This window comes from Suipraeoptans intestinalis (assembly GCF_009696485.1).
Lineage (GTDB): Bacteria > Bacillota > Clostridia > Lachnospirales > Lachnospiraceae > Suipraeoptans > Suipraeoptans intestinalis.
The window spans coordinates 445,001-675,686 of record NZ_VULY01000018.1; the positions used below are offsets into that span (position 1 = coordinate 445,001).

The following is a 230,686-nucleotide window of genomic DNA, read 5'->3' on the forward strand; positions in this document are numbered from 1 at the left end:
TAGAACATGGTCCTGTCCGTTCTGAATTTTTCTCTTAAGAAATTTTCAGGGTTGTTGTCTATTGTTCAGTTATCAAGGTGCTTTGCCGCTCTCGCTTGTCTCAAGCGACAACTACATCAAGATATCATATTTGTTTTGGAGTGTCAATATGATTTCTTCACTTTTTTATTTTATATGTTTCTGCTGCTTGTCCCATCCTAAATCTTCTGCGCATCTTCTGCGCGGTTCTGCTTCTCCTGATTCGATCCCCATCACTTCTGTGGCCACACAGGCAGAAAGACCAAGATGGACTTCCTACAGTAGAACCGAAAGCTAAGATGGACCTTTATAATACTATGCCTTTGTCAAATATGTCAATATATTTGTTTGTTTTTTAGATTTTTTAGTGATTTTTTACTTTTTATAAACTGGTATGGTTCACTTGTTTTAATCTGGACTTTTTAACCATTCCATTTTGGTGCTATGATTGCTCCACATACTTTTACGAAAGAGAGTAATCCTATGGCAAAAAAAGTCGCAGTTATTAACGATCTATCCAGCTTTGGCCGCTGTTCTCTGGTAGCCTCTATTTCCGTCCTCTCCGCAATGGGAGTACAGGCCTGTCCCTTGCCCACCGCCATATTGTCGGCACAGACAGGTTATCCTGATTACTTCTGCGAAGATTACACTACAAGAATGAAACATTTCCGATGCCACTGGCTGGAAATGGGACAACACTTTGACGGTATCTACACCGGCTTTATGACGGGAGAAGCACAATTTAATGAAGTATTTTCATTTTTGGACACCTTTCATTCTTCTTCTACCTTCCTTTTGGTAGATCCTGTTATGGGAGATGACGGAGAGGCCTATTCCATTTTTACGCCTCAGCTTTTAAGACAGATGAAGCAGCTCTCTGCCCGAGCACAGATACTGACGCCAAACCTGACAGAATTCTGTTTGCTGACAGATCTGGACTACCAAACGATTGCCGGATCTGCCACGCTTCAACAGCAGTTGGAGCTTCTGATTCCCATCGGGATCCAGTTTTGTCAAAACAACTTGCAGCATTTGATCATTACAGGAATCCGCAGTATGGATGCATACGGTCATTCTTTCATGGGAAATCTGCACATTTCCGGAAATCAAAGTCATTTTTATAACTTTCCGCAAAAAGGCTGCAGCTATTCCGGTACGGGCGACCTGTTTGCCTCTGCCATAGCGGCAGGTGTATCCCAGGGCATCTCTGTAGAAAAACTGATTCCACAAATCGGAAAGTTTTTGGTGGCTTCCTTGGAAGACTCCCTGCTTCATCAGGTACCGCGAAACGATGGCGTAAATTATGAAGCCTTTTTATCCATGTTGTCTCCGAAGCACTTTATATAGAACATTTATCGATAGTTTGTCAGTACCAAAGTATTTTGTCAGGGATAATGCCCCTGCATTTTACCGATGCCAAGGCATTTTCCCCAGGACAATTCCTCTGCATTTTACCGGTGCCAAAGCATTTTCCCCAGGACAATTCCTCTGCATTTTACCGGTGCCAAAGCATTTTGTGTCAGTCAAGCATACCTGTTCCATCCAGAAAGGGAGATCTCTGATCTCTGGCCTTTCACCTAAACATTCCATGATAAAAAGGAGGTTCCCTATGAAAACAACGTCAAAATCTGTTTCTTATCTTGCTTTAAGCGGCCTATTTGCTGCCGTTATCACATTGACCACCGCTTATTTTTTTCATATTCCTTATGGCAGTAACGGCGGATATATCCACGTGGGAGACGCTTTCATCTTTTTAGCTGCCGTCCTGCTTCCACGCCCTTATGCTTTGGCGGCCGCTGCCATCGGAGGCGGACTCGCCGATCTACTGACCGCCCCCGCCTGGGCCGTTGCAACTGTGATCATCAAAATGCTGATCACCCTTCCATTTACATCAAACAGCAATAAAATACTTTCTTCCAGAAATCTATTCGCTCCTTTTATTGCTCTGATGATTTCTGCTTCCGGCTACTATCTGGCAGAAGGCATTCTGTTCGGCTCCTTCCTCTCTCCTCTTGCTTCTCTGATTGGAAGCGCAATACAGGGCGGTGGAAGTGCCGGCGTCTTTTTCCTTCTGGCTACTGTTTTTGACAAGGCGGGTCTGAAACGCCGCTTCTTTTTTGAAAACACCAAAACTCTCTAACCGTAACCACAAAGCCCAACGATTGTATGACAGGAGGATCTTATGGCAGATATTCTTTACCTTTATGACGGACAGGTGTACGCCAACATTACCAACACATGCAACTGTAACTGTGTTTTTTGTATCCGAAGACAGCACGCTGGAATCGGCGAGGCCGCTTCTCTCTGGCATTCTTTTGCTCCTTCTTCCAAAGAGGTGATCGAGGAAATGGCACGCTTTGATTTCTCAAGGCAGAACACACTTGTCTATTGCGGATACGGCGAACCCACCTGCGCTTTGGACGTACTGCTGGATTCTGCTAAATACATAAAAAGCAATCATAACATTTCTATTCGTGTCAATACCAATGGGTTGGGCAACGTCTACAACAAGTTCAACATTCTACCTCAACTGGCAGAAGTGGTAGATTCTCTATCTATCAGCTTGAATGCACCGGATGCTGCTACCTACGAGGCAGTCAGTCTCCCTGTTTACGACGGAGCCTTTGATTCGGTTCTGGAATTTATTAAGGAATCCAAGCTTTGGATCCCCGATATCACACTGTCCATTGTGGATGTGTTACCAAAAGAGCAACAGGAAGCCTGTAAAGAGGTGGCCTCCTCTCTTTCTCTTCCCTTGCGGATCAGAAAATACTCCTGATCTGCGATCCCTGTTTTTCATGCATTCCCTTTTCCGCGAAGATCCTCTAAAAAGAATTTTTTCTTCCCCAAAGGGAATGTGTTTCCTCTTAAAGGGGGGATCTTTCTTCCCTTGAAAAAACACTTGTCAAACAGCCTGTTTTATGCTAGTATTAAATGCGTCGCTACAACAGCGGTATGCAAATTATACTGTGGCTCCGTGGTCAAGAGGTTAAGACATCGCCCTTTCACGGCGGTAACACGGGTTCGATTCCCGTCGGAGTCATTTGTTTATTTGCCGATATGGCTCAATTGGCAGAGCAGCTGATTTGTAATCAGCAGGTTATCGGTTCGAGTCCGATTATCGGCTTTGGATCCTACGAAGGATTCATTTAGTGATTTTGGACCTTTAGCTCAGTTGGTTAGAGCAATCGGCTCATAACCGATCGGTCCTGGGTTCGAGTCCCCGAAGGTCCATTATTTGGCCCAGTGGCTCAGTTGGTTAGAGCGCCGCCCTGTCACGGCGGAGGTCGAGAGTTCGAGTCTCTTCTGGGTCGTTTCCATTTCCTCTTTCGGGATGGAATCGATAATTTATTTCATATGGGATCATAGCTCAGCTGGGAGAGCATCTGCCTTACAAGCAGAGGGTCATAGGTTCGAGCCCTATTGGTCCCATTTTTCAACCGTATTTCCGGTTGATTTGCCGCAGTGGCGGAACAGGCAGACGCCCGGGACTTAAAATCCCGTGGGTAGTAATACCCGTACCGGTTCGATTCCGGTCTGCGGCATTAGTTAAAAATGGGAGAAACGTTGAATTTACAGCGTTTCTCTTATTTTTTGTTTTAAAATGTTTGAACACCTTTGAACACTTTATGATGAAATACCAAGATTCTGAAAAGCAAGCCTGTCATTCTTCCTCTTATTGACATTCCGCAAGTAATGCAATGTTGTAGCTGTCTCACTATGTCCCATTAAATAACTAAGGGTTGTAAGATTATTTCCGTCAAAAGCTGTTGAAGCATTGTAAAAGCGGATTTTATGACTGGAATGATAAGGAACACCGGCTTCTTTGCAATATTTCTTCAAACGGCGATTAAAGCTGTCTGTTGTCATAATCTCGCCGTTGGGTTCAAAGACATATATTCCATTTGGATTTAATTCCTTTGCTTTGTGAAGGATTTTAAGTGCTTCGTCTGTAAGGAACTGTTTACGGAATCCATGAGAAGTATTTCCTTTCATTTGATTTACTACTTTTACTTTTCGGCTTGAGAATGTTAAATCATCATTCAATGTACGTTCACAGGTCGCCTGCCTGTGAAGATATACAAGCCTGTTATTGTAGTCAATATCTTCCCAACGGATAGCTTTTGTTTCTCCAACACGGATAAACAGATAGAAAGATAACTGTATTGCAAGAGAATATGGCTCTATGATACACCGAAGATAATTTAATAACTTATGCGTATCATCACGGGAAAATACATTGTCACTTTGTACTTCTACTGGCTTATAGGTAAACTGTTTGAAATTCACATCAGAGACAGGATTATGTGATATAATTTCTTCTTCGATCGCATAACTCATTATTCCATTCAAAACAGAACGGGCATTACTGACTCGCTTGTGCGTGAACTGTCGGTCTTTTGTAGCTTCTCTGAAAAAGCGGATAAGCGTGATTGGTTTGATTTCGCCTATCTTCATTTTAACAAGTTCTGTATCTTTGAAAAATCTATTCCATTCAGATACATATTCTTGAATTGTTTTTGCTTTTACGGAAGTATAATCTCTTTTATACAAAAGCCATTCAGCATATAATTCTTCTAGTGTGACATTCTGACGGTTTTCAGCTTTCTGCTTTTCGATATAAAATCTGATGATTTCTTTTTCAAGGTTCTCTTTACTCTTCCTCTTAACAGGACGGCGTTTGTTAGGTTTGGTTTCATCGGGTAAATAAGTACGCCAGCTTTTTTCTGATTCCGAGTAATAAATTTCATATTTGTGATTCTTCAAGATTTTTTTATTTGCCATAATTTTAAAATCTTTGAAGACTTCATCTGTGGTCATGTTAGCACAGGTGGCTAACGTATTCAATAATGTTATATCTGAAAACGTAACGGGATTATCCATAAGATTCCCCCTTTACGCAAGGATTTTCTTTTTTAATTTTGATGTAGATAACACTGCTGTCCTTTAAGCATGAACCAGTAGATAAGAAAGCGTTGCAATAATACTTTTAGGAATTGCTGTGACAACAAATAATTTTTGGGGATATGTCCTAGGTGTTCTTGGATTTGGCGTCGCTGTAGTTGGCTGTTTGCTAAAAGATAATCACTGATAACTTCTTGTTTGAAAAATTGAGAAAACGTAATATTGAACAAGTCAGGACCACCGGCTTAGCCGGTGGCCTGCTCAGTCCCTATAAGGGACTATTACCTGCTTGCGCCCGGAAGGCGCACCGAAAGGCCTGCCAACTGCACCACATTTGCAGCTGCCCCTGAAGGGGCTGGTTCTGTGCTTCCTTACTCCGGCGTAGCTCCAAAAGGGGCTTGCTGGTTTGCTTTGATTTCCTACTACCACTCCAAGTGGTCTATTTCTTGTTTTTCTTTACCGGCGCACCCGTAAACGGGTCGATATATTCTACTAACGACATTTGATCGTATTCTAAATCCTCTTTTAACTGACCTTGAATATACTTCTTTATCGCTGCAGTATTCTTACCGACTGTATCTACGTAATATCCCCTGCACCAGAAATGCCTATTCCCATATTTATATTTGAGGTTCGCATGCTTTTCGAAAATCATCAGGGAGCTTTTTCCTTTTAAATATCCCATGATCTCTGATACGGAATATTTCGGTGGTATCCTTATAAGCATATGAATGTGATCCGGATATGCTTCTGCTTCTATTATTTCGATACCTTTTCTCCTGCAGAGTGTTCCTAATATCTGACCTACGTCTGCCCTGATATCCTTATAGATTACCTGCCTTCTGTACTTTGGTGCAAAAACTACATGATACTTGCATTCCCACTTTGTATGGGCTAAACTATTTTCTGTGCTCATATGGCACACCTCCCGTGTTTTTATCTGTGGTTTGCAGACCTACATTTATTATACACGGGAGGTTTCTTTTATCTAAAGAGACTCCCTCCACCTGCATAGCAGGTGGTTTATTTTTTGTCTGTGACACAAAAAGAAATGCACAGTTCTTAGCTTATCGTGAACTGTGCATTTTTGTAAATAAATACTTTTAATTAGCCGATTACGGCATCCTCTGCTGTAAAATGTTCCAGAGAATTTTCTTTTACCTGAATGCAGATATAAGTAATTCCAGAAATATCGGATGCAAAAAACTGACGCTTTGCAGCAGGTGCGATTTTTAGCCAGTCTCCAGTTGAAAGGCTAATTTCTTCTCCATCAATTATGGCTTTGCCGTTACCTGAAAGAATTCCATAGATTTCTTCATTTTCTTTATGAGAATGAACAAATGGGACATTTGCTCCTGCAGGTAGTTCATTTAAACTGATTTCTGCACCTGTTAAAGACAACTTTTCATGCAGCTCAATTCGGTTTTCCTTTCCAATAGTTGTTTTTGTGTAATTTGCCATAATAATACCTCCATAGTTAATTTGTAGTTTCTGGTTGCTTGGTATTAGTATAGTGTGAGACACATACAAAAACAAGTACGCACCTTTTTGTAACTGTACACTCAAAAATGAATGTGTTACAATAGACTCGGAGGTGAGAATTATGCGAGCAAAAGAAGAATTACCGGAATGCCCAGTTGCAACAGCAGTATCTCTTATCGGAGGAAAATGGAAACTGCTGATTTTGCGTAACTTGAAAGAGCGTCCATGGAGATTCAATGAGCTACAACGAAGTATAGATGGTATTTCACAAAAGGTTTTGACAGATAGTTTAAGACAAATGATGAGTGATGGGCTGGCATATCGCCACGATTACCATGAGCAGCCACCGAGAGTTGAATACGGCTTAACGGAACTCGGAACAAAAATGCTTCCAATTGTTAATTCACTTGCTGACTTTGGTAACTACTATAAATCAATTATTGAACAGAATTAAGGACGTTAGTATTTGAAAAGATCGAACAATTCCAGTTTGGAGAATTGAAAAAAACGGAATTTACCTATTAAGACATATAAACTCTTGACAATAAAGCTCCTATATAGTATGTTTTTAACAAATTACTATATAGGAGCTTTTGTATGGAAATGAATGGAGGATTTCTTGTCACCAAAATAAAACAGCTTGGAGACCGGATTTTCGAGAAGATTCTCAGCGAAAAGAATATTGATGCGTTTAATGGAGCCCAGGGGCGTATTCTTTATGTGCTGTGGCAGGAGGATGGTATCTCAATCAGGTCACTCTCGACTAAATGCGGATTAGCGATAACATCTCTTACTACGATGCTGGAAAGAATGGAAAATCAAGGGCTGATAAGCCGTGTTCAGTCTAAAACGGACAAAAGGAAAACACTTCTGTTTCTGACTGAGAAAGCACATGCCTTAAAGGGCGAGTACGATTCTGTATCTGATGAGATGGGCAGTATTTACTACAAAGGTTTTTCGGAGGAAGAAATTACCCGGTTTGAGGAATGCCTCGACCGCATCAGAAAGAATCTTGAGGAGTGGCAGAAGTCATGAGTATTTGTATCAAAGATCAGATTCAGAACATGAATATCGTCATTGGCTGCACAGTGGGGTGTGCATATTGCTATGCCCGCAACAACGTGAAACGCTGGCATATGATTGATGACTTCGCTGCCCCTGAATTCTTTCCGGGTAAGCTCAAGATGATGGAAAAGAAACGTCCGCAGAACTTTCTTCTTACCGGCATGAGCGATCTCTCCGGATGGAAGCCGGAATGGAGAGACGAGGTATTTGAAAAGATCCGTGAAAATCCACAGCATCAGTTCCTGTTCCTTACCAAGCGACCTGATTTGCTGGATTTTGATACCGATCTGAAAAACGCATGGTTTGGCGTTACGGTGACGAGGAAAGCAGAACTGTGGCGTATCGACGCCCTTCGGAAAAACGTCAGAGCAAAACATTACCGTGTTACCTTTGAGCCGTTATTCGACGATCCCGGCACAGTTAACCTTTCCGGAATCAATTGGATCGTTGTCGGCACCATGACCGGAGCTCAGAGCAGGAAGATTCATACGGAGCCGGAATGGGCATGGTCTCTGGCGGACCAGACACATAAGCTCGGCATTCCGGTGTTTATGAAGGAAGACCTTGTCCCTATCATAGGGGATGAAAATATGATTCAGGAAATGCCGGAAGAATTTAATAAAGTGTTAGAGGTACAGAAATCATGGAAGAAGTAATGAATGGAATCCTCATTCGTGAGGTGGAAACAAAGAACATCATGACTAAGTCTAGTCTGCCGGTAGGCGGTTACTCGGTCAACCCCTATGTGGGCTGTACACATGCCTGCAAGTATTGCTATGCTTCTTTTATGAAGCGCTTTACCGGGCACAAGGAGGAATGGGGCACTTTCCTTGATGTGAAGCATTGGCCGGAAATTAAAAATCCGAAGAAATATGCCGGACAGCGGGTGGTCATCGGTTCTGTGACAGATGGCTACAATCCACAGGAGGAGCAATTCGGGAATACCAGAAAACTTCTGGAGCAGCTGATCGGCAGTGACGCAGATATTCTGATCTGCACAAAGTCGGATCTTGTGGTACGGGATATTGATCTGTTGAAGAAGCTTGGACGTGTAACCGTTTCATGGTCGATCAACACACTAGATGAAAATTTCAAGAACGATATGGATTCTGCTTCGAGCATTGAGCACCGTATCGCTGCTATGAAGCAGGTATATGAGGCAGGTATCCGTACAGTCTGTTTCGTATCCCCGGTATTCCCCGGTATCACAGATTTTGAAGCAATCTTTGAGCGGGTAAAGAATCAGTGCGATCTGTTTTGGCTCGAAAATCTCAATCTTCGAGGCGGTTTCAAAAAGACAATTATGGATTATATCGCCGGAAAATATCCTGATCTTGTACCACTTTACGACGAGATCTATAACAAGCATAACCGCAGCTACTTTGAAGCACTTGAAGTAAAAGCTGAGAAAATGGCTAAGAAGTATGATTGTGCCTTTGTGGATAATGAAATGCCTTATGGCAGAGTCCCGCAGGGACATCCGGTGATCGTAGATTATTTCTATCATGAGGAAATCCGTGGGACAGAGAATACCGGAAAAAGAAATCGCTAACTTCCAGTTTGTATGCGACAAACGTTTGAACACTTTTTGAACACCGCAACCGTGATGAAGTCTTCAAAGCCCCTTTCTATCAGTATTTGAGATTAAGAAAAACGGTTCGATTCCGGTCTGCGGCAGTGAAAAAAAGTGAGAGAAATGTTGACTTTGCAGCATTTCTCTCACTTTTTTCTATGACACATCAAAAATGGGCTATCGAGCTTTTATCATTTTTTGAACACATAATTGTCACGCGCGCTTATAGAATCGGCACTGATAAAATGATCCCCTACATATGTAGGATCCTCCTGTGAAATATGTAAATACTTGTTCGGATTATGATCAGAATCATTCCAGGTGACGTCTACAACAAGCCATTTCCCATCTAAATAAACGAGATTCCATGCATGCCGTCCACCCGGCACATCACCTCTAACAGTTAGCACTTCAAGCCCGGCATAACCGGTCAGAATTCTATATGCATCCGCATATCCTGCGCATACGCCTTTTCCCTTCATCAGCACTCCCATCGCTTTGAAAGACTCATCATACTTCATGAAATCATTTTCAGCCTGACTGATCTGCGCACCGGTTGAAGCCGGGTTTTGCTCTACCGCTTCATGATTTTTCAGAGCTGTCAACGCATCGTAATCATATTCTGTATGCTCCGTCAGATAATCGTTTATCGCTTTTGATTTTTCTTCATCACTCATACCCTCTTTTATGACAGACTTTATAATCTGATCGACTTTTTCTGCCAAGTCCTTTTGTTTCTTAAATTCCGTCTTCGAAACTGAGATTTGCAAAAGCTTTTCAGAATCCGAATAATAATATCCGGGTATGGTTGCAATGATAGGGTTATTTTCCAAAACATTTCTAAATGCTTCCGATAACACAACTTTATTTTTTACTTCAGGAAATGCAGCCATATCCAGATTAAAGTTTCCTGCAAGCATATTGGTAACGATATATTCCTCCAGAGGCGAATAGGCGACATAATCGTAATCTACAGTGGCAACTGTGTTCACAACGGATGATTTATCAAGTTTTAATTTCGCTTTATATTCAGCATCTACAACCAAAGTGCTTACGCCGGTTTTGCTCAACCCTTCAACTTCTTTACTTTTTGCTTCCACAATGCCTTCATAGTCCTCGGAAGCGCCATATACCTTAATTGTGTCGGTAAAAGGAGTGTTTTTTATTGCTATCGGAAGATCATAAATATTTTGATTCCTGTTTTCGCTAAAGAAAAATTTGTCGTTTTCCAAATCATATTGAATTGCAAAATTTCTGATGGAGCCATCCATCATTATCACCGGAACCGTAGTCGGTATATCTTTAAGATCTCTCAGAACAAATCCACGATTATCCGTATCCTTCATAAATGTATTGAAGGCAATACGATAGGGCATAGCTCCCGTAAATTCGCTGGCATGGATCATGTTTGACGGAGGTGATAATTTGTCCCTGTCGTTTTGTGCTATCACAAAAATATCATAGTCCACAGGGGCCTTATTGATTTGTTCCACAACAAATACATCGGAAGCTTTTTGGGGATCCAGAAGATCATCTGCCGAATAGTTTTTCTGGTTCAAAAACTCCCTGCTTTGTTTGTCTGATATGAAATTTGTTTCCGTGCCCGTACCTATGAAAGAGTAATGGTAGCGGCTTGCTAAATTAAATTCACCGTTAGCGGAGTCCGCCAAGCGCTTTTCCTGTTTGATGACCCAGTACCCGGTTGCCCCTTTTACAGGTTTCCAATCCAGTCTGAGATTTCCATCATCTGTCACTCGCTTTGTGACTACCGGCGCCTCTAACTTCTCCTTCCCATGCTTGACATCTATGATATAAACGACCGGCCTGTCTAATTTCTTTCCGGTTTTCAGGTCATTATAACGCGCAAGATACAGTGTTTCATACATTCCCCAGGTTCCGCTTCCCGACAATGCATATTCCTTGTTCTGAAAGAGAAAGCTTTCGCCAATGATCTCTTTGGGATCAATATCAATGGTACCGCCCTCACCGCTTTCAAAAAAAGGAACGAACAACGGGCTCTCTAATTTATCGTCCGTATATACTATAAAAGGGGTTGGCGTGTGTGCTGATTCAAAATATTCTTCGAATATTACATTGTTATTTACTTTGATATTGATGCTTTCCGTTTGGTTTACCGTATAAATCTTTTCTGATAAATCATATCCGATTGAATCACTGTATTTTTTCCTTAAGTCTTCAATGGTCATTCCTGATTTTTGAGATTGTCCGGTACAGCCGATCAAAACAATACACAAAATTAAGATTGTGACTAAGAATTTCGAATTATATTTCCTCATAAAATTTCACCTCTCCCTTTCCTGTCTCTATTTTGTTTATACTTATTCTTGGTATTTCAATCTTTTTGCCCAATCCATGTTGAGATAAACCCACTGGTTCCTATATCCTTCGATTTATTTTGATTGTACCATAAACCAGTATAAAAATCATTTTTATCAACTTCTTAGTTATGCCTTGAAAATTTCAATAATATCCTCGATGTCCGACTTATATTGATTATAAATAATTTTCCGTCTATACTTTGAAGTGAAGACAATATGATATTTGCACACTCATTCTGTATGTGACAGTGTGTATTCTTTCTTCACCATAAATCACCTCTCCTTTCTGTAAATATAGCCCAAACAACTTTATTGTATATGGAAAGATAATTTTTTTATACAACAACCGTCGCGCATCCGCATAGCAAGTGATTTATATTTCGTGCACGCTTATTTCTCTGTTGAGAAACGCGTTTACGCACTCAACCGGGTCTATCCGACCCACAAAAGGAACGAAAGTTTTTACTCTCTCGCTCTGTGTTTTGCACCAAATGTTATATTATTTTTGGTGCATTTATTTGTGTCACAGACAAAAAAATAACAGCAGCTCCCCACATGGCAAAGCTGCTGTCTTTTTGCATTATATCGTTCGTACTTTTTCTTAATCGTTCTGATTCATCCACTTTTTCAGCACATCCACATACTTGTCTGTTTCATCCACAAAGCACATATGCTTGGAATACTCAAACAGCTCCCATTCCGAATTCGGAATGATATCATACATGGTCTTTGCAATCAGCGGAGAACAAAGATCCACCAAACCGCTTATGATCAGGCAAGGCGTCTGTACCTCTTTCAACTCTTTTGTATAGTCATAGTCCTTCAAAGAGCCAATAGGGGTAAATTCATTCGGTCCCCATCCTGCCACATAGGCTTCTCCGCCCGCCTTTTTCGGACGTGTCAGGCACTCGGGAGAATCCTCTGTCAGGGTAGCATAGCAATGTCTGTTCATAAACTCATCCACTGCTTTTAAATAAGCCTCTCCTTCATATTTACCGGTGCGCTCCGCCTCTGCGATCGCATCCTGCATTTCCTGTGGCAAATATCCCACTCTTCTCTTCTGTTCTTTTTCCCAAATGGCGCTGCTTGGAAGCGTACTGGAGAGGATGTAGCTCTTTACACCTTCCGGCTTGTAATCGCAGGCGTAGATCACGCACATCATCCCACCCCAGGACTGTCCTAACAGATGGATCTTATCCAATCCCAGGTGTTTTCTAAGGGCATCCAGCTCATTGATCCAGGTTTCCTTCGTCCACAGTTCGGGACACCCGTCCAAATAAGAATTTCCGCAGCCAATCTGATCATACATAATGATCTGCCTGTCATCCTCGTCCGCCACTCTGTCCAGCACCTCAAAGTAATTGTGTGTGGAGCCCGGTCCGCCATGCAGCAGCACCAAAGGCGCTTTTCCTTCTTTCCTCTCTCCAACAATCCGGTAATAGGTCTTATGCCCCAGATACGGCATATACCCTTCTGTGATTTTTGTCACTGTATTTTCCCCCAATCTTATTAAACTGTTTCTTTATTCTTCCGGAACTACGATCAGATCCTTGGTGTAATGGTTCAGCACTTCGCATCCGTCTTCTGTGATGATCACCAGATCTTCGATCCTGACGCCCAGTCCTTCGTCCGGCAGATAAATCCCCGGCTCTACAGAAAAGCACTGTCCCACCTCAATGATTTCTTCATTGACAGAGGACACATCTCCCACTTCATGATCCTCCAGACCGCAGGAATGTCCGGTACGGTGTGTAAAATACTGTCCGTATCCTTTTTCTTCGATATAGTTTCTTGCTGCCAGATCCACGTCTTTCATTTTCGCTCCCGGCTTTGCAGCAGCGATTCCCCGCAGATTTGCTTCCACTACAATGTCGTAGATCTCTTTTTGCCTTTCGCTGACTTCTCCGATAAACACAGTTCTTGTCATGTCGGAAGCATAATTCTTGTAGAATCCTCCAATGTCCAGAATCACACAGTCTCCTCTCTTTCCTTTGGACTGATCTGTCACATGATGAGGATCGGCCGCTCCTTTTGCATAAGCTGTGATAGGCTCAAAAGAAACAGATTCGATTCCGTGTTTCTTGTAGATCTCCTTTGTCTTTTCTCCCAGTTCGATCTCTGTCAGCCCTTTTGCTACCCAGGGAACCAGTTCTTTCATGACCTCATCATTGATTCTTGAGGACTCTCTCATCAGAGCGATCTCTTCTGCATCCTTGATCTGGCGAATCTTGTCTACGATAACGGATCCATTGACAAATTTGCTTCCGCCGCCCAACTCCTGCAGTCTCAGCAAAAATCTGGCCGGCCAGATCTTGTCTACTCCCATTACCTTATCCTTTTCCACAAAACGGCTCAGAATCTCCACTCCGTCTTCAATGTCATCATAATAGGTCAACGGCACTCCTACTTCTCCCTCCTGAGGGAACAGCTTATTGATCACCAACTGATGATTGCCATTTACATTCAGGTACAGTGCCAGCAGACGCTCTCCGGGGAAGATCCAGCGTCCTGTCAGATAAAAGATCGCCACCGGATCCGAGATGATCATCTGGGGAATTCCACTTTCTCCCATTTTGTCTAAAACTCTCTGCAATTTGTTGTTATTCATGTCCTTGCCTCCTGTAGATTTTATTCGGCACTCTTCATGCCTCCCTTATGAGTCTGATTCTACTTCTTTTTCTCTTCTCTGTCAAATAAGTTTCCCCTGCCGTCCTTTCTCTTTCCTTTCTTAATTTCTTCTGATTTTTTCATGAACACTGTTAAGATTTTCTTTGATATTTTTTCGTTTCTGTATTATAATGTCACTGATATGTCTAAATGTTTCAGAGAGAAAGAGGAGGTTCTATTATTATGGACAACACTGTTGCAAAAAAAGGAGGCGGGTTCGGCTTTTGGGTTTGTAACTTCGCTTTCAGTTTAGAACGTTTTTCCTTCTATTCCGCAAAATGGGTAATGACGGTGTTCATTGCCGTTGCTGTTGCAAAAGGCGGATTAGGATTAGACGCGAAAGACGGTGCGTTTGCTTCCGCAAACTTAGTTGCATTTACCTACCTGGCTCCGCTGTTCGGTTCCGTTATCTCTGACCGTCTGGTGGGCGCTAAGTATCTGGTTCCCATCGGTATGATCCTGATGGGCTGCGGATATCTGGTAGGCTGGAAAGCTACCGGCATGGTTTCTATCAATCTTATGATCGTCCTGGTATCCATCGGAACCGGACTGTTCAAACCGCAGACAAACGCCATCACAGGTCGTCTGTTTGCAGATAAGAGCAAGCTGGACGCTGCATTTTCCACCCAGTATTCCATGGTAAACGTTGGTTCCTTCATTGGAACGACCATCATCGGCGTTATCGCAAACGAGCAGGGCTATCGTTTCTGCTTCCTGGTTTGTGCCATCATTATGTTTGTAAACGCTCTCTGGTTCATCTTCGGATGGAGATTCCTGGGCGATGCAGGAAAGAGACCTTTCAAATTTGATGATGCGGAAAAGAAGGATGCCGCAAAAGAAAAATATGAAAACAAACCGCTTACCGGTATTGAGAAGAAGAGAGTTTGGGCGATCATTCTGATCTCCGCTTTCTCCACCATTTTCTGGCTGTTCTGGTATCTGGCTTACCTTCCGGTATACTTCCACTGGGATAATCCGGAACACATGAACTGGATGATCGGAAGCTTCAAGATCCCCAGCGCATGGTTCGATTCTCTGAACGCACTTTGCTGTATCTCCATGGGACCGCTGCTTGGTATCCTGTGGACCAAAGATGCAAAGCGTAAAAACGGAGGTCTCAGCATGTTCAAGCACACCTCCATCGGTATGCTGCTGCTTGGTGTTTCTTTCGTTATCTTTGCTTTGACAGATGTAGTTCGTGCCGGAAAACCGGCTTCCATCATCTGGCTGATCGCTTTTGGAATCCTGTTGTCACTTGGTGAGATGACATTCTCTCCACTTGGTAACTCCTTCATTTCCAAGTTTGCACCTGCAAAGCTTTTGTCCGCTATGATGGCTGTTTGGACATTCTCCATCTTCATCGCCGGAAAATCATACGGATATGTATACGCTTTGACTGAAAAACTTCCATTTGCCGCTACCTACTTTGGCGTAGCTATCATCATGATCGTAGCTGGTGTCGCTCTTTGGGTGATGGATGGAAAGCTGAATAAACTGGTTCAAAAAGAAGAAGACTAACAATTCATTGACCGAAACAATATAGGACAATCACAAAAACCCTGCCGGGATAGCGGCAGGGTTTTTTGTAGCTTATAATAGGGGCTTATAGAAACTTATCGGATGGCGCATCCTAATCACTTAATTTGCTTGCCACAAACCATCCTGCTCCAAACAGTACTGCTCCTGTGACCCCCGTAATCAGGGATAATCCCTGCCAGTCGGTCTTACTAAGGATGGCTAAGGGCGAGGCTGCGATCAGGCCGATAATCGCCCAGTAAGCATGGGTTCTGGCTTTTTGGAAGATGATCTCGATCATCTTGGCAATCAGGAAAATCCCTACCACCACACCGATCCCAAAGGGGGCCAGAATCATTCCGTAATGAAAGGCGCCCGAAATATCTACCTGGATCAATGCCTGAACAAAGTCATTGATCGTGTTGATGATCACTGTATAATATCCCATGATCATCAGCATCATAGATCCGCTGACTCCTGGAATCACCATAGTGGCCGCCGCCACCACGCCTACTCCAAACAGTTTCAGGCTGTTGACGAGATTCAGGCTGACATCCGCCGCCTGTCCTTCTTTTTCTCCCATCCACGCCATGATACACACAAGGGAAAAAAAAGCCAAAAAGGACAACAGCATCCCCACGCTGATCTTCTTCCCCTTTACCTGCCGGAACATGATGGGCAGGCTGCCTGCGATCAAACCACAAAACAACAGATTCGTCTGAATCGGGAAATTTGCAAAACAGTATTCGATGACCTTGGCAAATATCACCAGCGAGATTCCTGTTCCGATAAAGATCGGGAGGAGGAATTGTACGCTCTTTTTAAATTCACTTTTCAGGTGGGTAATACAGTGAATCAGTTTGTCATAAATTCCCATGACCACCATCATAGTTCCCCCGCTGACTCCCGGAATAATGTTTGCCAGCCCTATTACGCCGCCTTGCAATAATCTTTTTATCATAGTTGTCCACTATCCGTTTTTCGCTATGCGCTTCGGATTTTCCTTTCTTTTCAATCATCATGTCCCGCTGATCCAAATATGCAGAGCATCTCCTCCGCTGATGGACTGTTTCCTTGTCTGCCTTCTGAAACAGACCCAATCCTTTTTTCACGGCCGGGAGCTTTCGACGTGCTCGCTTTTTTTCCAGTTAAACAGCCGTCAGATACTCTTTTGCCAGTTTTTCAAATTGAGGAAGTGCGTTGCAGATTGTCTCATACGAAACACAGTAGGCCAGCCGGACATACCCTCCACATCCAAAGGCGCTTCCCGGCACCATCAAAATACGGTACTGCTTTGCCGTTTCACAAAACACCTTCTCATCCGGCACGGGAGATTTTACAAAAAGATAAAAGGCTCCCTCCGGCTTCACACAGGAAAATCCCAGTTTTGTCAATCCGTCGTATAAAGTGTTTCGGTTCCTTTCGTAGTAGGATATATCTGTCCTTTCCTCCACACACCTTGCAACGATCTTCTGCTGCAGAGTAGGCGCATTGACAAATCCCAGAATCCGGGTTGCCACTGCCGCTGCCATGATCAGTTCCCGGCTATCCTTTACTTCATCAGGAATCACCAGATATCCGATCCGTTCTCCCGGAAGCGACAGGGATTTGCTGTAGGAATATCCTACGATGGTATTGGCGTAATACTTGGTCAGATACGGTACCTGCGTTCCTCCGTATACCAGCTCCCTGTACGGTTCGTCCGAGATCAGATAGATCGTCGTGGAAAATTCTTTCTGTTTCCTCTCCAGGATCTCTGCCAGACGTTTGATCACAGACTCCGAATAAACCACCCCCGTAGGATTATTGGGCGTATTGATGAGGACCGCCTTTGTCCGGGGCGACAGCTTTGCTTCAAACTCTTCCAGCTTTGGCTGAAAGGTTTCCGTGTCGGGAGATACCTCCGTCAGGATCCCTCCGTAATTATTGACGTAAGCTCTGTATTCTGCAAAATACGGAGCGAAGGTGAGAACTTCCTCTCCCGGATTCAGAAGACTTTTCAGGATCACATTCAGTCCGCCTGCCGCGCCCACCGTCATGATGATGTTTTCTTTCGTAAAAGCTGTGCCAAACTGCGCGTTCAGATGACAGGCGATCCTTTCTCTTACCTCCGGGTATCCGCTGTTTGTGGTATAGCCGTGAAGAACCGTCGGCTCTTCCTCCTCCAATACGGAGAACGCTGCGGCTTTCACCGCCTCCGGCGCCGGTACATTCGGATTGCCCAGGCTGAAATCATATACATTTTCTTTTCCGTAGATCCCTGCCAGTCTGTTACCTTCTTCAAACATTGCCCGGATCGCCGAACTGTTTGCCACCATCTGTTTCATATTTTCTGCAATCATATTAGTCCTCCCTGCTGTCTTCCGCCTTCTGAGATCCCTTTCCTTTTTCTGAAACGACTCCCTTCTCTACCAGAAATACCGGACGATAAGAAAGCTTTGCCTTCCTGAGTCCTTCTGATCCTGTATCCTCTTCCCGGTTGATGTATGGATAGCTGTGACAGGCATGTTCTACAAATTGCTGGTTGATCATAGGGTACGCTCCCTGTATCTCTGCATACGCTTTCTCAATGTGCACCACAAAGGTATCCGGTGCCACCTCTTCTCCTATGGTAAACGCTACCACTTTCCCATCCAGCCGCAAAAGTCCTCCCGTCAGTTCCAGTTCTTCAAACAGCCGCAGGGAATTTAAGGTCACACAGATCTCTCCCCGCTTTTCCGGATCATCCTCACAGCTGTTTTCATTGCGCCACACAAGCGCCATCTGAAAGCACTCCTCCAGCGTGTCCTTGGACAGCGGCTCGTAGGCCCATCTTCCCTCATAAAGGGCTTTGAACTTGTTGATATGGTTCCGCTTTCCGTGCAGCTTCTTCCCTGCAAGAGAGATCAGCTTCTCCGACTCGTATACATAATCTGCCAGATCTCTGTTGTAGGTGATTTCAAATTCCCCCGGATACAACTGTTCCAGCTGTTCAAACTGCTCTGCCGTCACATTGTATAGCCGGAAGTCTCTCTGCCTGCTTCTGCTGTACTCCTTTGCCCATTCCAAAGCATTTCTGACGGCTTTTTCCTCTCCGATGGGATAGGCAAAGGCCAGATGCGTCTCATCCTCGCTTTTAAACACCAGCGCCTCTTTTATGACCGCCCACTTCACCGGATACTTCCTGGACCAGAGATACACGTTTGCAAAGGTTCTTTCACAACTCCTGCTGGGATATTTTTTAAAATAGGGGGCAATGATCTCCTTGTCCTCCAGCTCTGCCCGCTTAAATTCAAATGTTTCCATTATTTTTCCTTCTTTCTCCATCTTTTTATGATTTTTCCCAGGATCATCAAAAGGATCCCCAGAATCAGAATCCCGATTCCATAAACCGTCAATGCGATCCTGTTGGGATGCTTCAGGATATCCGCCGGATTTTTTCCTGTCTCCTGCGTTTTCCTTCCTTCCAATCGACTATACTTCTCGGAAACAGAGGGAAGCCCACTTTCATTTTTCTCAAAGGATTTCATGTAATTTGCCAGGGCCCACCATTCCTTCACTTCCTGACCCTCCGGCGTATGGAGGATGTATTTTTCAAAGTCCTTGATCGGCTTCCCGTTTTTATCTTTTGGCTGCACCTTCAAAATGCCTTTGGATACATCTTCCACTGCTCCCAGCATCTGCGCCGAATAAAGTCCTGCCACTACCCGATACAGCTTTTCTTCCTCCAGAACGTCTGCCTTTCCTCCAAATACATCGTCTGCCAGCGCGACTTCTGTCACTCTATTAAGAGGCATCCTGTTATTGTTATACGTCCAGTGCAGTCCGCTTCCGTAAAGCTGGGCAGACGGCATCAGGGGAGAGACAGAAACGTCGATCTCCGCTACCGTCTTCAGCTCTTTTCCTGTCAGATACACGCTTACCAGCGGATATCCCGGCACCCGGTCTGCTCCGATCCCCAGAGAGCTGATATTGAAAATGTCTGCCGTCGTCACATCTCCTGTGGGAACGCTTCCTCTTACGACTCCTGCCGGGATCAAGGACACCGCTACCGGCTCATAGGCTTCCTTCTCCACGTCTTTCACCGTATAAATATAGGAATCTGCGATCAGACTGCCCAGCGTATCTTCTTCCACCTTCTCTCCAAATCGGTAGAAAGGTGTGAAATCCACCTGGTTTTGTGCCACCACTTCATCAAATCTGTAGCCAAACTGCGCCAGATACTCCCGGTTCACCGCTTCTTCATAGGCTTTCAGCTTCTCCTTGACGCCCTCGTCAGAAGGTACGGTGTCGTCCATGGCATGCAGCTGATAGTCTGCCGCTTCCCAGCGCCCCTCTTTTGTCTGCACCAGCGCCAGCTCTCCCAGGCTCTGACCATATTCTCCTGCCGACACAATGTAGGTATCCTGTATCCGAATGGGCTTCTCCAGTCTGGTGTGGGTATGTCCGCTGATGATCACATCGATCTGCGGCACTTCTTTGGCCAGGATCTCATCTTCTGATTTTTTCGGATCCGGATTGGTACCGCTGTGCGACAGACACACGATCATATCCACTTTTTCCTGCTGCAGTTTCTGCACCATCTTTTTGGAGGATTCTGTAATGGATTGAAAGGTAAGTCCGCTCTCCGGCGCCGAGGCATCTGCGTCCTCACCCAGAACGCCGAATATGCCAATGCGCACTCCCTCTTTTTCTATGATGGTGTACGATTTACTGCCAAACTCTTCCATGGCTTTCTTTAACTGCTTATCCTCCCCGGATCGGTTTTCTTTCCAGTTGATGTTGGAAATGACCAGCTGGGGCAGGACCGTCTGATTTTCCGTTGCCTTTTCTTTTGCCGTGGCAAGCATGGCAGCCAGCCCCCGGCTCCTGTAATCAAATTCATGATTTCCCAGTGTCGTGGCATCATATCCCAGATATCCCAGCATCAGAAGCTCCGACGCTTCTTTTTCGAACAGGGTCTGGTACAACGTCCCCATGGAAAAATCTCCTCCATCCAGGACAAATACCCCTTCTTTCCCCTGCTTCTCTTGACGGATCCCGTCGATTCCGGTCTTCAGCCGGGAGAATCCGCCCAGCTCTTCGTCATCCATCCGTGAATGGAGATCGTGTGTAAATACGATGGTCGCTTTCTTTGTCTTCGTATGTGCTTCCGCCCTTGCTCCCATGGGAAACCCTCCGATAAGAGCAGCGATCATTGCAATTCCTGCCGCTATACGCCTGTTCAGCATCCTTTTCCTCCCTCTGTCGGATCCTTCCGATCCTTTTTCGGCTCTTTTCGATCAATATACAGGGAAAGACCTGATCCATTCCATGTGGATACAGGTCCCCGGTGCGACTTATTCATTCATATTTGCCAGCTTTGCCGACTGATCCGCCGCGATCAGGCTGTCTATTACTTCGTCCAGATCTCCGTTCAGGATGGAATCCAGCCTGTGAAGCGTCAGCTTGATCCTGTGATCCGTTACCCTTCCCTGAGGAAAGTTGTAGGTTCTGATCTTTTCAGAACGGTCTCCCGTTCCGATCTGGCTCCTCCTGGCTTCCGCTTCGGATGCCTGCTGCTTTTCCAGTTCCAGTTCATACAGCTTGGAGCGAAGCAGCCGGAACGCCTTCTCCTTATTCTGCAGCTGGGACTTTTCTGTCTGGCTGTAGATCACGATCCCCGTTGGGTAGTGCGTCAGACGTACCGCCGAATCCGTGGTATTGACACACTGTCCTCCGTTTCCGGATGCGCGCATCACGTCGATCCGGATGTCTTTTTCTTCAATGACCACATCGACCTCCTCTGCCTCCGGCATAATGGCAACCGTAACGGTAGATGTATGGATCCTTCCTCCGCTTTCCGTCTCCGGCACTCTCTGTACCCGATGTACTCCGCTTTCATATTTGAGTCTGGAATAGGCTCCCTGTCCCGTGATCATAAATACACATTCCTTAAAGCCGCCGATCCCATTTTCACTGAGAGAGATCATTTCCACTTTCCACCTGCGGCTTTCTGCATAGTGAAGGTACATCCGATAGATCTCCGCTGCAAACAGAGCCGCTTCATCTCCGCCGGCTCCTGCCCGGATCTCTACCATAACGTTTTTCTCATCATTGGGGTCCTTTGGCAGCAAAAGGATCTTTAATTCCTGTTCCAGCTCCTCCACCCGCTTCTTGGATTCACTCAGTTCTTCCTTCGCCAGCTCTTTCAGTTCTTCATCCGACTCTTCCTCCAACATCTGGAGGCTGTCGGAAATCGTCTGTTTACTGGCTTTGTATTCTTTGTAAGCCTCCACGATGGGCTGCAGATCGTTCTGTTCTTTCATCAGCTTACGGAACCGGGACGGATCGTTTGCCACATCCGGCTCCTGCAGTTCGCTCATTACCTCTTCGTACCGGATGAGCAAATCTTCCAATCTATCAAACATGTTTCTTCCTCCTTCAATCCTAAAATCTATTGTACATACCCAGTACAACCCGGTCAAGACCTGCCAAATCCTTTTTCACCGCCACTTGTATGTATCCGTTCTCCCGCATAAGATCCGCCACCTGCTGTCCCTGGTCGTGACCGATCTCAAACAGCAGCCATCCCCCCGGATGCAGATGATCTCCCGCTTCTTTTACCATCACCCTGTAAAAGCTTAGTCCGTCTTCTTCCCCATCCAGCGCCAGTCGGGGCTCATAGATCCGAACCTCCTCCTGAAGGGTCTCTATGACCCGACTGGGAATGTATGGCGGGTTGGATACGATCAGATCATACTTTCCTTCTATCTTTTCAAACAGGCTGCCCTGCCGAAACTCTACCTGCGCGTTCAGCCGTTTTGCATTCTCTTCCGCCACGGCAAGCGCTTCCTGCGACACATCACTGCCCACAGCCGAGATGGAGGGCTTCTGCAGTTTCAGGCTGATGATCACACAGCCTGACCCTGTACAAAGGTCCAGTACCCTTTCCTGTCCGTGCAGCTTTTTCAGTGTTTCCTCTACCAACAGTTCCGTTTCCTGCCTGGGGATCAGAACTCCTTTTCCCACCCGGAACGTTCTTCCGAAAAACTCCTGTTTTCCCAGAATGTACTGCAGGGGCACTCTTTTTTTCCGCTGTTCTAAAAGTGTTTGATACCTGTCCTTTTCTTCCCCGGAGATCCTTCTGTCTGGCTTCCCATAATAGGCAGCCTTATCGACTCCCGTGATCTCTTCTAAAAGATACCAGGCATCCAGATCGGCTTCCGCCACCCCTGCTTCCTTCAGCTGCCGCTTTCCCTCTTTATATAGGCTTTGAAGTGTGAAACTGCTCTGCTTCATAGGCTCTCCAATCAAATACTGCCTCCACGGCACAAATCGCAACTTCTATCATTCCCTCATCCGGCTCCTTCGTCGTCAGTTTCTGAAACTGCAACCCCGGTGCACTGAGGATGCGGATGATCCGACTGTCACTGCTTCCTGCCAGTTTCAGAATCTCATAGGAGATCCCCGCGATCACCGGGATCAGCAGGATTCTTAAAAGCACCCGGAAAATAGGATCCTCCACCCGGATCATCAGAAGCAGGACAACACTGATAAGAAACACAAATACCAGAAAGCTGGTGCCGCAGCGTTTGTGCTGCCTGGAACTTTTTTTAACATTCTCCACCGTCAAAGGCAGACCGTGTTCAATGCAATTGATACATTTGTGCTCCGCTCCATGATACATAAAGGTCCGCCGAATATCCTGCATCCGCGAGATCAGCAATAAATACAAAAAGAAGATCCCGATCCGGAAGATCCCCTCGATCAGGGTACGCAGCGTATAAGAGGGAACAAACTGTTTCAGCGCCATTGTCAACAGATAGGGCAGTACCATAAAGATCCCGATAGCAATACAAAGGGAAGCTGCCACGGTCAGTCCCATCAGAATCGATTCTTTTCGTTTTTCTTTGGGGTTCTTCGATTTTTCTTCCTCTTCCCCGTATATTTCCGCCGAAAAAGTCAGTGTTCTCATCCCCAGGATCATAGAATCCAGGAACTGGAAGATCCCTCTGACAAAGGGAATCCGAGTAAGGGCCGGCTGATTTTTTACAAGGCTCTCAAAGGTTTTCTTTTCTGTTACAATGGAGCCGTCCGCCCTTCTTACCGCCACCGCATATTCGTCTTTGTGCTTCATCATAATGCCTTCCAGCACCGCCTGTCCGCCAATGTTTGATGACTTCATCCTTGCTCCTTTTTACGATTTTTATAATACAAAGGAGCTGAGATACTTTTCGTTACCTCAGCCCCTGATTTTCCTTGCTCTATTTGTCCATTCCGTATTTCTTGTTGAACCTGTCAACACGTCCGCGAGCCTGAGCCGCTTTCTGCTGTCCTGTGTAGAACGGATGACATTTGGAGCAGATTTCTACGTGGATGTCTTCGTTGGTAGAACCTGTCGTAAATGTGTTCCCACAGTTGCAGGTCACAGTTGCCTGATGGTATGCTGGATGGATTCCTTCTCTCATGATTTTCACCTCTTCTTTATTTTGTCACAGATGTGCAGAATTGTTCTTTTAAACAGCCCTGTCATTGTAGCATATTATCCCCATTTTGTCTAGATAAATTTTGTCTTTTTTGCCATTTGGATAAACTCCCGGTTGTTTCGGGTCTTTCCAAACAGGTTGATGATATTGTCCGCGGCATCTTCCGGCTTCATGCCGTTTAGCGCTCTTCGCATCTGTTCTACCGTACTTCTCTCCTCTTCGGTCAGCAAAAGGTCCTCTCTGCGTGTTCCTGATTTCGGGATATCTATGGCCGGGAATACTCTCTTTTCCGACAGCTTTCTGTCCAACACCAGCTCCATATTTCCGGTTCCTTTAAATTCCTCATAGACCACGTCGTCCATCTTACTGCCGGTATCCACCAATGCGGTTGCCAGTATGGTCAGGCTGCCGCCCTCCCGCATATTTCTGGCTGCTCCAAAGAATCGCTTCGGCATGTGAAGGGCTGCAGGATCCAGTCCTCCCGAAAGAGTTCTTCCTGACGGAGGAACAGTCAAATTATAGGCTCTTGCCAGCCTGGTAATACTGTCCAGAAGGATCATCACATCCTTCTTGTTTTCCACCAGTCTTTTGGCCCGTTCGATCACCATTTCCGACACTCTCTTGTGGTGTTCGGGCAGTTCATCAAAGGTGGAATAGATCACCTCTACATTTTCTCCCTCAATGGCTTCTTTGATGTCCGTCACTTCCTCCGGCCGCTCATCGATCAGCAGGATCAGCAAATGTACCTCCGGATTATTTTCCCGTACAGACAGAGCCACCTGCTTCAAAAGTGTCGTCTTTCCTGCCTTGGGCGGAGAAACAATCATCCCCCTCTGCCCTTTCCCGATGGGAGACAAAAGATCCACGATGCGCATTGCCGTACTGGTCTTGCCGCATTCCAGTTTCAGCCTTTTATCGGGAAAAACAGGCGTCATATCTTCAAAATTCCTTCTTTTCCCTACCCGGTGCGTTTCTATGCCATTAATGTGCGTCAGATAAAGCAGCGCCCCGAATTTTTCCTGCTGTGTTTTTACGCGGCGGTTGCCCTCCAGGATGTCTCCCGTCTTCAGGTTAAACCTGCGGATCTGGGAGGGCGCCACATAAATATCATTTTCTCCCGGAAGATAATTATCGCTTCGGATAAATCCATAACCGTCGCCCATGACCTCCAGGATCCCCTTTACTTTGATCCCGCTGTCCAGCTCATCCAGGTCATGAATATCCCTGTCTCCTGTATTGGCTGTCATTTCCCTGGTTTTTACCCTTGCCTGATCCTCTTCTTTTTCTCTCTCTTTTTCGTCCTCTTCCACCATCCGGTCGATCAGCTCTGCCTTTTTCATTGCAGAGATCCCTTTCAACCCTCGCGCTTTCGCCAGATCCTTTAACGTTGCCAACGGCAAGGTTTCATATTTTTTTCTCATAGAACAGTTTCCTTTCATTTCATCATCTTACACAGTAACGGGGAAATCCAGTCCGACCAGACCTTTTTTGAATATCGTATACATTTCTTATACATTTTCTTGTCAATAAGCCACATTATACAACATCTTCGCTTTTTTTTAAAGCCTTTTATTGATTTGATTTTTTCAGAATGCTATGATGTTACAATGATGAAGAAAGGAAAAGGACGATTATGACCATTCAAGAACAAGCGCTCAAACTGCACAGACAATGGAACGGCAAACTGGAGACCATTCCAAAAGCCCCCCTGGCCTCCCGGGAAGATCTGGCTCTTGCCTATACGCCAGGAGTGGCAGAACCCTGCAAAGAAATTTTTCACCGTCCGGAAGCCGCCTATGAATATACCATGAAGGCCAACACCGTTGCTGTTGTATCCGACGGAAGCGCCGTATTGGGGCTGGGAAACATCGGTCCCCTTGCTGCCATGCCGGTTATGGAAGGAAAGGCTGCGCTGTTTAAATCCTTTGGCGGCGTCAATGCAGTCCCCATCTGTCTGGATACCCAGGACACGGAGGAGATCATCGAGACGGTGGTGCGGCTTGCCCCTTCTTTTGGCGGCATCAACCTGGAAGATATCTCCGCTCCCCGCTGTTTTGAAATCGAACGGCGACTGAATGAGCGGCTGAATATCCCCGTATTCCACGACGATCAGCATGGAACTGCCATCGTAGTTCTGGCAGGGGTCATCAATGCGTTGAAGCTGACGGGGAAATCCTCCGCCTCGGCCAAAGTCGTTATCAATGGTGCCGGCTCTGCCGGGATCGCCATCGCAAATCTCCTGCTGTCCTATGGATTTTCCGACGTTACCATGTGCGACATCCACGGGATCCTGGGAAGTGAGCCCGCCGATCTGAACTGGATGCAGCAGGAAATGCTCCCGCGTCTGAATCCCAGGAAGCTTCAGGGAGACCTGTCTCAGGCTTTGATCCAGGCTGACATTTTTATCGGCGTTTCCGCCCCTCATATCGTTTCCGGCGAAATGGTCGCATCCATGGCAAAGGATTCCATCTTGTTTGCCATGGCGAATCCCGTTCCTGAAATCCTGCCGGAGGATGCAAAAGCCGCCGGGGCCAGGATCGTCGGAACAGGAAGGTCCGATTTCCCGAATCAGGTCAACAACGTCCTGGTCTTTCCCGGAATTTTTAAGGGCGCCCTGGAAGCTCGTGCCACCCATATTACAGAGCGTATGAAGATCGCTGCCGCACTGGCTATTGCCGCACTGGTACCGGAAGCCAGGCTGTCGGAGGATTATATTTTGCCGGAAGCTTTTGACCCGCAGGTGTCGGAGGCCGTCAGTCGGGCAGTAAAGGAACATCTGTCATGAAACGCCGTCTGTGGGGAGAAAAGCCCTATTATTCCTTCGATTATTATCTGAAGACCACCTATGGGCAAAAGCTGTACAAGGTCGCTCTCAACGCCGGGATGACCTGTCCCAACCGCGACGGAACTCTGGGAGAGCGCGGCTGTATTTTCTGCAGTGCGAAGGGATCCGGCGACTTCTCAGAAAGCGCAAAGCTGTCCGTTTCCCGGCAGATCGACTCCGGATGGAAAACGGTGGCGGAAAAATTCAAGGCCTCTTCCTGCATCGCTTATTTTCAGGCGTTTACCAATACTTACGCACCGGTTTCCTATCTGCGGAAAATCTTTTGGGATGCAGCTTCCCATCCCCGGGTAAAGATCCTTTCCATCGCCACCCGTCCGGATTGCCTGGAAGAAGAAGTACTGGACCTGCTGGAGGAAATCAACAGGGTCAAACCTGTCTGGATAGAGCTGGGATTGCAGACCATACATGAGGATACGGCAAAACTGATACGGCGTATGTATCCTCTTTCCACATTTGAGGACTGTGTGACCCGCCTGAAGCGACGCGGGATCCCCATTATCGTACACACCATTACCGGGCTCCCGGGCGAATCTCTTTCCCGGATGCTGGAAACCATTCATTACCTGAATTCTGCCGGGATCCAGGGGATCAAGCTGCAGCTGCTGCATGTGCTGGAGGGAACAGATCTGGCAGAGCTTTACCGGCGCTCCTTCTTTCCCGTACTCTCTCTGGAAGAATATGTCTCGACAACCGGCAGCCTGATCGCCCATCTGGATCCCTCTATTGTGATCCACAGGCTGACAGGCGACGGCCCCAGCGACAGTCTGCTGGCGCCGCGATGGTCCACGAAAAAAAGACACGTTTTGAACCAGATACATTCCTATTTGAAACAGCAGGATATCTGGCAAGGAAAGGAAGTTGATCATGGATAATTCTTTAAAATTATATAAATTAATGGTGCTGTATATGCTGAGCCGCGTGGATTTTCCCCTGACCAACTCACAGATCTCGGAATTTATCCTGGATAAGGGCTATACCACCTATTTCAAGCTTCAGCAGACCTTTTCGGAGCTTCTGGATTCCCATTTCATTGTGGAAGAATCCACGCATGGAAGGACCCTGTATCACCTGACCGAAGAGGGAAGGGAAACTGCCTCTTTCTTTTCCCGTGATCTGTCTTCTGCTATTTTAGAAGATATTGATTCATTTCTTTTGGAGAAAAGGTATGATCTGAAAGACGAAGTTTCCATACAAGCGGATTATTTCAGAAATACCCCCTCCTCCTACACGGTAAGTTGCCGTGTGATCGAAAAAGGGCAAAGTCTGATCCATCTGGAAGTCACGGTTCCCTCAGAGGAGGAAGCCCGCCAGGCAGTCCGCAACTTCCGCAGGAAAAATCAGGAGATCTATTCCTCTGTCATGGAGCATCTTCTTTCCCTTGAGGAAAGGTTTGCATCAAAAGCGCCTTAAATATGCAATATTAGAAGGATTTCAGATCGGAAAGATCTGTCTGTAAAAAGAAAGGATGTCATTTATGAAATGCAAAACATGTCTTCGACTGTACGCCAGTTTTTTTAAGATCGGAGGTCTGCTGTTTGGCGGGGGACTGGCAATGCTGCCGCTTCTCCAAAGAGAAGTGGTGACGGAAAGACAGTGGTGTACCGAAGAAGAAATTCTGGATATGTACGCCATCGGCCAATGTACCCCGGGAATCATCGCCGTCAATACAGCCACCTATATCGGATACAAGCAGGCAGGGATTGCCGGGAGCATCTTTGGTACTCTGGGGCTGATCACGCCTTCTCTTCTGATCATCTGTCTGATCGCATCTGTTTTGCAGAACTTTCTTCATGTCCCTGCCGTACTTCACGCACTCTCCGGAATCCGTATCGTGGTCTGTGCCATGATGATTCAGACGGTGGTGACTATGGCAAAGAAAGGGATCACGGATAAAGCCGGCGCCGTCCTGTTTGTCTGCGTCTTTTCCCTGGCCTGCTTTACGCCCGTCCCCACTGCCGCCATCATTCTCCTGGCCGGTATCACAGGCGTTCTTTTACGCAGGAAAAAAGGAGGTTCCCTATGATCTATCTGACACTGGCTTATGAATTTTTTAAGATCGGTCTTTTTTCCGTGGGAGGCGGAATGGCCACCCTGCCCTTTCTTATGAACCTGACTTCCAGATACGACTGGTACACTGCGAAAGAGCTGGCAAATATGGTTGCCATCAGTGAGAGCACTCCCGGTCCCGTAGGGATCAACATGGCCACCTTCGCCGGCTATCACGCCGCCGGGATCCCCGGAGCCATCGTAGCCACCCTGGCTCTGACGGCTCCTGCCTGGATCATTATCATCCTGATCGCCCGGTTTTTGGAAAATTTCAGCGAAAACGCCACCGTACAGTCTGTTTTCTACGGGATCCGTCCTACCGTCGCAGCTTTGATCGGCTATGCGGTATGGGAACTGTTAAAGATCACGCTTCTCGTTACAAAAAACGGCAGAGAAGCCTTGGACCTTACAGGTCTGGCTCTCTGCCTGATCGTTTTCCTTCTTCTGCAGATAAAATCTTTGAAGAAACTGCATCCGGTCTTCTGGATCATAGCCGGCGCTTTTCTGGGGATCCTTCTAAAACTGTAGGAACGTCTCTCAGTCATCCAGAAGGAAGGCGCAGAAGATCTCATTGCTGACAGAAATCCCTTCCCTGGACAGCCGCACCATATCTCCCTTTTCTTCTAAGAGGGATAGCTTCAGAAACTTTTCTATTTCTTTTCCGTACACCTGTTTCATGGAGATTCCAAACAGCTTTTGGAATCTCTTTTGGGAAACCCCCTCCATTTTCCTCAGTCCCAGAAACATATACTCTTCCATCTGCTCCCGTCTGGTGACTGCCTTTCGTTCCTCCTGATAGCTCCATCTTTCTTCTCCCAAAAAAGAGGCCGCTCCCTTTCCGAATCCCAGATATTCCACGCGATCCCAATATCCCAGGTTATGCCGGCAATAAAATCCCGGCTTCCCATAGTTGGATATCTCATAGCGTCGGTATCCGTATCCTCTCAGGATCTCCTCTGTTACTGCGTACATACGGCGCTCTTCTTCCTCCCCCGGAAGATCTTCCTGTTCCTTTTGGTATCGATAAAAAAACGGGGTTCCTTCTTCAATGATGAGACTATAGGCCGAAAGATGCTCCGGTCCCCATCCTGCCACGGTGTGCAAAGATTCCTCCCAGGAGGAAAGCGTCTGAAAAGGAATGCCCGACATCATATCAATATTCACATTCCCAAAGCCTTCTTCCCTTGCCATTTCGTAAGTCTGCCGCCCTTCCCTGCAGGTATGGATCCTTCCCAGAGCCTCCAGCTCCTTTTGGTGGACAGACTGCAGTCCCATGCTGAGACGGTTGATCCCGGCCTGCCTGTACTCTCTTAACTTCTGCTTGGAAACGGTTCCCGGATTCATTTCAAGAGAGATTTCCGCCTGCTCTTCCACAGAAAACGTATCAAACACCGCCTCCAGCAGCCGGGTTACCAGTCCTTCTTCCAGCACGGACGGCGTTCCGCCCCCCAAAAAGATACTGGATACGCTATAAGCCTTTGCCAGAGATCTGTAGGTTACGATCTCCTGACAAAGGCTCTTTACATACGCTCTTCTTTCCGCCTCTTTGGAAGGGGCCGAAAAAAAGTCACAATACTCACACTTTGCTACACAAAAAGGAATGTGTATATAAATCTCCAATGGTTTTGCCACGATCCTGCCGTCCTTCTTTCTTCCTGCTGCTACTTGTCGTCCAGTTTCAGCACACTCATAAAGGCCTTTTGCGGAATTTCCACATTTCCCACCTGACGCATTCTCTTCTTTCCTTCCTTCTGCTTTTCCAGAAGCTTTCTCTTTCTGCTGATATCTCCGCCGTAGCATTTTGCCAGTACGTCTTTTCTCATAGCTTTTACCGTTTCCCTGGCAATGATCTTGCTTCCTACCGCCGCCTGGATGGGGATCTCAAACAGCTGTCTTGGGATCTCCTCTTTCAGCTTTTCACACATCCTGCGCCCTCTTTCGTAAGCGGTGTCCGCGTGAACGATAAAGGAAAGAGCATCCACCTCCTCCTTATTGATCAAAATATCCAGTTTTACCAGCTTTGACTGTACGTATCCATCCATTTCATAGTCGAAGGAAGCATATCCTCTGGATCTGGATTTCAATGCGTCAAAAAAATCATAAATGATCTCATTTAGCGGAAGGTGATATTTTAAAACTGCCCGCGTTTCCTCTATATACTCCATCCCTTCATAGACTCCCCGCCTTTCCTGGCACAGATCCATAATGGCCCCGATAAACTCTGAGGTTACCATGATCTCTGCCTTTACCATAGGCTCTTCCATAAATTCTATCAGAGAGGGGTCGGGGAGGTTGGAAGGATTGGTCAGTTCGATCACTTCCTGATTGGTCTTGTGTACCTTGTAAATAACTCCCGGTGCCGTCGTGACCAGATCCAGATTGTATTCCCGCTCCAGTCTTTCCTGGATGATCTCCAGGTGGAGCAATCCCAAAAATCCACAGCGGAACCCAAACCCCAGCGCAATGGAGGTTTCCGGTTCAAACTGGAGGGAAGCGTCGTTTAACTGAAGCTTTTCCAGGGCGTCCCGAAGGTCGGGGTATCTTGCTCCGTCTGACGGATACATTCCGCAATACACCATGGGATTTACTTTCTTATATCCCGGCAGCGGCTTCTCACAGGGATGCGCACTGTTGGTGATGGTATCTCCCACCTGCGTATCCTTCACATTTTTCAGGCTGGCCGTAATATATCCTACCATGCCCGCCGTCAGTTCCTCACAGGGAATAAACTGGCCTGCTCCAAAGTATCCCACTTCCACCACTTCTGCCCTGGCTCCGGTAGCCATCATCAGGATGGGGGTTCCTTTTTTTACCCGCCCCTCCTTAATCCGGCAAAATACGATCACTCCCTTGTATGCATCGTACAGGGAGTCAAAGATCAGCGCCTGCAGAGGATGATTTTGATCGCCCGAAGGCGCCGGGATCTTTTCCACGATCTGTTCCAATACCTGAGAAATATTCAGTCCTGTCTTTGCCGAGATCCTGGGAGCGTCCTCCGCTTCAATTCCGATCACATCTTCGATTTCCTCGATCACTCGCTCCGGATCTGCGCTGGGCAGATCTACCTTGTTGATCACCGGAAATACATCCAGGTCATGATCCAGGGCCAGGTAGACGTTGGCCAGCGTCTGTGCCTCTACCCCCTGGGCCGCATCCACTACCAGGATAGCTCCGTCACAGGCTGCCAGGCTTCTGGACACTTCATAGTTAAAATCCACATGACCGGGAGTATCGATCAGGTTGAAAATATATTCTTCTCCCTTCTTGTCCCGGTAGACGGTACGAACCGCCTGCGCTTTGATGGTGATCCCCCTCTCTCTCTCCAGTTCCATGTTGTCCAGAACCTGCGACTGCATTTCCCGGCTGGTCAAAAGTCCCGTTTCCTCAATGATCCGGTCTGCCAACGTGGATTTGCCATGATCTATATGGGCGATAATACAAAAATTTCTAATCTTACTCTGCTCTATTCCTGCCACTTTCTCTTCCCCTTAGTCTTACATATTTGTCCTGCTCGCATGGGCAAAGTATATCACGGAGAACTGTATTTTACAACGAAAAGTTCCACGCTCATCCGGTCTGCGATCCTCCCTGTCTTAACCCGTTCTTCCAGGTCTGCCCCCTCCTCCAGGATCCGTCTGATCTCTTCTTTTTTATACCGGCTTCCCTGCTGGATGTATTTGGAAACGGCATAGGGATGCACCCCCAGCTCTTTGGCGATCTGCCCCTTATCCAATCCCCTCTGTTTCAGGGCTATGGTCTCCAGAAGCCTTCGGAACTGACTGTTCAGCAGGTTTAGGATCTTCATCGGAGGCTCCTTCAGCGCCAGAAGCTCATAGTAGTAATCCAGGGCCTTCCTACGGTTTTTGGAAGCAACCGCCTCTATCATGGAAAATACCTTTTCCTCCATATTCCATGTGGTGATCGCTTCCACATCCGCCTTTGTAATCTCCGCCCCGTCCAGCCGGTAACAAATCAACTTTTCTATTTCTTTTTCCAGATTCTCCATGTTGCTTCCACTTCGCTCCAGCAGCCTGTACGCCGCATCTTTGGAAATCGTTTTTCCATCCTGACGGATTCTGGACTCGACCCAGCGAAGGAGGGTTCCTTCCTCCTGCCGCTTCATCTCCGCACTGTAGCCCAGCTTCGTTACCGCCTTGTACAGCCTTCCCCGCTTGTCTACTTCCCGCTCCACAAACAGGATCCTTGTGGTATCCGGAAGTTCCTGCAGGTAGTCCGTCAGCCTGCTCTCTCCCTTTTTAAACCATCCCGAATTTTCTATGACGATCAGGCGGCTGTCTGCAAAAAACGGCAGCGTCTCCGCCGTATCGATCACAGCTCCCACAGAAATGTCTTTTCCCTCATAGTAGGAATAATTCATTTCCTTCTGCTCCGGGAGTAACGCTTCCGCCAGTCTGTTCCGGTACTGTTTTTTCAGATACTCTTCTTCTCCAAACAACAGGTACATCCGCTCCCAGTTTCCTGTCTTTATGTCTTCTTGTAATTTTTTCATATGTTTCCCCGCCATCTCGCTTCTGATGCTCTTTGCTTTTCCGATTATACTAAAAATCCTTTTCTACTTCAAGGGCTGCCATCTGCTGCCAATATGCATCGTCTCCTCTTCCACAAGTATAAAAACTTCTCCTGTTTTTGACGTCTGTAAGATCCTGCTGCCCTTTTGCCTCAGCCGCTTCAGCACTTCTTTGTGCGGATGTCCGTATCTGCCCGACACCCCTGCCGAGATCACAGCGTACCTTGGATGAACGCTGTTTAAAAATTCCCGGGACGTGGAGAACCTGGAACCGTGATGCGCCACCTTGAGAACCTCTATCCCTTCTTTTTGGTAACGACGTCCAATCTCCTTCAGAAATATCTTTTCTCCTTCTTTTTCCAGATCTCCTGTCAGCAGCATCTCAAAATCCCCATAGCGAATCTCCAGCACCATAGAGGCTTCATTCCCCTTTTGTATCCCTCTTTCTTCTTTCGTGGGAAACAGGCAGGTCATCCTTAGTTTTCCTTCCCGGATCTCGTCCCCCTGATTTATGGTATACACCGGCACGCCTGCCAGCTTTGCTGTCTGTGCCAGCCGGGCAAGCCTTTCTTCCCAGTAGTTTTCCGGCGGCAGCACCAACTTTTCCACACGGATCCCTCCTTTTTCATCCTGCAGCAGTTCCTCCACGCCATTGTTGTGATCCATATCTCCATGAGAGATCAGCACATAGTCCAGCTTTGTGATCCCCTGAGATTTCAGAAAGGGACGGATCCGATATTTTCCCACTTTTTTCACATCGGTGCTTCCTCCGTCGATCAGATAGGTCCCTCCTTTTTCTCCCCGGATAAAGGTGCAGTCTCCCTGGCCGATATCCAGTACAAAGATCTGAAGGTTCCCTCCCCTTTCCGGTTTCCACAGTAGCAGGCTCATTCCTGCCAGAATACTGACCAGGGCAATCTTTCTTCTTGGATCTTTCCTTTTTCCCTTTAACGTCCCGGATCCTGCTGCCTTTTTCAGTAGAAAAAGACCTGCTGCCACCAGCACATAATATCCTGCCACCTTCCATGGCTCCGGCTGTCCGATTACCATATGTCCCCAGGGCAGCCTCCCAAGCCATCCGCTTCCCTTTTCATAAACATACAGGATCCCTTTACACAATGCAAAGCACCCTCCTCCCCCGCCTGCCATGTCCAGAAGACTTCCCAAAAAGCCTGCCAGCAGCAACAGGGATGCCAGCGGCACCACCAAAAGATTCCATAGAATAGACCAAAAAGAGTATTCAAAAAAGTGCCAGCATAGCAAGGGGAGAAGAGTCAGACAGATTGCTGCTCCCGAACAGATCCCCCGCCAGAGTCTTCCCGGGATATCGTAGCTTCGTTTTTTCGGAAAAAGCAGGGGAGCCACCTTCCACAAACTGAAAATCGTTCCGAAGGACAGCAGAAAGCCCACATCAAACAGCGCCTCCGGTCTGGTCCCAAGAAGGATGGCGGCGGACACCCAAAAGGTGATATCTTTGTCCCAGGCTCTCCCACTGACCTCTGCTCCGGTACGAAATCCGAAAAACAGAACAGCCCGCAGGCTTGATACGGTGACCCCTGTCATCAGCACATAGATCCCCAGACAGATCCAGCCTGCTACACCTCCTGCCAGAAAGCTTCCGGTAACCCGTCTTCCCATCTGATAGACCGCCCATCCCAAAAAAGAAATATGCAGTCCCGATATCACAAGGATATGTCCGATCCCTGCCATCTGGAACAATTCTTTGATTTCTTCCGGAATCTCTCTCTTCTCTCCCAAAAGGACTCCTGCCATCACTCCTCCGTACCTTTTTCCCATACGAAAAAGCAGCCTATCCTTCCACGCCTGTTTCCACTGCAAAAGCCTCCCCTGCAGCTCCCACTTTTCCGTACCGGTAACCGTCAGCTCTTTCCCCAGCAAGGTTCCCCCAAATCCGCGGGATTTATAATACAGATATTCGTCAAAATTCCCTCTGTTTCTGGCAACACGAAAATGCCAGAAGTCTCCCTTAACCCTGACCCGATTTCCCAGATAGACACTTTCTGGTTTCTTATTCTGCTTGTTTCCTTTTTTGAAAATAGAGGATGTGAATAGAAGCGCTTGAGCAGATTGCTCTGAAATGGTCCTGCCTGCTGTGAAATGAGATGTCTGTGCCGGCAGATCTGATCCTTTCCCGGTCGCCTTTTGGGAAATCGGACAATTCTTTTGTCTGAAAAAAACTATAAACTTTGCAAAGTGGTCTCTGTCCTCTTTTTCCAGAGCCCGTCCTTTGCATCTTCCTTTGATACAAAGTTTCGTTCCCCGGTCTGTCTTTTCTATCGCACAGACCGTCCCCTCCAAAAAAACATTTTTATATATTTTTTGATTACCTGCCAGATGCCGGTGTCTTTTCAGAATCTCCATCCTCCTCTGACAGGCAATCACTACTGTGACCAGTAATACTCCCATGCATAAGATCAGCACAGGCCGTTGTTTCATTCTTCCTCCTTTTCCAGCAGTTTCCAATCCGCTTTTAATGGTTTGCTTAAGTCAACTTTTTCTAGGTATTGGATATTGGTGTCTCCGTTAACAGAAATCTGCACACGGTCTACCTTTCCGTTTTCGATCACAGAATTGACAATTCCATAAATTGTGATCTTCGGATCCACTGCGTAGGTGTTTTTCAAAAATTCCTCATCCAGATTTACATAGCATACCTGGTTTCTGACGGAAACTCCCAGCACCTTTGTGTTTTCGGGAAGGATGGGATCTCCTTCCTCCCGCTTCAAAAGTTGTTCCAGAATGACTTTTTCAATGGAGCTGCTACTGCTGTAGCGTACCAGACGCTGCTCTTCCTCCAGGCGGTCTCCCTTTTTATTGGCATAATACAGCTTCAAAGAAGCGCTCTGGTAGGTCTGCAGAAGCAGTCCGGTATTTTCCAGAAAATCCTCCCGGTCCATCTCCCCCACTTCTCTTTGCTCCCGGTCTTTCAAAGGTTCCTCTCCCACCAGAAACAGAACCTTTTCCACGGATGACAGCTGTGTCATGGTCTCTACAAATCCCGCCCGAAACAGCACCTCTTCCTGAGGGGATATGTTCGCATACTCTTTTCCGAAAGAAACCACCAGCCTTCCCTTTTCCAGCTTCCAGCTTTCTATTTCTGCCTTTTCAGGGAAAATACTGCTTGCCGCTTCCTCTTTCGGGTCTTTCTTCAGTGCCGTTATCAGCTCTTTCACCTGCGCGTCTGCTGCCTTCGCTTTTATCCTGTAGGAAACTTTTTCCAGGCTTCCGTCATGGATACACGTCACAAATTCTTTTGGTGCTTCCTCCCTCTCCTGCTCTTTGCATCCTGATAGAAAGACTGTCAAAATGAGAAGGAACACAAGCATCCGGACATTCTTTTTTTCTGTCATAGTTTCTTTTTCTCCTCCTTTGCTCCCACATAGGTAAGGGGGATCCGAACGGTAAAGGTACTGCCCAGTCCCGGCTGACTGTAAACTTTCACCGTCCCTCTATGCATTACCACCGATTTTCTGGCAATAGAAAGCCCCAGACCGGTTCCTCCGATCTCTCTGGAGTGAGACTTGTCTGCCCGGTAAAACCGTTCAAAAATATGCTCCTGGTCTTCTTCTTTCATCCCGATTCCCGAGTCCGAAACCTCAATATAGCAAAATTTGTGATCTCCGTTTATGCGCACCCGCACCCAGCCGCCTTCTTTGTTATATTTGATGGCGTTTTCCACCAGATTGGAGATCGCCAGGGAGATCTTCACCTCGTCCACCTCTGCCTGAACCGGCCGTACACTTTCCAGGATCAGCTCCACATCAGCTTTTTCCGCAATGGGACGAAGTCTTTTCAATATCTTTTCGATCAACTGGTTCATCTGTTCCGTCTGCACATTGGGATGCTCCGCCGTCTTATCCATTTTTACCAGAGAAAGAAGGTCATTGATGATCTTGTCCTCCCTCTGGATCTCCTGGGAAAGATCCTGCATAAATTCCTGATACAGTTCTACCGGTACGTCCGGCTGTGCCAGCAGGGAATCTGCCAGCACCTTCATGGAAGTCATAGGCGTTTTCAGCTCATGGGATACATTAGAGACAAATTCATTTCTTGATTCATCCAGAGTCTTCATTCTTTCCAGCATGACATTCAAGGTTTCCGACAATTCTTTGGTTTCTGTAAACGTATATTCTTCCACACGCCCTTCTTCAAATCCTTCTGTCACGCCTTCTACCAGATGCCGGATCCTGCGGATGGGCTTCACAATGGTCGTTCCATACACAATTCCCGCCCCGGCCAGCAATACTCCGATCAGGATCAGGGTACTCTGCCCTTTTTCTCTCAGAAATTCCACCTGATCAGATATTCCGTCTGTCGTCATACTGACCAGCATAACGCCTTTTACTTCTCCGGTTCCCGGCTCTAAAACAGGTGTCGTCACTTCTATATACTTGTTCTTCTTATCATAATGGGAGGTTCCTTCTCCCTTCATGCAGTCCATGACGTCCTTTGAAACGATGGTTTTCCCTTCATCCATCTTGTATGTGTCCCTGCATATCCGAAAGCAGCTGTCGATCAGCATGATCCTGCCGTTATAAATCCCGGAAAGCTGCTGCACCTCTGCCTCCAGCATTTCTGACGGCACTCCCTCCAGATACGACAGATCCTTCCACTGTCCCAGAAAAATGGTACACTGGTTCTGGATTTCCGCCATGCGAACCTCCGCCGCCCTCTTTTCATAGCTGTTCAGCAGCACCGCTTCCATCAAGACTGCCGACAGGATGCCAAACAGAAGGATCGCTGCCAATATGTAAACCTGCAGGCTTTTTTGCACATTCCGCTTCAGATAGGCCTTAATTTCTGAAATAATATCCTACACCCCATTTCGTATGCACATATTTTGGTTCGCTTGGACTCGTTTCGATCTTCTCCCGCAGTCTCCGGATGTGCACGTCCACCGTCCTGGCGTCTCCCGGATACTCATAACCCCATACGATATTCAATAAATTCTCCCGGCTGTAGACTTTGGCAGGGTTGGATGCTAAAAGTTCCAGAAGATCAAATTCCTTCGCCGTCAGATTGACCTCTCTTCCTGCGATCTCTACCCGCCTGCTTTCACAGTCGATAGTCAGATCTCCCTTCACCAGAACGGAAGCCTTGTTTTCTGCTTCCTTCTTTTCCGTTCTCCGCAAAATAGCTCGGATCCTGGCCTTTACTTCCAGAATATTAAAAGGTTTTGTCATATAATCGTCGGCTCCATATTCCAGTCCCAGAATCTTATCCATATCTTCTCCCTTGGCAGTCAGCATGATCACCGGAACATCTGATGATTCCCGGATCCTGCGGCATACTTCAAATCCGTCATACTTGGGAAGCATCACATCCAGCAGGATCATATCATAGGAGTTCTTCTTTGCCAGACAGAGCGCTTCCTCTCCGTCATAGGCACAATCCACCTGAAATCCCTCCTGCTCCAGACTGAACCGTATCCCTTTTACGATCAATTTTTCGTCGTCCACCACCAATACCTTTTTCATTCCATTCTCCATTCTTGTTTGAATCGTTTCTGTACTGCCCTTTCCGCTATTTTGCTCTGTTTCTGTTACTTTCCAGGGAAGAATTTTTTTAATCGACTTGGATCCTTCCCTTTATTTTCTGAAATACCCCTTCTCCGATCCCGGAGACTTCCTTGATCTCTTCTACGCTTTGAAATCCTCCCTGCTCCTTCCGGTACGTCAGGATCGCCTCCGCTTTTGCCTCCCCGATCCCGTCCAGCTTCATCAGCTCTTCTTTGGAAGCACGATTGATATTGATCCCCTCCGGGCCGGATGCAGACAGGCTGCCCGCTTCCTCTCCGCTGCTTAAGGCGGCAGCTCCGGTGGCAGTTTCCTGCCTGCCGGGAACGTATAGTTTTTCTCCGTCCCTGATCTCTTTCGCCTGATTTAAATAATCCTGATCTGCCTCCCGGGTAAATCCTCCCGCCAGCCGGATCGCTTCCCAGATCCTTCCGCCGGCCCCTACTTCATAGACACCCGGATTTATCACTTCTCCGCACACATGCACCAGGATCTTCTCCCCAGACTTCTTTTCCGTCTTTTTCTCCCGCTTTTTCTCTTGCTCTTCTTTCTTCTGTATCTCAACCGCTTTTAGGGATTCCTTCTGGACAGGCTGCTTTTTTATACATCCTGAAGACAAGAATATGACCATGATTCCGATCAACAAACCTATGATTTTTGTTCTTCTTTGCATACTTTCTCCTTACAGTCTGTCGAAACTGTAACCCCCGCATACATGAACACCTTCATTTTACTATTCCCACCCTGAAAATGCAACCGAAACCATTTTTCTAATAATTATTCTTTTTTATTGCATAAATATTAATTTTGTTGTATAGTAAACGTCAGAAACATACAAGGAGGATATTTGATATGAAAGAAAAAGTAATCTTGGCCTATTCCGGAGGATTGGATACGACCGCCATCATTCCCTGGCTGAAAGAACATTTTGATTATGAGGTGATCTGCTGCTGTATCGACTGCGGGCAAGGGGAAGAGCTGGAAGGATTGGAAGAAAGAGCGCTGCTGTCCGGAGCCTCCAAGCTTTATATAGAGGATATCGTCGATGAATTCTGCGAGGAATATATCGTTCCCTGTGTTCAGGCCAACGCCGTTTATGAAAATAAATATCTGCTGGGAACTGCCATGGCACGCCCTGTGATCGCAAAAAGGCTGGTAGAGATCGCAGAAAAAGAAGGCGCCTCTGCCATTTGCCATGGCGCTACCGGAAAGGGAAATGACCAGATCCGTTTTGAACTGGGGATCATGGCACTGGCTCCTCATCTGAAAGTCATTGCTCCCTGGCGTATGACAGATCTCTGGACCATGAATTCCCGCGAGGAAGAGATCGCCTACTGCGAAAGCCACGGCATCCACCTTCCTTTCAGCACCGCACAAAGCTACAGCCGGGACCGCAACCTCTGGCACATCAGCCATGAGGGACTGGAGCTGGAAGATCCTGCCTGTGAGCCGGACTATTCCAATCTTCTCGTGCTGGGCGTCACGCCCGAAAACGCTCCGGACGAAGGAGAATATGTTACCATGACATTTGAAAAGGGTGTTCCCACCAGTGTCAATCAGGTTCCCATGAAGGTATCCGACGTGATCCGTACCCTAAACCGGCTTGGCGGAAAGCATGGTATCGGAATCTGTGATATTGTAGAAAACCGGGTAGTGGGTATGAAATCCCGCGGGGTGTATGAAACGCCGGGAGGAACCATCTTATATGAGGCTCACCAGCAACTGGAAGAGCTGGTGCTGGACCGCGCTACCGCTGAAGTAAAAAAAGAAATGGGGAATAAGCTGTCCCAGATCGTATATGAAGGAAAATGGTTTACCCCTCTAAGGGAAGCCGTGCAGGCTTTTGTTGCCAGCACGCAAAAGCAGGTAACCGGAGAAGTGACCTTCAAGCTTTACAAAGGAAATATCATCAAAGCCGGCACCACCTCTCCCTACTCTCTTTACAGCGAATCTCTGGCAAGCTTCACCACCGGAGAGCTGTACGATCATCATGATGCCGATGGCTTCATCCGCCTCTTTGGCCTTCCGTTAAAGGTGCGTGCGCTAAAAAAAGAAGAACCAGCAGCTTCTGACATCGGATAATTCCCGACAGTGCCCGGATGCATAAACAACGGACTACCGCAGTCCGGCGCTTCTTTTCCCAACATGTGATCCGCTCTGAAACAAAAGAGAGACCTCCTGCAAAGATCCGGCAGTTTCAAACCTTGCCGCCCTACAGGATTGTCTCTCTTTCTTATTCCTCCAAGATGCAGACCTCTTCCAACAGATTTCCGCTCATGCTATCTTGTCTGTTCTATCTTTTTCCTTATGCGATAGATTCGTGAAACTGCGACTGATACAGCTGCGCATAGAAGCCATTTTGCTCCAAAAGCTGTGTATGATCTCCCTGTTCCACAATATCTCCGTCCTTCATCACAAGGATCAGGTCCGCATCTCTTATCGTGGAAAGCCGGTGGGCGATCACAAAGCTGGTCCTTCCTTTCATAAGATTGGCCATTGCCTTTTGGATCTGCACTTCCGTCCTGGTATCCACCGAGCTGGTCGCTTCGTCCAGAATCAGGATCCTGGGGTCTGCTAGGATCGCCCTGGCAATCGTCATCAACTGTTTCTGCCCCTGAGATACATTGTTGGCCTCTTCATTCAATTCCATGTCGTAGCCTCCGGGCAGTGTCTTTACAAAGCGGTGAACGTGTGCCGCTTTTGCCGCCTCTGCCACTTCCTCGTGAGAAGCGTTCAGCTTTCCATAGCGGATATTCTCTTCGATCTTTCCCCGGAACAGCCATGTATCCTGCAGTACCATGCCAAACCTTTGCCGCAGCTCCTGTCTCGGCATTTCCCGGATATCCTTTCCGTCCACCAAAATACGTCCGCCTGTCACGTCGTAGAAACGCATCAAAAGCTTTACCATTGTGGTTTTTCCCGCTCCGGTCGGGCCTACGATGGCCACCTTCTGTCCCGGTCGGATCTTCACGCTGAAATCATGAATGATCTCCTGTCCTTCCACATAACCAAAGCTGACATGTTCAAAAGTCACCGCGCCTTCTCCTTCTCTCTCCGGTTCCGTCTTGGAACCGACCGTCAAAGAAGCGGTTTCTGTTTCTTCCTCTTCTTCCAGAAATTCAAATATCCTCTCTGCCGAGGCGGCTGTAGACTGGATCATGGTAGCCGCCTGTGCCACCTGTTGGATCGGCATGGTAAACTGCCGGACATACTGGATAAACGACTGGATATCTCCCACCTGTATCGTCTTTTTGATCGCCAGGTAACCTCCCAGGATCACCACCGCTACATAGCCAAGATTTCCCACAAACTGCATGATCGGCATCATCATCCCCGAAAAAAACTGGGATTTCCAGGCTGACCGGTACAAAGTGGCATTCTCCTTTTCAAACTGCTCCAGCACTCTTTTTTCCTGGTTAAAGGCCTTTACAATCACCTGCCCGCCGTAGATCTCCTCGATCTGTCCATTGATCACGCCCAGATGCGTCTGCTGCTGGGCGAAATATTTCTGGGAGCGCCCCACTACCAGCGACACAATGATCATGGAGAAGATCAGAACGGAAAGAGAGACCACCGTCATCAGCGGGCTGATACTCAGCATCATGATCAGCACTCCCAGGATCGTAGCTACCGCACTGATGATCTGAGATGCACTTTGATTCAGGCTCTGGCTTAAGGTATCCACATCATTTGTGATCCTGGACAGCACCTCTCCATGCGGCTGCCGGTCAAAGTAATTCATAGGCAGACGATGGATCTTTTCCGACATCTCTCTTCTTAGGCGATAGGTCATTTTTTGCGCGATTCCCGTAACCAGGATTCCCTGAATAAACGTCATGGCCGCACTAACGCCGTACAAGATAAACAGTCCGGTCAGGATCTGAGCGATTTTTTCAAAATCGATCCCGCCCTCTCCCGCTATCTTCTTTACCAGGCCCTGAAACAGCTCCGTCGTCGCTTTTCCCAGTATCTTGGGGCCTACGATCCCAAAAACGGTGCTCCCGATGGCAAACAGAACCACAAAGACGATCTGTATCTTAAATTCTCCAAAATAGGCGGCCAGTTTTTTCATTGCTCCGCTGAAATCTTTCGCTTTTTCCATCACTGGTTCATCGCCCATGGTCTTTCTTCTGGACATCTACCTCGCCTCCCTTCCTGCTTTGGAAAGTTCTTCCTCAGACAACTGTGATACTGCGATCTGATAATAGGTCTCACAGTTTTTCAGCAGCTCCTCATGGGTTCCCTTCCCCACCATCTGTCCGTCTTCCAGCACAATGATCTGATCCGCCTGCAAAATGGTGCTGATCCTTTGTGCAACGAGCAGTACGGTGCTGTCCTTGGTATCCTTTTTCAGGGCACGGCGCAGTGCCTGATCTGTTTTATAGTCCAATGCGGAGAAGCTGTCGTCAAAAATATAGATCGCCGGCTGCTTTGCGATCGCCCGGGCGATCGACAGTCTCTGCTTCTGCCCTCCGGATACATTGCCTCCCCCCTGGGAGATTTCTCTTTCGTATCCGTTTTCCTGCTCTTCAATAAACTCTGTCGCCTGGGCTGTCCTTGCCGCTGCCCTCATCCGCTCTTCCTTCTTCTCCGTCTCTCCGTACAGGATATTGGAGGCTATCGTACCGGAAAACAGCACTCCCTTCTGCGGAACATAGCCGATCCTGTCCCGCAGCTCCTTTTGCGATACGTCCCGGACATCCTCTCCGTCCACCAGGATCCTTCCTTCCGTTACGTCATAGAACCTTGGGATCAGATTGACCAGAGTGGATTTTCCGCTTCCGGTGCTTCCGATAAAGGCCGTCGTTTCTCCTTTTTTTGCCACAAAGCTGATCTGACTTAACACATCTTCTTCTGCTCCCGGATAACGGAAGGATACATTTTCAAAACGTACTTCTCCTTTCCTGTCGGAAGCAAATGGCTTTACTTCCTTTTTGTCCACGATCTGATTTTCACTTCTTAGGACTTCATCCACACGTTCCGCCGAAACAGCTGCTCTTGGAAGCATCACAGACACCATACACAGCATCAGGAAAGAGATGATGATCTGCATGGTATATTGAATAAATGCCATCATATCCCCCACCTGCATGGTTCCGTCCTCGATCCCGTGGCCGCCCACCCACACGATCAGCAAAGTGATCAGATTCATGATCAACATCATAATAGGCATCATAAAGGTCATCGCCCGGTTGATAAACAGAAAGGTCTTTGTCATATCTTTGTTGGCTGTATCAAATCTTTTTTCCTCGTAGGACTCGTTTCCAAATACCCGGATCACCTGAAGTCCCGTCAGGATCTCCCTGCTGACCAGATTCAGTCGGTCGATCTGTTTTTGCACCAGCTTAAAGCGGGGGATCACCATGGAAAACAAAACAAGCACCACCAACAAAATGGCACCCACGCCAAGCCCGATGATCCAGGACATTCCCACATCTGTGTGGATCACCTTCCATACGCCTCCCAGCGCCAGAACCGGCGCATACAGCACCAGCCTTAAAAACATTACCAGCAGCGTCTGGATCTGATTGATGTCGTTAGTACTCCTGGTGATCAAAGAGGCGGTAGAAAACCGGTTCATTTCCGCCCCGGAAAAACTGACCACTTTCTGGAACACACTGCTCCTTAGGCGCTGTCCTACTCCCGCCGCCACCCGGGAAGCCGCAAATCCGGCCAGGATGCTGGCTGTCATTCCAACGCCTGCCAAAAGCAGCATCTTTCTTCCCGTTTTCAGAATATAGGAGGTACTCTTTTCTCCTACATCGATCCCGATGGTTTCGTAGTTCTTTTTGATAAATTGCGCAACGGACTGTTTTGTGATAGATTCCGGCATTGCCTTTATTTTTTCTTTTGCCTGCCGGATCTGCTCCTGCAGCTTTTGTGCCATCTGGAGATTTTCCGCCGACGCTCCTTCCCCGGTCTGGTCAGCTTCGTTCATCTGCGCCTGCCCGACCTGCCCGCCTTCGGTCACCTGATCCTGCTCTGTCTGTAGTCCCGCCTTCTGTGCCTGTTTACTTTCGGCAGCCAGAGACAGGAGCATCGGTACCTCCATGGCTTTTTTCAGTTGTCGTTTTTTTGTATCGCTGTTTTTGACAGAAGCCTTTAGCTCCAGCACTTCCTTGTCATAGGAAAAAGAACGGCTGCTTTTTTTGTAGGAAGTTTCCACCAGCTGCCTCTGGTCTGCCTCTGTAAACAGCAGCAGCTTCTGATAGGCTTCCTTTGTCAGATAATACGGTACTTCCTCTTCTACTCCGCTTTGCTGGATCCCTACATTAACAATATCCGATGTATAGGTAGGAAGCGCCAGCTCTGTCATCGCCTGTATGGTCAAAGCCGCCAGAATCCCCAGCACCGCCGCCGCGTAGGGTCTTAAAAATCTTAATAATTTACTCACTCTATCATCTCCTGTGTTCTATTTTTGATGGCTCCTGCCCTCTGCCGGTCCACACCCCCGGCAGCCGGCATCTCCCTGCACGTGATACATGACCGATTCCACACTCATTCCCTGAAGCTCTTTTGTTTCCATCAGATTCCCGCGGATTCGGATCAGCATGTTTTGCAGCAACTCCTTGTCCTGCGGCAGGATCCCTTTGCAAATAGCGTCCTCTATCTTTTTGTTTGCGTTTTTCAAAAGCTTCGCCTGCTCTCTCCCTTTTTCACTGAGGAGGATCCTGGTGATCCTTAAGTCTTCTCCATCTCCCTCCTTCGTGATGTAGCCTGCCGTTTCCAGCTTCTTCAAGGCCGCTGTTACCGACGGTGCCGTGATCCCCAGCCTTTTGGAAAGATCCTTTTGGGAAATTCCTTCTTCTTTCTGCAATACACACAGGATCCCCGCCTGTCCCGGATTTAACCGGACAGATTTCAATTCCTGCATTCCGTAATATTTTGCCAGGTTGTGGATCTGATGAAACAACATAAATATCGAATCTCTTTCTTCTCGCACCGCCTTTTCTCCTTTCCATTTTGGCCTTACACCTTTGCTCTATTCTTTTCATCTTTTTCTTTCGTCCGGCTTCGCCTGTTATCAGCCGCCCCGGTTTTCTGTTGGCAGTTGACGCCAAAAATTCCCGTCGTCCATCCATATAATTAGTCGTCTAATAATTAGATAACTAACGGATATGATATTCCTAATCCACTTGAAAGTCAAGAGAAAATTATGCCGCTTGTTTCGGTTGATTGTTCCGACCCTTTTTTCCGGATATCTCTTCAGAAACAGATTCCATATCAATGCAGTACGGTTCTGGCAGGACCTCTTTGCTTTCACAGAATTTTTCCATGCAACAAAAAAGATGGACCTTCCCATCCATCTTTCTTTGCTTCTGTTCTGATTTTTTACTGTCTTTTCCCTTCTCAAAGCCATCGTTGTTCCTGTCTGTCCGTCTCCGGGTACGCTTCGTTCTTTACAACCCCCGTGCTTCTTCAAATATCCTGCTATCCGAACAATTTATCGGATTCCAGAACGATGGTAAAGGGGCCGTCATTTACCAGGCTGACTTTCATATCCGCTCCAAACTGTCCTCTTTCCACCACAGGAACCATGGTTTTGCACTGTTCTATGATATATTCGTACATTTCTTCCGCCATTTGCGGCGCACCCGCCTCAATAAAGCTGGGACGGTTCCCTTTTTTGCAGTTGGCATACAGCGTAAACTGGGAGATCAGCAGAAGTTCTCCGCCCACCTGTTCCAAAGAAAGATTTGTCTTTCCTTCTTCATCTTCAAAAATCCGTAGTCCCACCATTTTTTTGATCATCTTGTCTGCGATCTCTCTGGTATCCTCATTGCTTACTCCCACCAGGACCATATAGCCTTTTCCGATCTGGCCGATCACCTTACCGTCCACTGCCACAGAACTTTCCGCCACTCTTTGTATCACAAATTTCATCTTTCTGCATTCCTTTCTTTTACCATCTGAACATAGTCTAAAATCTCATATCCGATCTTCTCATAGAGTTCCTTCGCCCGCTGATTCTCCGGCTCTACTTCCAGCCGCAGCCTGGAAACCATGGAGGAAAATTCTCTTTCTACGAAGGAAAAAAACTGTTTTCCCAGCCCCAGACCTCTGTAGGCGCTGCGGATATACAGTTCTTCTACCCAGATGACCATCCCGCCTGCTTCCTGGGAAAAGGTCTTGCTTACCAGACCATATCCTACCGGCTCTTCCTTTTCTTCCAGAATATACGCCTGTACATAATCCTTCGACCGCATCACTTCTTCCCAGGCAGCCTTTCGGTGGCTTTCCGGTATCGGATGCAGGACTGCGTCCGACTCATAAAACTCCTTCGTCAGTTCCATGTATATCTCATAATCTTTTTCCTGTACTTCACGAATCATATTGTTCCTCCTGTCTCAATACTTTTTTGGGTTCCGGCAACTGAACCAGCAGGATGGCTCCAAACATCAGCAGGCACCCCAGCTTCTCCCTGGCTGTCAGCCGCTCTCCCAGGATCACCCAGCCTGCCAGTACGGAAAAGGTGGCTTCCAGACTCAGGATCAAAGATGCGATTGCCGGATTCATGTCCTTTTGTCCTACGATCTGTAGCGTAAAGCCCACTCCGCTGGACAGGATCGCCGCATACAGCAGCGGAATCAGTCCCTCCTTTAACATGGAAAGCTGAAAGGACTCAAACAAAACAGAAGGGATGACACAGATCAGTCCGCAGAAAAAGAACTGGACGCAGGCCAGCTTGGTGCCGTCCACCTTTGGTGCAAAATGATCCACCACAAGGATGTGGAAAGAAAATACAACGGCGCTAAGAAACGTCAGAAACTCTCCAAAGCCAATGGTGAGAGTCTCTGTCAGGCACAGGAAATACAGGCCTGCCAGTGCAATCCCCACAGACATCCAGATCTTCCAGCCCATCTTTTTCCCAAGAAAAATCCCAAAAAGAGGTACCAGTACAATATAAAAGGTTACAATAAACCCCGCCTTTCCTACCGTTGTATACTGAATCCCCACCTGCTGCAGACTGCTTCCCGCAAACAGGCACAGCCCGCAAAGCAGTCCTCCCAGCACCAGATCCTTTCCAGATTTTTCAGACGCCTTTTTCTTTTCTTCCTTCAGAATCCGGGGAAGCAGCCAGATGACAGGAAGCAGGGCCACTCCTGCTATGATGTTGCGAAGCCCGTTAAACACAAAGGGACCCATATAGTCCATGCCAAGACTCTGAGCCACAAAAGCCGTTCCCCATATAAATGATGTCAGCAATAACAGCACTGCATTTTTCATTTTCATAAACAATTCTCCCAACCTGTTGTAACATAAACATTTGCATTATATCACAATCCGTCGGGAGAATCATCTCTCTTATAAAATTTGTTTTTCTTCCTGTACTTTTCTTATCCGGTCAATCCGGATCTAATCTTTCAGTTTCCTGCTTTTTTTGTTTTTTGCGCCCTTTGGTTTTCCCTGATCCGTTTACCTTTCGACTATTTTCCGTCTTTTTATTTTCCGTCTTTTTCTTTTGTCTTTCCGATCGCTTCCGTCTTTGCCACAAACTGCACCGCTTTCACATGGGTGTTCTTTTCTGAAACAAAGGACCGGGGCGTAAATCCCTCTCCTGTCAGTTTATTCTTTATTTCCTCCAGTTTTGATTTTGCTTCCGCCAAAGCGCTGTTGCTTTCCCCCTGCAGGGCGGCGGTTCCCTCCTGCAAAGCGGCCGCTCCGCTTTCTGCACTTCCAAGTCCGTTTAAAAGTGTCCGGCTGCCATCCCGCAAAGCCCATGTGGCTGCCTTCAGACTTCCGGCGCCCTGATCCAGCGTCTCCATGCCTCCGGCAACCGACTCTATCCCCGGATACAGCTGATGAGAATAGCTCTGGTAAAGGGCGTCCGTTCCGTCGGTATACTGTATCACTGCCTGATGGAAAGACGGCGTCTCCTGATTGCCTTCACAGTAGGCTGCGTACAGTTGATGCACGCCCTGGCGAAGCGCTGCAAGCTTCTCCTGCGTCGATCCTAACGTCTGTATCTTCTGATTCATGGTCTGCAGGGCCTGTTGTGTTTGCTCCAGACCTTTCTGAATCCCGTTTTCTCCCTGATACCCTGCACTTAGCTGCCCCAGTCCTGCCACCAGCTGCCCGTATCCTGCTCCCAGGGTCTGATAGCCTCCCAGGACTGCACTGCTGTTGGTCAGGGCCTGGATCGCCGCCGTCTTTTCCGGGGAATCCTCCAGTTGTGCCAGCTGCGCTGCAGCCGCTTCATTTGCCGCGATGGACTGGCCAGCCAGCCCGTCCTGTGCTGTCCTTGCGCCTTCCAGCTCCAGACCGGTGTTGTATGCATTGGAAATCCCCTGCCCCAGTTGTGCCGACGCCTGCACCAGCGTTCCAAACTGTTCCGTCAGCTGTCCCACTGCCCCTATTGCTTCTGTCAGCTGCAGTTCTTCTCCTCCCTGACCATTCAGCTGTTGCTCCAGTTTTGTCAGTCCGGCTGCGATCTGCGCCGATGCTTTTTGCATCTGCTGTGAATTTCCTGCCACCTGCGCCAACCCGGACTGCCAGTTTTTTGCCCCTTCTTTCAGGTCACTGCTTCCCTTGGCCAGCGCAGCCGCTCCTACGTCCAAGCTGTCTGCTCCGTCTCCCAGCTGTTCCAGTCCCCGGGACAATGCCGTTCCTCCCCCGGTCAGTCCGGAAATCCCCGCTGCCAGCTGATGGCTTCCGGCATTCAACTGCTCCACCCCGCTTAAAAATGCATTCTCTTTTTCTTTTAAAACGCCGGTATCCATCTGCTCTTCTTTCACGTCAAAAGACAGAGGAACCGCTTTCAAAACGATACTGTCCATCTCAAAATCCGTAGCTTTTCCCCGGATCTCTATATCCGCATCCTGCCCCGGGATCACTGTGTAGGTCAGCTGTTTCTCTCCCGAAACATTTGCCTGCATGGCTCCTTCTGCCTGCACATCACTAAAATGCTTTCCCGACAACGTGGCCGTGATCTGAAGCAGATAATTTTCTGTAAAATCACTGTATGTTTTCACCGCTTTGGTCTGGATATGGATTTCTGTCTCTCCCGACTTTCCTGCGATCTCTCTGGCGGAAACCTCCTTTCCTTCCAAAACATACTGGATGCTTACCTCCCAGGGAAGTTCTTTTTCTTTTAAATTCCCCTGATAATAAAATTTCCCTTTTTCTCCCGCCACAGTTATTTTGTCTTCCTTCTGTCCTATCTTCGTGTCAGAAGACAGGTTTTTTACGGATTCATACTTTCCATAATCTGTGATGGTCTCTTTTTTATCCAGCTGATAGCCGTTGACCACATAGACTCCCGATACACTCCCGTCTGCTTTCAGGTTGGCGTACACATTTTCTTCCTTGTCTACAGGTTTCTCCTGTGCCAGAGCAGACGCCCCATTTCCCAGCAGCAATCCTGCCGACACGAAAACGGCCATCGTTTTTTTCCATACCTGTTTCATAGTTCTTACTCCTTTACAAATTGTTTGTCCAATGATGTTTTCTGAATAAACTTATCGCATGTGATCAGTAACTGCGGAAGTACGAGGATCACCAGTACCATGGAGATGGCTGCTCCCCGGCCGATCAGGATCCCAAGCTGGCTCAGCACCTGATTGGAAGAAAAATTTCCCAGGATCAGTCCTACGAAAGTCATGATCAGCCCGGAAGTCATCACAGAAACCGTGCCGGTCTGGATTACCTTTCTTGCCGCTTCTGTTTGCCGCATAGTCTTTCTGTTTTCGCAGTAACGGTCTGTAAACAGAATCCCATAATCAATGGTGGCTCCCAGCTGCACCGAGCTGACGATCAGGTACGCAATGTAGTACTGAGGTCTTCCGGTTAAGTAAGGGATACTCATATTGATCCAGAACGCCGCCTCGATCACCAGTGTCAGAAGCACCGGGATACTGGCAGATTTAAAATTCACCAGCAAGATCACAAACACAAACACGACTGCCATCGCCGTTACCTTTTCATTGTCCTGTGTGATGGTGCTTTTTAGATCTTCCGTACTTACGAGGCTGCCTGCATACTCCACATCCTTTCCATAATAGGATTCAGCCGCCTTTCGCACGCTTCCCACCGTTTGCTCCCAGTCTGCCTCCCCCTCCTCTGTGTCCAGATGAAGGATGAACCTACTGTATTTTGAGGAATACAGCTTCGCCGCCTGCTCTTTTGGCACAAACTCTGTCGGAATGGATTCTCCCACCGTATCCACATAGGAAATGACACTGGTCACCTTCGGCATTTGATGAAATGTCTGACTAAGCTCCTTTTCTTTTTTTACATCCCCTTTCGGCACCAAAACTGCCACCACGTTAGATGTCCCATATTCTTTTTCAATGGCCTGGATATCTCTTCCCATCTGTGTCTTGTTGGTGCTGTAGATTTTTGCGGAGCCGAATACAAATGTGTTTCTCCCCTGCATCAGAAAACACGGGATAACCAGGATCAAAAACAGGATCGCAGCCACCTTTCCCAGACTCTGCACCTTTTTGGAAAACCGATCCAGAGGAGGGATCAGTGGCTTGTGATGCGTCTTGTCGATCAGTTTGTATGTATTGGTTGCCAGTGCCGGAAGCAAAACCAGCACACTGGCCAGGCTGATGACGATCGCCTTTGCCATCACCCATCCCATGTCCGGTCCGATCTTAAACCGCATGAAGATGAGGGCTGCAAAACCGGTCACCGTAGTCAGCCCGCTGGATAAAATGGAGCCTGCCGACTGCCGGACTGCATGCTTCATGGCCGATTCCACATCTTCTCCTTTTTCTCTGTTTTCTCCGAAACGATGCAGAAGAAATACGGCATAATCCATGGACACTGCCAGCTGCAGGATACTTCCTGCCGCATTGGTCACGAAAGAAATGGTTCCAAACATCAGATTGGTTCCCCGGTTGATCAAAATCGCCATTCCCAGCGTAACCAGAAACAGCACCGGCTCATACCAGGAGGTCGTCGTGATCAGCAAAATAACAAAAATCAGCGGAACTGCATAAAGCATGATCTTTGCGATCTCCTTCGAGGTCTGTACCGGAGCCAGTGCATCTGTTACCGCTTCTCCTTCCATGTAATTCTTGTCCCCGATCACCTTGCGGATCCCCTGTACTGCACCGAGTCCTTTGGATTCATCCACCGTGACCTGAAACAATGCATTTTCATCCTTGTACCATTCTTGAACCGTATCCTGATCCAGCACCTCCATAGGCTGTTCTATATCCACTGCATCATCCAGCCACTCCACTGCCTCCACTCCATCTACCTGTTCTATTTTCTCCTTGTAGGACAATGCTTTGGCCACTGAAACGTCCCTGATCATCACACGCATATTGGGAACTGCCTGTGTATACTCTGACTCCATCACATCCAGCGACTTTGTAGACGGTGCATCGTCCGGAAGGTAATCTGCAAATTTATAATTCACCCCTACCTTCCCGGATAGGAAAACGGAAATCGCCGTACAGATCACAAAAACGGCGATCACTGTTTTCCTGTATTTCATAATGATATTTGTATATCTTTTCATTGCTGCCTCCCTCCATTACTGCTCTATCCTAGAAGTCCTCCCCTGCTTTTTCAATGGACAATTTCCCGGATTTGTCCTATTTTTAGACAAATCCGTCATTTTGTGGCAAAAAAATCAGGGCTTTTCTTGTAATTTCCCCTTTTCCCCTTTAAAATAGGGATATATTTCATTTGAGAGAGGATTTTCCGCCTATGAAGCAAAATATATCTTCCCTACAGACGAAAAAACTGATCGCCGAAGCACTGAAAAGCCTGCTTCGTACAAAGCCTCTGGAGCGCATTACCATCAGTGATATTTCCGATACCTGCGGGATCAACCGCAAGACTTTTTACTACCATTTTCGGGATGTCTATGATCTGATCGAATGGATCTTCAAAGAAGAAGCCATCCAGACCATCAAGGACTATACTCTGCATGACGATCCGAAGGGGGCGCTGACCTTTGTCCTGCAGTTTTTATCCGATAATGCGCAGATCTGCCGGGGGCTTCTGCAAAGCATGGGGCGCGACCATCTGAGACTCCTGTTGCACAAGGATGTGGCACATCTTTTTTATTCCTTTATCCGACAGCATTCTCAGGATCTTTCTGTCCCGAAAGAATACAAGGAATTTTTAGCCTGCTACTACGCCGATGCCATTGTAAGCGCGATCCTTACCTGGTTTGAAAATGGTATGAAGGAGTCTCCCGAGCGGCTGATCCAGTTTCTCGTGCTGACCAATGAGGACTCTATCCAGGCAGCTTTACAGCGTGCCGAAGCACTGTTATAAGGAGGGTATATCAGATGTTGCTTGAAAAACTTTTGTCTCATCCGGGATTTTTATACCAGATCGGACCGTCCTACTATTATCTGGGGAAATGGATCTGCTCTCCCTGTACGGATCAGGAGGCCAGCGACTGCCATTTCATGTTCCACATGAATCTGGACAGCCAGGAGCATCCGGAGGCCGCCTATTATTTTCTCAAGCTAAGAGCCATGTGTGAGTTTGCCCTGGAAGTCCCGTATAATCCGGGCAAGATCCGAAGGGATATGGAGGAGTTCCTGGCGCGCCTGTCTCCTTCCGATCTGGAACTTCTGACCCGGCAGTTTGAAAAGTTTCAGACAGCCTGGGAGAATTATGGTCAGGAAACCATCCGGTAATTTACAAAGAAAGGATCAAATCCTGCTGCGTCCGGCCCTGTTTTATGCCCGGTCCGGATCTCGCCAGCCGGCGCCATCTGCTTCTGCACCACAAAAAGGATCACACCTGTATCTTCATACAGATATGATCCCTTTTCTTTGCAGATTTCTTTCTTTTGTTTTCTATCAGACAGTCCGCCGTTCCCCGTATACGAGGTGCCATCTTCCGGTCGGTTTCTCTCCGCTCTCTCCAGCCGATGCCGTGTACCATCTTCTGCTTCTTTCCGTTCTTTGGGTGCCGTAATTATTCTCTGTCTTCTTCACACTTCTATGCATTCTTTTCTGTTCTTATGCACTCTCTTCTATAAAGTAACGCTTGTACCACACCAGGAACACCAGCACGGTGTAGATCTTTCTGGCATGATTGGCATTTCCTTTGTAATGTTCATCCAAAATGCGAAGGATTTCTTCCTGTTTAAAAAACTTCCCTGCAAAATCAGAAGCAAAGTATTCTCTGGCGTAGTGGTAGTGCTTTTCCTCTGTGAACCAGATGCGGATGGGCACCGGGAATCCCTTCTTGGTTCTCTGATACCACTCTTTGGGAATCTTCCCTTTGGAAGCCTCCCGCAGCACAAACTTCGTCGTTCCATGTGCGATCTTCTGGTCACTTCCGATTCCCTCTGCCACCTTCATCACTTCTTTATCCAGGAAAGGAACCCGAAGCTCCAGAGAGTGCGCCATACTCATCTTATCCGCCTTTTGCAGAATATCTCCTTCCATAAACAGTTTCAGATCCAGGAACTGCTTTTTGGTGACATCATCTTTTCCTTTCACCAGTGCATAGACCTTATCGGTGATCTCCTTTACCGGAGTCCCTCCCCGGTATGCATCTGTCAAAATCTGCTCTGCCTCTTTTTCTTCAAAGATCAGCGCTTCTCCGATGAAAGTCTCTTCTACCGGAAGTCCTGCGCGAAGGAGAGTCGTCTTCCCCTTGAAATTAGGAAGGTGCTTTGCCATCCTGGCGGCTCCCCGCACCAAAAAGGCCGGGAACTTTTTCAGGAACCTTTGCCCCTGGTCCATATCATACCATTCATATCCACCGAAGATCTCATCTGCCCCTTCTCCGGAAAGAACTACCGTCACGCCATTGTCCTTTACCAGCTTCGCCAGAAAATACAGCGGCAGTGTGGACGGATTGGACTGGGGCTCATCCATATGATACTGGATCTCCTCCAGCTTGCCCATACAGTCATCTCCGGTGATGGTCCGCTTGATGTTTTCAATTCCCAGAATATTTGACAGATCCTCTGCCATGGTGGTCTCATCAAAGCTTTCCTGCTCAAACCCTACGGAAAACGTCTTGTCCGGCATGAGACACGCCGTAATGTAGCTGGAGTCGATCCCTCCCGAAAGAAAGGATCCCAGCGGCACATCCGAATGTCTGTGCGCTTTGACAGAATCCTCCACTACCTCCTGGATCCTTTTTACATTTTCTTCCAGGCTTCTGTTTTCGTCTCGGAAATCAGCCTCCCAATACTGCCCCACAGACAGTGCGCCGTCCTTGTAGGTAAAAAAGTGTCCCGGACGAAGCCGCTTTACCCCTTTGAAAAAAGTCTCCTCCGGCTGGGAGGAATACTGAAATGTCAGATAGGGTTTCAGCGCCTTTTCATTGACTTCTTTTTCAAATCCGGGATGCTCCAAAAAGCTTTTGATCTCAGATGCGATCATGAGGCAGGGCTTTTGCGCCTCCGTATATTCGTACAGATAGTATGGCTTGATCCCGAAGATGTCCCGGGCGCCAAAAGCCTTTTGTTCTTCTTTGTCCCAGATACAAAAAGCAAACATCCCTCTTAACTTATGTACGATCTCTTCTCCATACTCTACATATCCGTGGATCAGCACTTCGCTGTCCGTATTGCTTTTAAAATGATAGCCTTTTTGCTTCAGCTCTTCCCGCAGCTCCAGGTAATTGTAAATCTCTCCGTTAAATACCAGCACCTTTGTCCCGTCTTCACTGTAGAGGGGCTGGCAGCCGGCCTCCGACAAATCCAGAATACTCAGTCTGCGAAACCCCAAGGCCGCTTTTTCATCGTAATACATGCCTCCCATATCGGGCCCTCTGTGCACAATACGATCCATCATATTCTGTAAAATTTCTTCTTTTTTTTCTCTCTCATCAAAAAAACCAACAAATCCGCACATATTCTCTCCTTTATTCTCCTATGAGCCCTGCCGACGGTCCCTAGGACGGATTTTTCGACGGCTCCCGCCGTCTGTCTTTTCGCCTCCGCTTCCTCTGAAAGAAGAAACAGGACGCTCTGTTCCAGAATAAGCATATCGTTTAAGAAAAAATCCTGCCTCGCAGGATTCTCCTGAAATAAAAAATACTGGTCATGCATCACAGCATTTCCAGCATCTTTCCAAAACAGGGGATGAGGGAATTGAACCCCCGCCAAAGGTTTTGGAGACCCCTATCATACCACTTGACCAATCCCCTACGGCTTGCGTACCTATTACTTATATCACACAGCCAACTTCTTGTCAAGTATTCTTCTGCTCCAAGCCTGTCTGTTATGGCCTGTGCTTTCTGCTTTCAAATACTGTATCTTCCTGATCCTGCCTAACTGTCATCTGACGGATCTCTTTTTAAACTACGGTTCTTTTTTATGATATCTATCGGCTCTTTTTCCCGATCCTTTATTCTTTCTCTTATTTTGAAACGTTTCTGCGCACCTTCAGCAAAACTTTTCCAATGGCCAGCACCAGCACCGCTGCCGCTGCCGCTTCCGGAATGCCTGCTGAGACAATCGTCCCCATGATCAATCCCCAGACCGCATTCATCCCTACTTCCCGCACACTGGCATACTCTTTGGCAAACAGCAGGTAAATGCTGCCCATTACTAGAATGGTATTGACCATAGATCCTGCAAACCCAATTACCGGAAGTGCGATCTCCTGTCTGATCTTCGTTCTGGACAGCAAGACCCAAAGCCATCCTGCCGCGATCCCGATCAGGCACCGACAGCCCACGGAAACCCAGATCGCCTTACATGCTCCCGGCAGCCCCGTGGTACTAAGAAACGGGGAAAACGCAAAGGATACCAGGGTAGGTGCCATGGTGTTGCTGATCAGGGAGCAAAGCCCAAATACCCCGCCCAGGATCCCTCCTGCCAGAGGCCCAAATAAAATACCGCCTAAAATTACCGGAATGTGTACGGTTGTCGCCTTGATCACAGGAAGCTGGATCATCCCCAGAGGCGTATTCGCCAGCAAGATAATGATCGCCGCCAAAAGTGCAACACCGGCCATCCAACGTGTGTCTTTCTTTTCTCTCTTCATTTTTTCCTCCTTGTTATCATTCTCATCTTCTGAGATACAATACAAATGTCGGTTTATTATATCACTTTCCGGAAAGGATAGAAAGATTTTGAATGGAAAAAGAGGAAAATTACAGCGGCTTTTTGTTAAACAGGGGAATGCTGACAGCAATGCAGATCACACTCATTGCCGCGGTGATGATCAGCGGTATGATGTATGTTTCTGTTTCCGCCGTACCATAGATCAACGAATTTCCGTCCATCAGAAGCGTCGGCAAATATTTTTTTACGCCAGGCAGCAGCCCCAGCAAATATGATCCGAAGACGATACCGCCTGTGGCAGCAAGCACACCTGTATTTGCGTCCAGAACAGTGGAGAATACGATCATCAGTGAAATGATCCACATCCCGAACCCCCACCAACACACCACGGAAAGCAACATGTTCTGCACCACAGAATTATCCCAGAAATATGCATTGTATCCATAAGTGATTCCAAAGCAGATCCAATAGCAGACTGTCCAAAGAGTACCCAGCATGATCGTTTTGGAAGCAACCACCTTATAGCGTTCCAGCCCTTTTGTCAGAGACAGCACCAGCGTACCCGTTTGGTATTCTCTGGTGAAGATACTGCTTTCCAAAAGAACAAAGGAAATAAGGGCTATTGGCATATTCCTGAAAAACTGCCCCCAGGAATCCATAGCACTCACGGTTACGGTTGTAACAGCCATACCAATTTCCGCAAGAGAATCCGACGACATCTCAAGCAGCCACGGTGTTAATTTTGCAACGGCAGGATTCATAATGCCGAACAGAACAAACAAGATGCCAAGAAGGATCACCCTGCCGGAACGAAGCTGTTCCTTTAACTCTTTTTTTATAAAGGCCAGAAGTGCTTTCATTTTTCGATCACCTCCATAAATAAAGATTCAAGGGTTGGTTCCATCCGTTCCCATTTCAAAAGGGGGATACGTTTCTCTGCTATAAAGCGCAGTATATCAAACACGGCGTAATCTCTTTCGTAAAAAGATACCCGGGTGCTGCTAATTTTCCGCATATTGGGAAAAGACTGTTGAAAAAGATTTATATCTGTTTCTTCTTTTGTTTCTATGGAATACTCTTCCCCGCGGTATTTTGCCTTAACATCGGCAAGCTTCCCCTGAATACTTACGGACCCGTTATGAAGAACAGCTACATCTGTACATATGCGCTCCACATCCGATAAAATATGGGTAGAAAACAAAACCGTTGTCCGCTTTCTTACAGCAAGAAGAATCTCCAGTATTTCTTTTCTTCCTACAGGATCAAGGGCGGAAGTAGGCTCATCACAGATCAGCAGCGCCGGATGATTCAACAACGCCTGTGCAATTCCCAGCCGCTGCTTCATTCCCCTTGAAAATCCTTTTATGCGGTGTGTTTCACTGTCAAGTCCCACCAGCTTCAGCAGATCTTTACAACGTTTCTCCTTCTCTGTTTTTTTCAGCCCGGTGATTTCACCGCAGAACAAAAGATATTCCCGGGCAGTCATAAACGGATAAAACTCCGGTACATCGGGAAGATAACCGATATAGCGGTTTGTTCCTGTCTGTCCGTAAACAACCTTTTCTCCACCAACCAAGATCTCTCCTGCATCTGCTTTTAGAAGCCCCAGTATCGTTTTCATCGTCGTTGTTTTGCCGGCGCCGTTTTTCCCGATAAATCCAAAGATACTGTGTTCTGGCACCGCCAGGTTCAGCCCTTTCAGCACCTCCTTGTCACCAAACCGTTTGTACAGACCGGCGATGCGCAGAAGATTCATCACGCATCCTCCTTTCCAAACAGGAAATAAAGGACCGGTCCGACAAAGCTCATCAGCACAACGGTAACAACAAGCCACCATGTGCGATTCCCCCGCTTATATGTATTGTGTGTCAAAATGTGATACAGCGTATAAGCCAGCAGTGTAAACTGTGCAATAATAAGTGGAATTAAAAACGGAAGATATTCCATGATCCTATTCATCCCTCTTCTCCTTTCCATAAACTTCTACACAAAAGCCGTGATGTCCGCAGCAGGTACAGGTCAGCTTTCGGAGTGTCGGCGTATGCTTTGCAAAAAGCACTTCTTTCAAATTGGGTCTGAACACGTTATGGCACTGCGGGCAGATGTACGCAACCCGCTTAAAGTAAAAGACCGACACCCAGACTGCATAGGGGATCGCCAACATAGCCCATACGACAAGAGGCCACCATATTCTTGAACCGATCAGCAAGATCACCGCTATCCACTGGGCGATGCAAAGGGGAAGCCCCGTAATCATCAGAATGGCGTGAAGCTGCTTTAGTTTTTTTCTATGTTCCATCGCATATGCTATGTCTCCTATAGATTCAACGGAGAAATTTTCTACACTTTTCAATTCTCGCCGGATCCCGTCGATTAATTCTAGTTTTGCTCTGCGGTCATTTACTTCTGTTTCAAGACATTTCGCCTGCTGCTCCAGTAAAACGGAGATGGTGCCGCCCGGATTTTTCTCTGAAAGCAGCTCTCCAATGCTGTTGATGGATAGTCCTGCATCGCGGAGAAAGCAAATAATCTTCATTTGCTTTAGATCCTGTTCAGAGTAGAGCCTGCGCCCGCTTTCAGAGAATTCGCTGGGAATGAGAATATTTCTGGAATCATAGTACTGTACCGTCCGAACCGATACGCCACAGAGCTTTGCAATTTCTCCTGTTGTATATTTGGGCATAGCTTTTCCCTCCTTTCGCTGCTTATTTTACAACATGACGCAGCGTCACAAGCAATCCCTTATGCAAGGAATTTTTTTCAAAACAGGTGTATTTCTTTCTACAAGAAACTTTTTGATTTACTGAAATTCTATACAGTTGTGTCCCTGATCCATATCTGTACATCTTAGGAACCACAAATCTGCCGGAAGCCTTCCTCGCTTTAACCGACCTTCCTTTCAATTATTGTCCCTCCACTTTTTCCATCTACCCAACCCCAATTCCTAGTCAGGTCTTTCAGGGAACCGACCCTGCCACAAACGAGAACTGCCATTGCTGTGTATCTCCGCTCTACTCCGGCCGGGTCTTTCTCACCGACACGACTCGACATGAAAATACTACCGTTTATTATTTTTACGATTGCCATATTCCTTCCTAAAAATACCACTCAATCTTTAGACTGGGTGGTATTATACAACAGCTTTTAACGCCTTTTCGTATTCAATTTTCAACTGTCGCTTAAACTCCTCGATTTCCTCCGGAGTCATGCCGGGTTCTGCTGTTGCGCATATCCACGGAGTTTCATCTGTTAATATCTCTGTGGCTTTCGGCTGATCCTTGTACATTTCATCGTAATCATCCACCAATGCATTCTCTAGGATAACGGAAAATTCGTATATATCATCCGGTGTGTTTTCCAGGAAGTCTTTGATGTAATGCATTATTTTTTCAAACATCCTTCCATCCCTCCTTTGTCTCTTTTGCTCTGATGATCGTCACAACCTTTTCGCTTTCTCTGCTTTTCACGGCAGCAAGTTGACATTTTCTGTCAATGTAGACCAGTTGCTTTTTCCTCTTTGTCGTCAGGCTCTCCTTTTAAAAGATTTATCAATTCCTTTTCTGATATGTCAGTATACTCAGATTTGTTTCACCGTGGCAATCGGCTTGAAAAACAGATGATGGGAGTCCAGCATGAAACAAATAAGGACCTCTCCAGAACTGATCTAGCAAATCTTGAGCTAACTGACGAAGAATTAAAAATGGTTATGGAATATGCTACATTTATTAAATCGAAAACATAGGAAAAATAAGGAATAAGTTAGGTTTCATGTTGCATTTCGTGTTGCATATCTGTCTAAAATACGACTTTTTCCCCCATTTATAAGAAATATTCCTAAAAACAAAAACAGCGCAAACCCCTGATTTACAAGGATTTGCGCTACTTTCCGGCTTAGAGCCACAGCGTGGGCGAGAAGATTCGAACTCCCGACCTTTTGGTCCGTAGCCAAACGCTCTATCCAGCTGAGCTACGCCCACACAATCATCTTTTTTACGACCTGAACCTGTTCCATGTCGCAAAAAAGTGCGGAGAAAGGGACTTGAACCCTCACAGGATTGCTCCCACTAGAACCTGAATCTAGCGCGTCTGCCATTCCGCCATCTCCGCTGACAAAGGTTATCCTACCACAAACTTTTCCTTTTTGCAACAATTTTTTATTGATAATTTTTACATGATACTTTTTAATTTTTCTGACATAGCTCCTAGACTCGCAGCATTCCTCTGAATCCTCTGCTTGCATAATAGGATTCCACTCCATTGTGGTAGTAAAATACCCTGCCATATCTCTTATCTCCAAACAGGCCTCCCCCCAACCTCCGCATTTCTTCCGGCGTCTCGATCCAGCTGGATGTCTTGAAATCATAATCTCCGGTCTTTTGCAGCAGGGCATACTCCGCCTCCGTTAGGATGGTGATCCCCATCTCTTCCGCCATGGTGTGCGTATCCCCGGACGGCTTATTTTTCTTTCTGGCTTCCAGCGCCTGTCTGTCATAACAAAGACTTCTTCTTCCGGAAGGACTTTCTGCCGAGCAGTCACAATACAGGTACCTTCCCGTTTTCTCATCAAAGCCGATCACATCCGGTTCGCCGCCTGTTCTTTCCATCTGGGACAAAGCCACCAGATTCTTCTCATCTGACAGGATCCGTTTCTTTACAGCCTCCCAGTTACAATCCTTGTGTCTCTCCATATGGGCAGAAAATCTTTCTTCCAGCTTTTCCAATATCCCTTCCATTATCGTATCGTTTCCCATATTTCTTCCCCTCCCGGTAAATATTTTCCTGTTTTCTTCCTGGTTTCTTCCCTCTCGCTTTCCCGCCAGGATCGTATCCTGTCACAAAACCTTCTCAGCCTCGCTTTTTGTACTTCTTCTCTTCTGATTATTGATCCTTTTCCGCTTATCGATCCTTTTCCGCCGCTCGGTACAACTGCTTTGTCTTGTAACCGGCCCCTAAGATCTCCACCATTTCCTTCTGCCTTCTTTGCAGGGTCGCCTCTGTTTTAGCCGAATACAGATACCTTGCCCAGTCCTTCTGATAGCCCGGCGTCAGTTGTCTGTAAAATTCCAGCTGCTTTGGATAGTCTTCAAGGTATGCTTTCACATCCTCCAGTCTGTCCACATAATCTTCCACACGTCCGGAAGCTGCCGCAGATGTTTTATTCAGAGATTGGGGCAAATACTTCATTCCCACCAACGTATACGTTTCATCTACAGCCGCCATCAGACAAAACTTTAATTCTGTTCCCTTTACATATCCGTCCTCTCCTACCTCCAGATAAGGAAAAATACTGTCTCTCCCAATAGAGGCATATCCTTTTTTATTTTTGGTCTTAGGATAGATCAGATACAGACATCCCTGCACCGGCAGGATTTTTTCCTTCCAAACAGTATCAATGACTTCCTTCATCTCACTTAAATCGTATACATAAGCGATCCCCAAATCTATTTTCTTTTCTCCGATCCGGAACATCTCTATCTCATCAAAAGGAGACGCCTCTCTCGCTTTCCGAAGTCGTCTGATCTGCTTAAATTTATCCAGTCTGATTTTCTTTCGCAGTGTCGCTTCCATCCTTTTCCCTCTTTTCAGGTTCTTTTGCTGTTTCGTCTGTCCTTTCTTTTCAGCCAGACGCCCGCTGTTCTCTCTTCTTTTTTTGGAGTTTCTCCATTGTACCCTCCCTTCTTCTTTTCCGCAACGAAAATTTCTTTGACGATTTCCCTTTGGCGATTTTCCACCGGCTTTTTTGATATTTTCTCTCCTGTATCACCCGATTTATCGGCTATTCCTTGCCCTCTGCCGCTTCCTGTGATAGACTGTTAAAGTTACAAACCCATATATTAGGTAGAAAATCACTAGGAAGAAGGATTTTATGAAAACAAAACGAGAAGAAATTCGTAATATAGCGATCATTGCCCATGTAGACCATGGAAAAACCACTCTGGTGGATGAACTGTTAAAGCAAAGCGGCGTATTCCGCGAGAATCAGGAAGTGGCGGAGCGTGTCATGGATTCCAATGATATCGAAAGAGAGCGTGGAATTACCATTCTTTCCAAGAACACTGCCGTTTATTACAAAAATACCAAGATCAATATCATCGATACTCCGGGTCATGCAGATTTTGGCGGCGAAGTAGAACGTGTCCTGAAAATGGTCAACGGCGTCGTTCTGGTGGTAGATGCATTTGAAGGAGCCATGCCTCAGACAAAGTTTGTTCTAAAAAAAGCACTGGAACTGCAGCTTCCCGTCATCGTATGTATCAACAAAATCGATCGTCCGGAAGCACGTCCCGACGAAGTGATCGACGAGGTTCTGGAACTTTTGATGGATCTGGATGCCTCTGACGAGCAGTTGGACTGCCCCTTTGTCTACGCCTCTGCCAAATCCGGGATCGCAGTCCTGGATCTGTCTGATGAAGAAAAAGATATGCAGCCGCTGTTTGAAACCATACTGGAATACATTCCGGCTCCCGAAGGGGATCCCGACGCCAACACCCAGGTCCTGATCAGCACCATCGACTACAATGAATATGTAGGCCGGATCGGCGTGGGAAAAGTAGATAACGGGGTTCTGAAAGTGGGAATGGAAGCAGTGGTGGTCAATGCTCATGACACAGCCCGCCAGGAAAAGGTACGGATCAGCAAGCTGTATGAATTCGAGGGTCTCAACCGTGTAGAGGTTTCCGAGGCTTCTATTGGATCCATCGTGGCTATTTCCGGAATTTCCCATCTGTCCATCGGAGATACCATCTGCTCTCCGGAGGAACCGGTGGCTATTCCGTTCCAAAAAATATCAGAGCCTACCATTGCCATGCAGTTTTTGGTAAATGACAGTCCCTTTGCCGGTCAGGAGGGAAAATTTGTTACCTCCCGTCACCTGCGGGAGCGTCTGTTCCGGGAATTAAATACAGACGTCAGCCTTCGGGTGGAAGAAACAGAAAACATGGACAGCTTCCGTGTTTCCGGCCGCGGCGAGCTCCATCTTTCCGTCCTGATCGAAAATATGCGCCGGGAAGGCTATGAATTTGCCGTAAGCAAGGCTGAGGTCCTCTATCAGAAAGACGAAAAAGGACATCTTCTGGAGCCTGTGGAGACTGCCTATATTGATGTCCCCGAGGAATTTACCGGCACTGTGATCGACAAACTCAGCCAGCGAAAAGGTGAGCTGCAAAGCATGAACATCTCCGGCAGCGGCTCTACCCGTCTGATCTTCCATATCCCTGCCCGCGGACTCATTGGCTATCGCGGTGAATTTCTTACGGATACCAGGGGAAACGGCATAATGAACACTGCCTTTGAGGGATATGTGCCATTCAAGGGCGACATCCAATACAGAAAACAGGGCTCTCTCATTGCCTTTGAAACAGGGGAAGCCGTCACCTACGGATTGTATAACGCACAGGAAAGAGGCCAGCTTTTTATCAGCCCTTCCCAAAAAGTCTACTCCGGAATGGTAGTGGGACAGAACGCAAAAAATGATGACATTGAAGTCAATGTCTGCAAGACAAAGCACCTGACCAATACCCGTTCCTCCGGCGCAGACGACGCCCTGCACCTGACCCCTCCCCGACTTTTGAGTCTGGAGGAGGCGCTGGATTTCATTGATACAGACGAACTCCTGGAGATCACTCCCAAAACACTCCGGATCCGCAAAAAGATCCTGGATCCCAAATTGAGAAAGAGAGGAAATAAGTCATGAGCTTCCTGTGGTTTTTAGAGGGACTTCGCACTCCCGTCATGAATGTGATCATGGAAGGTATCACCTGGCTTGGACAGGAAACTGTCCTCCTTCCTCTGATCTGCCTTTTTTACTGGTGTATTGATAAAAATTTTGCCTATGTGCTGGGATTTTCTTCCTTTACCTCCGGACTACTGGTGCAGACCTTAAAGATCACCTTCCGAATCCCCCGGCCATGGGTGCTGGACCCCGGGTTTTCTCCCGTGGAAAGCTCCGTTGCCCATGCCACCGGGTATTCTTTTCCCAGTGGCCATACCCAGTCTGCCACCAGCCTGTTTTATCCGTTGTCTAAAAATGCCAAAAACAGGCTCTGGTCCCTTCTGTCCGTCCTTGCCTTTTTACTGGTAGGCTTTTCCCGGATGTATCTGGGATGCCACACTCCAAAAGACGTGCTGGTTTCCATGCTGCTTTCTTTGGTGATCTCCGCTCTCATCTGGAAATATCAGCATCTCTTTACAGAATCCTCCAGATTTTTAAAACCCATTGCCCTCGTATTATGCGGCGTTGCAGTTTTCACGGCGGTGTATGCCCTGCTTCTTTACGGAAATGGTACGATCGAAAAAAAATATGCCCTTGACTGCTGTAAGGCGGCCGGAGCCGGCATCGGCTTCGCTGTCGGCTGGTATCTGGAACGTACCCGCCTGCATCTGGATCCCCGCTCCTCTTCCAAAAGTCGCCGGGCTGTCCTGTTCTTTTTGGGACTTGCTCTTACCCTTGCATTGAAGCTGACCTTTTCCCTTCTTTTCGGACAATCGATATTGGCAAACATCTTAAAATATTTTATACTTGTGTTGTGGGTTTTGTTTCTTTACCCGTATCTTTTTCACTTTAAATTTACAAGGAGAACGACAAAATGAGACATTATGTATCCAACCTTTTAAGACATCTTGCCGTTATACTGGAATTTTTTATCGCGGCCATGCTGTCTGTGGGCATTATCCTTCTTTGTTTCCGTATGGCTACCTCTCTTGGGCATATTCCTGACCTGAACGTCTGGCCCAATTATGATGATCTTCTGGAGACCTGCTTCAACCTGATCATTGGTGTGGAGCTGATCCGAATGATGTATTACCACACTCCCAACACCGTTTTTGAGGTGCTGCTGTTTGCCATTGCGCGTCAGATCATCATTGAACATTCTTCTCCCTGGAGCAGCCTGATCGGCGTGACTGCCATAGCCGTCCTGTTCGCCACCAGGAAATTCCTTTTCTGCGAATTCGATATTTCTGACCAGGTGATCTTCCGCGCCACTTCCAAAGTTAAGACCATCAATAAACTCATGGGACTTCAGATTCCCTTTGAACCGGGAGATACTTTGGGAAAGGTGCTGCTTGCCCAGCTGGAAAAGGAAGACATCGAGATCGGAACGGGCGCCTGCGTTTATTTCCAGGATTGTGGGCTTCGTGTTGCAAAAATGCATGACGGAAAAATTTCCCGAATTGAAGTAATCCGTGCTATACATTAGTCTAAAAACGTGCTATACTCTTTATATCAGATAGATTGTTTATATTTTTTTAATTATCTGAAATCTGTTAACAAAGGAGTTGGACAGTATGAAATTTATTATTATCGGAAAAAACATCGAGGTAACGCCCAGTCTGAAGGAACGGGTAGAATCCAAGCTTGGCAAACTGGAGCGCTATTTTACCCAGGGCACGGAAGTTCACGTCACCCTAAGTGTCCAGAAAGAAGCTCAGAAGATTGAGGTGACCATTCCTGTGAAAAACGGAATCATCCGCTCTGAACAGGAAAGCAGCGATATGTATGTATCCATTGATCTTGTGGAAGAAGTGATCGAGCGTCAGCTTCGCAAATATAAAAACAAACTGATCGCAAGGCACCAGGAAGGTGGATATTTCCAGGATTCCTTTCTGGAGGAAGAGGACGGGGATGCTCCCGAGGAGATCCAGATCGTCCGCACCAAGAAGTTTGGCTTTAAGCCTATGTATCCGGAAGATGCCTGCGTACAGATGGAACTGTTAGGACACAGCTTCTACGTATTCTGCAACGCCGAGACGGATGAAGTCAACGTAGTGTATCGTAGAAAAAATGGCACCTTCGGTCTCATTGAGCCGGAATTTTAACATTTTCTGAGGCACAGCCTTCCAGCGATGGGAGCCCTGCCAAAACTTGATGGAACTTCTTTTAGATATTGTATTTTCTATACTCCCTTTCCGGCAGGCGGGTCAGCCCCTGTTTCCCGAAGGGGAGTATTTTTTAATCCTGGAAAAAATCAGACTTCTGAAGTTGCGCTGTAGGACAGAACGTGCATTACAGAACACCCGGATAGAAGCCGCAAAAACAGAGCGCCGGGTCAAAAAAAGATGTATTCCCCCTCATGATTCCCGTAGGAGCAGGCTTCCTCCTCCAGGATCTTTACCTGTCCGTTGGTTGCTTCCATCCATTCTTTCAGCAGTTGCTCTTTTTGCTCTCCGGGAAATGCCACTTCCAGACAAACCTCCTGTGTATAATCGCACTTGAAAGGAACGATTCCCCGTCTTCCCAAAATATACTGGATCTTTCCCAGCCCTGTGTAGTCTGTTTGGATCTTCATTCGGATCCCCGCCGTTTTTTCCAGAATGACCGACTGCCTCAACCCTTCTTTTACTGCTGCCGCATAGGCTCTTACCAGCCCTCCCGTTCCCAGAAGAGTCCCCCCAAAGTAACGGGTAACCACCACGGCTGCATCATGGATCCCCTCCCCCAGAAGAACTTCCAGCATCGGCCTCCCTGCGGTTTGGGAAGGCTCTCCGTCGTCACTGCACCGCTGTAGATGATTCTGCTCTCCTACTACATAAGCAAAACAATTATGCGTAGCATTCCAGTATTTTTTCCGAAGCTCTTCTATAAACCGCAAGGCTTCTTCCTCATTTTTCACGGGCATGGTCGTGGCTATAAACCGGGACTTTTTTTCCACGATCTCCCCTGTTCCTCCCCTGTATAAAACTTTATGTTTCATATATCCCATCTGCCGTTTCCTACCTTCGGCAGTTTCCTTTCTTTTTTTCTTCTACTATAACGGACTTCCCCGGTTTTTCCTAGACTTCTTTCCTATTTTGTCTGTGGTTTTTTATTTTCCTGCTTTGTTCCCTCTTTCTTTCTGCTTTTTAGGATCCTTGTTTCTCTTTTTGGTATTCTTAGGAAAATGTGAAGTTTTCATTTTTGGCTTTATTAACCCTCCTCTTTTTGTTATAATAAGCAAACATAAGGAGGCCAGTATTCATGAATTATGGTAGAAAAAAAGCTTCTCAAAAGCGAAAAAAAATCACATCAAAGTCTGCGATGCAAAGCAAGCGTCTGGGCGTCCGTCTGTTCAAAGCCTTCCTGCTTTGCATTTTAGTGGTGGGACTGGTAGGCATGATCGGTGTCGGGATCTTTGCCAAACGGATCATCGACCGCACACCGGATGTTTCGGCGGCCGACATCAAGCCCAAGGGCTTTACCACCTTCGTCTATGCTGACGACGGTGTAACGGAGACGGCAAGATTTGTCACTTCCGGTTCTAATCGTGTATACAAAACTCTGGACGAGATTCCGGCATATCTTCAGCACGCTTTCGTAGCCATCGAAGACGAGCGTTTTTACAAACATAACGGAATCGACCTGCAGGGGATCGCCCGTGCTGCTTTCGTGGGCATCACTTCCGGTGACTTTTCCGAAGGAGCCAGCACGATCACCCAGCAGTTGATCAAGAACAACGTCTTTCCTAATTTCGTCAACGAAAAAACTTTTTACGACAGTCTGGAGCGGAAGCTACAGGAGCAGGTTCTGGCTCTGGAAATCGAAAAAAAGATGGATAAAAATACCATCCTGGAAAGCTATATGAATACCATCAACCTGGGACAGAATTCCCTGGGAGTGCAGTCCGCTTCCAAGCGTTACTTCAACAAGGACGTATCGGAGCTGACCCTTTCTGAATGTGCCGTGATCGCGGGAATCATCCAAAATCCTACCGGATACAATCCCATTACCAATCCTGAGCAGAATCAGAAGCGGCAGCATATCGTCCTGAAATATATGCTGAAACAGGGATATATCACACAGGAGGAATATGATGCGGCGCTGGCGGACGACGTGTATGCCCGTATCCAGAATGTAAATACCATCACCTCTGTAGAAAGCCCCTACACCTACTTTGTAGATGCGCTGTCCGAGCAGGTCATCCACGATCTTCAGGAACAGCTGGGCTATACCGAAACCCAGGCCTACAATGCCGTATACAGCGGAGGGCTCAGCATTTTTTCTACACAGAATCTGGGCATGCAGCAGATCTGTGATGAAGAGATGAACAACGATGCCAATTATCCCCGTTTGAAAGAATATGGTCTGGACTATGCTCTGACAGTGACCCGGGCGGACGGAACAGCCGAAAACTATGGGTCTCAGGATATCAAAAGCTTTGTAAAAGCTACCTACGGCAGTGAACAGGGTCTCCTGTACAGTACAGAAGACGAGGCGCGTGCGGTGATCGAGCAGTGGAAGGCTACCATTGCACAGGAAGGAGATACCTATGACGAGGTTGTCAACCTCTCTCCCCAGCCTCAGGCGTCCCTGACTCTGATGGAACAGAGTACCGGATACATCAAAGCCATGGTAGGAGGACGAGGAACCAAGGCAACCAGCCTCGCGCTGAATCGGGCTTACACCGGATCCAAGCGTCAGCCGGGATCCTGTTTTAAGATCCTGGCAGCCTATGCGCCGGCTCTGGATGCAAAAGGCAAGACTCTGGCTACCGTCGTGCGGGATGAGCCCTACAAGCTGACAAACGGCAAGACGCTCCGGAACGCCGAGGGTACCTATGGCGGCGATACTACCATCCGCCGTGCCATCGCCAAATCCACCAACGTTGTAGCTGTAAAGATCAGTGATGAGATCACCCAGCAGCTGGGATTCAACTATTGCGAAAAATTCGGTATCACCACCCTGGTAAAGAAAAAAGAGATCAACGGAGATATCTACAGTGATATCTCGCAGACTCTTTCTCTGGGGGGAATCACCGACGGTATCTATAATTTTGAACTTTGCGCAGCCTACGCTGCCATCGCCAATGGAGGCGTCTACCACTCTCCCACTCTGTATTCCAAGATTCTGGATCATGATGGAGGAGTGCTTCTGGAAAATGTAGGCGAAACACGAACTGTTATCAAGGACAGCACCGCAGCTCTTCTCACCAGCGCCATGGAAGACGTTGTGACCTCCGGCACCGGATACGGTTTCAAACTGCCCAATATGCCGGTAGCCGGAAAGACCGGTACAACTTCTGACAACAAAGACATCTGGTTTTGTGGGTTTACCCCCTATTACACCTGTGCAGTCTGGGCCGGTTATGACGACAACAAGGAGTTGAGCGGCGACACCTACTTCCATTCCAGAATCTGGAGCTCTGTAATGAGCCGTGTGCACACCGGACTGCAGACCAAGCAGTTTACCATGCCTGCTTCGGTGGAACGTAAGTCCGTATGCGCCATTACCGGGAAGCTTCCCACCAACGGATGTCCTGTTATCACAGAATACTTTGCGAAGGATACTCTGCCGACCCAGTACTGTCCCGGACATAAAAGTGAAAAAGACAAGGACGAGGAGGAGGAAGACGAAGACAGCTCCAACAACAGCAGCAATACTACTAACAGCACCAATACGGATAACACAAGCGATGAGGGGAATACTCCCGAGCCGGAACCAGAACCGGAGCCGGAACCTTCCCCCTAGCTTTCACAGATGGGGATATGAGACAGCAGGCAAATTACCGGATAAAGACATTTTGTATTGCAGAAATCCCTAAAATTAAACTGATTTCAGTCAGGGCTGCCGGCTTGGCCGGCAGCCCTGTTCTTGTGTTAGGAAAACCATGCGATAGTCGCGTGGTTCTATAGGAGCTTTTTCCGTGCGTGGATAAGCGTTCCGCGCAACAAAGGAATTTGCAAGCTAAGCTTACTCCTTTGCTTCAAATTCGTAGATTTCAAGAATTTCTGCGCTACCGCCCGATTGGCTGCCTACCGATACCATAACGTATTCGCCTTCTGCATCGGGAACAACGACTGTCCTTTCGCAAAGAATCAGATAATTTGTACCTGTACCCATCTGCTTCGCGATAAGCGCAACGGGGGAATACTCCACACCCGTAAGTCCTTCATACGCCTTTTCAAGCGCTTTTTTTGCCTCCTCTGTTACGATGGGACTGTCAACGGGTACAAAGTCACCCGTTATTTCCTCTTCGTGGGTTGCGTTCGCTTTGCTGGCCTTTATATCGACAATCTCCTCTTCCCCGTTCAGGCTCTCATAAAGAGTTACCAACGCATAGGTTGCATTTGCATCAGGAACTACAGGCGCAGTTTTGCAAAGCACCAGGTGATTGGTACCTGAAACTGTCTGAAAAGCAATATATGCAACCGGTGTGAAGGTGACTCCATCCATGCCTTTCATCGCTCTTTCAAATAATGCTTCTACGGTTTTCGTGATTTTGGGTGAATCTGCTTTCGTCCACCCTCTATTGATTTCACTTCCAGCTCTTTTTCCTTTTTTTGTTTCCTGTTTGCTGCACGCTGCAAAAACGATACAGCTTGTCACAAAAAGTGTAAGGCAGACTAAAACTGCAATCATCTTTTTCATTCTTTTGTCCTCACGTCTGAGCTTTTTTGAACCACAGTTTTTACCTTTTAGGTATCCACAGCCAGCAACGGTTAACTTTCTTGCAATATGTCCTGTATTCTTTCCCGTACATGTCTTGAAGCCATTTTTCTTCGGTATGCTTTATAAGCCACGGTCAACAACCGTCACCAGTCCATAATAGATTTTTCTCAATCTGTTTTTCACCGACATCCCTTCTTTCTAAGTAGATTTTCTGTCTTCTGCTTCTGACCATTTTCTTTTTAAAAAAAAGAGGCATAGAAATACATCATTTCTCTACCTCCCTATTTTACTACTCGTTTCTTGCTGTCTGTTCTCTGCTGTCTCTGCGTTTTGGGAAGTTCGATCTCCTGTCTTCTATTCCCCCAGCCTCTGTAGCAGCAGCTTGGCCGCTCCACAGATCCCTGCGTCGTTCCCCAAGCTTGCCAGTTCAAACCGGGTACCGCTGTTTGCAAAAAACTGCTTTTTCCTGAAATATTTTTCTATGTATGTAATGACGATCTCTCCTGCCTTGGAAACGCCTCCGCCGATCACGATCAGAGACGGGTCTGCCACTACCGCCACATTTGCCAGGGCTCCACCCAGATAGGCTCCAAACTCTTCCGCGATCTCCTCTGCCAGTTTATCTCCCTTTTTCAGAGCGTCAAATACAGACTTGGCGCTGTTTTCCCTTCCTCTCAGACAAGAAGGAAGAGTGCTTTCTTTCAGATGCTTCTCTGCCAGTCTTGCAATCCCCCGTGCTGACGCATACTGCTCCAGGCAGCCAAGCTTCCCGCAGCCACAAGGCTTTGTTTCTGTCTCATTGACACAGATATGACCAATCTCTCCGCCTGCTCCATGGCCTCCTACCAGTGGATGGCCTCCTACGATCACGCCTCCGCCTACGCCTGTTCCCAGCGTCACCATCACCATATTTTTCTGGCCCTTTCCTGCTCCCAGCCACATTTCACCCAGGGCAGCCAGATTGGCGTCATTTCCAACCTCCACCGTATATCCTGTCAGTTCCTCCAGTTCTCTTTTTACTTCTTTGTATCCCCAGCCAAGATTAGCGGTATTTTTTACGATCCCTTCTTCCCCCACCGGAGCCGGAATCCCAAGCCCGATTCCTGCGATCTGCTCCTTCGTCAGATGATGTGCTATCCTCTTTTTTTCCAGCGATCCTGCGATATCCGGAAGGATCTTCTCCCCGCCGTTTTCCGTTCTGGTCTTTATCTCCCACTTCTCCACCAGGATCCCTTCTGTGGAAAACAATCCTATCTTTACGCTGGTTCCGCCCACATCTACTCCAAAACAATACTCCATTTTTCTTTCCTTCGCTTTCTGTCAGTCTTTTGCCGAAATTTCCCGGCCCTTTGCACCCGTCTTTTTCCGTCCTTTTTACTGCCTTCTTATTTTGACATATTCTGCTGTATTCTTTTGTACAGCTCCTCCACGGCATTGTACCCCATCTGCTTCTGTCTGTGGTTGATGGCGGCCGTTTCCACGATGATCGCAAGGTTTCGTCCCGGCCGGATGGGAATCTGATGACACACTACTTTCTTCCCTAAAAACTCGGTGTATTCCTCTTCCATTCCCAGCCTGTCGTATGCCTTATCCTTATCCCAGTCTTCCAGTGTGATCGCCAGCTCAATGGCTTTGGTTTCCCGTACACTCATCACACCAAACAGCATTTTGACGTCTACGATCCCGATTCCCCGCAATTCGATGAAATGGCGCGTCACATCCGGCGCCGTCCCAATCAGAAGTTCGTCGCTGACTCTGCGGATCTCCACCACATCATCGCTGACCAGTCTGTGTCCCCGCTTGATCAGCTCCAGCGCCGCCTCGCTTTTTCCGATTCCACTCTCTCCCATGATCAAAACGCCTACGCCGTACACATCCACCAACACTCCATGAATGGAAATACAGGGAGCCAGTTCTTCATTCAGCCACCTGGTCAGTTCAGAAGTAAACTCAGAAGTTGCTCTTTCTGTTATAAAAACCGGAATTTCCGCTTCTTCTGCCAACTGTAAAAACAATTCATCCGGCACCAGATTTCTGCAGAAAATGATACAGGGCAGCTGATAATGCAGCAGTCCTTTGTACACATCTTCCTTTTTCTCCTGGGACAGCTTTTCTACAAAGGTGTACTCTACATATCCGATGATCTGTACACGGTCGGAATCAAAATGTTCAAAATACCCCGCCAGCTGCAACGCCGGCCGGTTTAAATCGGGAACCTCAATTTTTTTCCCCGTAAGATCCACATTCGGCGTCAGATTTTTCAGTTTCATCCGCTCTTCTAACTGTCTCAGCTCCACTCCTGCTCCCATAACCAGTCTCCTTCTTCTCATTCCTTTGTGATCGAACGTTTCTGTGTTTTATTATAGCATATTCTTCCTGTAAAGTGTATTTCATTGTAAAACATCGAACCCTTCTCTTGCAAGCGCCCAACATTTTCTTCCGAAAAGCATTCGGGATCTTTTTCCTGGAAAACCGCGAAATACTTACAAGAGATACAAAAGAGCATTGCAGATACAAGCGGCAATATTGCTTCCCCCTTTTCGTCCGCCGGCAACAATGTAAGGGGTGTCGGTCAGCGTCAGGATCCTTTCCTTTGCCGGAATCACATTTACAAAGCCCACCGGCGCTCCTATTACCAGCTCCGGAGCCACTTTCCCCTCCCGGATCAATTGATCTAGCCGCAGCAGAGCCGTCGGTGCGTTTCCAATAGCAAAGATCAGCTTTTCCGGCAAGGAGGAAGCTTTGTCCATGCTGGCAACCGCTCTGGTAGTTCCGTTTCTTTTTGCCATCATAGCCACATCCTCATCTGACATGAAGCAATATACCTTCCCACCGTAGGCTTCCAGCTTTTTCCGATTGATTCCGGCACGCGCCATCTGAGTATCTGTCACAATAGACGCTCCCTGCCGGATAGCCTCCAATCCCCGGTCCACAGCCGTTTCCGAAAATACCAGGTTCTTTGCATAGTCAAAATCTGCGCTGGTGTGGATGCATCGCTTTATGACCGGCGCTTCTTTCTCCTTCAGAAAGATTCCCTGCTCTTCCAGTTCTTTTGTAATGATCTCAAAACTTCTTTCTTCTATTTTTTCCGGAAGTATCTGTTCTATCTTCTCCATCTAAATTCCTTTCTCCAGAATCCTGTATATTTCTTTCATATCCAAATGTTCTCTCAGGCCGGCTGCCAGAAGGTCGTACTGCTCTTCCTTATAGGTCTTATAGTCCTTGTACCCTTCCTCTTCCAGCCGGATTCCCTTTTTCTCTGCCAGACCGTTCAGAAGAGCCCGCACCACCTCTTCCCGGTCAAAGATCCCGTGGACATAAGTTCCATAAACGTTTCCTTTGCTGTACCCCTCTTTCTTTTTTTCGCCGGTGATCCGGTTCTCTATCAGGCTCAGAAAGCCATTGTCTTCTATCGGCACAGACTCCCCCATATGGATTTCATATCCTTCTATCTCCGTATGGTTGATCTGCTCCAAAATCCCTGTTGCTCCTTTGAAGATCCCCGTCACCTGCGTCCTGATCTTTTCTGTAGAAAACACAGTTCGGATGGGCAGAAGCCCCATCCCCTTCATGCTGCCTCCTCCTTCTGCTCCAAAAGGATCCTCCAGCGTTTCTCCCAGCATCTGATAGCCTCCGCAGATTCCCCAGACAGGCACCTCTCTTTGGGCTGCTTTTTGGATCAGCACTTCCAGTCCGGATTCCCGCAGCCAGCGAAGATCCGCCATAGTACTTTTGGTTCCCGGCAGCAGGATCAGATCCGGGTCCTTCAGCTCCCGGCATCTGGACACATAGCGAAGGGAGGCCTGGGGCAGATTTTCCAAAGGCATAAAGTCCGTAAAATTGGAGATTCTGGGAACACGTATTACGGCAATGTCCAGCGGTTTTTTCTTCGTCTCCGTAAAAAACCGTTCTGTCAGACTGTCCTCTTCCTCAATATCCACCTGTAGGTAGGGCGTCACTCCCACCACCGGGATTTTACTTTTTTTCTCCAGAAACCGGATCCCCGGTTCTAAAATCCCCTTGTCTCCCCGAAATTTGTTGATGATAAGTCCTTTTACCATCCTTCTTTCCTCTTCCTCCAGAAGCATCAAGGTTCCCAGGATCTGGGCAAACACGCCGCCTCTGTCAATATCTCCCACCAGAAGTACAGGCGCTTTTGCCATTTTTGCCATCCCCATATTGACAATGTCTTCCTGTTTCAGATTGATCTCTGCCGGGCTTCCCGCTCCTTCCATTACCAGAATATCGTATGCTTCCAGATTTGCAAGAGACGACAGGATCTGAGGGATCAGTTGTTTTTTGTAAGCGAAATAGTCCTTTGCCGACAGATTGCCGATCGCCTTTCCTCTCACAATCACTTGGGAACCCACATCGCTGGAAGGCTTCAATAAAATGGGATTCATATCCACGCTGGGCGCGATCCCGGCCGCCTCTGCCTGCACCACCTGGGCTCTTCCCATTTCCAGCCCTTCATCGGTGATATAGGAATTCAACGCCATATTCTGGGATTTAAAAGGTGCCGTCTGATATCCATCCTGATGAAAGATACGCGCCAGTCCCGTACAGATCAGGCTTTTCCCCGCATTGGACATAGTTCCTTGTATCATGATTTTTTTAGCCATTTGATCATCCTTTCGTTTTCCCAAGGGCTGCGTACTGCGATCCGGTAATAGCCGGCAGAAAGTCCCGGATAGTTGGAACAGTCCCGGATCAGAAAGCCGTTTTCCAGCGCTTTTTGATACAGGTCTTTTTCTCCCTTCAAAAACAGGAAATTTGCCGGTGTGTCAAATACCTGCCTGCCTGTTTCCAACAGGGCCTTTTGCAATTTTTTTCTTTCTTCCTTTATCATTTTTCTGGATTGTTTTAAGTAGCCTCCCGGCGACTTTAAAGCTGCAAGTCCCGCTGCCTGCGCCAAGACCGATACGTTCCATGCCTGCAATGTCTTCCGTATGGCTTTTAACAGTTCTTCGTTGCTGCTAAGTCCATAGCCCAGACGAAGTCCCGGCATACAAAACAGTTTGGTGAATGCCTTTACAAGAAGCACATGCGGAAATTTTTTCATTTCTTTTTTTATATCATAACAGGAAGCATCCTCCAGAAAGTCCAGAAAACATTCGTCCAAAACCAGCCAGACTCCCTGTTCTTCGCATGCCTGTGCGACCCTAAGCAACAGTTCTTTTTTCATCAGTTGTCCGGTGGGATTGTTGGGATTACAAAGAAAAAGGATTTCTATATCCGGACGGATTTCTTTCAAAAGATCCTCCGTCACACAGAATCCGTCTTTTTCCTGCAAATGATAGTATACTATCCTTGCCCCTCCTGCCTGAAGGGCCTTTTCATACTCTGCAAAAGAGGGGACGGGAAGCAGGGCTTTTTTTGGTTTCAGTGCCTGCACGATTCCGAAAAACAACTCTGCCGCCCCATTGGTACATAGCACTTCTTCTGCTTCTACTTCCTCAAAGCGTCCGATAGCTTCGCACAGCCCTTCACACTGAATATCCGGATAAGCCGCGATCCTGTCTGCCTGCTGTCTGATAACTTCCACGACCTGCAAGGGTGGTCCCAGCGGATTGCTGTTGACAGAAAAATCTGTCACGCCCGGATTCCGATAAATATCTCCTCCGTGTATCTGCTCTCTTTTATATGACCTCAATCCGTTTCTCCTTTCTCCTGCCAAACCTCATCCAGGTTCTGTTTCCCAGATCCGAGATCCTCTGAACTCCAAAACCTACCGTCCCCAAAGACAACCTCTCACTGCGATTGCCAGAACAGCCGCCAGGATCCCTGTTCCATACAGTAATTTATGTGCTCTCAAAATATCCTCTGCCATAATGGCACGGATCGGATCTCCAATGGTAGGCTTTTCATACTTCTTCCCGAAATACCAGGCGTCCCCCGCCAGCTGCACCTGGAGTACCCCTGCCATGACAGCCTCTGTCTGCGCCGCATTCGGACTTTTATGCTTCCTTCTGTCTCTCCTGTATATGCGAACCCCTTCCCGCACCGGCATCCCAAGAAAATACGCTGCCAACAGCATCAGGCCTGCCGATATTCTGGCGGGCAGATAATTCAGAAGATCATCCAGCCTTGCTGACGCGCTTCCAAAATACCGATAGGTATCATTTTGGTAGCCCACCATGGAATCCATGGTATTTACTGCCTTGTACAGATAGCCTCCCGCCCCTCCGCCAATACACAAAAAAAGCAGAGGCGCCACTACCCCGTCGGAGGTGTTTTCCGCCACCGTTTCTACCGCCGCCTTGATCACACCCTCCTCTGTAAGGTTTGCCGTGTCTCTTCCAACGATCATGGCTACCGCCTTTCTGGCCGGCTCTATCCCGGTCTTCAAAGCCTCGTACACTTTTTTGCTTTCCGTCCTGAGACTTTTCATCGCCAGCATCTGATAGCACATGACGCTCTCGATTCCCAGTCCCAGTCCCCAGTGAAGCCTGTAACAAAAAGACACGAAAAAAAACGGAAGAACACCCCAAATCAGAAGCATCAGAATCACTAACAGACCGCCGCCTGCCCGCTCTCCTGTTTTTGTTTTGGGCAGGCAGGCTCTGATCCTGCCTTCCAGTCCTTCTATCGTCTTGCCCATCAAGCGGACCGGATGATACAGCCATACAGGATCTCCCAGAAGCAGATCCAGTCCCACTCCCACGCACAGAGGGAGGAGCATTCTCCACCATTCATTCATAACGTCCTCCACACTCCCACCTCGGAAACGGCTTCTTCCAACGTCAATTGGTATCCTTCTCCATTTCCTACATGATAGTCATAAAATTCTTGCTTTGGTCTTCCTACTTCCGTCAGGATACTCATGATCGTCCCTCCGTGCACTACCAGTGCGGCCGTTTCTATCTGATACTTTTGGCATTCTCTTCTGACTTTTTCAAACCCTGACAGACATCGCCTCGCAAAACCTTCTCTGCTTTCTCCTTCCGGAAACGGAAGACTTCCTCCGCTTTCGATCCATTTCCAATAAGCCTCCGACTCCTGAAGTTCGTCTGCATTTTTTCCTTCAAACACACCAAAATCACATTCTGCCAGTTCCTCTACGATCACCGGTTCCTGGTGCGGATACAGGATTGCTGCCGTCTCCCGGCAGCGAAGCCTGGGACTGACAAACACCTTCTCCACCTGAGGATACCGTTTCCCCTGAAGCTCCCTCTTTCCCTCTTTGCAGAGAGCTTCCTCTGTCTTTCCAATATATCTTCTCTCTTTGTTTCCCTGGGTCATCCCATGTCGGATAAAATAGATATTCATGCTGCTTCCATCACTCCTCCTGCTTATTTGATCCGTCTGCCTATGCCACAAATGACCCGATGGACCTCCTCCGCTTCCTTCGCCAGCCAGACACAGATCTCTCCCACCAGATCCCGGTACTGTCTGTCTGCCTGCTCTATGGGAACCAGACCGCAGCCCACCTCGTTGCAGATGATAACGATCTCCGGGTTTTCCCGCAGGATAGCTCTGCACTGTTCCAGAAGTCGCTCCTTCCCACCTTCTTGAAAAGGCTCCTTCTCTTCCTGCATCCGCTTTCGGATCCATAACTGAAAATCATAGACCCCTTTTTCCCGATACAGTTCCTCCCGGCTGCAGCAGCTTCCATCCAGGTATCTTCCCCTGCCAAATTGTTCTCTGGCATAGTCCCGTTTCCCCTGGGCCGCTCCCCCTATGATCAGTTTCATCGTCTTTCTCCTTCCTAGAATATGCTGCTTCCCAAAACCGCCGCTCCGGCCATAACGATCTCACAGGTCTGTAAAAAGTATCCTGCCAGATCTCCCGTTATTCCTCCGAACTGCCGAAGGCACATCCGGTAATACCGCCAATAGGTGATGCCTGCTGCCAGGATCACCAGGATCCCTGCTCCTTTTCCCAGCCAGACCATTCCGGCGCACAGGATCAGCAGGACTGCCAGCAATATTCTTTGTACCACCCTTTTCTTTGCCTTTTCTGCCACGGAAGAAAGCATCCCCTTTTCCCTGGCCATAGGAAAAGTCACCACAGAAAGTCCGCTAAGTGTCCTGGACAGGATGAAACCTGCGCTCACCAGAGTTACGCTTTCCCATGTGAGACAGGAATAGATCCCCGTATACAAAAGCAGGTAGCCTGCACATCCCAGCACCGCAAAGGCGCCTGTATGCACATCCTTTAAGATCTCTAATTTTTCTTCTTTCGGTCTACAGGATCCCAACGCGTCCAGAGTATCCATAAAGCCATCCATATGAATGCCTCCTGTGATCCAAAGAGGAAGCAGTACCAGCAGTACCGTGCAGGCATAAGCCGTGATGCCTGTCTCCTGGTGCAGCACATACCTCCCAAGCTGATAGACTCCCAGTGTCGCAGCGCCGATCACAGAGCCGATCAGCGGAAAAAAACACATCAGATACGACTGATCTGCCTGTTCCCAGTTGACCTGAAATACCGGTATCCTGCTGTATATGGCAAATGTCATCTTGAGACTTTCCCATCCCTTTTTCAATCTTCCATCCTCCCGCCTCTGTTTTCTTTTCTCTGCTGCCCGCTTTCCCGCATCCTGTCTGCCCAACAGTCCGTCACATTTTCACGGGAATCGGAATTCCTGCCGCCACTTCCGTCACCTTCTCTGCCAGACCTCCCAGATACTGGTTGATCCTTCCCAAAATTCTCTGATAAGTTTGCATTTCTTCACAGGAGGGCAGAAGATCCTGCGACGTTTCATTGGTTATGACTACCAGAAGCGGTGTATGTTCTCTTAAACAGGAAATATCCTCTCGGATCCGACGAATGGTTTCCTCTTCCGAAAGATACCCGGTCTTCTCCTCGTACCAGGTATTGGCTGCCAGGTTGGAGACACATTCCAGCAGGATCCCCCGGTTTTTCGGGAAAGAAAGCTTTGACAGTTGTCTGGGGCACTCTATTGTGGAAAATCCTTTCCCTTCTCGCAGTCTTCGATGTCTTTCCACTCTTTGACGCCCCTCCTCGCCCTGCGGGATCATGGTAGCCAGATACAAAAGAGGAAGGTCTCCTTTTGCCTTTTCAAGGATCCAATCCTCTCCATAGGAAGATTTCCCGCTTCCGCTGCCTCCCGTGATCACATGTATCATATGTTTCCCTCGCCTTTCTATTTCAGTTCCTGGTAGGATTCTATCTGAATCTGGGAAAACGTACTCATTTCCCGGTACACGCCCAACCCCATTTCCAGCACCGGTAGAAATGCCACCGCTCCCGTTCCTTCTCCCAGGCACATTTCTGCGTGTAAGACCGCCTGCTTGTCCAGATACGTCAGGATTTTTTTCATGCCCGGTTCTTTGGAGCAGTGGGATGCTAGCATGTATGCTTTTGCGCCCGGACACAGCTTTGCCGCCGCCAGAGCCGCCGTGGCCGATATAAATCCGTCGATCAGTACCGGAAGCCTTTCTGCCGCACAGCCCAGATAGAACCCGGCAAGCCCTGCCAGATCCAGTCCTCCCACCTTGTGCAGCACAGCCACCGGATCGTCAGGATCCGGTCGGTGCAGGGTGATCGCTTTTTTCACCGCCTGAAGCTTCCGCTCCAGGCCCCCGGAAGACAGACCTGCGCCTCTTCCCACCATCTCCTCCGGCTGACAGGAAAGAAGGACAGACGCCACTGCCGCACTGGTGGTGGTATTTCCAATGCCCATCTCTCCCGTTGCCGCGATCTTGTATCCCTTACGTTTCAAAACACCTGCCAGACGGATCCCGGTTTCGATCGCCCTGATCCCTTCCTCTCTGGTCATAGCCTCCGCCTTCACCATGTTTGCCGTTCCTCTTCGCACATGATAATCCGGCACCCCGGTCGCCCTTCGGATGCCCATATCGACAGGATAAAGATCTGCTCCTGCCAGCCTGCACATGACTGCCGCGCTGGTCTGACCCGACAGGAAATTTTCCGCCACGACCGCCGTCACTTCCTGCCCCGTCTGGGTCACTCCTTCTTCTACCACCCCATTATCGGCGCAGAACACCATCAGCGCTTTTTTGTCCAGCTGTACGTTACTGTCTCCTGTCATTCCTGCGATCTGACACACACAGTCCTCCAGTTTTCCCAGGCTGTGAAGGGGCTTGGCAATAGAGTTCCAGCGCTGTCTCGCTTCCTGCATCGCCTCCTGATCCAGGGGAGCGATCCTGTTTATGGTTTCTGAAAGCTTCATAGTTTGTCCGGCAGAACAACCTTTTACCGGGCTTCTGCCTCTCCCTTCTTCCGATGATATCTGCCGCAGGCGTTCATAAAAGCCTCTGCCATCCCCGACTGCGACCAGTAGTGAAAATGGGGATATCCCGCAAACAGGTTGTCCCGGCTAACCATACAGGGGTAAGTTCTGGCAGAAAGCGGCTTCCTCGCCAGACAATCTCTCCCCGGCTCTTCCGAATCAAAATAGTGGAATTCATGAAAGGGAAGATTCCGGAGCTTTTCTCCAAATATTCTTGCCTCATCCAGTACGGCATAGCCAAACCGCCTGAGTTTCCCCGTAAAAAAGCTGTCTCCTGAAATGGCTCCCACCATTTCCCAACGATTCCCCTCCTGATCCATGATGGCTTCCGTCAGGTACATAAAACCACCGCACTCTGCCATACAGGGAAGTCCCTGCTCCAGCTTTTCCTTGATTTCTTTTCTCAAGCTTTCATTGGCCTCCAAAGCCGGACCATGCAGCTCCGGATACCCTCCGTAAAGCACAAGTCCATCCAGATCTTTGGGAAGAGCCGGATCCCGCATGGGCGAAACGTACACCAGCGTCGCCCCCAACTCTTCCAGATACTCCAGGTTATCCTGATAGAGAAAGCAAAAGGCCTCGTCCCGGGCAACTCCGATACGAAGATCTCCCTTAAAGCTTCCCGCTCTTTTCAGAGCCGGAAAAAACGTTTTCTTCGTCTTTTCCGCCCATTCTCCTGCCAGTGCCATCAGCCCCGCCGTATCGATGGTGGTCTCCGCTCTTTTTCCAAGCTCCTTTAGCGTCTCCTGCAAGGTCCGGTATTCATGGGGCATTTTCAGTCCCAGATGACGGCTTTCCGGTAATTCTCCCACCAGTTTTTCCAGATATCCATAAACCCGGATCCCCAGTTCTTCTTCCACCAGTTTTTTCATAACCGGATAAAAAGAAGGGGACATCCGGTTGAAAATAATCCCTGCAATGTGACTGTCCTCTCTGTATCCCAAAAATCCTGCGATAAGAGGAAGGAGGGATCTGCTTGCTCCCTGGCTGTCCACCACCAGAATCACCGGAGTGTCTGTTATCTTGGCAATTTCGTAGGTGCTGGCCTCCAGGGATGTTCCTCCCAGTCCGTCATAATAGCCCATGACCCCTTCCAGCACCGCCAGCTCTTTTCCCCGGCAATGTTTCCGGAACAATTCTTTTATCTGCGCTTCTCCACAGAGAAAGCTATCCAGATTTCTGCTGTCTATGCCCAGGATCTCTTTGTGGAACATGGGGTCTATGTAATCCGGTCCGCACTTGAAAGCTGCCAGGGAATACTTCCGCTTCCATAGTTCCAGCAGGCTGCAGGTGACCAGCGTCTTTCCGGATCCGCTTCGGGGCGCTGCTATCAAAATCCTAGGAATTGCCATCACAGCCTCCTCTCCCGCTGATCACATACACCGGATTCTGCCCCTTCATCATGTGATAGGAGCCTGCCCTCTGCGCTTTGGATACCGTCAGCTGCACCACTTCCACATCCAGGAGACATCCCTTTTTGCAAAGTTCCATCACTTCTCCCACAGTCTCCAGCGCAATGGCTGTCAGGACGATCCGTGCCTGGGGATTCTTATGCAGGATCACCCGAAGGATGTCCTCCATCCTTCCTTTGCTTCCTCCGATAAACACGGCATCCGGTGCAGGAAGACCCGTCAGAGCCTCCGGCGCCATTCCTTCCACGATCTGGAGATTGGAGGCTCCAAATCGTATCTGGTTTTTTTGAAGCAGACGGACTGCTTCGGAGTTCTGTTCAATGGCATATACCTTTCCGTCCAGAAGAGAAAGCGCTGTCTCAATTGCAACAGACCCTGTTCCTGCTCCCACGTCATAGACAACCGCATCCCGGGTCAGACACAGCTTTGCAATGGCCAGTCTTCTGACCTCCTCCTTCGTCATGGGAATCCTGTCTCTTAGAAACGCTTCATCTTTCAGTCCGATGCTAAGATTTGCCCGTCTTCTCTGTTTGGGCTTCCGCTCCTCCGCCTCTTCTGACCTTTCTACCTCTCTCTTTTCCGCTATTCCTTCTTTTTCTTCTTTCTCGTTCGGAACCTCTTTCCCGGAAGAAGAGAAAGCCCCCATCTCTTCCGGTTTTGTCGCTTCCTGAATCAGCAGAATCGCCAGTCCACTTCCCTCATAGGTCTGAAGATCTTTTCCTGTGGTCCGGAAGATGCGTTCCTCCTCATAAGAAAGCCTCTCTCCTACCCAGACCTGTAGATCCCCCAGCTCATACCGGGTCAGTTCTTCTCCCAGGCTTCGGATCCCTTCCCTGGAATCTGCAAGAAACATGACCTTTCCCTCCTGCCTGAGCCGGGACAGCACGTTCAGCGATTTCCCATGCATACTTTCCAGCGGAATATCGTCCCAGCAAAGCCCCAGCCTGGCAGAAAAATAGGCAGCAGAAGAAATTCCCGGAATCCATCTGGTCTCTATCTTCTCTTCTTTCAGCAAGGCTCCCAGCTTCTTGGCGCCGCTGTAAAATCCGGTATCTCCTGACAGTACAATGGCAATACGCTCCAGTTCTCTGTGCGCCTTCAAATAGTCCAAGATAGCGGAAGGTCTGTATTCTTCCAGACAGATCTGCCCCTCTTTTCTGACAGTCTGTAGCATTCTCGCCGCTCCTATGACAACGTCCGCCTCCCGGCAGGCTTTCTGCCCTTCCGCCGTCATGCAGTCCGGATTTCCCGGTCCGATCCCCACCAGAGACACCGTCTGTTTCGGCTGAAACCCAATGTTCTGTCTAAGAAATCCCTGAACCTCCGGATAAGTCAGTCCCTCTTCTGTTTCGGGCCGCCCGATCACCACTGTTTCCACACCCGCTTCCTCAGCCGCTTCCAGCTTTTCCCGGAAGCCGCCCGCCGCTCCTGATTCTTTGGTAACCAGATAGCGGATCTCATATTCCCGCAGCATAGCCAGATTCAGTTCTTTGGAAAAGGGTCCTTGCATACAGATCAGATGCCGTCCCCGGATCCCCAGCTTTTCACAGGATTCCACCACCTCTTTGACAGATAGAACCCTGGCATAGATCCGGCTTTTATAATCTGTCAGTCGGGTAAAGGCTGCCAGTTCCTTACTCCCGGTAGTCACAAAAATATTTCCTGTTGTTCCTTCCAGAAACGCTGCCGCCTGATGGATATCCTCCACCCATACCCCGCTTGTGCTCTTTTGAGATCCGCGGACCAGGCGAAGATAGGGCAGTTTCTTTTCTTTACATACCTCCCGGACCGTTCCTGTGACTTCTCTGGCATAAGGATGGGTAGCATCGATCACCCAGTTGGGAGAAAAGTCTTTTAGAAATTTTTCTATTTCTTCTTTATTCATTCTTCTTCCCGACACGGTAAGAGTCGGGTAGCAGGACATCAAGGTTTCCCCATAGGCCGTAGCCGCACACACATGGGTCCTGACTCCATTTCTCCCCAGATACTCTGCCAGCTTTCGCCCTTCTGTCGTTCCTCCGAAAATCAAAATCTTACTGTTCTTCATGTCGATATCCCCTTGGTGTTACCATTTTGTTTCCAATGATCCTGGTCTGGCTGTTTCCGATAAATACGGTGGAAAACATATCCGTTTCCGCCTCCGTCAATTCTTCCAGTGTCAGGAGTTTTTGAGATTCTTCTGCTCTTCCGATATTGCGTACAATGGCGCATACCGTTTCCTTTTTCTGCTTGGTCAGGATCAGTTGACAGGCACGCTTTAAATACTCCTTCCTTTTCTTGCTAGAAGGATTGTACAGTACGATCACAAAGTCTCCCTGCGCTGCCGCCAGAAGTCTTTTTTCGATGGTCTCCCAGGGAGTCAAAAGGTCACTGAGGCTGATGATACAGCTATCGTGAGTCATAGGCGCCCCCAGGCAGGCTCCGCCGGAAAGGGCAGCCGTTACCCCTGCCACAATCTCTACCTCTACTTCCGGAAAACGCGGCTGCAGCTCCAGCATCAGGCCTGCCATCCCGTAAATTCCGGAATCTCCGCTGCACACCATGGCTACCTTCCTGCCGTTGTCGGCTTCCTCCAGCGCCATCAGGCATCTGTCCACTTCCCTCCGCATAGGTGTACTTTTATATTCCTTGTCCGGAAGCTTTTCCTTCAAAAGCTCTGTATAGACGGTGTATCCCACGATCACATCGCACTGCTTTAGTGTCTCTGCCGCCTTGATGGTCATTTCCTCCCAGGCGCCCGGTCCGGTTCCTACCACATAGACTTTTTTATCCTGCCTCAAATCTCACCCTCCATCTTCCTCCTGCCAGTGCCACCGTTACTCCATTTGCCGCCTGTTTCCGAAGGAGTAAGGATGCGTCCCCTCTTCCTTCTTCCCCCAAGCCGCAGACGGCGCTTCTTTCACACACATTTCCTACGCCCACTGTCTGCCTCACAAACGCTGACTCTGTAAACTGCCCTTCCAGCGCCTGTAACTGCCTTGCCGGATAGGTTTCCCAGCCCAGCCGGTTTTTTTCGCAATATTCCAGAATCCCCGCCTCTTCTGCTTTCTCTGTAATACTGGTCAGCTTTCCCAGGCTGGCCTTCCACAGGCATGCTTCCTGCAGCGCCTCCTCTATCGCCTTTTCTATCAGCAGGTACGGCGTGTCTTTTCTGCATCCGATCCCGGCCACCACCGTCCGGGGAACCAGGCACAGCACTGATTTCTCCGGATATGGTCTGCGCGTGCCAATGTAGATATGGGGAAGGATCGGCTGTCGGGATTTTTCTTCCTTCTCTTTTGCCTCTGTCCCATCCTCTTCTAACGATCCAGCTTCTTTGTTTTCCCAAAGAAGAGCGATCTCCTCCCTCTGTTCAAATCCTTCTGCCATTCCGCCTTCTTCTATCAGGATTCTGATCTGCTCGCCTCTCAGGATTCTGGCCGATATGTCTTTTGCCAGTTCCATATCCGAGATCCACAGATGATTCTCCCTGGCAAATACATCCACCGCCCATTTTTGATTTACATCTGTTCCTGTTGTCAGGATCGCCCGGCTCCCCAGATCTTCCTGGATTTCCCTTGCCATAGCATTGGCTCCTCCCAGATGTCCGGACAACAGGGGAATGCAGTAGGTTCCTCTTTCGTCCAGAACCAAAACGGCAGGATCTGTACACTTACTCTCCACGAAGGGAGCGATTCCTCTGACGGCGATCCCGGTCGCTCCGATGTAGATCAAAGCATCCTTCCGAAAAAATCTTTCCCGCGTCCATTCCACCAGGGAAACAGAAATACTGTCCGGCTGTCCTTTGCATTTGACCGCCTGTTCCACTTCATATCCTCTGTCCTGCAGCGCCTTCGCCACCTCTTGGGAAAGGTTTTTCCCGTTGGGGGTAAAGCTCAGGATAGAAACCTGTTTTTTCTGACTACGTTTCATGCGTCTTTCCTTTTCGGTATTCTGTGGTAAATGTAGCGTCATACAGCCTGGATTTTTCATAATATCCAGGAGCAAGCACCTCTCCCACAATGATCAGAGCCGTCTTGGTGATCCCATGAGCCTGCGCCATTTCTTCCAGGGTATCAATGGTGCACAGGATCTTTTTTTCTTCCGGCCAGGTAGCCTTGTACACAATAGCCGCCGGCGTCTTGGGTGCGTATCCTCCGTCTATGAGTTCCCTTGTCAGTTTTTCCAGCAGGCCTGTGCTTAAAAACAGGACCATCGTTGCCTGATGGGCTGCAAATTCCCGTATGTTTTCTTTCTCCGGCACTGCCGTTCTTCCCTCTGTCCGGGTGATGATCACACTCTGCGACACCTGTGGAAGGGTGTATTCCAGATTCAGGGCTGCCGCCGCTCCGCAAAACGAGCTGACTCCCGGACAGGAATCATACGCAATGCCCTCTTCATCCAGAATATCCATCTGCTCCCTGACAGCGCCGTAAAGGCTGGGATCTCCCGTATGCAGACGAACTGTTGTCTTTCCTTCTGCTTCTGCCGCTTTCATTACTCCCAGCACTTCCTCCAGCGTCATCGTCGCGCTGTTATAGATCCTGCAGTCCTTCTTTGCCTCTTTCAGCAACGCAGGATTGACCAGGGAGCCTGCGTAGATGATCACATCTGCCTCCCGGATCCGCCGTCTTCCTCGCACCGTGATCAGATCTTCTGCTCCCGGTCCTGCTCCCACAAAATGTATCATACCTCTTCTCCTTCTCTTACAAACACCAGTGTATAATAGCTTGCTGCATCCGGCAGTTCTTCTGTTCCATAATAGTGCTTCTCTCCCTCCATGGTACACCGCTCAACGGCTGTCACTTGTTGTTTTCTTTTCTTCAGCAATTCCTTCAATACAGAAAACTGACTTCCCATCTTCATAAAAATCTTCATTCCCTTCAGCTTCAACGCCTCCCTCACATCATAGGAGGCGGGAATGATATGAATTTCTTCCTTTCTTTCCCCAATACTCATCTGCACCGCAGCAGCCGCCGCACAAAAAGAAGGAACGCCGCTGATGATTTCCGTCTCGTACCCCATTTCCTTCAGATCCTGATGCAGATACATATAAGTAGAGTAGATGGTAGGATCTCCCAATGTTAAAAAAGCAATTTTTTTATTTTCTTCCAAAAGCTCTGCCAGTCTTTTTACTCCCAGATCGTGGCTGGTTTTCCACACCTTTTTGTCTTTTGTCATGGGAGAATCAATCCCCACCACTTCTTTTTCTGAAAGAAACGGGCAGGCCCCCTGTGCGATCTGATATGCCGTCGTCTGTTCCGGGATCTTTCCCGGCGCTGCTATCACATCACATTCCTCTATGATCCTCACTGCTTTCAGTGTCAGATACTCCCAGTCTCCCGGTCCTACTCCCACTCCGTATAGTTTTCCTGCCATTTTTTGCTTCATTCCTCTTTCTTCTTGGTCTGTCGTTTCCTCTATCTGCCTGTCTTCTCCTCTTGTCCGGTAGCCTGCTGCCGCCTGCGGCACTCCCAGATCTGTGCCGCGGATCTGGTTTCTCCCAGGATCCCATAGACGTTGGAAAACAGAATCGCTCCCAGCCGGATCTCTCCCTCTCCGCGGATCGTCAGATATTCCTCTATCTTTTCCATCACCGCCTGCATCAGCCGCTTCCTTTCTGCTTCCCCACAAAGCCCCAAAGCCTCGTCTGTTGTCACGCTGCGCAGGATCCTGCAGGCCGTTTCTTCTTGCAGTCCGCTTCTAAGTGCGGCCGCCGCCAGAATCTCCATCCGGCAGTCTCCCCATCTGGAATGGGTATTCATGATCCCGCCGGCCACCTTAACCAGCTTTCCAATATGTCCGGCAAACAAAAGTCCTTTTGCTCCCAGCTCTTTTGCCATATCTATCGTCTCTCCGATGTAATTGCTGCACTTGACTACTGCTTCCGACTGTACCTGTTCGTATTTTCTCAGAAAGTCCAATCCGTAATTCCCAGGTGCCGCAAGGATATACGTTTCTCCTTGTGCCAGCTTTACCTGCAGCTCTACCCGAATGGTGTCTTTTAGCGCCTGCTCGCTCATGGGCTCCACGATCCCGCTGGTTCCCAGGATCGACAGCCCCCCTACGATCCCCAGTCTTGGATTGAAGGTTTTCTTTGCCAGTTCTTCTCCTCCCGGAATCCGGATAGTGACCCGGACATCTGCTTCACAGCCGGCTTCCTCGCAGGCTCTTTTCACCTCTTTTTCTATCATCTTTCTGGGGATCCTGTTAATAGCGGCTTCTCCTATCGGTTGATCCAGTCCTGCCTTGGTAACTCTTCCGATCCCCTCTCCTCCACAGATGGACACGCCTTTTTCCCGACTCCATTCTACCGTACTGTAAACCAGAACGCCATTGGTAATATCCGGATCGTCCCCACTGTCTTTTTGGATAGCGCAGGTTGCCTTTTCCGGATAGCTTCCTTTTCCGTACAATATCTGCCGCTTCTTTGTCAAAAGGTTCAACCGCTTTCCTCCGGGAAGATCCACCTCTACTTCTTTTGGCTCTGTTCCTGTCAGAAGCTGCTGCATGGCCGCCTTCGTCGCTGCCTGTGCACAGGTGCCTGTGGTATATCCACTGGCCAGTTTCTTCATGCCGGCTCCTCCTCATCTCTTTTCTATGCTTTGCTCCCCCCACAGTCTCTACAGAGCCTGCTGATGGCAAGCGCCAGCTCCTCCGGATTTTCCCATGCCATAGAATGTCCCGCATTCTTTACAAGTTCCATCCGATCCTGTTTGCTTCTAAGTTCCTCATACACTCTGTCCGGCAACGATTTTTCTCCGTATATAAAACATCTCGGAAAATCAAAATATCTTAACTTAAACCCGCTTCCTCTCAGTGTATATTCTTTCATTCCCAATACCCTCTGCAAATCCGTGAAATCACTTTTTCTTCTCCTTCTATTTCGCTCTAGTATTTTCTTCCATCTTTATCAAAATTCTTTTTTAGTGCTCTTTCCGTCAGGCAAATAATAACGCCAAAACTTATCATCTGTATCATGGTAATGCCAAACCCGATCCAACCGATCTCTCCCATCTGCTTTCCCATGCAAAAAGGCATAATGCCGACAGACAACAGAAATGCAGGGAAAAACATCCGCAAAGAATTTTGAGAGCACTTTTTTTGAGCAAATTCCCAAGTATCCTGATTTTTCATGGAGCGTGCCGTTCTATATCCACTTGTCCCATTTATTTCTTTGAATGTAGGACAGATGTACCAGTTCCATAGCAAAGCCAGTGGTATCAGTAACGTTACTACAAACATAAATATCCAAAATCCCATGTCATACCCTCCTCGCAGATTATTTTTCTTTCCTGTTTCCGTAGTACCACAAACTGAAACTGGAATCAATAGCCGTGATCCACATGCTTCCATTTTCCGCCATTGCTTCTCACCAGGATCCAATTCCACTCATCATATGTACTGTTAGGATTCAGCGATCCGTCGCCACCTGATTCGTCAACATCAAATGACGAAAGTAAAACTATGACTTCATCCGCATGATTCCGATCCGCCCAATCCTGATGCTCGGAAGAATATTCGTCACCTGCATAATATATTTCTGTTAAAGTACATCCACTCCAGCTTGTTCCAAATTCCCTCTTAATGACATTGATGGCGTCTTCTATCTCATCACTTGTGTACATTTTGGAAGCAACATTTCTGGTCTGCACATTGCTTACGTCTCCACCACAGGCAGACAAACCGAACATTACAGCAACAGCCAGTATAAAAACCATCCATCTTTTCATGCCATCACCTCCGCAAATTCCACCTTTTTATCAAAATAACTGTTCATAATAGCTACTTCCTTAAGCATCATTTTACTCCATGGTGCCTATCGCTTTCATCGCCTCAGATTTCAGACTTCTATTTTTGTATACAGAAACAACAAGTAAAGGAACTACTACAACGGGGAAACATATAAGGCCTCCTATCAGCGCCACTCCTTTATAACGATTTCTTGTAGAATATCCCTTCGAAATATTGTTAAGAAAATCTGCTGTGAGACTGAAAATCTTACCATCACTTATTATAAACAGTAAAACACACTCCACAATAATTACTATAAAAAAGATAAGTTCCATTTTCTTCGCTACTTTATTGCATATCTCCATTTTGGTTTCCATACTGATGGATTCCGCATGAGGTACATTATAAAACCATTTTTGAGCCCGTTCTTCTTTCGTCATAAATTGTTCTCCTCAACAAACTGGGATTTGATGATTTATTTGCTTTGGTTATTTGAAGAAGTATCATCGTCTTTATTTTTATGTTTATTTGCAATAGATCCACCTATAGCTACCCATGATGACCCTAGGCATAGAAACATTATCCACATAGTATTGTTTGAACCTCTATTTAAAAAGCTTATAGCTGCCATAATATAAAAACATATTGCACCTATAAAGAAGCCTAATGCTACTTTATTATTTTTGTCCATAGTTTCCCTCCAAATTCAAATATGACTTACAGTTTTAGTTTAGCTATCTAATTGCGCCGAATACATGTTATACCGATTATTTTAGTGGTTAAATTAACCTTTTTAGAGTTGTATCCGAAATTTTATCACTTTGTTTCAGTAAGTCTCGTCTCATTAAGTTTAGTAAAGATAAATATCTATCAAATTTCTCTTTTGCTTGAACTTCTGTTTGTCCATTATTGGTGAAATTAATATCTCCAATATCTGCCAGCTTCCTAGTGATTGGCTCAGTAGAAAATAATATAATTTCTTGTTTGACAGCTATTAACCGCAAACGCAGTTCTTCCCTATCTGCACGTTGACTTGTGGACTGAGAAACGATTACCATAAGTTCTTTATATATTCTGAGTTTTTCTAAAAACAGTTGATGTTTCAAATTTGAACGATGATTCAAAAATATAGAAACCACTGCTACTACTGTTGTTGTAATTACTGCTGCTATAGAAATAATGTCTTTAAAATTCATGATCCCTCCTATAAATTCTAAATTTATAATACTGCCTCACATTTCTCATCTTATTGACCAGAGGTCAATAAGCATTCCTCGCTCAAAGAGCTCGGTCAATTCAAAGTTATCTTTTTCTTAAAAAATAGCATGAAAAAACATAGGAATAAGCAGAATTAAAATCGCACCTACTACACATATAGTAATCACTTTTTGAAAACTTCGTTTTTCCTGTTTATCCATATCATTGTACCATTTCATGGACAGACACCTCCACAACTTTCCATTTCAATCATACAGTAAGTTATTCTAAATTCTCCTGTATCCCAACAATATATTCGTCACTGTCAGTACCAATCACCACTATAAGATAGCCTGCCTTTTTCCAAAGTTCACCAAGTTGCCCGCAAAACTGCCCCACTTCTCCGAATTTTGGAAAAGCATTTTCATCTATGGGCAGCCCGGTTTTCTTTCCTCTGCTTAGATTCTTCATCATAAATACAAAGGTTTCTCTATCTCTTTTTATTCCAAAAACGCTGTATTTTCAGGAATCTCAACATCTGACTGATAAGCTATAATATGTTCATAAGCAATTCTGTGCCAATCATCCGTAACACTTCCATCTGTATTCATGAAAAAGGTAGAATTCATGTATCTTTCTATGATATATTCACTGGTATTTTGGTCAAATCCATTCCCCATATTGAAATCAATTCCCTTCCCGTTATTCTTTGCCATAACCGCCTCAAAAATCGGCAGTGTCAATTCATTTAACAAAATTTTCATGTCGGGCTTGTCGAAGAATCCACCTTTTTCTTTTTGATAAATAAGCAAATTACTTAAAGTACCGTTACTCAGGCACTTTACTCTTTTAATATCCGAAAGCTTCACTTGATGCTTAGAACCGACAAGTGCTCCTTCCTTTAATCTGATTTCTTTTTCCTTTAGCGAAAATCCTATTTGTAAATCAAGCGTATCTAGATTATCTGGGAACACTTCTGTCAGCTTATTCTCGGCAAAAGCGATTAAAATTGATTTTGTTTCCCACATATTGTTAAATTTATAGCCCACATTTTCTACATCTGTGTCAATCTCTTCCATATTTTTTCCTTCATGATTCCGAAATATCACAGTGTAATGAGAATTTGAGTTTAAATAGCTGGGAACAATAATAGAGCCGACATCAGCAAACTTGATATTCAAAGACTTTTTCCCATTTTCAGACTCATAGCTAACACCTTCACTGCTAACATGCAGTTGATATTTCCCTTTTTTGTTGAAGTTAATTCTCTCGTTTCCAAAAATTCGTTTCATTTACTCTTCCTCTTGATTCTATTTTTCTCACATCTATATATCAAAACCCTAAGTGAATGATCGGTATCCTGTGAATCTTATCTGCAAAATACATATATATCTTTGTCTTAAGCTTTAGGTTTTTACAATTTTCAAGGACTTCCTTAAAGAAACCGCCAACACTGATAAGTTCTGTCTGTGTTTTGTTTGCAAATTCAGCTGGATGATTTATGCCAAAGTACATCTGTGCGTCGGTATTACCTGTTTTCTTCACATATTTATTGGCAAGCTTAACCCCTTTGAATTTAGATTCAGCTTAGAGACATACTCACTGCTCAGTTCCTTACACTTGAAAACTGAAATTTATTCTTGTATCTCAATCAATCCTCCGTCTTAACTACTGCCCGCGCAACACTAGAAGCTGCCGCAAAGAGTACGCCTGCAACAGGCCAGAGGATCCACGTGAAATCCCATCGCATAGTCCAGAAGCTCCAGCCAAGATAAATCGCAGTGGCCAGGCACCAGTATGCACCGGAGAAGGCCCTCATCTTTCTCTGGATCTTTTTCTCCTCCAGGGTATATTCCCCCTCCTGAAGAAGCGTGTCATAACTTCCTTTTACCATACTCACCCGGATGATCAGGTCTACACCTACTGCGATCAGGACAAGCAGTACGCCTACAAAAATCGCACAGATGTAATCCGGAGCTCTCATTGAGCCTACGATGATCATCGGTACCACAGCAATAATGCAAAGTACAACACCAACTGCGATGCCCCTGGTATACGTCCCCTCATAGGTACGATTTTTCTCTTTGACCATTCCGGTGACGCCGTATTCCGTCTCAAACCCATCCCTCTCCAGATGTTCGCTGTGGCTTGCCTTTATTCCGTAAGTTATGAACATAAACACCGCAGCTGCGATCATAGCGAAGAGCACGGTACCTCCGAGGCCTACTGCCAGTCCCTCTGAGATGTGGAAGCGCGGCTCCTCAGATAAGGCTCCGAGAATGACTATCAGAACCGGACTCACTATGCAAAGTGCAGTCGCATTCGCTACGATCGGTGCTCCCTTCTTCCGCAGCTTCAGAAATTCATTTGCCTCTTCCATGGATACCCTGCGGAGCGTCCCACCTTTCTCTGTCTCATCATAGACAGTCGGCACACTCGTTTTCGAAACCATGTCGTCTTTGAGCAGGTAATCTGTAGTCACGTCAAACAGTGTGGCTAGCTGGATTACCTTTTGTAGATCCGGGATCGAACCTGCACTCTCCCATTTGGAAACCGCCTGCCTGGAAACACCGAGCTTTGCAGCAAGCTCTTCCTGAGACCATCCGTTCTTTTTTCTTTCCTCTGTAATCTTGTCAGCTAAAATCATGTTGCTTCTCCCTTCGTTGATTTTTACTGAAAGGATAGAATATCCTGCAGTTGCATACCACCATGCATGGCTGTCAATTTGTCAAATGCGGGTTGCAACTGCCGTTTTCTTCTATAAAGTCTTATGCAGTTTCCAGAAATCAATGGTCTCCTGCAGATCCGCCTCGTCTTTAAAGAGGTTCATCTTCTTTCCTATGGCGATCGCCATATCCACATACATATTGGCTCGTGCAGTAATTACATGTTCGCCCACCACCAGAGCTTCCTTAACAGAGTGCGTCGATTCTATCCCCTCAAGAATGCCTGCGTTGTCTAATTCATCAACGCCGTTGCATATACCGGCAACCAGTTGTTTATGATCCACAACCGCTCTAATAAAGGAATAAACTTCTTCATTAGCAATGGATGAGATGTTTCCACCGGGCACCAAAAGCAGTTCTACATCTTTTGGGTCAATATCCTTTAACGCACAGCTTGCATTCAGTGAAAGCTTTTCCTGTGCAGTGACCGGCTTTCCGTCTATGGTGGCAAAAAGCAATTCGTGGCCACACAGTTGGAGAAAGTAGTTGATGATCACGATCTCATAGATACAACATGTCTCGTAAAGTAATACAACTGTTTTCATTTTTCACTCCTTTCCGAGCAATAACGGAAGAGATATCTTTTTCTCAAAATTTTTATTGAAAGAGATTAACCACTTTTCAACGACAAAACACCTCTATAAACAGATACACTCCACATATGCGAAGCACCATACATATAAATCCAATAATTCCAAGTATCACCCTTGCCCACTTATGTCTTCGTGCGTGTTCCATAACAAAGGTGCTGACCGACACAACAAAAAGAAAATAACCTCCGAATATTCCAATTAGGCAAATGAGTGGGACGGTATCCCTCCAGTGTGTTAAAAAAGCTTTTCTTACAATATATTTTGTAAAAATGAAATAAGAAAATATAGCTACAAGATAACAAAACATATCCATAAGATATAAGTATTTAAGGACACTGCGTCTATGAAGACGTATCATTGCCAGCAAAAGAAATATCATAATTATCGGCACATGTAGACACCATAAAATATACCCATCATTTATAATAATATCCACCTCCAATCCAATGCTGCTATGAAACAAATCGGGAGTTGCTGCTTTATTCCTGAAGCCTATTCATTGATCAGGCATGGTTTCCCGTCTCATTGCACCATGTCGCAATCTTCGAGAGCAGCTCCGAATCGATTTTCCCATATGGGATACGGATGGTTCCTTTGTCAACATGGTAGTCCTGTAATTCAGTAGCAAATTCTGTTACGGCTTCAGGTCCAGGATAAAATCCGATATGCTTTTTACAAGCAGCGAAATGCAGGATATTATGTCCTTTCCAGTATGTCGGCATGCTCCAGGAAATACGTTCCTCAGCATCCGGAAGTGCTTCACGGAGAATCCGGCGTAGGAAGCAAAGATCATCCCTAAACTCCTCACTCTGGTTCTCAATATATTCATCTATGCTCTTTGGCTTTTCGCCGCAGGAATGATCCTGGTTTTTATTCCTGAACTTGCGTCCACACTTCGGACATTTCCATTTCGCAGAAGGAGCCTCGTTTCGCAAAATCTTATCCAGCGGTCTGCCTTTTGCGAGCTCATCCACAAGTTTATCCAGCCAGCGGATCTTCTGCATCAATGGATCTTCAATGCTTTCAACTCTGATCCCACATACACTGCCTGCGATCAGGCGGCTATTGGGATTGATTTGCGGCGCTTCATCAAAGAAAGTTTCATAGGATACATCCCTTGCAAGCTGCTGCGCTATCTGCCCAGGTGTGTACCCGGTCAGCCAGCAGCATACCTCATCCACTTCCTCTTTGGTTCTTCCTTTACGTTCTGCTTTTGCAATAAGCATTGGATATACCTTTGCCACGCTCATTGAAAAAATTTTTTGATTGTCCAATGATCTCACCTCGTCGTTAAGTTCAAAGTTACATATTCCTACAGGCCAAGATTTATCTTTCTCATCTGGCTTTCGCGGATTTCTTTTCCGGAAGCTCTGTATACATACCATCCAGAAGTTCCAGAACAAGTGCCGTATCTTCAAATCTATCAAATACATGCATCAGTGTCTTTGAGCCTTCATACGGATAACGCAGTTCGGAATCTGCAAGCAGTCTGTCCGATGTCGGTGTTCTTTTTAAAAACAGTTCATTGTTGCAAATGTCACCTAGCAGCTTACCGTTAAAATATACAAGGTATCCGCCCATCATAGATTTTATGACAATATCACCTGCTACGGAAAAAACCTCACGAACATACTCGTTAAATTCATTCACTATGATTACCTCCTTCAAATTAAAATTTACATATCCCTACAAACCGGAAATCCCATTTTGGGCACAGATGCAGCATAAAAGCCCAATTTATGAAAATTCTACCAGTCTAATATTTTATCCTCACTTGCCGCCTTCCAAGCAAATAAAATTTCTTTTGCAAATCCCACTTGATATTTTCCTTTTCTGATAACCCTCTTCAATCAGCGGATACTTTATTATACCACTATGCATCCATTATTTACATAAAAAATGGTCGATAGAACAATCAATCTCCACCGACCATCAAAATCTCATCCTTCTATTTCCATACTTCTTTCCCTTTGCCAGAGCCAATTTCAAAATGATATTTTACAATTCCAAGATCAATCTTTGTGTAAAACCCAAACCCTGACACTTTTGCCATAACTTGATCACCGTTTCTTTCAAAACGAAACTTTTGCTGATTCACCGCAGTCGGTGCAAGCAAAGCCGCCTCCAGACCGGCCTTATACCAGGCAGGATCTCCATTTTTATAATCGCTGATTTCTGTGATGGCTTTCACTTTGTGATCCGCTCCGCTGTTTTCTCCATAGCCCAGAGCCACAACCAGATACCGCTTCTCTCCGGCATTCACTGCTCCCTGGGTCTTTCCCTTTTTATAGGTCAGCGCAACCCAGCAGGAATTGATTCCAAGCTCCTGCGCTTTAAGTACTACTCTTTCACCATAATATCCTGCTTCCATCTCTTTTCCTCTTTGACCTATAATGGCCAGATAATTCCTGCATCCTTTAGATTGTCCATATGTTGGTTTCCCAGCCTGAAAAGCCTCCGGTTCGTCTGTTATCAGTTGGATGTGCATACCGCCCTCACGATTGCACGCATCAATTTCCTGTTGCAATATTTTTATTGCTCCTTCTTCAAGCGCTTTATCCGTAAACCGCCTTACAGAATGTCTCTGCTTCATTATTTCCATCATATCCATGGTTGTTTCCTCCTTACATCTTAAAGATTTACTTCTCACACCGGAAAGATGTGTTTGACCCTTGAACACTTAATAATATAAACAATACAATAGGATCTTTCAGGGATATCCGTAATTTCCTGACGAAAACAAGACGTCCAGCTTTCCGATCCTGCAGTTATTCGCCTGCTTCCTCTTGCAAATCAACCCGTACTTTTTCTTCTTTGATTTTCACATCTTTATAGGGTAACTTTATCTCAAATTCACCACGGTTAACTTGTTTAAAGCCTAATTTAGTCACTTCGTCCATCGTAAGATTAAATGTTAGGATGGAGACTGTTTTGGGTCTGAAACATCCATGAACAGTGTATAAGCCAAAATCTCGCCCCTTGTAATAGCAATGTTTCTCCCATCTATAGACATTTCCAAGCTCCTTTACATCTACGAGACGAAAGCTACCGTAGATGTACTCTGTGAAGCCAGGTGTTTTTAATCCACTCTTGAGGATAAATTTCCCATCCTGTTTGTAAACAGTACATTTTCTTTCATTAAAAATAGTTTCTCCGATATACATCGCCCTCAAAAATGGATCCTCTTTTATGCAGTCTTCCACATATGCAGCCCGTTTTCTCCCGGCCGGTCGTCTCAACGCTGCACCATAACGTATTGTACTCGAAAGAAAGAGCAAGAATAAAATAGACATAACCACTATTATCTGTAACCCACTTAAATGCGGAAAGTCAGCCCAATTATAGACCATGCCGTAACCGAAAACTCCAGCAAGTGCCAAAGACACCAAGAAACGTATTAAATTTCCACTCTTGAGATTGTTGATTTTCAGGAATAATTTATCCGATAAGTGCTTAAGAAATAAGCGAATAAGTCCCATCTGGCTTCTTCTCCTGCTACTACATATTCATGGTTGACACTCCAACATCCCGCCAGGATATTATCCCGCTAGCTGCTTGTGCTATGGAATGCGTAAAACATTCAGCCTGAGCACTGTCCCCTGATACCTTACATTCTTAACTAATTCAGCCATCCTGCTCCTCCTTCGCAACGTTCGTTTTACGCAGAACTCATCGTTCGTGTGTCTCCCGTAGATTGTGTAGGCAAAGAGTAAAACTGGGATTAGTGTTCCTTATAGAATATAACATCTAATTTGTCTAACAATAACTTTTTCTTTCTAAACCATTTCGCAAACCATCTATCTGTCTTTGTCAATTCATTTATTTTCACCTCTACAGCTCTGATTTTCTTATCTCTGCAAACTGGGATTTACTAATTTTTTCCAATATTTATATATCAAAAAAATTAAATCCAAAATCTTGGGCAAAATCTTGATACTCAAAAGACGAAATAAAATTATATAAATTTTCTATTTCATCATTAGAGCATAATTTTTTATATAGGTTTGGATGTATAATTGTATTTGATGTACATTTCATAACAATATTTTGAATGAAAAATCCACTATATTGGGAGCATTCGACTAATATATTAAAGATATCGCTATCTTCCTTATGTGCGATTATATAAAATATACTTGGTTTATTGTAAAATTCTGGTATTATACCAAGAGAAATTGGATATTTTGATCCACATAGTTCCTTACAAGCAATACTTGCAAATAGCAATTTCCTATCTATTGGAAGAATGAAAATTTTAAAATCATTAATAAATTCAGGTTTCACAGTGCCATCATCTACAATAAATTTTTCAAATATACCTTTCAAGTTCTCATGTTTTTTGAAATCAAAGTCCACAGACAATACTTCTGACATTTTATTTAATTTATCTTTAGTAAAAGGTTTAATATCATTTATTACGAGATTATTATACTGCTTTTCAAAAATATCATTATTAATTGTTAATATTGTTTTTTCTTCCCATAAAAGATGACACAAATTACGATATGCATATAGAAATGAATATTCCTCTAAAGACGCTTTCTCTACAAAATCTTTAACTTCTATTAATTTAAATAATTTTGCATCGTGATTTTCTTCGCAAAAACCTTTGAATACTCCCGCTTTATTTATATGCTCTTTAACAAAAAAGGATTCTTCACCCTTTCTAATTCCCTGAGATACTCCCTTAATGGTCCAACAATAAACCATACCTTCTTCATCAGACAAATTTTTCTCTAACATTGCCTTTTGAAAACAATGAGAATCAATAGGCTTATTGCAACACCCTTTGTACATACACCTACTATTTTGGCTATTTTTCAGTAATCTATTGGCTTCAGCATTCAAAACAACATTTAATTTAGTTTTTTTATCATACACAATCAATTTCTCCGATATAATTTTTTTGAGTGGTATTATAAAATGTAATACACATTTATAAATTCAAATTTATGATACTGCCTCGCATTTCTCATCTTATTGACCAGAGGTCAATAAGCATCCCTCGCTCAAAGAGCTCGGTCAATTCAAATTTTCTTATCTCTACAAACTACGAATTATCGGTTTATCCAATCTTCCTTTTTTAAGCAGGTTATATGTTCTGTTCTCATTTCGTTCAGCATAGGACATGGAACATTTTCCTTCGTGTACTGATATTGAAATCCACATTTCTCCTGAACTCTCTTCGACTTGGTATTTCCGTCAAAATAGCCACACCATACTTTTTTAAGATGCACTTCTTCAAAAGCATGGCGAAGGATTTCCTGTACGGCCTCCGGAATCAATCCCTGTCCCCAATATGGGACTCCGATCCAATACCCTACCTCTCCTTCTGTATCAGGTATTCCGATGTTGCTTGCTTTTCCAACCATCAACCCAATGCTTCCAATAGCACATCCTGTGCCTTTGTCAACCACTGCATATGTTTCTGGGGCTGATAAAACATTGCGGATAATATCAAGACTGTTTTCTATACTTGTATGAGCAGGCCATCCTGCGATAGGCCCTACTTCAGGAGCACTCGCATATCTATGTAAATTTTCCACATCGGATTCTTCCCACGGACGAAGAATTAGCCTGTTTGTTTTTAGAATCATCCGTATTCCTCCCAAAAGACTCTGATTTTCACCGTCAATCAAACTTGAAAATCTGCTTTTTCAGAAGCATCTCCAACCCTGTGAATATGCTCCATTGTGATGGAATCCCCCTCAGATAGATCTCTGCAATTAATGACAACTGCTTTTCCTATAAACTGTTCCGGTGGAAACTGGTCTAATGTTTTTCCATGGGCAAATAAATGTGCCGGAGGATCCATATGTGTGCCCGTATGGCAGAACATGGATAATCTTGTTTCTTTGAAACCGTCCTTTTCATATGTGTTGGCAGGTTCCAGTACTGGTGGTTCCGTTCCTGGATAAACGGGCATATGCTCTCTGATTCTGTGTGTTAAATCAATCACTTTCATAAATTTTCCTCCACAACTTCAAACTATTGATGCTGACAAACAGGGATCTGTTTGCCTATTCATAATCCTTCGCACTGGCATCATTTAGGTCTTGATTTAGCAGTAAACTCTGGCAGACTGACTTTGATTACAGAAACGGAAGACGCCATTTTTTCACTGATTTCAAATTTTCTGCCAGTCTGATTCTCCATAAGCAGTTGAAGTCCCTTCATTTTTTCGTATAGATCCTCAATGATCTCGGCATAGCCTTTTCCAATAACAGACGCATATGTGGAACCATATTTACAAGGATCATCTCCCCCGGATACCAATTCGATATCACATTCCAATTCCACACAGGCGTTGGGATTCATCTGAATCAAATCCAGCTTACGCCCTTCTCGTGAGCCATGCATATAAAATATAAGGTTGTGTTTCTCTTCCTCATACTCATATCCATAATGCAGGGGAACGATATATGGAAATTTTCCATCTAATAGTCCCAAATGAAGTATTTTGGCTTTGTCAACAATCTGCAAAATTTCTTGCGTGTCTGTCACTTCCCGGTCTTTCCTTCTCATTTTTCACCTCCGCAGTCCCTGATTTTCTTATCTCCAAAAACCAGGAGTTATCTGTCCCAATTTGTCCATTTATCCTGCTCTGTGATTCTCCGAATCACTCTACACGGATTGCCTACTGCTACACTGTTATCCGGAATATCCTTCACAACAACACTACCGCCACCGATTACCACATTGCTGCCGATAGACACCCCTGGCATCACCTGAACACCAGCGCCAATCCACACGTTATCACCGACGACGATGGGGTACGCGTATTCCAATCCCTGATTCCGTCTTTCAAAATCGATCGGGTGTCCGGAGGTATGAAAGCCGCACGACGGCGCAATAAAAACATTATCTCCAAAAGTTACCCCTCCCGCATCCAGAATCACCAGACCATGATTGGCATAGAAATTTTCTCCCACCTTGATACGATATCCATAATCACACCAGAAGTCTGGCTCAATATGCACCAAATCTCCTGTTTTTCCAAGGATGTTTTTCAATACCCGGTGACGTTCCTCTACATCCTCAATCGGCAAGGAATTATATATCTGACACTTGGTTTTGCAGCGAACACGTTCTGCTTCCAGTTCTATATCATAATTTGCATCATAGAGTTTTTGATTCTCCATTTTTTCCTTTTCTGTCATTTGTACCTCCTGTCTATTCTAATGTAGTATCCCTAACATGCTTTCCTGTATCGTTTTTTTCAGGACTCTATTTGCCGTTATCAGTATCGGTAAAAATAGTGGAGCTGCACTCACTATAAAAATCGGTATCAGCCGAAAGAATATCAGCAAAACGGTGCCCCGTTTCTCATTCCAGGAGCTTCCCCAATCGCCGGTAACAAGGGGAACTACAGACTCTATAACGCCAAGATACCAACTGACAAATTCATTGTTCCCATTGCGAGGATTCATGATCCATCCGAAAAAGAACAAAGAAAAGGCAGGCAAATATAGAAACGCAAATAGAAAGCTATAACTTCTTGTTCTTTCAACAGCCTTTAAGCAGATGCTGTCTTTTTGCTCCCGGCTTGCTCCTTGCAACTTTGCATCCTTGAAGCACTCCCTTTCAAGCCTGTATCGAATATATTTATATAGCCAGGATTTTTGTAAGTTCCGTTTCATCCTTTTCATTGATCCACTCTTTCTGTTTTACAGAACAGGAGCCCATATCGCCCTTGTGTTGCCATAGTCAAATACCTCCAGAGTCTTCTATGGCAAGGCTACCGTCTATTTCTCTTCCTAATATCGTTAGCTGTTCCATATCATCTGAATCACTTGTACCAAATGGATGGAACGAGGTGTTTCCTGTAAGAGTTTTGTATTCCCTTGGTCTGGCTCTAAATGAGATTTTTTCGTCTTCCGTCACGATATCCAGCATTACGAATTTATCTTCCACCAAAGCCGACTGCTACTTTATCGGTGTTACCAGAGAAAGCATTCTTTCGCCAAGCTCCTTGACTCCAAGTTCCTCCAGCAGAGGACCCTCATACCCCATTCTAAGAATCATCTCATGATTGATGGGAACATGCATAGTAAGTCGCAGGCCACAATGTGGACCTTCCGCCGGTTCTTCATAAGCATATCCCCTCATTGTGTCACTGCTGATCCAAAATCCATTGGAGGGAGCATAGGATTCCAGACTTTGGAAGTTTCCTCTCTCATTTGAAAACGTTTCAAAATAAAACCGATGATGTTTTTTTCTTTGCCTTTCGGATCTAAACTCTCCGTTTAATATTTTTCCACCCTTCGGGCCAAACAGCAGATAACAAAACGTATAGCTATCCAGCTTCTTCTCGTCCGTATACTTTTCCAACCGATCCCATCGTAATACAGAGTATCTTTTCAAGCCATCTTCATTGACCCCATCCCCGTAAATAAAGTAATTCTTCGGAATTTTTACGGTACAGCCACTCCTCTGCGTGTCGTCCATTTCTATTCCCATGGATACTTCCATGACTCCTTTACTGTCTACGTACACTCCGGTTTCATCCGGTTGATTGGAGCTACATCCTGCAAGTATCACCAGCATTCCTGCCAAGAACGCCATTCTAATTTTTTTCTTCATGCTTCTTATCCCCTTTTACATCCTGACTTTTAGATGCTCTATCTTCACAATCTCGTATGTTGGGAACAATGCTTTGTAACGGATCCGGCTCCTGTCTGCATTCCCAAAAGCCGCTACTCCGTGATTTCTATCTGATTGCCTTCGATTGCCACGATGCAGCTTTCATAATATCCGTCTCCGGTTGTCCTTGGTCCGCTGATCACCTGAAAGCCTTCTTGCTGAAGTCTCGCTGTCAACGCATCCACCCCCTCTTTACTCCCTACAGAAAAGGCAAGATGTGCATAGCCTGTACGTGCTAACGGCTTTTCCAGATCCCACATCTTTGGCTTTTGCATGAGTTCCAGCCTTGCTCCCTCCTCAAAGGTTATAAAATAGGAGCGAAAACCCGTCGTTTTATTGTGATATCCTGCGTTGGCATGTCCTCCTAAATACTTGACAAAAAAGTCTTTCGCCCGCTCCAGGTCACTTATATACATGGCAATATGCTCGATCCTCATGTTTCCTCCCTATGCTTCTTTTTAAAAAATTTTCAAGCTGTTTCTCTGCCTTCCTGTCGAAAGCAAGCCTCTCGATGCCCCTTTTCCCTTTTCCCTTTTTCCTTTTCCCTCTTTCCCATACCCTTGGAATTTTTAGACATCCTTTTTTCTGTTTTTTAAATTAGCTTATTATACCATGGTTCCTACCTGATACACAAAAGGATCTCTGGAAATTTTTGTGGAATTTTTTCTGAGTTTTTTCTCTGAACCTTTTCCCTTTGACGTTTTCTTCCAGGTCCTGCGTTCCCTCCGCTTCGCAACAAGGACATAAAAAGCGGTGTCCCTACGCTTCCTTTACAGAAGCAAAAGATCACCGCTTTTACGATTTCCTATTTTATTTCATTGCCTGTAACAAGCCTTATAACGCCTGTGGAAAGTCTCTCCTTCTGAACCCTTTAGATTTCTTCCAACAGTTTTGTTACCAGCTTCTTAAAGTCCTTCGCCACTCTGTCTGCCGTCTCCTGCACTTCCTTATGATCCAGCTTTTGGGGAAGGATTCCGGCTGCCATGTTGGTGATGCAGGAAATCCCGCATACCTGCAGTCCCATATGTTTTGCTGCTACGGCCTCGCATGCAGTGCTCATTCCGACTGCGTCAGCTCCCAGGATCCTGCTCAGCTTCACCTCTGCCGGCGTTTCATAAGCCGGCCCTGTAAACTGCATATAGACACCTTCCTGAATGGCAACGTCACATTCCTTTGCCACCTTCCGGATCACTTCCTGCAGGTCCTTATCATAGACGTTGCTCATATCGGGAAATCTGGTCCCCAGCTCTTCCAGATTTTTTCCGATCAGAGGACTGGGCACGGCAAAGGCAATATGATCTGTCAGCATCATGAAATCTCCTGCCTGGAACGCAGTATTCACGCCGCCTGCCGCATTGGTCAGAACCAGTTTTTTGATGCCCAGAAGCCCCATCAGACGGGTGGGAAGCACCACTTCCTGCATGGTATACCCTTCATAAAAGTGTACCCTTCCCTGCATGGCAACGATAGGCGTCTTTCCTACATACCCAAATACAAACTGTCCCTTGTGTCCTGCCACGGTAGATACCGGAAAGCCTTCGATCTCCTCGTAGGGCACCCGTTTTTCCACCTGGATCTCTTCTGCAAAATCTCCCAGACCGGATCCCAGGATGATCCCCACTTCCGGTACAAAATCCGTTTTTTCTCTTACGCTGCCAAGACAGCGCTGCAATCTCTCGTACATTCTTTTTCCTCCTGTTCTGTCATGTATGATGATATCTCTTACCCCTCATAAGAGATGCTGTAACCTTCTGCCCGCTCTTTCCCAGATACGGCGCAGCCCTCTCCCGGTTCTTTTCATTTGGACAGGAGATATTCATCCGGCTCAATGATGCGGTCTACGATCTCCTTTAATTTCCTGTACTGCTCTTCTTCGATCACGATCTGATTTCCCACCTTCGTGACCAGTCCCTGCTCGCTGAATTTTTTCACGGAACGATTGATGGTTTTGACACAAAGCCCCGTCTCATCCGACAGCCCCTGACGTTCTCCCTTCATCCGCAGAACTCCGTCTTTTCCATACATTTCAAAGCGGCGCACCAGAAGCATGGCCAGACGATCCGACCCCTGCAAAAACAGAAAGGCTCTGCTGTCTCTTCCCTGCTGAAGCAGATATCCGCCCATAAGGCGCGCCTCTCTTTGCAGCGCGGACACATCCGATTTGATCCATTTTTCAAACTTTGCCACCGGAATCTTCAGGATGGTACAATCTGTCACCGTCTGCAGGGTGGTGCGGTACTTGTCCAAATCCAGCAGAACCTCCATCCCGCCCATGGCATAGACTCCTTCAAACCGCATAAAGTCAAACTGAATGCCATAGAACCGGTAATCGGTAGCCTTGATGACGCCGTCACCGATCAGGTATACATAGTCCACCGGCGCTCCTTCCTGCACAAATATGGTCCCTCTTTTCATTTTGTCGATGATGATGAAAGATTCCAAAAGCCAGATAGGCGCCGTCTTAAAATACGTTTCAAACAATTCCCTTCTTTCCTCCGGAATCCGGCTAAGAAAAGGAATCGCATGCTCCAAATAATTTTCCTTCATGAAGATCACCTGCACTTTTTCCAGAGTTCCTGTTTGACGAGATCGGAAGCAAATGCTGTTTCTATCGCATTCTGCGTCAGCTTCCTGATTTCCTCCTCCGTTACTCCATATGCCCCTGCAATATGAGCCATCTCTTCTTCTATACTGGTATTGCTGACTGTACGGTTATCTGTATTGACGGAAACCAGCAGATCGTTTGCCAAAAATTCCTGAATAGGGTAAAGCTCTCCCTCTTTCACCGCTTTTGTCTGCAGATTACTGGTGGGACAAAGCTCTACTCCCACCTGATTTCTTCTGCACAGCTCCATCGCCTGCTTCTGCCCGCGAAGAGCGATCCCGTGACCGATCCTTCTTGCTCCCAGTTCAATGGCTTCCGTTACATTTTCCACACTGCCGCATTCTCCCGCATGGATGGTAAAAGGCAGTCCCAGCTTTCGCGCCTGCAAAAACACCTCCCGAAACAGATGCATGGGATAGGCCGCCTCATTTCCCGCAAGATCCATGGCACACACCCCTTCTCCCAGAAATTCTCTGGCCGCCTCTGCCAGACGTAATCCATCTTCTACACTATGGTGTCGCATGGCACATACGATCACGTTATAGTAAACGCCACATTCTTTCTTCCCTTCGGCAAGCCCCTCCAGCACGGCTTCTATCACTTTTTGCGCCGTCAGTCCCTTTGAAACGGACAGCAGCGGTGCAAACCGAACTTCGATGTAGTCGATATTTTCTTTCTTTGCGCCAAGGAGAAACTCTTTTCCTGCTTTTTTCAGATTCTCCTCTGTCTGCAGATACTGCAGGGGAAGATCAAACTTTTCCAGATATTCTGCAAGGCTTCTGCATGCTCTTCCCACCTGTATCTCACTGGTTTCTACACGTCTTCCCGTCACCTCTTCAAACCATTCCCTGCTGAGGGAACCGTCCAGATGACAGTGCAGATCTAATTTTGGAAGTCTGTTTTCTCTTGTACACATACACGAGCCCTCCCCTGACAAAACGGCTTCACCCATTCTGTGATCCTTTGGATCACCGGTCCTGCGGAAACTACGGTCAGCAGTGTCACCACTCCCAGTGTTCCCCCCAGTAAAAATCCGGCAATCATCATAATTCCGTCAAACAGCCACTTGGCCTTCTTAAACTCCCAGTGCAGCCTGTCCCGGATCACCAGTGCGATCCCCGTCATGGGATCTACCCCGATATTCACGGCAATATACAAAGCCACGCCCAGATACAGCAGCAGACACCCTGCCACGCTGGCCAGAATCCGGCACCAGAGCGCATCTGCCACGAAAATTTTGGTATAAAAAAAGGAGCCTATATTGACACATGTTCCATATGGTATCAGATAAATCAGTGTCCCTATGTTTAAATACTCCCTGCCTAAAAACCACAATATGACCGCTAAGACCAGATTCACCAGGTTTGATGCCACACCCAGTTGTCCTCTGGTCAGTCCCAGGGCATTTCTTATGCCGTCATAAAAAATGCCCACGGGATCATTTCCCAGTTGTGCCATGGCGTTGAATGCCACGCCGAATCCGATACAGCAGATTGCGGCGCAGGCAATCAAACACCTTCTGGCGTCTATCTTGTTTTTCATCACTACTGGATGTTTTCAACCTTTACGATTTCTGTTGCAATGCCGGAAGCATCCTCTGCGACATCATCCTTTTGAACGGTAATGCTTCCATCTTTCAGTTTTCCAAAGATCTCATCATAGTCTTTCTGTGTGAAGTTTTTGAATCTGTTGGTTTCCATTGCCAGCCCTACGCCATCTTCTGCTGCCGTAAAGGTCAGTGTCTTTCCGCCTTCAAACTTCTTGTCATAGAAGGAAGCGATCGCATCGTATACGGAGATGCCAAGTCCCTTCATAGCAGAGGTGATAACGGTATCAGACTCACCGGACTGATCTACGTCTACACCGATCACAGTAGTTCCTTCTCCCTCTGCTGCTGCCATAACAGAGTTTCCTACTGCGCCGCCGCATGCGAAGATACACTCAACTCCTTCTGTATACCAGGATTTTGCCAGTGTCTGGTTTTCCGGAGAAGCCTCAAAGTTTCCTACATAGGTGTATTTGATGGATACGTCCCCTGCGTTTAAGCCCAGCTCTTTTGCTGCTGCGTCTGCTCCCTGGATATATCCGTAGCCATAACGGATTACGGCCGGCACTGCAATACCTCCCATAAATCCAAGCTTCTTGTATCCTTCTTTTACTGCTGCATAGCCTGCCAGATAGCCTGCCTGCTCCTCGGCATAGTAGATTGCCAGTGTGTTGTCTGCGATATCCACTTTTCCGTCTGCATCCTTTGGCTCTGCATCGATCAGGATAAAGCTGACATCCGGATATTTGCTCTGTGCTTCGTGGATCGGTCCTTCAAACAAGAATCCCGGAGTTACCACCAGCTTTGCGCCGCCCTTTACTGCCAGGTCGATGGCTGCCAGACACGCCTCATCAGATTTTTCTTCCGGCTTGTAGTATTTGTGGGAAATGTTGTTTTCTTTTGCATACTTCTCCAATCCTTCCCAGGATCCCTGGTTAAAGGATTTGTCGTCGATGGTTCCTACGTCGGTGATGAGCGCCAGTTCATAGCCCTCTCCCTTTTTCTTGTCTCCGTCGTCCGATGCCGCTTTTTTGCTAACGCATCCCGCTACCAGACCTACGGTCATTGCTGCCACTAAGAACAGACTCACTACTCTTTTTTTCATACTTTTCCTCCTTTTGTACCTCTTAGTACCCTTTTGTTCCTTCGCCTTTGATAAATGAAACAGCCGAACTGGTCCCGATCCGGTCGCATCCCGCCTGAATGAACGCCTCCATATCCTCCACGCTCTTCACGCCGCCTGCTGCTTTCATTTTCACCTGGCTACCTATATGCGATTTAAACAACAATATATCTTCCATTGTTGCACCGCCCGTTCCAAATCCGGTAGAAGTTTTGATGTAGTCTCCTCCGGCTTCTGTCACAGCCTTGCACATTGCGATCTTTTCTGCTTCCGTCAGATAGCAGGTCTCGATGATCACCTTCAGAATATGATCTCCCGCCGCCTGTTTCAGTGCTCTGATTTCATCTGTGACATACGAAATGTTTCCGTTTTTTACTTCTGCAATATTGATCACCATATCGATCTCTGACGCTCCGTCTGCGATGGCCTGCTTTACTTCCTCCACCTTTGCTGCCGTGCAGCTGTATCCCAGCGGGAAGCCTACCACCGTACAGATATTGATCTGATCCCCGTAAGTCTCGTGGATCCTTTTGATGTAAGACGGAGGCACACACACGGAAGCCGTCCCGTACTCTATCGCTTCTTTGCAGAGGGTATCAATATCCTCCCAGGAAGCAAATGCTTTCAACTGTGTGTGATCCACATGGCTTAACAATTCTTTTCTGTCCATTTTTCTCTCCTTTTTTAAAACCTCTCAACTGCTTCTTTCGTCACTCTGGCGTAGATCAGCGGCTCTTTCTTCGGAGCCTCTACCTGTATCCTGACGGAGCTGACATACTTCTTTTGTGCCTGTTCCAAAAGGCTGGAATCGGAAGTATAAAGCACTGCGATCACATCCTCCTTGGTCACATAATCTCCCACCTTACGCTTCAGAACGATCCCCGCTGCCGGATCAATGGCGCTGTCTTTGGTCTGACGGCCTGCGCCCAGCATGGAGGAAGCGATCCCGCATCCCTCTGTATCCATCGCTCCGATGTATCCTTCTTTTTCTGCAAATACCTGCATACTGTAGGGCGCCTTTGCAAAACGGGACGGATCCAGGATCACAGAAGCGTCGCCGCCCTGGGCCTCCACCATGGCCGCCAGTCTTTCCAGGGCGCTTCCGTCCTCAATCTTTGCTTTGGCAAGAGCCATACATTCTTCTATGGTTCCCTTCCCTGCCAAATATAACATATTTCCTGCCAGATGAATACACACTTCCGTCAGATCCGCGGGCCCGTTGCCTTTTAGGGTCTCCACCGCTTCCATGACCTCCAGGCTGTTCCCGATATTGTTTCCAAGAGGGATATCCATGTCTGTGATCAAAGCTGCCGTCTTTCGTCCGGCATTTTCTCCGATACTTACCATTTCCTTCGCCAGAGCAATGGAATCCTCCAGCGTCTTCATAAACGCTCCGCTTCCCGTCTTGACGTCCAGCAGGATGGCGTCACTTCCTGCCGCCAGCTTTTTACTCATGATAGAAACTGCGATCAAAGGAATACTGTCTACCGTAGCCGTCACGTCCCGAAGGGCGTATAGCTTCTTATCCGCCGGCGCCAGATTGCCGGTCTGTCCGATGATGCTAAGTCCGGTTTGGTTGACCACTCGGAAAAACTCTTCTCTGCTCAGATCGGTGCGCATTCCGGGAATGGCCTCCATCTTATCCACGGTACCGCCGGTATGCCCCAGCCCTCTTCCTGACATCTTTGCCACCTTTACACCGCAGGCTGCCACAATGGGTCCGATGATGAGGCTGGTCTTGTCGCCCACGCCTCCCGTAGAGTGCTTATCTACCTTGATCCCTGCAATAGCGGACAGATCCACCATGTCTCCCGAATGTGCTACCGCCTCCGTCATGGCAACCGTCTCTTCCTCCGTCATTCCCTGAAAATAGACAGCCATCAAAAACGCAGACATCTGATAATCCGGAATTTCTCCTGCCACATACCCTGAGATCACTTCCCGAATCTCTTCTTCCGTCAGGACACCTCCGTTTCTCTTTTTCATGATCACATCATACATTCTCATTATTTTCGTCTCTCCTTTATCTGCTTCCCTTATCATACGGAATACCCACTGCCTTCGGCGCCTGGGAATTCTTGGATGTAAATGCCAGCACCACTAAGGTGGCGATGTAAGGGAACATTTTGTAAAACTCATTGGGAAGAGGAAGCCCCTTCAACATAGGAATCGCTGAATAAGCGCTCGCCAGCGTTTTCATTACCGCAAAGAAAAATGCCGCATAGAAAATCTTCTTGCTCCTCCACTGTCCAAAGATCAACACGGCAAGAGCCAGGAATCCGTACCCCGCCACGCTGGCGTTAAATACGGTAGAGGTGGGGATGATAAACACCAGTCCTCCGATTCCGGCCATCACTCCCGAGATGAAGACTCCCGCATACCGGATCTTATAAACGTTGACTCCCACCGAGTCCGCCGCGCTGGGATGTTCCCCGCAGGCTCTCAGGCGAAGTCCAAATTTGGTCTTTTGGATCACAAAGGCCGCTACTGCAAAAATAACCAGCCCGATATAGGTCGTAATATAGGATTTCTGGAAAAGCATGGGCCCGATCACCGGGATCTTTCCCAAAACAGGCACACTGTCGATCCGGAAGGTGTTGCTGAAGGGAATCTGCTGTACACCCAGGATCATCCTGGCCACCAGTACGGCAAAGGCCGGTGCGAACATATTCAGCGCCGTACCGCTGATGGTCTGATCCGCCTTCATGTTTACCGCTGCAAACGCATGCAGCAGGGAGAAAACGCCTCCCACCAGTCCCGCTACCAGAATCGCCAATATCAGCAGAGCCTGTCCGGTGATCTGATGCTGGAACAAATGGATAAATACCGTTCCTACTAAAGCCCCCATGATCATGATTCCTTCCAGAGCAATATTGACAACTCCGCTTCGCTCAGAATACATGCCTCCCACTGCCACGATCAGAAGTGGAATGGCAAAAAACATAGTCTGCTGCATGATAAAATACAAAATACTCATTTTACGATTCCTCCTTCTTTGATTTTTTCATCCGTCTGCTGTGGATCAGGTTCTGGATCAAAAGTGCAAACGCTCCGCAGTAGATGATGGCAGAGATAATAATGTCAATGACCTCTGGCACGAAGTCAAACAGCTGCATGTTGGATCCGCCCACGGTCAGGTGGCCGATGAACAGACCGGCAAACAGGATCCCTACCGGATTGGACTGTCCCAGAAGTGCCACGCAGATTCCGGAAAAGCCTTCCGGTGCGATAATATCCAGTACCTGCAGATATTTTCCCGTATTGGACAGGTACAAAAGAGCTCCTCCCATACCGGACAGGGCTCCGGCAATGATCATGGACATCACAATATTTCTCTTGGCGCTGATTCCTGCGTATTTGCAGGCATTGCTGTTTTTTCCACAGGCCTTCAGCTCATAGCCGAACACTGTCTTGTTCAAAATGATATGTACAAGGATCACACAGCCGATCACCAGAAGGATCCCCACATTTAGTTTTGTCCCGGCAAACAGCTGATCCAGCCCTGCCGTAGGAAGGTTGGCGCCCTTTGCAACCGGAAGAGACTGGTTTTTGATCTGATCATAGATGGTCTTTGCGATCAGAAAGTTCACCAGATACATTCCGATATAATTCATCATGATAGAAGAAATTACTTCGTTTACATTACGGTAAGCCTTTAATACTCCCGGCACCATTCCCCACAAAGCACCTGCCAGGGTCGCTCCCAAAATGCAGACCAGACAGTGGATCCCCGCCGGCAGGAAGGTACATTTTACACCGATAAATACTGCCACAAACGCCCCCGCCGTAAACTGTCCGGAAGCTCCGATATTAAACAGTCCTGTCTGGAAAGCAAATCCCACCGACAGTCCTGTCATGATGATGGGAATCGAATAATACAGCATCATTCCGATCCCTGTGATCCCATCTGTAAAAGATCCCTGGATGATCATCATAAAACCGCCGTAAGCCTGGGACGGATTGCTGACGATCAGGATCAACAGTCCAAACAAAAGACCAAATATAATGGCAAGGATGGAAGAACTCAGACGAACGGCTCCTTCTCCCTGCATCCACTTACTTTTTCGCTTCATGACTCACACTCCTTTTTGCTCCTGCCATGTAAAGTCCCAGCTCTTCTACCGTTACTTCCTCCGGCTTTACATCTGCTACGATCTCTCCCTCATACATCACGACGATCCTGTCGCTGACATCCATTACCTCATCCAGCTCCAGAGATACCAGAAGCACTGCTTTTCCTGCATCTCTCTGTGCGATCAGCTGTTTATGGATATATTCAATGGCTCCTACATCCAGACCTCTGACCGGCTGGACTGCGATTACGATCTCCGGATTCCGGTCCAGCTCTCTTGCGATAATGGCCTTCTGCTGATTTCCTCCGGACATTCCTCTTACTACACTGTCCTCTCCTCTGCTGGAACGGATATCAAACTGGTCGATCAGCTTTTTCGCATACTCCCGGATGGCATCAAACTTCAAAAACCCGTTTTTCTGGAACCGATCCAGGTAATAGGTCTGCAGAACCAAATTTTCCTGCAGGGTGTAGTCCAGCACCAGTCCGTCCTTATGTCTGTCCTCTGGAATATGTGCCACGCCGTCCAGGCATTTCTGCCGGATGCTCTCTCCTGTAATATCTTTCCCATTCAGGAATACCTTTCCTTCTTCCATGGGGATCATGCCGGTGATCCCATAGATCAGCTCCGACTGTCCGTTGCCGTCGATCCCTGCGATGGTCAGGATCTCTCCCTTGTGAACCGTAAAGGACACATCCTTTACCACATCTTTTCCGTGCTTGGAATGGATCGTGGCATTTTTCACCTCAAATACAGGCTCTCCCGGCTGAAAAGGAGACTTTTCCACATGGAGATTGACTTTTCTTCCCACCATCATTTCCGACATCTCTTCCTTGGAGGTTTCCGCCACCTCAATGGTTCCGATGCTCTTCCCTTTGCGGAGCACGGTACACCGGTCCGCCACCTGCTTGATCTCATCCAGCTTGTGCGTAATGACGATGATAGACTTGCCCTCTGCTACCAGCTGTTTCATGATCTTCATCAGTTCATCGATCTCCTGCGGCGTCAGAACGGCGGTCGGCTCGTCAAAGATCAGCATTTCATTGTCACAGTACAGCATCTTGAGGATCTCCACTCTCTGCTGCATTCCCACCGTGATGTCGGAAATGTGCACGTCCGGATCGATCTTAAACTTATATTTTTCGCTAAGCTCCATCACTTTTTTTCTGGCTTCATCCATCTTCAGGACGCCGCCTTTGGTGGTCTCATGCCCCAGCACAATGCTTTCCAGTACGGTAAAATTATGTACCAGCTTAAAGTGCTGATGAACCATTCCGATCCCCAGATCGTTGGCGTCGTTGGGGTTATTGATCTTTACCGGCTTTCCTTTGATCTTGATCTCGCCTGCTTCCGGCTGGTACAGTCCAAACAGTACGCTCATAAGCGTGGACTTCCCTGCGCCGTTTTCTCCCAGCAACGCATGAATCTCTCCTTTTTTTACCTTCAGCGTCACATCGTCATTGGCTTTGAATGTTCCGAACTGCTTGGTAATGTGATTCATCTCAATTACGTATTCCACGTTCCCTTCCTCCTTTAGAATCTACTCTCCTAAGTCCTCCGGTCCGAATCCGCAGGGCAGAAGCTCGCGAAGCTTCCACTCTTTGATCCCTCCCTTTCCGTCTGCCAGAAGAATGCAAAAGTCTTCCGGACTGCAGAATTCTCTCATCACCTGTCTGCACACACCGCAGGGCGCACAGACATTTGTAGGCTCCTCCCCTTCTTTGGCTCCCACAATGGCGATTTTTTCAAAAGCTCTTTCTCCCTCGTAAACCGCTTGAAAGAAAGCTGTCCTTTCTGCACAGTTGGTGGGCGTATAGGCTGCATTTTCGATATTGCATCCATGATAGACCTTCCCGCTCCTGGTCAGCAGCGCCGCTCCCACCTGAAAGTGGGAGTAAGGCGTATAAGCCTGAAGCCTTGCCTTCTTTGCCTCCTCAAATAATTCCTGGTTCGTCATCACATGATCTCCTTTTTAAAGCTGGTGCCGTCGGCGATATTGTTTACCTGGAAAATGTCCAGGATGGTTGCCGCAATATCTGCAAAGGTACTTCTGGTTCCCAGATTGACATTTTCTCTGATCTGACGCCCGTATGCCAGGAAGGGCACCTGCTCTCTGGAATGATCCGTTCCTTTAAAGCCCGGGTCACATCCGTGATCTGCTGTGATCATCAGGATATCCTCTTCCTTCATATCGGCTATAAAGGTCTCCAGCTGCTCATCAAATACAGTGGCCGCCCTGGCGTAGCCTTCTATGTCGTTTCGGTGACCGTACACCATGTCAAAATCTACCAGATTGACGAAACAGATCCCGTTGAAATCCTGCTGCAGCATTTCGATAGCCTTTTCCATCCCGTCCACGTTGTTCTGGATCCTCTGTGTATGTGCGATCCCTTTCCCCGCAAAAATATCATAGATCTTTCCGATTCCGTAAGTATCGTATCCGGCTTCCAAAAGAGCGTCCAGCATGGTGTCCCTGGGGGCAGCAGAGAATAGTCGTGTCTGTTGGCTGTTCTCTGGAAATTTCCCGGTTCTCCCACAAACGGTCTTGCAATGACTCTTCCCACCCCGTGTTTCCCCGTCAGGATCTTTCTTGCTTCCTCGCAGTACCGGTAAAGTTCTTCAATAGGAACGATCTCCTCATGTGCCGCGATCTGGAATACGCTGTCGGCAGACGTATAGACGATCAGCTTTCCTGTCTCCATATGCTCCGCTCCAAAATCCCGGATCACGTCCGTTCCGGAATAGGGCTTGTTGCAAAGCACGCCTCTTCCCGTAACCCGCGTAAACTCCTCCAGGATCTCCTCCGGAAATCCATCCGGATACGTAGGAAGCGGTTCTCTGGAAATCAGACCTGCAATCTCCCAATGTCCGATGGTAGTATCCTTCCCTCTGGACGCTTCCGTCAGTCTCCCACAGGCTCCTTCCGTCTTTTCCGGGGACGGCAGGTAATCCACCCCGTCTATCTTCCCCAGACCGATCCGGTTCATGCAGGGCGTCCTGTACGCCGCATTCGCCGCAATGCTTTTCAGGGTATTGGACCCTGCATCGTCAAAGTCTGCCGCATCCGGAGCATTCCCCACTCCGAAGCTGTCTAATACGATTAGAAACACTCTGTTCTTGTTTTTCATATATGTTCCTCCATTACAATGCCACAACTTATTTGGTCATGGTAACAATGACTTCCTTTTCTGACTTTTTCTGTCCTAATTATAGTAGACTTTACAATCACCAAAAAGGACAGGAGTCCTTTTTTACTTATTCGGTATCTTATTTGTAAGAAATATATAGTTTTTCCATTTTGTTTTTATGCACTTTCACTTTTTTCTTTCCTTTTTTTCTTCCATCCTTCATGTTTTTCACTTTTATTGCTCTGTAATTGTTTACAAATTTCTTTTTTTTCCTTATAATTTTACTATCGTTATCAGTGTGATTTTCACTGAAAAAAGAAAAGGAGAGAGAAAAATGAAAAATGTATTTCAAAAGTGGAACAGCATCAGTCTTGTAAAACGGATCATATGCGGACTTGCAGTCGGTATCATCCTGGGACTTCTGGTTCCGAAAGCAACCCCTATTTCCATGCTGGGAAGCCTGTTTGTAGGCGCCCTGAAGGGAATCGCACCCATACTGGTATTCTTTTTGGTTATCAGCGCTCTTTGTAACCAGAAAAAAGGACAGAAGACCAACATGAAGTTCGTTGTCTTCCTTTATATGCTGGGAAATGTTCTGGCAGGTCTTGTGGCAGTTCTTGCCAGCTTCCTCTTCCCCACTACGCTTACTCTGACAGACAGCGTAGAGGAAATGACCGCTCCGGGCGGCGTGGGAGAAGTCCTGACCAATCTTTTGATGAACCTGGTAAAAAACCCGGTGGCATCCATCTCAGAAGCAAATTACATCGGTATTCTGGCCTGGGCGATCGTATTTGGTATCGCGTTAAAAGGCGCCAGCGACACCACCAAAAATATGCTTGACAACGTAGCCGAGGCTGTATCTCATGGCGTAAAATGGATCATCAGCTGCGCACCCTTCGGTATCATGGGTCTGATCTTTACCACCGTTTCCGAGCAGGGTCTGGATGTTCTTCTGGACTACGGAAGACTGATCCTTGTACTGGTAGGAAGCATGGCTTTCCTGGCGCTGGTGGTAAATCCTATCGTAGTGTTCCTGTGCATCCGCAAGAACCCGTACCCACTGGTATTAAAATGTCTCAAAGACAGCGGTATCACCGCATTCTTCACCCGCAGCTCTGCTGCAAACATCCCGGTGAATATGGAGCTTTGTGAGGAGCTGGGCCTGGATGAGGACACCTATTCTATTTCCATCCCGCTGGGAGCAACGGTAAACATGGGCGGAGCTGCTATTACCATCTCCATCCTTGCACTGGCAGCCGCACACACTGTAGGTATCCACGTAGATATTCCTACTGCTCTGATCCTTTGTATCCTTTCTGCAGCAAGTGCTGCAGGAGCTTCCGGAGTAGCCGGTGGTTCCCTGCTTTTGATCCCGCTTGCCTGCAGCCTGTTCGGTATTCCAAACGACCTGGCAATGCAGGTGGTTGGTGTTGGATTTATCGTAGGTGTGATCCAGGATTCCTGCGAGACTGCTCTGAACTCTTCCACAGACGTTCTGTACACAGCCATTGCAGAACTGCGTGACAGAAGACTCCATCCGGAGCACTATGAAGCAAAATAATACATCCCAAGCTGTGATGTAACAATAATCGCTTACGCGTAAAAAAGTCCCCGTTTTCCTGCCTTAGGTCAACGGGGGCTTTCTTTTGAGGCGATAGCCCAACACCTCTTGTCCTATAAGCCTCCTATGAGCCACGACTCCTCTCTGCTTTTTATGACAAAACCGCCACCCTCCTGCTGTTCCTGGAGGATAGCGGTTTTTTACCTGCACCCTGTCTGTCTTTTCTGTCCTTTCGGCAGATCCTGACAAATCTCTACCATGCAAACTTCTTTTCGAAATAAGCAGGCAGATCTGCGATCTTCACTCTTTCCTGTTCCATGGTATCCCGATCTCTTACCGTAACTGCCTGATCTTCCTCTGAATCAAAATCGTAGGTCACACAGAAAGGAGTCCCGATCTCATCCTGTCTGCGGTATCTCTTTCCGATGTTTCCCCTTTCATCAAATTCACAGTTGTATTTTTTGCTTAACAGACTATATACTTTTTCCGCCCCTTCGCTCAGCTTCTTGGACAGAGGCAGAACGCCCACCTTTACAGGCGCCAGAGCCGGATGGAACCGGAGTACCGTCCGCATGTCTCCGCCTTCCAGTTCCTCCTCATCGTAGGCGCTGCAAAGGAAAGCCAGCACCATACGATCCGCTCCCAGAGAAGGCTCGATCACATAGGGAAGGTATTTGATCTTCTTTTCATCGTCAAAGTAGGTCAGATCCTGCTTGGAGGTGTTCTGATGCTGCGTCAGGTCAAAGTCCGTGCGATCCGCGATCCCCCAAAGCTCACCCCATCCAAACGGGAAGAGGAACTCCACGTCTGTTGTGGCTTTGCTGTAATGACTCAGCTCCTCCTTCTCGTGATCCCTGTAGCGCATCTCATCCTCCTTGATGCCCAGGGTCCGCAGCCAGTTCAGGCAATAGGATTTCCAATAGTCAAACCACTCCAGATCGGTGTCCGGCTCGCAGAAAAATTCCATCTCCATCTGTTCAAACTCCCGGGTACGGAAGGTGAAATTTCCCGGTGTGATCTCGTTCCGGAAGGATTTTCCGATCTGACAGATTCCAAACGGGATCTTCTTTCTGGAGGTTCTCTGCACATTTTTAAAGTTGACAAAAATGCCCTGTGCGGTTTCCGGCCTTAAATAAACCACATTCTTAGCGTCCTCCGTCACTCCCTGGAAGGTCTTGAACATCAGGTTAAATTCCCGGATCTCCGTAAAATTATGGCTTTTACAGGATGGACAGGGAATCTTATGCTCCGCGATATAAGCCTCCATCTGCTCGTGGCTCCATCCGTCAATGCTCTCCCCGATATCCAGCCCCGCTTCCTTTGCGTAGTCTTCGATCATCTTGTCGGCACGAAAACGCTCATGGCACTCCTTGCAGTCCATCAGAGGATCACTGAACCCGCCCAGATGTCCGCTGGCAACCCAGGTCTGCGGATTCATTAGAATGGCACAATCCACTCCCACGTTGTAGGGAGATTCCTGGACAAATTTCTGCCACCAGGCTTTTTTCACGTTATTTTTCAATTCTACACCCAGATTTCCATAATCCCATGTATTGGCAAGACCTCCGTAGATCTCTGATCCCGGATATACAAATCCTCTGGATTTTGCCAACGCTACAATTTTTTCCATCGTCTTTTCTGCCATACTTCTACCTCTCTTCCTTGTCCCTGTGTTCTTCGTTTATGTTTTATCATTATAGCCTGTCCCCCGTGCTTTTTCAAGGATTCCTTTCCTTCTCCGCGGCTTCCCCGGCTTTTCAGACTTCCGTCTTTCCTCTTTTTTCAGATCCCTGCTTTCACGGCAGAGAGTTCTCTTTTTGATCTGTCACTCTCCTGCGATCTGCTTTAGGATCTCCAATGTCTGAAACGTTTTGTCGATGTGGATCCTGCTATAATCTTTCCATAATGTTTCCAACTCTTCCTGAACCTGCCGGCTGACTACAAACTGATATAGCTGTTCCACCGGAGCGCTCAGGATATACTGCAGTGTGTAAACGGTAGAAGGGTGCAGCTTCCTCCCTTCCTCCTGACACTTTCCGCAGACCAGTCCTCCCCGTCTCATGCTAAATCGTTCCAGTCCTTCCTTTTTGCCGCAGAATACACAGCTAAATGCCTGCGGTCCTTCTCCGTTGATGGCAATGGCTTTCCATTCAAAAATCACCTGTACCAGAGAATCGGGAATGCTTTTTGCCGTCAAAGCCCGCAGTGACTGATACAAAAGCTTTAAAAGAAGGGTCTCATCCGTTCCTTCCCGCGCATAATAATCTGCCATTTCCAGGAAATACAGCCCGCGGCAGACCCATTTCGTATCGCCTCTCAGCTCCGAAAAATAATTGATGACTTCTGCCTGGACCAGCGTGTAGGAGCTTTTTCCTTCATATACTGTAAATTTTCCAAAGGTAAAGGCTCCTGTTGCCCCCAAAAGAGAACTCCCCTGCCTTCTTGCTCCTCTGGCAAATCCGGATATCTTTCCTCTTTCCTTCGTCAGCAGAACTACTCTTCTGTCATATTCTCCCACGGGCGTACTGGAAAGGATCATGCCGGTTACTTTGATTTGATTTACCACCTGTTTTCCCGCCTATCTTTCGTCTTTGTGATAGCCGAAATTCTTCATGAGAAATTCACTGTCACGCCATCCTTTTTTTACCTTGACCCACAGTTTCAGATTGACCTTTTCGCCCAAAAGCCTTTCTATCTCAAACCTGGCCGTGCTTCCGATCTTTTTCAGCATGGCCCCCTGCTTCCCTATGATGATCCCCTTGTGAGACTCTCTTTCACAGATAATGGCAGCGTCAATGTGTACGACCTTTTTCTGCTTCTGCATCCTTTCTATCACAACCGCTATTCCGTGGGGGATCTCCTCCTGCAGCGCATGGAGGGCCTTCTCCCGGATCAGCTCCGCCACGATCTGCCGCTCCGGCTGATCCGTAATAGTATCCTCCTCGTAAAATCTGGGGCCCTCCGGAAGGCAGCCAAAGGTTACCTTTAACAATTCTTTTGTGTTTTCTCCGCTTCTGGCTGAGACCGGAACGATGGCCGTGAAGTCGCACAGCTCCTTATAGGCATCGATGCAGGGAAACACCTCTTCTTTTTTGACGCTGTCGATCTTGTTGATCACCAGAATGACCGGCGTCCTCACTTCTCTTAACCGGGATGCGATCTGCCTTTCTCCTTCCCCGATAAAGGTAGACGGCTCCACCAGCCACAGGATCACGTCCACTTCCCCCAGCGTCTGCTTCGCTGTCTGTACCATATATTCTCCCAGCCTGTTTTTTGCCTTGTGGATCCCCGGGGTATCTACAAATACGATCTGTCCGTCTTCTGTCGTCAATACCGTCTGGATACGATTTCTCGTAGTCTGCGGCTTGTTGGAGGTGATCGCGATCTTTTGTCCGATCAGATAATTCATCAGCGTGGACTTCCCCACATTGGGACGTCCGATCAGGGTCACAAACCCTGACTTATATCCTGTCTCCATATTCTTCTCCTTCTTTTCCTTTATGGGAATCATCTTTCCTAAAATCCTGTGATCACGTCAAACAGTTCCCTGTCTTCCCGGAGCTTTTCTTCACTTCCCACTACACAGATCTGCCCGGCTTCCAGCACAGCTTCCACAATATCTGCCAGCGCCCGGATATCCTCCTGGCCGGCCTCCAGTATCTGCCTTCTTTCCTCATGGATTCGATCCAGTGTCAGTCCGCACATATGAAGGTTCATGGATCGGTCCCCTGCCGCCGCCGGCGTCATAGGCTGATCCAGATTACTGATGGTCCCAATGATGTATTTGGTCATGTCTCGTTCCGTCACCTGAAAAGTGCGGAGATACTCCACCACTCCCCGATACACTTCCAGGGTTTTTCTGAGATTGGGATCCCGGTAGGAAGCAAAATACCCCTCCCCTGTCCGGCTGAATCCGCTCATACAGCCATAGGCTCCGCCTTTCACCCTTACATTCTGCCACAGATAGTCGTAGCTTAAAATCACCCGCAAGATCTGCAGGGTTCCCACATAGTCAAAGCCTTTCTCCTGAAAATTTCCTGCCTGCGCCACATACTGAACCTTGGACGCTGTCTGAAACCCTTCTTTTTCTTTCTTACAGGACACCGGACGGAGCTTTGTCTGCGCCTGTCCCTTCCATAGCTTCTGTTCCAGGGTTTTGATACAGCCTTCTATCTCTGGCAGCCGTTTTTTGGGGGCTGTATAACTGATACACAGATTTTCCCGGCAAAACAGTCTTTTTGCCAGCTCCCTCAACTGCCTTTTCAGTCCTTCCTTTTCTTCTTCAAAGTGTTCTTCCAGCCGTTTTACCACCTCATAGAAGGCAATCCCGCCGGTCAGCTCCTTGACCCTGGATGCCGGGGATGCATAGGACGCAGCCCGCCGGATCGCTGTGGCATGCCCCGCCGACTGGAATTTCATCAGCAGTCTGGATTTCACCATGGACAGGATCTCTTTCAGTCGTTTTTCATCCTCCAGTTTGGAACGAAGCAGCATTTCTTCCGTCATGCGAAATGCCACCGGAAGCTTGGGGAACAAAGCCTTCGCTTTGACCTCAAAGGTGCACTGATACTCTTTCCCGGAAGAGCCGCCCAGATCCGGATACAGTTCCAAGGACGTTTCGATCCCTCCTGTATGTACGTTGATCTCATCAAAAAATTCTCCGTACTCAAAGTTCTCCGTATCAATGATTCCAAGAACCGCCTGCAAAATCCCCACATATGGCAGCAATTCTTCTTCTATTCCGGTAAAATAAAACAGAAAATCCACATATCCGATGCCGTTGGTCTCGATGTCATGAAGAATCACCGGCGTCTCGGAAACCATGATCTTTTCATTGTATACCGGTTCTACCTCCCGGGAAATATCCGTCCGTTTCAGCACCGGAATCTTTTGGATGTCTTCTTCTCTTTCGTCAGAGGACTGGTATTCCAAAAGCCTCTGTGTCTGCCGTACCAGGGCTTCCCTCTCTTCTTGAGACAGACTTTTTTTGTAAGTCTGCAGCTTCTCTTCCAGTTCCTTATCCAGCCTGAGCGTCCTTCCTTTTTCCGGCAGGACCGTCACCACCGCTCCATGTGGATTTTCCAGCAGGTAGGTTCGAATCAGGTCTTCATAATATCCTGTGCCCACCCTTTCCCGCAGCAGCGGAAACAACGCCTCTGCTTCCAGGTGGAGAAACGGCTCATTATCATCATACAGCCAGCTGTCCATCATCTGAAGTCCGTACATCAGCCCTTTGGGATAGTTGCCAAAATCCGCCTCCTTGCTCCGGAATTCATGATAGTTGATCCCTGCCTCCAGCGCTCTTTTGTCAATCCCCTTTTCCACCAGATGGCGCAGGGTATCCTCCACCGTCTGTATAAAAGCTTTCTTCTCCTTCTGGTTGGCATTCTTTGCCACTACGGAAAAGACAGGCTGGTAGGTGCTGTTATCATAGGATCCCATAATATCTTTCCCAATCTGTCGTTCCAGCAGCGCCTTCTTCAAAACGGCTCCCGGCGCAGAAAGAAGGACATAATCCAGAATCTGAAATGCCAGATACAGCTCCCGGTCCAGATTGGTTCCGATCACCTTGTTGTAGGACAGATAGGTGTTGTCTTCTTCCCCTTCTTCCTTAGTAATAGAATAAAAGATCTCTTTTTCTTTCATTTCTGAAAACGGTTTTTGGAGAGAAATGGCAGAATCCACCTCCAGCTTCTGGAAATGCTGCAGGTATTCCGTATCCAGCCATCTCAGTTTTTCTTCCATATCCATCTTCCCGTACAGATAAATGTAGCTGTTGGAGGGATGATAGTAGGTTCGGTGAAATTCCAGAAATTCCTCATAGGTCAGATCCGGGATACACTCCGGATCCCCTCCCGATTCATTGGCGTAAGAAGTATCCGGAAACAGCGTATTCAACACCACCCGGTCCAGCACTCCTTCCGGCGAAGAAAACGCTCCTTTCATCTCATTGTAAACCACTCCGTTGTATTCCAGCTTTCCATCTACGTCTTCCAGCTTGTAGCTCCAGCCCTCCTGCAGGAAGATCTCTTTTTTCTGATAGATGTTGGGATAAAATACTGCGTCCATATATACATGCATCAGATTCTGAAAATCCTTGTCGTTGCAGCTTGCCACCGGATAAACCGTTTTGTCCGGATAGGTCATGGCATTCAAAAAGGTGTTCAAGGAGCCTTTCACCAGCTCCACAAAGGGATCCTTTACCGGAAAATTCCGGGATCCGCACAGCACAGAATGTTCCATGATGTGGGGGACGCCCGTGCTGTCTTTTACCGGCGTCCGAAATCCGATCTGAAACACCTTGTTTTTGTCTTCATTCTCCATCAGAACCACCCTGGCTCCCGTCTTTTTATGCTCCAAAAGGGTAGCCTTGGCAGAAAGCCCCTCCAGCCTCCTCTCTTCTTTGACTCTGTATGCCTCCACTCTTTCTATACTCATGAACAGATAAATCTCCTCTCTTTTTTCTGTAAAATATCTTCTTAAGTATAGCATTCCCCCCTCAAAGGTGCAATAACGGAGCATTCCCTTTTTCCCGCTAAAAAGCGGCAGTTCCGAAGATCTGCCGCTTTTTTGACTGCTGTCTGTTTTATTTTCTAAGCCTCTTTTTCCTTTGAAAATCTCCGGATCACCATCAGGGTGCCCAGCATCAAAAGGATCCCTACAGGAAGCCCGATATAAGGATTCTGAACGAAGCCCACGATCACATAATTGACAAAGGACACTCCCGCCACCGTCAGCGCATACGGCAACTGCGTGGTTACATGGTTGACATGGTTGCACTGTGCTCCTGCCGACGCCATGATGGTCGTATCGGAAATGGGGGAACAGTGATCCCCACATACAGCTCCTGCCATACATGCTGAAATGGAGATGATCATCATAGTCTCATTGGTTCCTGAGAATACTGCCACTACAATAGGGATCAGGATTCCAAAGGTTCCCCAGGAGGTTCCTGTCGCAAAGGCCAGGAAGCATCCTACCAGGAAGATGATGGCCGGAAGCAGATTGATCAGGCCGCCTGCCGCTGAATCCATGACACCTGCCACATATTCTGCCGCGCCCAGGCTGTCTGTCATAGCTTTCAGGGTCCAGGCAAAGGTCAGGATCAGGATGGCCGGTACCATCGCCTTAAATCCTTCCGGAACACACTCCATGGATTCTTTAAATTTTAAAACTTTACGGACCGCATAGAACACAATGGTGATCACCAGTGCAAAAAAGCTTCCCAATACCAGCCCTACAGATGCGTCACTGCCGGAAAAGGCTTCTACAAAACTTGCGCCGGAGAAAAATCCACCGGTGTAGATCATACCGATCACACAGCACACGATCAGCATCAGGATAGGCAGGATCAGGTCGATCACGCCGCCCTTGCTTTCATCCACTTCCACCTCTGCATTGGCATAAGGTCTGTCCGGTGTCGTGTAGATATCCCCGTTGATGGCGTTCTTTTCGTGTACCCGCATCGTGCCGTAATCCATCTTGAGATAAACGATGGCCAGCATCATCACAATGGTAAGAATAGCGTAATAGTTATAGGGGATGGCACGGATAAAGATGGAAAATCCATCCTCTCCCTTTACAAACCCCGTAACGGCCGCCGCCCAGGAGGAGATAGGTGCGATAATGCAGACCGGAGCCGCCGTAGCGTCGATCAGATAGGACAGCTTCGCTCTGGAAACGTTGTGTTTGTCCGTGACCGGACGCATAACACTTCCCACCGTCAGACAGTTAAAATAATCGTCTATAAAGATCAGCACACCCAAAATGATGGTTGCCAGCTGTGCTCCTGTTCTGGTCTTGATCCGTTTTCCGGCCCAGCGTCCAAAGGCTGCAGAGCCGCCCGCCCGGTTCATCATGGATACCATGATCCCCAGGATTACCAGAAATGTTACGATCCCTACGTTGTAGCTATCGGACAGTACGCCTATGATCCCGTCCTGGAATACATGGGTAACTGTTTTTTCAAAGGTAAATCCCGAGTAAAACAAACCTCCCATTAAAATTCCCACAAAGAGGGAGCTATAAACCTCCTTTGTGATCAGCGCCAGCGCGATCGCCACCACCGGCGGGATCAACGACCAAAAGCTTGCATACATTTTAGGGACGTACTCCGCCTTTTCTGCTGCAAACGTTGTCATACAACTACATACCAGAAGCATTGTCAGCGCAAATGCTCCCCCTAACCATCTTCTCTTGTTCCTCATCGTAAAAACTTCCTTTCTGTATCATGATAATTCCGGGAATTTTCCACGAATCGTAAAATGCCATGAACGCACGCGCAGGCACACTCATGGCATAAACTTCTCTTACTTGAAATCTTATACTCTGATAGCGCTCCACGATTAGTGACAGTCCACGATATCTTCTACCGTAAACCAGAGAAAGGATGCGGGTCATCCCACCTCTTCGGCGATCTCCCCTTTCTCCAAAAAGCAGCTTCCCACGCTGTAGCTTTCCGGTTACTGATGAATCTCGCGCCTCTACCAAATTCCCTTTTAATACTTATAGCACAAAGAGGCCATAAAGTCACGCTTTATTTTTCTTTGGCTATAAGTTTTTTACTTTTTTTACTTTTGTCTTGGTTCCGTCTTTTTTGCTTACTCTGCATCCGGCTTGTAAAGCTCCACCAGTTTCTTCAGATGTGTGTACTGGCTCTTAGCTTCTGCCTCGTTCTTTGCAAAGAGTCTTGCAGCCTTTTCCGGATTTGCTCTCTTCAGTGCATTGTAACGAACTTCTCCGTCCAGGAATGCCTGATAGTCACCCTTAGGCTCCTTGCTGTCCAGAGAGAACTTGCCGCCTTCTGCCGCCGGGTTGAACCGGAAGTTGTACCAGTATCCGCACTCTACCGCCAGCTGCTCTTCTGTCTGCGCCTTGCCCATACCGGCCTTGATTCCATGGTTGATACAAGGAGCGTATGCAATGATGATAGATGGTCCCGGATAGGCTTCTGCCTCGGCGATCGCTTTCACCGTCTGGTTAAAGTCTGCTCCCATCGCGATCTGTGCCACGTATACATAGCCGTAGCTCATTGCGATAGCTGCCAGATCTTTCTTCTTCGTCTCTTTTCCGCCTGCTGCAAACTGAGCGGTAGCACCTGTCTTGGTTGCCTTGGAGGACTGTCCTCCGGTATTGGAATACACTTCCGTATCAAATACCATGATATTGATATCTTCTCCGCTGGCGATCACATGATCCAGACCACCGAATCCGATGTCGTAAGCCCATCCGTCTCCACCGAAGATCCACTGGGATTTCTTTGCCAGGAAGTCTTTGTTCTTTACCACTTCCTTGCATACGTCACAGTCAATGCCTTCCAGTGCCGCTACCAGTTTATCTGCTGCATCGCCGTTGGTCACACCACTGGCGAAGGTATCCAGATATTCCTGACAAGCTGCCTTTACTGCTTCCGATGCCTGATCGGATGCCAGGATGGTCTCCACGTTTTCTTTCAGTCTCTTACGGATGGCTTTCTGTGCCAGCAGCATACCGTAACCGAACTCTGCATTGTCCTCAAACAGAGAGTTGGACCATGCCGGGCCCTTTCCTTCCGGAGTCACTGTGTAAGGAGTGGACGGTGAGGAATTTCCCCAGATAGAGGAGCATCCGGTTGCGTTTGCAATGTACATCCTGTCTCCAAACAGCTGGGTGATCAGTTTGGCATACGGTGTCTCTCCGCAGCCTGCACAAGCGCCTGAGAACTCAAGCAGCGGCTGTTTGAACTGGCTTCCCTTTACTGTTTCCGGTTTGAATTTGGCAACGATCTCCGGCTTTACAGAAATTTCTCTTCCGAAATCAAAGATCTTCTGTGCCTCGTCTGCATTTGCTTCCATATTTTCAAGCACCAGTGCCTTTTCGCCCTTCTTTCCGGGACAAACGTTTGCACAGGAGCCACATCCGGTACAGTCATATCCGGAAACGCTGATCACAAACTTCATTCCCGGCATCCCGATCATATCAATAGCCTTTGTGCCTTCCGGCGCATTTGCAAACTCTTCTTCTGTCAGAGCCACCGGGCGGATTACCGCATGCGGACATACATAAGCGCAGCGGTTACACTGGATACAGTTTTCTTCTTTCCAGCATGGGATATCTACAGCGATTCCACGTTTCTCATAAGCGGCTGTTCCGGACGGCGTAGATCCGTCTGCGTATTCGGTAAAGGCAGATACCGGAAGATTGTTTCCTTCCTGTGCATTTACCTTTGCCTGCACATTCTTTACGAAGTTCACAACATCATCTGCCCCGCCCTTGATGCTGGGAGAGTGAAGGCCTTCGTCTTCACAGTTTTTCCAGGAATCCGGAACGGTGATCTCCACTACCTGCTTTGCTCCCGCATCGATAGCGTCGTAGTTCATCTGAACGATCTTGTCGCCCTTTCTTCCGTAGGTTGCTTTTGCAGCCTTTTTCATCAGGTCAATGGCTTCTTCTTCCGGAATGATGGACGCCAGCTTGAAGAAGGCAGACTGCAGCACGGTATTGATACGTCCTCCCAGTCCGATCTCTTTTCCGATCTTGATTCCGTCGATGGTGTACAGCTTGATGCCGTGGTTGGCGATAAATGCCTTCACCTGTCCCGGAAGATGCTTCTCCAGTCCTTCCATATCCCATGGACAGTTCAAAAGGAAGGTACCTCCGTCTACCAGCTCCTGTACCATGTTGTATTTGTCTACATAGGACGGGTTGTGGCAGGCCACAAAGTTTGCCTTGCGGATCAGGTAGGTGGACTTGATGGGCTCTTTTCCAAAACGCAGGTGAGACATGGTCACACCGCCGGATTTTTTGGAATCGTAGTCAAAGTATGCCTGTGCATACATATCTGTGTTGTCACCAATGATCTTGATGGAGTTTTTATTTGCTCCTACCGTACCGTCGGCACCCAGTCCCCAGAACTTGCAGTTGATGGTTCCCTTCGGTGTGGTAACCAGATGTCCTGCCGTTTCCAGAGACAGGTTGGTTACGTCATCCACGATACCGATAGTAAATCTTTCTTTTGCTTCGTTGTTAAATACAGCCACGATCTGAGCCGGAGTCGTATCCTTGGATCCCAGACCATAACGTCCGCAGTTGATCTTTACCTGGTCAAATTTAGTTCCCTTCAGTGCAGAAACCACATCCAGGTACAGAGGCTCTCCCTGTGCTCCCGGCTCTTTGGTCCTGTCCAGAACGTTGATCACTTTAACGGTCTCCGGAATCACATCCAGCAGTGCCGGCGTGTAGAACGGTCTGTACAGACGTACTTTTACAACACCTACTTTTTCTCCTGCTTCCATCAGGTAATCAATCGTTTCTTCTATCGTATCACAGACAGATCCCATGGCGATGATCACCTTTTCTGCATCCGGCGCTCCGTAGTAGTTAAAGAGCTTGTAGTCTGTTCCGATCTTGGCATTTACCTTGTCCATATACTCTGTTACGATCGCCGGCATAGCGTCGTAGTAGGAGTTGCTTGCTTCTCTTGCCTGGAAGAAAATGTCAGGATTCTGAGCAGATCCTCTGTGGCACGGATGATTCGGATTCAATGCATGATTTCTGAAGGCATCGATGGCATCCAGATCTACCAGATCCTTCAGATCCTCATAATCCCATGTTTCGATCTTCTGGATCTCGTGAGAAGTACGGAATCCGTCAAAGAAGTTGATAAAAGGAAGCTTTCCCTTCAGAGCTGCACAGTGTGCTACCGGAGTCAGGTCCATTACTTCCTGTACGCTGGATGCGCAAAGCATGGCAGCACCTGTCTGACGACAAGCGTATACGTCGGAATGGTCCCCAAAAATAGACAGTGCATGGCTTGCAATCGCTCTTGCAGATACGTTGAACACTCCCGGAAGCTGTTCTCCTGCCACTTTGTAAATGTTAGGAATCATAAGCAGCAGCCCCTGTGACGCTGTAAAGGTAGTGGTCAAAGCTCCCGCTGCCAGTGAGCCGTGTACCGCTCCTGCCGCGCCTGCCTCTGACTGCATCTCTGTTACCTGGACTGTCTGTCCGAAAATGTTCTGTCTCCCTTCCGTTGCCCACTCATCGATGTGCTCAGGCATAACTGAGGATGGAGTGATCGGATAGATCGCCGCAACTTCGGTATACGCATAGGATACGTGAGCCGCAGCCTGATTACCGTCCATCGTCTTCATTTTTCTTGCCATTTCTATTGTTCCTCCTTATAAAATATGATACTTATAGTACAACATACCGTATGGATTCATTATATCCTTAAGATTGACAAAAGTCTAGCTATTATTCCGATTCCTTTTGTTCATTTTCCCATACAAAAAGGTTTCTTTCCACCTTTTTAACGCCTCTTCCCTGCACCTTCTTCGTCGCCCGCTCTGCCAAGAGTCAGGACCACCGGCTAAGCCGGTGGCCTGCTCAGTCCCTATAAGGGACTATTACCTGCTTGCGCCCGGAAGGCGCACTGAAAGGCCTGCCAGCTGCACCACATTTGCAGCTGCCCCTGAAGGGGCTGGTTCTGTGCTTCCTTACTCCGGCGCAGCCCCAAAGGGGGCTTGCTGGTTTGCTTTGATTTCCTACTTCCACTCCAAGTGGTCTATTTCTTGTTTTTCTTTACCGGCTTACCCGTAAACGGGTCGATATATTCTCCTAACGACATTTGATCGTATTCTAAATCCTCTTTTAACTGACCTTGAATATACTTCTTTATCGCTGCAGTATTCTTGCCGACTGTATCTACGCAATATCCCCTGCACCAGAAATGCCTATTCCCATATTTATATTTGAGATTCGCATGCTTTTCGAAAATCATCAGGGAGCTTTTTCCTTTTAAATATCCCATGATCTCTGATACGGAATATTTCGGTGGTGTCCTTATAAGCATATGGATGTGATCCGGACATGCTTCTGCTTCTATTATTTCGATACCTTTTCTCCTGCAGAGTGTTCCTAATGTCTGACCTACGTCCGCCCTGATATCCTTATAGATTACCTGCCTTCTATACTTTGGTGCAAAAACTACATGATACTTGCATTCCCACTTTGTATGGGCTAAACTATTTTCTGTGCTCATATGGCACACCTCCCGTGTTTTTATCTGTGGTTTGCAGACCTACATTTATTATACACGGGAGGTTTCTTTTATCTAAAGAGACTCCCTCCACCTGCATAGCAGGTGGTTTATTTTTGTCTGTGACACAATAAAATCAGCAGCCAAGAAAATCTCCCGACTGCTGACACTCCTATAATCTATCTCTGTTTTTTTCTTCTACCGAACAAGAATAACACTGCTCCCAGAGAAACCACGGCTATGCTTCCGTAAAGCAGGAAATTACTGCTATCTCCTGTTTTTGGTGTATGTGTTGACTTGTTTGGCTTTTTCGGTACATCTTTGGTATTCGTGATCACAAAACCACTCTTGGCGTCCCCCGCCATCGTCATCGTGTATCCGGAGATTCTTTCTTCCTCCACCGTATAGATGATTTCTTTGCCGTCTTTATGCTGATCAAGATTCGTGAATGTTCCTGTCCAATTATTCGCTTTAGTCAAAATTAAGGTTTTATCTGTTTCTTTATCATCCGCAAACAGCTTAATCTTTACACTTTCAAGTCGCTTGCCATTCTGATTGTTTGCATCTTTCCAAGCCTTTGTTACCTGCACACTTGTCTTTCCTGGCGTGTATGAATTTGTAATATCATACCCATTAATTTCAGTTGAATATCCCTCAACCGCTTCTTCTGAAAGCGTATATGTTATTTCCTATCCATTTTCGTACTTGTCAAGACCTTCAAACTTCCATTTCCAACCGTCTGACTTCTTAACTACTTTTGAATCTATCTTTGTCCCGTTCTTTAAAAGATTAATGGTGATTTCTTCCGGCCTCTTTCCGTCCTGATTGTCGGTATCATTCCACGTTTTTTCTCCGGAGATTTTAATAACCTCAGGCGTGTGACTGTTGGTGATATTGTATCCACTAATCTGTGAGGTGTATTCCGCAACTGCATTCTCCGTTATGGTATACTTGATTTCCTGTCCATTCTCATACTTACGAAGATCATTGAAACTGTACTTCCATTCACCTGCTGCACCTAGGGTAATCTCTACAGATTTAACAGAATTTCCGTTTTTAAGAAGATTTACTGTAATCTTTCCAGGGCGCTTTCCGTCCTGATTATTCGCATCATCCCATATCTTTGTTCCCGCTATGTTGATCTTTATGGGGTTGTTGCTTATTGTCTTCAATGCTCCGCCTAGAGGGCTTACTTCCAATATATACTCCTCGCTATTTGGTTCATAACCGATCGGCGGAATCTTTTCTTTCACTTTGTATGTCCCCTGCACCAAAAATCCAGAAGTAACCGTTCCATCTGTCCCCGTTGTCAGTTCAAATACACTCCCATCCGGTCTGGTTACTTCAAACACAGCACCGGCAAGCACTATAGAGTAGTCTTCCGCATCTACTTTAAGCAATTTAATCTTATTTGCAAGATCTCCTTGCCCTTGTCCCCCTGAATTTGCAAAAACAGCACTGGAAGATGAGGTCCAGATTTCTTGTTTATTCGGAAGTGTAACCTTGTTGCATAACTCTACATTGGGTTTATAAGTTGTATCATAACTGAGAAAATATTGCTTGCCGGAAATATTCCCCAGTCTATAACTAAACTTCGTGTCATTGTCAAAAAATACTATCTGGTCGCTAATATCAATGACGGAGCCATGTGAAATTGTGTTGCCAAATTCATCTACCTAAAATTCCAGTCTTTTTTCATGCACAGAAAACTTGGCATTTGATATTGACAAGCAAACTTGGCAGTGATATTATAATGACACCAAGTAAACTTGGCAAAGAAAAATGGAGGTGTTTACCATGAAGAAAGAAGAAATTTTGGAAAAGAGCCGTCGGGAAAATGATATTTCTGACGAACGAACAAAGTACATTGGATTAAAAGGAGCCAATTTTTCCATTGGTGTTCTGGTGTTTTTGTGGATCGCGCTTTCAAAGCTTGTCGAACTGGATGATTCCACCCGGTATATTATGGGATTGTTGGTTCATACTACCTGTTTCTCCAACTTTGCATATCAGCTTACCCAAAACAGAACGAAGACAACCATTTTCTTTACGGTCATGTTTTGTGCTACTATGCTTTTCTATCTGGTGCTGTTTTTAAGATTTTATTTCAAAATTTTTTAAAGGTATGAAAAGATTATGGATGAAAAACTGACATTAAAAAATCGTTTGAAAGAAGCAAGATCAGAGCGTAAGCTGTCTCAAACACAACTTGCCGAAATGGTAGGTGTATCCCGCAATACCATTAGCTCGATTGAAACGGGACAGTTTAGCCCTACGGCCAAACTCGCACTCATCTTATGTATTGCTCTTGATAAAAAGTTTGAGGATTTATTTTATTTTTAAAGCGAAACCATTTTGGGCTTATAGGACAAAACGTGTTGGTCTATAACTCTTGAAATATAACTCGCAAAATGCCATTTTGACTGCAAGCAAAAAGCGAAAGCGTTTTTCCTTGAGCAGTTCTCTTCGTTCTGCCTGGAAAAACGCTTTCGCTTTTTATTCTTAAAATCCATCAGCCGTCTTTTCCCTGTCCTTTCCCTCACAGAAAACGACGCCCTGACGGCACTTTCTTTCTTCTTTTTCTACAGCACAAAATACTTCAGCACAAACAAAACGGCCAGTACATACATCAGAATGCTGATCTTCTTTCCTTTCGCCTTACCTGTCAACAGGTTCAAAGCCACATAGGAGATCACTCCCATTGCAATTCCTTCAGAAATGCTGTAAAACAGCGGCATCGCCACGATACAGATATAGCATGGGATTGCTTCGGAAATATCAGTGAAGTCGATCTCCACAATATTGGTCAGCATATAGAATCCCACGATCACTAGCGCCGGCGCCGTTGCGAATGCAGGGATTGCCAGGAAAATAGGAGCCAGAAGCAAAGACAGACCAAACAGGATCGCTGTTGTGACTGCCGTAAGTCCGGTCCTTCCGCCTTCTGATACACCTGCCGCGCTTTCCACGAAAGTCGTAGTCGTAGAAGTTCCAAGAACTGCTCCCGCCGTGGTAGCAATGGCATCCGCCAACAGGGCTCCTTTGATCTTCGGAAGCTTTCCGTCTTCATCCAGCATCCCCGCTTTGGAAGAAACTCCGATCAAAGTTCCCAGCGTGTCAAACATATCCACAAACAAAAACGCAAAAATAACCACTACAAAACTTGGGCTCAGCAGATTTTTAAAGCTTAACTTTCCAAAGATAGGCGCTATGCTGGGTACGACCACACCACCTGAAAAATCAGGAAGAAGAGAAAAGAATCCCAGCTCCGGATTCGGAACATACACACCCGTCACCTGGCAGATGATCCCCAGGATCCACGTCGCCAGAATTCCCCATAAAATATTTCCCTTTACATTTAAGATCACCAGGATCGCTGTGATAAAGATCCCCAGGATCGCCAGGATCACTGTGATCCCTACATCGTGAAAGCTTGCTTCCACTCCGTTTACCGCATTGTAATTTTCAAGAGAGAACAACTGTACCAGTGTCGCTCCTCCGATCACGATCTTCGCATTCTGCAGTCCGATAAATGCAATAAACAGGCCGATCCCTACACTGACTGCCGCCTTGAGATTTTTGGGGATCGCATTAAAAATAGCTTCGCGGACGTTGGTCAAAGAAAGCAGGATAAAAATGATTCCCTCTACAAATACTGCCGCCAGCGCCATTTGCCAGGAATATCCCATTCCCAGAACTACCGTATAGGCAAAGTAGGCATTCAGTCCCATCCCCGGCGCCAGTGCAAACGGATAGTTAGCCAGTACCGCCATCATCAACGTTCCCAGCAAGGAAGCGATCGCCGTCGCTGTAAACACCGCTCCTCTGTCCATACCCGTCGCTGACAACACATTGGGATTGACAGCCAGAATATAAGCCATCGTCATAAATGTCGTCACCCCTGCTACAAGCTCAGTCCTGACATCCGTGCCATTTTTACTCAGCTTAAACATTTTTTCTAACATACTGTTCCTCCTCTTCCTCTCTTCCTTCACTTCTTCATAACATAGTTATTCTAGCAAACCGGATTCTCAATGTAAACTAATCTACTCTGATGATTTTTTAATAGAATTTATAACCCCTCCTTATTAATTCAGCTTTTCTCCCTATGTTCCTTCATAACTTTTGGCTTATAGGACAAAACGTGTTGGTCCATAACCTCAAAAGAAAGTCCCTGTTGACCTAAGGTAGGAAAGTCCGTAGAGGCATACAAAAATAGGGGCAGAAGTCTAAGCTTCCACCCCTGCTGTTTTTCTTTTTATCTTTCGACAGTCCATCCATCGTCTTTTTGAATCCCCTTGTCCGTTTTTTCGCCGGACATTCCGATTGCTCCTGCCTTTTAAAGACTTTCCCTGACTTTTTTTCTCAGCGGAAGTACCATAGAGGGCGCCACCGAAAGTTCATCGATCTTCATATCCAGGAAAACCTCTGTCAGGCTCAGATCCGCCGCCAGCTCTCCACAGATGCCGATCCACTTTCCTTCCGCATGTGCGCTTTCTGCTGCCATCCGGATCATTCCCAGTACTGCCGGATGGTGCGCGTCATAAAAATCGTCCAGCTTCTGGTTCTGTCTGTCGATAGCCAGGGTATACTGTGTCAGATCATTGGTTCCCACACTGAAAAAATCCACCTCTTTTGCCAGGTCACGACTGACCATCACAGCCGCCGGCGTCTCGATCATAATACCCAACTCCAGATCCTCCCGGAAAGCAAACCCCTCTTCCCGCAGCTCCTCCTTGACTTCACGGACGATATCCTTTATCCTTCTTACTTCCTCCACCGAAATGATCATAGGGAACATAATGGCAATCTGCCCATATGCGGAAGCGCGGTACAGCGCCCTCAGCTGCGTCTTAAAGATCTCCGGCTGCTTCAGGCAGATACGGATCGCCCGATAACCAAGCGCCGGGTTTTCTTCCTGGGCCAGGCCAAAATAGCCCACCTGCTTATCTGCTCCGATATCCAGGGTACGGATGATCACCCGTTTACCCGCCATATTTTCCGCAACTGTCTTGTACACGGAAAATTGCTGTTCTTCCGTCGGAAACGTTTCACTCTCCAGATATAAAAATTCACTGCGGAACAGACCGATCCCTCCGGCGTCGTTTTTCAGAACAGACCCTACGTCGCCCAGATTACCGATATTGGCATAAATATGAATCTTCTGTCCGCTTTTCGTCACATTTTCTTTGCCCTTTAATTCTTCCAAAAGTGCTTTTTTTGCCAGCTCTTCCGCCTGTTTGCTCCGCATTTTTGCCAGAGTCGCATCATCCGGATCAATGTAAACGACGCCTTCCAGTCCGTCTACCACAGCCAGCCTGCCGTCATACTCCGGCTTCAGAGCTTCTCCCAGGCCGATGACTGCGGGAATATTCATGGTCCTTGCCAGGATAGCTGTATGGGAGTTGGCAGAACCGAACATGGTGATAAAAGACAGAACGTTATCCTTGTCCAACTGCACTGTTTCACTGGGCACCAGATCGTCTGCCGCAATGATCGCCGGTTCGACCAGCTTCATTCCCTCTCCGCCGTTGTCAGAAAGGATCTGAAGCAGTCTTTCCGACACATCCTTTACGTCTGCTGCCCTTCCCTGCATATAGGCATCGTCCATAGCTGCAAACATGGCTGCAAAGTTGTCCGCCGTCGTCCCGATGGCGTATTCCGCATTGACCCCCTGGGTGGTGATAATGTTTACCACAGATTCCTGATAGTCCAGATCTTCCAGCATCATCTGATGGATCTCAAAGATCATGGCGTTGGACTCTCCCACATCCTCCAAAGCTTTTTCATAAAGTGCCTTCAGCTGAGAAACCGCCTGATCTCTGGCGTCCGTAAAGCGCCGGATCTCCTGTTCTGTATCCTCGATCCGGTTCCTTTTAATGGTGATCTCATTTCTCTTGTAAAACACAAGAGGCCCGATAGCGATCCCGCCAAACACACTTTTTCCCGTCAATGTAATCATGGTCTTCATCCTTTCCTAAAAAGGGGCCGTTTTTCCTTTGCGCCCGTCACGAAGCGTCCGTCCTACAGATTTTCTTTCAAAAAGGCTTCCAGCACTTCCGCTGCATTCTCTTCGTCAGCGCCTTCCACTCTTATAAAAATTTCGTCTCCGTTTTTTACTCCCAGACCCATCACGCCGAAAATCCTTTTGGCATCCGCGCTCTTTTCCCCTTTTCCGATCACAACGGAAGATGCAAACTCACTTGCCTTCTTCACAAACAGTCCTGCCGGTCTTGCATGGATCCCCTGCGGATCTGCAATCACATACGTAAATTCTTTCATCTGTCTTCCTCCTTTGGCTTTTGCCCTTTGCTGGTTTTTGATAATTGCTTCCTTGTCTGTGCGCTCCCTGTCTATTGGATCTCCCGGATCTTCTTTCGCAGCGCCAGTACTTCATTGGGCGCTACGGACAGCTCGTCAATTCCGATCTGCAGGAAATATTCTGTCAGCTCCAGATCGGCTGCCAGATCTCCGCAGATACTGATATGTTTTCCTTCCAGATGGATATTGTTGGCTATGATCCGGATCATTTTCAAAAGCGCCGGATGGTGCTGATGATAAAACTTCTCCATCTTCTCATTCTGACGATCCACTCCCAGCGTCAGCTGTGTCAGATCATTGGTCCCGATGCTGAAAAAATCCGCATTGCGCGCCAGTTCTCCGCTGATCATAACGGCAGCCGGCGTCTCGATCATCACACCCACCGGTATGTCCTGACGGAAGGGGATCTTACTCTCCTTCAGTTCTTTCTTCGCCTTGTCCAGAATCAGCTTGGCACGGGTCACCTCTTCCACGGAAGTCACCATCGGGAACATCACCGCCAGATTTCCAAAAGCGGATGCCCGTAGGATCGCCCGCAGCTGGGTTTTAAACATTTCATCCTTTTCCAGGGAAACCCGGATGCCCCGGTAGCCTAAAGCCGGATTCGCCTCTTCTCCGATCCCGAGATATTCCAGTCTCTTGTCTCCTCCCAGGTCCGCCGTCCGGATGACCACCCGCTTATCTCCCATCGCTTCCGCCGCCAGCTTGTATACCTGGAACTGCTGCTCTTCTGTCGGCGGTTTGGTTCCCTGTCCCAAAAACAGAAATTCACTGCGGAACAGTCCGATCCCCCCGGCATCACTTCGGATTACATTTTCTATATCTTCTCTCGTCCCGATATTGGCACAGATGTCGATCTTCTGTCCACTCTGGGTGATATTTTCCTTTCCTTTCAAACGCTCCAGATTCTTATGCTTTTCCTTCGTGGTATCCTGCTTCTGGCGCATCTTCGTGATGGTGCCATAGTCCGGTTCAATGTAAACCTTTCCTTCAAATCCATCCACAATGATCATCTTGCCGTCATATTCATTTTTCAGCGCTTCTCCCAGTCCTATGACAGACGGGATCCCCTTGGTCCGTGCCAGGACCGCCGTATGGGAATTGATGGTTCCGTATCTGGTCACAAACCCCAGCACCTTGGATTTGTCCAGTTCGATCGCCTCGCTGGGAAACAGTTCTCCCGCCCCCAAAACAAACGGCTCATCCATCAGCATACGATCCTTCCAGCTCCTGGACAGGATCCGGAGCACTCTTCCTGAAACATCCTTGATATCTGCCTCATGTCCCTGCACGTAGTTTTTATTGGCCGCAATGGCGCTGGTCAGAAAGCCTCCCGCCACCTCCTGCACGGCATACTCGGCATTTAACTTGTCCTCTACAATAATAGCCGTGACCTGCCTGATGAAATCATCATCCTCCAAAACGGTCTGCTGCATCTCAAAAATAGCCGCATTGGCCTCCCCTACCTCCTGAGATGCCGTATCATAAAGAAGTCTCAGCTCCTGAACTGCCTTTTTTCTGGCTCTTTCAAAACGCTGTACTTCTTTTTCTACTTCCTTTACATAGATACGTCTGATCTCCTTATTGTCTCTCTTATAGAAGGAAAGCCTCCCAATGGCGATCCCTTCCGATATTTTCTTTCCGGTCAGTGTAATCATAGTCTTTCGTTTCTTTCTCCTCAAGATTTCCGGCGGTACTGGTACCTTCCGTCTTTTTATTACTTTACACGTTTCAAAGTTCTTCGTCAAGCAAATGTCTGCCCAAAACCCGAATCCCTTTTGGTTATTTTCTAAAAAATTTTTCTTTTATTCGTTGACTTTTTTATAAATATGTGCTAATGTGACATGGTATTGGTTGATTTTGTACGCCAATGCAGTTTCTAATTTATCTATTTATTTTTACGGAGGTAACACAATGAAAGGTACAGTTAAGTGGTTCAACAATCAAAAAGGTTATGGTTTCATCTCTGATGAGTCCGGAAACGACGTATTCGTTCACTATTCAGGACTGAACATGGACGGATTCAAGTCTCTTGAAGAAGGACAGGAAGTAGAGTATGACGTAACAGAAGGCTCCAAAGGTCCTCAGGCTGTAAACGTAGTTAAGCTTTAATTCTTTTTTTAATCAAAATTTAGATGTACCTTTTATCTAGATAAACACTTGGCTTTAGATATTTAAAAGTTATACACAAATGAGATTAGGCAGAAGAAAACAGCCGTCCTGAATGGTATTCCCGTTCAGGACGGCTGTTTTTGTATCTCATTGAGATTTACAGATCATCCACCAGTGCACTGCTCTTTGCGTAGGCGGTGCTTCTTGCTTCAAAAAAGTCGGTCTTGATCATGTTGGCGTTGGAAAACTGGCTGACCCAGGACATGCTGTCCGGCTCTTTGTCGTATCCCTCATAAATAGGATCGAATCCCAGATTTGTACAGCGAAGGTTTCCCAGATAACGGATATAATCCGTCACCATCTGTCTGTTCAGTCCCTGAATCTCATCGCCGATCACATAATGCCCCCAGCTGATCTCCTGCTCACAGCCTTCCCGGATCATATCCCGGTACAACTGCACCTTTTCCTCGGTAAACAGCTGCGGCATTTCTTTTTTCAGTTCCAGCAGGATGCTGCGGAACAGCCAAAGATGGGTGTTTTCATCCCGGTTGATATAACGGATCTCCTGAACGGATCCCGGCATCCTGTTATTTCTCCCCAGATTGTAAAAAAACATGAACCCACTGTAAAAATAGACGCCCTCCAGAATATAATTTGCTACCAGAGTCTTTACCAGCACCTCCGCGCTCTTTTCCTCCTGGAATTCATTGTACAGATTTCCGATAAATTCATTTCTTGCCAGAAGGTGCTGATCGTCCTTCCATTGATACAGTACCTCATTTCTTTCCTGCGGCTCGCAGATCGTATCCAGCATGTAGCTGTAGCTCTGACTGTGTACCGCCTCCTGGAAGGTCTGGATAGCAAGGCACAGATTGACCTCATTGGCTGTAATATAAGCGCCCACATGAGGAAGATTGGCCGTTTGGATGCTGTCCAAAAAGATCAGAAAGGACAGGATCTTGTCATAGGCCCTCCGTTCCGGCGCCGGAAGCTTCCGATAGTCCTTGATGTCCACTCCCATATTGATCTCTTCCGGGATCCAGAAGTTGTTCATCGCCTGCCGGTACCAGTCGCTGACCCACTCATACTTCATGTTGTTGAAATCGTTCAGATTGGTGGTATTTCCTCCCATCATCTTTCTTTTTAAGACCTCCGTGTCTCCCGACGGATTAAACAGAGGCTTTCTGGATAATGTCTCCATTTCTTTTCTCCCTTCCCTTCTTCTATGAGGAACAAACTTCACATTCTTCTACTTCCAGACTCTTGGAACGGATATAGTAAAGGGTCTTCACCCCACATTCCCAGGCCAGGATATACAGCTCCAGCACTCTGCGGAACGTATAATCATTGGTAATATAAAGATTCATACTCTGGGCCTGATCTATGTGCCTTTGCCGTACCCCGCAGGCACGCACCGACCAGGACTGCTGAATATAATGTGCGTTTTTGTAGTACCAGAAGGTGTCCTCTGAAAGCTCCGGCGCCACTCTTGGCATCAGCCCGTTCTTTTTCTCTTCCAGAAAATACCGGTTCATAATAGGATCCAGCCCTGCCGTCGTCCCGGCGATGATGCTGGTGCTGCTGGTAGGCGCAACAGCAAGGAGATAGCCGTTTCTTAATCCCTGCTCCTTCACTTCCTTCTGCAGGTTTTCCCAGCGCCCTTCCGTCAGATCCCGCTGTGTGAAATACTCGCCCGTCTGCCAGTCGCTTCCCTCGAAATAGCCGTAGCTTCCTTTCTCCGCCGCGATCCGGCTGCTTGCCTGTATCGCTGCATAATGAATGTTTTCAAACACTTTTTCTACGTACTGCAGATGCTCTTCGCTTTCCCACATGATACCTTTTTTCGCCAGCATATGGTGATATCCGCTGACTCCCAAACCAATGGGACGATACTTTTCATTGTTGACCTTTGCATAAGGTACCGGGAAGAAATTCAGATCGATCACATTGTCCAGTGCTCTGACTGCACTTTCTGTGACAAACTCCACCTCTTTTTCATCTTCCATGTCCAGATTGCCCAAAGACAGACTTGCCAGATTGCACACCACAAATTCTCCCGGTCTGGTGACAGTCACCACCACCGTTTCTCCGTCCACCGTTTCGATCCTTTGCTCCGTCTGCTGTATGGCGCTCATATTTTGTGCGATCTCCGTGCAGAGGTTGCTGCAGTAGATCATCCCCTTGTGCCGGTTGGGATTGGTCCTGTTTACGATATCCCGGTTAAAGGTAAACGGCGTTCCTGTCTCCACGGCGCTTTTAATGATCAGACGGATGATTTCCTTGATGGGGATGACCCTTTTGGAAATCCGGCTGTCCTGAATGCAGTCCCGGTATTTTTCTTCCCACTCGTTTCCGTAGCAGTCTTCCAGACAATATCCTTTTATCGTCAGCACTTCATGGGGGCACAGCAAATACCAGTCGCCTTCTATATTGTCCCTCGCCTGCTGCCAGAAATAATCCGGATAGCAGACCGCAGGAAATACATCGTGCGCCTTCATACGGTCATCTCCGTTGTTGGTACGGAGATTCAGGAATTCGGGGAGATCCTTGTGCCAGGCATCCAGATACACTGCCACTGCCCCCTGACGCATCCCCAGCTGGTCTACCGCTACTGCCGTATCATTGGCCAGGCGGATCCAGCGGATCACGCCGCCTGCCGCCCCTTCAAATCCCCGGATGGCGCTGCCGCTGGCACGGACTTTTCCAAAATACATGCCCATGCCTCCCCCGAATTTGCTTACTTTGGCAAAATTGTCAATGCTCCTGTAGATCCCGTCCAGACTGTCCGGCACGGTATCTATAAAGCAGGAGGACAACTGGTGATACGGTTTTCTTGCATTGGAAAGCGTCGGGGTGGCCATCGTCACCTGCAGCAGACTGAGCATATCATAAAACCGTCTGACCCAGCTGCTTCTTTGCTTTTCTTCTTTCATGGCAAGATGCATGGCGATTCCCATAAACATTTCCTGCGGAGATTCCATGGGAACTCCCTTTCCGGTACGGATCACATAACGGGAAAGCAAAAGTTCCAGTCCGGAATAATTCATTTTCTGATTCCGGGAATCCTCCAGCCAGGCTTCAAACTCCTGAATCTCCTCTCTGCTGTAGGCTTTCAGGATATAATCTCCATAAAGCCCTTCTTCCGTCAGATAGAGGATTTTTTCGTAGAAATTCTGAATATGGTATTTTTTCATCGTCCTTTCCAGCCCATGATGGAACTCTACCAGCCGAAGCCTTGCCGCTATCATCTCCCATCTGGGAGCCTCCTGGGTCGTCAGCTCCACCGCAGCCTTGATCAGCATGGTCAGCTTTTCCTCTTCGGAGGTGTCCGGCTTGCTGAAGGTATAAAACTTTCCATGCAAATGTTCCAGATCATACTCTTCTTCCACAAAATCCTTCTGGATCCGGGACAGGGCTTTCACCAGATCCGGCCGATTCGGAAACTGCACCTCAAACTTCTGCCTTGTCTTCCGTTTCTTTGTCCTTTCCTCCCGGTAAAGGATATAGCTTTTCATCTCCTTGTAGTAATTCCCCTCCATCAGGGTCTGCTCTACATAATCCTGTATTTCTTCTACAGACACATACTCTCCTGCGCCCGCTTTTTCTCTGATCTTTCTCTCCACTCCCTGAAGCAGCTGTTCTCCCTCTTCTGCAGACAAAACTCCGCCCACACTGTGAAAAGCCAGGGCCATGGCGCGCTTGATCTTGGCGGCACAATACTCCTCCTGGTTTCCGTTTCTCTTCCCGATGATCATAATTTCCTCCACCCATATCTACTATTTATTGTTTTGCCTGTACATGATAGCACAATATATGGTTTGTTTCAACTGATTTTCATATTGGTTCCTATTCTTAATATCTTTCTCGTTGAATAGCCGTAAACTTATGGATTTCGCGGGAATCAGCTTGTCCATTTCATCTTTATATAAATGCCAATCGATAAAATTTTCTCATCTGCCCCCGACTTTCGTTGCAAAAAAAAGAGAAGCAGGGAATCGCTCCACTTTATTCGTTGTGAAAGGCGCTGTCAACGACAAAAGGACCTAAACACGGATGTTTAAGTCCTCTTTGAAGTCTTTTGATTTACCGGTTTCATTTCGGCTTCAGATTTGATGTGTATACAGAAGCCTTCTCCCGGCCGCCTTGAAACTCCTACTGATTTGCCTTGTAGGCTTCCCCTGCCTGATAGACGGTAAATCCTCCCTCCTGCAGCACAGACACCGCTTTTTGCGGGTGGTCACTCTTTATCACAGCCGCCGCATCTCCGCCATTTGCGAAAGCATACATGTATTCAATATTGATCTGATTGTCCACCAGTCTGTGAATCGCCTTTGCCAGAGAGCCTGTCGCATGAGGTACACGAAGTGCCACCACTTCTGTAAGCATGGAGGTGATCCCTGCTTCTTTCAGCGCCTTTTTCCCTGTCTCCGGATCTGATACAATCATGCGGAGCATCCCGTAATCCTCCGTATCCGCCAGACTGAGCGCCACAATATTGACCTGGTGCTTTGCCAGGATATCCAGTACCTCTTCCAGTCTTCCTTCTCTGTTTTCCAGGAACACCGACAACTGCTTTACCAAACTGTTTTCCATCCTCTGCCTCCTTCCTGTCACTTCTGCATGACATTCCTTTGGGCACCGCCCCTTAAAGATTTCGGTTGTCAATGACTCTTTTCGCTTTTCCCTCGCTTCTCTGGATCGTTCTGGGCTCTACCAGTCTGACACGGACAGATACGCCCAGCGCCTGCTTCAGCACGGCTCCCACCTTTTGTTTCAGCGCATCCAGCTTCCGGATCTCATCTGAAAAATAGGCTTCATCCACTTCCACCATAACCGTCAGCACATCCAGATTGTTTTCCCGGTCTACGATCATCAGATAGTGGGGCGCCACTCCGCTTCCAATGGACAAAAGCGCCGTTTCCACCTGGGTCGGGAAGACATTGACTCCCCGGATCACTTTCATATCGTCTGTTCTTCCGGTAAATTTCTGGATCCTGGGAAGGGTTCTTCCGCACTCGCAGGCCTCCCGATGAATACTGGTCAGATCCTTTGTCCGATAACGAAGAAGCGGCATTCCCTCCTTCGCCAGCGTTGTAAATACCAGTTCCCCTGTTTCTTTGTCTCTACAGGGAGTATGATCGACAGGGTTTAGCACCTCCGGATAGAAGTAGTCTTCATAGACATGAAGTCCCTTATGATGGATACAGTCCATTGCCACGCCCGGTCCGGTGATCTCGCATAATCCGTAAATATCAAAACAGTTGACTCCCAGCATTTCCTCGATGGTATGGCGCATTTCCTCCGTCCAGGGTTCTGCGCCGTTGATCCCTACTTTCAGCTTCAGCCGATCCTGCAGACCTGCCTCCCGGATGGCCTCTGCCAGATACAGCGCGTAAGAAGGCGTACAGGCAAACGCTGTTGCCCCAAAATCTTCCATGCACATCATCTGCCTCTGGGTGTTCCCCGAAGACATGGGAATCGCCATGGCGCCCAGCGCCCTCGCTCCCATATCCAGACCGATCCCTCCTGTAAACAATCCGTATCCATAGCAGATATGGATCCGATCCTCCCGGGTCAGCCCTGCCATGGTCAAAGCTCTTGCCACACATTCTCCCCAGACATCCACGTCCTTTTGTGTATAAGAGGCCAGGGTCAGCTTGCCTGTCGTACCGGAAGTTCCCTGCACCCGGACGATCTCGTTTTGCGGAACCGCCAGAAGTCCGAAGGGATACTGATCTCTTAGATCCTCCTTGGTAGTAAACGGCAGCTTGCCGATATCTTCGATTCCCTTGATATCCCCCGGCTCTACTCCCATATCCTGCATCTTTTTGCGGTAGAACGCCACATTCTTATAGACTCTTTCTACCTGATTGATGAGCCTTTCGCTTTGCAGCTTTCTCATCTGTTCCGGATCCATGCACTCGATCTCAGGTGTACGGATCCGCTCTGTCCACTGTTCCAAACTTACCTTCGCCATGCCTTACTCCTGTTCTATGATGTGAATTCCTTTTTCCTTCAAAATTTTCTCCGCTCTGTCATACTCATCGGTATGGAACACCATGACCGGCGTCTTTCCATCCCGGATCACAAAGGAATAGATATAATTCAGGTTGATCTCATTCTCTGCCAAAAAAGACAGCATCTCATTCAGATTGCCCTGCCTGTCCACAAGCTCCACTCCGATCACCCGATGGATCCGCACTACAAATCCCTTCTGGGTCAGATAGGCCTTCGCCTCCTCCGGATGATCCACCACCAGCCTGAGGATGCCAAACTCCGGCGTGTCAAAGCTTGCAACCGCACGAATGTTCACTCCTGCTTCTTTTAACCGGGACGTAACATCCTTCAGACTTCCCGGCTTGTTTTCCACAAATACCGACAATTGTTTCATCATATCGGCGCTCTCCTTTCCCTTCTACCTTCCGTATCCGGCTTCAAATGCCTGTTTATTCAGTTCTACCGTTTTAGGCGGAACCGTCTTTTCAATAATATGATACCACTGCTCTTTGGTAAACTCCATCTGTCTTGCCGCCATTCCCAGTACGATCAGATTAAACACCTTGGGGTTTCCCAGTTTTTTTGCTTCCTCCGTGGCATTGATCCGATACACCCGGTGCTGCTTTTCCAGTTCCTCTATGATATTTTCCGGGTAGGTCTCTGCTCCGATCAATACCGGCATGGGATCGATCCGCCAGTCATTTACGATCAGCGCCCCGTCTTTTTTCAGGAAATGGGAATACCGGAGAGCCTCCATCCGTTCAAAGGCAATGATCACATCTGCCTGTCCTTCCTCTACGATGGGTTCTGCTACTTCTTCCCCATACCGGACAAAGGTTACCACGCTCCCGCCTCTTTGTGCCATTCCATGCACTTCCGAAAGCTTTACATCATATCCGGCCTCTATGGCAAGTCCTCCCAGGATCCGGCTGGTTAAAAGCGTGCCCTGGCCTCCTACTCCCACGATCATAATATTTGCTGCCATTATCTTCCCCCCTCTTCCGTCAGACGGATCGCCCCAAATTTGCACAGTTTTTCACAGAGGCTGCATCCGGTACACAGTGTATCGTCGATCTTTACGATTCCTTCTTCATCCTTCGTCATGGCAGGACAGCCCGGTTTCAGGCACATTCCGCATTTTTTACATTTTTCCCGCTCCACCTCATACAGTGGCTTTTTCCCTTTGATCAGAAGGACGCAGGGGGTTTTTGTAATGATCACGGACACTTCTTCCCGTTCCACCTCTTCTTTCAGCACCTGCTCCAATCGGTCAATGTCCAGCGCATTGACTTCCGTCACATGACGGACTCCGACCGCCTTGCAAAGCTGTTTCAGATCTACCGCTTCCGTTTCCTCTCCCTGCAGGGTCTTTCCTGTAGCCGCATGATCCTGATGGCCTGTCATTCCTGTGGTAGAATTGTCCATGATCAGCACCGTTCCGGTCGCTTTATTGTATACCATGTTCATCAGGGAATTGATGCCTGTGTGAAGGAAGGTAGAATCCCCGATGGCAGCAACCCAGTGTTTTACGTAGTCTTTTCCCCTCGCCTTTTCCATTCCGTGTAGGCTGGAAATGCTGGCTCCCATACAAATAGTAGTATCCACCACGCTTAAGGGCGCCACCGCACCCAGTGTATAGCATCCAATGTCTCCCGCCACATGCAGCTTTAGTTTTTTCACCACATGATACACACTTCTGTGGGGACATCCCGGACATAGGATAGGCGGACGCATGGACACTACAGCCGCCTTCTTTTCCTCCCGGGTTTCCTTCAGAATCGCTTTTCTCAGCAGATTGGCGCTGTATTCGCCCTCCACGGTAAAGATCTCTTTTCCTACTGCCGTGATTCCCCAGGCTCTTATCTGCGTTTCCATCACCGGATCCAATTCTTCCACGATATAAAGTGTTTCTACCTTGGAAGCAAACTCCCGGATCAGTTTTTCCGGAAGAGGATTTACCATTCCCAGCTTCAGGACAGAGGCCTGAGGCAGCGCTTCCCTCACATACTGGTAGGGAATTCCGCTGGTAATGACTCCGATCCTCCTGTCCCGAAGCTCCATCCGGTTAATGGGCAGTGTATTCGCCGCTTCTGCCAGTTCTGCCATGCTTTTTTCGATTTCCGTATGGCGAAGTTTGGCATTGCCCGGCATCATCACCGTTTTTCGGATATTTTTCTCATAGGCCTTCCTGGCGGCTTCTTGGGGTTCTTCCAGCTCTACGATCCCCTGGGAATGGGCCAGCCTGGTAGTGATCCGGAAAACAAAGGGTCTGTCAAACTGCTCACTTAAAGCAAAAGCCTCCTTCATAAATTCCTTGGCCTCCCTGCTGTCGGAGGGCTCCAGCACCGGAAGCTTTGCCGCCCGTGCCACCATACGAGTATCCTGCTCATTCTGGGAGCTGTAAAGTCCCGGATCATCCGCCACCACAAAAACCAGACCTCCATTGACTCCCATATAGGACACCGTGTAAGCCGGATCTGCCGCCACATTAAATCCCACATGCTTCATACAGGCCATGGCTCTGGCTCCCACTACAGACGCCCCGATAGCCACCTCTGCCGCCACCTTCTCGTTGGGCGACCATTCGCAGTACAGGCTGTCTTTATATTGTACCAGGTATTCACTGATCTCCGTACTGGGAGTTCCCGGGTACGCCGCCGACACTCCCACTCCCGCTTCATAGGCGCCTCTTGCGATCGCCTCGTTTCCCAACATGATCACCTTCGTATTCTCCGCCATTTTATAACCCATCCTTTCGTAAATCCGTGACTCTCTTCGCCTTGCCCTCAAATCTCTGCAGGGAGTAGGGCGCCACCAGCTTGATCTGTGTTGCCAGTCCCAACTGGGCCTTCAGTCCTTTTTTGATCCTCTGTTCCAGCTCGCTTAACTTTCCGTAGCTGTCCAAAAGCCTGTCATCCACCAGTTCCACCCGTATGCTCATCACATCCAGACGGTTCTTTCTTTCCACCACGATCTCGTAGTGTGGGCCGATCTCCGGAATCTGGAACAGTACCTCTTCTATTTGGGTGGGGAAAACATTGACTCCCCGGATCACCAGCATATCGTCTGCACGTCCGGACAGATTTTCCATCCTGACGGTTGTTCTTCCACATTTACACGGCTCATAAAACAGCCGGGTCAGATCTCCTGTGCGGTACCGGATCAGCGGAAGCGCCTCTTTTCCCAGACAGGTCACCACCAGCTCTCCTTCTTCTCCCGGAGGCAGGACCTCTCCCGTTTTCGGATCGATGATCTCCGGAATAAACCAGTCCTCGTTGATATGCATTCCGCAAAGCTCCTCACATTCTCCGGCCACTCCCGGTCCGCAAAGCTCGCTCATTCCATAATTCTGTGTGCAAAGAAAGCTCTCTCCCCACACCCTGTGCATCTCGTCCCGCATAGGCTCCGTCATTCCTTCGCCTCCAAAAAGCCCGATGCGTACCTTTAAGTCTTTCTCCGGATCCATCCCGTTCGCCCGAATTTCTTCTCCCAGATGCAGCGCATAGGAGGGGGTCGCCACCAGAAGCGTCGTCCCCATATCCTGCATAAACATAATCTGTTTTTTCGTATTCCCGGAAGACATGGGGATCACCGTCGCCCCAATGGTCTCCAGCCCTCCATGCAGTCCCAGCGCCCCGGTAAAAGTCCCGTAACCAAAGGCGATCTGTGCCACATCCTCTGAGGTCGCTCCTCCCATGCATGCGATCCTAGCCACGTTGTTCAGCCAAATGTCCAGATCCTTCTTCGTGTATCCCACCACCGTAGGCTTTCCTGTCGTTCCTGAGCTTGCATGGAATCGCACCATTTCTTTCGGCGTAACGGCAAACAGTCCCAGGGGGTAGTGTTCTCTGAAATCCGCTTTATAAGTAAAGGGCAGCCGGCTGAGATCCTTCAGACTTTTGATATCTTCCGGGCTGACGCCTGCCTCCTGCATTTTTTTCCGGTAAGGCTGTACTTTCTCATAAATATATGCCACCGTTTCCTTCAGTCGCTGTTCCTGGATCGCTTCCAGTTCGTTTCTTGGCATACACTCTTCTTTCGCCCAAATCATAGCCTTTTCCTCCCTTTATCTTTCTTGTTCTTTCAGATGTTTCTGCTGATGCCTACTAGTATAGCACAATACTTTTTCGGTTTAAAGCATTAATTTGCGAAATACTGCATGAATTTTTCCCTCAAATTTCCCCCGAAAAAAATAAAATGTTACAAGAAGTAAACAGGAGGAAGTGAATCCACTTCCTCCCGCCTGACAACCCGGCTGCATCTGCTTTTCTCCCGAAGAAAAAAGCGCTTTCCGGACAGCTCTATGTATTGATTTAGTTGTGTGTATTGATTTAGCTCTATGTATAGATTTAGCTGTATGTATTGACTTTTCCGTACTTTTTGATACTTTCTGCCCCTCTATCTGACCGCTTCAAAGGCAGCTTCCAGCGCAGCAAGCAGATCTTCCACCCGTTCGATCCCGATGGAAAGACGGATCGTCGTAGGCTTGATGCCCTGTTCCTCCAACTCCTCTGCCGTACACTGGCTGTGGGTCGTCGTAGTGGGATGGATCACCAGGGACTTCACATCCGCCACATTCGCCAGCAGGGAAAAGATGGCAAGATTGTCTATAAAATTCTTGGCCGTTTCTTCATCCCCCTTGATCTCAAAGGTAAAAATAGAACCGCCGCCGTTTGGCAGATACTTTTTATAAAGCGCATGGCTTGGCTCCCTTTCCAGAGACGGATGATGCACCGCCTCTACCTGCGGATGCTGCTCCAGATACTCTACGATCTTCAGTGCGTTGCTGACGTGGCGCTCCACTCTGAGAGATAAAGTTTCCAATCCCTGCAAAAACAAAAATGCATGGAAGGGAGAAAGGGTAGCGCCTGTGTCTCTCAGGATCACTGCACGAATGTATGTGACAAAAGCCGCCGCTCCCGCTGCATCGGTAAAGGACACGCCATGATAGCTGGGATTGGGTTCTGTGATCCAGGGATACGCTCCCGCTTCTTTCCAGTTGAACCTGCCGCCGTCCACGATCACGCCGCCAATGGCCGTTCCGTGCCCTCCGATAAACTTGGTCGCCGAATGCACCACAATGTCTGCTCCATGTTCGATCGGACGGATCAGATAGGGCGTGGCAAAGGTAGAATCCACTACCAGCGGAAGCTGATGCCTGTGGGCGATCTCTGCCAGTTCTTCCAGGTCCACCAGATTGGAGTGCGGGTTTCCCAGGGATTCCACAAAGATCGCCTTGGTGTTTTCCCGGATGGCCGCCTCAAAAGCGCCTTCCTCTTCCGGATCCACAAATGTAGTGGTAATCCCGTTGTTCAGTGGCAGCGTATGTGCCAGCAGGTTGTATGTGCCTCCGTAGATCGTCTTGGAAGCCACAATATGTTCTCCCGCCTTTGCCAGCGCCTGAAAGGTGTAGGCGATGGCCGCCGCTCCTGAAGCAACTGCCAGCGCCGCCACTCCTCCCTCCAGGGAAGCGATCCTCTCCTCAAATACTCCCTGGGTAGGGTTTGTCAGCCTTCCGTAGATATTACCTGCGTCCTTCAGGGCAAATCGGTCTGCCGCATGCTGTGCGTCATGGAATACGTAAGAGGTGCTCGCATAGATGGGCACTGCCCTTGCATCCGTTGTCGGATCTGCCTGCTCCTGTCCTATGTGTAACTGTCTCGTCTCAAATCCCCAGTTTTTTGAATCTCTGATATCTGCCATGTCGTCTTCCTCCATTTTCTTTGTTTGAATGCTTACAGGCATACTAGCACGATAGGGCTTTATCTGTCCAATACACAAAAAACATATCTGGTTATAAGAAAAACTTATAGCCAACCTCCTGTCTCTTTCACAGCAGCTTACACTTTGGCAGTCGGCAGCCGGTAAAATTTCCGTCAGATCTCGAACAAATCTCTGTCAGATCCCGGTCAGATCCCGGACAACTTCTCCCGCCAGGATCAGCCCTGCCACCGAAGGCACGAAGCCTACGCTTCCCGGAATATCCCTTCTGGCAGTGCACTTGTGAACTGCCCCCGGCGGGCAGATACAGCCTGTCCGACAGCTGGCAGACAGATCCTCCAGAGGGCGTCTGGGTTTTTCTTCCGAATATACCACCTTCAGCTTCTTTACCCCTCTTTTTTTCAGCTCTCTGCGCATGACTTTTGCCAGCGGGCACATCCTGGTCTTATACAGATCCGCAACCTGAAATCCGGACGCATCCAGCTTGTTTCCTGCTCCCATGCTGCTGATGACCGGAACCTGCTTCTTCTGCGCCTGCAGCACGATTTCGATCTTCGCCGTAACGGTATCTACCGCATCGATCACATAATCGTATTCTTCAAAGGAAAATTCCTCCGCCGTTTCCGGAAGAAAAAAACAGCGGTGGGTGTTGACCTTCGCATCCGGATTGATCTCCAGGATCCGCTCTTTCATGACTTCTACCTTGTATCTTCCTACCGTGTTTCTTGTGGCGATAATCTGGCGGTTCAGGTTCGTCAGGCAGACCTTATCGTCATCGATCAGGTCAAAGGTCCCGATTCCGCTGCGTACCAGGGCTTCACAGGCAAACCCGCCCACTCCTCCTATTCCGAATATTGCGACTCTGGCACGCTTCAGCCGCTCCATGGCCTCTTCTCCCAGTAATAGCCGTGTTCTTGAAAATTGATCTAACATTATCTGCTCCACTCTTTCTGTTATTTGTTTTTTCCATCATACTACACTCTTCCTCCCGTGCCAACGGTGGATTTCTCCTGCCGCAAGGGTAATTTCTTCTTCCCTGCAAGGGTAGCTTTTTCCTGCTGTCATAGCGGACTTTTCCCGGTGCAGCACAGGTTTTTCTTCTGCCGCGGCGTGAGATGCTGCCTCATCTTTTTCTATGATTCTTTTTGTTTTTCTGTGAATTATATGTCATACTTTATTAATCTGTTTACACGGTTATATTGATTTTTTTAAAAACTCCCAGTATAATGTAGCCACAGCAACCACATATGTGACTGGAGGTGACCCGATGATTTCAACAAAAGCCAGATATGCACTGCGCGTTATGATCGACCTTGCTTTGCACGAAGGACAGGGGTATATCCCTCTGAAGGACATTGCTCTTCGCCAAAGTATTTCAGAAAAATATCTGGAAAGCATCTTAAAAAAACTGGTGGCTGCCGATATGCTGAAAGGTCTCCGCGGGCGGGGCGGCGGCTATACCCTGGTCCGTCCGCCAAAGGAATACAAAATAGGAGAGATCATTGAACTGACGGAGGGATCCTTTGCCCCTGTGGCATGTCTGATGCCCGGCGCGGAAGAATGTCCCCGAAGCGAAAGCTGCATCACTTTGCCCCTGTGGAAAAAATTCAACGTCATGACTCATGACTTTTTTTATCAGATTTCTCTGGAAGATCTGATCGCCGGAGATTTTTAAAGGAAGGGTCTATCATATCAAAAGCCGAAAGACTGCGCTTTGAAGGAGTTCCGCCGCCAAAACGGATTATTTTGGCGACAGATCCTCTTTTCAGAGGCTGGATTCTTTCGGCTTTTCTTCTACTGTTTTTTGTTCCCTTTTTGGGATGTTTCCCTGTTGCTTTCCCTTTCTCTGCCGGCTTTTACCCGGCTCCTTTTGCCACCTTCCCTGCCTTTTTGTCACTGCCGGTTTCTGCCATGTTTCCGTATCAGATCTTCTCTGTCAGCGGATAAGCTTCCTCCAGTCGCTTCAAAAGCGCCAGGTAGGATTCCCGAACCTCTTTGTTTTTTTCTTCTTTCTCATAGGCTCTACATGCCTGATCCACTTCTTCCAGCACTTCCCCGGGAAGCTGACGCTGGGCAAATGTAAAAACCACCTGATTTTCTTTGTCGATATGTCCCGTCAGCAGATTCACATATGCCATCGCTCCCGCCAAAATGTCCAGCTTATGGTCCGCCGTCGGCTCCTTTTCATAATCTGTCAGAGCCGTCTCCAGTGCCAGCACATGTCCCCGCCCCAGGTCATGCTCCACCAGCATTCCGTGAGTGATCAGCTTCTGTGCCGGTCCTCCCAGATGTACCGTCATCTCAGGAAACAAAAATTTTTCTTCCTTTCCATGGTGATGGCGATCCGCATAATTACGAATGAAAGAGATCCCCTCCCGAAAATCTTCTGTGACCACTTCTCCCCCTTCCAGGATCCTCCTGCACATGGTCCGTAGTACCTGCAGCATACGGGTAATATTTTCATGCTCCTCTATCAAAATCTCAATGCTGTAGCCTTTCGTTGTCTCATTTCCGCTCATGTTTCTTTCTCCTTTTTCAGATGATCCTTTTTTCTATTTTCCCTGTTTCCTGATCTCATAGATTTTTCCGTCTCCGGATACCTGATAGCCTGTCTCCCACAAGATCCCTGCCATGATCTGCTGTCTCAGTCGGCGATAGATCTGAGGATCCGCCTCTTCCCGGATCCAGTATTCTTTGTGCAGATCTTTGGTTTCTTCCCACACGATACACTCTTCTTCCTTTTTCACCAACCGGTTCACTCTGTCGCAGGGCATCCCGTTCAACAAACAGTTTTCAAACTGCCTGTAAGCCTCCTCGGCCGTCGCTTCCCTGGAAAGGGCATGTTTTTTCCCAAAAGCAAACGCGATTTCTTCTAATTTCCGGATCCGATCCGGTTCTTCTTTCAACAGCTCTCCTGCCAGCTTTGCATACCGCGTTTCTGAATCCCGGATCCTTTCTTGCAGCCATCCGTGGATATTGCCCGGATCAATCAGCTCTTCCAGCGGTTTTTCCTCTTCCGCTCCTAAGACTGTCTCGCCGGAGGCTTCCAGCCATCCCGCCTGCTCTGCTTCTTTTTTTATGGCAGACAGCAGTTCTTCCTGCCATTGAATTTTTTCGTATAACCAATAATGGATGGGTCCTAATACTGCGCTCATTATGTTTTCTCCTTTTTCATCTTCTTTGCCGGGAAAACGTCTCTTTCCCGACCGCACAATGCTTTCTCTTTCGATCCGGCAGGGCTTCCTCTTCTCGGACAAATAAATTCCTCCCGGAAGGGATGCCGACCGTTCGAATGCAGCGCTCTGCTGCAGCCTGCCGCTTTAGCATACCTTACAGGAGGAGTTTATTCCGTTGTTTTTACAACATTTATAGGTTTTCAAGCGAATCTTTGCCAAAACAGCAACCCTGTTGCTACTTATCAAGGACTTTCTAATCATTTTTATCACTTTTTTGATGTTTTTCTCTCTCCATTTCTCTAAACGTTAATCAAAACCTTATTATACCAACGATTGTGGCACCTTTTTGGTGTCAGTTGGTGTTAATTATAGTGATAAGTCGTTTAAGAGACTTAAAGCATCGGCATCTTGCTGGTGCTTTTTTTCTGGCATCAATTCTAGATAATACTGTTGTGTTGTTAAGATTGAGTTATGACCTAGACGACGAGAAATATAGTCTAGGCTAATATCTTTTGAAAAGAGAAATGAGGCATGCGTGTCACGAAGTCCATGAAATGTCGTTTTTGTTAATCCCAACTGTTTTAACAGCTTTTGAAGTTGACCAGCTTGCTTGAATCCATTCCAATCAAAGATATAGCCTTCTTTTGTTTGTGCAAGTTTTGTCACGGCTTGATAAACATCTTCGTTGATAGAAATATCACGCTTAGAATATTTGGTTTTAAGCTGGGTATCGTCATTAGTTGGACTAATTGATCGAAGAATTTTGATACCATATTCAAAAATATCTTCTTTTTTAATTCCTAAAAGTTCTCCACGTCTTGCTCCTGTCTCAAGGGCGAGAGCAACAAGAACATTAAATTCATCCTCAGTATGACTTAGGCAGTATTGTCTGAGTTTTTTAAATTCTGTGATAGATAGTGGAATATTTCGTTTAGCTTGTTCTTGCCCTTTTGCTTTTAAAAGATGACCAAAGTCATTGCTAATCAAACCACGAGCATACGCATATTTCAATGAACCACGGATTTTAAGAACAAGTTCTTTTACTGTTTTTTTAGAGTGGGTTTCAGCATATTGATCGATTTTCTTTTGCATGACGAGATCGTCAAGGTGTTTAAGTTGAATACCATCAAAAAGGTCATCAACTACTACGAGAGTTCGTTTATAGTTTATAAAGGTGGCTTCGCGAACATCATTTTTCTTGACCGAATGGACCCAATTTCTATAAAAATCAGGAAATAGGGTGGATCGTTCGGCAATGTTCTTGCCACGACCTTTTTCAAGTTCCATTTCTAATGTCCAAAGCTCAGCATCTTTTCTGTTGCTAAAGGTTTTGGTTTCTCGTTTATATTCTCCTTTCTTATAAAGTGATACAGTTGCACGGTAAGAGTTACCACGTTTTGTTATTGTTGCCATTTTATCAGCCTTTCTATAAAATATGATTGATAAAATAGACTAGTCACATATAGGATATATGAAAAATCTAATTTTATCAATCATTATCCGTCAATCGCAGTGGCTTTCAATAAATTTAATCAGTTTTGACTTCAAATAGCGCTCTTGTTTTCCTACCATAAAGCATTGAAAGTCTGGGTGACTTCTGATGTACTTATCAAATGATTTAGGATCTATTCCAAGTAGTTCCGCTGCTTGTTGTCGATTTAACAGAAGAGGAGAATTATTTTGAGGTAACATATAGAATTCCTTTCATTTTCTAGATACAAGTATTATGCCACATGTGTAATGAATTGAGGCTAGATTTTTGAAAAATGTGCAATGTTACCTAGCGTTTCAATAATATATAAGCATAGGAACGAGGAAATTCCTCTGGTCTATTGTGTCCCAGAGCCTTTGTCACAATTTTACAAGCTTTTCTGTCGAGTGAGATGCCAACTAACTCTTTACGCAGATGGATAACTTCTTTACGATTTCTAATCTTGGAAATTTCGCGTGCTACACTGCGATAAACACGCTCTGCATACTCAGCACGATACTTATGTGGCTTTAATGCAGTGGGAACTTTCTTTCCATCAAAATCGTCGAGAATTAAATCTTTGGGAACATGAAACACTCTCTTTTCTCCTGCTCGTTGGAAAATAGCGACTAACCACTCTTCCTCCTCTTGACTAGTGGCCATGATTGGAGACCAGCGATCTCTGCGTCCTTTTGTGTGATGCTTATGGCCGTCTAAATTTAAATACCAACGGCCATCACGGCCACGTTGCATAGCGTCACCAGTGACGTGGATCAGTTCACTTTTACGTAAGCCTGTTGAGGCAACTACTTTATGCCAGTAGTCGTTATTTTTGTTAGATAAACGATAGTCTGTATGTAATACACGATTGTTCATGCGATTTGCACGTGTACGTGGTTGTGTAGCGATAAAATTAGTTGAGGAAACTCCGAGAACTTTGGCCAATGCTGCTTTGTAGGTTGCTTGTGTATATGGACTTAAACCAATCTCTATACAATATTGTAAGTATTGATTGATAAGTTCTATCCAACCTTCCGTATCTTTTTCAACATTACCTAATACCATTAACTGTTCTGGTGAAATGTGAATTGAAACCCATTTTGCAAAACAATGCCATGAACCCGAATAGTTATGGAGTGTACGATGAGTGTGGATTAACTCAATGTCATCTCCTGTTTCTTTGGCCTCTTTACGCTTAATGCCTTTTCCTTTTTTGAATCGTTTCTTTAAACTTGAAACTCCTTGAGAATTGACAAACTGAAGTCGGCCTTCTGGTGTTTTTAGCGCTTTGTTTTGTTTTTCTATCGCATGTTTTTTCATTTTTCTACGATCTGAACGTGATCGTCTTTTTTATTTTTAGTCATAACTGACTCCTTTCTTTTTTGTACCAATGGTTGAGGTGTTTTCGATTAACGCGATACTTCCGAAAACAGTGTCTTCCTGCTGCGGCAGGTGTTCTTTATGTTTTTTTGATTGGAGAAGACTACTCCAATGCTCAATTTGGATTCTAGAGCTTGAATAATTGAAACGCTTTATAACGTTTATTTTTTGTATTTTTTCGATTTGAACGATTTCTTGCTTTGGTTTCGCTATTCGTAAAACTGGATTATAACTATGGACTCAGTAATATTTCCTCCTTTATGATGCAGAATTTATTTAATAATATTTCAATTTGATTGTGACTATATCTTTGTTACTTTATCTGGACCTACGGCCTAAAAACTCCTTTCTATATTTTGTTAGTTGAATAACTGAGTCATTATTTTTGAAATAATTGAACCTTACGAATATGAAATCGCACTATTTCCTCCTGTCTATCTGATGTTGAAAAAACACCAGATAGTGTTTAGCTCTAGTCATTCAATTTTTACGATATTACTATGCCACATTTTCAAAATCAAAAAAACACAGAAATATTTTTCTGTGAATAGATAAGAAGCTGAAAAGTATTCGACATGCCAATTCTGTAGAAAGGAAATAGTATAACTTAAAAAGGTAAAAGATGACTTTTCAAAAATCCATTACCTTAACGAATCAATTGATAGTGAAACTAGTCCATTACTAGCTAAAAGATGGTTAAGTAGAGTTTCCCATTTTATCGCTAAATGTGGAATAGTAAAGAAGTCTAAGTTTTCTTAAAAAGTGGATTTGAATAGAGGTCCATTATGATAGAAATAATGGTGTATTAGAGTAGCCCACTTTGATTTGCGATATGGACTTTTAGAATAATCCATATTTTCAGTAATGTTGGAATACTAAAGAAAACCATGAAAACTTGACTTGTTGGTTCATAGAGAAATCCATTTTTCTATGAAAGATGAGCCAGTAAAGTAACCGATTCAGTCGTAAAAGATGGCTAACTTAAAACTGCCGCTTAGTTTATGTTTATGGACGAATATAACCATCCATTTTTTCTCAAAAAGTGGAATAGTAAAGAAGTCAGTGGAATAAGTAAAGGGCAGGAGATTTCGATATTTTCTGCCTATTTTTATTTATTCTACTGATGTTATTATTGAGATAATCTCATTTTGATGAGATACGTGTTTAGCGTGAGTAACGATAGTTTACTCACGCTAAACACGTAGGCTTGCAGCCCAAAAAGAAAGCTCGATGCTTTCTTTTTTCCTTGCAGTCGGTTCTAACGAACCGATGTTTTGCGAACCGCGCAAAACCTGCTCGCGAAGATTGCTCGCATAATAAAGTTGCTTGCCGGTATTGTATCTTACTAAAAAACTTGATATTATTCGGCTAACCGTCTATAATATAAGTAGATGGATTAAGGAGGACGGCAATGTTCGAGTATATGACTGTACAAGACGCAGCAAAACTATGGGGCTTGTCAGAACGACGAGTGCAGAAACTTTGTAAAGAAAACCGTATCAAAGGTGTAGTGCATTTAAATCGTATTTGGCTAATACCCAAACAAACACAGAAGCCCCTTGATCAGCGATATAAATGTAATTGGCATTCGGAGGAATAGAAAATGATATATTGGATTATATTTGGGGCTTTTACGGCTATATTTATAGGTTCATTTTTGAGGGAAAAACGTGCTTTCAGAAATTCAATCTTTCTTGCATTGAGCTTAGCATCGCTATTTGTTGCAGTGGCTTATGCTACAAATGGGACAATAGTTAATACTTTACTTAATATAGTTCTGTATACAGTCATCCCGTTGATTTTACTGTTTATTTCCTTTGTCTTTATCTATGCAGGAGTGATTGCAATAAAAAGAGAACGTTTCAGTTTGGCACACAGTTTATCTATTGCGTTTGGAGTTGGAATTTGGGGCGCATTCGTTGCTGTGGCAGTAACGATTTCAGCTAAAAATTTATCGACTATTACGATGTCAATGGTTGTATTGATTGCCCTCATCGCGATGTATGTTATTTTTACTTTTTCAGCACTCTTCATTTACTCACAGCTCTACCACCTTTTGCCGAAAAACAAAAACTGTGATTTTATTATCGTACATGGTGCTGGGCTGCTTAACGGCGAAAGGGTCTCCCCTCTGCTGGCTGGAAGATTGAATAAGGGAATTGAGGTATTTGAGAGTTCCGGGAGAAAAGCAAAAATTATAGTTTCAGGCGGCCAGGGCAGTGATGAAAATATATCTGAAGCCGAAGCCATGAAAAATTATCTTCTGGAAAAAGGAATCTCTGAGCATAACATTATCATGGAAGATCAGTCCACCACAACTCTTGAGAACATGATGTTCTCAAAAAAAATTATGGATCAGATGATGTCCCAGTACCGTGTGATTTTTGTAACAAATGATTATCATGTTTTTCGAACTGGGACATATGCAAAACAGGTTGGATTAAAAGCGGATGGTGTTGGGTGCAAAACAGCTTTTTATTATTGGCCGAATGCGTTTATCAGAGAGTATATCGCAATTATTCTCAAATATAAAGCAGTGCCTATCGTGTTATTTCTGCTTTGGTTGGCAGGTACAGTTGTTTCAATGTTAAATTTTTAGACGAAAAAGGAGATAAATATGAATTATAAAATTATGATAATAGAAGATGATCCCGATATTGCTGGACTCCTTTCAGACCATTTACAGCGGTTCGGTTTTTTAGTCTATCGGTGTAAAGATTTGAAAAATGTGATTGAGGAATTCAAGTTGGAAACCCCCCATCTGGTTTTGCTGGACATCAATCTTCCTGTCTATAACGGTTTCTATTGGTGTAATAAGATCAGAAGTATCAGTCCTTGTCCGATTATATTTCTTTCTGCCAGAAATACAGACTCCGATCAAGTTCATGCCATTATGAACGGAGGGGATGATTATATTACAAAGCCATTTTCTTTTGAAGTGGTCACAGCAAAAATTTCCGCCGTCCTCCGCCGCACATATGGAGAGTATTCAAGTTTCAACGCAGATGAATTACAATGTGAAGATTGTATTTTTTCAAAAAGCAAATTAACATTGTCTTGTCATGGACATATGACGGAACTATCCAAAACAGAAGCAGGTGTGATCCGGGTGATGTTTCAGAATTATCCGAATATTGTAAGCCGTGAGGAACTGCTGAATGAAATTTGGGATGATGAGAGTTTTGTAGAAGAAAACACCTTGAATGTGACAATCAGCCGGATTCGCAAACGATTAGAGCGCATTGGCTCCACCCTTGCTGTTAAACCCGTCAGAGGCGTTGGTTATCGCATAGGAGATTCACGTCATGAAAAATAAAAAACTTGCAAAACATTTAAAATGTTTTGTTTTGGATCACCTATGGGTAATTCTTCTTTTTTTAGCAGCGCCGGTTTCCATTATGATTGTTTATTTGACTTTAATTAGTGGAAATCCCGGAGGAACATGGTGGTATTATGTATTTTTATCTCTGTTTATTTTATTGTGCTTCTTGCTTTACCGGCTATATTCCACATGGGATTTTTATGAAATCCTCTGTAATGAAAACAAGACCTTGGAGGATTTTCTAATCAGCGAACCCAAAGGCCGCGAGGAACAGCACTATCGGAAGTTAGTTGAGGAACAGCACAGGTTATATTTAAACCGGTTAGCTCGTATGGAGGACAAGCAAAAGCAGAGTAAGATCATGATTTATCGCTGGGTGCATCAATTAAAAATGCCTTTATCCGTGATCCGTCTGGTTTCAGAAAACAAAAAAGGCGATTCGGATTTTCGTAAAATAGCACAATCAGCGGCGCAAATACAATATGATTTGGATCAGGTTTTGAATATGTATAAACTTGATGCAATAAAAAATGATTTTCATTCCGAAAAAGTGAATTTGCACAGTATGTGTAAAGATTGTATCAACGAGTTAAAAAGCTCATTTATTACAAAAGGAATTTTTCCAAAACTTGAGATTGCAGATGATTTGGTGGTGTACAGCGATTCCAAATGGCTTCGTTTCGTGTTGTACCAACTCTTAACCAATGCTATCAAATATAGTGATGAAGGAAAGAAAATTACCGTCCGTGCTGACAGATCAGAAGAATGTACTTCATTGAGTATCCAAGATGAAGGATGTGGCATTGATCCTCGTGACTTCAATCGAATTTTTGATTTGTTTTTTACGGGACAGAATGGACGCCTGCGCGGAGAATCAAGCGGATTGGGCTTGTATATGGTAAAACAAAGCCTGGATTATCTGGGACATACCATAATGGTGCAGTCAGAATTAGGAAAAGGAAGTACATTTACTATTTATTTTCATGCAAAAAGTGAAATATAGCATTTCGAGAAAGATTACAAAACTGTCATGTTCCGTAATCTTTCTCGATTTTTATTTTTTGAGATATCAGCTATACTAAATGCAGAACAATGAAGGAGGTTGTAAAGATGTCAATTTTAACAACAAAACATCTTGGTAAAGTATATGAGGGAAAAGTTCCATATACCGCTTTGAATGATATTAACTTTAGTATTGAAAAAGGAGAATTTGTCGCCATTATGGGACCATCCGGTAGTGGTAAAAGCACTCTTTTAAATGTGATTTCTACCATCGATCACCCTACCAGCGGCAGTGTCTGCATTGATAGTGAAGATCCCCACGAAATGAATGACGACCAACTGGCACATTTTAGACGGAATACCTTGGGCTTTGTATTTCAGGACTTCAATTTGGTGCATACTTTGACAGTGGGCGAAAATATCATGCTGCCGTTGACATTGGAAGGTGTTCCTGTTCCTGAGATTAAAAAGCGCACCGCGGAGGTTGCTGCACTTTTAGGAATTGAGCCTCTCCTTTCCAAACGCACTTTTGAAATATCCGGAGGGCAGGCACAGCGTACCGCGGTTGCCCGTGCCGTTGTAACCAATCCGTCTTTGCTTCTGGCAGACGAACCTACCGGAAATCTCGATTCCAAGGCTACGAAAGATGTTATGGAATTATTCCGGATGCTCAACGAAACGAAAAATTCCACTATCCTGATGGTAACGCACGATTCTTTTGTGGCGAGCTATTGCAAGCGCGTCCTGATTATCAAAGACGGACAGTTATACCAGGAAATTGTCTCCGATGGAAATCGAAGGACTTTTCAACAGGAGATTGTGGATGCTATGAGTCTTTTGGGAGGTGAACCGCATGACCTTATTTGACTTTGCCCGCAACAATATCAGCCGTGACAGAAGAAACTATATTTATTACTTCGTGAACTGCGTGTTTTCTGTATTTGTATTTTTCCTGTTCACAGTGCTGTCGTTTCACCCGGCCATGAGTATCATTGACCGAGACAGCACCATGGGGTTGATCCTTATAGTAGGCGAGCTTATTTCCATTGGATTTTCCGTTTGCTTTATTTCATACTCTGTGGGATGTTTTCTGAAGGCTCGAAGTCGCCAGTTCGGTTTGATCACTATTTTGGGCGCATCAAAAAAGCAGGTTAACAAACTTGTGTTTCTGGAAAACATGATTGTTGGATTTGCATCTATCGTAACGGGGATTTTGCTGGGATTTGTGTTTTCAAAATTCTTTTTGGACATTGCAAATAAAGTTATCGGCGTATCCGACTTTACTTTCTATTTCCCTGTTCAGGCAATCATTACTACTGTTATTGTCTTGGGAATTGTCTTTTTAGCGATTGCTTTTTTTACGCCAAGGCTGATTCGCAAGAAAGAGGTGGTACGTTTATTAAAAACCGAAGTAACCGGTGAAAAGCCACAGAAACTGTTACCCCTTCTTATTGTATTTTTAGTTTTATTTGGTTTTATGGTTTGGCTTTTTACAAGCGGGACACAGATGGCTAAACAGATTCAGGACAATAGTGTGACTGCTTTGGTGTTGGTTTTTACCATTATCACTGGAACTTATTTGATGTTTGCCTATGGAATGCGTATGGCCCTTGCCCTTTCAAAAAAAAGTCATGCAAGAGGACGTTTGCTTTATAGCAGCGATAAAAAAGCAAAACTGAGAGCAAATGCGCAGACAATGACAATTTCCGCTGTATTGTATGCCATTTCATTCTTTTCCATCATCCTCCTGTTTTCCATATCGACAAATGTGAAAACAGAAACGGAGAAGATCATGCCCTATGCTATAAGTTATAATGCCTGGACAGAAAATGCAGATGTTGCCGGCGACGTGGCTGTGATTGAAAAGGAACTGCAAGACTTGCCCGGTTATCAAAAAGCTGTATTTAACCTTTGGTACAATAAGGCTAACCCAACCCGTTCTGCGATGATGTCTGCAAGTGATTACAACATCATAATGAAGTTTCTCGGTAGAGAAACAGTGACAGTTTCAGAAGACGGCGTTTTTCTCGTTGCTGGAAATGCAGGAGAAACCGTCAAAAAGATTCCGTCAGATATTCAGTCCTTTATGGATGAAAATCGTTTTGATCTGTCTGTAGAAGGATATACAGAAGCAACCATTATGCTGTCCGGTTTCACAACCAATGTTTGCATTGTAAATGATTCAGTTTTTGATGCTTTGAAGCCACAGATGGACAGCAAGACTATCACAGCATTTGTTTATGATAACTGGGAAATGAATAGTCATAGTCCCGAAGCGGTTGAAAACTCATTGAAAACCAGTATTGAAAACAGAGATGCAAATGTGATAACTGCGTACAGCTACTATCGCACCAGCCAGCTGCAGAACAATCTGACGTTATATATCGGCAGTATGCTGTGCTTCACGTTTATTCTTGCAGTTGCAAGCTTTATATACTCCAGACTATATTCGGAGTTGGATGCAGAATGCAAAAAGTACAAAGGAATTGTAAAAATCGGGTTGTCCAAGAAAGAGTTATCTTCTGCATTGCGTAAGGTAACATCCTTGATTTTGTTGGTTCCTTTCCTTGTTGCTCTGATTTACCTTTGGATTGGAATTTTTATTAGCGAACGATTTGCGATTGTTTCAAATATTCCGGTAGCTTTCTGGTGTACAGTTGTGCTGCTTGTATTGCAGACGGGAATTTACTTTGGAATCGATGCTTCCTATCGAAAAGCTGTTTTCCGTAAAGTGTATCAGGATTATGAAAGGAGTTAAAAGAATGAAGAGAATATTTAGCGTATTGTTTGCCGCAGTTGTGGTCTTATGTATGCTATCAGGATGTTCAATGAAAAATGAAACTTATTCTGACGAGGAAAAACAAGTGATTAAAGCAGCAAATCAAATTATTTCCAGCGAGTACGATGTAACGTTTGATGAAGGCGATTTTTCCTATAGTGTAGGTAAACAAATCAAGGAAAATGAATTTGTATCACTTGATTCCGAAGAAAAACAGCAGGAAACTTTTGAAAATATTGTAAGTGTTTCTGCACTTAAAACCAGTCTCCATGAAAAAGGCGAAGTATATGCCTATTCTGTGATTTTCAACTCTCAGACAAAGGAGATTGTGAGTATTAGCGTGAATGTTGAGTAACAGTGATAAGATATGGTGATTCATGATGCCATCCCTTTGGCCACGGAATCAGCAAACAACAACTGCTCGGAACTCAAAAGTGAGTTTAGCTTTTATAAATTGTAACGTATGGATACCGACGGTGTGAAATTTTTTCTGTAAATTGAGATCTTCTATGATAATTAAGCGGCTTAATGGCAGTTTTCTGCGGTTAAGCCGTTGTCTATTTAATAGCAAAAATGAACGAACATGTCAAGAGCACCCAGAAAAATCTGGGTGTATTTTTCTTGGCATATTATTTAGACTTACATCATCAGTCGGTCGGGGTACATGATTTCCAGTTCACCACGTACTTTTCCCCAGTTGCGGATCGACATTGTCCATTTTTTTGCAATTTCAAAAGTACCCAGATATAGTGCCTTCATCAGCGCCTGGGAACTTGGAAATACGCTTCTCTGCTTGTTCAATCTACGATAGCATGAATTTAGTGATTCTATGGCATTCGTAGTATAAAAAGCGGTACGAACATCCTTGGAAAACTTGAAAATTGGAGAAATCGCATCCCAGTTATCATGCCAGCGGTTCATGGCACTCGGATATTGCCCAGACCATTTCTTTGTCACAGTCTCTAACTGCTTTCTAGCAGCTTCTTCGCTTGCTGCCGTATAGATTGTCTTTAAATCCTTTGCAAAGGATTTCATATCTTTGTTTGCAACATATTTCAGCGTATTTCTCACCATATGTACAATACAACGCTGTTGCTCTGTTTTTGGAAATGCGGTAGAGATTGCATCCTTGATTCCTGTTAATCCATCTGAGCAGAGAATGAGAATATCCTGAACTCCACGATTCTTCAAGCTGTTCAATACAGAAAGCCAGTACTTACTGCTTTCATTTTCGCCCACTACGATGCTTAAGACTTCTTTCATGCCATCTTCATTGATGCCAAGTACCACATATGCTGCCAGCTTTCTGATCACACCATCATCACGTACAGAGAAATGCACAGCATCAATAAAAACGATTGGATACACAGGTGACAAGGGACGATTCTGCCATTCCTCGATTTTGGGAAGGAGCTTATCTGTGATATCGGATACCATTCCTTCACTGACTTCAAAACCATAAATATCCTCTATGGTTTCTGAAATCTGTCGTGTAGTCATCCCCTTTGCATACATTGCAATAATCTTGTCATCAATGGAAGAAATATCTTTTTGACGTTTTGGAAGTACCTGTGGTTCAAAAGAACTTTGACGATCCTGAGGTACATCTACTTCGAATTCACCGTATTTACTACGAACAGTTTTAGACTTTGTTCCATTACGGTAATTAGGCTCACTAGATCTTTCATAACGATCGTATCCAAGATGATTGTCCATTTCTGTTTCAAGCATATCTTGAAGGGTTCCGGAAAGCAGATCTTTAAGTGCCTCCTGAATATCATCTGCTGACTGGATATCGTATTCCTGGAGCAGTCCCTGAATAAGATTTCTTTTTCCTTCTGTCATCGGTTTTGGTTTGTAAACTTCTTTTTTTCTGTTTGCCATAATAAAAGGCCTCCTATGATTTAATATATTTTATCATAGAAGACCTTTATAGTGTTTAATTTACAGAGTTTTTTTCACAGGCTCATTTACAGAGTTTTTTTCACAGGCTCTTTTAATTTGTCTTGCATTGTCTCAATAGCATTTTCATTAAAGTGGACAACAACCTCATAGGTTACTTTCCCAATCTTCTTTATCGTTTTTGTTCCTGTATTCTGTTCATTTTTATTTTCGTGCATATTATTTTCCTCCTGTTTGTTGCAATTAAAAAGACGATAGATTTTTTACTTCTACCGCCTTACTTAAAGCTCATATAACTATCTAATCTGTTATCTGTATATTAAATTTTCAAATTCTTATTGTTTAACATTCCGCCAAACATTATATGATACATATCTTTAGATGATTCTTCTATCTTGGTAATGCTTGATATTTTATTTCCAGCATCTTTTGATGAAGCTCCGCAAAGATAAAAGACTTCATTTTCTGTTCCATAGTCTATTGCAATATATCTATCGTGATATTTTTTGCCTGCAACCTTCATTTTTAAGTTGATATTTGGATAATCTCTTCTAAAATCATTTAGGATGTTTTTTGTAAGCATATCTTTATTTCTGACATTGTCGCTAAATAGGATGACTTCAACATTATCTTTTGCAGTTCTTAAAAGTTCCAATGTTTTTAGTCCTATATAGTTATCTATAACATAAATGCTTTTCTTTGCTGACTTATATATTTTTGTATAGGCAACATCCGCCTCAATCTTATCTCCATTCATCAAAAGGAAATGCTTGTAGGTGTCCGGATCTATAAAATTATCCATTACTTTTTTCAAATCTTCTTTTGTTGCTAAGGTGCTAATTTTATCATTTATTTTTGCTATATCATTTGTATTCCGATTGGTTTGTATAGCTATTTGTACTAATTCTTTTGAACCGATAAAATCTTGATTTTCAATAATGAAGTCTTTCATCTGCTTAAATGTTCTAATTAAGGCTCTGCTTTGCCTAATCGCAAGTTCACCTCTTAATACAGTCATAAGCATGTAAATACCTTGTTCTGTAAAGGCATTTGGTAGGTACCTTGAACCGCCCCAACTTGAGGTGAAATTTTTGCACCTCAAGTTTTCAAACTCATTTTCTGTCAGTTGAAACATAAAATCTTCGCCTTCAAACTTCTCAATATTATTTTTTACCTGTCTATTGAAATTTTTAGTTTCATAACCATATATTTCAGCTAAATCTACATCAAGCATTACTTTTTGTCCACGGATAAGATATATTTTATTCTTTATCGTTTTATCATCTACAATAACTGTCTCTCTATTTTCTTCTGTCACAAAATGCACCTCCAAAATCATCTAACTATCTTTTCCAAGCCGCCACGCACTGCTTGGCTTTTTGAAATCAATGTCATATCCTTTTATATTTTTCTATTCCACCTTCAGCTTTTCCGATGTGTTCCACATTTTTTACAAGTCCACTACTTACATTTTCATAAAACCATCTACCAATCAAAGCTGGTGGCGTTGCGATTAACTCTCTTAAAACAAATTCTTTGTCCTTCAGGAAAGAGCTTATTTTGTTTAATAAGGTGTTATATAGAGCGGCATAGCTTGTATTTTCTTGTAAACTTTTGTACTTACAGTATTCGCTAATGCTTGGGTAATTACCCTCTTCTGCTTTTTCAGTTAAAAAAGAATTAAGAAGTACATATTTCACTAAAACAGTGATCAAGTGTTCTCCTTAATTCTATTACTCCAGCAGCGGTTTGCTGCTTCGTGAGCTTCCGGATATTACTCGTCTTCACTTCCGTCCTCTGCCCAGGCCAAAGCACAGGCGACTGCCCGCCTCCAGCCTTTTAGCTTCTCGCTGCGTGTCCCTTCTTCCATGTTGGGAGAAAACGTTCTGGAAACGGCAAAATTGGCGCATACCTCTTCCCTGTCCTTCCAGACCCCCACGGCGATCCCTGCCAGATAGGCAGCGCCCAAAGCTGTCGTTTCCACACACTCCGGTCTTTGCACTTCCACGCCTAAGATATCCGACTGGAACTGGATCAGGAAATTGTTCCTGCTGGCTCCTCCGTCCACCTTCAGACTGCGGATGGGAGCCTGGGACTCCTGCTCCATCACTTTTAGGATGTCGTTGGTCTGATAGGCCATAGCCTCCAGCGTTGCACGGATAAAATGCTCTTTTTTGCATCCCCTGGTAAGGCCTACGACCATCCCTCTTGCCCGCTGGCTCCAGTAAGGCGCCCCCATGCCGGTAAATGCCGGAACCACATAGACGCCGTTGGTATCCTCCACCGATTCCGCATATTCCTCCGACTGCTGGGCGTTTTTCAGCATCCGCATCTCATCCCGCAGCCACTGGATCCCCGCTCCTGCCACAAACACACTTCCTTCCAGAGCGTACTGCACCTGTCCATCTGCACTGGCTGCTATCGTCGTCAAAAGTCCGTTTTCCGACGCCACCGCCTTTTCTCCCGTATTCATCAGAAGAAAACAGCCTGTCCCATAAGTATTCTTCACTTCTCCCGCCGTAAAGCAACACTGGCCAAACAGGGCTGCCTGCTGGTCTCCCGCCGCTCCTGTGATGGGAACGCTTCCGCCAAACACACTGGCTTCCGTATATCCATAGAGATGGCTGGAGGGCCGTACTTTGGGAAGCATAGACGCCGGGATCCCAAAATAATCCAACAGCTTCTGATCCCAGCAAAGGCGATGAATGTCATACATCATGGTTCGGGAAGCATTGGTGTAATCCGTTACATGGACAGTGCCTTTGGTAAGGTTCCAGATCAGCCAGGTGTCGATGGTCCCAAACATCAGATTGCCTGCTTCTGCCTCTTCTCTGGCTCCCTCCACGTGATCCAGGATCCACGCCACTTTTGACGCGCTGAAATACGCATCCGGTATCAGTCCGGTAGTCTTGTGGACATAATCCGCCAGCCCATCTCTCTTTAGCTGTTCGATCCTGTCGGAAGTCCTTCTGCACTGCCATACAATAGCATTGTGCACCGGCACTCCCGTGTGGCGGTTCCAGACGACCGTCGTCTCCCTCTGGTTTGTGATCCCGATGGCGGCGATCTCTTCTGCCCCGGCTCCGATCTTGCTGATAGCTTCCACCACTACCGCCAGCTGCGAAGCCCAGATCTCCATGGGATCATGTTCTACCCATCCTGCCCTGGGATAAATCTGTTCAAATTCCTTCTGTGCCATACTGCAGATACTTCCCTGCCTGTCAAATAAAATACATCTGGAACTGGTCGTCCCCTGATCCAACGCCATCACATATTTTTTCATGAATCCTTTCCCCTTTCACGCCCGTTTATCCACACGCCGTCGCCACCACAGGCACTCCCGTTCCTGCCGCGTCTTCCAGCACTGTTTCTCCGATATGCACCGGCTCTTTGACTTCCAGCGCTTTCAGCTCTTTTACGATCTCCATCATCTTCCCTTTGGGAATCTCTCCCCTGGTCTTGACCGGAACGACTCCGCCCCCTTTCAGGCGCACGGTAGTGGTGACAGTCCGCACAGGATTGGTGACTTCTTTCTCTCCATAGACAGCTCCGCGTCTGCAGCGGTTTCCTGCAACTTCCACACCGCCGTCCTTTTGCCGTACCTGCAGACTGCAGCCCATGGGGCAGCAAATACATGTCAGTTGTCTGATTTCCATCAAAACTCTCCCGTCCCTTCTGCTGTTTCCAGGGTAATTCTTATTTTACCAACATTTCCCTGTTCTTCCAACTGTTTCTTTCCAATTTGTACCTCTTCCATTTCTCCCGGCGTCATGATCTGTTTTTTTCTGCGGGAAATACAGGTTCCGTCAAAGTAGATGCCGATATTGCAGTCCCGGTACACTCCGTCCACACGAAACCGTATTTTGACACGTTCTCCCATACGCTGTGGATCCAGGGTGGACGGCACGGTATAGCGAACGCCTTTTTCTCCTTCGATTTCAATGGAACCTCCTTCTTCCGCCCGGTTTCCCAACAGGTAGGCTGCCGCACTTTCTCCTGCCTGCCTTGCCTCCTCTGACACAAAGTCCACCAGATCATGTACATGCAATACATTCCCACAGGCAAACACGCCTTCTACGTTACTTTCCAGGCTTTCATCCACCACCGGCCCGTTGGTCACGGGGTTGATCTTCACTCCCATCTGGAGGCTCAGTTCATTTTCCGGGATCAGGCCGCAGGAAAGAAGGAGCGTATCACAGGCATATTCTTCCTGCGTCCCTTCTATGACGGTTCCTTCTGCGTCTACCTGCGCAATGGTCACGCTCTCCAGCCGTTCCTTCCCTTTGACGTTGACCACGGTGTGGCTAAGCTTCAAGGGAATGTCGAAGTCGTCCAGACACTGAACAATATTTCTCTTTAGTCCGCCGGAATACGGCATCAGCTCTGCCACTACCTTTACTTTCGCTCCTTCCAGAGTCATCCGCCTGGCCATGATCAGCCCGATATCTCCGGATCCCAGAATCACCACTTCCCTACCGGGAAGATATCCGTCTATATTTACCAGCTTCTGGGCTGTCCCCGCCGAGTAGATTCCCTGCGGACGATACCCCGGAATGTTTAGGGCTCCCCTTGGCCGTTCCCGGCATCCCATAGCCAGTATGACCGCCCTTGCCTGAATCGTCCGGATCCCCTGGCGGTTCAGGAAGGTGATCTGCTTTTCCGGCGTCACCGCAAGAACCATGGTTTCTGTCAAAAACGGGATCTTCGCTTCTTTTAGCTGCTGCACAAACCGATGGGCATATTCCGGCCCCGTCAGCTCTTCCTGAAAGGTGTGCAGCCCGAACCCATTGTGAATACATTGATTCAGGATCCCTCCCAGCTTTTCCTCCCGCTCCAGAAGAAGAATGTCCTGTATCCCTTTTTCTCTGGCTGCGACCGCCGCCGCCAGCCCCGCCGGTCCGCCGCCTATAATCACCAGATCATATTGCTTCATGCCGCTTTCTCCTTCCGCTCTTTCTTACCTCTTTCAGTTCTATCTGTAATTCTCTGGCTAACAGCTCCATCAGCTTTGGCGTGCAAAAGCCTGCCTGGCACCGCCCCATCTCCGCCCTGGTCCGCCGCTTGATCCCATCCAGAGTCCTTGCTCCCAAAGGTCTTCGGATGGCGTCCAGAACCTCTCCTTCCGTCACCTGCTCGCACCGGCATACCATGGTTCCATAAGCCGGCTCCTTCTGCATGACGGCATGTTTCTCTTCCTCTGACAACTCCATAAAACGCAGGATATCTTTTCTGGTCTCGATAAACTGTTGCTTTGGTTCCGGCAGCAGCTTCTTTACCAGCAGATCTTTTACGTAAACTCCAATGGCCGGCGCGGAGGAAAGTCCCGGAGATTCGATTCCTGCCACGTCAATAAAGCCTTCTGCATCCGGTGCCTCTCCGATCACAAATTCTCCTCCCTCCTCATGCGCCCGCAGCCCTGCAAAGGATGTGATGATCTTTCTTTTTGGCACCGATCTTACCGATCTTCCGCTTTTTTCCAAGACTTCCTTCAGCCCCTCGGCTGTCGTAAAGGTTCCTTCTTTTTCCTCTATATCCACCGCAGTGGGACCTACCAGCAGATTCCCGTGCACCGTCGGCGTTACCAGAACCCCTTTTCCCTTTTCTGTGGGAAGCTGGAAAATGGTGTGATCTACCAGACCGCCCACCTCTTTGTCCATGAGGCAGTATTCTCCTTTTCTGGGCGTGATGTGGATCTTCTGTGCGCTGACCATATTGTGGAACACGTCGGCATATACCCCTGCCGCATTGACCACACATCTGGTTTCCAGATCTCCCTGATCTGTCTGTATGAGATACCCTGTTTCCAGCGGTCGGATGGCCAGCACTTCTGTTTCCAGTAGAAATTCCACCCCGTTTTCCGCCGCGTTTTCCGCGTAGGCAATGTTCATTCCAAAGGGGCAGACGATTCCTCCCGTGGGAATATGCAGGGCGGCATAGATCTCGTCCGACAGATTCGGTTCCAGCTTTAACGCCTCTTCCCTTTCCAGAAGCTGCATTCCTTCCACATGATTGGCTTTGCCCTGCTCCAGCAGGTTTTTCAGCGCGCCTACCTCTTCCTCCCGATGACAGATCACCAGGGAACCATTTCTCCGAAAGGGAAAATCCAGTTTTTTGGCCATTTCCTCCATCATCCGGTTGCCTTCCACGTTGAGCTTTGCCTTCAAAGAACCCGGCTTTGCATCAAACCCGCCGTGTACGATCCCACTGTTGGCTTTGCTGGTCCCTTCTCCCACGTCGCTTTCTTTTTCTATCACACAGACAGACAGCTCATATCTTGACAGCTCTCTTGCTATGGCGCAGCCCGATACCCCGGCTCCTATAATAATTACGTCCTTCATGCCTTTCCTCTTTCTGGGAATTTCTCCCACTTCTGTTTCCTTGACTTCCGTCTCTTCCCTGCCTCTGTCTCTTACTCAGAGGGTCCATACTTCCTGATTGGTGGAGGAAATTGCCACCGCCCCCGCCGAAATCGCTCCCATAATGTCCTCTTTGTCTGCAATCAGCCCTCCGCAGATCACCGGAATTTCCGTCTCCTCCACGATCCTCTTTGTGATCTTCGGCATGACGCCGGGCAGGATCTCGATACAGTCCGGCCGGATGTGATCGATCTGCTTTTGAATGTTTGTAAATGCCATCGAATCCAGAATAAACGCCCGCAGCACCGTAAACAGCCCCAGTTCTTTTGCCCGCTTCAAAAGGGCGGGACGGGTGGAAATGATCCCTTCCGCCTCTGTCTGCTCTTTCATAAAATCTACTGCGATCTCCTTATTTCCGATCCCTCCCAGAAGATCCAGGTGGACAATGGGGATTTTCCCTGCTGCTTTGACCTCTCCTACGATCTCCGGTATGGTACAGATATCTCCAAACAGGATAAACACCAGGCCTGATTCTGTTTCCAGACACGTTTTCAACCCTTCCCTGTTTTTCACAGCCGTGATGATCGGATTTGTTCCGATCACTTCCAATATTTGTTCTGGTCTCATGGACATTCTCTCCTTCTGCTCCCAGCGGTTTCCCACTGACACAAAAAGAGCAAAGGGACATATAGGATCCGTAGATCCTATATAATCACTTCGCTCCTGGTCTCCTAGTAATTATCTGAGATAAGTTTAGCACATTTTAAAAAAATTATCAAGCTTGTCGGATTCTTTTGATAGCTTCCACCGTGTTTTCATAGCTTCCAAAGGCCGTCAGCCGGAAATACCCTTCTCCGCTGGGCCCAAATCCGGAACCGGGCGTTCCCACCACATTCGCCTTCTCCAACAGGAAGTCAAAAAACTCCCAGGAAGTCATTCCCTGCGGCGTCTTCAGCCAGATGTAAGGCGCATTCACTCCTCCTGATACCTGATAGCCTGCCTCTCTTAGGCCTGTCTCGATCACAGATGCATTGTTCATATAGTAGGCCACCTGCTTTTTCAGCTGTTCTTTCCCCTCCGGAGAATACACGGCCTCCCCTGCTCTCTGCACGATATAGGGGGCTCCGTTGTACTTGGTGCCGTGTCTGCGCGCCCAAAGAGAATGCAGGGTGGTATCTCCACATTTCAGCTCCTTCGGAATGACGGTGGCTCCCAGACGCACTCCCGTAAATCCCGCATTCTTGGAGAAGCTTCTCAGCTCGATCGCACAGGTTCTGGCTCCCTGGCACTCATAGATGGTATGGGGAACCCCTTCTTCCGAAATATACGCCTCGTAGGCCGCGTCATAGATGATGACGGATCCGTTTCGGTTGGCATAGTCCACCCACTCCTGCAGCGCTTCTCTGGAAATAGTCGCCCCTGTCGGATTATTGGGGAAGCAAAGATAAATGATATCCGGTACCTGATCGGGAAGGGACGGTGCAAATCCGTTTTCCTCCGTGCAGGGCATATAGATCACGTCGCTCCAGGTCTGGCTGTCCGGGTCATAGATCCCCGTTCTTCCTGCCATCACGTTGGTGTCCACATACACCGGATAAACCGGGTCGCACACGGCAATCCTATTGTTCTTTGCAAAAATCTCCTGAATATTCCCGGAGTCGCATTTGGCTCCGTCGGAAATAAAGATCTCATCTGCCCGGATCTCACAGCCTCTGGACTGATAGTCTTCTTTTGCCATGACGCTTCTTAAAAATTCATAGCCAAGATCCGGCGCATACCCGTGAAAGGTCTCGGCATGCCCCATCTCGTCCACCGACCGGTGGAGGCTTTCGATGATAGCCGGTGCCAGCGGCTGTGTCACATCCCCGATTCCCAGGCGGATGATCTGTTTCTTGGGATTCTGTTCCTGAAAGGCCGCCACTTTTTTTGCGATATTGGAAAACAGATAGCTGCCCGGAAGCTTTAAATAGTCTTCATTGATTTTAAACATACTGCCACTCCTTATTCTGCCAGAGACTTCACGATCTGATCTACCACCTGATTAAGTTCCTCTTCCCTTTGTCTGGGAAGCACCGATTTCAGCGAAAGCATTTCACCCAGTACGGTCATCTCTTTCATTTCCTCCAGTTCTTTCGCCATACCTTTTCCTGCAGACAGCGCCCAGCTTCCGTTCTCGATCAGAACCACCTTCCGGTTCTTGACCGCCAGTGCTTTCATATCCGTCAGGAGGTTCTCCATTGGCGGGAACATGCCTGCGTTGTAGGTTGCGCTGGCCAATACTACGTGGCTGCAGCGGAAGATCTCTGAGATCAGTTCTGACACATGTGTGGAGGATACGTCGTATACTGCCAGGTTGGAGACTCCCGCGTCCGCCAGTCTGACTGCCAGAGCGTCCACAGCCCTTTCCGTATTGCCATACACAGATCCGTAGATCAGGACCACACCTTTTTCCTCCGGCCGGTAACTGCTCCATGCCTGATATTTCTCTATGAACCAGTCCAGATTGCTCCTCCAGATGGGGCCGTGCAGAGGACAGATCTTCTCCACTTCCAGCAGCGCCACCTTTTTCAGCACGTTCTGCACCTGTATTCCATATTTCCCCACAATGTTTGCATAATATCTTCTCGCATCATCCAGCCAGTCCCGTTCAAACCGTATCTCGTCGTTAAAGATGGAGCCGCTGAATGCACCGAACGCGCCAAAAGCATCCGCAGAAAACAGCGTCTTGTCCGTTACGTCGTAGGTCATCATCACTTCCGGCCAATGTACCATGGGTGCCATGTAAAACCGCAGCGTATGTTTTCCCAGAGACAGCTCTTCTCCTTCTTTCACCGCAACGGCCCTTTCCGTCATATCCGCTTCATAGAACTGTCCGATGATCTGGATGGCCTTCGCTGTTCCCACCACCTTCATATCCGGAAAACGGGACAGAAACTCGACGATCCCGGCACAATGATCCGGCTCCACATGATTGACCACCAGATAATCCAGCTGTCTTCCATCCAGCAGGTAATCTACATTTTCGTAAAGCTGTCTTGCCACCGACTCGTCTACCGTGTCCATCAGCACCGTCTTTTCATCCTCAATAAAATACGCATTGTACGCGATCCCCCGGGGAATCGGAAATAAATTTTCAAATCTTTCAAGTCTGCGATCACTGCTTCCTACCCATACAATATCTTCCGTTATCTTTCTGGTACTTTGCATTTCTTCACACTCCTATAATCACTTTTCTTCCGGTTACATGGGACTTCCCATAAAGCACACTCATTATAGCACAGTTCACAGGAAGTTGCACTTCCAAAAATTCCCCGAAAAAGCGCCGTTTCTTCATCCTTTTTCACAAGCTTCGGCCTGATTATTTGTTCTTTGGAAATGTGATCCGGATCCGGGTTCCTGTCCCCTCCCGGCTCTGCAGACAGATCCTCCCCTCGTGTACCAAAGCTCCGTGCTTCACAATGGACAGACCAAGTCCTGTCCCTCCGCTTTCCTTGGATCTGCTTTTATCCACCCGGTAAAACCGTTCAAAGACTCTTTCCTGATCTTCTTCCCGTATTCCGATTCCTGTATCCTTTACCTGTAGAAACAGTTCCTCCTCACTGCTGCCTGTCAGGACGGTCACCTTGCCTCCTTCCCGGTTGTATTTGATGGCATTTTCACAGAGATTAAACAGCATTTCTTCCAGCACCATCCGAATCCCTGTAAAGGCTGCCGTCTCCCCCAGGACTTCCAGCGTGATCCCCTTCCTGTCTGCCAGAGGCTTCAGTCTCTCTGCCGTCTCCTTTGCGATCTCCATAAGATCCACCGGTTCTTTTTCCATCTCCGAGCCGCCTTCATCCAGATGTGACAGCTTCATCATGTCGTGGATCAGAGTGATCAGCCGTCTTGCCTCGTGATAGATCCGGCCCGAAAACCGCTCCACGTCTTCCTTTTTTACCATCCCTCTCTCCATCAGCTCTGCGTAGCCGGAAATAGAGGTAAGGGGCGTTTTCAGTTCGTGGGACACATTCGCCGAAAATTCTCTGCGGATCTTCTCTGCTTCTTCCTTTTCTTTGTTCCTTCGATCCAGACTTTCCAGAAGCGGCACCAGTTCCTCATAGATCTGATTTTCCAACGGATGCTCCAGATCCATGTGATTGATGGGCCGGATCAGTTTTTTCACCTGCCACTGGGACAGAGCTGCCGCCACCAAAAACATCAAGGCCCCTACCGCTCCCATGGCCGGAAGGATCTTCAAGGAGGTCTGCAGGACCGTGTCCATATTTTTGGAAACCCGCAGGATCTGCCCGTTTTCCAGGAGAACGGCGTAGTACATCATCTCGTTTCCCAGCGATCTGGACCGTCTTACATCCGTTCCCTCTCCGTGTGCCTTCGCTTCCACCACCTCTTTGCGGCCTGCATGGTTTTCCTTTACCTTGCTTTTCTGCGAATCATACTGCACCGTTCCGTCTGAATCGATCAATGTCACCCGGGTCCTTCTCTCCACCCGGTCCATCTGCTGCAGATGCTCTGTTCCAAACAGCTCCACCGTCCGTCTGATATAGGCCGCCTCCTGTGCCATATCTTTTCGTATGACATCCATTGTCTGGCGGTACATGACCCAGGTAGTGCAGCCGCAGGTGATGATAAGGGTGACAAACACGATCAGTATCATGCTTTTGCGCAGCCTTTTCTTCATGCTTTTGTCCTCTTTTCTTCTTTCCTAGCTCTCCATCTGCTTCCGACTGTTGATACGATATCCCACTCCCCGTACTGTTTCTATCATACCTCCTGCTCCCAGAAGCTTCTGTCGCAATGTCCGGATATGTACGTCCAGTGTCCTGGTCTCCCCTGAAAACCCGTAGCCCCAGACGGATTCCAGAAGCTGTTCCCTGGTGTGAACCGTATCCGGCTGTCTCATCAGATGTACCAGAAGCTGATACTCTTTCAGCGTCAGGGTAATTTCCTCTCCTTCCAGCCTTACTTCATGTTTTTTCCGATCCACTTCCAGATTTCCGATCCGCAGGAGTTCTTCCTTTTCTGCTCTTCTTGTTAGCCGCCGCAGGACTGCCCTGATCCTAGAGATCAGTTCCATCATCCCGAAGGGCTTCGTGATATAATCGTCCGCCCCTGCATCCAGACCGACCACCTTATCGTACTCCTCTCCCTTTGCCGTTACCATGATCACCGGAATATCCCTCCACCTCTCGTCTGTTTTCAGCCATCTCAAAACGGAATATCCGTCCTCTCCCGGCAGCATCACATCAAGCAAAACAAGCTCTGGCAGTTCCTTTGCCAAAGCTTTTCTGAATGTTTTCGCATTTTCAAATCCTGTTGCCTGAAACCCCGTGCTTTCCAGGGTATAGACCAAAAGCTCCCGGATGTTCCTGTCATCCTCCACACAAAAAATCATGCCTTCCTCCTTCTGCTTCACAGGCCATGTCCCCCGCCTTATCCGTTAGGGTTCCGGTGTACGCCGGTAATGGAGAACTCCACCCAGGCGGAAATATTGACAGCATGATCCGCGATCCTTTCCAGATACTTTATGATCATCAGAAGATCCACGGCAAATTCCCCGTTTTCTCCTCTTTCTTCAGCGATCAGCTCCACCAGCCGCTCCCTGTTCCTGGTAAACAGCTCATCCACCTCATCATCGGCCTCCATGACTCTCCGGGACAGCTCCAGGTCCTTCGTCACATAGGCCCGAACGCTGTCATTTACCATTTTGGCGGCCTTCTTTGCCATCTCCCGGATCCCCTCCACGTCCACTGCCCCTGTAAACTGGCCGGACAAAATGATCTCTCCGATATCCGCCGCCTGATTTCCGATGCGGGACATGTCCGTTACCATCTTCAGCGCCGCCGATATCTGCCGCAGATCTCTTGCTACAGGCTGCTGCTGCAGCAAAAGCTTCAGGCAGAGTCTTTCAATGTCTTTTTCCATCTGCGAGATCTCTTCATCGAGCTCCATCGCCTTCCTGCCCTGCCGATAGTCGCCTTCCCAAAGTGCGCAGACCGCTTTGTCAATGGCAAATCCGCACAGATCTCCCATGTCGGTCAACTGCTCATTCAAGTATTTTAGCTGCATTCCGAATCTGTCTCTCATCTTACCCAAACCTCCCTGTGATATAATCCTCTGTTCGTTTGTCCGAAGGCATCGAAAACAAGGTTTCCGTGTCTTTGTACTCGATCATCTCTCCCAGCAGAAAGAAGGCTGTATGGTCCGAAATGCGAAGCGCCTGCTGCATATTATGGGTAACCATGACAATAGTATAGTCCTTCTTCAGTTCCACTGCAAGGTCTTCTATCCTGGCCGTAGAGATGGGATCCAGAGCAGACGTAGGCTCATCCATCAGCAGAACCTCCGGCTCCACTGCAAGCGCCCTGGCGATGCAGACTCTTTGCTGCTGTCCTCCCGAAAGCCCCAGTGCACTTTTTTTCAGCCGGTCCTTGGTTTCCTCCCAGATCGCTGCATTCCGCAGGGATTTTTCCACAATGGCGTCCAGTCTGCTTTTGGATCTGACTCCATGTGTCCGGGGACCATATGCCACATTGTCGTAGATGCTCATAGGAAACGGATTGGGCTTTTGAAACACCATTCCCACCCGCTTTCGCAGAAGATTTACGTCCGTATCCCGGAAAATGCTTTTTCCGTCCAGCTGTACCTCCCCCCGGATCCGACATCCCTCCACCAGATCATTCATCCGGTTCAGGGTTTTTAACAGGGTGGATTTGCCACACCCTGACGGCCCTATAAAGGCTGTGATCCGATTGACCTCCACATCCAGATTGATCTGTTTCAATGCCTGAAATTCCCCGTAATGCAGGTCCAGATTTTGAATCTTTATTTTATTCATGTGCTACCCTCTGTCTTTCATTAATTTTTTTGCCACAAACACGGACAGGCTGTTGATCCCCAGTACAAATACCAGCAGTACCACCGCCGTTGCATACGCCTGATCCATATACAGTCCCTCGCTGGCCAGACTGTACATATGCACTGCCAGCGTCCTGCCTGAGTGCAGAATGCCTTTTGCGATGTGAGGCACCGTCCCCGCCGTATAGATCAAAGCTGCCGTTTCTCCCACGATCCTTCCTGTTGCCAGAATGATGCCCGACAGGATCCCCGGACCTGCGCTGGGAAGGATCACCGCAAAGATCGTCCGGATTTTTCCTGCTCCCAGCCCAAAGCTTCCTTCCCGGTAGGCGTCCGGAACGGATTTTAACGCCTCCTCCGTCGTCCGCAAAATCAAAGGCAGGACCATGATGGACAGGGTGCAGGACCCTGAAAGAAGAGAAAATCCCCAGTCCAGATAGGACACAAAAAACAGCATGCCAAACAGTCCGTAAATAATGGACGGGATTCCTGTTAAAGTCTCCGTTGTCAGCCGGATCCAGTCCACAAACCTGCTGTCCTTTTTGGCATATTCCACCAGATAGATCGCTGCTCCCACCCCCAGGGGGATCGCCACCACAAGGGCCAGACCGATCATTTCCAGGGTATTGATCAGCGCCGGAAAAAGAGAGGCATTTTCCGTGGTATAGGTTATGGCAAACAGGGAAGGCTTCAGATGAAAGATCCCCTTCCAAAACACATATCCCATCAAGCAGAACAGGGCTCCGAATGTGATCAGCGCCGAGCCCCCTACCAGAAGCATCAACAGGGCAGATCCCGGCTTTTTTCCGTACATTTCTCCCTGCTCTTTCAAAAAACCGGCTACACTTTTTTTATGTTTCATGGCGACTCCTTCTCTTTAGCAGGGCTACCTGCCCATTCATGATCAATATAAACACAAAGAGGACGACTCCCGTCCCGATCAGGGCTTCCCTATGCAGGTCTGTGGCATATCCCATTTCTATTACGATATTGGCCGTCAGCGTCCGTATGCCGCGGAAGATCCCGTTTGGCATCCTGGCCTGATTTCCCGCCACCATGATCACCGCCATCGTCTCGCCGATGGCCCTTCCGATCCCCAGCACCACTCCTGCGATCACTCCCGACTTTGCTGCCGGCAGCACCGCTGAAAAAACAGCTCTTTCCTTTGTCGCTCCCAGCGCCACCGCCCCCTCATAATAGAAGGAAGGAACGGCACGGATCGCTGCTTCCGAAACTCCGATCACCGTAGGAAGGATCATCAGTCCCAAAAGGAAGGATGCCGTCAGGATGCTGTTCCCATTTCCCGGATATCCCATGGCCCGTCCCATCTGCCTGATCCAGGGAACCAGCACCACCAGCCCAAAAAAGCCATACACCACCGACGGGATACCTGCCATCAGCTCTGTGGCGGATTTCAGCGGGCGATAGAGCCCCTTCGGACAATAATAGATGAGAAAAACGGCTGTGAAAATCCCGATGGGGATTCCCACAAGCGCCGCTCCCGCAGTTACATACAGACTGCCCAGTATCATAGGAAACAAACCATACCTGTCATTTCCCGGTCTCCATACCTTCCCCGACAGGAAATTACCCACTCCTATTTTTTCAATGGCCGGAATCCCCTTGGCAAACAGAAAGATACAGATCAGCGCCACCGCCAGGATGGAAGTTCCGGCAGCTGCCAGAAACAACAGCTTCAGGCCTTTTTCTCTGCCTTTTTTCTTTTGCATCTATTCGTCCACCTCACTCCAGGTATATGCCTTTCCCGTAAAGATGTCTTTTACCTGCTCCTTCTTCAGTTCTGTGACAGGATTGGACGAATTGACGATCACTGCGATCCCGTCTGTTGCAAGGACTTTTGTCTCCACACCTTTAGATGTTTCAGAATCCTTCAGTTCTCTGGAGGCCATTCCGATGTCATAGCTTCCGTCTATGGTCGAAGACACTCCTGTGGTGGAATCTGTGGTCTGCAGTTCCACATCAACCTTGGTATTTTTCTTCTCATAGGCTTCTGCCAGCTTTTCCATGACCGGAGATACAGAAGAGGATCCTCCCACCACCAGCTTTCCCTCCACGCTGCCCGGCTCGTAGGGCTTTGCGTCATCCTCCGGTATGTATCCGTTTTCTTCTACGACCTTCTGCCCTTCCTCACTGAGTACAAACTGTATAAAATCATTCACAAGCGGATTCGTTTCTCCTTCCTTCACCACCAGATTGAAGGGTCTGGAGATCGGATAGTCTCCCGACTTTACCTTGTCCGTCGTAGCTTCTGCTCCATCGATCTTTACCGCCTTCACTTTATCATTCAAGGCTCCCAATGACACATACCCGATGGCGTATTCGTCTTCCTCTACCGTTGTCAGCATGACCGATGTACTGTTGGTGATCTGCGCCTCGTCCGTGGTCTTATCTACTTTCTCCCCGTTTTCCTCTTCCTCGATTTCAAACAGTTCCACAAAAGCTCCCCTGGTTCCGGAGCCTTCCTCCCTGGATACCACAGAAATATCCATTTCCTTATCCCAGTTTCCTGCTTCCTTCTGGTCAGATCCTTTTCCCTTACATCCTGCCACGAGCATCGCTGCCAATCCGATCAGAGCCACTAATTTTCCATACTTTTTCATCTTTTTCCTCCTTATGTCCTTCAGGATCCGGCGGTTTTTATCCACCTGCACCGCATCCTGTCATCCGACATCTGGTTTTTCGTTACAGTTGTATCTTAAAGGAGCAATGTTAAATCCAAAATCCTGTTCCTGTTAAATCTTTGTAAAATCCATCTGTTTTGACAGGTTTTTCCTCTTCTTCCATTTAGCGATAGAATCTGTCCCCCCTTCTGTGCTATAATAGGAACAATCGGAAATTCGGAAAGGTGAGGACAGATAGCATGTGGATTGCAGAAAATTGGAAGGATTATGAGGTATTGGATTGCAGAAAGGGAGAAAAACTGGAAAGATGGGGCGACTTTCTCCTGGTGCGCCCGGATCCTCAGGTCATCTGGGAAACTCCCAAAGCCTGCCGGGGCTGGGACCGTCCCAACGGCCATTATCGTCGCAGTAAAAAGGGGGGCGGTGAATGGGACTTCTTCCAACTGCCCGACCAGTGGCAGATTCGCTATGGTTCTCTTGTTTTCCATCTGAAACCTTTCAGTTTTAAGCACACCGGCCTTTTTCCGGAACAGGCGGTAAACTGGGATTGGTGCCAGAGTCGGATCCGCCAGGCAGGAAGACCGATAAAAGTCCTGAATCTGTTCGCCTATACAGGAGGTGCCACCCTGGCCGCAGCTGCAGCCGGCGCCAGCGTCACCCATGTGGACGCTTCGAAAGGCATGGTGGGATGGGCAAAAGAAAATGCCGCTTCCTCCGGACTTTCAGACAGACCCATCCGCTGGCTGGTAGATGACTGTATCAAATTTGTGGAGCGGGAGATCCGCCGCGGCAACCATTACGACGCTATCGTCATGGATCCCCCCTCCTATGGCAGAGGCCCAAAGGGGGAGATCTGGAAGATCGAGGATGCGATCCACCCTCTGATCCGCCTCTGTGCGCAGCTTCTGTCTCCTGAACCCCTGTTCTTCCTGATCAATTCCTACACAACAGGTCTTGCTCCTTCTGTACTGACTTACATGTTGTCTGTAGAATTGAAGGACAAAAAAGGGCAGGTAGATGCCCAGGAGATCGGACTGCCGGTTTCTTCTTCCGGGCTGATCCTCCCCTGTGGCGCCTCCGCCCGCTGGGAATGTTTATAATTTTTTGTTTTCGTAACATTTGTTACAGAAATAAGCCTTGTTTTCCTGTATCCTAAGAGCAACCTTAAGACGACAAAGAAGGAGGGATCGTATGACAAGATTTTTTAAAGATACAAATTCATCAAATATTTTTAACCAGCTGACAAATGCTCCTGTAAACGGTGATCTTGCCCTAACGGAACTGACTGCTAATACGACGGACGCGGCGCAGGAAAAGCATGTGCCTGAAGTTACGGTGGAAGGCAATCGCGTGGAGGTCTGTGTCGGCTCCGTGATCCATCCCATGCTGGAGGAGCACTTTATTACCGGCATCTACATCGAAACAGAACAAGGCTCCCAGTACAAAGCCCTGAACCCGGGAGAGGAGCCAAAGGCAGTCTTTTTGCTGACGGAAGGCGATCGGCTGATCGCTGCTTATGAAAACTGTAATCTTCATGGATTATGGAAGAAAGAACTATAAATACACACAAGAGAACTGGAGGAAATGACAATGAAAAAGTATGTATGTGAACCATGTGGCTATGTTTATGATCCTGAAGTAGGCGATCCGGATGCAGGAATCGCAGCAGGAACCGCTTTTGAAGATCTGCCGGAAGACTGGGTATGTCCTCTTTGCGGCGTAGACAAAAGCGCATTTGTTGAGGAATAAAAAGATCTGAAGGATCGTTTGTTCCTGCTTTTACAGAATCGTTGAGATCATTAAAAAAGAGTTTCTTGCGGGACCGTTTTACCACTTCCCGGAGAAACTCTTTTTTTATCCTTTTCTTTTTTACTCCTTTTATTTTTCTGCCCTTTGCACTCTTCTGCGTTTCTATTCCTCCACCTTGTCTATCTCGTCCTGTAAACGTCCAAAATCTAGGATCGCAATACGCCCTCTTCCCTGGATCTTCAGTACACCACATTCCTGCAGATACGATAATTCTCTGGAAAGAGAAGGTCTTGTAGTATTCAGATGGGCGGCCAGCTCTTCCCGCTTCATCGTCAGCTCTACCTGGGGATTTCCTCCGCTTTGCTGCATCAGATAATAGGATACCCTCTGTCTTAAAGTCCCGCAGGTCAAAAGATACAGCTTTTTTGACATTTGATCCGCCTCGTTGGCGAAGATCCTCATCATGTTGTAGATGATCTTTTTATGATAGGCACAGTTTTTTGCGCAGGTGCTGTAAAAAAAGTGGCTGGAAACCGACAGGATGGTCGTTTTGGTTCTCGCCAAAGCATAATACTCATAGGCGGAATGCTCCAAAAACAGATCCTTCTCTCCAAAGCTTTGCCCCTCTTTCAGATATTCCGCATAATTCTGTCTGCCCATGGCGTTGACCTGTCCTAACAGGACATTTCCCTTCAAGATGAAGTAGAGCTTCCTGGGCACGTCCTCCTGACAAAAAATATACTCATTTTTTTTATATTCCTGTACCACCGATCTGGAACATCCCATGCTCCGTGTGATCTCCTCTTCTGACAAGTCCCGAAACAGACTCAGCTCCTTCATTTTCATACCTTGTCCCTCTTTCATTTCCCGATTTCCTTCATGGTATAGTACCGGCTTTCTTCTGTCAATTCCCTTTTCTACCGCATTCGACTTTCATGTTTCCCTTTTTTATTTATTTATATTTTCTATAACCTATAATCGAATTTTTGAATAAATAAATTGTTTTCTTTTATTTTTTTCTATTATTCACAGAATATTGCTTGAATTTTCCTGTTATTTTTGCTATCATACGAATAGAAAATACGGCGGACAGACATTCTGTCCCAAACGCAAAGGAGCAGGAGGATCTATCATGAAAAAGAGACTGGTAATGCTGTTGGTCGCTGTTTGCTTCAGCGCCATGCTGTTTAACGGATGCAGCAAGGATTCTGAAAAGAAAGAAGAAACCAAGACAGAAACCACAGAAGAAAGCAAAGACGAAGCCAAGGCGGAGGATTCCAAAACAGAGGAAAAGCCCAAGGCTATGGGAAGCGCAAAGGACGGAAATGAAGTTTCTGTAGAAACCGTTTCCATGAAGCTTGTGAAAGCAGTAGAAGAAGGCGGCTACACCATGGTAAACACCGAAGAGTTAAAATCCTGGGTGGATAACAAAGAGGACATGATCCTGATCGATACCATGCCTGCTGACCATTACAAAAGCAAACGGATTCCTACTGCCGTCAACGCTGAGCTCCCTGTTGCCTATGCCGATGTGACTCCGGAGCAAAGAGAAGCCTTTGTCTCTCTGCTGGGCACTGACAAAGATAAAAAAATCGTTATTTACTGCGGATTTGTAGGCTGTGAACGCTCTCATGTGGGCGCTTTGATCGCGAAAGAAGAAGGCTTTACAAATGTAGTAAGACATCCCGGCGGAATCATCGCCTGGATCGACGCAGGATACGACATTGAATCCGACGACTAATCACTCACAGTGTGTCCCTATTTTTAGGCTCTCCCGATCCGGGGGAGCCTTTCTCTGTCCTTGACAGTTCTTTTTCGCCGTCCTTGGCAGCCCTTTCTCTCCCGTTTGACTTTCTCTGTAAAATCCTTTACCATCGAAAGAAAACACACCATAGAAAGATGAGGATACTGCAATGAAATTAATGATCGCTTCTGATATTCACGGTTCGGCCTATTACTGTCAGCAACTGGTTGCGGCCTACCACCGGGAGCAGCCGGACAGACTGCTGCTTTTAGGTGATCTTCTGTATCATGGGCCACGAAACGATCTTCCCCGGGACTATTCCCCCAAAAAAGTGATCTCCCTGCTCAACCCTTTGCGCAGCTCTGTATTGTGTGTGCGGGGCAACTGCGAAAGTGAAGTAGATCAAATGGTTCTGGATTTTCCTATTCTGGCAGACTATGCCTTTCTGGAAATCAATGGACACACCATTTTCGCCACCCATGGCCATCTGTTTTCTCCGGACAATCCGCCTCCGCTTAAGGCAGGCGATACTCTCCTGTGCGGACACACCCATATCTCCGCCAATCGGGATATGGGGGGATGGTACTACCGCAATCCCGGTTCCGTCTCCCTCCCGAAGGAAGGTTCTTTTCATGGGTATATGGTATTGGAAAAGGATTTTATCTGGAAGACGCTGGAGGGAACGCCTGTAAAAGTGTAGCAATATTTCATCAGAAAAAGAGACCTGCTGTTCTCTAAATGCCAGCAGATCTCTTTTTTTAGTCAGGTAGCTGATGCCCCTGCAGCTCATAATAAAACATATACTGCTGCAGGATCCCCTCTATCCCTTTATACTTCCGTTTGGGAAATCCCCGCTTATACTGTCGCTTTAACGCCTGTAAAATATGGGTATCTTTTGGAAAGGCCTCCAGGTGATGCAGGGCAAACAGGCAGATGCAGTCTGCCACCTTGTCTCCTACCCCGTACAGCTTCAGCAATTCTTTTTTTGCTTCCTGGTAAGAAAGCTGTGAAACAGCGGAAAGATCCACCTCTCCGCTGTATACGGATTTTGCCGTCTGCCGGATATATTTGCTCCGATATCCCAGCCCGCAGCCTCTCAGCTCCTCCACACTGAGTCCTGCCAGCGCTTCCGGCGTGGGAAAAGCATAATATGTTTCGCCCTGTGGCCCCTCTTTTGGCTCCCCGCAGGAAGCGCAGAGCGTCTCAATACATTTCCTGATCCGTTTGATGTTATTCTGTTGTGAAATCAAAAAGGAAATGATCATCTCCCACAAATCCTGTTGCAGGATCCGGATGCCTCCGCCCAGACGGGCCGCTCGGGTAAGGTACAGGTCCTTCTCATCGATCCGGTCGATACACGCCTGATAATCCCGGTCCAGATCAAAATAAGGCTCCCAGTATGTTTCAAACTCCTGCGACGTGCAGCCAAAGCGACAGACCTCCTTTTCCTGTTCCATCTCCAGATATCGATCTCCTGCAACCAGGATGTAACTGCCTTTTCCCCTCTCTTTCATACGAAAGCACTGTCCGGACCGGCAGATTTGAGACAGGCTGAAATTCTTAACGGTTTTCTCTATCATAATGACGTCTTTAATCCTTCTATGATCCGGATCCACTGTTCCTTATTTTTAGCCCCCAAAATGACGTCTCCCACCTGTTTTCCTTCCTTGTCCACAAAAATTGTTGTAGGCACCACATTGATCTGTGACAGGATGCCGGACGTCAGATCTTCCGATGCAATGATCTGCAGATAATCTGCCTGTGTCTTCTCTACGATCTCCTTTGCGGTAGCGTCCTGCACCTCGCTGACGTCGCTGACCAGACCAACGATCTGCAGCCCCTTCCCCGCATATTCCCGACTGATTTCTCCCAGCTCGGGCATTTCGTTGATGCACGGTCCGCAAAATGTCCCCCAGATATTTACCATGGTCAGATCTGCCTGCTGAAACAGCTCCTGTGTCACATCCTCCCCCTCCAGGGTCTTGGTCTGAAAGGTTCCAAATATGACTTTGCCATCCTGTGCCGTACTATCCTTTGCATCACTTTCCACTTTTGTTTCTTTGTTCGCACTGTTTTCTGTCTGCTTTCTTCCGCAGGCCCCCAGGATCAATCCACCTGTTATGCCGATCAAAAGCACGACTGCTGCCCATTTTTTCCTCAATGTTCTTCCTCCTTCTGACTGTTTTGACTGTTGACAAACCTGCCGGAAATACGAGACGCACCGCGCACCCTTCCCTGCTGCAAAACTACGACAGTCTATACTCCCGCTTTCTTACAGATATCGTTCAGGCAGCACCTGTCGCAGTACGGACTGGTTCTTGCCGTACAGACATCCCGGCCGTGGAACACCAGGCGGTGGCAAAAATCACTGCCCTCTTCCGGCGGTATGATCTTCCACAGTTCCATTTCCACCTTTTTCGGTTCCCGGATCCCTTTTACCAGACCGATCCGGTTGACCAGCCGGATACAATGGGTGTCTGTTACGATAGCAGGCTTCCCATACACGTCTCCCATCACCAGATTCGCGCTTTTTCTTCCGACTCCGGGAAGCTTTAAAAGCTCTTCAAAGGTTTCGGGGATCCCTCCGTTGTATTGTTCTTTCAATATCTTCATACAGGCGCTGATGTCCCTCGCCTTACTGGCTCCCAAACCGCAGGGCCTGACAATTTTTTCTATTTCACCGACCTCTGCTTCTGCCAGCGCTTCCACCGTCGGAAATTTCTCATACAGTCCTTCTACAACTACGTTTACTCTTTCGTCTGTACACTGCGCTGCCAGACGCAGGCTGACAAGGAGCTTCCATCCTGCATTATAATCCAGTGTACAGGTAGCATCGGGATATTCTTTTTTCAATCGTTCGATCACTTCTATTGCCAGTTCTTTTTTTCTCATGATTCCTCCTGTCACTTTGTCTGATCCTGGTATTATAACACAAAACGACCGGAAATCAAACACGGTCGCTTTGTGAATCGTCGTTTTGTAAATCGTCATTCTATGGCAGTTCTCCCCAGCGTTTTGTGATAGGACGTCTTCTTTTCTCTGCCAAAACGTTTCTGTCGTCGAAAGAAACGGCGTCTCTTTTCAGGACAGCCTTCCGCTTTCCATCTCATAGACCACATCTGCAATCTGCATGGTAGAGGCTCTATGAGACACCAGTACCACCGTTTTCTTCTGTGCCGACTCCTTCAGGGATTTCAGGATCATTCCTTCATTCAGGGAATCCAGGTTGGAAGTAGGCTCATCCAGCAAAATAAGGTCAGTGTCGTGCAGGAATGCCCTGGCAATACCGATCCTCTGTTTCTCTCCGCCGGATAAGGTGTCGCCAAGTTCCCCTACTTCCGTATCATACCCTTTGGGAAGGCTCCTGATGAAATCATGGACGGACGCTTTCTTCGCCGCCTCTATGATCTCTTCCCCGGATGCTCCCGGCTTTGCAATGGCAATATTGTTTGCAATGGAATCATGAAACAAATGCGTTTCCTGCGTCACATAGCTTTCCATGCTTCTAAGGCATTTTGTAGGGAGTTTTCTTACATCCTCCCCGTCTACAGACACGCTTCCTTCTTTTACATCCCAGAAGCGCATCAGCAGTTTCAAAAGGGTCGATTTTCCGGAACCGCTTGCTCCGTGGATCCCCGTGATCCTGCCCGGCTTCCATTTCAGGGAACAATGCTCCAGAATCACGTCCTCCTCATATGCAAATGTCACATCCTTTGCCTCTGCCCCTGCAAACTCCTGTTTGCGCTCTCTGGCGTCCTCTTCTCCCGGAATCTCCTCTGTCATCGGAGTTTCTTCCAGCAGGGAAAGAACCCTCTCTCCACTTGCCAGTGTCTGATTCAGATTGTTGGAAAGGCTGGATAATGCCACCGTCGGCCCAAAGGATCCCATCATTGCGATCGTGCATGTCAGGATCCCTTCAAATCCCATCTCTCCTCCCGCATACAGCCACACCGTCAGCGCCAGCATTCCAAAAGAAGCCGCCAGGATCGTCAGGTTTGTGAAGGACCGCTGTGAGCCTTCCATCCTGCTTAAAGCTTCCTGCATATCCGCAAGCTCCTTGGAGCGCTGCGACAGCTGTTCCTTCCTCCGGTCTCCCTGTCCGTACCGGATCGTCTCATCCAGACCGCGAAGAGAATCCAGCACGAAGCTGTTCAGTTCCCCGAAGCCGGTTCGAAATTCCATGCCTCTTTCGCCTCCACGCCTGCCGTTCCATACGGGGATCACGGCCCCGACCAGCAGATACGCCGACGCGGCAAGCAGCCCTGCCATCCAGTGATAGTTTCCGATAAACAGAACCATGATCAGTGACGTCAGTGTCGCGATGGCGATCGGAGAGATGGTGTGCGCATAGAATACCTCCAGCAGTTCGATATCTGTCGTGATGAGCGAGATCAGATCCCCCCGGTCCCTTCCTTCCAGCTTTGCCGGACACAGCTTTCGCAGAGCTGCAAATATCCTGTGCCGGATGATTGCCAGTAGCTTAAACGCAATGAAGTGGTTGCAGTACTGTTCTGCGTAATGGAGGATCCCGCGAAGCACCGCAAGCAGGAGCATTCCCGTAAGAATAGTTTTCACCGGAGTAAAAACCAGCCACATATGTTTTACCGGAACGCTCATTCCTGCCGCGCCTGTCAAAAGTCCGTGTACCACCACCTGTCCGGCCAGGATCGTCAGGAAAATGGCGCACAAATACCCTGTCGTCCCAAAGAGGATCGCCGCCAGCATAACATGGAGCAGCGGCTTTACCAGCCCTATCAGGCTCCCCATGATCCGAAGCGCACTCCTGCGGTTTTGAAAAACACCGGAAGTATCTGCCTGTGTCCTTGTTTTTCCTGTACTCATGCGCCGCTTCCCTCCTTTCCATACTGTTCCAATGCCATCTGCCTGTCGTACAACTGCCTGTATGCACCGTCCGCCTGCATCAACTCTTCGTGGCTTCCATTCTCAGTGATCCTTCCGTCTTTTAGAAAGCAGATCCGGTCAGACTTCACAACATTTGCCAGCCGGTGGGAGATCAGCAGGACTGTTTTTGTCTCTGCGATTTTGCGGATCACATCCATGATCTTCTCCTCACTTTCCACGTCAATGTTGGAGGTGGCCTCATCAAACAGATAGATCTTTGCTTCTTTCAGCAGGGCTCTGGCAATCGCCAGTCTCTGGCGCTGCCCTCCGGACAGATTACTTGCCCGTTCCGGCAATTTTGTCTGTAAGCCCTCCTGCGTCTGTAAAAATCCCAGAAGATTTACCTGTTGCAGGACATCCTTCATCTCCTCTTCCGTCGCATCCGGGTTTGCCATGCGCAGATTTTCTTCTACCGTTCCCTTAAACAGATAGCTGTTGTGGCAGACGAATGCCATCTGCTTCATCCACTCGTCTTCACACACCTGGGCAAGGGATGCTCCTCCGATGGTGATTTCTCCGGAATATCCCCGGTTTTTCCCGGCAAGAATCCCGGCAACCGTGCTTTTTCCACAGCCGGATTCTCCCACCAGTGATACGAAGCTTCCTGCAGGAAGTTCCAGATCTACCCCCGCCAGGATCTCTCTGTCCTTCTCATAGGAAAAACGCACATCTTTCAGAGAAATGTCCCATGGCTCATCCGGCAGGGCACATTTTCCTTTTTGCGGCTCCGGCAGATCCAGGATCCTGAAAATCCTGTCGCTGGCCGCCATCCCATTCATGGCAATATGAAAAAACGAACCAAGCAGGCGAAGAGGCAGGAAAAATTCACTGGCAAGCAGGATGATGCACAAGGTTCCCGATATGCCCGTTTCCCCCTTCAAAAATTCTGATACCGCCACCGCCATTCCAATGGCTGCGCCGCCGTAGGCTATCACATCCATCACGCTGGTAGAATTCAGCTGCATGCTCAGCACCTTCATGGTGATCCTGCGGAAATTCTGTGATTCTGCGTCCATCTCGTCCGCCTTTTGCCGGTCTGCCTGATAGATCTTCAGGGTGGTCAGTCCCTGCAGGTTTTCAAGAAAAGAGTCTCCCAGTCCCGTATAAACGCTCCAGTACCTGTTCAGCAGCCTTTTTGCCAGTTTCTGTACCACCACAATGGAGACAGGGATCAGCGGCACACAAAGCAAAAGGATCCCGCTGGCTCTGAAGCTGATCCTGCAAAGCACGAAAAACAGAGTAAGGGGTGCGACCAGGCTGTAAAACAGTTGCGGCAGGTATTTCCCAAAGTATGTTTCCAGTTGTTCTACCCCCTCGGTGGACACCTGTACCACCTCAGAGGACGGTATCTGCTCGCTGTAGGACGCTCCCAGCCTCAGCATTTTTCCATAAATCTTTTCCCGCAGGACCTGTTTTACATCTACACAGGCCAGATAGGAGGATCTTGCCCCCATCCGCTCACAGACAAATCGGATCCCTGCCACCAGGGCCAACGTCAGTATCGTGCGCTCTATCACAGGTATCGTCACTGTACGGTATGCGATCCGTTCCAGCAGTCCTGCAACGGAGAAAACGGCCAGTACCTGTGCCAGAAGCGCCGTCCACTGCCACAGAACCGTATATGCGATATACTTTTTTGCATGGGACAGAAGTCCCACCAGTCTTGTTTTGATCATATGCTTTCCCTTGTTCTCTGTTTTTTCTTGTTTTTTCCTGTTTCTTTCTTATTTCTTTCCTGCTTCTTTTTTCAGTCCGTTAAAAGCCGGACCGAAGGACAGATCCTGTTTCAGGACTCTCCCTCCGGTGTTTTCTTTTCCGGTTTTACCGTCTTTACCCGCAGGGAAAAATACAGCAGATGGCATACCCATACCACCACAATACAAAGTCTTCCCACCGGTACCTGCTTCATGCAGAGAAATCCAATGGCCATCACCGCCGTTACCATCCCGATCATCTTGCACTTGGTTTCTATCGTCATTGCTTTTTTTTGAACAAAACTGTCCAGATGCTTCCGGTACAGCTTCGTTCCTACAAACCAGTCATGCAGTTTTCTTGAACTTTTGGCAAAGCAGACCAGCGTTGCCAGATAAAACGGAGCTGTTGGCAGGATCGGAAGCAGGATTCCTGCCGTACCAAGCCCCAGGCAAAAAAAGCCCAGCGCTATCCACACTATTCTCAACGGATTTTTCATCTTTTTCCTCCCCGGTGTCATTGTCCTCCTCCTGTTTCTGTCCTTCTACACCGCCAATACAAACTTACCTCCGGCAACCTTTGTCACTCCAAGCTCAATTCCATACAGTTCCCGGATGCTCTCTTTTGTGATCACTTCCTCCGGATCTCCCTCCACCAGCACCTGTCCGTCTTTCAGTCCGATGATCGTATCCGAGTAAGCGATGGTCTGATTCATATCATGCAACACCATGACGATCGTCATCCCAAATTCCCGGTTCAGTTTCCGGATCAGCTGCAGGATCTCGATCTGATATCGGATATCCAGGTAAGTCGTCGGTTCATCCAAAAACAAAAGCCCGGTTCCCTGACAAAGTGCCATGGCGATCCACACCCTCTGACGTTGTCCTCCTGAAAGTCTGTACACCTCTTTGTTCCTGTAGGTTTCCAGATCCGTCACCTCCAGCGCCCACCGGATCATTCTCGCATCTTCCTCGCTTTCTCCCTGCATCATCCTTTTATGGGGCGTCCGCCCGAATGCCACCAGCTCCTCTACGGTAATATCCTCTGCCGCAGTATTGTACTGCCAGACGACAGCGGCTTTCCTGGCCAGCTCTTTCAGGCTCAGATTCTGGATATTCTTTCCCTTCAGGAAAATATTTCCCTTTTTCGGATACAGGTTTTTCGTCATCAGAGAAAACAGTGTGGATTTCCCGCATCCGTTTGCCCCCATGATGGTTGTGATCCTTCCCTCCCGGATTTTAAAGGACACACCTTGAAGCACCTGATTCCTGCCATACGCAAAGTGCAGATCCCGTACCTCCATGGCCGGCTTATCCGCCCATTTTCTTTTTTTGTCGTCTCTTCTTTCCGCCTCTTCCACAGGAACAGAAATTCCTCGTTTATCTTCCATATTTTCCGGACCTCCTTAACAGGATGATAAAAAACGGTCCTCCCGCCACACTCATGATAATGGATGCCGGCACTTCATAGGGAACGGCGATACTCCTTCCTATGGTGTCTGCCAGCAAAAATGTAAATGCCCCCAGCAGCGCACTGAACGGCAGCAATACCTTATGATTCCTTCCTACCAGAAGCCTTCCGATATGGGGGACGATCAGACCCAGAAAGCTGATGGCTCCCACCACCGCTGTGGAAATGCCTGCCAGCAATACCGCAGTCAGAGAAATGAGGATTCGCATCCTGTTCACCTGGATCCCCAGACTTCTCGCCGTCTTATCCTCCAGCGCCAGCAGGTTGCACGTCTTTGCAAACAGGACCGCCAGCACCAGCCCCGGGACAACATACGGAACCAGGATTCTTACATCGTCCCAGGTCTTCATCGTGATGTTGCCGTTGACAATGGCAGCCACTCCCGACATATTGCCGCCGTTCATCGCATTCAGGGCACCGGACAGACCGGTAAACATGGCGTTTACCGCCACGCCTACAAGGATGATCCGAAGGGGGCTTAATCCTCCTTTCCAGGACAGGCTGTACACAAGCGCAAAAGCAATCACGCCCCCCAGAAATGCAAACAGTGGTACAAAAAAGAAGAAAGCAGGTGCAAATGCCGTGATCATCACTGCCGCAAAGCCTGCGCCGCTGGAGATCCCGATAATCCCCGGATCGGCAAGCGGATTCTTAAGCACCGCCTGAAACAGTACGCCGGATACTGCGATCGCCGCCCCTGCCAGCAAAGAGAGTACGATACGCGGAAACCGCAGGTCATAGATTGTTGCTACCTTCTCATTATATGCTGTAAATAATCCTTTCGCCAATTCCAAAAAGCTGACTTTCAGGCTCCCGATATTGACTGCCCCAAAGAACAGCGCCGCCAAAAGCACCGTCATCACGACAAATGAAACAGCCGCTTTTGCCGTCCGGCTCTTCGCCTTCGCCTGCCCGGATGGATCTTTGGCTGCCTTTCCGGAAGTGTTTTCCAACACCGTTTCTGTCATCCGCTTCCCTCCTCCCTATCTGCCGTCCTTCTGTTCCTCATAGATTTCCGTCGCCTTGGAATCCTTTGCTTTCTTCTGTGCCCCGTCGCTGTTGTCCCTGGCTTTCTGTGCATCCGCCTCACTCTCCGGATACAGGATCGGCTGCAGTTCTTCCAGCGCCTGCGGATATCTGAACGTGGCGCTCATACCGAAATATTCATAGGTCAGGTCATAGACCCTGCCGTTTTTGACCGCTTCAAAGTGCTGCCAGATATCATTTTCTGCAAAGTCCTTCTGGAACATTTCCACCACCTGATCCGGAAGCGCATGGGCAGCCCGCAAAATAATATCCGGTTCTTTGGTCTTCATATCTTCGGTATTGACTGTCAGAAATTCCTGTTCCTCATCGGAATACACATTCTCTCCGCCTGCCAGCTCCACCAGACTTCCCACGTAAGAATTTGGCGTTGCAATGATATAGGAGCCTGGAAGTCCCATCAGGATCATTACCTTGGGACGGTCTTTTCCCCGGTTCTTTTCCTTGTACTCTTTGTAAAATTTTGCAAACTCATCCACCAGTTTCTGCGCCTGCTCTTTTCTGTCAAAAATTTCTCCCAGTTCCTGAATGGAGCGGTACATCCCCGGTACGCTCCTGAGATTTAAAAACGCCCAGTCCGTATCGATCGCCTCGTATTTCGGCTGCAGATCCCCCTGTAAGGATATGGGGCTCAAGATCCAGTCCGGATCCAAAGACGCCACCGTTTCCATGTCCGGACTCATGGCTGTCCCCACGGTTTCCACATTTTTATACCGCTTTGGGATCGTGGATACCGTACTTGTGCACACGCCTGTCAGAGAAAGTTCCAGTTTGTCACAGATATCTGCCGTCGCCGGAGACGTTGCAATGATCCTCGGTTCTCTTTTCATGGACTGTACTTTTTTCTTCGCCGCTTCCACCGCTGCTTTTTCTTCCTGATCGTCGATCTTCAGCAGCATGTTTACATCGCTGTCTGCACCTGCAGCGTTCTCTGAAGAAGTTTTTTTATCGGAACCGGTCTTTGTTTTTCCCCGCTTCTGATCCACACAGCCTGCCAGAGACAGCAGCAGCACCAGAGCAAGAAAAAGAACGGCTGCTCTTTTCAGATAGTTATTCCCTGTCATCTTCTGCGCCTCCCCAACGTTTCCAGTTTCTACGGAAAACATACACGACGCCGGCTGCCGCCCCAAGCAAAATGAGGCCGGACACTACGACGGCCAGTGCGGTCTGAAAGATCCGGTTCCCGGAAGCGGCTGCTCCTTTCTTTTCTTTCACGTTTCCCGCCTTATTTTTTGCCGTGGAAAGACTCAGCCCTTCCGCAGAATCCAGGGCGCTGTCCCCCTTATTGGCAGAAGAAGTATTCTCTCCTCCCTTCGCTGCCTTCGTAATACTGCTTTGCAGCTTTTTCCCCGACGTAGCAGAGGAACTGCTTTTATCCCCTGCCTTCGCACCTGAAAGAGAAGAGCCTCCGGCTCCCAGACTGCCGCCTCCCGATGCTCCCGGCGTTTCTGCGGAGGCTTCCGGCCCTGCACCTCCGGTCGCCGCCTCTGTTCCATCCGAAGTCCCTGTTACCATTGTCGCGCGCATATCCGTCTGGTTTCCTTCCCTGTAATCGCTGGGGTACAGATAGAAGACCACAGCCCTTCCCATGGGATTGACATACATGGTCCCTCTGACAACGCAGTTTTCACTCGGCACGCGCATACAGATGTCTCCTGTCGTTCCGTTGCTGTCCGTACCGTTTCCTGTCACTCCCATTTCCGATGGAACAGACCATCCGGAATCTCCCACATTCTGCACCTGAAAACTATGGTTGCTGGTGTAGTCCATCAGACTCATGCGGATGGTCAGATAATAGGCGCCCTCCTCCGTCACCTCCAAAATCCCGTTGCCGTAGATGCAGCCTTCCACCATACCCTGACCGGTGGCATAAGCGCTTTCTCCGCCGGAATCTTCAATGACGCCTGTCACCGGATGCGCATAGCACCTGTTGACTGCACAGCTATACACCGTTCCTCCGGCTGCATACGCCTTTATCGCAGGAACGCCGACCGGCAAGGCAACGGCAAGCAGGAGTGCCATGATTACGGACAATATCCTTTCCTTTTTCCTTGTTACTCTCATTTTTTATCTCCTGTCAGGAGCCGGACGGATGTCTCTTCTGACCGAAGAGAATCTGTCCGGCTCACCCTCTTTTCTATTTTTCGATGGTTTTCTTTCTGGAATCTTCCATCCTTCCTGCCAGCAAAGCCACTCCGCTCAGAAGCAGAAGAGCCGCCCACAGAGTAAAGTCCTGCGTCTGATCTCCGGTCTTAACGGAAGACGTTGGCTTCAGGCCGGAACCCGGACTGCTTCCAAGTCCGGAGGTTCCGGGTTTCAAAGAAGCGCCCCCCAGGGAAGAAGCGCCAGGCTTCCCGCTTCCCAACGTATTATTCCCCAGGATATTGTTTCCCGGCGTTCCTCCCGGACGGTTTCCGTTTGTATGATCGTCGTTTCTGTGAAAGTTTGGATCATCTGCCGTGGCAGCCTTCAGAGAGCTCCAGTCCAGCTTCAGGAATACCGGCTGTGTCCCTGCTCCCGGAGAGATCGCTTCCATGATGGGAACAAACACCTGCAGCGGCGCATATCCTTCCGTAACAGCCTCCGGAATCAACTCAAACGTCACTTCATCCGGATACTTCGTTCCGTACTGATCGGATACCAAAGAGCCGTCGCTGTTTTTCTGATAACTGTCTACTGCGGCATCTGCCAGACTGCCCTGAGGATTGCCATATTTGTCCGTGGTATAGCCCGTCGTAAAATACTTCAGCGTTCCCAGATACCCCAGCTTCTGTCCTACCTTCAAGCCGTTAAAGTTCAGGGTGATATAATACTTTCCGTTCTTTACCGTCAGTTTCATGGTATGGTTGACGGCTTCATTTGACATGGAGGCGGTCTTTTTGTCTACCTTCACCATGGTTCCGTAAACGGAGTAGATCCCCTCCGCAAGATGATGAACGTCTGGTTTGTCCTTGTTTTTCTTTGTTAATTGCTGAACGGCTTTTGCAAGCTTTGCTACCTGCGCGTCCACCAGTTCCTGAGAGGCCTCGTTATTTTCCAATACTCTCCTGGCATTGGCAACGGCACTTTTTAATTCTGTAAGCGTATCTTCCGTGTAGAGATCTGTCTGGCTTAAATAGCTCTCTGCTTCTGTGATCTTCCCTTCCAGCTTGCTCTTGTCTGCCGTCTTTTTCTTTGCAAGACCGCTGATAGCTGCATCCAGCGCCCGCTTTGCCGCAACCACCTGGGATTCTTCCGCCTTTGGATCTGCTGCAACCTTTTCTGCCAGCGTGATAGCTGTACGCAAAACCGCTATGCTGCTGCTTTCATAAAGATACGTCTTTTCTGCCTCTGCCTTTGCCCGCTTGATCAGATCCTCCAGTTCCGTTTTGTCTACCCTTCTCAAACTGTCCAGCGCCGCCTGCAGGGCCGTCACCTGCGCCTGCACTTCTGCCTTCGTGGCGTCCGTCCGTTCCGATACTGCCTGTGCATTGGCAATAGCCGCCTTCAACGCCTCCAAGGTTGCCGGAGTATACACCACATCGGTTTGTGCCGCTTCCGCCTTTGCTTTTTCCATCAGCGCATTCAATTCCGTCTTGTCCGCAACCTGTATCTCTACCGCATCCACTGCCGCCTGGAGAGCCTTTACCTGAAGATCCACCTCTTCCTGGCCTGCATTCATGTCGCTGTAAACGTCCTGCGCCGTCTTGTAGGCTGCGTGCAGAGCAGTCCAATACTCCTGCGGCACACCGCCCTGCTCCATTTTGGACACCTGACTCAGCAAAGCTTCCAGGATCCTGTTGTCTCTCTTGATCCCCGTTTCCTGCCGGATGTTTGCCCAGTCAATGGAAATTCTGGCCACCTTTGTCCCCTGACCCTTCCCGATGCTCTCCATGACCGGAACATACACTTCCACGTAAAACAGATTTTCATTCAGATTGACCGGAATGGACAATGTTTTGGGATACCAGCTTCTTTCTATATTTTTGTCGTAGTACTCAGAATTTCTATCATTGAACACATCATAGACGTCTGTGTATTCCTCCAGGATGTCCGCATCCGAAGCCTTGTATGCTTCCGGATAGTGGTATGCATTATATTCTACGGAATCCATATCAACTTTTTTCAGGTTGTACAGATACCCGGTCATTCCGGCAAACTTCATGGGCCGGAAATGCATTTCCAGAGCCACCTCTCCTTTTCCGGATACCCGTATCGTTCCGGTCTGATCCATGGAAGCGTTCCCCATGGAAGGATCATTGGTCGTCGCATGCAACAGCTTCACCGGTACCGAATACGTTCCTTCAAAAATCTGTGGGTATTCTTTAAAAAGTGTGCCTTGCCGGTTTTTGGGAACAAGCGCTTCGTAGGAAGCCGTAAGTAATTTTATCTGTTTTTCTACCTCCGCCTCCGTCGCGTTTACATCCTCGGAGACTTTCCGGGCAGATCCGATGGCTGCCTGAAAGCTGTTCCAGCTGTTTTCTGTATAGGCATCATCGTTCTTCCTGGTTAACGCGTCTTCGATGTAGCCGTTTAATGTCGTCTTGTCTACTTCGTCTTTCCGGCGGACAAGTCCCTTCACCGCTTTGTCCAGCTTGTCCATCTGTGCCTTCATTTCGTCTGCGGAGGCCCCGGCATTGTTTAATACGGCTTCTGCCTCCTCCATCGCCAGCCTGAGTTTCTCATAGCTTTCCTTCGTATAGTTGGCTTCTGCATACTTATTTTTTGCATCCGACACTGCCTGATCCAGCTCCCGTCTTGCTTTTTTCTCCGCCTTCATTACAAGCCCCGCCGTCGCCGTATCCAAAGCCGTCTTTGCTGCCGTGATCTCCGCCTGGAAGGCCACCGGATCAGCCAAAGTCTTTTCTGCCCCGGCTATCGCCTCTTCCACGGCCGCAAAGGAATCACCGGTATAGTCATTTCCTTTCAGTGCCTTTGCTTCTTCTAGTCTTTCTTTTAACCGGGAGGTTTCCACCTCCTGCTTCTGCGCAGATTTCAGATCCAGTTTCAAAAGATTCTCTGCTTCCCCTTTTTCTGTCGTGATCTTTACTTTCTGGGTTTCTACGTTGGCAGGTAGCACAACTGCAAATCTGCCCTGTTCAGCGTCTGCAGAGCTATATCCGGCTCCTTTACGATACCGGATTCCGGTAATCCCTTCTACGTACAGGTAGGCTGTCACTTTGCCCTCTTTATCTGCGTACAGACGAACCGACTTCAGCGCCGTATTCAGGTCACTTGCCGTCCCGTCCGGATTGGTAAACGCTGCCTGCGCCTCATAAACACCTTTTTCCAGGGAGACGGCCTCCGCTGCCGGTACAAGCGCCTGCATTGCCGACTGCAGCTCTTCCAGCGCACTGTCTGCATTGTCTTCCGTCACCTTTCCCTCCTGGGCTTTGAGCACTGCCTGCAGGTCTGCCCAGCTTTCCGCCGTATAATCCGTCTCCTTTAATGCTTTGGCATCCTTTTGGAGCTTGTTGTATCTGTCAAGTTTCTTTGCCTCTTTTAATCCTCTGACTACCTCTGCAATCTCTTTTTCCAGCGCTACAATCTGTGCATCTTTGGCAGATGTTGTTCCATTGATGATCTTCTGTGCCCGATCTACCGCATCAGACAACGGCCGGTAGGACGCCTCGGTATAGTTTTCCGCCTTGTATTTGGATGCCTTGTCTACCGCTACCACCAAAACCGATCTGTCGTGCACCGGTTCCACGATCTCCGCCACCTTCTTCAATCCGGACAGCGTCATAAATGCCGTCCGGCTTCCTTCGCCGGATCCGGGGGTCTTTCCCTGAAGCTCGTCCATGATCGGAACATAAAAATTCAGATACACTCCGTCATCTCTGTCTGCCGATTCCGGAAGTTCAAATCCCACCGTTTTGGGGTAGTAGAGATCGTACTGTTCTGCATAAGTATCCATATCTGTACTTCCCGCATCATTCAGGTAATAGCTGTAATATTCCAGAGGCGTGTATGTGCGCAGCACCGGCGGCTCACCCTGCTTCGTCTGTTCATTATTGGCCTGAAAAATCCCATTGGAATAGCCGTATCTGCCGGCAACAACAATTCCCTGTGTATCAAAGTAGATCTGCTTCTTTCCGCCTTTTACCACCAGACGTGCCGAATCATTTACCACGGCTGCATTGCTCATGGACAGTCTGTCCGGCTGGTTCTGCTGCCACATCGTAACATTTACGTTATAAACGCCTTCCTGAATTTCAGAGAGGTCCGCCCGACTGGACGTTTCTGTAACCGCAAGGGTATTGTATACACATGTAGTCCCTGTGATAACCAGCTCGTCCCCGTCCATCCGAATACTTCCGTCTTCATTTTTGTAGGAGGACGATCCAAACTCTTCAATCGGATTGAAAATCTGGTACACCGGAGCTTTATACCACTGTACCTTTATTTTACTCGTATCCCAGTTTTTCGGGATCCTGACTCTGATTTCTACTGCCCGCAAAGGCTTGACCACCGAACCGTTTACAGTGATCGCCAGATTGTAAATGAGATTTTTGGAAGAGCTTCCCGCCAGAAGAGAGTGGTATTTGTTATATTCGCTCTCTTCATCTCCCGTTTTCTGTAAAAGCTCTGCTTTAAATTCCGGATGCGCGCTTCCCACGTTATAGCTATCCGTTATAACGGTCACATCTCCGTCTGTTAAGCGCAGCTTCTTCTTTGGGGTATGCCTTACTCTAAGCTCCCCATAATACGTTTCTCCTTCCGTCGTCTGGATCTTGATCTCCTTTCCAAAAACGGCTTCCTGCAGATTTGCAAAAACAACCGATAGTTTTCCATCCGACAGGATATTCTCCGAATACACTGCAATGGTTTTATCCCCCGCAGATTCGGCGGAATAGGCATACACATACTGTGAAAACGCATCATTGTCAGCAACAGACGTTGATTTTTTCCCTATATCCCGGATCGTCTGAAGCACCTGTACAGATGCGATCCCCTCCGGATCCGCAAGCTCGGCAAGGACTTCTATTTTCCCGTCTTTGATAGTCACCTGGCTGTTTCCGCTAAAATAATCATTTACCTGATTTCCTGCAACGGCAGATTCATAAAAATCCGACGCTTCTCCCGCTGTTGTGGAAACCCTGGAAACCTCAAGCCCCGGCGTTTTGTAATTGGAACCGGTAAATTCCTTTACCGCCTCCGCATGGTTCAGATCAAATACAAATTTCCCATACTCCAGCCCTGTGGTGTAGGTATATCCTTTTTGTCCTTTTTTGTATTCATAGCTTCGGAAAGCGTTCACATAGATGGAGCTTTCCAAGGTCTCCACGTCAAAGGTACACCAGGAAACTCCCGTTTTCCCTGTTTCCACCGCAACATTCTGAATATATTTTTCATTCCACCCTTCACTGATGTATGCTTCTATCGCCTTTCTTACATCCTCTGCCGTATCTTTCTCAAAAATATATGAATCCGGCAGATTGTACGTTCCCAAAAGCACTTTCGACGGCTCTGTTTCATCCGGAATTACCCCCGGCTTCGAAAATTGCAACACGTCTATCTTGTCATAGTTTTCAACCTGTATCGTCACGCGATAGGTTCCGTCCTCCTTTTTGCTGACAATTGCGATATTATCAATAAATTCAGGGATCCCTCCTATTTGCTGATAGATCTGATAGGCCTCCCCGCTCATATCATAAAAGGATAGGGGAACAAGATAAGACTCTCCTGCTTTTATCTCGGAAATGCTGTGTTTTGTTTCGGGTCTGTCTTCTGTCTGTGCGCTTGCCGCTGCCTCCCATGTGCCTGTCAGCATGCCCAACAGCAGCACAAACGCTGTTATTTTTTTTATGATCTTCATGTTTTTTCCACCTCACCAAAAAGAGAGGCTGCACACAAAGCGCAGCAACTCTTTTTTTCCATCACATTTTTAAGTTGTGCCGTTTTCTATTGGATTCCGGTCAGTTTCAGATATCCGGTAGCCCCCATCGGCATGATCCCGATGTATGTTGTAAATCTTCCTGTGATGGTGCAGCCTTCATAGAACGTAGACGCGTCCAGTCCCGTAAAGGTAAAATAATAATCTTTTACACCATCCACCGTCTTTGTCTTTGGTTTTTTTACGACTCCGTTTACCTCCATTTTCCCCAGATGTCCGGTAATCCCCAGATACTTGATCTCATGTGTGTGGACCACTAAAGTGGCTTTTCCTCCACTGATAGAGATATCCGCCCGCATATCGTTGACTGCAGCATCTCCCATGGACAGGGTCGTGCACTCCTGATTCTTGTAAAGATTCTGCCGGGCGGTATACTTTCCGTCACTCAACGGCCCTGCGGCAAACGCAGCCGCGCCCATGGCAGATACCATAACTGCCGTCAGCAGTGCGGCAACCAATTTTTTGATGCTTCTCATAACCATGATCCTCCTTTTCTTTTTTTCGGCATTTCATCAATGAAATCCAGCTATGAAATACTCTGAAGTTGCACAAACTTCTTTTAGTTATTTGCAACTAACTATATGCCCAAAAGATAGCATGTCCTCTTGTGCATCGTCAACACCTTTTTTCGTGCAGCAATGCACGGTTTTGCCTTGTTTTTCACGGTATGATCGCCTGTCTTTTCGCTCTTTCCCTGAAATTTCCTGTTCTTTTTTATAGTTTTTAAGACCTGTTCTTGCATGATTTTTTTCATTCATTTCTTCTTTCCTTCTAAGAATCTTATTTCGTGCATGCTTGCACAATAACCGTTTTTCAAAAAACACTGCCGTGTGATTCTGGCAAAGGCCTTTTTGTTTCGGGAAATGGGATAAAATGTGTTGATGGACGAACCCGTTCATGCGGAATTTCGTCCTATGAAACAAAAAAACAGGCGGGATTGCCTGCTCTTTTGCTTTCCGTACTATTAAAATATAAATACAAGCCTTGCCGTACTTTCCGGCATATGGGCCGTCCCCAGAGAACACGCCACCGTTATCATAACGTTCCCCCACATGATTCCTCTTCCAAAGTCCTGATACATACATGCCGTCAGGGGAATCTTTACTTTTCCATCCAGGATTTCCGCATTCTGCACCATTCCTGCGTCCAGATACTTTAAGGACGCCAGTCGTCCCGTCATCCTTTTTCCGTTTACACGGGAGACCGCATGCATATCTCTTGTAGTAAGTTCCAGGTAGCTCTCTTTCTCCCCATAGACAAGCTGCGCATACCGCTCAAAACCTCTGTCCGCCATGGACTTCTTCGTTTCGCCCCTGGCGTCTGTCTGAAAGATGGCGATTCTTACCAGATGTCTGCCATGGCTTAGTACATCCCTGACATCTGTTACGATAGTCCTTTGAATCTTCGATGCGTCCGCCTCGATCCTCGGATATTCTGCGATCGTTTTTTCCAGGATCTCATAATCCGCATTTTCAAAAAGTGCTCTTGCCAGATCATCGATCCCTTCCTTGGCTCCCGTCCGGATAAGATAATTCCTGACGTCCTTCTCCAGCCGCCGATTCCATTCCAGAAGTCTTCTCCCTTTTTCCGTAAATTTAAATTCCTGCGTAAGGTATCCTTTTTCCACACACGATTTAAAAAACCGACTGACTTTTGAGTGAACCAGTCCAAATTTTTTCGATACCGCTTCCACCGCCCCGCGTCTTTTGTCCAGCTTTTCCAGTTCTGCCAGAAAACCGATCTGCTGGACTGTAAGTCTTATGGTATCCGCCGTTTCCGTTGTTTTCTCCATGTTCCCCTTCCTTCTTCCTACCATAGCTCCACTTCCAACTGGCAACTGTTCCAGATATCCGGTTCTTCCCCCGGTTCTGTCAGGGCGATCAGCAGGCTCCCTTCTACCAGGGTCTCACTTGCTTTTACGATAAACTCGAAAGCATTTGCCGGAATCCGTTCTCCCAGCCTGCCTTTTTCCGCTTCTGTCCAGTCTTCCGTCAGTTTCCCTGCATTTTTGTACCACAGCTTTTTCTTAAACTTGTATTCTTCTTTTGCGTACTGCAATTCAAACCATCCGGAATCCGCGATCTCCAGCGTGATATCCCCGGTGTACCAGAAATTTTCTTCCCGAAAGGTTCTCGGGCGATTCTGCCCCATACTGTAGATCTGCATCATAAATACATAATTTCCCTTTGCATACCTGTCTGTCAGCTCCGAATTTTTGATTCGCCTTTCGTACCCTCTGATGTCCGCATTTGCGAACGTACAAAGCGCCTTAACGGTCTCATCCGTAAAGAAATGTTCTGCGCGACAGGCATCCTGCTCCGCCGTTTCTTCTGTCACCCCTATATACTGCAGAAACTGGCTGATGGAAGAATGTCTTTCAAAGCATTCATTTCCTTCTGAAATCCCGTAGGGAGTCAAAATGATCTCTTTATTTGGGGCATACGGGTAAATATATCCTTTTTCTATCATCTGTTTCAACAGGGCGGCCGCTGTTTTTTTCGGAATGTCAAATTGTCGTCCTATCTTGACTTCCGTGGCTTCTGTCCCCTGCTTTCGCCAGATATATAATTGCTCCAAAATGTCCGTTTCCCTCTCCACCTTTGAATAGGGCGACATCTCTATTCTGCTTCTGTCTTTCGTCTTTTCTTCCATAAAACCTCCCGCTTATCCCCATCCTGTTTTTTCTGTTTTAACTGTTTTCTCCGTACTTTTTGTCGCCTGCCCGGCGATCTGTTTCCGATGGAGCTTCGATTTTCTTCACAGAACCTTTCTTGCCAAGGAAGATTCGGGTGTGGTAACATAAAGGTACATTATGGAAGCGAGGTGTAGCATATGAAACTTCACGAATCTGCCGAGAACTATCTGGAAACCATCCTGATCCTGAGCAAGCGCCTTGGTAATGTCCGCTCCATCGACATTGCCAACGAGCTTTCTTTTTCCAAACCAAGCGTCAGCGTAGCCATGAAAAATCTGCGACTCAACTCCTACATTGAAGTGGACAAGGACGGACATATCTCTCTCCTGGAAAAAGGCCGGGAAATTGCCGAAAAAATTTACGAACGGCACACCTTCCTGACCGACTTTTTGATTTCCATCGGCGTAGACCAGACTATCGCCGCAGAGGATGCCTGTCGGATCGAGCACGTGATCAGCTCCGAATCTTTTGCCGCTCTGAAAAAACATACCCAAAACTGTATAGGATCCATGTAGGGAACAAATTCTGTTTCCGTCCTGTTTCATGGCACCACAAAGCCGGCGCCGATCTTGACAGGTCCCATCGGCGCCGACTGTAACAATATAAGAGTCCCTCCTGCCGGAAATCCTTCCGGTCTGTTGCTTAAATCTTCCCTACAAGGTCAAGCCCCGGCTTTAGCGTATCCGCCCCCGGCTTCCATCTGGCCGGGCACACCTCATCTCCATGTTCGCGGACAAACTGGCTGGCCATCACTTTTCTGAGCAGTTCTTCTGCATTTCTTCCTACATTTCCTGCGTTGACTTCATATGCCACGATTTTTCCTTCCGGATTTACGATAAAGGTTCCTCTTTCTGCCAGTCCGGTTTCTTCTATATACACCTCAAAGTCTTTTGCCAGAACATGGGTGGGATCCGCCAGCATGGGATACCGGATCTTTCGAATGGTTTCGGAAGCGTCATGCCATGCTTTATGCACAAAATGTGTGTCACAGGACACCGAATATACTTCACAGTCGATCTTACAAAATTCTTCATACAATTCTGCCAGATCTCTTAGCTCTGTCGGGCAAACAAAGGTAAAGTCTGCCGGATAAAAGAAAAACACGCTCCATTTCCCTTTCAGATCTTCCTTTGATACCGTCTTAAACTTATTATCCTGAAATGCCTGTACTGAAAAATCACTGATTTCCTTGTTGATGAGTGACATTCTTTTCCCTCCTTTGTTTTCATTTTTACAAAAGTTAGTGTATGCTAACTTTTGATCCAGTATAGCAATCTCCCGAAGCAAAGTCAAGTACCGATCCAACCAGCGCACTTTTCTTTCTATTTTGATTTCGAAAAGTTCTGTATAGTCTGTCCTTAAGATTTTTCTTCTGTAGCAGCCCTCCTTTTATTCTTTAAAATCTCCCATTTTTCTCTGTTATTTATATAAATTTTCGATATTCTTCATAAAAAATATCAATTTTACATTTTAATATATGTTTTCTATACTTAATCTGAGTTGGTTTATTTCGTGACTAAATATCATCGTTTTATAATGTCAGAGGAGGTTTTTATGAAGAAAAGGATTCTATCTACACTACTGATTTTTGCAATGGGAGTTTCCATAGCAGCAGGTTGCTCTTCCAGATCTGCCTCATCCTCAGATAAGGAAGATGCTTCCAAAAAGCCAATCATTATTTCCACTACGGGGGAACATGCATTTTTTTCGGAAACCAACAAAAAAGGAAAATTAGAAGGCTTTGAAATTGATGTCTGGACAGAGATCGGCAAGCGTCTAAACAGAGAGATTCAATGGAAAACAGCTGGATTCCCCGGCATTATTGAATTATTAGATTCTGGAAGAGTGGACACTGTTGCAGACCAAATCGGAATCACAGAAGAACGGAAAGAAAAATATTATTTTACAGATGTCTATTTTTATGTTCCTTATCGGATTGTAGTTGCCGAGAGCAATAATTCCATCCATTCTGTAAACGACTTATATGGGAAAAAATTGGGACTTCTTAGTAATGATATTGCTTACTCTTATTTTGATGAGCTGGATCCTGAACAAAAAATTGAATATGTTAATTACGATGACAGCACCGGTGTCCCTGCAGACGTAGCTATGGGACGTCTTGATGCAACTTTAATGTCCTCGCTCCACATAGACACTGTAAAAAAAGAATCCGGTCTCAAAATAAAAGGAGTTGGAGAACCCGTATACACTGAGGATAATGGGTATCCCTTCCAAAAAACCAAAGAAGGTAAATTGTTACGAGATCAGGTAAATGGAGTATTAAAGGAGCTGAAAGAAGAAGGCTTTATGAAAAAAACTGCATTAAAGTGGTTTGGATTTGATCCCATGGAATAGTATGCTGCATTACAAGAGAGTGAGATCTCACTCTCTTGTCTTTCTTTCCCCGGTCAACGAAAGGATACAGACTATTATGGATATTTCTTTTAAAATACCCTATTTTATTTCTATGTTCCCTAAAATCTTACAACTGTTTCCCGAAACCATAAAAGTAGCCTTCTGGGCCTTTTTTCTGTCTCTATTTTTCGCTTTAGTCTTGGCCATAATCCGGCAATATAAGATAAAAGGACTATACTTTTTAAGTTCTGTTTATGTCTCTTTTTTTAGAGAAACACCCTTTATCGGGCAACTGTTTCTTTTCTATTATGGCTTTGCACAAGTTAGTAAAACCATTCGAAGTATGTCACCTTTTACAGCTCTTATCATTGCTCTCAGTGCTAATTATTGCGCATTCATGTCGGAAGATATACGAGCAGCTCTTAACTCTGTTGAGAAAGGTCAATATGAAGCAGGACTTTCCATTGGTTTAAAACCACTTTCTGTTTTGAAACGAATCATTCTGCCTCAGGCTGCACGAATTGCCATCCCTGGACTTTCCAACAATTTTATCAGTCTGTTAAAATCTACTGCTATAGGATTTATGATCGGCTACAAAGACATGATGGCTATTGTCAGCATGGAAACATCTCGATCCTATCGTTTTTTGGAGGGTTATACAGCTGCTATGCTTTTATATTGGGGAATCATTTCTCTTCTCTCATACATACAGACGCAAATAGAATTTCGATTAAATCGTATTTACTAATTTATACAGGAGACGCTATGGTAGATGTGAAAGAATTAAAAAAAAGTTTTGGAAAACTACAAGTTTTGAATGGAATTTCGTTCCACTTAGACCCAGGTAAAATTTTAGTTTTAATCGGACCTTCTGGTACCGGAAAGTCAACACTACTACGCTGTTTAAATTATTTAGAAAGACCATCGAACGGAATCATCACTATCGGAAATGTAACTGTAAATGCACGGGCGGCGAAGAAAAAAGAAATTTATCACCTTCGTTCAAATACCTCTATGGTTTTTCAAAATTATCACCTGTTTAAAAATAAGACTGCTTTGGAAAACATTTTAGAGCCCCTTCTTTCTGTAAAAAAATTAAGTCCCTCTTTTGCAAATGCAGAAGCTCTCCGTATTTTAGATGAAATCGGTCTTTCGGAAAAAAAAGACAGTTATCCTTCTCAATTATCGGGCGGGCAGCAACAGAGAATTGGAATAGGACGAGCGATTGCCGTAAATCCAAAAGTTATGTTGATTGACGAACCCACTTCCTCTCTTGACCCCGAATTAGTCGGAGAAGTCCTACATCTCCTTTACAAACTGGCCGCAAAACACACCACCATGATTATTGCCACCCATGAAATGGAATTTGCAAGGCAGATTGCTGATCATGTTCTGTTCATGGAACATGGCCAAATTGTAGAGGAAGGAGATCCTATGACATTGTTTACTGCTCCCAAGAAAGAGCGCACACGCCAATTTCTACAAAAATTTTCATTAAACTTATAAAGGAGAAAAATATGAAAAGAGTTCATTCTCAAAGTCCAATTTACAGACCCAACGCCATTGATTTTGAAATTAATGAAGAGGGTGAATTCATCCGACAACTCCCTAGATTTTCTACTCCCTTCAGTGAAACTCCTTCTGAAACCTCAGTAATTTCACAAAAATATCGTTTGATTTTATCAAAGGGTTGCTGCTGGTCTAACTGTCTGTCCATCCTGTGTGACCTACTTCATCTTTCTCGCATTGTCACTATAGGATATGCCGAAATTCATCCAAAATCTCCCGAGCTTGGATGGAGCTTTTTTCGCGAAAAAAATGGTATGGATCCTTTTTTAAATGTTCATTTTCTCGGCGAGCTTTATCTTCGAACAGACCCCTCTTTTTTCGGTAGAGCTACTGTTCCAGCTCTTATTGATGTTTCTACCGGAAAAATAGTCAACAACGACTTTCGAAATCTTCCCTACTATCTGGAAACATTTTTTCGTTCCTTTGATTCAAATAACACCCCTGATCTGTATCCCGTTTTTCTGCGAAATGATATTCAACAAATGAACGATTGGCTCTATTCTCATATCAATAATGGAGTTTATCAAATGTTTTTCGCACAAAAAATTACCGCTTATGAAAAAGCCTTCTCTCATTTCTTCGATGGGCTTTCGACACTTGATCTCCGTCTAAAAACACAAAGATTCCTATTTGGTGACTATATCACAGATAGTGACGTCCGGCTCTTTGTTACGCTCACTCGATTGGATTGTTCCTATTATAGATTCCTTGGTCCTATTCGTCAGAGGCTTGTGGACTACAAAAATCTTTGGGACTATGCCAGAGATCTGTATTCTGTCAAAGCATTTCAGCGGCATACCTTCTTTTCTGAATATGCAAAAGAGAGGCGAGTTCCCGGGAAAGAATTTCAAACCTTTAACGCTCGTTTCTGGGATCAGATAGATTACGAAGCACTATGGAACTCTCCTCAACAAAGAAGTCTTCTCAGTCAGACTCCTTTGAAACTGTTCTTCTGATCTTTTTTTGCAGGTTTTCACTATTTTTTCCATATTTTCCATCATCGTATTTACTGCAAAGTTTCTTCGCATCATTTTTATATTGTACTATCTTTTTAACTTGCTATAATAAAGGTGTAGTTTAAACCGAAATGAAAGGAGAGTGGAACTGTCCCTTTCTCGGGCATCTTCCACGATAGTTTTTATGGAACAACAGACTGAACAGATACGCAGAATCGGAACCATTTCCATGGGGCTTCGGGCTCCCATCGTTCAGGAAGGAGATCCTCTGCAGGACATTGTGGTCAACACCGTGCTAGAGGCGGCTGCTTCCGGAGCATTTCAGGTGGAGGACCGGGATATACTGGCTGTGACAGAATCCATTCTGGCACGCTCACAGTCCAATTATGCCACGATTTCCCAGATCGGCGCAGATGTCAAAGCCAAACTGGGCGGTGATACGATTGGCGTGATCTTTCCCATCCTAAGCCGGAACCGCTTTTCCATCTGTCTGAAAGGCTTTGCCAGGGGCGCACGAAAGATCGTCCTGATGCTAAGCTACCCTTCTGATGAAGTGGGCAATCATCTGGTAGACATCGACCTGATAGATGAAAAAGGGATCGATCCTTATACGGACACCTTGACGCAGGAGGAATTTGAGTCTCTTTTTGGCAAATCCTGCCATACCTTTACGCAGATGGATTATGTCACCTACTACAAAGAGCTCATCCAGGCAGAGGGCTGTGAGGCGGAAATTATTTTTTCCAATAACCCAAGAGCCATTTTAGATTTTACCGATACCGTTCTGACCTGCGATATCCACACCCGTTTTCGGACCAAACGGCTGCTGAAAAAAGCGGGCGCCAGGCTTGTACTGGGCATGGACGATATCCTGAACGCCTCTGTCGATGGCAGCGGATTCCATCCGGAATACGGACTGCTGGGTTCCAACAAATCCACAGAAGAGACCATCAAACTGTTTCCCGTTGACTGTGATGCCTTTGTAAAGAATGTGCAAAAACAACTTCTGCAAAAGACGGGAAAGCAGGTGGAGGTTATGATATACGGAGACGGCGCTTTCAAAGACCCGGTAGGAAAGATCTGGGAACTGGCGGATCCCGTGGTATCTCCCGGTTATACGGACGGCCTTTTAGGTACGCCCAACGAAGTAAAGCTGAAGTATCTGGCCGATAATGCGTTCAAGCATCTCACCGGTGATGCGCTGAAGGAAGCCGTGCGCCGGTCTATTTCGGAAAAGCAGGAGCATCTGGGAAACCACATGGCAGCTCAGGGAACCACACCGCGCCGTCTGACCGACCTGATCGGTTCTTTGTGCGACCTGACTTCCGGCAGTGGAGACAAGGGGACTCCCTTCGTCTACATTAAAGGATATTTCGACAATTACACGGCATAGGCAGCAGACCTCCTGATATCTGCCGGCGTTGTAGATCCGTTTGTACCAGAAAAAGGAATCTCTCCTTGTCATACTCTGACCGGGAGGATTCCTCTTTTTTGTTTTAAGAAGCAGCAGGATTTTTATCTTCCAAAAGATGTTTTTTACTTTCTTTTATTCTTATGTTTTTATATCTTCCTTTTCATTCTTTCAGCCCCAGAATTTCTGCCAGCACTTCTATCAGGATCTCATTGGTGCAGGACTTTACATAGCCCAGCAGGTGCAGGGAAATCTCATCCTGCTTCTGTGCTTCTGTCAGAGCGGCGTCTTCCTTGGTCTTTTGAATCAGCTGCACCACCTGCGGCGTCATTTCCTCGTAAATATCTACTGTCGTCCGGGACACAAGTTCCCTTAATTTTTCGTATGTTACCGGTACCATATAGCCTCCTTTTCCCTTCTAGTCCAGATTCCTCACTTTAAATTCCCTCTGAGCCTCCCTGGCCTGGTCTTTTTTCGCAATGTCCTGGCGCTTGTCATACAGCTTTTTCCCTTTTGCAATGCCGATCTCTATTTTTACCAGACTTCCTTTGAAGTATACCTTCAAGGGCATGATGGTAATCCCTTTTTCTTTTGTTTTCCCCACAAGTCTGCGGATCTCCCATTTATGCATCAGAAGCTTTCTCACCCGCAGAGGATCCTTATTGAAAATATTTCCCTTTTCGTAGGGGCTGATATGCATTCCGTAGATGTATACTTCCTCGTTCTCCACCCCCACAAACGCCTCTTTGATGCTGCATTTGCCCATGCGAAGGGATTTTACCTCCGTTCCGTGGAGGGCAAGGCCGGCCTCAAATGTATCCAAAATAAAATAGTCATGATAAGCTTTCTTATTGTTGGCGATCAATTTTATTCCTGTGTTTGCCATTTTGTTTTTCTCCTTTTCCCACCAGCTCGAAATCCACAGTACGTGTCCGCGTATCGGCGGCTGTCACCCGGACTTTCAGTTCCTCTCCCAGGCGAAATCTCCTGTGTCTGTGTATCCCCACCAATTCTCCCGTATTCTCCCGGTATTCATACTGGTCATCGTACAGTCCTGCTACAGGGATCATTCCCTCTACCGTGTTCGCAAGCTCCACATAGATGCCCCATTTGTTCAGTCCTGAGATCCTTCCCTCATAAACCTCTCCCAGATGAGCCTCCATAAACTCCGCTTTTTTTAATTTTTCTGCTTCCTGCTGGACCTTTTCCGCCTTTCTCTCCATTTCTCCTGCGTGTAAAGCCACCTCCGGCAAAATCCGCCGATAATGCTCCGTTTTTTCCTCATCCATCCGGCCTCGCAGCAGATCCTTTATGATCCGATGGATCTGCAGATCCGGATACCTCCGGATCGGCGAGGTAAAATGTGTATAGCAGGAGGACGCCAGTCCAAAATGTCCTGCATTTTCCGCTTCATACTTTGCCTGCTGCATGGATCGCAGCACCAGCCTGCTGATAAACGGCTCTTCGGATTTCCCTTGAATACTGCGCAGCAATTTTTGAAACTCTCTCGGCTTTACCGTTTTTTCACTTTTTCGCAGAGGATATCCCATCGCATGAAGATATGTTTTTAATTCTTTTATTTTTTCCTCTTTTGGTCCCTTGTGATTTCTGTAAAGGAAAGGCAGCTCTCTCCAAAAGTATTCCTCTGCCACCGTTTCATTGGCAAGGATCATAAAGTCCTCTATCAGCCTGGTTGCCTCGTTTCTTTCTCTGACTCTGATTCGGCTGACCTTTCCTTCTTCATCCAGTTCTATTTTCGCCTCCGGAAAATCAAAGTCGATGGTCCCCCTTGCCTGCTTCCTTTTTTGGAGAAGGTGCGACAACTGCCTCATCTCATTCAGCATCTCCTGTATATCCCCCGGGATCCCTTCCGCATCTTCTTCGGTAAAAAAGCGTTGGACCGCCTCGTATGTCATTCTTTTTTGAACCCGGATCACCGTTTCTGCAATTTCATGACTGGTGACCGTTCCCTTTTCGTTGATCCGCATCAGACAGCTAAGAGCCAGCCTGTCCTCCCCCGCATTCAAAGAACAGATGCCGTTGGAGAGCGCTTCCGGCAGCATAGGCAGTACCCGGTCCGGAAGATATACGCTGGTTCCCCGCTTTTTTGCTTCCTTGTCTATTCCACTGTTTTCCTGTACATAATTGGCAACATCTGCAATATGGACTCCCAAAAGAAATTCTTTTCCTTCTTTTGTTAGTGAAACAGCATCATCAAAATCTTTGGTATCTTCCCCGTCAATGGTTATCAAAAGCCATTCTCTTACATCCTTCCGTCCGTTGTAATCGCCCTCTTTCACTTCTGTAGCCGTCTTTTTTGCACGGTTCAGGATTCTTTCAGGGAAGGTATCTTCCAGTTGGTTTCCCCGGATCAGGGAAAGAATATCCACACCTTTCTCCCCCGCAAATCCCAGGATGTCTGTCACTTCTCCTTCCGGCTTTTTTCGGTCGTTTCCGTAATCCACCAGTCGGACAGTTACCTTCTGTCCGTCTTTTGCTCCCCCAGACTTTTCTTTTGGCACAAAAATATCCTGTCCCAGTCTCCGGTTATCCGGCAGCACGAATCCATAACCCTTTTCCGGCTGCTGCTGATACAGCCCCGTCACTGAGGTCACTCCTCTTTTCAGGATGCGGATCACCTCTCCTTCCCGCCGTCTCCTTCCGGAGCCGCTCCTGATTCGGATACACACTTCATCCCCATCCATAGCGCCGTTTCCGGCCTCTTCCCCGATAAAAATATCGTCCTCTTCTCCCGGTACACAGACAAAGCCAAAGCCCCTGGCATGTCCCTGAAAGAGCCCCACGCAGGTCTCCTCTTTCTGCTTTTCATACCTTCCCTGCCTTGTCTTTCTGATCCTGCCTTCCTTCTGCAGTTCTTCCAGAATCTGTCCAAGTTCTTCCTTCTCTTCGGCCTTCACATCCAGCATAACTGCCAGATCCCGAAACCGCATAGGCACATAAGACCGGTCACAGATCCATTCGTAGACCACTTCTTTTCGTTTGTTTTCTTCTTTTTTCATTCTTTTCCTTTCCTATGTGCCTTTTTCTTTCTTCCTGCCGCGTAGGAAAGAATCCCACATGGCAGGATCTTCTGCTTGCGGCCAAGTGCTTTTGCAACGCATATCCACATCGCCGCAGTGCGGTCCCGGCGAAGTATGTTTGTTTCATAGGACACAGGTTCCTGTGAAACAAAAAAGACACTCCTCAAAAGTGCTCCCACCGCCAGAGTCTTTGCCTGACTGCGGGGCCACTTCACGACGGAGCGCCTCATTTCCCTATCTGCCGGATCGGACCTTGTCGCATCCGTATCCTCTAGCCAAATACCTTTAAATTTAAAACTGCCGCTAAAACAATGAACAATATCGCCAGAAACTTGGTGGACTTCTCCAGGGCTCCTTCCATGGAACGTCCCTTATTCTGTCCCCAGTAAGTATCTGCAATTCCGCTGATCGTCCCCAGTCCTGCCGACTTTCCTTCCTGCATCAGCACGATCGCCGTCAACGCAATGCAATCCATCGCAAATAAGATCATCAATACCGTCTTTAAAATTCCCACTTTCTGCACCTCCTGCACATAAACACTGTTATTCTATCACAGAGGGTCTGTCCTTGCAAGCTTTTTATACTGCCAAGCCCTGCTCCTGGATCACCTCTGCCACCTGGTTTACATACTGCTCGCACAGCTCATCGCTGGAAGCCTCCACCATAATACGGACCACCGGCTCCGTCCCGCTTTCTCTTACCAGGATACGTCCGTCGTCTCCCAGAGCGGCTGCCACCTTTTCCACCGCCGCTTCCACCGCCGGATTCTCCCGGGTTTTTTTCTTATCCTCTACCCGAATATTTTTCAAAAGCTGCGGATAAATCTTCACTTCCTCCGTCAGCTTGGACAGGCTTTGTTTCTTTTCCAGCATGACTTCCATCATCATCAGGGAGGTCAGGATCCCGTCTCCCGTAGTTGCATGTTTGCTGAAAATAATATGTCCGGACTGTTCTCCCCCCAGGGAATACTTATTCTGCACCATGTTTTCGTAGACATATTTGTCGCCCACTGCCGTTTTCTCATAGCGCAGTCCCGCCCGGTCGCATGCTTTATAAAGTCCCAGGTTGGACATGACGGTAGTAACGATGGTGTCCTGGTTCAGGCGGTTGTTTTCCTTCAGGTATTTGCCGCAGACATAAAGGATCAGATCCCCGTCCACCACATTTCCGTTTTCGTCTACCGCAATACACCGGTCCGCATCTCCGTCATAGGCAAAGCCTACATCCAGCTTGTTTTCCCTGACGCAGGTCTGCAGCTTTTCAATGTGGGTGGAGCCGCATTCTGCATTGATGTTGGTTCCGTTTGGCTCACAGTGGATGGCATAGGTCTTGGCTCCCAGTGCGTCATACACACTCTTTGCAATGGAAAACGCACTTCCGTTGGAGCAGTCCAGTCCTACCCGCATATTTTCAAAGGATCTGGTGGCCAGAGAGATCAGATATCCGATGTACCGGTTCCTTCCCGCTGCGTAATCCACCGTACAGCCAATGGCTTCCTTTTTGGCAAAGGGGAGTTCTCCCAGTTCCCCGTCGATATACTTTTCAATCTCTGCTTCCACTTCTGCTTCCAGCTTATGTCCTTTTCCGTTGATCACCTTGATCCCATTGTCATAGAAGGGATTGTGGCTGGCAGAGATCATGATCCCGCAGTCAAAGTTCTCTGTCCTTGTCACATAGGATACGCTGGGCGTGGTCGTCACATGAAGCAGGTAGGCGTTGGCGCCCGACGCGGTAAGTCCTGCCACCAGCGCATACTCAAACATGTAACTGCTTCTTCTGGTATCCTTTCCGATCACGACCCTCGCTTTGTGGTCCTGTCCATAATACCATCCCAGAAATCTGCCTACCTTAAATGCGTGCTCCACCGTCAGCACTTCATTCGCCTCTCCGCGAAATCCATCCGTTCCAAAATATTTTCCCATATAATTATCCTCTCTGTTTTTCTTCTAGTGATGAAACAGGCGGATGCCTGTAAAGGCCATGACCATGCCGTAAGCATTGCATCTTTCGATCACGTGGTCATCTCTTACAGAACCTCCCGGCTGTGCAATATATTTTACGCCACTTCTTTTGGCCCTGTCAATATTGTCCCCAAACGGGAAGAAAGCGTCGGACCCCAACGTAACCTCCGTCAGCCGATCCATCCATGCCCGCTTCTCTTCTTTTGTGAAGACCTCCGGTTTTTCCCGGAAGATCTTCTGCCAGGCTCCCTCTTCCAGCACATCCAGATAGTCCTCTCCGATATAAAGGTCGATGGCATTGTCTCTGTCTGCCCGTCTGATATCCTCCCGGAAGGGAAGCTCCATCACCTTTTTGTGCTGTCTCAGCCACCAGTTATCCGCTTTTCCTCCTGCCAGCCTTGTGCAGTGGATCCTGGACTGCTGGCCTGCACCGATACCGATAGCCTGCCCGTCCTTCACATAGCAGACGGAGTTGGACTGGGTGTACTTTAATGTGATCATGGCCACTTTCATATCCCGGATCGCTTCCCCGGGAAGCTCCTTTTTCGCGGTCACCACAGAAGAAAACAGCTCGTCCCTGACAGCCAGATCGTTTCGTCCCTGCTCAAAGGTGATCCCGTACACCTCCTTCTTTTCCTGCGCCTTGGGGACATAGTCCTGATCTATCCGGATAATATTATAATTTCCTTTCTTTTTCTTTTGCAGGATCGCCAATGCCTCCGGTGTAAATCCCGGCGCGATCACGCCGTCCGACACCTCTCTTGCTATAAGTCTGGCCGTCGCCTCATCACACACATCAGACAATGCGATAAAGTCTCCGAAAGAAGACATTCTGTCGGCTCCTCTTGCTCTGGCGTAGGCACATGCCAGAGGAGACAGCTCTCCCATATCCTCTACCCAGTAAATCTTCGCCAGGTCTTCTGTCAGCGGAAGCCCCAGCGCCGCGCCTGCCGGAGACACATGCTTAAACGAAGTGGCTGCCGGAAGTCCTGTCGCCTCCCGAAGCTCCTTTACCAGCTGCCAGCCGTTGAAGGCGTCCAGAAAGTTAATATATCCCGGCCTCCCTCCCAGGATCTCCACCGGGAGCTCTCCCTCTTCCATGTATATTCTTGAAGGTTTCTGATTGGGATTACATCCATACTTTAATTCCAGTTCTTTCATGATCTTCTCCTTTACCGGCCGTTTTTGTTGATGATCCTCGTCCTGCTGCTTCCCGTCTGCAGGTCTATAAACCGCACAAACAGGGATACTTTATTTTCCTCATTCAGACTGCTCCAGATCTTTTCTGTAAATACATCCAGATCTCCCTCGACTTCTATGGTCTTAGGTTCCCCGCTGTAGCTGGGAAGGGGATCTGCGTCCCTCTCGTATGTATGGATAAAGCGCCCCTCTCCCGGCAGCGGATTCTCATAGGCAAAAGTAAATCTCTGACAACTGTCAGGATTGCCCTGACTGCTTTTTAAAATAGACAGCGCGTAGTTGAAGGTGTCGGCCTCTATATGAACGATCCCCGAAATCCTGGGCGTATAATTGGGGGCGTCCGGCTCAAAGGTCCTCTCTCTTAAAGACTGCTCAAAGGTCAGCTGCCTGTCCATTCCCCGGTAGATGGTATCCGTCTGATCTCCGTTGGTCACGATCAGCTTATTGCCCAGTACCCTGACCGGAGCATAAATAATCAGGCTGGGATCTGTCATCTTGGACGGATCAAATGCCTGTGTACGGATTCCCTGGCCATCCTCCACAAATATCCGGTTACGACTGTTCTCACTGCGTCCCATGATAAAATAGACCACGACTGCCTGGGATCCGTCTTTTGATCTCCCCAGGATGATCCCTCTGCCCGGGTATGTATTTTCCTGCAACAACTGTTCAATCTTATCCATGATACATCCTTTCCTTTCCCGATCCTTTTGTTTGCCTGATTGCTTTTTGTCTGGTTCCATTATATAGAACCCCCGCCTGGTTTACCAGTAAAACTTAATACTTCCGCAGCGTATCTTTTTCATCCTCCTGCGTGTTTTCTATCTTCCTGACCCGGACATGGATCGTCTCCGTTCCCAGCGGGATCTCCACCCGGTCCCCCTCCTTCTTTCCCAGGATCGCTTTTCCAATAGGGGACTCGATGCTGATCAGTCCTTTCAGGGAGTTTCCCCGTATACTGGTCACCAGCCGGTAGGTCTGGACCTCCTCCTCTTCTTCAAAATACAGTTCCACCGTGTTGTTGATCCCCACCTCTCCTTCCCGGGAATCGTCCGAAACCACCACGGCATGCTTGAGAAGCTTTTCCAGGTAACGGATTCTGCTTTCATTACGGTTTTTATCCTGCTTTGCCGCCTTGTATTCAAAATTTTCACTCAGGTCTCCGTGAGCGCGGGCCTCCTTCACCGCCTCCAGTTCTTTTTTTCTGACTACCAGCTTCCGGTATTCAATTTCTTCCTTGATTTTTGCAATGTCGCTGTCTGTCAGTCGCTCTCTCATTTTTTTCCTTCCTTTCGCTCTCTCAAGTCTGCAGACCCTGTATCTATTCTCTTCCTTCCTGGTTTTTCAGAATGGCTTAACAGAACCATTCCCTTCGAAATGTGCTGCGTTTTATCATAACACATTCTGTTCCGGATTTTCCATGGGATTTTCAAAGTACCCGCTTCTTCTTTCCCCCTCTGCAGGCTTGCAACCCTCTGTCAAACAGAGTATAGTAAAATCAGCTTATTTTCAGGGAGGATATTTTATGTTAAAAGGAAAAACCATCATACTTGGCATTTCCGGCGGAATCGCCGCCTATAAAAGCGCGGCCCTCGCCAGTCTGCTGGTGAAAGAAGGAGCTGACGTCCGTACCATTATGACTGCCAATGCCACACAGTTTATTTCTCCTTTGACCTTTGAGTCTCTGACCGGACACAAATGTGTGGTGGACACCTTCGATCGGAACTTTGAATTTCAGGTAGCTCATGTTTCCCTGGCACAGAAGGCAGACGCCATTTTGGTGGCCCCTGCCACCGCCAATGTTCTGGCCAAGCTTGCTCATGGTCTTGCAGACGACATGCTGTCTACCACTCTCCTTGCCAGCAGGGCCCCCAAGATCGTCGCCCCCGCCATGAATACCGGAATGTATGAAAATCCGGCCACCCGGCGCAATCTTTCTCTTCTGGAGGCGGACGGATTTACCATCGCCCACCCGGTTTCCGGAAGGCTTGCCTGCGGCGACGAGGGCGCCGGAAAGATGCTGGAGCCTGAACTGCTGCTACAGTATCTCCAGCGTGCCTGCACCGCTCCGAAAGATATGGAAGGACTGAAGGTTCTGGTGACGGCAGGTCCCACACAGGAGGCGCTGGATCCGGTTCGCTATCTTACCAATCATTCCTCCGGAAAGATGGGATATGCCCTTGCAAAAGCCTGCGCACAGCGAGGGGCTTCTGTCACTCTGGTCAGCGGCCAAACGGCTTTGACCCCGCCTTTGTTTGTCCATACCGTTCCGGTGGTTTCGGCGCAGGATATGTTTGAAGCCGTGAAAGACCACCATTCCCGTATGGACATCATCATAAAAGCCGCTGCCGTGGCAGACTATCGTCCGTCTTTTATCAGCGATGAAAAAGTCAAAAAATCCGGGGATGCTCTTTCCCTTCCGCTTGCGCGGACCCGGGATATCCTTTCCTTTTTGGGAGAGCAAAAACCAGCCGGACAGTTTCTATGCGGATTCTCTATGGAAACACAAAATCTTCTGGAAAATTCCCGCAAAAAGCTTCTAAAAAAACGTCTGGACATGATCGTTGCCAATCATCTGAAAGAACCCGGCGCCGGTTTTCAGACCGATACCAACAAGGTCACTTTGATCGGGAAGGATTTTGAAAAAGAGCTTCCGCTTCTTTCAAAAGAGGAGGTTTCCCATCAGATTCTGACCACGATCCTTCAACAGCGAAAAAACAGCTCCCTCCATGACTGACAGCACTCTAACTGCCTTTCATGAAGGGAGCCGGACAGATTCTTTCTGTTTTCCAGACTCCGTATCTTCCTGCTGCTTTTGGGGCAAGGCCTCAAAAGCAGCGTTTTTTATTGTTTCGGAAGGTTCTCAAACTCTTTTTTCTTTTTCGCTACGATCCCCGACAAAAGAAGGATCCCCACTACGTTGGGAATGACCATCAGTCCGTTAAACAGGTCCGACAGATCCCATGCCGCCTGTGCTTTCAGTACCGTTCCCACCAGGATGGCAAGGATGACCGCTATCCGATAAGGAAGGATCCCCTTTTTCCCGAACAGATAGGAAATATTTGCTTCGCCAAAATAGTACCAGCCGATCACTGTGGTGAAGGCAAAGAAAAACAGGCTGACTGCCAGGAACATGACGCCCTTTGTCCCAAAGGCCAGTTCAAATCCCTTCTGCGTTACGGCTACGGAGGTCAGTCCCAGCTTGCCGGAGACATTTTGTGCGCCTGTCAGCAGTACCACCAGCGCCGTCATGGTACAGATAATCAGAGTATCCACTACCACGCCTGCCATAGCGACCAGTCCCTGGTTGACCGGATGCGGCACATTTGCAACTGCATGTGCGTGAGGGGTAGATCCCATACCCGCTTCATTGGAAAACAAACCTCTCGCCAGACCAAGCTGCATCGCCTTTTTCACTGCAAATCCCACGCTTCCTCCCAGCACTGCCCTGGGAGTAAAAGCTGCCGTAAAGATCCCTGCAAATACCGATCCCAGCTGTCCATGGTATTTTATGATTACAACCACTCCCGCGATGATGAAAATGGCTGCCATAAAAGGAACCACCAGCTCTGCAATCTTGGAGATCCTCTGGACACCTCCTACCACGATCAGTCCCACCAGCACCGCCAGCAGAATACCTGTATATAACGGCTTGATCCCAAAGCCCTGTTCCAGAGAAAGTGCGATAGAATTGGACTGCACCATATTTCCGGCGATTCCCAGCGCCAGGATAATGAATACGGCAAAGCACACAGCCATCACTCTTCCCAGCGTCTTATTCTTCAAACCTTTTGACAGATAGTATGCCGGTCCTCCGTAAACCTGCCCGTCTTTTTCCTGGCGGAACACCTGTGCCAGAACCGCCTCGGCAAAAATCGTGCTCATTCCCAAAATTCCCGATACCCACATCCAGAAAACCGCTCCCGGTCCTCCCGTCATAATGGCAGAAGCCACTCCGCCGATATTTCCGGTTCCTACCTGTGCCGCAATGGCCGTTGCCAGCGCTGCAAAGGAGCTGACCTGTCCGACTTCTTTTACGCCTTTTTTCTGAAAGACTCCCCCGAAGGCCTCCTTCATTGCCTGCGGCAGCTTAACGATCTGCGGGAATCCCAGACGAACGGTGAAAAAGATTCCGGTTCCCAACAGCAGATAGATCAGGATCTTGTCCCACAAAAAGTCCTTGATCAAATTCAGTGTGTCCATACATTTGTCCTCCTCATCTTTCATTGTAATTAGGAATCACTCACTTTGTTAATATTGTAACACATTCTGGTTTTCTCAGCAATCCTTTTTGTCTGTTTTGGCTGTTTTTCTGCTATTTTTTTATCAATCTTTTTATCCCTCCGACTTCGCAAATCTCTTTTTTGCTCCCTCTTCTCCCTCATTTAAAAAGATCTGTCCAAAATCCGGCAGCGGTTTGCTTTTCCGACGGTCTTCTTCCTTCTTCCACATGTCCGTTCTTTTTCCTTTTGAATAAATTTTTCTTTTATATTTCATTTTTGTTTATTATTTATGCCGATTTTGGAATTTTAAGCCTGTATTTTGCAGGAATCTATTGACCTTTCTGCATTTTGTGCTAGAATGAGGTACTAGATAACAGGAAGAGAAACGGAGGAAGTGTTGTGAAACCATACGCAGAATTATCCAAAGAAGAATTGCAGGAACTAAAGACCGCCCTGGAAGCACAGTTTGAGGAAGAAAAGGCAAAAGGACTTTCCCTTGATATGTCCCGCGGAAAGCCCTCTGCCGATCAACTGGATCTTTCCATGGGGATGATGGACGTGCTGGGAAGCGACTCCCAACTGGTCTGTTCCGAAGGTGTAGACTGCAGAAACTATGGGGTGCTGGACGGCATTGCAGAGGCAAAGCAGCTTCTCTCCGATATGATGGAGGTTCCAAAAGAAAATATTGTGATCTTTGGCAACTCCAGTCTGAATATTATGTTTGATACGGTGGCGCGCTCCATGACCCACGGCGTCATGGGCAGCACTCCCTGGGCCAGACTTGATGCGGTCAAGTTTCTCTGTCCCGTCCCCGGATATGACCGCCACTTTACCATTACCGAATATTTTGGGATCGAAATGATCCCGGTTCCCATGACCACAGAAGGGCCGGACATGGATATGGTGGAAGATCTGGTACAGGCAGACCCCGCTATCAAGGGGATCTGGTGTGTTCCCAAATATTCCAATCCTCAGGGGATCACGTATTCTGACGAGACCGTCCGCCGATTTGCCCGCCTGAAGCCGGCGGCTGAAGATTTTCGCATCTATTGGGACAATGCCTATGGCATCCACCATCTCTATGAAGACAAGCAGGATACTCTTCTGGAAATCCTGGAGGAATGTAAGCAGGCGGGAAATCCCGATCTGGTATACAAATTTTCTTCCACCTCCAAGATCAGTTTCCCCGGATCCGGAATCGCAGCGGTGGCTTCCTCCGACGGCAATCTGGCAGATATCCGCAGACAGATGCAGTGTCAGACCATCGGGCACGACAAGCTGAATCAACTGCGCCATGCCAGATTTTTCAAGGATATCCACGGTATGACTGCGCATATGAAGAAGCATGCGGATATTCTGCGTCCCAAGTTTGACGCTGTTTTGGAAACTCTGGAGAAGGAGCTGGGCGGACTGGGGATCGGATCCTGGATCGCTCCCCGGGGAGGTTATTTTATCTCCTTTGATTCTCTGGACGGATGTGCCAAAGCCATCGTTTCCAAAGCCAAAGAGGCCGGACTGATTATGACAGGCGCCGGAGCTACCTTCCCTTACGGAAAGGATCCCTGTGATAAAAATATTCGGATCGCCCCCTCCTATCCTACTGCCGGAGAATTGAAAGCTGCCGCACAGGTCTTTGTACTGAGTGTGAAGCTGGCCAGCGTAGAAAAGCTTCTGGCAGAAAAGGCCTAGCTATTCCACTGACGTTTTCCTTCTTCTCTTTTTGAAATGCTTCAGTGTTGTACCACCAACTTCAAACAGGGACAGTTCCGAAGCGTTTTTTCTCCATCCTTGTGGAGGAAATGCTTTGGCTGCTGTCCCTGTTTCACTTTCTGTTTTCTGTCTTTCTGGTTTGTCCGGCTTATCTTCTTACCGGTCTTCCCCTTTCAGATATCTCTTTAGTTCGCCTATCCTCCTTTGCATATCCGCTACTCCCAGGTCATAGACCCTCTGGAGATTTTCCGGCGATTTTTCCACCCGGCTGATTTGAATCGCCTGAGAAGGGCGAACCACAAACAGCTTCTTCTCTCTTTCCTGCACCCGGATCTTCTGGATGGTGCTGTTGTACATATTGTGACGTTCTTTCAGACATTTTCTGAGATGGGGGTACTTCCGATAGGTATATTTCCAAAAAAGGGGCGACATAGGCTCCTTGCGGTACCCCAGATTCCTGGTCAGTACCACCACGATCCTGTCATATCCCATCCCCTGAAACTTTTCCACCGGAATGCTGTCTGTGATCCCTCCGTCCAGATATTTTTTTCCGTTGATCTCCACCGGCTTTGACACGAACGGCATGGAGCCGGAAGCCCGCAGAGTGTCCATCTGCTCATATCCGCTTTCGATCCGAATGTATTCCGGCTTTCCTGTTTCTATATCCGTCACTACGGCATAAAAGGGAACCCCGCTTTTTTGAAACGCCTCATCGTCAAACTTGTCCCATTCTTTGGGAATTTTTTCATAAGCCAGCCTGGTGCTTACAATATTGCCCTCCCGCAGCAGAGGCCGAATTCCCATGTAATCCTTATCCCCATTGTATTTTTTGCTGTAACGAAGCGCCCGCTTCTTCTGTCCCGACAGAAAGTTTACGCCAAACAGCGCCCCTGCGGACACACCGATCACCCCGTCGAAATGTATCTGATTGTCCAGCATCACATCCAGCACTCCCTCGGTGTACATTCCGCGCATGCCTCCGCCTTCTAGAACCAGTCCTGTCTTCATACGATCATCTCCTTTTCTGTATGAGGAAGATTATAGCAAAAAGAAAAGGCGGAAGCAAATTCGTTCCTGCGCAGCCTACTGCTTCAAGAGTCGCGGAGGATCTGAGACGGAAATCGATTATATGCAAGGAAAGGACGCAAAAACCAGGCTTTTTGACACCTGGTTTTAGAGCCGGATGTTACAATCCTTCTATACCTATTTGCAACATCTGCCGCCTGCTATTTTTCCATCTCCGGAATCGTTCCGCCCAGTGACTTCCACAGTACTTCCAGATCTCTTTCCTGATAATGGAAGTATTTTCCGTTGGACAGCGCAACTGTATTTCCCTCCATATCTGCCTGAGAGAAGAAATATCTCTGATAGGTTCCGTCCGTGTAATCCAGTCGGATATGATAGTTGCCGCCCATAATCTGCGAAGACTCTTTCAACCGGATCTGTTTCAATCCTCTGACATACTCTGTTACTTTTTTTACTGCTTCCTTCTCTTCTGTTTCTATTTTTTCCTGTGCGCTTTCCGCACTTCCATACTGCATGCAAACACTGACCTTTTTTACGGTCTTCGTTTCCGAATATCCCGGGATCCAGGCTCCGCTTTCTCCTACATAATACGGACCTACCCAGCATTCTTCCCGCATGGCTCCATCTTCGACGTCTCCCAGATAGTACCAGAAACCACGGATCTGTTGCCAACCGCTCTTCATGCTTCCGTCATTGGCGTCTCCCAGATAATACCAGGTACCCATAATCTGCTGCCAACCGCTCTTCATGCTTCCGTCATTGGCATCTCCCAGATAATACCAGAAATTTCCCAGCTTCTGCCATCCTGTTTTCATAGCTCCATCATCGGCAGTTCCCAGATAATACCATGTTCCACCTACTTGTTGCCAGCCGAACAACATCCAACCGGCAGCATCAAACAAATACCATTGGCCAGCTATGTACTCCCATCCACCACGGGTATATGTCCCGTCTGCATGTCTGTACCACCATCTTCCATCCGAATTCTTAATCCACTGCCCCGATACAGATGCCTGCGATCCCATTTCATTAGATCTATATACCTCACTTAAATCTGTCTTCTCACTGATAATCTTTTCGGGTTTTGCTGCATCCCGCTCTTTTGCCAATACAAATAGCTGGGAAACACAAATTGACACGATCATACTTATGACCCCTATTTTTCTCATGAAAACTCTCATCTTATCTCCCTCCTTATCTATATTTTTATGATGTTATATTATCATATCGTTTTATTTTTGCCAATGTTTTTTGTTTAATATTTCATAAAATAATTATTTTTCAGAATATTTTTTGTTTATATTCCCCAATCTTCCAGGTCTTTGCCACTTCCATTTTCTTCATTTTTAAATAACTTCTTATTTAATCCATTTTCGGTTTATTTTTTGTCAATTTTTATGTTTTTGTCAGTGCCATTTTGTGAGGCCATTTTGTGTGCTTTACATTGTAATAAAGAAAACACAGGGGCAAATTATTTTGCTATGCCAACATTGCCTTGTTCTTCCAGGCAGTCCTGCTCTTGTATCCTGTTTCTTTTCTATTTCCGCGCATTTAATCCCTGCGTCTGTATTTGAAGTTTACAGCAGAGAGGATCATCGCCAGTCCTATGATGAATACACCCAAAAAGCTCATGCTGAGAAGCAGCCGTTTATCGGCTGCGCAAATATACAACAGAAAATACAGGACATTCAGTAAAAAGGACAGACCGCTAACCAATTGGCTTGTTACACGCAACTGCCTTTCATATCTGGAAAGATCCGCTTCATATGCTTTTTTATACCCTGCAAGCATGGTAAAATCCCTGTTCTTTATACTATTTTCAAAAGCAGCGTACATGATCAGAGAAATGACCGAAGCCAGCATGACGGAAATCATCACTCCCACCGGATTTAGAAAACCCTTTAGTGCCAAAGTGAAATGAACCACCGAAAGTAGCATGGAAAGTAGCGGGACAAGCCAGTGGTACCTTCTGTGTTTTTCCTTTTTCACAATTCTGTTTTGTATGATCTCATCTACCGTCACCTGAAAAACAGCGCTTATCTGGATCAGCGTCTGTGCGTCCGGTTGCGTTTTTCCCGTTTCCCAGTTTGAAACCGCCTGTCTGGAAACATTCAGGCGCTCTGCCAGTGTCTCCTGGGACATACTGTTTTCCATACGAAGCTTCTTGATTGACTCACCTATCCTGCTCATAGTTTTCACCTCCTGAAAAAAGGATACCTGACTCAGAGATTTCATTCCAGTTACACTGGTTTACATCAAAGCAACAAACTGTTGCATCAAGATCGCAAGGACTCTGTTTTCTGTCTCCCTTTGATTTTAAATGGTTTACCCACTTTTATCATACACAAACCGTTTAAAAATTCAATGTGGATTTTTGTAGCCTTCAAAGTCCGATTCTCCTTTTAAATCTCTCATTCCAAACACCTATTCCAATATTTATTGTTCCGGGAATCCTTTATCCGGCAGGCCTTTTCTCATTCACTCCCTTTCCTCTCCTCTGCCGTCCGTTCTTTTCTAAGCATCAAAAAAGAGCCTATCCGCTTTGTGATCTATCTCTTTTCGGAATAGGCTCTGTTTTTTGTATGTTTTCTACGGCTTTTCCACAGAATCATCCACGTCGATTCTATGCTTTTCCATTTTGGCAACCACCTCGTATGAGGAAGATTATAGCAAAAAGAAGACACAGGGGCAAATACGAATAATGACCACCCGCACACATGCGGACGGCCATCATCGATCGTTTTGCACCTTTTTTTATTGTGCATCACTATGAATAAAGTTTCCAAGGTAGATATCAATATACGTTACGCCTGTTTCCATCTCTTCCTTCACTTCCCGCGAATACTGTATTCCGTTTACAGCATGTAAAACAAACTCTGATCTGTTATACCCTCTCCAGTCCTCCAGATACGACAGATATACCCAAGAATTTTTTTGAGCGCTAAGAAATTCTCCCAATGCGGTGGAATTTCCTGCCGCATCTGCCTTAATGTCCAGTTGAGAAACCACTTCTCCAGAGTCAGTCAGAAACTGTGTCCCACTGGAAAGCGGGTGTAAAGCGAAGCTGTCGATCGTCCCTGACGCGGGAACATTTGGGAAAAAGCCCTTTACTTTGTAGTATTCCCTCTGACCCATCACCTGCTCTATATTCTGCGCCCTATCGACCAGATGCTGATATTTTGCGTCATAACCACTATAAAACTCTTTGTTTGGGCGAACCTCATCTGCAAGCCTTACCGCCTCTTCTGCTACCTTCTTATAGGCGGAAATGAATTCTGCCTTCTCTGCCGGAGACAGGGGAACTGCCACGTCAGTCATCCCGATGCTGCCAAGATAAGCTGTCGCTTCGTTTTCTACCTGTTCCTTTCCTCCTGTGGGACTGCCTGCGTCTCCTTCCCGTAAAAGCTTTTCCCGCAGCTTCACAGAATCTTCCGGGAACCCTGGGGCCCCCAGGAAATATCTGGCTATGATCTTTCCCTGTGTCTTGCTCTGGATGATGTATCCCACATAATCATAGCAGCGTACTTTTTCCGGCTTGTAAGTAACCTGGCTTCCCGACTGCAGCGTTTTCCCCTCTTTGGGGAGTTCCGCCAGCATTGCATCCTTTGCAAAGATCGCAGGCGCCGACAGGGAGGAGAGTACTATCACAAGCGCCAGTCCGCCTGCCGCCAGCTTCCTCTTTCGAACTGTCACGAATATCACCGCTCCGCTGCCCACGCACAGGGCAAAAACTCCCGGCACCCGGGATGCATCTCCTGTCTTCGGACGATCCTTCTCTTTGGAAGCTTTTGTGATCTTTGGCTGACCGCTTACCTTCTCTGTCGTCTTACCAGGGGTTCCCGGTGTCTGCGGCGTTTCCGGAGTCGGGTTTTTGGGATCTTCCGGTGTTGGATCCTTGGGATCCTCCGGCAGCTCACAAACATCCTTTGCCTTATAGATCAGTTTGACATCTGCGTCGCTTTGTACTGTTTCGTTCACATCTCCCGTCCGGATCAATGCCTTTTCTGCCTCCGTCAGCGAAGACTCCTCCACGTATTCGTAGTGAATATTGTACGACTCTTCTGCAGACACCTTTGGAGTTGCCAACAGACAGCCCGCCACCGCTAAAGTCATTCCTGCAAGTATTTTTAAACGTTTCATAGCAGCTTCCCTTTCTTCCTTTAAATATTTTTTCAGAAACCCATTATATATATATATATATATATTGTCAATGGATTCTTTTTCAAAAAACCTTTGACTTTTCCTTTTTCTATTTGTTATACTTACTTCATCGCGTAGCCAAAAGGTGTAAATCCAGATCCTGGATTTGCACCTTTTTTGTGGTTGGCCGCACGCGGGAGGCTCCCGGAAACGCTTTCGGAATCCGCCTCTGTCGTCTCCTTTGCTACCGAAATACAGGTTGTGGCAGCTTTCCTTAAAAAAGTCTCCTGTCTATGTAAGGAGGTATCATGAAACAAGAACCAACAAACAAACTGGGAACCATGCCGGTAAGCCGACTTATGCTGTCGATGGGCATTCCCGTGATCCTTTCCATGATGCTGCAGGCAGTTTACAACATTGTGGACAGCGCCTTCGTTTCCCATATGCCAAAGACGGGGGAGCTGGCGCTGAATGCTCTGACCCTGGCCTTCCCTGTGCAGATGCTGATGATCGCCATCGGAATCGGAACCGGTGTCGGCGCCAACGCCCTCTTGTCCAAAAGTATCGGGCAAAAGGAATACGAAAAGGCCAGCCTGGTATCCGGCAACGCCCTGTTTCTGGGCTTTCTGATCTATCTGGTCTTTCTTCTGTTCGGTCTTTTTGGGACGGTCTTTTATGCCGCCAGCCAGACCGACAATCCTGCCGTCCGGCATATGGTGGTGGTTTATCTGCAGATCTGCTGTAACGCTTCCTTTGGCATTGTATTCTTTTCTATTTTTGAAAAGCTGCTGCAGGCCACCGGACGCTCCGGCTTTTCCACCATCGCCCAGGTCAGCGGCGCACTGATCAATGTATGCCTGGATCCCGTCCTCATCTATGGCTGGCTTGGACTTCCTGCCATGGGCGTGGCCGGCGCCGCCTATGCCACCGTGATCGGACAGATCTTCTCCGCCCTGCTGGGTCTGATATTCCACCTGCGGCAGAACAGAGAGATCCGTCATGCTCTCTCCTGTCTGAAGCCGGACGTGGGCATTCTAAAGGCCATCTACGCCATCGGCCTTCCCGCCATCCTTGCACAGGCGCTGATGTCTGCCATGACTTATGGGATGAACCTTATATTGGGCAGCATCAGTGAGGCGGCGGTGACTGCCTATGGCCTGTATTACAAGATCCAGCAATTCATTCTCTTCGCCGCTTTTGGACTGAGGGACGCCATCAGCGCCATGCAAATCATTTCCATCAGCTTTCTTTTTGCCGGAGTCAATATTGCATATCAGGGGATTTTTCAGGCGCTGGACAGCGGACTGGCTTCTTTGCTCCTGTCTGTGCTCAGACAATGTCTGCTGGTCCTGCCTGTTGCCTGGGGATTTTCTTTTCTGGCCCGCAGATCCCCCCATCTGATCTGGACGGTCTGGACCACTTTTATTATTGCCGAAGGCCTTTCGTTCCTGTTTGCTTCCGTCTGCCTGAAGCGGATCTATCGTACTATTCTATCAAAACTGGAGGAGTCTACCTATGAAAAACATCATCACCATCAGCCGTGAATTTGGGAGCGGCGGACACTTTATCGGGGAACGCATCGCAGAAGAACTGCATATCCCGTTTTATGACAGGGAGATCATTTTCCAGGTCGCCCAAAAAACCGGGCTGGCCGAAACATACATCGCAGAGCACGGGGAATATGCCCCCAAGGGAGGTCTGTTCTCCTATTCTTTTGTCGGCAGGGATCTCCAGGGCAGCTCTGTTGACGACTATATCTACCAGGCACAGCAGACCATCCTGCGGGAGCTTGCCCAGCAGGAATCCTGCGTCATAATCGGCAGATGTGCCGACTATATCCTGCGGGACCGGAAAGATGTCCTGAATGTGTTCATCTACGGAGAACAATCCTCCAAGTGCAGAAGGATCATGGAACTTTACCAGAAAACAGAAAAAGAAGCCCTGGCCCTCATGAAGGAGACGGACAAAAAAGAAGGCTGCATTATAGCTACCACACGGAGCAAAAATGGGGGATGCCTGCAAACTACGCCCTGTGCCTTAACAGCAGTCT

The 230,686-nt window shown here is 47.2% G+C and carries 216 protein-coding genes, 9 tRNA genes, 4 pseudogenes and 1 riboswitch (1 of these 230 only partly in view); of the genes and pseudogenes, 54 read left to right on the forward strand and 175 right to left on the reverse strand.

All coding sequences use genetic code 11. From position 1 onward, the window contains the following. Window positions 1-501 precede the first annotated feature (501 nt). The 9 genes from FYJ34_RS02750 to FYJ34_RS02790 all read left to right on the forward strand — a co-directional run bounded on the left by FYJ34_RS02750 (window position 502) and on the right by FYJ34_RS02790 (window position 3,563). Window positions 502-1,365 carry a pyridoxamine kinase gene (locus FYJ34_RS02750; protein ID WP_154476055.1) on the forward strand — a complete coding sequence of 288 codons (864 nt, stop codon included), beginning with the start codon at window positions 502-504 and terminating at the stop codon, window positions 1,363-1,365. Next, entirely contained in the window at window positions 1,322-2,158 is an 837-nt protein-coding gene (locus FYJ34_RS14120; protein WP_330582507.1) for a TIGR04002 family protein, read from the forward strand. The genes FYJ34_RS02750 and FYJ34_RS14120 overlap by 44 nt, the downstream gene beginning before the upstream one ends. A 42-nt stretch (window positions 2,159-2,200) precedes the next feature. After that, a complete protein-coding gene (locus tag FYJ34_RS02760) occupies window positions 2,201-2,797 on the forward strand; it encodes a TatD family nuclease-associated radical SAM protein (RefSeq protein WP_154476057.1) in 597 nt (198 codons plus the stop codon). Window positions 2,798-2,989: 192 nt separating this feature from the next. After that, a tRNA-Glu gene (locus FYJ34_RS02765) sits at window positions 2,990-3,061 on the forward strand. An 11-nt stretch (window positions 3,062-3,072) separates the two neighbouring features. After that, window positions 3,073-3,145 (forward strand) — tRNA-Thr (locus FYJ34_RS02770). Between the two features lie 33 nt (window positions 3,146-3,178). Continuing rightward, window positions 3,179-3,252 (forward strand) — tRNA-Ile (locus FYJ34_RS02775). Window positions 3,253-3,258: 6 nt separating this feature from the next. Next, a tRNA-Asp gene (locus FYJ34_RS02780) sits at window positions 3,259-3,332 on the forward strand. Window positions 3,333-3,377: 45 nt separating this feature from the next. Beyond that, a tRNA-Val gene (locus tag FYJ34_RS02785) sits at window positions 3,378-3,450 on the forward strand. Between the two features lie 27 nt (window positions 3,451-3,477). Continuing rightward, window positions 3,478-3,563: transfer RNA gene (locus FYJ34_RS02790), tRNA-Leu, on the forward strand. An 82-nt stretch (window positions 3,564-3,645) separates the two neighbouring features. Here the strand turns inward: FYJ34_RS02790 and FYJ34_RS02795 are convergent. The 3 genes from FYJ34_RS02795 to FYJ34_RS02810 form a co-directional block, all read right to left on the reverse strand. Beyond that, the gene (locus FYJ34_RS02795; protein WP_004845968.1) at window positions 3,646-4,902 is read right to left on the reverse strand and encodes a tyrosine-type recombinase/integrase; all 1,257 of its coding nucleotides are present in this window, start codon (window positions 4,900-4,902) and stop codon (window positions 3,646-3,648) included. A gap of 460 nt (window positions 4,903-5,362) precedes the next feature. After that, window positions 5,363-5,839, reverse strand: coding sequence for an IS200/IS605 family transposase (gene tnpA, locus FYJ34_RS02805; protein ID WP_154476059.1), 477 nt, complete (start codon window positions 5,837-5,839; stop codon window positions 5,363-5,365). 191 nt (window positions 5,840-6,030) lie between these two features. After that, window positions 6,031-6,384 carry a cupin domain-containing protein gene (locus FYJ34_RS02810; RefSeq protein WP_004614173.1) on the reverse strand — a complete coding sequence of 118 codons (354 nt, stop codon included), beginning with the start codon at window positions 6,382-6,384 and terminating at the stop codon, window positions 6,031-6,033. Window positions 6,385-6,526: 142 nt separating this feature from the next. Between FYJ34_RS02810 and FYJ34_RS02815 the strand changes: the two genes are divergently transcribed. The 4 genes from FYJ34_RS02815 (at window position 6,527) to FYJ34_RS02830 (ending at window position 9,022) form a co-directional block, all read left to right on the forward strand. After that, the gene (locus tag FYJ34_RS02815) at window positions 6,527-6,859 is read left to right on the forward strand and encodes a winged helix-turn-helix transcriptional regulator (RefSeq protein ID WP_008373705.1); all 333 of its coding nucleotides are present in this window, start codon (window positions 6,527-6,529) and stop codon (window positions 6,857-6,859) included. A gap of 143 nt (window positions 6,860-7,002) precedes the next feature. Continuing rightward, the gene (locus FYJ34_RS02820) at window positions 7,003-7,440 is read left to right on the forward strand and encodes a radical SAM mobile pair system MarR family transcriptional regulator (protein WP_015567822.1); all 438 of its coding nucleotides are present in this window, start codon (window positions 7,003-7,005) and stop codon (window positions 7,438-7,440) included. After that, window positions 7,437-8,126 carry a radical SAM mobile pair protein A gene (locus FYJ34_RS02825; RefSeq protein WP_154478795.1) on the forward strand — a complete coding sequence of 230 codons (690 nt, stop codon included), beginning with the start codon at window positions 7,437-7,439 and terminating at the stop codon, window positions 8,124-8,126. Before FYJ34_RS02820 ends, FYJ34_RS02825 begins: the two co-directional genes overlap by 4 nt. Continuing rightward, entirely contained in the window at window positions 8,114-9,022 is a 909-nt protein-coding gene (locus tag FYJ34_RS02830; protein WP_015567824.1) for a radical SAM mobile pair protein B, read from the forward strand. Before FYJ34_RS02825 ends, FYJ34_RS02830 begins: the two co-directional genes overlap by 13 nt. 212 nt (window positions 9,023-9,234) lie before the next feature. On the opposite strand, the gene FYJ34_RS02835 is transcribed toward FYJ34_RS02830, so the two are convergent. From FYJ34_RS02835 to FYJ34_RS02850, 4 genes and pseudogenes are all read right to left on the reverse strand, one after another. Beyond that, the gene (locus tag FYJ34_RS02835; RefSeq protein ID WP_154476061.1) at window positions 9,235-11,340 is read right to left on the reverse strand and encodes a transglutaminase domain-containing protein; all 2,106 of its coding nucleotides are present in this window, start codon (window positions 11,338-11,340) and stop codon (window positions 9,235-9,237) included. Window positions 11,341-11,523: 183 nt separating this feature from the next. Further along, window positions 11,524-11,613 (reverse strand): annotated as a pseudogene (locus tag FYJ34_RS02840) (transposase); the annotation flags it as partial. A 370-nt stretch (window positions 11,614-11,983) separates the two neighbouring features. Next, entirely contained in the window at window positions 11,984-12,871 is an 888-nt protein-coding gene (gene pepI, locus FYJ34_RS02845) for a proline iminopeptidase (RefSeq protein WP_330582508.1), read from the reverse strand. Between the two features lie 33 nt (window positions 12,872-12,904). Then, window positions 12,905-13,990 (reverse strand): M24 family metallopeptidase, encoded by a 1,086-nt coding sequence (locus FYJ34_RS02850; RefSeq protein WP_154476063.1) that lies wholly within the window; start codon window positions 13,988-13,990, stop codon window positions 12,905-12,907. Between the two features lie 242 nt (window positions 13,991-14,232). Between FYJ34_RS02850 and FYJ34_RS02855 the strand changes: the two genes are divergently transcribed. Beyond that, complete coding sequence (locus FYJ34_RS02855; RefSeq protein WP_154476065.1) at window positions 14,233-15,567, forward strand: peptide MFS transporter; 1,335 nt, start codon at window positions 14,233-14,235, stop codon at window positions 15,565-15,567. A gap of 112 nt (window positions 15,568-15,679) precedes the next feature. Here the strand turns inward: FYJ34_RS02855 and FYJ34_RS02860 are convergent, their stop codons facing one another. From FYJ34_RS02860 to rho, 9 genes are all read right to left on the reverse strand, one after another. Continuing rightward, window positions 15,680-16,525 carry a DUF368 domain-containing protein gene (locus tag FYJ34_RS02860; RefSeq protein ID WP_154476067.1) on the reverse strand — a complete coding sequence of 282 codons (846 nt, stop codon included), beginning with the start codon at window positions 16,523-16,525 and terminating at the stop codon, window positions 15,680-15,682. Between the two features lie 187 nt (window positions 16,526-16,712). After that, the gene (locus tag FYJ34_RS02865) at window positions 16,713-17,906 is read right to left on the reverse strand and encodes a pyridoxal phosphate-dependent aminotransferase (RefSeq protein WP_154476069.1); all 1,194 of its coding nucleotides are present in this window, start codon (window positions 17,904-17,906) and stop codon (window positions 16,713-16,715) included. Between the two features lies 1 nt (window position 17,907). After that, a complete protein-coding gene (locus tag FYJ34_RS02870; protein WP_154476071.1) occupies window positions 17,908-18,849 on the reverse strand; it encodes a DUF2156 domain-containing protein in 942 nt (313 codons plus the stop codon). Continuing rightward, window positions 18,849-20,774, reverse strand: a complete 1,926-nt coding sequence (locus FYJ34_RS02875; protein WP_154476073.1) for a bifunctional metallophosphatase/5'-nucleotidase — start codon at window positions 20,772-20,774, stop codon at window positions 18,849-18,851. The genes FYJ34_RS02870 and FYJ34_RS02875 overlap by 1 nt, the downstream gene beginning before the upstream one ends. A 108-nt stretch (window positions 20,775-20,882) precedes the next feature. Further along, window positions 20,883-21,953 (reverse strand): peptide chain release factor 1, encoded by a 1,071-nt coding sequence (gene prfA, locus FYJ34_RS02880; protein WP_154476075.1) that lies wholly within the window; start codon window positions 21,951-21,953, stop codon window positions 20,883-20,885. 19 nt (window positions 21,954-21,972) lie between these two features. Then, window positions 21,973-22,824 (reverse strand): peptide chain release factor N(5)-glutamine methyltransferase, encoded by an 852-nt coding sequence (gene prmC, locus FYJ34_RS02885; protein WP_154476077.1) that lies wholly within the window; start codon window positions 22,822-22,824, stop codon window positions 21,973-21,975. Beyond that, entirely contained in the window at window positions 22,787-23,710 is a 924-nt protein-coding gene (locus tag FYJ34_RS02890; protein WP_154476079.1) for a DUF1385 domain-containing protein, read from the reverse strand. Before FYJ34_RS02890 ends, prmC begins: the two co-directional genes overlap by 38 nt. A gap of 79 nt (window positions 23,711-23,789) precedes the next feature. Continuing rightward, window positions 23,790-23,993, reverse strand: a complete 204-nt coding sequence (gene rpmE / locus FYJ34_RS02895) for a 50S ribosomal protein L31 (RefSeq protein WP_154476081.1) — start codon at window positions 23,991-23,993, stop codon at window positions 23,790-23,792. A gap of 89 nt (window positions 23,994-24,082) precedes the next feature. After that, entirely contained in the window at window positions 24,083-25,432 is a 1,350-nt protein-coding gene (gene rho / locus FYJ34_RS02900; RefSeq protein WP_154476083.1) for a transcription termination factor Rho, read from the reverse strand. 212 nt (window positions 25,433-25,644) lie between these two features. On the opposite strand from rho, the gene FYJ34_RS02905 reads away from it, so the two are divergent. The 5 genes from FYJ34_RS02905 (at window position 25,645) to FYJ34_RS02925 (ending at window position 29,430) form a co-directional block, all read left to right on the forward strand. After that, a complete protein-coding gene (locus tag FYJ34_RS02905) occupies window positions 25,645-26,796 on the forward strand; it encodes an NAD(P)-dependent malic enzyme (RefSeq protein ID WP_154476085.1) in 1,152 nt (383 codons plus the stop codon). Next, window positions 26,793-27,728: a tRNA modification radical SAM protein MnmL/YtqA gene (gene mnmL, locus FYJ34_RS02910; protein WP_154476087.1), complete on the forward strand. Its 936-nt coding sequence runs from the start codon at window positions 26,793-26,795 to the stop codon at window positions 27,726-27,728. The genes FYJ34_RS02905 and mnmL overlap by 4 nt, the downstream gene beginning before the upstream one ends. Further along, window positions 27,721-28,266 carry a DUF4364 family protein gene (locus tag FYJ34_RS02915; protein ID WP_154476089.1) on the forward strand — a complete coding sequence of 182 codons (546 nt, stop codon included), beginning with the start codon at window positions 27,721-27,723 and terminating at the stop codon, window positions 28,264-28,266. Before mnmL ends, FYJ34_RS02915 begins: the two co-directional genes overlap by 8 nt. Window positions 28,267-28,330: 64 nt before the next feature. Then, on the forward strand, window positions 28,331-28,879 hold the full coding sequence (locus tag FYJ34_RS02920) for a chromate transporter (protein WP_154476091.1): 549 nt from the start codon (window positions 28,331-28,333) through the stop codon (window positions 28,877-28,879). After that, window positions 28,876-29,430 carry a chromate transporter gene (locus FYJ34_RS02925; RefSeq protein ID WP_154476093.1) on the forward strand — a complete coding sequence of 185 codons (555 nt, stop codon included), beginning with the start codon at window positions 28,876-28,878 and terminating at the stop codon, window positions 29,428-29,430. The genes FYJ34_RS02920 and FYJ34_RS02925 overlap by 4 nt, the downstream gene beginning before the upstream one ends. Before the next feature lie 9 nt (window positions 29,431-29,439). Here FYJ34_RS02925 and hemW read toward each other — a convergent pair whose 3' ends face one another. From hemW to FYJ34_RS02965, 8 genes are all read right to left on the reverse strand, one after another. Beyond that, window positions 29,440-30,534 (reverse strand): radical SAM family heme chaperone HemW, encoded by a 1,095-nt coding sequence (hemW, locus tag FYJ34_RS02930; RefSeq protein WP_330582509.1) that lies wholly within the window; start codon window positions 30,532-30,534, stop codon window positions 29,440-29,442. A 29-nt stretch (window positions 30,535-30,563) separates the two neighbouring features. After that, window positions 30,564-32,378: a translation elongation factor 4 gene (lepA, locus tag FYJ34_RS02935; RefSeq protein WP_330582510.1), complete on the reverse strand. Its 1,815-nt coding sequence runs from the start codon at window positions 32,376-32,378 to the stop codon at window positions 30,564-30,566. 53 nt (window positions 32,379-32,431) lie between these two features. Further along, a complete protein-coding gene (holA, locus tag FYJ34_RS02940) occupies window positions 32,432-33,412 on the reverse strand; it encodes a DNA polymerase III subunit delta (protein WP_154476095.1) in 981 nt (326 codons plus the stop codon). 63 nt (window positions 33,413-33,475) lie between these two features. After that, the gene (locus tag FYJ34_RS02945; protein WP_154476097.1) at window positions 33,476-35,887 is read right to left on the reverse strand and encodes a DNA internalization-related competence protein ComEC/Rec2; all 2,412 of its coding nucleotides are present in this window, start codon (window positions 35,885-35,887) and stop codon (window positions 33,476-33,478) included. Then, a complete protein-coding gene (locus FYJ34_RS02950; protein ID WP_154476099.1) occupies window positions 35,884-36,801 on the reverse strand; it encodes a GerMN domain-containing protein in 918 nt (305 codons plus the stop codon). The genes FYJ34_RS02945 and FYJ34_RS02950 overlap by 4 nt, the downstream gene beginning before the upstream one ends. Then, window positions 36,798-38,198, reverse strand: a complete 1,401-nt coding sequence (locus FYJ34_RS02955; RefSeq protein WP_330582511.1) for a HAMP domain-containing sensor histidine kinase — start codon at window positions 38,196-38,198, stop codon at window positions 36,798-36,800. The genes FYJ34_RS02950 and FYJ34_RS02955 overlap by 4 nt, the downstream gene beginning before the upstream one ends. A 46-nt stretch (window positions 38,199-38,244) precedes the next feature. After that, window positions 38,245-38,928, reverse strand: coding sequence for a response regulator transcription factor (locus FYJ34_RS02960; RefSeq protein WP_154476101.1), 684 nt, complete (start codon window positions 38,926-38,928; stop codon window positions 38,245-38,247). Between the two features lie 88 nt (window positions 38,929-39,016). After that, window positions 39,017-39,640, reverse strand: coding sequence for a helix-hairpin-helix domain-containing protein (locus FYJ34_RS02965; protein ID WP_154476103.1), 624 nt, complete (start codon window positions 39,638-39,640; stop codon window positions 39,017-39,019). Between the two features lie 179 nt (window positions 39,641-39,819). On the opposite strand from FYJ34_RS02965, the gene FYJ34_RS02970 reads away from it, so the two are divergent. Continuing rightward, a complete protein-coding gene (locus tag FYJ34_RS02970; RefSeq protein ID WP_154476105.1) occupies window positions 39,820-41,049 on the forward strand; it encodes an argininosuccinate synthase in 1,230 nt (409 codons plus the stop codon). Window positions 41,050-41,272: 223 nt separating this feature from the next. Here FYJ34_RS02970 and FYJ34_RS02975 read toward each other — a convergent pair whose 3' ends face one another. From FYJ34_RS02975 to FYJ34_RS03010, 8 genes are all read right to left on the reverse strand, one after another. Then, a complete protein-coding gene (locus FYJ34_RS02975; protein ID WP_154476107.1) occupies window positions 41,273-43,105 on the reverse strand; it encodes an ABC transporter ATP-binding protein in 1,833 nt (610 codons plus the stop codon). After that, entirely contained in the window at window positions 43,106-45,361 is a 2,256-nt protein-coding gene (locus FYJ34_RS02980) for an ABC transporter ATP-binding protein (protein ID WP_330582512.1), read from the reverse strand. Window positions 45,362-45,379: 18 nt separating this feature from the next. After that, on the reverse strand, window positions 45,380-45,910 hold the full coding sequence (locus FYJ34_RS02985) for a MarR family winged helix-turn-helix transcriptional regulator (protein ID WP_154476109.1): 531 nt from the start codon (window positions 45,908-45,910) through the stop codon (window positions 45,380-45,382). Between the two features lie 488 nt (window positions 45,911-46,398). Then, window positions 46,399-46,851 carry a D-aminoacyl-tRNA deacylase gene (dtd, locus tag FYJ34_RS02990; RefSeq protein WP_154476111.1) on the reverse strand — a complete coding sequence of 151 codons (453 nt, stop codon included), beginning with the start codon at window positions 46,849-46,851 and terminating at the stop codon, window positions 46,399-46,401. Continuing rightward, window positions 46,848-47,300, reverse strand: a complete 453-nt coding sequence (locus FYJ34_RS02995) for a GNAT family N-acetyltransferase (protein WP_154476113.1) — start codon at window positions 47,298-47,300, stop codon at window positions 46,848-46,850. Before FYJ34_RS02995 ends, dtd begins: the two co-directional genes overlap by 4 nt. Beyond that, window positions 47,290-48,201 (reverse strand): DMT family transporter, encoded by a 912-nt coding sequence (locus tag FYJ34_RS03000; protein ID WP_154476115.1) that lies wholly within the window; start codon window positions 48,199-48,201, stop codon window positions 47,290-47,292. Before FYJ34_RS03000 ends, FYJ34_RS02995 begins: the two co-directional genes overlap by 11 nt. Before the next feature lie 209 nt (window positions 48,202-48,410). Continuing rightward, on the reverse strand, window positions 48,411-50,375 hold the full coding sequence (locus FYJ34_RS03005) for a hypothetical protein (protein WP_154476117.1): 1,965 nt from the start codon (window positions 50,373-50,375) through the stop codon (window positions 48,411-48,413). Between the two features lie 5 nt (window positions 50,376-50,380). After that, the gene (locus FYJ34_RS03010; protein WP_154476119.1) at window positions 50,381-52,441 is read right to left on the reverse strand and encodes an efflux RND transporter permease subunit; all 2,061 of its coding nucleotides are present in this window, start codon (window positions 52,439-52,441) and stop codon (window positions 50,381-50,383) included. A gap of 191 nt (window positions 52,442-52,632) precedes the next feature. Here FYJ34_RS03010 and FYJ34_RS03015 point away from each other — a divergent pair, with 191 nt between their 5' ends. Together FYJ34_RS03015 and FYJ34_RS03020 are read left to right on the forward strand one after the other, a co-directional pair. Beyond that, a complete protein-coding gene (locus tag FYJ34_RS03015) occupies window positions 52,633-53,208 on the forward strand; it encodes a TetR/AcrR family transcriptional regulator C-terminal domain-containing protein (protein WP_154476121.1) in 576 nt (191 codons plus the stop codon). Window positions 53,209-53,222: 14 nt separating this feature from the next. Continuing rightward, window positions 53,223-53,579: a hypothetical protein gene (locus FYJ34_RS03020; RefSeq protein WP_154476123.1), complete on the forward strand. Its 357-nt coding sequence runs from the start codon at window positions 53,223-53,225 to the stop codon at window positions 53,577-53,579. A gap of 327 nt (window positions 53,580-53,906) precedes the next feature. Here the strand turns inward: FYJ34_RS03020 and asnB are convergent, their stop codons facing one another. From asnB to FYJ34_RS03085, 13 genes are all read right to left on the reverse strand, one after another. Next, window positions 53,907-55,760, reverse strand: a complete 1,854-nt coding sequence (asnB, locus tag FYJ34_RS03025) for an asparagine synthase (glutamine-hydrolyzing) (RefSeq protein WP_154476125.1) — start codon at window positions 55,758-55,760, stop codon at window positions 53,907-53,909. 224 nt (window positions 55,761-55,984) lie between these two features. After that, a tRNA-Trp gene (locus FYJ34_RS03030) sits at window positions 55,985-56,055 on the reverse strand. Between the two features lie 212 nt (window positions 56,056-56,267). Then, complete coding sequence (locus tag FYJ34_RS03035) at window positions 56,268-56,897, reverse strand: ECF transporter S component (protein WP_154476127.1); 630 nt, start codon at window positions 56,895-56,897, stop codon at window positions 56,268-56,270. Window positions 56,898-57,006: 109 nt separating this feature from the next. Further along, entirely contained in the window at window positions 57,007-57,777 is a 771-nt protein-coding gene (locus tag FYJ34_RS03040; RefSeq protein WP_154476129.1) for an ABC transporter permease subunit, read from the reverse strand. After that, entirely contained in the window at window positions 57,774-58,673 is a 900-nt protein-coding gene (locus FYJ34_RS03045; RefSeq protein WP_154476131.1) for an ABC transporter ATP-binding protein, read from the reverse strand. Before FYJ34_RS03045 ends, FYJ34_RS03040 begins: the two co-directional genes overlap by 4 nt. Beyond that, entirely contained in the window at window positions 58,673-58,876 is a 204-nt protein-coding gene (locus FYJ34_RS03050; protein WP_154476133.1) for a PLDc N-terminal domain-containing protein, read from the reverse strand. The genes FYJ34_RS03045 and FYJ34_RS03050 overlap by 1 nt, the downstream gene beginning before the upstream one ends. Then, window positions 58,869-59,600, reverse strand: coding sequence for a MerR family transcriptional regulator (locus tag FYJ34_RS03055; protein ID WP_154476135.1), 732 nt, complete (start codon window positions 59,598-59,600; stop codon window positions 58,869-58,871). Before FYJ34_RS03055 ends, FYJ34_RS03050 begins: the two co-directional genes overlap by 8 nt. Before the next feature lie 200 nt (window positions 59,601-59,800). Next, window positions 59,801-60,004 carry a hypothetical protein gene (locus FYJ34_RS03060; protein ID WP_154476137.1) on the reverse strand — a complete coding sequence of 68 codons (204 nt, stop codon included), beginning with the start codon at window positions 60,002-60,004 and terminating at the stop codon, window positions 59,801-59,803. A gap of 43 nt (window positions 60,005-60,047) precedes the next feature. Continuing rightward, window positions 60,048-60,314, reverse strand: coding sequence for a hypothetical protein (locus tag FYJ34_RS03065; protein WP_154476139.1), 267 nt, complete (start codon window positions 60,312-60,314; stop codon window positions 60,048-60,050). A gap of 506 nt (window positions 60,315-60,820) precedes the next feature. Continuing rightward, window positions 60,821-60,894, reverse strand: a tRNA-Arg gene (locus FYJ34_RS03070). 47 nt (window positions 60,895-60,941) lie between these two features. Next, window positions 60,942-61,024 (reverse strand) — tRNA-Leu (locus FYJ34_RS03075). A gap of 95 nt (window positions 61,025-61,119) precedes the next feature. After that, on the reverse strand, window positions 61,120-61,668 hold the full coding sequence (locus FYJ34_RS03080) for a DUF4256 domain-containing protein (RefSeq protein WP_154476141.1): 549 nt from the start codon (window positions 61,666-61,668) through the stop codon (window positions 61,120-61,122). A gap of 145 nt (window positions 61,669-61,813) precedes the next feature. After that, window positions 61,814-62,485 (reverse strand): YdeI/OmpD-associated family protein, encoded by a 672-nt coding sequence (locus FYJ34_RS03085; protein WP_154476143.1) that lies wholly within the window; start codon window positions 62,483-62,485, stop codon window positions 61,814-61,816. A 298-nt stretch (window positions 62,486-62,783) separates the two neighbouring features. Here FYJ34_RS03085 and typA point away from each other — a divergent pair, with 298 nt between their 5' ends. The 4 genes from typA (at window position 62,784) to hpf (ending at window position 66,733) form a co-directional block, all read left to right on the forward strand. Beyond that, window positions 62,784-64,610: a translational GTPase TypA gene (typA, locus tag FYJ34_RS03090; protein WP_154476145.1), complete on the forward strand. Its 1,827-nt coding sequence runs from the start codon at window positions 62,784-62,786 to the stop codon at window positions 64,608-64,610. Next, complete coding sequence (locus FYJ34_RS03095; RefSeq protein ID WP_154476147.1) at window positions 64,607-65,506, forward strand: phosphatase PAP2 family protein; 900 nt, start codon at window positions 64,607-64,609, stop codon at window positions 65,504-65,506. Before typA ends, FYJ34_RS03095 begins: the two co-directional genes overlap by 4 nt. Further along, window positions 65,503-66,114, forward strand: coding sequence for a phosphate-starvation-inducible PsiE family protein (locus tag FYJ34_RS03100; protein WP_154476149.1), 612 nt, complete (start codon window positions 65,503-65,505; stop codon window positions 66,112-66,114). The genes FYJ34_RS03095 and FYJ34_RS03100 overlap by 4 nt, the downstream gene beginning before the upstream one ends. Before the next feature lie 88 nt (window positions 66,115-66,202). Further along, the gene (gene hpf / locus FYJ34_RS03105; RefSeq protein WP_154476151.1) at window positions 66,203-66,733 is read left to right on the forward strand and encodes a ribosome hibernation-promoting factor, HPF/YfiA family; all 531 of its coding nucleotides are present in this window, start codon (window positions 66,203-66,205) and stop codon (window positions 66,731-66,733) included. Window positions 66,734-66,963: 230 nt separating this feature from the next. Here hpf and FYJ34_RS03110 read toward each other — a convergent pair whose 3' ends face one another. After that, the gene (locus FYJ34_RS03110) at window positions 66,964-67,608 is read right to left on the reverse strand and encodes a YigZ family protein (RefSeq protein WP_154476153.1); all 645 of its coding nucleotides are present in this window, start codon (window positions 67,606-67,608) and stop codon (window positions 66,964-66,966) included. 263 nt (window positions 67,609-67,871) lie between these two features. Between FYJ34_RS03110 and FYJ34_RS03115 the strand changes: the two genes are divergently transcribed. After that, entirely contained in the window at window positions 67,872-70,358 is a 2,487-nt protein-coding gene (locus FYJ34_RS03115; RefSeq protein ID WP_154476155.1) for a transglycosylase domain-containing protein, read from the forward strand. Between the two features lie 222 nt (window positions 70,359-70,580). On the opposite strand, the gene FYJ34_RS03120 is transcribed toward FYJ34_RS03115, so the two are convergent. From FYJ34_RS03120 to FYJ34_RS03380, 54 genes and pseudogenes are all read right to left on the reverse strand, one after another. After that, entirely contained in the window at window positions 70,581-71,258 is a 678-nt protein-coding gene (locus FYJ34_RS03120) for a hypothetical protein (protein ID WP_154476157.1), read from the reverse strand. 375 nt (window positions 71,259-71,633) lie between these two features. After that, a complete protein-coding gene (locus FYJ34_RS03125; protein ID WP_154476159.1) occupies window positions 71,634-72,578 on the reverse strand; it encodes an ROK family glucokinase in 945 nt (314 codons plus the stop codon). A gap of 86 nt (window positions 72,579-72,664) precedes the next feature. Further along, a complete protein-coding gene (gene hprK / locus FYJ34_RS03130; RefSeq protein ID WP_154476161.1) occupies window positions 72,665-73,588 on the reverse strand; it encodes an HPr(Ser) kinase/phosphatase in 924 nt (307 codons plus the stop codon). A gap of 174 nt (window positions 73,589-73,762) precedes the next feature. Beyond that, window positions 73,763-74,395 (reverse strand): precorrin-8X methylmutase, encoded by a 633-nt coding sequence (locus FYJ34_RS12685; protein ID WP_173017048.1) that lies wholly within the window; start codon window positions 74,393-74,395, stop codon window positions 73,763-73,765. Continuing rightward, window positions 74,396-75,901 carry a cobyric acid synthase gene (locus FYJ34_RS03135; RefSeq protein WP_173017049.1) on the reverse strand — a complete coding sequence of 502 codons (1,506 nt, stop codon included), beginning with the start codon at window positions 75,899-75,901 and terminating at the stop codon, window positions 74,396-74,398. After that, window positions 75,883-76,932, reverse strand: a complete 1,050-nt coding sequence (locus tag FYJ34_RS03140) for a pyridoxal phosphate-dependent aminotransferase (protein ID WP_154476163.1) — start codon at window positions 76,930-76,932, stop codon at window positions 75,883-75,885. The genes FYJ34_RS03135 and FYJ34_RS03140 overlap by 19 nt, the downstream gene beginning before the upstream one ends. 75 nt (window positions 76,933-77,007) lie before the next feature. Then, on the reverse strand, window positions 77,008-77,979 hold the full coding sequence (gene cbiB, locus FYJ34_RS03145) for an adenosylcobinamide-phosphate synthase CbiB (RefSeq protein WP_235899209.1): 972 nt from the start codon (window positions 77,977-77,979) through the stop codon (window positions 77,008-77,010). Further along, complete coding sequence (locus tag FYJ34_RS03150) at window positions 77,976-78,548, reverse strand: histidine phosphatase family protein (protein WP_154476165.1); 573 nt, start codon at window positions 78,546-78,548, stop codon at window positions 77,976-77,978. The genes cbiB and FYJ34_RS03150 overlap by 4 nt, the downstream gene beginning before the upstream one ends. A 23-nt stretch (window positions 78,549-78,571) precedes the next feature. Then, a complete protein-coding gene (locus FYJ34_RS03155) occupies window positions 78,572-78,973 on the reverse strand; it encodes a bifunctional adenosylcobinamide kinase/adenosylcobinamide-phosphate guanylyltransferase (RefSeq protein ID WP_154476167.1) in 402 nt (133 codons plus the stop codon). A gap of 14 nt (window positions 78,974-78,987) precedes the next feature. After that, on the reverse strand, window positions 78,988-79,767 hold the full coding sequence (locus FYJ34_RS03160) for an adenosylcobinamide-GDP ribazoletransferase (RefSeq protein WP_154476169.1): 780 nt from the start codon (window positions 79,765-79,767) through the stop codon (window positions 78,988-78,990). Between the two features lie 73 nt (window positions 79,768-79,840). Next, window positions 79,841-80,371 (reverse strand): bifunctional adenosylcobinamide kinase/adenosylcobinamide-phosphate guanylyltransferase, encoded by a 531-nt coding sequence (locus FYJ34_RS03165; protein ID WP_154476171.1) that lies wholly within the window; start codon window positions 80,369-80,371, stop codon window positions 79,841-79,843. A gap of 17 nt (window positions 80,372-80,388) precedes the next feature. Continuing rightward, window positions 80,389-81,438: a nicotinate-nucleotide--dimethylbenzimidazole phosphoribosyltransferase gene (gene cobT, locus FYJ34_RS03170; protein ID WP_154476173.1), complete on the reverse strand. Its 1,050-nt coding sequence runs from the start codon at window positions 81,436-81,438 to the stop codon at window positions 80,389-80,391. Window positions 81,439-81,461: 23 nt separating this feature from the next. Continuing rightward, a complete protein-coding gene (locus FYJ34_RS03175) occupies window positions 81,462-82,850 on the reverse strand; it encodes a cobyrinate a,c-diamide synthase (protein WP_154476175.1) in 1,389 nt (462 codons plus the stop codon). Continuing rightward, window positions 82,837-84,957, reverse strand: a complete 2,121-nt coding sequence (gene cobK, locus FYJ34_RS03180; RefSeq protein WP_154476177.1) for a precorrin-6A reductase — start codon at window positions 84,955-84,957, stop codon at window positions 82,837-82,839. The genes FYJ34_RS03175 and cobK overlap by 14 nt, the downstream gene beginning before the upstream one ends. After that, on the reverse strand, window positions 84,944-85,690 hold the full coding sequence (cobJ, locus tag FYJ34_RS03185; RefSeq protein WP_154476179.1) for a precorrin-3B C(17)-methyltransferase: 747 nt from the start codon (window positions 85,688-85,690) through the stop codon (window positions 84,944-84,946). The genes cobK and cobJ overlap by 14 nt, the downstream gene beginning before the upstream one ends. Next, complete coding sequence (locus FYJ34_RS03190) at window positions 85,677-86,822, reverse strand: cobalt-precorrin 5A hydrolase (protein ID WP_154476181.1); 1,146 nt, start codon at window positions 86,820-86,822, stop codon at window positions 85,677-85,679. Before FYJ34_RS03190 ends, cobJ begins: the two co-directional genes overlap by 14 nt. Further along, window positions 86,812-87,579 carry a precorrin-4 C(11)-methyltransferase gene (gene cobM / locus FYJ34_RS03195; protein WP_154476183.1) on the reverse strand — a complete coding sequence of 256 codons (768 nt, stop codon included), beginning with the start codon at window positions 87,577-87,579 and terminating at the stop codon, window positions 86,812-86,814. Before cobM ends, FYJ34_RS03190 begins: the two co-directional genes overlap by 11 nt. Then, window positions 87,576-88,280: a precorrin-2 C(20)-methyltransferase gene (gene cobI / locus FYJ34_RS03200; protein WP_154476185.1), complete on the reverse strand. Its 705-nt coding sequence runs from the start codon at window positions 88,278-88,280 to the stop codon at window positions 87,576-87,578. The genes cobM and cobI overlap by 4 nt, the downstream gene beginning before the upstream one ends. 29 nt (window positions 88,281-88,309) lie before the next feature. Continuing rightward, entirely contained in the window at window positions 88,310-89,464 is a 1,155-nt protein-coding gene (gene cbiD, locus FYJ34_RS03205) for a cobalt-precorrin-5B (C(1))-methyltransferase CbiD (protein ID WP_154476187.1), read from the reverse strand. Window positions 89,465-89,487: 23 nt separating this feature from the next. Further along, entirely contained in the window at window positions 89,488-89,724 is a 237-nt protein-coding gene (locus FYJ34_RS03210; RefSeq protein ID WP_154476189.1) for an alpha/beta fold hydrolase, read from the reverse strand. Window positions 89,725-89,780: 56 nt separating this feature from the next. Beyond that, window positions 89,781-90,245 (reverse strand): SdpI family protein, encoded by a 465-nt coding sequence (locus tag FYJ34_RS03215; RefSeq protein ID WP_235899211.1) that lies wholly within the window; start codon window positions 90,243-90,245, stop codon window positions 89,781-89,783. After that, window positions 90,218-90,622, reverse strand: coding sequence for a DUF1292 domain-containing protein (locus tag FYJ34_RS03220; protein ID WP_154476193.1), 405 nt, complete (start codon window positions 90,620-90,622; stop codon window positions 90,218-90,220). Before FYJ34_RS03220 ends, FYJ34_RS03215 begins: the two co-directional genes overlap by 28 nt. Before the next feature lie 72 nt (window positions 90,623-90,694). Further along, window positions 90,695-91,063, reverse strand: a complete 369-nt coding sequence (locus FYJ34_RS03225) for a hypothetical protein (protein WP_154476195.1) — start codon at window positions 91,061-91,063, stop codon at window positions 90,695-90,697. Window positions 91,064-91,098: 35 nt separating this feature from the next. After that, complete coding sequence (locus FYJ34_RS03230) at window positions 91,099-91,314, reverse strand: hypothetical protein (protein ID WP_154476197.1); 216 nt, start codon at window positions 91,312-91,314, stop codon at window positions 91,099-91,101. 88 nt (window positions 91,315-91,402) lie between these two features. Then, window positions 91,403-91,819 carry a hypothetical protein gene (locus FYJ34_RS03235; protein WP_154476199.1) on the reverse strand — a complete coding sequence of 139 codons (417 nt, stop codon included), beginning with the start codon at window positions 91,817-91,819 and terminating at the stop codon, window positions 91,403-91,405. Window positions 91,820-92,102: 283 nt separating this feature from the next. Then, window positions 92,103-92,324, reverse strand: coding sequence for a DUF6630 family protein (locus FYJ34_RS03240; protein ID WP_465244904.1), 222 nt, complete (start codon window positions 92,322-92,324; stop codon window positions 92,103-92,105). Further along, the gene (locus tag FYJ34_RS03245; protein ID WP_154476203.1) at window positions 92,321-93,112 is read right to left on the reverse strand and encodes a hypothetical protein; all 792 of its coding nucleotides are present in this window, start codon (window positions 93,110-93,112) and stop codon (window positions 92,321-92,323) included. Before FYJ34_RS03245 ends, FYJ34_RS03240 begins: the two co-directional genes overlap by 4 nt. Window positions 93,113-93,471: 359 nt before the next feature. Beyond that, complete coding sequence (locus FYJ34_RS03250) at window positions 93,472-94,467, reverse strand: helix-turn-helix domain-containing protein (protein ID WP_154476210.1); 996 nt, start codon at window positions 94,465-94,467, stop codon at window positions 93,472-93,474. 111 nt (window positions 94,468-94,578) lie between these two features. Continuing rightward, on the reverse strand, window positions 94,579-95,091 hold the full coding sequence (locus FYJ34_RS03255) for a DJ-1/PfpI family protein (RefSeq protein ID WP_154476212.1): 513 nt from the start codon (window positions 95,089-95,091) through the stop codon (window positions 94,579-94,581). 551 nt (window positions 95,092-95,642) lie between these two features. Further along, on the reverse strand, window positions 95,643-96,572 hold the full coding sequence (locus FYJ34_RS14125) for a DUF2200 family protein (RefSeq protein WP_330582513.1): 930 nt from the start codon (window positions 96,570-96,572) through the stop codon (window positions 95,643-95,645). Further along, window positions 96,475-96,789, reverse strand: a complete 315-nt coding sequence (locus FYJ34_RS03265) for a TfoX/Sxy family protein (protein WP_330582514.1) — start codon at window positions 96,787-96,789, stop codon at window positions 96,475-96,477. Before FYJ34_RS03265 ends, FYJ34_RS14125 begins: the two co-directional genes overlap by 98 nt. A gap of 298 nt (window positions 96,790-97,087) precedes the next feature. Beyond that, complete coding sequence (locus FYJ34_RS03270) at window positions 97,088-97,750, reverse strand: nitroreductase family protein (RefSeq protein ID WP_154476216.1); 663 nt, start codon at window positions 97,748-97,750, stop codon at window positions 97,088-97,090. A gap of 157 nt (window positions 97,751-97,907) precedes the next feature. Continuing rightward, window positions 97,908-98,618: a hypothetical protein gene (locus tag FYJ34_RS03275; protein WP_154476218.1), complete on the reverse strand. Its 711-nt coding sequence runs from the start codon at window positions 98,616-98,618 to the stop codon at window positions 97,908-97,910. A 409-nt stretch (window positions 98,619-99,027) separates the two neighbouring features. Then, window positions 99,028-100,020: a hypothetical protein gene (locus FYJ34_RS03280; RefSeq protein WP_154476219.1), complete on the reverse strand. Its 993-nt coding sequence runs from the start codon at window positions 100,018-100,020 to the stop codon at window positions 99,028-99,030. A 176-nt stretch (window positions 100,021-100,196) separates the two neighbouring features. Continuing rightward, window positions 100,197-100,736 (reverse strand): GNAT family N-acetyltransferase, encoded by a 540-nt coding sequence (locus FYJ34_RS03285; RefSeq protein WP_154476221.1) that lies wholly within the window; start codon window positions 100,734-100,736, stop codon window positions 100,197-100,199. 38 nt (window positions 100,737-100,774) lie between these two features. Then, a complete protein-coding gene (locus tag FYJ34_RS03290) occupies window positions 100,775-101,104 on the reverse strand; it encodes a cyclase family protein (RefSeq protein WP_154476223.1) in 330 nt (109 codons plus the stop codon). An 80-nt stretch (window positions 101,105-101,184) separates the two neighbouring features. Next, window positions 101,185-101,664 carry a pyridoxamine 5'-phosphate oxidase family protein gene (locus tag FYJ34_RS03295; protein ID WP_154476225.1) on the reverse strand — a complete coding sequence of 160 codons (480 nt, stop codon included), beginning with the start codon at window positions 101,662-101,664 and terminating at the stop codon, window positions 101,185-101,187. Window positions 101,665-101,711: 47 nt separating this feature from the next. Then, window positions 101,712-102,299, reverse strand: coding sequence for a sugar O-acetyltransferase (locus FYJ34_RS03300; RefSeq protein WP_154476227.1), 588 nt, complete (start codon window positions 102,297-102,299; stop codon window positions 101,712-101,714). Between the two features lie 18 nt (window positions 102,300-102,317). Then, window positions 102,318-102,788 (reverse strand): hypothetical protein, encoded by a 471-nt coding sequence (locus FYJ34_RS03305; protein WP_154476229.1) that lies wholly within the window; start codon window positions 102,786-102,788, stop codon window positions 102,318-102,320. 58 nt (window positions 102,789-102,846) lie between these two features. Further along, window positions 102,847-103,053, reverse strand: a complete 207-nt coding sequence (locus FYJ34_RS03310; RefSeq protein ID WP_154476231.1) for a hypothetical protein — start codon at window positions 103,051-103,053, stop codon at window positions 102,847-102,849. Window positions 103,054-103,065: 12 nt separating this feature from the next. Beyond that, entirely contained in the window at window positions 103,066-103,722 is a 657-nt protein-coding gene (locus FYJ34_RS03315) for a YgdI/YgdR family lipoprotein (RefSeq protein ID WP_154476233.1), read from the reverse strand. Between the two features lie 113 nt (window positions 103,723-103,835). Continuing rightward, window positions 103,836-104,219: a VOC family protein gene (locus FYJ34_RS03320; protein WP_154476235.1), complete on the reverse strand. Its 384-nt coding sequence runs from the start codon at window positions 104,217-104,219 to the stop codon at window positions 103,836-103,838. A gap of 434 nt (window positions 104,220-104,653) precedes the next feature. Next, window positions 104,654-105,466, reverse strand: coding sequence for a purine-nucleoside phosphorylase (locus tag FYJ34_RS03325; RefSeq protein ID WP_154476237.1), 813 nt, complete (start codon window positions 105,464-105,466; stop codon window positions 104,654-104,656). Window positions 105,467-105,579: 113 nt separating this feature from the next. Then, on the reverse strand, window positions 105,580-106,329 hold the full coding sequence (locus tag FYJ34_RS03330) for a Crp/Fnr family transcriptional regulator (protein ID WP_154476239.1): 750 nt from the start codon (window positions 106,327-106,329) through the stop codon (window positions 105,580-105,582). A 5-nt stretch (window positions 106,330-106,334) separates the two neighbouring features. Continuing rightward, on the reverse strand, window positions 106,335-107,303 hold the full coding sequence (add, locus tag FYJ34_RS03335; protein ID WP_154476241.1) for an adenosine deaminase: 969 nt from the start codon (window positions 107,301-107,303) through the stop codon (window positions 106,335-106,337). Next, window positions 107,270-107,929 carry a YczE/YyaS/YitT family protein gene (locus FYJ34_RS03340; RefSeq protein ID WP_154476243.1) on the reverse strand — a complete coding sequence of 220 codons (660 nt, stop codon included), beginning with the start codon at window positions 107,927-107,929 and terminating at the stop codon, window positions 107,270-107,272. The genes add and FYJ34_RS03340 overlap by 34 nt, the downstream gene beginning before the upstream one ends. A 2-nt stretch (window positions 107,930-107,931) precedes the next feature. Continuing rightward, window positions 107,932-109,038 (reverse strand): BMP family lipoprotein, encoded by a 1,107-nt coding sequence (locus tag FYJ34_RS03345; RefSeq protein WP_154476245.1) that lies wholly within the window; start codon window positions 109,036-109,038, stop codon window positions 107,932-107,934. A 22-nt stretch (window positions 109,039-109,060) separates the two neighbouring features. Further along, entirely contained in the window at window positions 109,061-109,726 is a 666-nt protein-coding gene (gene deoC, locus FYJ34_RS03350; RefSeq protein WP_154476247.1) for a deoxyribose-phosphate aldolase, read from the reverse strand. Between the two features lie 14 nt (window positions 109,727-109,740). Continuing rightward, entirely contained in the window at window positions 109,741-111,063 is a 1,323-nt protein-coding gene (locus FYJ34_RS03355; RefSeq protein WP_154476249.1) for a pyrimidine-nucleoside phosphorylase, read from the reverse strand. 16 nt (window positions 111,064-111,079) lie between these two features. Continuing rightward, window positions 111,080-112,033 (reverse strand): ABC transporter permease, encoded by a 954-nt coding sequence (locus tag FYJ34_RS03360; RefSeq protein ID WP_154476251.1) that lies wholly within the window; start codon window positions 112,031-112,033, stop codon window positions 111,080-111,082. 1 nt (window position 112,034) lies between these two features. Further along, window positions 112,035-113,129, reverse strand: a complete 1,095-nt coding sequence (locus FYJ34_RS03365) for an ABC transporter permease (RefSeq protein WP_154476253.1) — start codon at window positions 113,127-113,129, stop codon at window positions 112,035-112,037. Further along, complete coding sequence (locus tag FYJ34_RS03370) at window positions 113,113-114,648, reverse strand: ABC transporter ATP-binding protein (RefSeq protein ID WP_320651949.1); 1,536 nt, start codon at window positions 114,646-114,648, stop codon at window positions 113,113-113,115. Before FYJ34_RS03370 ends, FYJ34_RS03365 begins: the two co-directional genes overlap by 17 nt. Before the next feature lie 21 nt (window positions 114,649-114,669). Next, window positions 114,670-115,086 (reverse strand): cytidine deaminase, encoded by a 417-nt coding sequence (gene cdd, locus FYJ34_RS03375; RefSeq protein ID WP_154476255.1) that lies wholly within the window; start codon window positions 115,084-115,086, stop codon window positions 114,670-114,672. Beyond that, window positions 115,086-116,257, reverse strand: a pseudogene (locus tag FYJ34_RS03380) (phosphopentomutase). The gene cdd and the pseudogene FYJ34_RS03380 overlap by 1 nt, the downstream one beginning before the upstream one ends. Before the next feature lie 334 nt (window positions 116,258-116,591). On the opposite strand from FYJ34_RS03380, the gene sstT reads away from it, so the two are divergent. Further along, window positions 116,592-117,818: a serine/threonine transporter SstT gene (gene sstT / locus FYJ34_RS03385; RefSeq protein WP_154476257.1), complete on the forward strand. Its 1,227-nt coding sequence runs from the start codon at window positions 116,592-116,594 to the stop codon at window positions 117,816-117,818. Window positions 117,819-118,071: 253 nt separating this feature from the next. Here sstT and FYJ34_RS03390 read toward each other — a convergent pair whose 3' ends face one another. From FYJ34_RS03390 to FYJ34_RS14140, 9 genes and pseudogenes are all read right to left on the reverse strand, one after another. Further along, window positions 118,072-119,463 carry a glycine--tRNA ligase gene (locus FYJ34_RS03390; RefSeq protein ID WP_154476259.1) on the reverse strand — a complete coding sequence of 464 codons (1,392 nt, stop codon included), beginning with the start codon at window positions 119,461-119,463 and terminating at the stop codon, window positions 118,072-118,074. A 180-nt stretch (window positions 119,464-119,643) separates the two neighbouring features. Continuing rightward, the gene (gene recO / locus FYJ34_RS03395; RefSeq protein WP_320651800.1) at window positions 119,644-120,384 is read right to left on the reverse strand and encodes a DNA repair protein RecO; all 741 of its coding nucleotides are present in this window, start codon (window positions 120,382-120,384) and stop codon (window positions 119,644-119,646) included. Between the two features lie 12 nt (window positions 120,385-120,396). Further along, entirely contained in the window at window positions 120,397-121,296 is a 900-nt protein-coding gene (era, locus tag FYJ34_RS03400) for a GTPase Era (protein ID WP_154476261.1), read from the reverse strand. Between the two features lie 38 nt (window positions 121,297-121,334). Continuing rightward, a complete protein-coding gene (locus FYJ34_RS03405) occupies window positions 121,335-124,256 on the reverse strand; it encodes an insulinase family protein (protein ID WP_154476263.1) in 2,922 nt (973 codons plus the stop codon). 155 nt (window positions 124,257-124,411) lie between these two features. Beyond that, entirely contained in the window at window positions 124,412-126,025 is a 1,614-nt protein-coding gene (locus tag FYJ34_RS03410) for a Na+/H+ antiporter NhaC family protein (protein WP_154476265.1), read from the reverse strand. Window positions 126,026-126,142: 117 nt separating this feature from the next. Continuing rightward, window positions 126,143-126,312, reverse strand: a riboswitch (Lysine riboswitch). A 106-nt stretch (window positions 126,313-126,418) separates the two neighbouring features. Beyond that, window positions 126,419-129,961: a pyruvate:ferredoxin (flavodoxin) oxidoreductase gene (gene nifJ / locus FYJ34_RS03415; RefSeq protein WP_154476267.1), complete on the reverse strand. Its 3,543-nt coding sequence runs from the start codon at window positions 129,959-129,961 to the stop codon at window positions 126,419-126,421. Between the two features lie 401 nt (window positions 129,962-130,362). Further along, window positions 130,363-130,839 (reverse strand): IS200/IS605 family transposase, encoded by a 477-nt coding sequence (tnpA, locus tag FYJ34_RS03420; protein WP_154476269.1) that lies wholly within the window; start codon window positions 130,837-130,839, stop codon window positions 130,363-130,365. Window positions 130,840-131,015: 176 nt separating this feature from the next. Beyond that, a complete protein-coding gene (locus tag FYJ34_RS14135) occupies window positions 131,016-131,426 on the reverse strand; it encodes a Cna B-type domain-containing protein (RefSeq protein ID WP_173017050.1) in 411 nt (136 codons plus the stop codon). Window positions 131,427-131,459: 33 nt separating this feature from the next. Then, window positions 131,460-132,236, reverse strand: a pseudogene (locus FYJ34_RS14140) (Cna B-type domain-containing protein); the annotation flags it as partial. Between the two features lie 397 nt (window positions 132,237-132,633). Here FYJ34_RS14140 and FYJ34_RS03440 point away from each other — a divergent pair. Together FYJ34_RS03440 and FYJ34_RS03445 are read left to right on the forward strand one after the other, a co-directional pair. Then, window positions 132,634-132,957, forward strand: a complete 324-nt coding sequence (locus FYJ34_RS03440; RefSeq protein ID WP_154476273.1) for a DUF6442 family protein — start codon at window positions 132,634-132,636, stop codon at window positions 132,955-132,957. Window positions 132,958-132,972: 15 nt separating this feature from the next. After that, entirely contained in the window at window positions 132,973-133,179 is a 207-nt protein-coding gene (locus FYJ34_RS03445) for a helix-turn-helix transcriptional regulator (RefSeq protein WP_154476275.1), read from the forward strand. Window positions 133,180-133,418: 239 nt separating this feature from the next. On the opposite strand, the gene FYJ34_RS03450 is transcribed toward FYJ34_RS03445, so the two are convergent. The 4 genes from FYJ34_RS03450 to ptsP (FYJ34_RS03465) form a co-directional block, all read right to left on the reverse strand. Beyond that, window positions 133,419-134,801, reverse strand: coding sequence for an NCS2 family permease (locus FYJ34_RS03450; RefSeq protein WP_154476276.1), 1,383 nt, complete (start codon window positions 134,799-134,801; stop codon window positions 133,419-133,421). Between the two features lie 374 nt (window positions 134,802-135,175). Beyond that, window positions 135,176-136,798 (reverse strand): phosphoenolpyruvate--protein phosphotransferase, encoded by a 1,623-nt coding sequence (gene ptsP / locus FYJ34_RS03455; RefSeq protein ID WP_154476277.1) that lies wholly within the window; start codon window positions 136,796-136,798, stop codon window positions 135,176-135,178. A 62-nt stretch (window positions 136,799-136,860) separates the two neighbouring features. Then, complete coding sequence (locus FYJ34_RS03460) at window positions 136,861-137,118, reverse strand: HPr family phosphocarrier protein (RefSeq protein ID WP_154476278.1); 258 nt, start codon at window positions 137,116-137,118, stop codon at window positions 136,861-136,863. Window positions 137,119-137,189: 71 nt separating this feature from the next. Beyond that, window positions 137,190-138,815, reverse strand: coding sequence for a phosphoenolpyruvate--protein phosphotransferase (ptsP, locus tag FYJ34_RS03465; protein WP_154476279.1), 1,626 nt, complete (start codon window positions 138,813-138,815; stop codon window positions 137,190-137,192). Window positions 138,816-139,071: 256 nt separating this feature from the next. Here ptsP (FYJ34_RS03465) and FYJ34_RS03470 point away from each other — a divergent pair, with 256 nt between their 5' ends. After that, entirely contained in the window at window positions 139,072-139,269 is a 198-nt protein-coding gene (locus FYJ34_RS03470) for a cold-shock protein (RefSeq protein ID WP_154476280.1), read from the forward strand. Window positions 139,270-139,426: 157 nt separating this feature from the next. Here FYJ34_RS03470 and FYJ34_RS03475 read toward each other — a convergent pair whose 3' ends face one another. The 10 genes from FYJ34_RS03475 to FYJ34_RS03520 form a co-directional block, all read right to left on the reverse strand. Further along, a complete protein-coding gene (locus FYJ34_RS03475) occupies window positions 139,427-140,470 on the reverse strand; it encodes a ribonucleotide-diphosphate reductase subunit beta (protein ID WP_154476281.1) in 1,044 nt (347 codons plus the stop codon). A 22-nt stretch (window positions 140,471-140,492) separates the two neighbouring features. Next, window positions 140,493-143,024, reverse strand: coding sequence for a ribonucleoside-diphosphate reductase subunit alpha (locus tag FYJ34_RS03480; RefSeq protein WP_154476283.1), 2,532 nt, complete (start codon window positions 143,022-143,024; stop codon window positions 140,493-140,495). Between the two features lie 397 nt (window positions 143,025-143,421). Beyond that, complete coding sequence (locus FYJ34_RS03485; protein WP_154476285.1) at window positions 143,422-143,862, reverse strand: ACT domain-containing protein; 441 nt, start codon at window positions 143,860-143,862, stop codon at window positions 143,422-143,424. Window positions 143,863-143,914: 52 nt separating this feature from the next. Next, window positions 143,915-145,246 carry a phenylacetate--CoA ligase family protein gene (locus FYJ34_RS03490; protein ID WP_154476287.1) on the reverse strand — a complete coding sequence of 444 codons (1,332 nt, stop codon included), beginning with the start codon at window positions 145,244-145,246 and terminating at the stop codon, window positions 143,915-143,917. 3 nt (window positions 145,247-145,249) lie between these two features. Beyond that, the gene (locus FYJ34_RS03495; RefSeq protein ID WP_154476289.1) at window positions 145,250-145,663 is read right to left on the reverse strand and encodes an ACT domain-containing protein; all 414 of its coding nucleotides are present in this window, start codon (window positions 145,661-145,663) and stop codon (window positions 145,250-145,252) included. Between the two features lie 21 nt (window positions 145,664-145,684). Further along, window positions 145,685-146,251, reverse strand: a complete 567-nt coding sequence (locus FYJ34_RS03500; protein WP_154476291.1) for an indolepyruvate oxidoreductase subunit beta — start codon at window positions 146,249-146,251, stop codon at window positions 145,685-145,687. Then, a complete protein-coding gene (gene iorA, locus FYJ34_RS03505; RefSeq protein WP_154476293.1) occupies window positions 146,251-148,005 on the reverse strand; it encodes an indolepyruvate ferredoxin oxidoreductase subunit alpha in 1,755 nt (584 codons plus the stop codon). The genes FYJ34_RS03500 and iorA overlap by 1 nt, the downstream gene beginning before the upstream one ends. A gap of 1 nt (window position 148,006) precedes the next feature. After that, window positions 148,007-149,317 carry a phenylacetate--CoA ligase family protein gene (locus FYJ34_RS03510; protein ID WP_154476295.1) on the reverse strand — a complete coding sequence of 437 codons (1,311 nt, stop codon included), beginning with the start codon at window positions 149,315-149,317 and terminating at the stop codon, window positions 148,007-148,009. Window positions 149,318-149,664: 347 nt separating this feature from the next. Further along, on the reverse strand, window positions 149,665-150,969 hold the full coding sequence (locus FYJ34_RS03515; RefSeq protein ID WP_154476297.1) for an O-acetylhomoserine aminocarboxypropyltransferase/cysteine synthase family protein: 1,305 nt from the start codon (window positions 150,967-150,969) through the stop codon (window positions 149,665-149,667). 195 nt (window positions 150,970-151,164) lie between these two features. Next, window positions 151,165-151,920: a tRNA threonylcarbamoyladenosine dehydratase gene (locus tag FYJ34_RS03520; RefSeq protein WP_154476299.1), complete on the reverse strand. Its 756-nt coding sequence runs from the start codon at window positions 151,918-151,920 to the stop codon at window positions 151,165-151,167. 334 nt (window positions 151,921-152,254) lie between these two features. Between FYJ34_RS03520 and FYJ34_RS03525 the strand changes: the two genes are divergently transcribed. Beyond that, window positions 152,255-152,662: an RrF2 family transcriptional regulator gene (locus FYJ34_RS03525; protein ID WP_154476301.1), complete on the forward strand. Its 408-nt coding sequence runs from the start codon at window positions 152,255-152,257 to the stop codon at window positions 152,660-152,662. 247 nt (window positions 152,663-152,909) lie between these two features. Here FYJ34_RS03525 and FYJ34_RS03530 read toward each other — a convergent pair whose 3' ends face one another. From FYJ34_RS03530 to FYJ34_RS03550, 4 genes are all read right to left on the reverse strand, one after another. After that, on the reverse strand, window positions 152,910-153,506 hold the full coding sequence (locus FYJ34_RS03530) for a hemerythrin domain-containing protein (RefSeq protein ID WP_154476303.1): 597 nt from the start codon (window positions 153,504-153,506) through the stop codon (window positions 152,910-152,912). Window positions 153,507-153,539: 33 nt separating this feature from the next. Beyond that, window positions 153,540-154,142, reverse strand: coding sequence for a hypothetical protein (locus tag FYJ34_RS03535; protein ID WP_154476305.1), 603 nt, complete (start codon window positions 154,140-154,142; stop codon window positions 153,540-153,542). Between the two features lie 387 nt (window positions 154,143-154,529). After that, entirely contained in the window at window positions 154,530-155,576 is a 1,047-nt protein-coding gene (locus FYJ34_RS03540) for a tyrosine-type recombinase/integrase (protein WP_154476307.1), read from the reverse strand. Window positions 155,577-155,943: 367 nt separating this feature from the next. Beyond that, window positions 155,944-156,954, reverse strand: coding sequence for a hypothetical protein (locus tag FYJ34_RS03550; protein WP_206671418.1), 1,011 nt, complete (start codon window positions 156,952-156,954; stop codon window positions 155,944-155,946). 1,471 nt (window positions 156,955-158,425) lie between these two features. On the opposite strand from FYJ34_RS03550, the gene FYJ34_RS03555 reads away from it, so the two are divergent. The 7 genes from FYJ34_RS03555 to FYJ34_RS03585 all read left to right on the forward strand — a co-directional run bounded on the left by FYJ34_RS03555 (window position 158,426) and on the right by FYJ34_RS03585 (window position 164,472). Further along, window positions 158,426-158,614 (forward strand): helix-turn-helix domain-containing protein, encoded by a 189-nt coding sequence (locus FYJ34_RS03555; RefSeq protein WP_105179217.1) that lies wholly within the window; start codon window positions 158,426-158,428, stop codon window positions 158,612-158,614. 3 nt (window positions 158,615-158,617) lie between these two features. Then, entirely contained in the window at window positions 158,618-159,613 is a 996-nt protein-coding gene (locus FYJ34_RS03560; RefSeq protein WP_105248924.1) for a YdcF family protein, read from the forward strand. 18 nt (window positions 159,614-159,631) lie between these two features. Next, window positions 159,632-160,330, forward strand: coding sequence for a response regulator transcription factor (locus tag FYJ34_RS03565; protein WP_154476309.1), 699 nt, complete (start codon window positions 159,632-159,634; stop codon window positions 160,328-160,330). Beyond that, entirely contained in the window at window positions 160,320-161,339 is a 1,020-nt protein-coding gene (locus FYJ34_RS03570) for a sensor histidine kinase (RefSeq protein ID WP_024416726.1), read from the forward strand. Before FYJ34_RS03565 ends, FYJ34_RS03570 begins: the two co-directional genes overlap by 11 nt. Before the next feature lie 107 nt (window positions 161,340-161,446). Then, window positions 161,447-162,205 carry an ABC transporter ATP-binding protein gene (locus FYJ34_RS03575; RefSeq protein WP_154476311.1) on the forward strand — a complete coding sequence of 253 codons (759 nt, stop codon included), beginning with the start codon at window positions 161,447-161,449 and terminating at the stop codon, window positions 162,203-162,205. Continuing rightward, window positions 162,192-164,096: an FtsX-like permease family protein gene (locus tag FYJ34_RS03580; protein WP_105248922.1), complete on the forward strand. Its 1,905-nt coding sequence runs from the start codon at window positions 162,192-162,194 to the stop codon at window positions 164,094-164,096. The genes FYJ34_RS03575 and FYJ34_RS03580 overlap by 14 nt, the downstream gene beginning before the upstream one ends. 4 nt (window positions 164,097-164,100) lie before the next feature. Continuing rightward, window positions 164,101-164,472 carry a hypothetical protein gene (locus tag FYJ34_RS03585; RefSeq protein WP_024390393.1) on the forward strand — a complete coding sequence of 124 codons (372 nt, stop codon included), beginning with the start codon at window positions 164,101-164,103 and terminating at the stop codon, window positions 164,470-164,472. 284 nt (window positions 164,473-164,756) lie between these two features. Here FYJ34_RS03585 and FYJ34_RS03590 read toward each other — a convergent pair whose 3' ends face one another. From FYJ34_RS03590 to FYJ34_RS03675, 18 genes are all read right to left on the reverse strand, one after another. After that, entirely contained in the window at window positions 164,757-166,001 is a 1,245-nt protein-coding gene (locus FYJ34_RS03590; RefSeq protein ID WP_117995389.1) for an IS256 family transposase, read from the reverse strand. A gap of 86 nt (window positions 166,002-166,087) precedes the next feature. Next, the gene (locus FYJ34_RS03595) at window positions 166,088-166,237 is read right to left on the reverse strand and encodes a transposon-encoded TnpW family protein (protein WP_154476313.1); all 150 of its coding nucleotides are present in this window, start codon (window positions 166,235-166,237) and stop codon (window positions 166,088-166,090) included. A 101-nt stretch (window positions 166,238-166,338) separates the two neighbouring features. After that, on the reverse strand, window positions 166,339-167,337 hold the full coding sequence (locus FYJ34_RS03600) for an ORF6N domain-containing protein (RefSeq protein WP_330582517.1): 999 nt from the start codon (window positions 167,335-167,337) through the stop codon (window positions 166,339-166,341). 73 nt (window positions 167,338-167,410) lie between these two features. After that, window positions 167,411-167,734, reverse strand: a complete 324-nt coding sequence (locus tag FYJ34_RS03605) for a hypothetical protein (RefSeq protein WP_154476317.1) — start codon at window positions 167,732-167,734, stop codon at window positions 167,411-167,413. A 59-nt stretch (window positions 167,735-167,793) separates the two neighbouring features. Beyond that, window positions 167,794-169,302, reverse strand: coding sequence for a glycerol kinase GlpK (glpK, locus tag FYJ34_RS03610; RefSeq protein WP_154476319.1), 1,509 nt, complete (start codon window positions 169,300-169,302; stop codon window positions 167,794-167,796). Window positions 169,303-169,327: 25 nt separating this feature from the next. After that, a complete protein-coding gene (locus FYJ34_RS03615; RefSeq protein WP_154476321.1) occupies window positions 169,328-169,675 on the reverse strand; it encodes a DUF1667 domain-containing protein in 348 nt (115 codons plus the stop codon). Beyond that, the gene (locus FYJ34_RS03620; RefSeq protein ID WP_154476323.1) at window positions 169,675-170,952 is read right to left on the reverse strand and encodes an NAD(P)/FAD-dependent oxidoreductase; all 1,278 of its coding nucleotides are present in this window, start codon (window positions 170,950-170,952) and stop codon (window positions 169,675-169,677) included. Before FYJ34_RS03620 ends, FYJ34_RS03615 begins: the two co-directional genes overlap by 1 nt. Continuing rightward, the gene (locus FYJ34_RS03625) at window positions 170,939-172,357 is read right to left on the reverse strand and encodes an NAD(P)/FAD-dependent oxidoreductase (RefSeq protein WP_154476325.1); all 1,419 of its coding nucleotides are present in this window, start codon (window positions 172,355-172,357) and stop codon (window positions 170,939-170,941) included. Before FYJ34_RS03625 ends, FYJ34_RS03620 begins: the two co-directional genes overlap by 14 nt. Window positions 172,358-172,432: 75 nt before the next feature. Next, a complete protein-coding gene (locus FYJ34_RS03630) occupies window positions 172,433-173,002 on the reverse strand; it encodes a glycerol-3-phosphate responsive antiterminator (RefSeq protein ID WP_154476327.1) in 570 nt (189 codons plus the stop codon). 148 nt (window positions 173,003-173,150) lie between these two features. Then, entirely contained in the window at window positions 173,151-174,365 is a 1,215-nt protein-coding gene (locus FYJ34_RS03635) for an LL-diaminopimelate aminotransferase (RefSeq protein ID WP_154476329.1), read from the reverse strand. An 11-nt stretch (window positions 174,366-174,376) separates the two neighbouring features. Beyond that, window positions 174,377-175,582, reverse strand: a complete 1,206-nt coding sequence (locus FYJ34_RS03640) for an FprA family A-type flavoprotein (protein WP_154476331.1) — start codon at window positions 175,580-175,582, stop codon at window positions 174,377-174,379. A gap of 151 nt (window positions 175,583-175,733) precedes the next feature. Then, window positions 175,734-177,053, reverse strand: a complete 1,320-nt coding sequence (locus tag FYJ34_RS03645; protein WP_154476332.1) for a sensor histidine kinase — start codon at window positions 177,051-177,053, stop codon at window positions 175,734-175,736. Window positions 177,054-177,077: 24 nt separating this feature from the next. Then, the gene (locus FYJ34_RS03650) at window positions 177,078-177,767 is read right to left on the reverse strand and encodes a response regulator (RefSeq protein WP_154476334.1); all 690 of its coding nucleotides are present in this window, start codon (window positions 177,765-177,767) and stop codon (window positions 177,078-177,080) included. A 38-nt stretch (window positions 177,768-177,805) separates the two neighbouring features. After that, entirely contained in the window at window positions 177,806-178,459 is a 654-nt protein-coding gene (phoU, locus tag FYJ34_RS03655) for a phosphate signaling complex protein PhoU (protein ID WP_154476336.1), read from the reverse strand. 1 nt (window position 178,460) lies between these two features. Beyond that, window positions 178,461-179,210 carry a phosphate ABC transporter ATP-binding protein PstB gene (gene pstB / locus FYJ34_RS03660; RefSeq protein WP_154476338.1) on the reverse strand — a complete coding sequence of 250 codons (750 nt, stop codon included), beginning with the start codon at window positions 179,208-179,210 and terminating at the stop codon, window positions 178,461-178,463. Between the two features lie 3 nt (window positions 179,211-179,213). Beyond that, window positions 179,214-180,092 (reverse strand): phosphate ABC transporter permease PstA, encoded by an 879-nt coding sequence (gene pstA / locus FYJ34_RS03665; protein WP_154476340.1) that lies wholly within the window; start codon window positions 180,090-180,092, stop codon window positions 179,214-179,216. Continuing rightward, window positions 180,082-180,960, reverse strand: coding sequence for a phosphate ABC transporter permease subunit PstC (pstC, locus tag FYJ34_RS03670; protein WP_154476342.1), 879 nt, complete (start codon window positions 180,958-180,960; stop codon window positions 180,082-180,084). The genes pstA and pstC overlap by 11 nt, the downstream gene beginning before the upstream one ends. Beyond that, on the reverse strand, window positions 180,961-181,851 hold the full coding sequence (locus FYJ34_RS03675) for a substrate-binding domain-containing protein (RefSeq protein WP_154476344.1): 891 nt from the start codon (window positions 181,849-181,851) through the stop codon (window positions 180,961-180,963). 260 nt (window positions 181,852-182,111) lie between these two features. On the opposite strand from FYJ34_RS03675, the gene FYJ34_RS03680 reads away from it, so the two are divergent. The 3 genes from FYJ34_RS03680 to rd all read left to right on the forward strand — a co-directional run bounded on the left by FYJ34_RS03680 (window position 182,112) and on the right by rd (window position 183,621). After that, on the forward strand, window positions 182,112-182,972 hold the full coding sequence (locus tag FYJ34_RS03680; RefSeq protein ID WP_154476346.1) for a class I SAM-dependent methyltransferase: 861 nt from the start codon (window positions 182,112-182,114) through the stop codon (window positions 182,970-182,972). Window positions 182,973-183,063: 91 nt separating this feature from the next. After that, on the forward strand, window positions 183,064-183,432 hold the full coding sequence (locus tag FYJ34_RS03685; protein ID WP_154476348.1) for a desulfoferrodoxin family protein: 369 nt from the start codon (window positions 183,064-183,066) through the stop codon (window positions 183,430-183,432). 30 nt (window positions 183,433-183,462) lie between these two features. Then, on the forward strand, window positions 183,463-183,621 hold the full coding sequence (rd, locus tag FYJ34_RS03690; protein WP_154476350.1) for a rubredoxin: 159 nt from the start codon (window positions 183,463-183,465) through the stop codon (window positions 183,619-183,621). 162 nt (window positions 183,622-183,783) lie between these two features. Here rd and FYJ34_RS03695 read toward each other — a convergent pair whose 3' ends face one another. Beyond that, window positions 183,784-184,485 carry a Crp/Fnr family transcriptional regulator gene (locus tag FYJ34_RS03695; RefSeq protein ID WP_235899214.1) on the reverse strand — a complete coding sequence of 234 codons (702 nt, stop codon included), beginning with the start codon at window positions 184,483-184,485 and terminating at the stop codon, window positions 183,784-183,786. Between the two features lie 268 nt (window positions 184,486-184,753). Here FYJ34_RS03695 and FYJ34_RS03700 point away from each other — a divergent pair, with 268 nt between their 5' ends. Together FYJ34_RS03700 and yfcE are read left to right on the forward strand one after the other, a co-directional pair. Beyond that, window positions 184,754-185,362, forward strand: a complete 609-nt coding sequence (locus tag FYJ34_RS03700) for a rhodanese-like domain-containing protein (RefSeq protein WP_206671419.1) — start codon at window positions 184,754-184,756, stop codon at window positions 185,360-185,362. 172 nt (window positions 185,363-185,534) lie between these two features. After that, window positions 185,535-186,065: a phosphodiesterase gene (yfcE, locus tag FYJ34_RS03705; RefSeq protein WP_154476352.1), complete on the forward strand. Its 531-nt coding sequence runs from the start codon at window positions 185,535-185,537 to the stop codon at window positions 186,063-186,065. Between the two features lie 58 nt (window positions 186,066-186,123). Here yfcE and FYJ34_RS03710 read toward each other — a convergent pair whose 3' ends face one another. From FYJ34_RS03710 to FYJ34_RS03780, 15 genes are all read right to left on the reverse strand, one after another. Next, window positions 186,124-186,945, reverse strand: coding sequence for a DNA-3-methyladenine glycosylase family protein (locus tag FYJ34_RS03710; RefSeq protein ID WP_154476354.1), 822 nt, complete (start codon window positions 186,943-186,945; stop codon window positions 186,124-186,126). Further along, the gene (locus tag FYJ34_RS03715; protein ID WP_154476356.1) at window positions 186,942-187,526 is read right to left on the reverse strand and encodes a TlpA family protein disulfide reductase; all 585 of its coding nucleotides are present in this window, start codon (window positions 187,524-187,526) and stop codon (window positions 186,942-186,944) included. Before FYJ34_RS03715 ends, FYJ34_RS03710 begins: the two co-directional genes overlap by 4 nt. Window positions 187,527-187,621: 95 nt before the next feature. Beyond that, window positions 187,622-188,257 (reverse strand): endonuclease III domain-containing protein, encoded by a 636-nt coding sequence (locus FYJ34_RS03720; protein WP_154476358.1) that lies wholly within the window; start codon window positions 188,255-188,257, stop codon window positions 187,622-187,624. Window positions 188,258-188,446: 189 nt separating this feature from the next. Next, on the reverse strand, window positions 188,447-190,207 hold the full coding sequence (locus tag FYJ34_RS03725) for an amino acid ABC transporter ATP-binding/permease protein (RefSeq protein ID WP_154476360.1): 1,761 nt from the start codon (window positions 190,205-190,207) through the stop codon (window positions 188,447-188,449). Next, a complete protein-coding gene (locus FYJ34_RS03730) occupies window positions 190,204-191,943 on the reverse strand; it encodes an ABC transporter ATP-binding protein/permease (RefSeq protein ID WP_154476362.1) in 1,740 nt (579 codons plus the stop codon). Before FYJ34_RS03730 ends, FYJ34_RS03725 begins: the two co-directional genes overlap by 4 nt. A gap of 110 nt (window positions 191,944-192,053) precedes the next feature. Beyond that, window positions 192,054-192,458, reverse strand: coding sequence for a YbaN family protein (locus FYJ34_RS03735; RefSeq protein ID WP_154476364.1), 405 nt, complete (start codon window positions 192,456-192,458; stop codon window positions 192,054-192,056). Between the two features lie 45 nt (window positions 192,459-192,503). Next, complete coding sequence (locus FYJ34_RS03740; RefSeq protein WP_154478812.1) at window positions 192,504-193,262, reverse strand: ABC transporter ATP-binding protein; 759 nt, start codon at window positions 193,260-193,262, stop codon at window positions 192,504-192,506. A gap of 76 nt (window positions 193,263-193,338) precedes the next feature. After that, window positions 193,339-194,397 carry a FecCD family ABC transporter permease gene (locus FYJ34_RS03745; RefSeq protein WP_154476366.1) on the reverse strand — a complete coding sequence of 353 codons (1,059 nt, stop codon included), beginning with the start codon at window positions 194,395-194,397 and terminating at the stop codon, window positions 193,339-193,341. Window positions 194,398-194,412: 15 nt separating this feature from the next. Then, window positions 194,413-195,537: a heme ABC transporter substrate-binding protein IsdE gene (isdE, locus tag FYJ34_RS03750; RefSeq protein WP_154476368.1), complete on the reverse strand. Its 1,125-nt coding sequence runs from the start codon at window positions 195,535-195,537 to the stop codon at window positions 194,413-194,415. Continuing rightward, window positions 195,524-196,537 (reverse strand): heme-binding Shp domain-containing protein, encoded by a 1,014-nt coding sequence (locus tag FYJ34_RS03755; protein WP_154476370.1) that lies wholly within the window; start codon window positions 196,535-196,537, stop codon window positions 195,524-195,526. Before FYJ34_RS03755 ends, isdE begins: the two co-directional genes overlap by 14 nt. A 73-nt stretch (window positions 196,538-196,610) precedes the next feature. Next, entirely contained in the window at window positions 196,611-202,271 is a 5,661-nt protein-coding gene (locus FYJ34_RS03760) for an NEAT domain-containing protein (RefSeq protein WP_154476372.1), read from the reverse strand. A gap of 86 nt (window positions 202,272-202,357) precedes the next feature. After that, window positions 202,358-202,825, reverse strand: coding sequence for a hypothetical protein (locus FYJ34_RS03765; protein ID WP_154476374.1), 468 nt, complete (start codon window positions 202,823-202,825; stop codon window positions 202,358-202,360). An 87-nt stretch (window positions 202,826-202,912) separates the two neighbouring features. Beyond that, window positions 202,913-203,107 (reverse strand): hypothetical protein, encoded by a 195-nt coding sequence (locus FYJ34_RS12690; protein ID WP_173017051.1) that lies wholly within the window; start codon window positions 203,105-203,107, stop codon window positions 202,913-202,915. A gap of 206 nt (window positions 203,108-203,313) precedes the next feature. Beyond that, window positions 203,314-204,141: a hypothetical protein gene (locus FYJ34_RS03775; RefSeq protein ID WP_154476378.1), complete on the reverse strand. Its 828-nt coding sequence runs from the start codon at window positions 204,139-204,141 to the stop codon at window positions 203,314-203,316. A gap of 17 nt (window positions 204,142-204,158) precedes the next feature. Further along, window positions 204,159-205,001 (reverse strand): metal-dependent transcriptional regulator, encoded by an 843-nt coding sequence (locus FYJ34_RS03780; protein WP_154476380.1) that lies wholly within the window; start codon window positions 204,999-205,001, stop codon window positions 204,159-204,161. Window positions 205,002-205,181: 180 nt separating this feature from the next. Between FYJ34_RS03780 and FYJ34_RS03785 the strand changes: the two genes are divergently transcribed. Continuing rightward, complete coding sequence (locus FYJ34_RS03785) at window positions 205,182-205,559, forward strand: metal-dependent transcriptional regulator (RefSeq protein ID WP_154476382.1); 378 nt, start codon at window positions 205,182-205,184, stop codon at window positions 205,557-205,559. Window positions 205,560-205,686: 127 nt separating this feature from the next. Here FYJ34_RS03785 and ahpC read toward each other — a convergent pair whose 3' ends face one another. Then, complete coding sequence (ahpC, locus tag FYJ34_RS03790; RefSeq protein ID WP_173017052.1) at window positions 205,687-206,250, reverse strand: alkyl hydroperoxide reductase subunit C; 564 nt, start codon at window positions 206,248-206,250, stop codon at window positions 205,687-205,689. A gap of 348 nt (window positions 206,251-206,598) precedes the next feature. Here ahpC and FYJ34_RS03795 point away from each other — a divergent pair, with 348 nt between their 5' ends. The 5 genes from FYJ34_RS03795 to FYJ34_RS03815 all read left to right on the forward strand — a co-directional run bounded on the left by FYJ34_RS03795 (window position 206,599) and on the right by FYJ34_RS03815 (window position 211,317). Further along, a complete protein-coding gene (locus tag FYJ34_RS03795; RefSeq protein ID WP_154476384.1) occupies window positions 206,599-207,399 on the forward strand; it encodes a transporter substrate-binding domain-containing protein in 801 nt (266 codons plus the stop codon). Window positions 207,400-207,475: 76 nt separating this feature from the next. Next, window positions 207,476-208,147, forward strand: a complete 672-nt coding sequence (locus tag FYJ34_RS03800) for an amino acid ABC transporter permease (RefSeq protein WP_154476386.1) — start codon at window positions 207,476-207,478, stop codon at window positions 208,145-208,147. 17 nt (window positions 208,148-208,164) lie between these two features. Continuing rightward, a complete protein-coding gene (locus FYJ34_RS03805) occupies window positions 208,165-208,905 on the forward strand; it encodes an amino acid ABC transporter ATP-binding protein (RefSeq protein ID WP_154476388.1) in 741 nt (246 codons plus the stop codon). Between the two features lie 11 nt (window positions 208,906-208,916). Next, on the forward strand, window positions 208,917-209,924 hold the full coding sequence (locus FYJ34_RS03810; protein WP_154476390.1) for a glutathione S-transferase C-terminal domain-containing protein: 1,008 nt from the start codon (window positions 208,917-208,919) through the stop codon (window positions 209,922-209,924). Window positions 209,925-210,108: 184 nt separating this feature from the next. Further along, the gene (locus tag FYJ34_RS03815) at window positions 210,109-211,317 is read left to right on the forward strand and encodes a coenzyme F420-0:L-glutamate ligase (protein ID WP_154476392.1); all 1,209 of its coding nucleotides are present in this window, start codon (window positions 210,109-210,111) and stop codon (window positions 211,315-211,317) included. 181 nt (window positions 211,318-211,498) lie between these two features. Here FYJ34_RS03815 and FYJ34_RS03820 read toward each other — a convergent pair whose 3' ends face one another. The 8 genes from FYJ34_RS03820 to FYJ34_RS03855 all read right to left on the reverse strand — a co-directional run bounded on the left by FYJ34_RS03820 (window position 211,499) and on the right by FYJ34_RS03855 (window position 218,815). Continuing rightward, window positions 211,499-211,735 carry a hypothetical protein gene (locus tag FYJ34_RS03820; RefSeq protein WP_154476394.1) on the reverse strand — a complete coding sequence of 79 codons (237 nt, stop codon included), beginning with the start codon at window positions 211,733-211,735 and terminating at the stop codon, window positions 211,499-211,501. Window positions 211,736-211,753: 18 nt separating this feature from the next. Further along, complete coding sequence (gene smpB, locus FYJ34_RS03825) at window positions 211,754-212,221, reverse strand: SsrA-binding protein SmpB (RefSeq protein WP_154476396.1); 468 nt, start codon at window positions 212,219-212,221, stop codon at window positions 211,754-211,756. Further along, entirely contained in the window at window positions 212,184-214,355 is a 2,172-nt protein-coding gene (gene rnr, locus FYJ34_RS03830; RefSeq protein WP_154476398.1) for a ribonuclease R, read from the reverse strand. The genes smpB and rnr overlap by 38 nt, the downstream gene beginning before the upstream one ends. 292 nt (window positions 214,356-214,647) lie before the next feature. Further along, a complete protein-coding gene (gene secG / locus FYJ34_RS03835; protein ID WP_276959776.1) occupies window positions 214,648-214,890 on the reverse strand; it encodes a preprotein translocase subunit SecG in 243 nt (80 codons plus the stop codon). 64 nt (window positions 214,891-214,954) lie between these two features. Beyond that, window positions 214,955-216,298 (reverse strand): phosphoglucosamine mutase, encoded by a 1,344-nt coding sequence (gene glmM, locus FYJ34_RS03840; RefSeq protein WP_154476400.1) that lies wholly within the window; start codon window positions 216,296-216,298, stop codon window positions 214,955-214,957. A 24-nt stretch (window positions 216,299-216,322) separates the two neighbouring features. Beyond that, on the reverse strand, window positions 216,323-217,498 hold the full coding sequence (locus tag FYJ34_RS03845; protein ID WP_154476402.1) for a phosphoribosylaminoimidazolecarboxamide formyltransferase: 1,176 nt from the start codon (window positions 217,496-217,498) through the stop codon (window positions 216,323-216,325). 11 nt (window positions 217,499-217,509) lie between these two features. Then, window positions 217,510-218,220: an IMP cyclohydrolase gene (locus FYJ34_RS03850; protein WP_154476404.1), complete on the reverse strand. Its 711-nt coding sequence runs from the start codon at window positions 218,218-218,220 to the stop codon at window positions 217,510-217,512. Between the two features lie 94 nt (window positions 218,221-218,314). Next, complete coding sequence (locus FYJ34_RS03855) at window positions 218,315-218,815, reverse strand: GreA/GreB family elongation factor (protein ID WP_154476406.1); 501 nt, start codon at window positions 218,813-218,815, stop codon at window positions 218,315-218,317. A 247-nt stretch (window positions 218,816-219,062) separates the two neighbouring features. On the opposite strand from FYJ34_RS03855, the gene coaBC reads away from it, so the two are divergent. Next, a complete protein-coding gene (coaBC, locus tag FYJ34_RS03860; RefSeq protein ID WP_154476408.1) occupies window positions 219,063-220,274 on the forward strand; it encodes a bifunctional phosphopantothenoylcysteine decarboxylase/phosphopantothenate--cysteine ligase CoaBC in 1,212 nt (403 codons plus the stop codon). Between the two features lie 107 nt (window positions 220,275-220,381). Here coaBC and FYJ34_RS03865 read toward each other — a convergent pair whose 3' ends face one another. Next, window positions 220,382-221,740, reverse strand: a complete 1,359-nt coding sequence (locus tag FYJ34_RS03865) for an alanine/glycine:cation symporter family protein (protein ID WP_154476410.1) — start codon at window positions 221,738-221,740, stop codon at window positions 220,382-220,384. Between the two features lie 419 nt (window positions 221,741-222,159). Between FYJ34_RS03865 and FYJ34_RS03870 the strand changes: the two genes are divergently transcribed. Beyond that, window positions 222,160-223,449, forward strand: a complete 1,290-nt coding sequence (locus FYJ34_RS03870; RefSeq protein WP_320651825.1) for an aspartate aminotransferase type Ic — start codon at window positions 222,160-222,162, stop codon at window positions 223,447-223,449. Between the two features lie 177 nt (window positions 223,450-223,626). Here the strand turns inward: FYJ34_RS03870 and FYJ34_RS13700 are convergent, their stop codons facing one another. The 4 genes from FYJ34_RS13700 to FYJ34_RS03890 all read right to left on the reverse strand — a co-directional run bounded on the left by FYJ34_RS13700 (window position 223,627) and on the right by FYJ34_RS03890 (window position 228,636). After that, entirely contained in the window at window positions 223,627-224,478 is an 852-nt protein-coding gene (locus FYJ34_RS13700; protein WP_154476412.1) for a patatin-like phospholipase family protein, read from the reverse strand. A gap of 218 nt (window positions 224,479-224,696) precedes the next feature. Beyond that, a complete protein-coding gene (locus FYJ34_RS03880) occupies window positions 224,697-225,677 on the reverse strand; it encodes an N-acetylmuramoyl-L-alanine amidase family protein (protein ID WP_154476414.1) in 981 nt (326 codons plus the stop codon). A gap of 370 nt (window positions 225,678-226,047) precedes the next feature. After that, window positions 226,048-226,686 (reverse strand): helix-turn-helix transcriptional regulator, encoded by a 639-nt coding sequence (locus FYJ34_RS03885; RefSeq protein WP_173017053.1) that lies wholly within the window; start codon window positions 226,684-226,686, stop codon window positions 226,048-226,050. Window positions 226,687-227,250: 564 nt separating this feature from the next. Then, window positions 227,251-228,636 carry a hypothetical protein gene (locus tag FYJ34_RS03890; protein WP_154476418.1) on the reverse strand — a complete coding sequence of 462 codons (1,386 nt, stop codon included), beginning with the start codon at window positions 228,634-228,636 and terminating at the stop codon, window positions 227,251-227,253. 308 nt (window positions 228,637-228,944) lie between these two features. Here FYJ34_RS03890 and FYJ34_RS03895 point away from each other — a divergent pair, with 308 nt between their 5' ends. Next, entirely contained in the window at window positions 228,945-230,180 is a 1,236-nt protein-coding gene (locus FYJ34_RS03895; protein ID WP_154476420.1) for an MATE family efflux transporter, read from the forward strand. After that, window positions 230,152-230,686, forward strand: a pseudogene (locus tag FYJ34_RS03900) (cytidylate kinase-like family protein) (it continues 52 nt past the right edge of the window). Before FYJ34_RS03895 ends, FYJ34_RS03900 begins: the two are co-directional and overlap by 29 nt.

Coding starts and splice junctions, on each gene's coding strand:
- FYJ34_RS03570 (WP_024416726.1), top strand. CDS start 160,320: ATGAAAAATAAAAAACTTGCAAAACATTTAAAATGTTTTGTTTTGGAT.
- FYJ34_RS03165 (WP_154476171.1), bottom strand. CDS start 80,371: ATGATACATGTGATCACGGGAGGCAGCGGAAGCGGGAAATCTTCCTAT.
- FYJ34_RS03060 (WP_154476137.1), bottom strand. CDS start 60,004: ATGGCAATCGTAAAAATAATAAACGGTAGTATTTTCATGTCGAGTCGT.
- FYJ34_RS03175 (WP_154476175.1), bottom strand. CDS start 82,850: ATGGCAATTCCTAGGATTTTGATAGCAGCGCCCCGAAGCGGATCCGGA.
- FYJ34_RS03775 (WP_154476378.1), bottom strand. CDS start 204,141: ATGGAGAAAACAACGGAAACGGCGGATACCATAAGACTTACAGTCCAG.
- hprK (WP_154476161.1), bottom strand. CDS start 73,588: ATGGGAGCAGGAGTGGAGCTGAGACAGTTAGAAGAGCGGATGAAACTG.
- era (WP_154476261.1), bottom strand. CDS start 121,296: ATGGAGACAGGATATAAGTCAGGGTTTGTGACCCTGATCGGACGTCCC.
- glpK (WP_154476319.1), bottom strand. CDS start 169,302: ATGAAAAAATATGTGATGGCGTTGGATCAGGGGACGACCAGTTCCAGA.
- FYJ34_RS03615 (WP_154476321.1), bottom strand. CDS start 169,675: ATGGAAATCAGACAACTGACATGTATTTGCTGCCCCATGGGCTGCAGT.
- FYJ34_RS03720 (WP_154476358.1), bottom strand. CDS start 188,257: ATGAGAAAAAAAGAACTGGCAATAGAAGTGATCGAACGATTGAAAAAA.
- FYJ34_RS12685 (WP_173017048.1), bottom strand. CDS start 74,395: ATGGAGAAGATAGAACAGATACTTCCGGAAAAAATAGAAGAAAGAAGT.
- FYJ34_RS03555 (WP_105179217.1), top strand. CDS start 158,426: ATGTTCGAGTATATGACTGTACAAGACGCAGCAAAACTATGGGGCTTG.
- FYJ34_RS03340 (WP_154476243.1), bottom strand. CDS start 107,929: ATGAAAAACAAGATAGACGCCAGAAGGTGTTTGATTGCCTGCGCCGCA.
- FYJ34_RS03895 (WP_154476420.1), top strand. CDS start 228,945: ATGAAACAAGAACCAACAAACAAACTGGGAACCATGCCGGTAAGCCGA.
- FYJ34_RS03700 (WP_206671419.1), top strand. CDS start 184,754: ATGAAAAAGAGACTGGTAATGCTGTTGGTCGCTGTTTGCTTCAGCGCC.
- FYJ34_RS03125 (WP_154476159.1), bottom strand. CDS start 72,578: ATGGAGTATTGTTTTGGAGTAGATGTGGGCGGAACCAGCGTAAAGATA.
- FYJ34_RS03540 (WP_154476307.1), bottom strand. CDS start 155,576: ATGGCAACAATAACAAAACGTGGTAACTCTTACCGTGCAACTGTATCA.
- asnB (WP_154476125.1), bottom strand. CDS start 55,760: ATGTGCGGATTTGTTGGTTTTTTTGATGAGAGAGAAAAAAAAGAAGAA.
- FYJ34_RS03050 (WP_154476133.1), bottom strand. CDS start 58,876: ATGAATAGGATCATGGAATATCTTCCGTTTTTAATTCCACTTATTATT.
- FYJ34_RS03525 (WP_154476301.1), top strand. CDS start 152,255: ATGATTTCAACAAAAGCCAGATATGCACTGCGCGTTATGATCGACCTT.
- tnpA (WP_154476269.1), bottom strand. CDS start 130,839: ATGAGCACAGAAAATAGTTTAGCCCATACAAAGTGGGAATGCAAGTAT.
- FYJ34_RS03760 (WP_154476372.1), bottom strand. CDS start 202,271: ATGAAGATCATAAAAAAAATAACAGCGTTTGTGCTGCTGTTGGGCATG.
- sstT (WP_154476257.1), top strand. CDS start 116,592: ATGAAAAATGTATTTCAAAAGTGGAACAGCATCAGTCTTGTAAAACGG.
- FYJ34_RS03285 (WP_154476221.1), bottom strand. CDS start 100,736: ATGATTCTAAAAACAAACAGGCTAATTCTTCGTCCGTGGGAAGAATCC.
- FYJ34_RS03635 (WP_154476329.1), bottom strand. CDS start 174,365: ATGTTTAAAATCAATGAAGACTATTTAAAGCTTCCGGGCAGCTATCTG.
- FYJ34_RS03290 (WP_154476223.1), bottom strand. CDS start 101,104: ATGAAAGTGATTGATTTAACACACAGAATCAGAGAGCATATGCCCGTT.
- FYJ34_RS02965 (WP_154476103.1), bottom strand. CDS start 39,640: ATGCAAAGAAGAACAAAAATCATAGGTTTGTTGATCGGAATCATGGTC.
- iorA (WP_154476293.1), bottom strand. CDS start 148,005: ATGGCGGAGAATACGAAGGTGATCATGTTGGGAAACGAGGCGATCGCA.
- FYJ34_RS02950 (WP_154476099.1), bottom strand. CDS start 36,801: ATGACAGAAAAAAAGAATGTCCGGATGCTTGTGTTCCTTCTCATTTTG.
- FYJ34_RS02855 (WP_154476065.1), top strand. CDS start 14,233: ATGGACAACACTGTTGCAAAAAAAGGAGGCGGGTTCGGCTTTTGGGTT.
- FYJ34_RS03620 (WP_154476323.1), bottom strand. CDS start 170,952: ATGAAGCAATATGATCTGGTGATTATAGGCGGCGGACCGGCGGGGCTG.
- FYJ34_RS03220 (WP_154476193.1), bottom strand. CDS start 90,622: ATGAAAAGATGGATGGTTTTTATACTGGCTGTTGCTGTAATGTTCGGT.
- FYJ34_RS02760 (WP_154476057.1), top strand. CDS start 2,201: ATGGCAGATATTCTTTACCTTTATGACGGACAGGTGTACGCCAACATT.
- pstA (WP_154476340.1), bottom strand. CDS start 180,092: ATGAAACATAAAAAAAGTGTAGCCGGTTTTTTGAAAGAGCAGGGAGAA.
- FYJ34_RS03475 (WP_154476281.1), bottom strand. CDS start 140,470: ATGGAGACATTATCCAGAAAGCCTCTGTTTAATCCGTCGGGAGACACG.
- FYJ34_RS03405 (WP_154476263.1), bottom strand. CDS start 124,256: ATGAGTATAGAAAGAGTGGAGGCATACAGAGTCAAAGAAGAGAGGAGG.
- FYJ34_RS03365 (WP_154476253.1), bottom strand. CDS start 113,129: ATGAAGCGAAAAAGTAAGTGGATGCAGGGAGAAGGAGCCGTTCGTCTG.
- FYJ34_RS03010 (WP_154476119.1), bottom strand. CDS start 52,441: ATGAAAAGATATACAAATATCATTATGAAATACAGGAAAACAGTGATC.
- FYJ34_RS03880 (WP_154476414.1), bottom strand. CDS start 225,677: ATGAGAGTTTTCATGAGAAAAATAGGGGTCATAAGTATGATCGTGTCA.
- FYJ34_RS02820 (WP_015567822.1), top strand. CDS start 7,003: ATGGAAATGAATGGAGGATTTCTTGTCACCAAAATAAAACAGCTTGGA.
- FYJ34_RS03845 (WP_154476402.1), bottom strand. CDS start 217,498: ATGAAAGAACTGGAATTAAAGTATGGATGTAATCCCAATCAGAAACCT.
- FYJ34_RS03190 (WP_154476181.1), bottom strand. CDS start 86,822: ATGAAACGTAGTCAGAAAAAACAGGTTTCTATCCTGAGCTTTACCCCC.
- FYJ34_RS03500 (WP_154476291.1), bottom strand. CDS start 146,251: ATGGCAGCAAATATTATGATCGTGGGAGTAGGAGGCCAGGGCACGCTT.
- FYJ34_RS03740 (WP_154478812.1), bottom strand. CDS start 193,262: ATGGAGGTACGGGATCTGCACTTTGCGTATGGCAGGAATCAGGTGCTT.
- ahpC (WP_173017052.1), bottom strand. CDS start 206,250: ATGTCACTCATCAACAAGGAAATCAGTGATTTTTCAGTACAGGCATTT.
- FYJ34_RS03450 (WP_154476276.1), bottom strand. CDS start 134,801: ATGTTAGAAAAAATGTTTAAGCTGAGTAAAAATGGCACGGATGTCAGG.
- FYJ34_RS03640 (WP_154476331.1), bottom strand. CDS start 175,582: ATGCAAAGTACCAGAAAGATAACGGAAGATATTGTATGGGTAGGAAGC.
- FYJ34_RS03595 (WP_154476313.1), bottom strand. CDS start 166,237: ATGCACGAAAATAAAAATGAACAGAATACAGGAACAAAAACGATAAAG.
- FYJ34_RS03815 (WP_154476392.1), top strand. CDS start 210,109: ATGGAACAACAGACTGAACAGATACGCAGAATCGGAACCATTTCCATG.
- FYJ34_RS03270 (WP_154476216.1), bottom strand. CDS start 97,750: ATGGATATGATGGAAATAATGAAGCAGAGACATTCTGTAAGGCGGTTT.
- FYJ34_RS03630 (WP_154476327.1), bottom strand. CDS start 173,002: ATGAGACCAGAACAAATATTGGAAGTGATCGGAACAAATCCGATCATC.
- FYJ34_RS03255 (WP_154476212.1), bottom strand. CDS start 95,091: ATGAAAACAGTTGTATTACTTTACGAGACATGTTGTATCTATGAGATC.
- FYJ34_RS02995 (WP_154476113.1), bottom strand. CDS start 47,300: ATGATTCGTGAAGTACAGGAAAAAGATTATGAGATATACATGGAACTG.
- pstB (WP_154476338.1), bottom strand. CDS start 179,210: ATGAATAAAATAAAGATTCAAAATCTGGACCTGCATTACGGGGAATTT.
- FYJ34_RS03650 (WP_154476334.1), bottom strand. CDS start 177,767: ATGATTTTTTGTGTGGAGGATGACAGGAACATCCGGGAGCTTTTGGTC.
- FYJ34_RS03585 (WP_024390393.1), top strand. CDS start 164,101: ATGAAGAGAATATTTAGCGTATTGTTTGCCGCAGTTGTGGTCTTATGT.
- FYJ34_RS03045 (WP_154476131.1), bottom strand. CDS start 58,673: ATGAATCTTCTGCGCATCGCCGGTCTGTACAAACGGTTTGGTGACAAG.
- FYJ34_RS02825 (WP_154478795.1), top strand. CDS start 7,437: ATGAGTATTTGTATCAAAGATCAGATTCAGAACATGAATATCGTCATT.
- FYJ34_RS02920 (WP_154476091.1), top strand. CDS start 28,331: ATGAAATGCAAAACATGTCTTCGACTGTACGCCAGTTTTTTTAAGATC.
- holA (WP_154476095.1), bottom strand. CDS start 33,412: ATGAAAAAATTACAAGAAGACATAAAGACAGGAAACTGGGAGCGGATG.
- FYJ34_RS03100 (WP_154476149.1), top strand. CDS start 65,503: ATGAGACATTATGTATCCAACCTTTTAAGACATCTTGCCGTTATACTG.
- rho (WP_154476083.1), bottom strand. CDS start 25,432: ATGAGAAAAAAATATGAAACCTTGCCGTTGGCAACGTTAAAGGATCTG.
- FYJ34_RS03300 (WP_154476227.1), bottom strand. CDS start 102,299: ATGACAGAAAAGGAAAAAATGGAGAATCAAAAACTCTATGATGCAAAT.
- FYJ34_RS02830 (WP_015567824.1), top strand. CDS start 8,114: ATGGAAGAAGTAATGAATGGAATCCTCATTCGTGAGGTGGAAACAAAG.
- FYJ34_RS03795 (WP_154476384.1), top strand. CDS start 206,599: ATGAAGAAAAGGATTCTATCTACACTACTGATTTTTGCAATGGGAGTT.
- FYJ34_RS03535 (WP_154476305.1), bottom strand. CDS start 154,142: ATGAGCGCAGTATTAGGACCCATCCATTATTGGTTATACGAAAAAATT.
- FYJ34_RS03330 (WP_154476239.1), bottom strand. CDS start 106,329: ATGAAGGAAAATTATTTGGAGCATGCGATTCCTTTTCTTAGCCGGATT.
- FYJ34_RS03320 (WP_154476235.1), bottom strand. CDS start 104,219: ATGAGGATCGAGCATATTGCCATGTATATAAGTGACCTGGAGCGGGCG.
- FYJ34_RS03805 (WP_154476388.1), top strand. CDS start 208,165: ATGGTAGATGTGAAAGAATTAAAAAAAAGTTTTGGAAAACTACAAGTT.
- FYJ34_RS03730 (WP_154476362.1), bottom strand. CDS start 191,943: ATGATCAAAACAAGACTGGTGGGACTTCTGTCCCATGCAAAAAAGTAT.
- FYJ34_RS03355 (WP_154476249.1), bottom strand. CDS start 111,063: ATGAGAATGTATGATGTGATCATGAAAAAGAGAAACGGAGGTGTCCTG.
- FYJ34_RS03230 (WP_154476197.1), bottom strand. CDS start 91,314: ATGGACAAAAATAATAAAGTAGCATTAGGCTTCTTTATAGGTGCAATA.
- prmC (WP_154476077.1), bottom strand. CDS start 22,824: ATGAAGCAGAGCAGTTTCACACTTCAAAGCCTATATAAAGAGGGAAAG.
- ptsP (WP_154476279.1), bottom strand. CDS start 138,815: ATGATTACACTGACCGGAAAGAAAATATCGGAAGGGATCGCCATTGGG.
- mnmL (WP_154476087.1), top strand. CDS start 26,793: ATGAAACGCCGTCTGTGGGGAGAAAAGCCCTATTATTCCTTCGATTAT.
- FYJ34_RS03565 (WP_154476309.1), top strand. CDS start 159,632: ATGAATTATAAAATTATGATAATAGAAGATGATCCCGATATTGCTGGA.
- FYJ34_RS02925 (WP_154476093.1), top strand. CDS start 28,876: ATGATCTATCTGACACTGGCTTATGAATTTTTTAAGATCGGTCTTTTT.
- FYJ34_RS03155 (WP_154476167.1), bottom strand. CDS start 78,973: ATGAAACTGATCATAGGGGGAGCGGCCCAGGGGAAACGGGACTATGCC.
- FYJ34_RS03235 (WP_154476199.1), bottom strand. CDS start 91,819: ATGAATTTTAAAGACATTATTTCTATAGCAGCAGTAATTACAACAACA.
- add (WP_154476241.1), bottom strand. CDS start 107,303: ATGTGTACAAGAGAAAACAGACTTCCAAAATTAGATCTGCACTGTCAT.
- FYJ34_RS02905 (WP_154476085.1), top strand. CDS start 25,645: ATGACCATTCAAGAACAAGCGCTCAAACTGCACAGACAATGGAACGGC.
- dtd (WP_154476111.1), bottom strand. CDS start 46,851: ATGAAATTTGTGATACAAAGAGTGGCGGAAAGTTCTGTGGCAGTGGAC.
- FYJ34_RS03015 (WP_154476121.1), top strand. CDS start 52,633: ATGAAGCAAAATATATCTTCCCTACAGACGAAAAAACTGATCGCCGAA.
- deoC (WP_154476247.1), bottom strand. CDS start 109,726: ATGGACAGAAAAGAATTGTTAAGCCATGTGGATCACACACAGTTGAAA.
- FYJ34_RS03275 (WP_154476218.1), bottom strand. CDS start 98,618: ATGGGACTTATTCGCTTATTTCTTAAGCACTTATCGGATAAATTATTC.
- FYJ34_RS03515 (WP_154476297.1), bottom strand. CDS start 150,969: ATGGCAGATATCAGAGATTCAAAAAACTGGGGATTTGAGACGAGACAG.
- FYJ34_RS03035 (WP_154476127.1), bottom strand. CDS start 56,897: ATGAAGAGAGAAAAGAAAGACACACGTTGGATGGCCGGTGTTGCACTT.
- FYJ34_RS14120 (WP_330582507.1), top strand. CDS start 1,322: ATGAAGCCTTTTTATCCATGTTGTCTCCGAAGCACTTTATATAGAACA.
- FYJ34_RS03575 (WP_154476311.1), top strand. CDS start 161,447: ATGTCAATTTTAACAACAAAACATCTTGGTAAAGTATATGAGGGAAAA.
- FYJ34_RS03735 (WP_154476364.1), bottom strand. CDS start 192,458: ATGAAAAATCCGTTGAGAATAGTGTGGATAGCGCTGGGCTTTTTTTGC.
- FYJ34_RS02835 (WP_154476061.1), bottom strand. CDS start 11,340: ATGAGGAAATATAATTCGAAATTCTTAGTCACAATCTTAATTTTGTGT.
- cobM (WP_154476183.1), bottom strand. CDS start 87,579: ATGATACATTTTGTGGGAGCAGGACCGGGAGCAGAAGATCTGATCACG.
- prfA (WP_154476075.1), bottom strand. CDS start 21,953: ATGTTTGATAGATTGGAAGATTTGCTCATCCGGTACGAAGAGGTAATG.
- smpB (WP_154476396.1), bottom strand. CDS start 212,221: ATGGCAAACACAGGAATAAAATTGATCGCCAACAATAAGAAAGCTTAT.
- FYJ34_RS03345 (WP_154476245.1), bottom strand. CDS start 109,038: ATGAAAAAAAGAGTAGTGAGTCTGTTCTTAGTGGCAGCAATGACCGTA.
- FYJ34_RS02875 (WP_154476073.1), bottom strand. CDS start 20,774: ATGCTGAACAGGCGTATAGCGGCAGGAATTGCAATGATCGCTGCTCTT.
- tnpA (WP_154476059.1), bottom strand. CDS start 5,839: ATGAGCACAGAAAATAGTTTAGCCCATACAAAGTGGGAATGCAAGTAT.
- FYJ34_RS14125 (WP_330582513.1), bottom strand. CDS start 96,572: ATGTATTTGATAGATTTGAAGATACGGCACTTGTTCTGGAACTTCTGG.
- rpmE (WP_154476081.1), bottom strand. CDS start 23,993: ATGAGAGAAGGAATCCATCCAGCATACCATCAGGCAACTGTGACCTGC.
- ptsP (WP_154476277.1), bottom strand. CDS start 136,798: ATGATTACATTGACGGGAAAAAGTGTGTTTGGCGGGATCGCTATCGGG.
- cdd (WP_154476255.1), bottom strand. CDS start 115,086: ATGACGAACCAGGAATTATTTGAGGAGGCAAAGAAGGCAAGGCTTCAG.
- cobT (WP_154476173.1), bottom strand. CDS start 81,438: ATGAAGCTTTCAGAAACCATAAACAGGATCGCTCCCCTGGATCAGGAG.
- typA (WP_154476145.1), top strand. CDS start 62,784: ATGAAAACAAAACGAGAAGAAATTCGTAATATAGCGATCATTGCCCAT.
- FYJ34_RS03080 (WP_154476141.1), bottom strand. CDS start 61,668: ATGGGAAACGATACGATAATGGAAGGGATATTGGAAAAGCTGGAAGAA.
- nifJ (WP_154476267.1), bottom strand. CDS start 129,961: ATGGCAAGAAAAATGAAGACGATGGACGGTAATCAGGCTGCGGCTCAC.
- FYJ34_RS03800 (WP_154476386.1), top strand. CDS start 207,476: ATGGATATTTCTTTTAAAATACCCTATTTTATTTCTATGTTCCCTAAA.
- FYJ34_RS02810 (WP_004614173.1), bottom strand. CDS start 6,384: ATGGCAAATTACACAAAAACAACTATTGGAAAGGAAAACCGAATTGAG.
- FYJ34_RS03625 (WP_154476325.1), bottom strand. CDS start 172,357: ATGAAGGACGTAATTATTATAGGAGCCGGGGTATCGGGCTGCGCCATA.
- FYJ34_RS03020 (WP_154476123.1), top strand. CDS start 53,223: ATGTTGCTTGAAAAACTTTTGTCTCATCCGGGATTTTTATACCAGATC.
- FYJ34_RS03055 (WP_154476135.1), bottom strand. CDS start 59,600: ATGCCCAAATATACAACAGGAGAAATTGCAAAGCTCTGTGGCGTATCG.
- hpf (WP_154476151.1), top strand. CDS start 66,203: ATGAAATTTATTATTATCGGAAAAAACATCGAGGTAACGCCCAGTCTG.
- FYJ34_RS02750 (WP_154476055.1), top strand. CDS start 502: ATGGCAAAAAAAGTCGCAGTTATTAACGATCTATCCAGCTTTGGCCGC.
- FYJ34_RS02945 (WP_154476097.1), bottom strand. CDS start 35,887: ATGAAACAACGGCCTGTGCTGATCTTATGCATGGGAGTATTACTGGTC.
- FYJ34_RS03095 (WP_154476147.1), top strand. CDS start 64,607: ATGAGCTTCCTGTGGTTTTTAGAGGGACTTCGCACTCCCGTCATGAAT.
- FYJ34_RS03215 (WP_235899211.1), bottom strand. CDS start 90,245: ATGGAAGCATGTGGATCACGGCTATTGATTCCAGTTTCAGTTTGTGGT.
- FYJ34_RS03850 (WP_154476404.1), bottom strand. CDS start 218,220: ATGGATAAGATTGAACAGTTGTTGCAGGAAAATACATACCCGGGCAGA.
- FYJ34_RS03120 (WP_154476157.1), bottom strand. CDS start 71,258: ATGAAAAAGATGATTGCAGTTTTAGTCTGCCTTACACTTTTTGTGACA.
- phoU (WP_154476336.1), bottom strand. CDS start 178,459: ATGAGAGACAGATTCGGAATGCAGCTAAAATACTTGAATGAGCAGTTG.
- FYJ34_RS03325 (WP_154476237.1), bottom strand. CDS start 105,466: ATGTACGAGAGATTGCAGCGCTGTCTTGGCAGCGTAAGAGAAAAAACG.
- FYJ34_RS03550 (WP_206671418.1), bottom strand. CDS start 156,954: ATGAAAAAACATGCGATAGAAAAACAAAACAAAGCGCTAAAAACACCA.
- FYJ34_RS02975 (WP_154476107.1), bottom strand. CDS start 43,105: ATGTCCAGAAGAAAGACCATGGGCGATGAACCAGTGATGGAAAAAGCG.
- FYJ34_RS03225 (WP_154476195.1), bottom strand. CDS start 91,063: ATGACGAAAGAAGAACGGGCTCAAAAATGGTTTTATAATGTACCTCAT.
- FYJ34_RS03765 (WP_154476374.1), bottom strand. CDS start 202,825: ATGAGAAGCATCAAAAAATTGGTTGCCGCACTGCTGACGGCAGTTATG.
- FYJ34_RS03480 (WP_154476283.1), bottom strand. CDS start 143,024: ATGATCATCGGGAAGAGAAACGGAAACCAGGAGGAGTATTGTGCCGCC.
- cobI (WP_154476185.1), bottom strand. CDS start 88,280: ATGAAGCAAAAAATGGCAGGAAAACTATACGGAGTGGGAGTAGGACCG.
- glmM (WP_154476400.1), bottom strand. CDS start 216,298: ATGGGAAAATATTTTGGAACGGATGGATTTCGCGGAGAGGCGAATGAA.
- FYJ34_RS03495 (WP_154476289.1), bottom strand. CDS start 145,663: ATGATGAAACAATTGTCGGTATTTGTGGAAAACAAGCCGGGAAGTCTG.
- FYJ34_RS03695 (WP_235899214.1), bottom strand. CDS start 184,485: ATGAAAGAGGGACAAGGTATGAAAATGAAGGAGCTGAGTCTGTTTCGG.
- FYJ34_RS02850 (WP_154476063.1), bottom strand. CDS start 13,990: ATGAATAACAACAAATTGCAGAGAGTTTTAGACAAAATGGGAGAAAGT.
- FYJ34_RS03315 (WP_154476233.1), bottom strand. CDS start 103,722: ATGAAGAAAAAAATTAGAATGGCGTTCTTGGCAGGAATGCTGGTGATA.
- FYJ34_RS03725 (WP_154476360.1), bottom strand. CDS start 190,207: ATGAGTACAGGAAAAACAAGGACACAGGCAGATACTTCCGGTGTTTTT.
- FYJ34_RS03305 (WP_154476229.1), bottom strand. CDS start 102,788: ATGAAAAGGATGAAACGGAACTTACAAAAATCCTGGCTATATAAATAT.
- FYJ34_RS03245 (WP_154476203.1), bottom strand. CDS start 93,112: ATGAAACGAATTTTTGGAAACGAGAGAATTAACTTCAACAAAAAAGGG.
- FYJ34_RS03645 (WP_154476332.1), bottom strand. CDS start 177,053: ATGAAGAAAAGGCTGCGCAAAAGCATGATACTGATCGTGTTTGTCACC.
- FYJ34_RS03530 (WP_154476303.1), bottom strand. CDS start 153,506: ATGAGCGGAAATGAGACAACGAAAGGCTACAGCATTGAGATTTTGATA.
- FYJ34_RS03890 (WP_154476418.1), bottom strand. CDS start 228,636: ATGAAACGTTTAAAAATACTTGCAGGAATGACTTTAGCGGTGGCGGGC.
- FYJ34_RS03560 (WP_105248924.1), top strand. CDS start 158,618: ATGATATATTGGATTATATTTGGGGCTTTTACGGCTATATTTATAGGT.
- FYJ34_RS02870 (WP_154476071.1), bottom strand. CDS start 18,849: ATGGAAACATTTGAATTTAAGCGGGCAGAGCTGGAGGACAAGGAGATC.
- FYJ34_RS03065 (WP_154476139.1), bottom strand. CDS start 60,314: ATGTTTGAAAAAATAATGCATTACATCAAAGACTTCCTGGAAAACACA.
- FYJ34_RS03680 (WP_154476346.1), top strand. CDS start 182,112: ATGTGGATTGCAGAAAATTGGAAGGATTATGAGGTATTGGATTGCAGA.
- FYJ34_RS03485 (WP_154476285.1), bottom strand. CDS start 143,862: ATGGAAAACAGTTTGGTAAAGCAGTTGTCGGTGTTCCTGGAAAACAGA.
- cobK (WP_154476177.1), bottom strand. CDS start 84,957: ATGAAGAACAGTAAGATTTTGATTTTCGGAGGAACGACAGAAGGGCGA.
- FYJ34_RS03360 (WP_154476251.1), bottom strand. CDS start 112,033: ATGAGTATTTTGTATTTTATCATGCAGCAGACTATGTTTTTTGCCATT.
- FYJ34_RS03210 (WP_154476189.1), bottom strand. CDS start 89,724: ATGAAAGAATATACACTGAGAGGAAGCGGGTTTAAGTTAAGATATTTT.
- FYJ34_RS03250 (WP_154476210.1), bottom strand. CDS start 94,467: ATGATTTTAGCTGACAAGATTACAGAGGAAAGAAAAAAGAACGGATGG.
- FYJ34_RS02795 (WP_004845968.1), bottom strand. CDS start 4,902: ATGGATAATCCCGTTACGTTTTCAGATATAACATTATTGAATACGTTA.
- FYJ34_RS02915 (WP_154476089.1), top strand. CDS start 27,721: ATGGATAATTCTTTAAAATTATATAAATTAATGGTGCTGTATATGCTG.
- coaBC (WP_154476408.1), top strand. CDS start 219,063: ATGTTAAAAGGAAAAACCATCATACTTGGCATTTCCGGCGGAATCGCC.
- pstC (WP_154476342.1), bottom strand. CDS start 180,960: ATGCAAAAGAAAAAAGGCAGAGAAAAAGGCCTGAAGCTGTTGTTTCTG.
- FYJ34_RS03040 (WP_154476129.1), bottom strand. CDS start 57,777: ATGAAAGCACTTCTGGCCTTTATAAAAAAAGAGTTAAAGGAACAGCTT.
- FYJ34_RS03135 (WP_173017049.1), bottom strand. CDS start 75,901: ATGGCTAAAAAAATCATGATACAAGGAACTATGTCCAATGCGGGGAAA.
- FYJ34_RS03085 (WP_154476143.1), bottom strand. CDS start 62,485: ATGGAAGCGACACTGCGAAAGAAAATCAGACTGGATAAATTTAAGCAG.
- rnr (WP_154476398.1), bottom strand. CDS start 214,355: ATGAAAAAAGAAGAAAACAAACGAAAAGAAGTGGTCTACGAATGGATC.
- FYJ34_RS02970 (WP_154476105.1), top strand. CDS start 39,820: ATGAAAGAAAAAGTAATCTTGGCCTATTCCGGAGGATTGGATACGACC.
- FYJ34_RS02890 (WP_154476079.1), bottom strand. CDS start 23,710: ATGAAGTCATCAAACATTGGCGGACAGGCGGTGCTGGAAGGCATTATG.
- FYJ34_RS03510 (WP_154476295.1), bottom strand. CDS start 149,317: ATGATTTGGGCGAAAGAAGAGTGTATGCCAAGAAACGAACTGGAAGCG.
- FYJ34_RS03780 (WP_154476380.1), bottom strand. CDS start 205,001: ATGGAAGAAAAGACGAAAGACAGAAGCAGAATAGAGATGTCGCCCTAT.
- FYJ34_RS03710 (WP_154476354.1), bottom strand. CDS start 186,945: ATGATAGAGAAAACCGTTAAGAATTTCAGCCTGTCTCAAATCTGCCGG.
- FYJ34_RS03580 (WP_105248922.1), top strand. CDS start 162,192: ATGACCTTATTTGACTTTGCCCGCAACAATATCAGCCGTGACAGAAGA.
- FYJ34_RS03445 (WP_154476275.1), top strand. CDS start 132,973: ATGGATGAAAAACTGACATTAAAAAATCGTTTGAAAGAAGCAAGATCA.
- FYJ34_RS03590 (WP_117995389.1), bottom strand. CDS start 166,001: ATGGCAAACAGAAAAAAAGAAGTTTACAAACCAAAACCGATGACAGAA.
- FYJ34_RS03150 (WP_154476165.1), bottom strand. CDS start 78,548: ATGAATATCTATTTTATCCGACATGGGATGACCCAGGGAAACAAAGAG.
- cbiD (WP_154476187.1), bottom strand. CDS start 89,464: ATGAAGAAACTGGCCAGTGGATATACCACAGGCACCTGTGCACAGGCA.
- FYJ34_RS03005 (WP_154476117.1), bottom strand. CDS start 50,375: ATGAAACAGGTATGGAAAAAAACGATGGCCGTTTTCGTGTCGGCAGGA.
- FYJ34_RS03440 (WP_154476273.1), top strand. CDS start 132,634: ATGAAGAAAGAAGAAATTTTGGAAAAGAGCCGTCGGGAAAATGATATT.
- FYJ34_RS03410 (WP_154476265.1), bottom strand. CDS start 126,025: ATGAGGAACAAGAGAAGATGGTTAGGGGGAGCATTTGCGCTGACAATG.
- FYJ34_RS03675 (WP_154476344.1), bottom strand. CDS start 181,851: ATGAAAAAGTATGGAAAATTAGTGGCTCTGATCGGATTGGCAGCGATG.
- FYJ34_RS03000 (WP_154476115.1), bottom strand. CDS start 48,201: ATGAAAATGAAAAATGCAGTGCTGTTATTGCTGACATCATTTATATGG.
- FYJ34_RS03470 (WP_154476280.1), top strand. CDS start 139,072: ATGAAAGGTACAGTTAAGTGGTTCAACAATCAAAAAGGTTATGGTTTC.
- FYJ34_RS03110 (WP_154476153.1), bottom strand. CDS start 67,608: ATGAAACATAAAGTTTTATACAGGGGAGGAACAGGGGAGATCGTGGAA.
- FYJ34_RS02960 (WP_154476101.1), bottom strand. CDS start 38,928: ATGAAAAAGGTATTGGTGGTGGACGACGAAAAATTGATCGTAAAAGGG.
- FYJ34_RS02865 (WP_154476069.1), bottom strand. CDS start 17,906: ATGATTGCAGAAAATATGAAACAGATGGTGGCAAACAGTTCGGCGATC.
- rd (WP_154476350.1), top strand. CDS start 183,463: ATGAAAAAGTATGTATGTGAACCATGTGGCTATGTTTATGATCCTGAA.
- FYJ34_RS03785 (WP_154476382.1), top strand. CDS start 205,182: ATGAAACTTCACGAATCTGCCGAGAACTATCTGGAAACCATCCTGATC.
- cbiB (WP_235899209.1), bottom strand. CDS start 77,979: ATGAATGAATGGTGGAGAATGCTCCTCCCTCTGTGCGTGGGAGTGGGA.
- FYJ34_RS03810 (WP_154476390.1), top strand. CDS start 208,917: ATGAAAAGAGTTCATTCTCAAAGTCCAATTTACAGACCCAACGCCATT.
- FYJ34_RS03755 (WP_154476370.1), bottom strand. CDS start 196,537: ATGAGAGTAACAAGGAAAAAGGAAAGGATATTGTCCGTAATCATGGCA.
- FYJ34_RS03885 (WP_173017053.1), bottom strand. CDS start 226,686: ATGAGCAGGATAGGTGAGTCAATCAAGAAGCTTCGTATGGAAAACAGT.
- FYJ34_RS03745 (WP_154476366.1), bottom strand. CDS start 194,397: ATGACAGAAACGGTGTTGGAAAACACTTCCGGAAAGGCAGCCAAAGAT.
- FYJ34_RS02815 (WP_008373705.1), top strand. CDS start 6,527: ATGCGAGCAAAAGAAGAATTACCGGAATGCCCAGTTGCAACAGCAGTA.
- FYJ34_RS03295 (WP_154476225.1), bottom strand. CDS start 101,664: ATGAGAAGGAAAGACCGGGAAGTGACAGACACGCAAGAAATTTTGCAG.
- FYJ34_RS03855 (WP_154476406.1), bottom strand. CDS start 218,815: ATGAGAGAGCGACTGACAGACAGCGACATTGCAAAAATCAAGGAAGAA.
- FYJ34_RS03520 (WP_154476299.1), bottom strand. CDS start 151,920: ATGTTAGATCAATTTTCAAGAACACGGCTATTACTGGGAGAAGAGGCC.
- FYJ34_RS12690 (WP_173017051.1), bottom strand. CDS start 203,107: ATGAATGAAAAAAATCATGCAAGAACAGGTCTTAAAAACTATAAAAAA.
- yfcE (WP_154476352.1), top strand. CDS start 185,535: ATGAAATTAATGATCGCTTCTGATATTCACGGTTCGGCCTATTACTGT.
- FYJ34_RS03390 (WP_154476259.1), bottom strand. CDS start 119,463: ATGGCAGAAAAGACGATGGAAAAAATTGTAGCGTTGGCAAAATCCAGA.
- FYJ34_RS03685 (WP_154476348.1), top strand. CDS start 183,064: ATGACAAGATTTTTTAAAGATACAAATTCATCAAATATTTTTAACCAG.
- FYJ34_RS03460 (WP_154476278.1), bottom strand. CDS start 137,118: ATGAAAGAATTTACGTATGTGATTGCAGATCCGCAGGGGATCCATGCA.
- FYJ34_RS03490 (WP_154476287.1), bottom strand. CDS start 145,246: ATGGCGAAGGTAAGTTTGGAACAGTGGACAGAGCGGATCCGTACACCT.
- FYJ34_RS03115 (WP_154476155.1), top strand. CDS start 67,872: ATGAATTATGGTAGAAAAAAAGCTTCTCAAAAGCGAAAAAAAATCACA.
- isdE (WP_154476368.1), bottom strand. CDS start 195,537: ATGACAGGGAATAACTATCTGAAAAGAGCAGCCGTTCTTTTTCTTGCT.
- FYJ34_RS02860 (WP_154476067.1), bottom strand. CDS start 16,525: ATGATAAAAAGATTATTGCAAGGCGGCGTAATAGGGCTGGCAAACATT.
- FYJ34_RS03865 (WP_154476410.1), bottom strand. CDS start 221,740: ATGGACACACTGAATTTGATCAAGGACTTTTTGTGGGACAAGATCCTG.
- FYJ34_RS03820 (WP_154476394.1), bottom strand. CDS start 211,735: ATGGTACCGGTAACATACGAAAAATTAAGGGAACTTGTGTCCCGGACG.
- FYJ34_RS13700 (WP_154476412.1), bottom strand. CDS start 224,478: ATGAAGACAGGACTGGTTCTAGAAGGCGGAGGCATGCGCGGAATGTAC.